The organism is Nocardioides sp. NPDC051685 (assembly GCF_044453405.1).
GTDB lineage: Bacteria > Actinomycetota > Actinomycetes > Propionibacteriales > Nocardioidaceae > Nocardioides.
In genome coordinates, this window is sequence record NZ_JBITCR010000001.1 from 515,461 (window position 1) to 744,289 (window position 228,829).

208 protein-coding genes, 2 tRNA genes and 1 pseudogene are annotated in these 228,829 nt (G+C 69.5%); 80 read left to right on the forward strand and 131 right to left on the reverse strand.

What is annotated here, in order from left to right; translation table 11 throughout:
• Positions 1–157: 157 nt before the first annotated feature.
• Entirely contained in the window at positions 158–2,749 is a 2,592-nt protein-coding gene (clpB, locus tag ACIA03_RS02570; RefSeq protein WP_396978932.1) for an ATP-dependent chaperone ClpB, read from the reverse strand.
• Between the two features lie 158 nt (positions 2,750–2,907).
• Between clpB and ACIA03_RS02575 the strand changes: the two genes are divergently transcribed.
• The 4 genes from ACIA03_RS02575 (at position 2,908) to ACIA03_RS02590 (ending at position 6,225) form a co-directional block, all read left to right on the forward strand.
• The gene (locus ACIA03_RS02575) at positions 2,908–3,333 is read left to right on the forward strand and encodes a hypothetical protein (protein WP_396978934.1); all 426 of its coding nucleotides are present in this window, start codon (positions 2,908–2,910) and stop codon (positions 3,331–3,333) included.
• Positions 3,330–3,593: a hypothetical protein gene (locus ACIA03_RS02580; RefSeq protein ID WP_396978937.1), complete on the forward strand. Its 264-nt coding sequence runs from the start codon at positions 3,330–3,332 to the stop codon at positions 3,591–3,593. Before ACIA03_RS02575 ends, ACIA03_RS02580 begins: the two co-directional genes overlap by 4 nt.
• Before the next feature lie 209 nt (positions 3,594–3,802).
• The gene (locus ACIA03_RS02585; protein ID WP_396978939.1) at positions 3,803–5,155 is read left to right on the forward strand and encodes a lytic murein transglycosylase; all 1,353 of its coding nucleotides are present in this window, start codon (positions 3,803–3,805) and stop codon (positions 5,153–5,155) included.
• 206 nt (positions 5,156–5,361) lie between these two features.
• Positions 5,362–6,225, forward strand: coding sequence for a GTP-binding protein LepA (locus ACIA03_RS02590; RefSeq protein ID WP_396978941.1), 864 nt, complete (start codon positions 5,362–5,364; stop codon positions 6,223–6,225).
• A gap of 84 nt (positions 6,226–6,309) precedes the next feature.
• Here the strand turns inward: ACIA03_RS02590 and ACIA03_RS02595 are convergent, their stop codons facing one another.
• Complete coding sequence (locus ACIA03_RS02595; RefSeq protein ID WP_396978942.1) at positions 6,310–8,538, reverse strand: transglycosylase domain-containing protein; 2,229 nt, start codon at positions 8,536–8,538, stop codon at positions 6,310–6,312.
• Between the two features lie 180 nt (positions 8,539–8,718).
• Between ACIA03_RS02595 and ACIA03_RS02600 the strand changes: the two genes are divergently transcribed.
• Complete coding sequence (locus tag ACIA03_RS02600; RefSeq protein WP_396978944.1) at positions 8,719–9,567, forward strand: DUF692 family multinuclear iron-containing protein; 849 nt, start codon at positions 8,719–8,721, stop codon at positions 9,565–9,567.
• Positions 9,568–9,597: 30 nt separating this feature from the next.
• On the opposite strand, the gene ACIA03_RS02605 is transcribed toward ACIA03_RS02600, so the two are convergent.
• From ACIA03_RS02605 to lepB (ACIA03_RS02630), 6 genes are all read right to left on the reverse strand, one after another.
• Positions 9,598–10,491 (reverse strand): Abi-alpha family protein, encoded by an 894-nt coding sequence (locus tag ACIA03_RS02605; protein WP_396978946.1) that lies wholly within the window; start codon positions 10,489–10,491, stop codon positions 9,598–9,600.
• On the reverse strand, positions 10,488–11,810 hold the full coding sequence (locus ACIA03_RS02610; protein ID WP_396978948.1) for a hypothetical protein: 1,323 nt from the start codon (positions 11,808–11,810) through the stop codon (positions 10,488–10,490). The genes ACIA03_RS02605 and ACIA03_RS02610 overlap by 4 nt, the downstream gene beginning before the upstream one ends.
• An 81-nt stretch (positions 11,811–11,891) precedes the next feature.
• The gene (locus tag ACIA03_RS02615) at positions 11,892–12,890 is read right to left on the reverse strand and encodes an Abi-alpha family protein (RefSeq protein ID WP_396978950.1); all 999 of its coding nucleotides are present in this window, start codon (positions 12,888–12,890) and stop codon (positions 11,892–11,894) included.
• On the reverse strand, positions 12,887–14,206 hold the full coding sequence (locus ACIA03_RS02620) for a hypothetical protein (protein ID WP_396978952.1): 1,320 nt from the start codon (positions 14,204–14,206) through the stop codon (positions 12,887–12,889). Before ACIA03_RS02620 ends, ACIA03_RS02615 begins: the two co-directional genes overlap by 4 nt.
• Positions 14,207–14,371: 165 nt before the next feature.
• Positions 14,372–14,950, reverse strand: coding sequence for a signal peptidase I (lepB, locus tag ACIA03_RS02625; protein WP_396978954.1), 579 nt, complete (start codon positions 14,948–14,950; stop codon positions 14,372–14,374).
• Positions 14,947–15,636, reverse strand: coding sequence for a signal peptidase I (gene lepB / locus ACIA03_RS02630; RefSeq protein WP_396978956.1), 690 nt, complete (start codon positions 15,634–15,636; stop codon positions 14,947–14,949). The genes lepB (ACIA03_RS02625) and lepB (ACIA03_RS02630) overlap by 4 nt, the downstream gene beginning before the upstream one ends.
• A gap of 223 nt (positions 15,637–15,859) precedes the next feature.
• Between lepB (ACIA03_RS02630) and ACIA03_RS02635 the strand changes: the two genes are divergently transcribed.
• The 6 genes from ACIA03_RS02635 to ACIA03_RS02660 all read left to right on the forward strand — a co-directional run bounded on the left by ACIA03_RS02635 (position 15,860) and on the right by ACIA03_RS02660 (position 20,201).
• A complete protein-coding gene (locus ACIA03_RS02635) occupies positions 15,860–16,465 on the forward strand; it encodes a DUF6230 family protein (RefSeq protein WP_396978958.1) in 606 nt (201 codons plus the stop codon).
• 85 nt (positions 16,466–16,550) lie between these two features.
• The gene (locus tag ACIA03_RS02640; protein ID WP_396978960.1) at positions 16,551–17,069 is read left to right on the forward strand and encodes a DUF6114 domain-containing protein; all 519 of its coding nucleotides are present in this window, start codon (positions 16,551–16,553) and stop codon (positions 17,067–17,069) included.
• Entirely contained in the window at positions 17,066–17,977 is a 912-nt protein-coding gene (locus ACIA03_RS02645) for a DUF6230 family protein (protein ID WP_396978962.1), read from the forward strand. Before ACIA03_RS02640 ends, ACIA03_RS02645 begins: the two co-directional genes overlap by 4 nt.
• Positions 17,974–18,447, forward strand: a complete 474-nt coding sequence (locus ACIA03_RS02650) for a DUF6114 domain-containing protein (RefSeq protein ID WP_396978964.1) — start codon at positions 17,974–17,976, stop codon at positions 18,445–18,447. Before ACIA03_RS02645 ends, ACIA03_RS02650 begins: the two co-directional genes overlap by 4 nt.
• 6 nt (positions 18,448–18,453) lie before the next feature.
• Positions 18,454–19,446 (forward strand): hypothetical protein, encoded by a 993-nt coding sequence (locus tag ACIA03_RS02655; RefSeq protein WP_396978966.1) that lies wholly within the window; start codon positions 18,454–18,456, stop codon positions 19,444–19,446.
• Positions 19,447–19,472: 26 nt separating this feature from the next.
• Positions 19,473–20,201, forward strand: a complete 729-nt coding sequence (locus ACIA03_RS02660) for a DUF6230 family protein (protein WP_396978968.1) — start codon at positions 19,473–19,475, stop codon at positions 20,199–20,201.
• Between the two features lie 223 nt (positions 20,202–20,424).
• Here ACIA03_RS02660 and ACIA03_RS02665 read toward each other — a convergent pair whose 3' ends face one another.
• The 10 genes from ACIA03_RS02665 to ACIA03_RS02710 form a co-directional block, all read right to left on the reverse strand.
• Positions 20,425–20,859, reverse strand: coding sequence for a heat shock protein transcriptional repressor HspR (locus tag ACIA03_RS02665; protein ID WP_396978970.1), 435 nt, complete (start codon positions 20,857–20,859; stop codon positions 20,425–20,427).
• Positions 20,859–22,046 carry a DnaJ C-terminal domain-containing protein gene (locus ACIA03_RS02670; protein WP_396978972.1) on the reverse strand — a complete coding sequence of 396 codons (1,188 nt, stop codon included), beginning with the start codon at positions 22,044–22,046 and terminating at the stop codon, positions 20,859–20,861. Before ACIA03_RS02670 ends, ACIA03_RS02665 begins: the two co-directional genes overlap by 1 nt.
• Positions 22,047–22,136: 90 nt before the next feature.
• Positions 22,137–22,844, reverse strand: a complete 708-nt coding sequence (grpE, locus tag ACIA03_RS02675) for a nucleotide exchange factor GrpE (protein WP_396978974.1) — start codon at positions 22,842–22,844, stop codon at positions 22,137–22,139.
• Positions 22,841–24,700 (reverse strand): molecular chaperone DnaK, encoded by a 1,860-nt coding sequence (gene dnaK / locus ACIA03_RS02680; RefSeq protein WP_396978976.1) that lies wholly within the window; start codon positions 24,698–24,700, stop codon positions 22,841–22,843. The genes grpE and dnaK overlap by 4 nt, the downstream gene beginning before the upstream one ends.
• Positions 24,701–24,930: 230 nt before the next feature.
• Positions 24,931–25,782 (reverse strand): aldo/keto reductase, encoded by an 852-nt coding sequence (locus ACIA03_RS02685; protein ID WP_396978978.1) that lies wholly within the window; start codon positions 25,780–25,782, stop codon positions 24,931–24,933.
• A gap of 65 nt (positions 25,783–25,847) precedes the next feature.
• Positions 25,848–26,444: a hypothetical protein gene (locus ACIA03_RS02690; protein ID WP_396978980.1), complete on the reverse strand. Its 597-nt coding sequence runs from the start codon at positions 26,442–26,444 to the stop codon at positions 25,848–25,850.
• A gap of 93 nt (positions 26,445–26,537) precedes the next feature.
• A complete protein-coding gene (locus tag ACIA03_RS02695; RefSeq protein ID WP_396978982.1) occupies positions 26,538–29,468 on the reverse strand; it encodes a helix-turn-helix transcriptional regulator in 2,931 nt (976 codons plus the stop codon).
• A 59-nt stretch (positions 29,469–29,527) separates the two neighbouring features.
• Positions 29,528–29,668, reverse strand: coding sequence for a hypothetical protein (locus ACIA03_RS02700; RefSeq protein WP_160026607.1), 141 nt, complete (start codon positions 29,666–29,668; stop codon positions 29,528–29,530).
• Between the two features lie 90 nt (positions 29,669–29,758).
• On the reverse strand, positions 29,759–32,668 hold the full coding sequence (locus ACIA03_RS02705; protein WP_396978985.1) for an AAA family ATPase: 2,910 nt from the start codon (positions 32,666–32,668) through the stop codon (positions 29,759–29,761).
• A gap of 130 nt (positions 32,669–32,798) precedes the next feature.
• Positions 32,799–32,921 (reverse strand): hypothetical protein, encoded by a 123-nt coding sequence (locus ACIA03_RS02710; RefSeq protein ID WP_396978987.1) that lies wholly within the window; start codon positions 32,919–32,921, stop codon positions 32,799–32,801.
• A gap of 145 nt (positions 32,922–33,066) precedes the next feature.
• Here ACIA03_RS02710 and ACIA03_RS02715 point away from each other — a divergent pair, with 145 nt between their 5' ends.
• Both ACIA03_RS02715 and ACIA03_RS02720 read left to right on the forward strand, forming a co-directional pair.
• Positions 33,067–33,663 carry a nitroreductase family protein gene (locus ACIA03_RS02715; protein ID WP_396978989.1) on the forward strand — a complete coding sequence of 199 codons (597 nt, stop codon included), beginning with the start codon at positions 33,067–33,069 and terminating at the stop codon, positions 33,661–33,663.
• Positions 33,664–33,780: 117 nt separating this feature from the next.
• Complete coding sequence (locus ACIA03_RS02720; RefSeq protein ID WP_396978990.1) at positions 33,781–34,152, forward strand: hypothetical protein; 372 nt, start codon at positions 33,781–33,783, stop codon at positions 34,150–34,152.
• Here ACIA03_RS02720 and ACIA03_RS02725 read toward each other — a convergent pair.
• Both ACIA03_RS02725 and ACIA03_RS02730 read right to left on the reverse strand, forming a co-directional pair.
• Complete coding sequence (locus ACIA03_RS02725; RefSeq protein ID WP_396978992.1) at positions 34,147–35,040, reverse strand: SDR family NAD(P)-dependent oxidoreductase; 894 nt, start codon at positions 35,038–35,040, stop codon at positions 34,147–34,149. The two genes, ACIA03_RS02720 and ACIA03_RS02725, sit on opposite strands and share 6 nt — an antisense overlap.
• Before the next feature lie 51 nt (positions 35,041–35,091).
• Positions 35,092–36,240 (reverse strand): GTPase family protein, encoded by a 1,149-nt coding sequence (locus ACIA03_RS02730; RefSeq protein WP_396978994.1) that lies wholly within the window; start codon positions 36,238–36,240, stop codon positions 35,092–35,094.
• 73 nt (positions 36,241–36,313) lie between these two features.
• Between ACIA03_RS02730 and ACIA03_RS02735 the strand changes: the two genes are divergently transcribed.
• The 4 genes from ACIA03_RS02735 to ACIA03_RS02750 are packed head-to-tail and all read left to right on the forward strand — an operon-like array spanning position 36,314 to position 40,938.
• Positions 36,314–37,603: a C39 family peptidase gene (locus tag ACIA03_RS02735; RefSeq protein WP_396978996.1), complete on the forward strand. Its 1,290-nt coding sequence runs from the start codon at positions 36,314–36,316 to the stop codon at positions 37,601–37,603.
• A gap of 53 nt (positions 37,604–37,656) precedes the next feature.
• Complete coding sequence (locus tag ACIA03_RS02740; RefSeq protein ID WP_396978998.1) at positions 37,657–38,961, forward strand: M20/M25/M40 family metallo-hydrolase; 1,305 nt, start codon at positions 37,657–37,659, stop codon at positions 38,959–38,961.
• Positions 38,958–40,400, forward strand: coding sequence for an MFS transporter (locus tag ACIA03_RS02745; protein ID WP_396979000.1), 1,443 nt, complete (start codon positions 38,958–38,960; stop codon positions 40,398–40,400). Before ACIA03_RS02740 ends, ACIA03_RS02745 begins: the two co-directional genes overlap by 4 nt.
• Positions 40,401–40,425: 25 nt before the next feature.
• Entirely contained in the window at positions 40,426–40,938 is a 513-nt protein-coding gene (locus tag ACIA03_RS02750) for a DUF1992 domain-containing protein (RefSeq protein ID WP_396979002.1), read from the forward strand.
• Positions 40,939–41,285: 347 nt separating this feature from the next.
• Here ACIA03_RS02750 and ACIA03_RS02755 read toward each other — a convergent pair whose 3' ends face one another.
• Positions 41,286–42,272: a GlxA family transcriptional regulator gene (locus ACIA03_RS02755; RefSeq protein WP_396979004.1), complete on the reverse strand. Its 987-nt coding sequence runs from the start codon at positions 42,270–42,272 to the stop codon at positions 41,286–41,288.
• A 70-nt stretch (positions 42,273–42,342) separates the two neighbouring features.
• Here ACIA03_RS02755 and ACIA03_RS02760 point away from each other — a divergent pair, with 70 nt between their 5' ends.
• The 8 genes from ACIA03_RS02760 to ACIA03_RS02795 all read left to right on the forward strand — a co-directional run bounded on the left by ACIA03_RS02760 (position 42,343) and on the right by ACIA03_RS02795 (position 52,511).
• The gene (locus tag ACIA03_RS02760) at positions 42,343–42,477 is read left to right on the forward strand and encodes a hypothetical protein (RefSeq protein WP_396979005.1); all 135 of its coding nucleotides are present in this window, start codon (positions 42,343–42,345) and stop codon (positions 42,475–42,477) included.
• A gap of 57 nt (positions 42,478–42,534) precedes the next feature.
• On the forward strand, positions 42,535–43,605 hold the full coding sequence (locus ACIA03_RS02765; RefSeq protein WP_396979007.1) for an HpcH/HpaI aldolase/citrate lyase family protein: 1,071 nt from the start codon (positions 42,535–42,537) through the stop codon (positions 43,603–43,605).
• 1 nt (position 43,606) lies between these two features.
• Positions 43,607–44,470 carry an HpcH/HpaI aldolase/citrate lyase family protein gene (locus tag ACIA03_RS02770; protein WP_396979009.1) on the forward strand — a complete coding sequence of 288 codons (864 nt, stop codon included), beginning with the start codon at positions 43,607–43,609 and terminating at the stop codon, positions 44,468–44,470.
• A 171-nt stretch (positions 44,471–44,641) separates the two neighbouring features.
• Positions 44,642–45,751 carry a hypothetical protein gene (locus tag ACIA03_RS02775; RefSeq protein ID WP_396979011.1) on the forward strand — a complete coding sequence of 370 codons (1,110 nt, stop codon included), beginning with the start codon at positions 44,642–44,644 and terminating at the stop codon, positions 45,749–45,751.
• 260 nt (positions 45,752–46,011) lie between these two features.
• Positions 46,012–47,295 (forward strand): choice-of-anchor P family protein, encoded by a 1,284-nt coding sequence (locus tag ACIA03_RS02780; RefSeq protein ID WP_396979013.1) that lies wholly within the window; start codon positions 46,012–46,014, stop codon positions 47,293–47,295.
• Between the two features lie 183 nt (positions 47,296–47,478).
• Complete coding sequence (locus ACIA03_RS02785; RefSeq protein WP_396979015.1) at positions 47,479–50,916, forward strand: (Fe-S)-binding protein; 3,438 nt, start codon at positions 47,479–47,481, stop codon at positions 50,914–50,916.
• A gap of 171 nt (positions 50,917–51,087) precedes the next feature.
• Positions 51,088–51,669, forward strand: a complete 582-nt coding sequence (locus ACIA03_RS02790; protein ID WP_396979017.1) for a toxin-antitoxin system HicB family antitoxin — start codon at positions 51,088–51,090, stop codon at positions 51,667–51,669.
• Between the two features lie 80 nt (positions 51,670–51,749).
• Positions 51,750–52,511 carry a DUF4097 family beta strand repeat-containing protein gene (locus ACIA03_RS02795; protein ID WP_396979019.1) on the forward strand — a complete coding sequence of 254 codons (762 nt, stop codon included), beginning with the start codon at positions 51,750–51,752 and terminating at the stop codon, positions 52,509–52,511.
• A 9-nt stretch (positions 52,512–52,520) separates the two neighbouring features.
• Here ACIA03_RS02795 and ACIA03_RS02800 read toward each other — a convergent pair whose 3' ends face one another.
• From ACIA03_RS02800 to dcd, 9 genes are all read right to left on the reverse strand, one after another.
• Entirely contained in the window at positions 52,521–52,799 is a 279-nt protein-coding gene (locus ACIA03_RS02800; protein WP_396979021.1) for a hypothetical protein, read from the reverse strand.
• A gap of 10 nt (positions 52,800–52,809) precedes the next feature.
• The gene (locus tag ACIA03_RS02805) at positions 52,810–54,540 is read right to left on the reverse strand and encodes a sodium:solute symporter family protein (RefSeq protein WP_396979880.1); all 1,731 of its coding nucleotides are present in this window, start codon (positions 54,538–54,540) and stop codon (positions 52,810–52,812) included.
• A gap of 83 nt (positions 54,541–54,623) precedes the next feature.
• Positions 54,624–55,523 carry a siderophore-interacting protein gene (locus ACIA03_RS02810; RefSeq protein WP_396979023.1) on the reverse strand — a complete coding sequence of 300 codons (900 nt, stop codon included), beginning with the start codon at positions 55,521–55,523 and terminating at the stop codon, positions 54,624–54,626.
• A 1-nt stretch (position 55,524) separates the two neighbouring features.
• On the reverse strand, positions 55,525–56,340 hold the full coding sequence (locus tag ACIA03_RS02815) for an ABC transporter ATP-binding protein (protein ID WP_396979025.1): 816 nt from the start codon (positions 56,338–56,340) through the stop codon (positions 55,525–55,527).
• A gap of 16 nt (positions 56,341–56,356) precedes the next feature.
• Complete coding sequence (locus tag ACIA03_RS02820) at positions 56,357–57,394, reverse strand: FecCD family ABC transporter permease (protein WP_396979027.1); 1,038 nt, start codon at positions 57,392–57,394, stop codon at positions 56,357–56,359.
• Positions 57,391–58,419 carry a FecCD family ABC transporter permease gene (locus ACIA03_RS02825; RefSeq protein WP_396979028.1) on the reverse strand — a complete coding sequence of 343 codons (1,029 nt, stop codon included), beginning with the start codon at positions 58,417–58,419 and terminating at the stop codon, positions 57,391–57,393. The genes ACIA03_RS02820 and ACIA03_RS02825 overlap by 4 nt, the downstream gene beginning before the upstream one ends.
• A gap of 8 nt (positions 58,420–58,427) precedes the next feature.
• Entirely contained in the window at positions 58,428–59,486 is a 1,059-nt protein-coding gene (locus ACIA03_RS02830) for an iron-siderophore ABC transporter substrate-binding protein (RefSeq protein WP_396979030.1), read from the reverse strand.
• A 116-nt stretch (positions 59,487–59,602) separates the two neighbouring features.
• A complete protein-coding gene (locus ACIA03_RS02835; protein WP_396979032.1) occupies positions 59,603–60,205 on the reverse strand; it encodes a DNA-3-methyladenine glycosylase I in 603 nt (200 codons plus the stop codon).
• 30 nt (positions 60,206–60,235) lie between these two features.
• Complete coding sequence (gene dcd / locus ACIA03_RS02840) at positions 60,236–60,811, reverse strand: dCTP deaminase (RefSeq protein WP_141794788.1); 576 nt, start codon at positions 60,809–60,811, stop codon at positions 60,236–60,238.
• 139 nt (positions 60,812–60,950) lie between these two features.
• Between dcd and ACIA03_RS02845 the strand changes: the two genes are divergently transcribed.
• The 5 genes from ACIA03_RS02845 to ACIA03_RS02865 all read left to right on the forward strand — a co-directional run bounded on the left by ACIA03_RS02845 (position 60,951) and on the right by ACIA03_RS02865 (position 64,577).
• Entirely contained in the window at positions 60,951–61,742 is a 792-nt protein-coding gene (locus ACIA03_RS02845) for an SGNH/GDSL hydrolase family protein (RefSeq protein ID WP_396979034.1), read from the forward strand.
• A 49-nt stretch (positions 61,743–61,791) separates the two neighbouring features.
• A tRNA-Gly gene (locus tag ACIA03_RS02850) sits at positions 61,792–61,867 on the forward strand.
• 158 nt (positions 61,868–62,025) lie between these two features.
• On the forward strand, positions 62,026–63,402 hold the full coding sequence (locus tag ACIA03_RS02855; RefSeq protein ID WP_396979036.1) for an adenylosuccinate lyase family protein: 1,377 nt from the start codon (positions 62,026–62,028) through the stop codon (positions 63,400–63,402).
• Positions 63,403–63,448: 46 nt separating this feature from the next.
• Positions 63,449–63,919 (forward strand): hypothetical protein, encoded by a 471-nt coding sequence (locus ACIA03_RS02860; protein WP_396979038.1) that lies wholly within the window; start codon positions 63,449–63,451, stop codon positions 63,917–63,919.
• 25 nt (positions 63,920–63,944) lie between these two features.
• Positions 63,945–64,577 carry a DUF2461 domain-containing protein gene (locus ACIA03_RS02865; protein ID WP_396979039.1) on the forward strand — a complete coding sequence of 211 codons (633 nt, stop codon included), beginning with the start codon at positions 63,945–63,947 and terminating at the stop codon, positions 64,575–64,577.
• 98 nt (positions 64,578–64,675) lie between these two features.
• Here ACIA03_RS02865 and ACIA03_RS02870 read toward each other — a convergent pair whose 3' ends face one another.
• On the reverse strand, positions 64,676–65,131 hold the full coding sequence (locus ACIA03_RS02870) for a nuclear transport factor 2 family protein (protein WP_396979041.1): 456 nt from the start codon (positions 65,129–65,131) through the stop codon (positions 64,676–64,678).
• A gap of 224 nt (positions 65,132–65,355) precedes the next feature.
• On the opposite strand from ACIA03_RS02870, the gene ACIA03_RS02875 reads away from it, so the two are divergent.
• Positions 65,356–67,209 carry an acyl-CoA dehydrogenase gene (locus tag ACIA03_RS02875; protein ID WP_396979043.1) on the forward strand — a complete coding sequence of 618 codons (1,854 nt, stop codon included), beginning with the start codon at positions 65,356–65,358 and terminating at the stop codon, positions 67,207–67,209.
• 167 nt (positions 67,210–67,376) lie between these two features.
• On the opposite strand, the gene ACIA03_RS02880 is transcribed toward ACIA03_RS02875, so the two are convergent.
• Positions 67,377–68,252 (reverse strand): LysR family transcriptional regulator, encoded by an 876-nt coding sequence (locus ACIA03_RS02880; RefSeq protein WP_396979045.1) that lies wholly within the window; start codon positions 68,250–68,252, stop codon positions 67,377–67,379.
• Positions 68,253–68,334: 82 nt separating this feature from the next.
• Here ACIA03_RS02880 and ACIA03_RS02885 point away from each other — a divergent pair, with 82 nt between their 5' ends.
• Both ACIA03_RS02885 and ACIA03_RS02890 read left to right on the forward strand, forming a co-directional pair.
• On the forward strand, positions 68,335–69,555 hold the full coding sequence (locus ACIA03_RS02885; protein WP_396979047.1) for an MFS transporter: 1,221 nt from the start codon (positions 68,335–68,337) through the stop codon (positions 69,553–69,555).
• 92 nt (positions 69,556–69,647) lie between these two features.
• On the forward strand, positions 69,648–70,007 hold the full coding sequence (locus tag ACIA03_RS02890) for a hypothetical protein (protein ID WP_396979049.1): 360 nt from the start codon (positions 69,648–69,650) through the stop codon (positions 70,005–70,007).
• Between the two features lie 5 nt (positions 70,008–70,012).
• On the opposite strand, the gene ACIA03_RS02895 is transcribed toward ACIA03_RS02890, so the two are convergent.
• Positions 70,013–70,915, reverse strand: a complete 903-nt coding sequence (locus ACIA03_RS02895) for a LysR family transcriptional regulator ArgP (protein ID WP_396979051.1) — start codon at positions 70,913–70,915, stop codon at positions 70,013–70,015.
• Between the two features lie 74 nt (positions 70,916–70,989).
• Here ACIA03_RS02895 and ACIA03_RS02900 point away from each other — a divergent pair, with 74 nt between their 5' ends.
• The 3 genes from ACIA03_RS02900 (at position 70,990) to ACIA03_RS02910 (ending at position 73,456) form a co-directional block, all read left to right on the forward strand.
• The gene (locus tag ACIA03_RS02900) at positions 70,990–71,598 is read left to right on the forward strand and encodes a LysE/ArgO family amino acid transporter (RefSeq protein WP_396979053.1); all 609 of its coding nucleotides are present in this window, start codon (positions 70,990–70,992) and stop codon (positions 71,596–71,598) included.
• Between the two features lie 60 nt (positions 71,599–71,658).
• Positions 71,659–72,600: an oxidoreductase gene (locus tag ACIA03_RS02905; RefSeq protein WP_396979054.1), complete on the forward strand. Its 942-nt coding sequence runs from the start codon at positions 71,659–71,661 to the stop codon at positions 72,598–72,600.
• A gap of 70 nt (positions 72,601–72,670) precedes the next feature.
• Entirely contained in the window at positions 72,671–73,456 is a 786-nt protein-coding gene (locus ACIA03_RS02910) for a hypothetical protein (protein ID WP_396979056.1), read from the forward strand.
• On the opposite strand, the gene ACIA03_RS02915 is transcribed toward ACIA03_RS02910, so the two are convergent.
• Positions 73,438–74,229: a crotonase/enoyl-CoA hydratase family protein gene (locus ACIA03_RS02915; protein ID WP_396979058.1), complete on the reverse strand. Its 792-nt coding sequence runs from the start codon at positions 74,227–74,229 to the stop codon at positions 73,438–73,440. The genes ACIA03_RS02910 and ACIA03_RS02915 overlap by 19 nt on opposite strands.
• 38 nt (positions 74,230–74,267) lie before the next feature.
• Between ACIA03_RS02915 and pgm the strand changes: the two genes are divergently transcribed.
• A complete protein-coding gene (gene pgm / locus ACIA03_RS02920; protein WP_396979060.1) occupies positions 74,268–75,917 on the forward strand; it encodes a phosphoglucomutase (alpha-D-glucose-1,6-bisphosphate-dependent) in 1,650 nt (549 codons plus the stop codon).
• A gap of 113 nt (positions 75,918–76,030) precedes the next feature.
• Here pgm and ACIA03_RS02925 read toward each other — a convergent pair whose 3' ends face one another.
• Positions 76,031–76,483 (reverse strand): carboxymuconolactone decarboxylase family protein, encoded by a 453-nt coding sequence (locus tag ACIA03_RS02925; protein ID WP_396979062.1) that lies wholly within the window; start codon positions 76,481–76,483, stop codon positions 76,031–76,033.
• A 158-nt stretch (positions 76,484–76,641) separates the two neighbouring features.
• Here ACIA03_RS02925 and ACIA03_RS02930 point away from each other — a divergent pair, with 158 nt between their 5' ends.
• Complete coding sequence (locus ACIA03_RS02930; RefSeq protein ID WP_396979064.1) at positions 76,642–77,538, forward strand: sigma-70 family RNA polymerase sigma factor; 897 nt, start codon at positions 76,642–76,644, stop codon at positions 77,536–77,538.
• On the opposite strand, the gene ACIA03_RS02935 is transcribed toward ACIA03_RS02930, so the two are convergent.
• A complete protein-coding gene (locus ACIA03_RS02935) occupies positions 77,535–77,798 on the reverse strand; it encodes a WhiB family transcriptional regulator (protein ID WP_292649912.1) in 264 nt (87 codons plus the stop codon). The genes ACIA03_RS02930 and ACIA03_RS02935 overlap by 4 nt on opposite strands.
• 201 nt (positions 77,799–77,999) lie before the next feature.
• Between ACIA03_RS02935 and ACIA03_RS02940 the strand changes: the two genes are divergently transcribed.
• Entirely contained in the window at positions 78,000–81,065 is a 3,066-nt protein-coding gene (locus tag ACIA03_RS02940) for a M4 family metallopeptidase (protein WP_396979067.1), read from the forward strand.
• A 53-nt stretch (positions 81,066–81,118) separates the two neighbouring features.
• Here ACIA03_RS02940 and ACIA03_RS02945 read toward each other — a convergent pair whose 3' ends face one another.
• Complete coding sequence (locus ACIA03_RS02945; RefSeq protein WP_396979069.1) at positions 81,119–81,688, reverse strand: hypothetical protein; 570 nt, start codon at positions 81,686–81,688, stop codon at positions 81,119–81,121.
• A gap of 243 nt (positions 81,689–81,931) precedes the next feature.
• A complete protein-coding gene (locus tag ACIA03_RS02950; RefSeq protein WP_396979071.1) occupies positions 81,932–82,684 on the reverse strand; it encodes a hypothetical protein in 753 nt (250 codons plus the stop codon).
• Between the two features lie 293 nt (positions 82,685–82,977).
• Between ACIA03_RS02950 and ACIA03_RS02955 the strand changes: the two genes are divergently transcribed.
• On the forward strand, positions 82,978–83,430 hold the full coding sequence (locus tag ACIA03_RS02955) for a winged helix-turn-helix domain-containing protein (RefSeq protein ID WP_396979073.1): 453 nt from the start codon (positions 82,978–82,980) through the stop codon (positions 83,428–83,430).
• A gap of 13 nt (positions 83,431–83,443) precedes the next feature.
• On the opposite strand, the gene ACIA03_RS02960 is transcribed toward ACIA03_RS02955, so the two are convergent.
• On the reverse strand, positions 83,444–84,004 hold the full coding sequence (locus ACIA03_RS02960; RefSeq protein WP_396979075.1) for a hypothetical protein: 561 nt from the start codon (positions 84,002–84,004) through the stop codon (positions 83,444–83,446).
• A 94-nt stretch (positions 84,005–84,098) separates the two neighbouring features.
• On the reverse strand, positions 84,099–84,662 hold the full coding sequence (locus ACIA03_RS02965) for a helix-turn-helix domain-containing protein (protein ID WP_396979077.1): 564 nt from the start codon (positions 84,660–84,662) through the stop codon (positions 84,099–84,101).
• 76 nt (positions 84,663–84,738) lie between these two features.
• Between ACIA03_RS02965 and ACIA03_RS02970 the strand changes: the two genes are divergently transcribed.
• Positions 84,739–85,638: an SDR family oxidoreductase gene (locus tag ACIA03_RS02970; protein WP_396979079.1), complete on the forward strand. Its 900-nt coding sequence runs from the start codon at positions 84,739–84,741 to the stop codon at positions 85,636–85,638.
• A 67-nt stretch (positions 85,639–85,705) separates the two neighbouring features.
• On the opposite strand, the gene ACIA03_RS02975 is transcribed toward ACIA03_RS02970, so the two are convergent.
• Both ACIA03_RS02975 and ACIA03_RS02980 read right to left on the reverse strand, forming a co-directional pair.
• Complete coding sequence (locus tag ACIA03_RS02975; protein WP_396979081.1) at positions 85,706–86,956, reverse strand: fatty acid desaturase family protein; 1,251 nt, start codon at positions 86,954–86,956, stop codon at positions 85,706–85,708.
• A gap of 38 nt (positions 86,957–86,994) precedes the next feature.
• Positions 86,995–88,155, reverse strand: a complete 1,161-nt coding sequence (locus ACIA03_RS02980; RefSeq protein WP_396979083.1) for a ferredoxin reductase — start codon at positions 88,153–88,155, stop codon at positions 86,995–86,997.
• A gap of 71 nt (positions 88,156–88,226) precedes the next feature.
• Here ACIA03_RS02980 and ACIA03_RS02985 point away from each other — a divergent pair, with 71 nt between their 5' ends.
• Positions 88,227–89,408 (forward strand): PucR family transcriptional regulator, encoded by a 1,182-nt coding sequence (locus ACIA03_RS02985; RefSeq protein ID WP_396979085.1) that lies wholly within the window; start codon positions 88,227–88,229, stop codon positions 89,406–89,408.
• Positions 89,409–89,417: 9 nt separating this feature from the next.
• On the opposite strand, the gene ACIA03_RS02990 is transcribed toward ACIA03_RS02985, so the two are convergent.
• On the reverse strand, positions 89,418–89,972 hold the full coding sequence (locus tag ACIA03_RS02990; protein ID WP_396979087.1) for a DinB family protein: 555 nt from the start codon (positions 89,970–89,972) through the stop codon (positions 89,418–89,420).
• A gap of 83 nt (positions 89,973–90,055) precedes the next feature.
• Between ACIA03_RS02990 and ACIA03_RS02995 the strand changes: the two genes are divergently transcribed.
• The 3 genes from ACIA03_RS02995 to ACIA03_RS03005 all read left to right on the forward strand — a co-directional run bounded on the left by ACIA03_RS02995 (position 90,056) and on the right by ACIA03_RS03005 (position 92,494).
• Positions 90,056–90,517, forward strand: coding sequence for a DUF4383 domain-containing protein (locus tag ACIA03_RS02995; RefSeq protein ID WP_396979089.1), 462 nt, complete (start codon positions 90,056–90,058; stop codon positions 90,515–90,517).
• Between the two features lie 63 nt (positions 90,518–90,580).
• Positions 90,581–92,095, forward strand: coding sequence for an FAD-dependent oxidoreductase (locus ACIA03_RS03000; RefSeq protein ID WP_396979091.1), 1,515 nt, complete (start codon positions 90,581–90,583; stop codon positions 92,093–92,095).
• Between the two features lie 33 nt (positions 92,096–92,128).
• A complete protein-coding gene (locus ACIA03_RS03005; protein WP_396979093.1) occupies positions 92,129–92,494 on the forward strand; it encodes a PPOX class F420-dependent oxidoreductase in 366 nt (121 codons plus the stop codon).
• Position 92,495: 1 nt separating this feature from the next.
• On the opposite strand, the gene ACIA03_RS03010 is transcribed toward ACIA03_RS03005, so the two are convergent.
• The 4 genes from ACIA03_RS03010 to ACIA03_RS03025 are packed head-to-tail and all read right to left on the reverse strand — an operon-like array spanning position 92,496 to position 103,293.
• The gene (locus ACIA03_RS03010) at positions 92,496–94,733 is read right to left on the reverse strand and encodes a DUF3488 and transglutaminase-like domain-containing protein (RefSeq protein ID WP_396979095.1); all 2,238 of its coding nucleotides are present in this window, start codon (positions 94,731–94,733) and stop codon (positions 92,496–92,498) included.
• Positions 94,730–95,995, reverse strand: a complete 1,266-nt coding sequence (locus tag ACIA03_RS03015; RefSeq protein ID WP_396979097.1) for a DUF58 domain-containing protein — start codon at positions 95,993–95,995, stop codon at positions 94,730–94,732. The genes ACIA03_RS03010 and ACIA03_RS03015 overlap by 4 nt, the downstream gene beginning before the upstream one ends.
• A 1-nt stretch (position 95,996) precedes the next feature.
• Entirely contained in the window at positions 95,997–96,965 is a 969-nt protein-coding gene (locus ACIA03_RS03020) for a MoxR family ATPase (protein ID WP_141794754.1), read from the reverse strand.
• Between the two features lie 10 nt (positions 96,966–96,975).
• Complete coding sequence (locus ACIA03_RS03025) at positions 96,976–103,293, reverse strand: Ig-like domain-containing protein (protein ID WP_396979100.1); 6,318 nt, start codon at positions 103,291–103,293, stop codon at positions 96,976–96,978.
• A gap of 233 nt (positions 103,294–103,526) precedes the next feature.
• Here ACIA03_RS03025 and ACIA03_RS03030 point away from each other — a divergent pair, with 233 nt between their 5' ends.
• The 3 genes from ACIA03_RS03030 to ACIA03_RS03040 are packed head-to-tail and all read left to right on the forward strand — an operon-like array spanning position 103,527 to position 107,234.
• Positions 103,527–104,318, forward strand: coding sequence for a PP2C family protein-serine/threonine phosphatase (locus ACIA03_RS03030; RefSeq protein ID WP_396979102.1), 792 nt, complete (start codon positions 103,527–103,529; stop codon positions 104,316–104,318).
• The gene (locus ACIA03_RS03035) at positions 104,311–105,684 is read left to right on the forward strand and encodes an FHA domain-containing protein (protein WP_396979104.1); all 1,374 of its coding nucleotides are present in this window, start codon (positions 104,311–104,313) and stop codon (positions 105,682–105,684) included. The genes ACIA03_RS03030 and ACIA03_RS03035 overlap by 8 nt, the downstream gene beginning before the upstream one ends.
• Positions 105,681–107,234: a serine/threonine-protein kinase gene (locus tag ACIA03_RS03040; protein WP_396979106.1), complete on the forward strand. Its 1,554-nt coding sequence runs from the start codon at positions 105,681–105,683 to the stop codon at positions 107,232–107,234. Before ACIA03_RS03035 ends, ACIA03_RS03040 begins: the two co-directional genes overlap by 4 nt.
• On the opposite strand, the gene ACIA03_RS03045 is transcribed toward ACIA03_RS03040, so the two are convergent.
• Positions 107,235–107,990, reverse strand: a complete 756-nt coding sequence (locus ACIA03_RS03045) for a hypothetical protein (protein ID WP_396979108.1) — start codon at positions 107,988–107,990, stop codon at positions 107,235–107,237.
• 165 nt (positions 107,991–108,155) lie between these two features.
• Positions 108,156–108,464: a type II toxin-antitoxin system prevent-host-death family antitoxin gene (locus ACIA03_RS03050; RefSeq protein WP_396979109.1), complete on the reverse strand. Its 309-nt coding sequence runs from the start codon at positions 108,462–108,464 to the stop codon at positions 108,156–108,158.
• 107 nt (positions 108,465–108,571) lie between these two features.
• Between ACIA03_RS03050 and galT the strand changes: the two genes are divergently transcribed.
• Positions 108,572–109,651 carry a galactose-1-phosphate uridylyltransferase gene (galT, locus tag ACIA03_RS03055; RefSeq protein WP_396979110.1) on the forward strand — a complete coding sequence of 360 codons (1,080 nt, stop codon included), beginning with the start codon at positions 108,572–108,574 and terminating at the stop codon, positions 109,649–109,651.
• Here the strand turns inward: galT and nagB are convergent.
• The 6 genes from nagB to ACIA03_RS03085 form a co-directional block, all read right to left on the reverse strand.
• The gene (gene nagB / locus ACIA03_RS03060) at positions 109,648–110,445 is read right to left on the reverse strand and encodes a glucosamine-6-phosphate deaminase (protein WP_396979112.1); all 798 of its coding nucleotides are present in this window, start codon (positions 110,443–110,445) and stop codon (positions 109,648–109,650) included. The two genes, galT and nagB, sit on opposite strands and share 4 nt — an antisense overlap.
• Before the next feature lies 1 nt (position 110,446).
• Entirely contained in the window at positions 110,447–111,382 is a 936-nt protein-coding gene (locus ACIA03_RS03065; protein ID WP_396979114.1) for an ROK family protein, read from the reverse strand.
• Between the two features lie 11 nt (positions 111,383–111,393).
• On the reverse strand, positions 111,394–112,851 hold the full coding sequence (locus ACIA03_RS03070) for a glycoside hydrolase family 3 N-terminal domain-containing protein (RefSeq protein WP_396979116.1): 1,458 nt from the start codon (positions 112,849–112,851) through the stop codon (positions 111,394–111,396).
• Positions 112,851–113,969 (reverse strand): ROK family protein, encoded by a 1,119-nt coding sequence (locus ACIA03_RS03075; RefSeq protein WP_396979118.1) that lies wholly within the window; start codon positions 113,967–113,969, stop codon positions 112,851–112,853. The genes ACIA03_RS03070 and ACIA03_RS03075 overlap by 1 nt, the downstream gene beginning before the upstream one ends.
• A 195-nt stretch (positions 113,970–114,164) precedes the next feature.
• The gene (locus tag ACIA03_RS03080; protein WP_396979120.1) at positions 114,165–114,620 is read right to left on the reverse strand and encodes an HNH endonuclease; all 456 of its coding nucleotides are present in this window, start codon (positions 114,618–114,620) and stop codon (positions 114,165–114,167) included.
• 366 nt (positions 114,621–114,986) lie between these two features.
• Positions 114,987–116,114 carry an LLM class flavin-dependent oxidoreductase gene (locus ACIA03_RS03085; RefSeq protein ID WP_396979122.1) on the reverse strand — a complete coding sequence of 376 codons (1,128 nt, stop codon included), beginning with the start codon at positions 116,112–116,114 and terminating at the stop codon, positions 114,987–114,989.
• A gap of 119 nt (positions 116,115–116,233) precedes the next feature.
• Between ACIA03_RS03085 and ACIA03_RS03090 the strand changes: the two genes are divergently transcribed.
• The 6 genes from ACIA03_RS03090 (at position 116,234) to ACIA03_RS03115 (ending at position 123,696) form a co-directional block, all read left to right on the forward strand.
• Entirely contained in the window at positions 116,234–117,766 is a 1,533-nt protein-coding gene (locus ACIA03_RS03090) for a carboxyl transferase domain-containing protein (RefSeq protein ID WP_396979123.1), read from the forward strand.
• An 87-nt stretch (positions 117,767–117,853) separates the two neighbouring features.
• Entirely contained in the window at positions 117,854–118,525 is a 672-nt protein-coding gene (locus ACIA03_RS03095; protein WP_396979125.1) for a TetR family transcriptional regulator, read from the forward strand.
• Positions 118,526–118,580: 55 nt separating this feature from the next.
• On the forward strand, positions 118,581–119,516 hold the full coding sequence (locus tag ACIA03_RS03100) for an ATP-binding cassette domain-containing protein (RefSeq protein ID WP_396979127.1): 936 nt from the start codon (positions 118,581–118,583) through the stop codon (positions 119,514–119,516).
• Positions 119,516–121,168, forward strand: coding sequence for an ABC transporter permease (locus ACIA03_RS03105; RefSeq protein WP_396979129.1), 1,653 nt, complete (start codon positions 119,516–119,518; stop codon positions 121,166–121,168). Before ACIA03_RS03100 ends, ACIA03_RS03105 begins: the two co-directional genes overlap by 1 nt.
• Positions 121,169–121,213: 45 nt before the next feature.
• The gene (locus ACIA03_RS03110; RefSeq protein WP_396979131.1) at positions 121,214–122,119 is read left to right on the forward strand and encodes an ATP-binding cassette domain-containing protein; all 906 of its coding nucleotides are present in this window, start codon (positions 121,214–121,216) and stop codon (positions 122,117–122,119) included.
• Positions 122,116–123,696, forward strand: coding sequence for an ABC transporter permease (locus ACIA03_RS03115; RefSeq protein ID WP_396979133.1), 1,581 nt, complete (start codon positions 122,116–122,118; stop codon positions 123,694–123,696). The genes ACIA03_RS03110 and ACIA03_RS03115 overlap by 4 nt, the downstream gene beginning before the upstream one ends.
• A 79-nt stretch (positions 123,697–123,775) precedes the next feature.
• Here the strand turns inward: ACIA03_RS03115 and ACIA03_RS03120 are convergent, their stop codons facing one another.
• The 16 genes from ACIA03_RS03120 to ACIA03_RS03195 form a co-directional block, all read right to left on the reverse strand.
• Entirely contained in the window at positions 123,776–125,362 is a 1,587-nt protein-coding gene (locus ACIA03_RS03120) for a calcium-binding protein (RefSeq protein WP_396979135.1), read from the reverse strand.
• A gap of 186 nt (positions 125,363–125,548) precedes the next feature.
• The gene (locus tag ACIA03_RS03125) at positions 125,549–126,931 is read right to left on the reverse strand and encodes a dihydrolipoamide acetyltransferase family protein (protein ID WP_396979137.1); all 1,383 of its coding nucleotides are present in this window, start codon (positions 126,929–126,931) and stop codon (positions 125,549–125,551) included.
• Positions 126,925–127,899 carry an alpha-ketoacid dehydrogenase subunit beta gene (locus ACIA03_RS03130; RefSeq protein ID WP_396979139.1) on the reverse strand — a complete coding sequence of 325 codons (975 nt, stop codon included), beginning with the start codon at positions 127,897–127,899 and terminating at the stop codon, positions 126,925–126,927. Before ACIA03_RS03130 ends, ACIA03_RS03125 begins: the two co-directional genes overlap by 7 nt.
• On the reverse strand, positions 127,896–129,032 hold the full coding sequence (gene pdhA, locus ACIA03_RS03135) for a pyruvate dehydrogenase (acetyl-transferring) E1 component subunit alpha (protein WP_396979141.1): 1,137 nt from the start codon (positions 129,030–129,032) through the stop codon (positions 127,896–127,898). The genes ACIA03_RS03130 and pdhA overlap by 4 nt, the downstream gene beginning before the upstream one ends.
• 150 nt (positions 129,033–129,182) lie before the next feature.
• Positions 129,183–130,538 (reverse strand): alpha/beta hydrolase family protein, encoded by a 1,356-nt coding sequence (locus ACIA03_RS03140; RefSeq protein ID WP_396979143.1) that lies wholly within the window; start codon positions 130,536–130,538, stop codon positions 129,183–129,185.
• 129 nt (positions 130,539–130,667) lie between these two features.
• A complete protein-coding gene (locus ACIA03_RS03145; protein ID WP_396979145.1) occupies positions 130,668–131,633 on the reverse strand; it encodes a glutathione S-transferase family protein in 966 nt (321 codons plus the stop codon).
• Positions 131,634–131,669: 36 nt separating this feature from the next.
• On the reverse strand, positions 131,670–132,131 hold the full coding sequence (locus tag ACIA03_RS03150; protein WP_396979147.1) for a hypothetical protein: 462 nt from the start codon (positions 132,129–132,131) through the stop codon (positions 131,670–131,672).
• Complete coding sequence (locus ACIA03_RS03155; protein WP_396979149.1) at positions 132,128–132,739, reverse strand: CDP-alcohol phosphatidyltransferase family protein; 612 nt, start codon at positions 132,737–132,739, stop codon at positions 132,128–132,130. Before ACIA03_RS03155 ends, ACIA03_RS03150 begins: the two co-directional genes overlap by 4 nt.
• Before the next feature lie 53 nt (positions 132,740–132,792).
• The gene (locus tag ACIA03_RS03160) at positions 132,793–133,794 is read right to left on the reverse strand and encodes a putative zinc-binding metallopeptidase (RefSeq protein ID WP_396979151.1); all 1,002 of its coding nucleotides are present in this window, start codon (positions 133,792–133,794) and stop codon (positions 132,793–132,795) included.
• Positions 133,795–133,801: 7 nt separating this feature from the next.
• Positions 133,802–134,287 carry a hypothetical protein gene (locus tag ACIA03_RS03165; RefSeq protein WP_396979153.1) on the reverse strand — a complete coding sequence of 162 codons (486 nt, stop codon included), beginning with the start codon at positions 134,285–134,287 and terminating at the stop codon, positions 133,802–133,804.
• 16 nt (positions 134,288–134,303) lie between these two features.
• Complete coding sequence (locus ACIA03_RS03170) at positions 134,304–135,203, reverse strand: transglutaminase N-terminal domain-containing protein (protein ID WP_396979155.1); 900 nt, start codon at positions 135,201–135,203, stop codon at positions 134,304–134,306.
• 96 nt (positions 135,204–135,299) lie between these two features.
• Positions 135,300–135,857, reverse strand: a complete 558-nt coding sequence (locus tag ACIA03_RS03175) for a hypothetical protein (protein ID WP_396979157.1) — start codon at positions 135,855–135,857, stop codon at positions 135,300–135,302.
• Positions 135,858–135,989: 132 nt separating this feature from the next.
• Positions 135,990–136,463 carry a hypothetical protein gene (locus ACIA03_RS03180; RefSeq protein WP_396979159.1) on the reverse strand — a complete coding sequence of 158 codons (474 nt, stop codon included), beginning with the start codon at positions 136,461–136,463 and terminating at the stop codon, positions 135,990–135,992.
• Entirely contained in the window at positions 136,457–136,996 is a 540-nt protein-coding gene (locus tag ACIA03_RS03185) for a hypothetical protein (RefSeq protein WP_396979161.1), read from the reverse strand. The genes ACIA03_RS03180 and ACIA03_RS03185 overlap by 7 nt, the downstream gene beginning before the upstream one ends.
• 112 nt (positions 136,997–137,108) lie before the next feature.
• Positions 137,109–139,577 (reverse strand): circularly permuted type 2 ATP-grasp protein, encoded by a 2,469-nt coding sequence (locus tag ACIA03_RS03190; protein WP_396979163.1) that lies wholly within the window; start codon positions 139,575–139,577, stop codon positions 137,109–137,111.
• Positions 139,574–142,903 carry a DUF2126 domain-containing protein gene (locus ACIA03_RS03195; RefSeq protein ID WP_396979164.1) on the reverse strand — a complete coding sequence of 1,110 codons (3,330 nt, stop codon included), beginning with the start codon at positions 142,901–142,903 and terminating at the stop codon, positions 139,574–139,576. The genes ACIA03_RS03190 and ACIA03_RS03195 overlap by 4 nt, the downstream gene beginning before the upstream one ends.
• A gap of 498 nt (positions 142,904–143,401) precedes the next feature.
• On the opposite strand from ACIA03_RS03195, the gene ACIA03_RS03200 reads away from it, so the two are divergent.
• Entirely contained in the window at positions 143,402–144,163 is a 762-nt protein-coding gene (locus ACIA03_RS03200) for a hypothetical protein (protein WP_396979166.1), read from the forward strand.
• An 85-nt stretch (positions 144,164–144,248) separates the two neighbouring features.
• Here ACIA03_RS03200 and hisC read toward each other — a convergent pair whose 3' ends face one another.
• Entirely contained in the window at positions 144,249–145,328 is a 1,080-nt protein-coding gene (gene hisC, locus ACIA03_RS03205; RefSeq protein WP_396979168.1) for a histidinol-phosphate transaminase, read from the reverse strand.
• A gap of 11 nt (positions 145,329–145,339) precedes the next feature.
• Positions 145,340–146,239: a dimethylarginine dimethylaminohydrolase family protein gene (locus tag ACIA03_RS03210; protein ID WP_396979170.1), complete on the reverse strand. Its 900-nt coding sequence runs from the start codon at positions 146,237–146,239 to the stop codon at positions 145,340–145,342.
• A gap of 124 nt (positions 146,240–146,363) precedes the next feature.
• Here ACIA03_RS03210 and ACIA03_RS03215 point away from each other — a divergent pair, with 124 nt between their 5' ends.
• The 4 genes from ACIA03_RS03215 to ACIA03_RS03230 all read left to right on the forward strand — a co-directional run bounded on the left by ACIA03_RS03215 (position 146,364) and on the right by ACIA03_RS03230 (position 148,913).
• Positions 146,364–147,065 carry a GntR family transcriptional regulator gene (locus tag ACIA03_RS03215; protein WP_396979172.1) on the forward strand — a complete coding sequence of 234 codons (702 nt, stop codon included), beginning with the start codon at positions 146,364–146,366 and terminating at the stop codon, positions 147,063–147,065.
• A 75-nt stretch (positions 147,066–147,140) separates the two neighbouring features.
• Entirely contained in the window at positions 147,141–147,533 is a 393-nt protein-coding gene (locus ACIA03_RS03220; protein ID WP_396979174.1) for a phage holin family protein, read from the forward strand.
• Positions 147,534–147,597: 64 nt separating this feature from the next.
• Positions 147,598–148,059 (forward strand): low molecular weight protein-tyrosine-phosphatase, encoded by a 462-nt coding sequence (locus ACIA03_RS03225; protein ID WP_396979176.1) that lies wholly within the window; start codon positions 147,598–147,600, stop codon positions 148,057–148,059.
• Positions 148,056–148,913: a fructosamine kinase family protein gene (locus ACIA03_RS03230; RefSeq protein WP_396979178.1), complete on the forward strand. Its 858-nt coding sequence runs from the start codon at positions 148,056–148,058 to the stop codon at positions 148,911–148,913. Before ACIA03_RS03225 ends, ACIA03_RS03230 begins: the two co-directional genes overlap by 4 nt.
• Before the next feature lie 43 nt (positions 148,914–148,956).
• Here the strand turns inward: ACIA03_RS03230 and ACIA03_RS03235 are convergent.
• From ACIA03_RS03235 to ACIA03_RS03245, 3 genes are all read right to left on the reverse strand, one after another.
• Positions 148,957–149,044, reverse strand: a tRNA-Ser gene (locus ACIA03_RS03235).
• 10 nt (positions 149,045–149,054) lie between these two features.
• Positions 149,055–149,522 carry a nucleoside deaminase gene (locus ACIA03_RS03240; protein ID WP_396979881.1) on the reverse strand — a complete coding sequence of 156 codons (468 nt, stop codon included), beginning with the start codon at positions 149,520–149,522 and terminating at the stop codon, positions 149,055–149,057.
• Between the two features lie 26 nt (positions 149,523–149,548).
• On the reverse strand, positions 149,549–150,061 hold the full coding sequence (locus tag ACIA03_RS03245; RefSeq protein ID WP_084100295.1) for a tRNA adenosine deaminase-associated protein: 513 nt from the start codon (positions 150,059–150,061) through the stop codon (positions 149,549–149,551).
• A gap of 81 nt (positions 150,062–150,142) precedes the next feature.
• Here ACIA03_RS03245 and upp point away from each other — a divergent pair, with 81 nt between their 5' ends.
• Positions 150,143–150,784 (forward strand): uracil phosphoribosyltransferase, encoded by a 642-nt coding sequence (gene upp, locus ACIA03_RS03250; RefSeq protein ID WP_396979180.1) that lies wholly within the window; start codon positions 150,143–150,145, stop codon positions 150,782–150,784.
• Between the two features lie 92 nt (positions 150,785–150,876).
• Here the strand turns inward: upp and ACIA03_RS03255 are convergent, their stop codons facing one another.
• The 9 genes from ACIA03_RS03255 to ACIA03_RS03295 all read right to left on the reverse strand — a co-directional run bounded on the left by ACIA03_RS03255 (position 150,877) and on the right by ACIA03_RS03295 (position 158,611).
• On the reverse strand, positions 150,877–151,410 hold the full coding sequence (locus ACIA03_RS03255; RefSeq protein ID WP_396979182.1) for a DoxX family protein: 534 nt from the start codon (positions 151,408–151,410) through the stop codon (positions 150,877–150,879).
• A gap of 86 nt (positions 151,411–151,496) precedes the next feature.
• Positions 151,497–152,057 (reverse strand): RNA 2',3'-cyclic phosphodiesterase, encoded by a 561-nt coding sequence (gene thpR / locus ACIA03_RS03260; protein WP_396979184.1) that lies wholly within the window; start codon positions 152,055–152,057, stop codon positions 151,497–151,499.
• 33 nt (positions 152,058–152,090) lie between these two features.
• Complete coding sequence (locus tag ACIA03_RS03265; RefSeq protein WP_396979186.1) at positions 152,091–152,825, reverse strand: VIT family protein; 735 nt, start codon at positions 152,823–152,825, stop codon at positions 152,091–152,093.
• Positions 152,809–153,327 (reverse strand): hypothetical protein, encoded by a 519-nt coding sequence (locus tag ACIA03_RS03270; protein ID WP_396979188.1) that lies wholly within the window; start codon positions 153,325–153,327, stop codon positions 152,809–152,811. The genes ACIA03_RS03265 and ACIA03_RS03270 overlap by 17 nt, the downstream gene beginning before the upstream one ends.
• Before the next feature lie 2 nt (positions 153,328–153,329).
• Positions 153,330–154,568 carry an amidohydrolase gene (locus ACIA03_RS03275; protein ID WP_396979190.1) on the reverse strand — a complete coding sequence of 413 codons (1,239 nt, stop codon included), beginning with the start codon at positions 154,566–154,568 and terminating at the stop codon, positions 153,330–153,332.
• A gap of 7 nt (positions 154,569–154,575) precedes the next feature.
• Positions 154,576–155,742, reverse strand: coding sequence for a M20 family metallopeptidase (locus ACIA03_RS03280; protein ID WP_396979192.1), 1,167 nt, complete (start codon positions 155,740–155,742; stop codon positions 154,576–154,578).
• Positions 155,739–156,947 carry a PLP-dependent aminotransferase family protein gene (locus ACIA03_RS03285; RefSeq protein ID WP_396979194.1) on the reverse strand — a complete coding sequence of 403 codons (1,209 nt, stop codon included), beginning with the start codon at positions 156,945–156,947 and terminating at the stop codon, positions 155,739–155,741. Before ACIA03_RS03285 ends, ACIA03_RS03280 begins: the two co-directional genes overlap by 4 nt.
• Positions 156,948–156,969: 22 nt before the next feature.
• Positions 156,970–158,151, reverse strand: a complete 1,182-nt coding sequence (locus ACIA03_RS03290; protein ID WP_396979196.1) for a M24 family metallopeptidase — start codon at positions 158,149–158,151, stop codon at positions 156,970–156,972.
• 127 nt (positions 158,152–158,278) lie between these two features.
• Positions 158,279–158,611: a hypothetical protein gene (locus tag ACIA03_RS03295; protein WP_396979198.1), complete on the reverse strand. Its 333-nt coding sequence runs from the start codon at positions 158,609–158,611 to the stop codon at positions 158,279–158,281.
• A gap of 451 nt (positions 158,612–159,062) precedes the next feature.
• Here ACIA03_RS03295 and ACIA03_RS03300 point away from each other — a divergent pair, with 451 nt between their 5' ends.
• Positions 159,063–160,268, forward strand: coding sequence for an acyltransferase (locus ACIA03_RS03300; RefSeq protein ID WP_396979200.1), 1,206 nt, complete (start codon positions 159,063–159,065; stop codon positions 160,266–160,268).
• A 54-nt stretch (positions 160,269–160,322) separates the two neighbouring features.
• On the forward strand, positions 160,323–161,990 hold the full coding sequence (locus ACIA03_RS03305; protein ID WP_396979202.1) for a M20/M25/M40 family metallo-hydrolase: 1,668 nt from the start codon (positions 160,323–160,325) through the stop codon (positions 161,988–161,990).
• Here the strand turns inward: ACIA03_RS03305 and ACIA03_RS03310 are convergent.
• From ACIA03_RS03310 to ACIA03_RS03350, 9 genes are all read right to left on the reverse strand, one after another.
• Positions 161,955–163,307 carry an MBL fold metallo-hydrolase gene (locus ACIA03_RS03310; RefSeq protein ID WP_396979204.1) on the reverse strand — a complete coding sequence of 451 codons (1,353 nt, stop codon included), beginning with the start codon at positions 163,305–163,307 and terminating at the stop codon, positions 161,955–161,957. The genes ACIA03_RS03305 and ACIA03_RS03310 overlap by 36 nt on opposite strands.
• 4 nt (positions 163,308–163,311) lie before the next feature.
• Entirely contained in the window at positions 163,312–164,079 is a 768-nt protein-coding gene (locus ACIA03_RS03315) for a hypothetical protein (protein WP_396979206.1), read from the reverse strand.
• 94 nt (positions 164,080–164,173) lie between these two features.
• The gene (locus ACIA03_RS03320) at positions 164,174–164,632 is read right to left on the reverse strand and encodes an SRPBCC family protein (RefSeq protein ID WP_396979208.1); all 459 of its coding nucleotides are present in this window, start codon (positions 164,630–164,632) and stop codon (positions 164,174–164,176) included.
• 142 nt (positions 164,633–164,774) lie between these two features.
• Positions 164,775–166,226 (reverse strand): PxKF domain-containing protein, encoded by a 1,452-nt coding sequence (locus ACIA03_RS03325; protein WP_396979210.1) that lies wholly within the window; start codon positions 166,224–166,226, stop codon positions 164,775–164,777.
• A gap of 253 nt (positions 166,227–166,479) precedes the next feature.
• Positions 166,480–167,628 (reverse strand): acyl-CoA dehydrogenase family protein, encoded by a 1,149-nt coding sequence (locus tag ACIA03_RS03330; RefSeq protein ID WP_396979212.1) that lies wholly within the window; start codon positions 167,626–167,628, stop codon positions 166,480–166,482.
• Positions 167,629–167,688: 60 nt separating this feature from the next.
• The gene (locus tag ACIA03_RS03335) at positions 167,689–169,134 is read right to left on the reverse strand and encodes an MDR family MFS transporter (RefSeq protein WP_396979214.1); all 1,446 of its coding nucleotides are present in this window, start codon (positions 169,132–169,134) and stop codon (positions 167,689–167,691) included.
• A gap of 43 nt (positions 169,135–169,177) precedes the next feature.
• Positions 169,178–170,371 carry a Fic family protein gene (locus tag ACIA03_RS03340; RefSeq protein WP_396979216.1) on the reverse strand — a complete coding sequence of 398 codons (1,194 nt, stop codon included), beginning with the start codon at positions 170,369–170,371 and terminating at the stop codon, positions 169,178–169,180.
• Between the two features lie 63 nt (positions 170,372–170,434).
• Positions 170,435–171,151 carry a hypothetical protein gene (locus tag ACIA03_RS03345; RefSeq protein WP_396979218.1) on the reverse strand — a complete coding sequence of 239 codons (717 nt, stop codon included), beginning with the start codon at positions 171,149–171,151 and terminating at the stop codon, positions 170,435–170,437.
• Between the two features lie 31 nt (positions 171,152–171,182).
• Positions 171,183–171,884, reverse strand: a complete 702-nt coding sequence (locus ACIA03_RS03350) for an NAD-dependent deacylase (RefSeq protein WP_396979220.1) — start codon at positions 171,882–171,884, stop codon at positions 171,183–171,185.
• 177 nt (positions 171,885–172,061) lie between these two features.
• Here ACIA03_RS03350 and ACIA03_RS03355 point away from each other — a divergent pair, with 177 nt between their 5' ends.
• The 3 genes from ACIA03_RS03355 to ACIA03_RS03365 all read left to right on the forward strand — a co-directional run bounded on the left by ACIA03_RS03355 (position 172,062) and on the right by ACIA03_RS03365 (position 174,309).
• Positions 172,062–173,216 carry a beta-1,3-glucanase family protein gene (locus tag ACIA03_RS03355; RefSeq protein WP_396979222.1) on the forward strand — a complete coding sequence of 385 codons (1,155 nt, stop codon included), beginning with the start codon at positions 172,062–172,064 and terminating at the stop codon, positions 173,214–173,216.
• An 84-nt stretch (positions 173,217–173,300) separates the two neighbouring features.
• The gene (locus ACIA03_RS03360) at positions 173,301–173,711 is read left to right on the forward strand and encodes a hypothetical protein (RefSeq protein WP_396979224.1); all 411 of its coding nucleotides are present in this window, start codon (positions 173,301–173,303) and stop codon (positions 173,709–173,711) included.
• 46 nt (positions 173,712–173,757) lie between these two features.
• Positions 173,758–174,309, forward strand: a complete 552-nt coding sequence (locus ACIA03_RS03365; RefSeq protein ID WP_396979226.1) for a hypothetical protein — start codon at positions 173,758–173,760, stop codon at positions 174,307–174,309.
• Positions 174,310–174,314: 5 nt separating this feature from the next.
• Here ACIA03_RS03365 and ACIA03_RS03370 read toward each other — a convergent pair whose 3' ends face one another.
• The 5 genes from ACIA03_RS03370 to ACIA03_RS03390 all read right to left on the reverse strand — a co-directional run bounded on the left by ACIA03_RS03370 (position 174,315) and on the right by ACIA03_RS03390 (position 178,660).
• Positions 174,315–175,145, reverse strand: coding sequence for an ABC transporter permease (locus tag ACIA03_RS03370; protein WP_396979228.1), 831 nt, complete (start codon positions 175,143–175,145; stop codon positions 174,315–174,317).
• Position 175,146: 1 nt separating this feature from the next.
• The gene (locus ACIA03_RS03375; RefSeq protein WP_396979230.1) at positions 175,147–175,887 is read right to left on the reverse strand and encodes an ABC transporter ATP-binding protein; all 741 of its coding nucleotides are present in this window, start codon (positions 175,885–175,887) and stop codon (positions 175,147–175,149) included.
• Positions 175,884–176,702: an alpha/beta hydrolase gene (locus ACIA03_RS03380; protein ID WP_396979232.1), complete on the reverse strand. Its 819-nt coding sequence runs from the start codon at positions 176,700–176,702 to the stop codon at positions 175,884–175,886. Before ACIA03_RS03380 ends, ACIA03_RS03375 begins: the two co-directional genes overlap by 4 nt.
• Before the next feature lie 102 nt (positions 176,703–176,804).
• Complete coding sequence (locus ACIA03_RS03385) at positions 176,805–177,467, reverse strand: response regulator (RefSeq protein WP_396979233.1); 663 nt, start codon at positions 177,465–177,467, stop codon at positions 176,805–176,807.
• Complete coding sequence (locus ACIA03_RS03390) at positions 177,464–178,660, reverse strand: sensor histidine kinase (RefSeq protein WP_396979235.1); 1,197 nt, start codon at positions 178,658–178,660, stop codon at positions 177,464–177,466. Before ACIA03_RS03390 ends, ACIA03_RS03385 begins: the two co-directional genes overlap by 4 nt.
• 459 nt (positions 178,661–179,119) lie before the next feature.
• Between ACIA03_RS03390 and ACIA03_RS03395 the strand changes: the two genes are divergently transcribed.
• A complete protein-coding gene (locus ACIA03_RS03395) occupies positions 179,120–179,371 on the forward strand; it encodes a hypothetical protein (RefSeq protein WP_396979237.1) in 252 nt (83 codons plus the stop codon).
• Between the two features lie 3 nt (positions 179,372–179,374).
• On the opposite strand, the gene ACIA03_RS03400 is transcribed toward ACIA03_RS03395, so the two are convergent.
• Complete coding sequence (locus ACIA03_RS03400) at positions 179,375–179,839, reverse strand: SRPBCC domain-containing protein (protein ID WP_396979239.1); 465 nt, start codon at positions 179,837–179,839, stop codon at positions 179,375–179,377.
• Positions 179,840–179,937: 98 nt separating this feature from the next.
• Between ACIA03_RS03400 and ACIA03_RS03405 the strand changes: the two genes are divergently transcribed.
• Positions 179,938–180,408, forward strand: a complete 471-nt coding sequence (locus ACIA03_RS03405) for a winged helix-turn-helix transcriptional regulator (protein WP_396979241.1) — start codon at positions 179,938–179,940, stop codon at positions 180,406–180,408.
• 34 nt (positions 180,409–180,442) lie between these two features.
• On the opposite strand, the gene ACIA03_RS03410 is transcribed toward ACIA03_RS03405, so the two are convergent.
• A complete protein-coding gene (locus ACIA03_RS03410; RefSeq protein ID WP_396979243.1) occupies positions 180,443–181,054 on the reverse strand; it encodes an RNA polymerase sigma factor in 612 nt (203 codons plus the stop codon).
• A 34-nt stretch (positions 181,055–181,088) separates the two neighbouring features.
• Between ACIA03_RS03410 and ACIA03_RS03415 the strand changes: the two genes are divergently transcribed.
• Positions 181,089–182,558, forward strand: a complete 1,470-nt coding sequence (locus ACIA03_RS03415) for a serine/threonine-protein kinase (protein ID WP_396979245.1) — start codon at positions 181,089–181,091, stop codon at positions 182,556–182,558.
• Here ACIA03_RS03415 and ACIA03_RS03420 read toward each other — a convergent pair.
• From ACIA03_RS03420 to ACIA03_RS03470, 11 genes are all read right to left on the reverse strand, one after another.
• Positions 182,555–183,199 (reverse strand): hypothetical protein, encoded by a 645-nt coding sequence (locus tag ACIA03_RS03420; RefSeq protein ID WP_396979247.1) that lies wholly within the window; start codon positions 183,197–183,199, stop codon positions 182,555–182,557. The genes ACIA03_RS03415 and ACIA03_RS03420 overlap by 4 nt on opposite strands.
• Positions 183,200–183,225: 26 nt before the next feature.
• Positions 183,226–185,067, reverse strand: coding sequence for an acyltransferase family protein (locus ACIA03_RS03425; RefSeq protein WP_396979249.1), 1,842 nt, complete (start codon positions 185,065–185,067; stop codon positions 183,226–183,228).
• A 162-nt stretch (positions 185,068–185,229) separates the two neighbouring features.
• Positions 185,230–186,531: an MFS transporter gene (locus ACIA03_RS03430; RefSeq protein WP_396979251.1), complete on the reverse strand. Its 1,302-nt coding sequence runs from the start codon at positions 186,529–186,531 to the stop codon at positions 185,230–185,232.
• A gap of 93 nt (positions 186,532–186,624) precedes the next feature.
• Entirely contained in the window at positions 186,625–187,731 is a 1,107-nt protein-coding gene (locus ACIA03_RS03435) for an NAD(P)-dependent alcohol dehydrogenase (RefSeq protein ID WP_396979253.1), read from the reverse strand.
• Positions 187,728–189,248, reverse strand: coding sequence for an aldehyde dehydrogenase family protein (locus ACIA03_RS03440; protein WP_396979255.1), 1,521 nt, complete (start codon positions 189,246–189,248; stop codon positions 187,728–187,730). The genes ACIA03_RS03435 and ACIA03_RS03440 overlap by 4 nt, the downstream gene beginning before the upstream one ends.
• 107 nt (positions 189,249–189,355) lie before the next feature.
• Positions 189,356–190,360, reverse strand: a complete 1,005-nt coding sequence (locus tag ACIA03_RS03445) for an AraC family transcriptional regulator (protein ID WP_396979257.1) — start codon at positions 190,358–190,360, stop codon at positions 189,356–189,358.
• 16 nt (positions 190,361–190,376) lie between these two features.
• Positions 190,377–191,270 carry a 4-hydroxyphenyl-beta-ketoacyl-CoA hydrolase gene (couO, locus tag ACIA03_RS03450; protein ID WP_396979259.1) on the reverse strand — a complete coding sequence of 298 codons (894 nt, stop codon included), beginning with the start codon at positions 191,268–191,270 and terminating at the stop codon, positions 190,377–190,379.
• Entirely contained in the window at positions 191,267–192,799 is a 1,533-nt protein-coding gene (locus ACIA03_RS03455) for a long-chain fatty acid--CoA ligase (RefSeq protein WP_396979261.1), read from the reverse strand. Before ACIA03_RS03455 ends, couO begins: the two co-directional genes overlap by 4 nt.
• Positions 192,800–192,832: 33 nt before the next feature.
• Complete coding sequence (locus tag ACIA03_RS03460; protein ID WP_396979262.1) at positions 192,833–193,732, reverse strand: 3-hydroxyacyl-CoA dehydrogenase NAD-binding domain-containing protein; 900 nt, start codon at positions 193,730–193,732, stop codon at positions 192,833–192,835.
• Entirely contained in the window at positions 193,729–195,702 is a 1,974-nt protein-coding gene (locus tag ACIA03_RS03465) for an acetoacetate--CoA ligase (protein WP_396979264.1), read from the reverse strand. The genes ACIA03_RS03460 and ACIA03_RS03465 overlap by 4 nt, the downstream gene beginning before the upstream one ends.
• Positions 195,699–196,496, reverse strand: a complete 798-nt coding sequence (locus tag ACIA03_RS03470) for a crotonase/enoyl-CoA hydratase family protein (RefSeq protein WP_396979266.1) — start codon at positions 196,494–196,496, stop codon at positions 195,699–195,701. Before ACIA03_RS03470 ends, ACIA03_RS03465 begins: the two co-directional genes overlap by 4 nt.
• 84 nt (positions 196,497–196,580) lie before the next feature.
• Between ACIA03_RS03470 and ACIA03_RS03475 the strand changes: the two genes are divergently transcribed.
• On the forward strand, positions 196,581–197,000 hold the full coding sequence (locus ACIA03_RS03475) for a MarR family winged helix-turn-helix transcriptional regulator (protein ID WP_396979268.1): 420 nt from the start codon (positions 196,581–196,583) through the stop codon (positions 196,998–197,000).
• Here ACIA03_RS03475 and ACIA03_RS03480 read toward each other — a convergent pair.
• Complete coding sequence (locus tag ACIA03_RS03480; RefSeq protein ID WP_396979270.1) at positions 196,997–197,932, reverse strand: LysR family transcriptional regulator; 936 nt, start codon at positions 197,930–197,932, stop codon at positions 196,997–196,999. The genes ACIA03_RS03475 and ACIA03_RS03480 overlap by 4 nt on opposite strands.
• 555 nt (positions 197,933–198,487) lie before the next feature.
• Between ACIA03_RS03480 and ACIA03_RS03485 the strand changes: the two genes are divergently transcribed.
• From ACIA03_RS03485 to ACIA03_RS03500, 4 genes are read left to right on the forward strand one after another with little or no spacing between them, the layout of a single operon-like run.
• Positions 198,488–199,507 (forward strand): ABC transporter substrate-binding protein, encoded by a 1,020-nt coding sequence (locus ACIA03_RS03485; protein WP_396979272.1) that lies wholly within the window; start codon positions 198,488–198,490, stop codon positions 199,505–199,507.
• A gap of 8 nt (positions 199,508–199,515) precedes the next feature.
• Positions 199,516–200,559 carry a FecCD family ABC transporter permease gene (locus ACIA03_RS03490; RefSeq protein ID WP_396979274.1) on the forward strand — a complete coding sequence of 348 codons (1,044 nt, stop codon included), beginning with the start codon at positions 199,516–199,518 and terminating at the stop codon, positions 200,557–200,559.
• Between the two features lie 5 nt (positions 200,560–200,564).
• Entirely contained in the window at positions 200,565–201,599 is a 1,035-nt protein-coding gene (locus tag ACIA03_RS03495) for a FecCD family ABC transporter permease (RefSeq protein ID WP_396979276.1), read from the forward strand.
• Positions 201,596–202,390, forward strand: coding sequence for an ABC transporter ATP-binding protein (locus ACIA03_RS03500; protein WP_396979278.1), 795 nt, complete (start codon positions 201,596–201,598; stop codon positions 202,388–202,390). Before ACIA03_RS03495 ends, ACIA03_RS03500 begins: the two co-directional genes overlap by 4 nt.
• Before the next feature lie 24 nt (positions 202,391–202,414).
• Here the strand turns inward: ACIA03_RS03500 and ACIA03_RS03505 are convergent, their stop codons facing one another.
• The 14 genes from ACIA03_RS03505 to ACIA03_RS03570 form a co-directional block, all read right to left on the reverse strand.
• Entirely contained in the window at positions 202,415–202,630 is a 216-nt protein-coding gene (locus ACIA03_RS03505; protein WP_396979280.1) for a hypothetical protein, read from the reverse strand.
• 846 nt (positions 202,631–203,476) lie between these two features.
• Entirely contained in the window at positions 203,477–204,583 is a 1,107-nt protein-coding gene (locus tag ACIA03_RS03510; RefSeq protein ID WP_396979281.1) for a Gfo/Idh/MocA family oxidoreductase, read from the reverse strand.
• Positions 204,580–206,079 (reverse strand): CoA-acylating methylmalonate-semialdehyde dehydrogenase, encoded by a 1,500-nt coding sequence (locus tag ACIA03_RS03515; RefSeq protein WP_396979283.1) that lies wholly within the window; start codon positions 206,077–206,079, stop codon positions 204,580–204,582. The genes ACIA03_RS03510 and ACIA03_RS03515 overlap by 4 nt, the downstream gene beginning before the upstream one ends.
• Entirely contained in the window at positions 206,076–208,007 is a 1,932-nt protein-coding gene (gene iolD, locus ACIA03_RS03520; RefSeq protein ID WP_396979285.1) for a 3D-(3,5/4)-trihydroxycyclohexane-1,2-dione acylhydrolase (decyclizing), read from the reverse strand. The genes ACIA03_RS03515 and iolD overlap by 4 nt, the downstream gene beginning before the upstream one ends.
• Positions 208,004–208,894: a 5-deoxy-glucuronate isomerase gene (gene iolB / locus ACIA03_RS03525; RefSeq protein ID WP_396979287.1), complete on the reverse strand. Its 891-nt coding sequence runs from the start codon at positions 208,892–208,894 to the stop codon at positions 208,004–208,006. The genes iolD and iolB overlap by 4 nt, the downstream gene beginning before the upstream one ends.
• A 1-nt stretch (position 208,895) precedes the next feature.
• Complete coding sequence (locus ACIA03_RS03530) at positions 208,896–209,762, reverse strand: aldolase (protein WP_396979289.1); 867 nt, start codon at positions 209,760–209,762, stop codon at positions 208,896–208,898.
• Positions 209,763–209,764: 2 nt separating this feature from the next.
• On the reverse strand, positions 209,765–210,730 hold the full coding sequence (iolC, locus tag ACIA03_RS03535; RefSeq protein WP_396979291.1) for a 5-dehydro-2-deoxygluconokinase: 966 nt from the start codon (positions 210,728–210,730) through the stop codon (positions 209,765–209,767).
• Positions 210,727–211,638: a TIM barrel protein gene (locus ACIA03_RS03540; RefSeq protein ID WP_396979293.1), complete on the reverse strand. Its 912-nt coding sequence runs from the start codon at positions 211,636–211,638 to the stop codon at positions 210,727–210,729. The genes iolC and ACIA03_RS03540 overlap by 4 nt, the downstream gene beginning before the upstream one ends.
• 59 nt (positions 211,639–211,697) lie before the next feature.
• On the reverse strand, positions 211,698–212,555 hold the full coding sequence (locus ACIA03_RS03545; RefSeq protein ID WP_396979295.1) for an alpha/beta fold hydrolase: 858 nt from the start codon (positions 212,553–212,555) through the stop codon (positions 211,698–211,700).
• Positions 212,548–213,534 (reverse strand): alpha/beta hydrolase, encoded by a 987-nt coding sequence (locus tag ACIA03_RS03550; RefSeq protein WP_396979297.1) that lies wholly within the window; start codon positions 213,532–213,534, stop codon positions 212,548–212,550. The genes ACIA03_RS03545 and ACIA03_RS03550 overlap by 8 nt, the downstream gene beginning before the upstream one ends.
• A 12-nt stretch (positions 213,535–213,546) precedes the next feature.
• Positions 213,547–214,602 (reverse strand): ABC transporter ATP-binding protein, encoded by a 1,056-nt coding sequence (locus ACIA03_RS03555; RefSeq protein WP_396979299.1) that lies wholly within the window; start codon positions 214,600–214,602, stop codon positions 213,547–213,549.
• Between the two features lies 1 nt (position 214,603).
• Entirely contained in the window at positions 214,604–216,538 is a 1,935-nt protein-coding gene (locus tag ACIA03_RS03560; RefSeq protein ID WP_396979301.1) for a dipeptide/oligopeptide/nickel ABC transporter permease/ATP-binding protein, read from the reverse strand.
• The gene (locus ACIA03_RS03565; RefSeq protein ID WP_396979303.1) at positions 216,535–217,545 is read right to left on the reverse strand and encodes an ABC transporter permease; all 1,011 of its coding nucleotides are present in this window, start codon (positions 217,543–217,545) and stop codon (positions 216,535–216,537) included. The genes ACIA03_RS03560 and ACIA03_RS03565 overlap by 4 nt, the downstream gene beginning before the upstream one ends.
• A gap of 31 nt (positions 217,546–217,576) precedes the next feature.
• Positions 217,577–219,106 carry an ABC transporter substrate-binding protein gene (locus ACIA03_RS03570; RefSeq protein WP_396979305.1) on the reverse strand — a complete coding sequence of 510 codons (1,530 nt, stop codon included), beginning with the start codon at positions 219,104–219,106 and terminating at the stop codon, positions 217,577–217,579.
• Positions 219,107–219,339: 233 nt separating this feature from the next.
• On the opposite strand from ACIA03_RS03570, the gene ACIA03_RS03575 reads away from it, so the two are divergent.
• The 3 genes from ACIA03_RS03575 to ACIA03_RS03585 all read left to right on the forward strand — a co-directional run bounded on the left by ACIA03_RS03575 (position 219,340) and on the right by ACIA03_RS03585 (position 222,663).
• Positions 219,340–220,512: a serine hydrolase domain-containing protein gene (locus ACIA03_RS03575; RefSeq protein ID WP_396979307.1), complete on the forward strand. Its 1,173-nt coding sequence runs from the start codon at positions 219,340–219,342 to the stop codon at positions 220,510–220,512.
• Positions 220,513–220,592: 80 nt separating this feature from the next.
• Positions 220,593–221,549: an alpha/beta hydrolase gene (locus ACIA03_RS03580; RefSeq protein WP_396979309.1), complete on the forward strand. Its 957-nt coding sequence runs from the start codon at positions 220,593–220,595 to the stop codon at positions 221,547–221,549.
• Positions 221,550–221,682: 133 nt separating this feature from the next.
• A complete protein-coding gene (locus ACIA03_RS03585; RefSeq protein WP_396979311.1) occupies positions 221,683–222,663 on the forward strand; it encodes a LacI family DNA-binding transcriptional regulator in 981 nt (326 codons plus the stop codon).
• Between the two features lie 122 nt (positions 222,664–222,785).
• Here ACIA03_RS03585 and ACIA03_RS03590 read toward each other — a convergent pair whose 3' ends face one another.
• Positions 222,786–223,889 (reverse strand): DMT family transporter, encoded by a 1,104-nt coding sequence (locus ACIA03_RS03590; protein WP_396979313.1) that lies wholly within the window; start codon positions 223,887–223,889, stop codon positions 222,786–222,788.
• A gap of 84 nt (positions 223,890–223,973) precedes the next feature.
• Between ACIA03_RS03590 and ACIA03_RS03595 the strand changes: the two genes are divergently transcribed.
• The gene (locus ACIA03_RS03595) at positions 223,974–224,438 is read left to right on the forward strand and encodes an Lrp/AsnC family transcriptional regulator (protein ID WP_396979316.1); all 465 of its coding nucleotides are present in this window, start codon (positions 223,974–223,976) and stop codon (positions 224,436–224,438) included.
• Between the two features lie 17 nt (positions 224,439–224,455).
• Here the strand turns inward: ACIA03_RS03595 and ACIA03_RS03600 are convergent, their stop codons facing one another.
• Both ACIA03_RS03600 and ACIA03_RS03605 read right to left on the reverse strand, forming a co-directional pair.
• A complete protein-coding gene (locus ACIA03_RS03600) occupies positions 224,456–225,223 on the reverse strand; it encodes a crotonase/enoyl-CoA hydratase family protein (protein ID WP_396979318.1) in 768 nt (255 codons plus the stop codon).
• A complete protein-coding gene (locus ACIA03_RS03605) occupies positions 225,220–226,863 on the reverse strand; it encodes an acyl-CoA dehydrogenase family protein (protein ID WP_396979320.1) in 1,644 nt (547 codons plus the stop codon). The genes ACIA03_RS03600 and ACIA03_RS03605 overlap by 4 nt, the downstream gene beginning before the upstream one ends.
• A 63-nt stretch (positions 226,864–226,926) precedes the next feature.
• Here ACIA03_RS03605 and ACIA03_RS03610 point away from each other — a divergent pair, with 63 nt between their 5' ends.
• Positions 226,927–227,652: a PaaX family transcriptional regulator C-terminal domain-containing protein gene (locus ACIA03_RS03610; RefSeq protein WP_396979322.1), complete on the forward strand. Its 726-nt coding sequence runs from the start codon at positions 226,927–226,929 to the stop codon at positions 227,650–227,652.
• Between the two features lie 15 nt (positions 227,653–227,667).
• On the opposite strand, the gene ACIA03_RS03615 is transcribed toward ACIA03_RS03610, so the two are convergent.
• Positions 227,668–228,102, reverse strand: coding sequence for an ester cyclase (locus ACIA03_RS03615; RefSeq protein ID WP_396979324.1), 435 nt, complete (start codon positions 228,100–228,102; stop codon positions 227,668–227,670).
• A 48-nt stretch (positions 228,103–228,150) separates the two neighbouring features.
• On the opposite strand from ACIA03_RS03615, the pseudogene ACIA03_RS03620 reads away from it, so the two are divergent.
• A pseudogene (locus ACIA03_RS03620) lies at positions 228,151–228,357 on the forward strand (TetR/AcrR family transcriptional regulator); the annotation flags it as partial.
• Positions 228,358–228,829: the final 472 nt, after the last annotated feature.

Sequence of the window (228,829 nt, forward strand, 5' to 3'; positions counted from 1 at the left end):
TCCCCCCTTACCCCCGGGGGCCCGCGCGGGGCGGGCTGGGGGGGCGGGGCCCCCCCCCCCCCCCGGGGGGGGGGGCGGGGGGGGGGCGGGGGGCCCCCCCCCCCCCCCCCCCCCCCGACCGGGGTGACGCCTCGCCCGACGGGGCTGACGCCTCGGCTCAGGCTTTCAGGGTCAGGCCGTCGCCGTCGCGGTCGACGGTGACCTGGCCACCGTCGGAGACCTCGCCGCCGATGAGCATCCGGGCGAGCGGGTCGCCGATGGCGGACTGGATGAGGCGGCGGAGAGGGCGGGCACCGTACGCCGGGTCGTAGCCGGTCTCGGCCAGCCACTCCCGCGCAGCGGGGGTGACCGAGATCGAGATCCGGCGGGCGGCCAGGCGCTTCTCCAGGAGACCCAGCTGGATGTCGACGATCTTGGTGAGGTCGGCCAGCGAGAGGGCGTCGAACATGACGACCTCGTCGAGACGGTTGAGGAACTCGGGCTTGAACGACGCCCGGACCACCGCCATGACCGACTCGTGCTTCTCGCGCTCCTCCATCACCGGGTCGACCAGGAAGTTCGAGCCCAGGTTGGAGGTGAGGATGAGGACGGTGTTGCGGAAGTCGACCGTGCGGCCCTGACCATCGGTCAGGCGCCCGTCGTCGAGCACCTGCAGCAGGATGTCGAAGACCTCGGGGTGGGCCTTCTCGACCTCGTCGAGCAGCACCACGGAGTAGGGCCGGCGGCGCACGGCCTCGGTCAGCTGACCACCCTCCTCGTAGCCGACGTAGCCCGGAGGCGCTCCGACCAGCCGCGCGACCGAGTGCTTCTCGGAGTATTCGGACATGTCGATGCGTACGATCGCGCGCTCGTCGTCGAAGAGGAAGTCGGCCAGCGACTTGGCCAGCTCGGTCTTACCGGTGCCGGTCGGGCCCAGGAACAGGAACGAGCCGGTGGGGCGGTTGGGGTCGGCGATGCCGGCACGGGAGCGCCGGACCGCGTCGGCCACCGCGGTGACCGCGGACTTCTGCCCGATCAGCCGGCGTCCGATGACGGACTCCATCTCGAGCAGCTTCGCCTGCTCGCCCTGGAGCATCTTGCCCGTCGGGATACCAGTCCACGCCTCGACCACCTCGGCGATCTGCTGGGCGGCGACCTCCTCACCGACCAGCCGGTCGGCGACCTCGCCCTCGTTCTCGGCCTCGGCAGCATCGGCGATCTGCCGCTCCAGCTCCGGGATGCGGCCGTAGAGGATCTCCGAGGCCTCCCCCAGCGATCCCTCTCGCTGGAGCCGCTCGGCCTCGCTGCGCAGCGCGTCGAGCTGCTTGCGCAGCGCGCCCTCGCCCTCCAGCGACGCCTTCTCCCGCTCCCATCGGGCCTCGAGACCGCGCAGCTCCTCCTCCTTGTCGGCGAGCTCCTTGCGCAGCGCCGCGTGGCGCTCCAGCGAGGCGTCGTCGGACTCCTTGGAGAGCGCGAACTCCTCCATCTTCAGCCGGTCGACGGCGCGACGGAGCTGGTCGATCTCCTCGGGAGACGACTCGATCTCCATCCGCAGACGCGAGGCGGCCTCGTCGATGAGGTCGATCGCCTTGTCGGGCAGCTGACGACCAGTGATGTAGCGGTCGGACAGGGTCGCGGCGGCCACCAGCGCGGCATCGGTGATGCGGACACCGTGGTGGGCCTCGTACTTCTCCTGGATCCCGCGCAGGATCTGCACGGTGTCCTCCACCGACGGCTCGCCGACGAAGACCTGCTGGAAGCGGCGCTCCAGGGCCGGGTCCTTCTCGATCCGCTCGCGGTATTCGTCGAGGGTGGTCGCGCCGATCATGTGCAGCTCGCCGCGCGCCAGCATCGGCTTGAGCATGTTGCCGGCGTCCATCGCGGAGTCACCACCGGCGCCTGCGCCGACGACGGTGTGCAGCTCGTCGATGAAGGTGATGACCTGCCCCTCGGCGGCCTTGATCTCCTCCAGGACGGCCTTGAGCCGCTCCTCGAACTGACCGCGGTACTGCGCACCGGCGACCATCGCCGCCAGGTCGAGGCTCAGGACGCGGCGACCCTTCAGCGAGTCGGGTACGTCACCGGCGATGATCCGCTGGGCGAGCCCCTCGACGACGGCCGTCTTGCCGACGCCGGGCTCGCCGATGAGGACGGGGTTGTTCTTGGTGCGTCGGCTCAGGACCTGGATCACCCGGCGGATCTCGGCGTCACGGCCGATGACCGGGTCGAGCTTGCCCTTCTCGGCGGCCTCGGTGAGGTCCTGGGAGTACTTCTCGAGCGCCTCGTAGGAGTCCTCGGCGTCCTGGCTCGTCACCCGGCGGTTGCCGCGGACGGCCTTCAGCGACTCACGCAGCCCCTTCTCGGTGAGCCCGGCGCCCTTGAGCACCTTCTGCGCCGACGACTCGACGGTGGCCAGCGAGATCAGCAGGTGCTCGGTGGCGGCGTAGTCGTCCTTCATCGAGGTGGCCAGCGTGATCGCTCCGGCGAGGACACGGGTCAGCGCACCCGAGGCAGCGGGCTGCTGCACGGTGGAGCCGCTGGCACGCGGGAGCCCGGCGAGGTCGGCGGCAGCCGCTCGCGAGAGCTCCTCGGCGTCCACACCGGACTTGGTGACCATCGACGTCGCGGTGCCCTCGTCCTGCTGCAGCAGCGCGACGAGCAGGTGGATCGGCTCGGTCGTGGTGTTGCCCGCCGTGGTGGCGGAGAGCTGCGCGGCCTCGATCGCCTCGCGAGCCTTGGTGGTGAACTTGTCTGCCGAAAACTGGCTCATGTGTGTCTGTACTCCTCCTGGGGACGCACCCAAGTCTGTCGCGAGTGCCATCCACTCGCATCTATCTCAACACAACCAAAGTTGAGTCTGTTCCACTCAACTTTCACAAATCTTCTATGTCATGGCGGCCTGCTCGGCGATCGGGCACACTCCTCCCCGTGGACTTCCGAGGCGCCGTACGCGACCAGCTGGCCGCGCGCCAGCGCGAGGTCCTCGACGACCTGCTGGCGGGACGTACGCCGCCGGGGTTCGACGCCGCCGGAACGACCGCGACGACGCGGGTGCTGCACCACAAGCGCTCCTCGGCCGCGCACCACGCCGCCCCCGAGCTCGACCTGCTCCCGGACTGGCGCGCCCGCTTCCATGCCTGGGCGGGGCAGCATCCGCAGCAGGGCTGCGCCCACGATGACGTACGCGCCTTCCTGGCCACCATCGGTGCCGACTGGGTGCGCCTGCACGAGGTCTACGAGGGCAGGCGGCGGCTGGCGGTCACCAGCATCGCCGGGCGCCGGGTGCTCACCGTCGGTCTCGGCACGCAGATCTGGCACCTCACCCGCCGCACCTGGAAACGGAGCTCCACGTGAAGACCCTGATCATCCTCGTGATCCTCGGTCTGGTCATCTACGCGCTGACCCAGACCGCGCTGAAGATCGGTCGCAGCAACCGCCGCCGGGGCCAGGGCCGAGGAGGCGGCAGCAGCTGCGGCTCGAGCAGCTCCTCGTGCGGCTCCTCCACCGACTCCGGCGACAGTCATCACCATTCCTGCAACAGCTCCTCCTGCAACAGCTCCTCCTGCAGCAGTTCCTCCTGCGGCTCGAGCTGCGGTGGAGGCGGCGGCGACTGACCCCCTCCCTGCCGAGTGACCCGGGGGTCACACGTGGAGTTGGTCGTTCTCGTGACCGGGCGATCGCGGTGACGAGGTCGGGAAGCTTGTCATCTACCTTTTCGGGGATTCTCGGCCCGGATCACGCGCAGCGCGCTGTGGCGGGTCTCACATGGTGAGTGGATCGATGACATCGCCCCGACCCGCCCGACCCGAGGATGTGACCGAGGATGGCCCCACGACCCGGCCTGCTGCTCAAGGCAGCGGTCCTGCCCGTTGCCGCCGCCACCGCTGCCGCCGCTGTCTGGACGATCCATGCGATCCCAGACGAGGCCCGGCCCGTCGAAGCGACGGCGAGCGTGGTGCAGGTGCCGATCGAGGTGCCGATCGAGGTGCCGATCGAGGTGCCGGCCCAGGAGCTGCTCCCGCCGGTGAGCGTCTCCGCGGTCGCACCCATCCCCAAGGCCGTTCCCGCCCTCGCGGCCCAGCCGGCCGGGTTCGCCGCCAAGGCCGCCGCGGGCGTCATCCCCGAGGCCGCACTCTCCGCCTACCAGCGCGCCGCGACCGTGCTCGCCGACGCCGACCCCGCCTGCCATCTCGACTGGTCGCTGATCGCCGCCATCGGGCGGGTCGAGTCCGACCACGGCCGTGCCGGGGGCAACACGCTGTCCGCATCCGGCGTCGCGACGCCCGGGATCTTCGGCGTACCTCTCACCGGGGCCGGCCGCACCGCACGCATCCTCGACACCGACGGCGGCACCTTCGACCATGACCTCGCCTACGACCGCGCGGTCGGGCCGATGCAGTTCATCCCATCGACCTGGTCCGAGGTCGGGGTCGACGCCGACGGCGACGGTCGGCGCGACCCGCAGGACGTCGACGACGCCGCGCTCGCCGCCGCGGTCTACCTGTGCTCCGGCTCGGCCGACCTGTCCACCGAGGCCGGGCGGCGCTGGGCGGTGCTGCGCTACAACCACAGCGAGGCGTACGTCTCGGCGGTCCTGCAGATCGCCGACGGCTACCGGCTCGGGACCTTCGAGGCACCCACCGGGGTTGTTCTGCCCGCCGCACAGATCCCGGTCACCTCGTCCGCCGACCTCGAACCGCTCTCCGGCGCCACGCCCAGCGCCCAGCCACCCCGGCCCGCCGTCGGCTCGCCCTCGGGCGGACAGGAAACCGGTACGCCCAGCGGCGGCGCGACCACGCCGTCCGCGCCCGCATCGTCGGGCTCCGTCTCCCTCGGCGACGGCGACTCCGTCGACCAGTCTCCCACCTCGGAGCCGTCACCGACCGACTCGCCTACGCAGACACCGACCGAGACACCCACCGAGACACCCACCGAGACACCCACCGAGACACCCACGGTGGACCCGATGCCCACCGAGACCCCGACCGAGACACCGACCAAGACACCCACCGACACCTCGACCAAGACACCGACCAAGACACCCACCGAGGTCCCGACCGAAACACCTTCCGAGGTCCCGACCGAAACACCTTCCGAGACCCCCGCGGCCATCGAGCAGACCACCGAGCCGACCGCCGAGCCGACCAGCGCGGAGGCCTCCGCGAGCGCGCCCTGAGACTCGGCCCAGAACGTGTTGGCCTCGGCACGCCGCGCGCGCCCCGGCTCGACCTCCGTCCTCCCCCGGTTGGCCGATCCGCCGGAGCCGCCAGGCGGAGCGTGCCGGGGCCAACACCCGCTGTTCACTTAAATCGGGTTACAGCCACGCCGGGTGCGGGCAGACTGTGGCTCGCAGATTGACTCCCCCACCAGGAGCCGCCTCGGATGCTCACCGATCATGATCGTCTCGTCGCCCATGTCTCGCGCCTCGGCGAGGAGCACCCACCGATCCCGATGGACTCCGTCGACTTCACCGTGAACGACCCGGCCGGCTTCGGCGCTCGTTTCGGACACGTGCTCGACTACATGGCGCGGGTCGAGCTCGAGGTCGACCGCAACGTACTCGAGATCTCCACCATGCTCCCCAACCCACCCGAGGTCGACCAACAGTTCTACGCCGAGGTGTGGCAGCCGCAGGAGATCCAGCACGGGCTGATCCTCGACCGGCTCCAGCAGGTCGTCGGGCGCCCGCCGGCGACCACCGACCTCGACCATGTCGGCCTGAAGCTGAAGGTACTCGGACTGCTGGCTCACCTGGAGCCGTTCCAGGACGTCTGCCGGATGCTCTACTACCTGACCGGGATGGCCACCGAGCGCTCCGCGGTGATCGCCTACAACCTGCTCCACGACGGGGTCGTCGAGACCGGCGAGCAGGCCGTCGCCGAGACCGTCATCGCGCCGATCAAGCGCCAGGAGCCCGGCCACTACGCCTTCTACCAGCTCTCCGCACGCGCCCACTGGGCCACGCTCGCGGCCTGGCAGAAGTGGCTGGTCAGGCGCATGCGCCGGATCTCCTTCGCCCCCGTCGGGGTCAACAACGCGACCCAGCTGGCCGACTTCGGTGACGTCATGGAGACCCTCGGCATCGACCACGAGGGCCGCGACCTCGCCGCCGACGTCGCCAGGGTCGAGCAGGAGCTCCTCTGGGCCCGCGACCACGGCCTCCCCGTCCCCGACTACGTCGCCCGCGCCTTCCGCGAGGCCGTCGAGGCGGCTCGAGCACGGGCGGCGGTTCGTCCAGGTATGTAGCCGAACCCTCACTTCCCTCGTGGAACTCCGCATGGGATGTGACGGTTGGTCTGCATACCTAGACGAACCACCCGCCGGCGCGCGCTACCCACGTCCCTTCGACACGAGCATCTCGACCGTCGCACCCTTGATCGCCCGGCTGCCGGGGACGGTGCCGGCGACCGTGCCCGCCTTCAAGCGCGAGGTCACCCGCTTGCCGACGACAGGCTTGAACCCGGCCGCCTTGAGCCGGGCGGTCGCGCGGGCGACCGAGAGCCCCTCGACCTTCGGGATCTTGATGCCCTTGCCGTTGATGACGCTGGCGCCGGGACGTACGAAGTTCGCGGAGCCCAGCTTGCCGTCGATCGCCCGCATCGCGGCGGCCCACATCGGGCCGGCCACGGTCGATCCGGAGGCCGAGGCGACATAGCCGCCGCGCAGGCGCTGCCCGTTGAGGGTGACCCAGTGGCCCTCGTAGTCCGCACCGGCGATCATCGACGCGGTCGCGAGCTTGGGCGTGTAGCCGTTGAACCACACCGCGCGGTTGCTGTTGGTGGTCCCGGTCTTGCCGGCGGACGGCACGCTCAGCGCGAGCTTCTGCCCGAACCCACCCGGCTGCAGTACGCCGCGGAGGATGTCGTTCATGGCATCCGCGGTCCCCGTACGCATCACCTGCTCGCACGAGGCCGGGTATTCCTTCATCGTCTTCCCGTCGGCGCCGACGATCTCGGTCACCGGGCGGGAGTCGCAGTGCTTGCCGCGGGCGCCGAACGTCGCGTACGCCTCGGCCATCTCCAACGGGCTGACGTCGATGGGACCAAGGGTGAACGATGGAAAACGCTCGCGCGAGGGATCGGTCAGGTGGACGCCCATCTTCTTCGCGAGCGTGTAGGGGGCGCAGACGCCGGTGAACTGCTCGAGCTGCACGTAGAAGGTGTTCACCGACTCCCGGGTGCCGGTGTAGAGGTTCTTGTTGCCCGAGGTGGTCGAGTTGCCGACCGGGTAGGGGTCGGGGTTGAAGTTGCCCTGGCCGGGGCAGTTGGCGAAGGACGCCTGGTTGAACGTCTTCTTCTCAGGCGACTTGATCTCCTGCCGGAGCGGGAAGCCCTTCTCGATCGCCGCGGCGCCGACGAACACCTTGAAGGTCGAGCCTGCCTGGAAGCCGTTGGCGTCGCCGTACTCCTTCGGGACCAGGTAGTTCAGGTAGGACTCACCCTTGCGCCGGTTCTCCCCCATCGGCCGCGACTGCGCGAGCGCCTTGACCTGACCGGTGCCGGGCTCGACCATCGCCAGGGCCCCGACGGCGTTGTTCGTCGGCGAGACGGCCCGGCTGACCGACCTCTGGGCTGCCTTCTGGAAGCTCGAGTCCAGCGTCGTCCGGATGGTCAGGCCGCCGGTCTGCAGCAGCCGCCAGCGCTCGGCCTCGGTCTCGCCCAGCGACTTGTCGGTGAGCAGCCACCGCAGCGCGTAGTCGCAGAAGAACTCCGCGGACGACCCGAAGCAGCCGTTGCGGCTGTCCTGCACGTTGAGCCCGAGGTCGCTCTCCTTGACCTTCTCGGCGTCGGCCCGCGGCAGGTCGCCGACCTGGACCAGTCGCTCGAGCACCAGGTTGCGGCGGGCGATCGTGGCGTCGGGGAAGTCCGTCGGGTCGTAGCCGGTCGGGTTCTTCACCATCCCGGCAAGCATCGAGGCCTGTCCCCAGGTCAGGTCGGCGGCGTCGACGTTGAAGTAGTGCTTCGCGGCCGCCTGGACCCCGTAGGCGGAGTCGCCGAAGTAGGCCGCGTTGAGATAGCGCTCGAGGATCCAGTCCTTGTCGTGGTTCTCCTCCAGCCAGATCGCGTAGCGGAGCTCGCGGACCTTGCGGGCCGTGGACTTCTCGGTCGCGGCAGCCCGTTCCTCGTCGGTGTCCGCGCTGTAGACGAGGGTCGTCTTGACCAGCTGCTGAGTGATCGAGGAGCCACCCTGCACCGAACCCGACTCCGAGGCCGAGTTGCGCAGCAGCGCCCGCAGCGTGCCCTTGAGGTCCATCGCGCCGTGCTCGTAGAAGCGGCTGTCCTCGATCGCAAGCAGCGCCTTCGGCATGTTGGGCGAGATCTGGTCGAGCGCCTTGTAGGACCGGTCCTGGTCGAAGAGGGTCGTGATCACCTTGCCATGGACGTCCAGGACGCGGGTCGTCTGCGAGAGCTCGCCCATGTCGATGTCAAGGGGCAGCTCGTCCATCACCTCGGCGCCCGACTTGGCCGCGACACCGGTCAGGTGAATGAACGGGATCGCCATGCCGGAGGCGACCAGACCCGTGACCGCGGCGACGCCGATGAATGCCGCGAACCGCATCACGGCGCGATGAAACGGTACGGAACGAACGACTTTGCGCGCCAACGTGGGGGCTCCTACACGGGCCTCGAGCCAGGACCGGCGATGGGAAACTGGGCAACGGGAAACGTCATCCCAGACTACCGGACCGGCGAAGCAATTCAGGAGACGGACCATTACCGTCCAGACCACACTTGAGCCATGACGCGACGGGTTCAGGGGACGGCGGTGGCCTGGCGTCCTTCGATCGCCGACCTCCTGACGTCGTACGCATCGGCCGGCCGCCTCGGGTTCACCGAGGTCGTCGCCGAGAATCTCTCCGTGGAGCGGCTTCCCGCCGCGTTGACCTCGCTCGGGGTGCCCGTCATCGTGCACGGAGTCGAGCTGGGTCTCGCGGGAGCGTCCGAGCCGTCGGCCGAGCGCCTCGCTCATCTGGCCGCGCTCGCCGAGGCGCTCGGCAGCCCGGTCGTGTCCGAGCATGCCGCCTTCGTACGCGCCGCCGACTCCCCGTCCGAGCTCCACGGCGACGTCCTCGAAGCCGGCCATCTGCTGCCGCCACCGCGCACACGGGAGTCGCTGGACGTGCTGTGCGACAACGTCCGCATCGCCCAGTCGTCCCTCCCCGTCCCGCTCGCCGTGGAGAACATCGCGGCCCTCTTCACCTGGCCCGAGGACACCTACGCGGAGCCGGACTTCCTGACCGAGCTCGTCGATCGCACCGGCGTACAGATCGTCCTCGACGTCGCCAACCTGCACGCCTCCGCGACCGCCCGCGGCACCGACCCGGCAGCCGACCTCCGACGCTTTCCCCTCGACGCGGTGGCCTATGTCCACGTGGCCGGCGGCATCGAGCGTGACGGCCTCTACCTCGACACCCACGCCCACCCGATGCCGCCGCCGGTGCTCTCGCTCCTCGAGACCCTGGTCGACGCCTACGCCGGGCGCGGCCTGCCCGGCATCATGCTCGAGCGGGACGGCGACGTCTCACCCGAGACGGTCGCTCCGGAGTTCGAGACGCTGTCCGAAGCAGTCAGCCGATGTCCGGCGTGACGTCGCGGCGGCTGAGCACCGAGGCAGTGCTCAGGCCTTGGGCAGGTCCGCCCCACCGGTGACCGGAGCCTGGTGCTCCGGGTAGGCGGACTCGGCCGAGTCCTCGTCGACCAGCGTGGTGCGCCCGAAGGCCTCACCGAACGGCGTCAGATGCACCGAGCGGCGCACGATCTTGGCGAACTTCACCGAGTGCAGCGCCCCGAGCACGTCGGGCTGGGCCTCGAGGACCTGATACTCCAGCGGGTCGGGCAGCGGCTCCTTGGAGAACCACACCAGCCCGAGCCGGAACAGGTTGTTGAGATAGGCCGGCACCCGGTCCGGATAGCGCACTCCGCTGCGCCCGGCGATCATGTTGAGACCGGGCGCGATCATCGTGCTGCCGACGAGCCCGGCCGGGCCACCGGTGCGGATGTCGACCGACGGCTGCGGGCCGGCCTGGAGCAGGTAGAGCAGCATCCGCGCCTCGTCGGGCGCGAGCTCGTCGAGGATCCGGGCGTACGCAGGATGCCCCTGCTCATCGGCCCAGACGTCGCGGGACCGGTCGAGCAGCTCGGCCCCACGGCGGCGCAGCACCGGAAGCGAGTCCTGGGACGCCTCGGCCTCCCGCGTGCGGGCGAGCACGACCTCCTGACCGGCTGCCTCGTAGTCGGCGTCGGAGAGCTCCATCACCGAGTTCGTGCCGGGCAGGATGATCCGGGCCGCCGTGCCGGCGACGATCCCGACGGCCTCGGCCGTCTCCCGCACCAACCCCACGCGTACGTCCTGGTCGACCATCGCCCGGGCGACCCGGATGCCGGCGCGACCCGAGGTGCGCAGTCCCCACCCGGCGGTCTGCCAGGCAGCGCCGGCCGCCACCCGCGCCAAACCGGGAGCGGTGCCGGCCACGGCGGAGGCGGTCGGGAGGACCTTGCCGAGCAGACTCATGTCGGAAAGATTAGAAGGTGAAGGAAGCCGCCCGCGAGCCCCATGATCGCGCCATGGGCGTAGAGCATCCATTCGTCCTCCTTGATCGCTGACCTCATCATGTCCACGAAGTCCTCCGGCGGAAGCTCCTTCGTGCGCCGCGCGACCAGGTCGCGGATCTTGTCCGCCTGGTGACGGCTGAAGCCGGGATCGCGGAACGGCACCAGCGTACGATCCGCCGCCTCGTTGGCGACCGAGGTGCTGATCCGGTCGAACCGCTCCGAGCCGAGCGCTATCCGTACCGCGCCCCGGTAGGGCCCGGCCGCCCTGTCCACAGCAGGCATCAGCGCGTTGATCAGCAGCTTGCGGGTCGCATCGCCCCGAGGGCCGTCGAGCAGGAAGTCGCCGATGCGCTCGAGCGTGATCACGTCGGTGGCGATGATGTCGGCGTAGACCTCCGCAGCCTGCTCCTGACGGCGCGGAAAGAGCCCCTGCACCTTGATCCCGAGGACGCGCCGCGGCTCGGCGGGCTCGAAGATCAGCCACATGCCGAGCAGGTTGGTCACCCAGCCGACGACGACGCCGAGCAGCGGGAGCAGCCACGACAGGTGGAAGGTCTGGTCGATCAGCGCCACCGGGATGCCAAGCAGGAATCCGAAGATGAAGCCGAAGGCGACCATCAGGTTGAGCTCGCGCTGTCCGAAGTCGCGGAAGATCCTGACCACGAGGGCCGGGTTCTTGCGGAAGTGGTCGATCACCATCAGCTTCGGGTCGAGCAGCTGGTCGATGTGCACACCGATGTCGTCGGTGACCTTGTGCACGATGGTCGGGAGCTGGGCCTGGACCCTGGTGACGATCGCGTCCTTGACCGCCCGCGGCAGGTCACGCCAGAGCCGTGGGTGCTCGCGCATCATGATCTGGTCGACCAGCTCGGGCACCTCCGGGCGGAAGGTCTCCACGATGTGCGTGGCGATCTCCGAGGGGCCCAGCTGCTGGTAGAAGTCGCTGGGTGTGCCGAGCTTGGCGATCGCCTTGTCGACGGCGATCGAGCCCATCTTCGCGGCCCGGGCGGGGATGATGCCCTGCCAGCCGAGACCGCCCTGGGCGAAGCCCGGGACCTCCTGAAGCTTGTGCGGCAGCACCCTGGTCAGCTCACGCAGCCCGGGGACCCGGAACCCCTTGAAGGAGAGCGGGGAGAAGAGCATGTAGAGGCCCGACCAGTTGATCAGCCAGCCGATCACCCCGGTGAAGATCGGGATGGTGATCAGCGAGAGCCAGTGGACGTGGGCAGCCCAGTCGTCGAACCAGCTGACCAGCGAATCCTGCCACTCCGGCGACATCCGAGCTCCTTCCGCCAGAGTTCCAGACCGTCAGTATGCGTACCCTACCCACAGGCGAACGCAAACACCCCGAACCGTCTGCTATTCGGCTGACGCTTCCGTCGCCGCACCGGGCGGGATCTCGTGGTCGGGCAGCCCGTCGAGATCCTCGGCATCGGCGAAGCAGGCTCGGGCGAAGTCCTGCCCGAACGGCGTCAGATGGATCGAGCGCCGCCTGATCCGGGCGCCGCTCTTGGCATGGAGAGCCTCGAGTACGTCGGGTTGTGCCTCGACCACCTGGTAGCGGATCAGCTCGCTGACCGGATCCTCGGACTGCCACACCAGGCCGAGCCGGGTCAGGTTGTTGAGGTATTGCGGGACCAGTGACGCGTAGCGCACGCTGGCCTGCGACCCGATCATGGTCAGGCCCCTGGCGATCGTCGGGGACCCGCGCAGCTGGCCCATCAGGCCGCCCTCGACCACATCGACGGCCGGCTGCGGGCCGTCCTCGAGCATCAGCACCAGGATGCGGGCCTCGTCGGGAGCCAGCTCGTTGAGGATGCTGACGAAGGCCGGGTGGCGCTCGTTCTCGTCCCATACGTCGCGCGAGCGGCGCAGGAGCTCCTCGCCGGTCCGCCGCAGCTGGTCGGGGCCGGTGCCCGGGGCGACGCCGTTGACCCGCGCGGCGCGACCCTCCATCGCCGCCTTCGCGCTCTCGGCCGCCGGCAGCGCGAACCGCTCCAGCAGACCCGTGACCGGGTTGCCCGTCGCGACCCGCTTCGCGAGGGCGGTCACCTGGCGGGCGTTGGTCGCCACGTCCTCGGTGAGCCGCACCGCCTCGTCGGGGTCGACGACCGCCTTCGCGACCCGCCCCACCCCCCGGGCGTACGTCCTCAGACCCCAGCCCGCGGTGTGGGCGACCGTGACCGCGGAGATCCTGAGCAGGCCCGGGAGGACGTCCATCGCGTCCTCGACGAGACCGCCGCCCGGGGCCGGGGTGGGCATGCGGTGCATCCCTTCACGGCCCTGCACGAGCTCCTCCTTCGGAGCGATCGAGGGTCGCCGGGCCCCCGGCTCGGTGTTGATGTGGAGGGCGCTCACAACACGTTCCACCACTCGAAGACCGCCACGTGCAGGAACCCGCCCGCCAGGCCCATGATCGCCCCGTGGGCGTAGAGCAGCCACTCGTCCTCCTTGATCGCTGCCCGCATCATCTCAACGAAGGTCCGCGGCGGCAGGGCTCGGCACCGGTCGGCGATCAGCCGTCGGATGTTGCACGACTGCTGCTGGCTGAAGGCGGCGTCACGCAGCGGGGTGATGGTGTAGTCGACGGCCTGCTCGGCGACCGAGGACCGGATCGCGTCGAACCTCCGGGTCCCGACCGCCACCCGGACCGCACCGTAGGCCGGACCGACCGCCGCGTCGACAGCGGGCTCGAGGGCCGCGGCCAGCATCTGGCGGGTGCGATCGCCGGAGGGCCCGTTGAGGAGGTGGTCACCGATCCGTTCGAGGGTGATCACGTCCTGGGCGATGTGCTTTCCGTAGACGTCGGAGGCCTGCCACTGCCGCCGGGCGAAGAGTGCCTGGATCTTGACCGGACCGATCCGTCTGGGCTCGGCAGGCTCGAAGATGAGCAGCATGCCGAGCAGGTTGGTCGTCCAGCCGACCAGCACCCCGAGGATCGGCAGCAGCCACCAGAGGTGGAAGGCCTGGTCCACGACGGCGACCGGGATGCCGAGCAGGAAGCCGAAGACCGCACCGAAGACGACCATCATCCGCAGCTCGCGGGCTCCGAAGTCCTTGAAGATCCGCACGATGATCGACGGATCCTTCTCGAAGTTCTCGATCACCATGATCTTCGGGTCGAAGAGCTGGTCGATGTGGTTGCCGATCTCGACGGTCACGTCGCCGACGACCGCGGGGAGCCGGTCCTGGACCCGCTGGATCACGACCGTACGCAGCGGGCGCGGCAGATCCCGCCAGAACCGCGGATGCTCACGCCACATGATCTCGTCGACGAGCAACGGGATCTCGGGACGGAAGACGTCGACGATGTGGGCGGCGATCTTGTCCGGCTCGAGCTGCTCGTAGAAGTCGCGGGCGGTCGCCATCTGCGACAGCGCCCGGTCGACGGCGATCGAGCCCATCTTCGCGGCTCGCGCGGGCACGATCCCCTGCCAGCCGATCCCACCGCGCAGGATGCCCGGGATCTCCTGGATCCTGCGCGGCAGCGAGCCGGCGGCCTGCTTGAGCCCCGGCACGGTGATGCCGTGGAAATGGATCGGGGAGAACAGCATCCACAGTCCCGACCAGTTGATCAGCCAGCCGATCAGCGCGGTGAAGAGCGGGACCGACCAGAACTCGAACCAGTTGAAGTCGTCGAACAGGGCCAACGCGGCCGAAATGGTGTGAGACACAGACCTGACCTTCATTCCCTCATCCACGAGACCGCCCCAGGTGCAAGCAGTGTCGTGGTCTCCCTGGCGCGAAGGCTAGTCGACTGTTTGACAACTTGGGGCAAAATGTCCACCGATCGCTCAGATATCGGTCCCAAGACCCGCAGGCGGGCGAGGCACGCAGCCTCACCGCGGCGAGTCCGGTTCGACGAGAGCAAGTCGGACGTCGCGGGCAACCGTCCCGTTCCGACCGAAGGGGAGCATTCGGAAGACAACCCTGCCATGAACGGCCGCGGCATCGATGAAACCGAAGCTGCGCGAGTCGGTCGACGCACCCCAGTTGTCGCCGAGCAGCCAGTAGGCGTCCTCGGGCACGGTCAGCCACTCCTGCTCCACAGCCGCGGCCTCGGCGGACCAGGCAGGGTTGTCGACCACGTAGATCCTGTCCTCGCCCGCCGGCTCGACCAGCACCTGGGCATCGCGGGTCACCGAGACCCGGTCACCGGGCATCCCGATCACCCGCTTGAGGATCTGAGCGCCGTCCCCCGCCACCGAGCTCGGGGCGTCCGCCTCGACGACGTCGAAGCGTTCGATCTCGTCCCGGGTCCAGAACTCGAGCAGCATCCGGTCACCGTCGCGCAGCGTCGGCTCCATGCTCGTGCCGGACACGGTGACAGAGAAGGCGAGCGCCGCGACCACCAGGGTGAGCGCGGCGAATGCCACGACCCCTACGCCGATGCCGCTCGCGACGAGGACCCTCCTCACGGTTCGTCCACGCCGGAGACCCGTCCGGCCACCTCGACGAGCTCGGCTCCGCCGTCGTCGAACCCGCCGAACGAGCCGGTCGGGAGCAACCGCAACCAGGCCTTGCCGGAGACGTCCTCGACCGGAAGGAAGCCGAACGCGCGCGAGTCGGTCGAGCCGCCCCAGTTGTCCCCGAGGACCCACAGCGCGTCCTTCGGGACGGTCACCCAGACCCCGGACGAGGCATTGGCGTCGTACGTACCTCCCTGGTCGCAGCACATGCCGACGTCGGCCCCGACGCGGGTGGGCCAGGCGGGATTGACGACACGGAAGACGTCGCCGGAACCGGCCGGGCTCACATAGACGACCGGCGTCTCGCCGCCGGCGATCGCAACCCGGTCACCAGGCATCCCGATCACCCGCTTGACGACCTGCGCGCCGCCGCCGAAACGCTCGGGGCCCGGCTCGATGCCCTGGACCAGGTCGAAGCGTTCGATGTCGTCGTTGTGCAGCGGGTCGAGCAGGATCCGATCACCGGAGAACAGTGTCGGCTCCATGCTGCGGCCCTTCACCGTGAACGAGCCGAACAGGGCGGCGACGACGACGGTCATCGCGAGCAGGAAGGCGATCAGCGCGACCCAGCCGACGGCCGCACCGGCGAAGCCTCGCTCGTCAGCGACAGGATCATTCAGAGACCGTCCGAACACAACCAGGCTCTCTCTCGGGCAGATCGACGAGAGCGTGGCCAAACCCAAGCAGGAATAGCCACACTTCGTAGACATTTGGGGACAAATTGTCCAGATGTGCTTGACCGTAGCACGTGGCGCCCATCACAGTTTGAATGCCGCCCAGGGTATCCAGCCCTGTGGGCGGCGCACTTTTCTCGGGGTTCATCAGCCCGTGAGGGACGGGCCCAAAGAGGGAGCACACATGAACAAGTTGGGGCATACCAGCCTCGGCCGCTTCGCGGCCGTCACACTGCCGGCGGCGATCGTCTCCGCCGGTATGGGGTACGCGATGCTGTCCGGCATGGTCGGGGCGGTCATCTCCTCCACCGGCGGTTTCAACCTGAGCACCAACCTCACCGCCGACTCGCTGAAGATGCGCACCGGCGCCACTGAGGTCGGCTCAACCGGCAACAACCAAGGCACGATCTACGCTCAGACCCAAGGCTCGGTCGCCAACGGGCTCAACGTCGTGACGCCCCGGGTCGAGGTCCTCCCGGGCCTGAGCCTCAACCTGGGGATCACCTCGAGCGATCCGCAGATCAACCTCGGCAACGTGGCCCTGAACGCCGCGTCGCTCAACACCCCGAGCGGCGCCACGATGGCCAACGTCACCCTCGGCCAGTCGCAGGCCGATGCCGGCTTCGACCCGGCCGGTCCGGGGTATGTGGCGGACGGGTTCGCTCTCCAGGCCGCGCAGACCAGCGGCCGGAGCGGCGAGCAGGTGCTGAACAACCTGTCGGCACAGGCGTACGCGGTCCAGCTCAGCTCGCTGAGCCTCAGCAGCCTGTCGATCAGGCTCAACCCGTAACACCTCCAACCCACCCACCAGCAGCCGTTGGCGGGCGTTCCGGAGCGCCCGCCAACGTCTCATCCCAGCCCCCGCCGGAGAAGCCATGCCTGACAAGACGCCCACCAACACCGGTCCCGACGCGATGCCCGACCCCACCACGAGCCCCTCGGCCACCAGCCCCACGCCGCGCGGCTTCAAGCGCTTCCGACGCACCCGCCCCTTCTGGGGCAGCCTGATCCTGCTGTGGTCCTCGTGGCTGATCGGGTCCTCGACGCTCTCCAAGCAGCTCGACTTCACGATCTTCGCCGCCTTCGGCAACCAGACCCTGCCGCCCGTGCTGATCTCCTTCGCCCTGGGCGCCGCGGCACTGATCGCCATGTTCCTCCCGTCGCAGCGCACGTTCCCAGGGATCGTCTCGGTCGCGCTCGCGATCGCGGCCCTCCCGCTGGCCAACCTCGGCGGCCTGATCATCGGCACCGTCGCCGGTGTCATCGGTGGCGCCCTGATCGTCGCCTGGACGCCCTACACCGAGAAGCAGCTGACCGAGATGGCAGAGAAGGACGCCCGCAAGCGCGCCCGCAAGGACGCCCGGAAGCCGGCCCGGAGCGGAGCGATCGCATGAGCCCCCGTGCCCGCCGCTTCGAGCGCACCGACCCCTGGGGCGAGGAGACCGGGGTGTCCCACGTCTGGGCCCGGTTGACCGGCCGCCTCTACCGAGCTGCGTACGCGGCCATCGATCACGCCGCGGAGCAGTCGGCGCGGATGAAGGCCGACGCCGAGTCCGTATGCCGCGGCAGCCGCAAACGCTCGCTGCCGCTGATGATCGTCGGGAGCGCCGCGCTGGTGGCCATGTTCGGCGCGGTCTCGCAGAGCGCGCTGGCGGTCAACTTCACCACCGGGAACTCGAAGTTCAAGCTCTACTCCAACTACCTCGACGCCGAGCACGCGGCGGGCTATCTCGCCCCGACGAGCCGCCAGGGGTCCACGGACTGCGACGCCGACGTCGCCGACGTACAGGCTCAGTGCGGGGTCACCGAGCTCGGCATCCACCAGGCCAAGCTCGCCGGGCTGTGCGGGATCGCCACCGAGAACATCCCGCTCGTCGGCAACTACTCGCTGATGATCACCGCCGGCGACGACGTCCCGGACAGCTACAGCGGCTCGTCGATCCCGACCGGCACCACCACCGACCCGACCACGGGCAAGCTCACCAACGGGAGCCTGGACAACGCGATCTCGGCGACCAACCTGTACCTCAACTCCGACGCGCTCAGCGGCTACGGGAACAAGATCTCCGGCATGAACCTCGGCCAGTCGGCCGAGACCGTCGGCGACTCGGCCGGTCTCACCTTCGAGGGCAACGCCAACCAGCTGCCCAAGGCAGGTGCCTTCGGTCTCTACGCCCGCCAGCTCAACGTGGCCGGCCTCAACGGAAACAGCTACGGGCTCAACCTCAGGGGCAACATCACCCTGCCGGACCTGAACATCAGGGTCGTCCCGGGCACCAAGACGCAGGCCGACTGCTCATGACCGAGTCCAGCACCAAGACATCGACCGACGTCCTCGGCTTCCTCCCCGGCCCCGAGAACGTACGCCGCAACCGGCTCGGCGCCCTCCTTGCAGCGGGCCGCTCGTGGTTCCGCGCGTGGCGACGTACCCGTCCCTTCTGGGGTGCGTTGTGGCTGATCGTGGCCGGCGCCTGGATCATCTACTGGATGTCGTTCGACATCGGCATCGCCCTGACCGGCGGCTGGTCCTACTCCGCCGGCTACGTCATGGGCGGCGCGCTGATCATGTTCGGCCTGGTCACCTGGCTGGCGCCGCACTACAAGTCGCTCTCGGGGATCGTCGGGTTCCTGATCGCGCTCGGGGCCTTCCCCACCGCCAACCTGGGCGGCTTCGTCCTCGGCTCCGTCCTCGGCATCGTCGGCGGCTCGATGATCTGGTCCTGGGGCGAGAAGAAGTCTCACCCGTCCCGGCGTGACACCTCCGGCGGATGATCGGCCGTGCCTCAGGAACTCAGCGTCGGCAGGCAGCGCCTCGTCGTCATCACCGCCCTCGCGCTCTTCATCATGTCGGCGGCGCTGTGGCCGTCGGCCGAAGACCGGGCCGAGGCGAACAGCCAGAACAACGCCTACCAGCCGTTCCGGTGCGACCAGCCCGGCAGCAGCGACCCGCAGCAGCGCCGGCAGGTCGTGCCCCTCAAGAACGGTGGCGACAACGGCACCTTCCAGAGCCGCCTCTTCGGCACCCGGATGTTCCCCTGCCTGTCGGGGACGCGCTGGCTGCTGACCGCGGGTGAGCCGAACGGCAGCAGCACCACGAACGTGGCCGCCGACGTGCACGGCATCTACACCAACAACAGCGACGGCAACTGCGACAGCAACAAGGGGTTCACCTACTACAACGCCGCCACGGGCAACATGTGCCTGTTCCAGATCGCCTTCAGCGACCTCGTCTTCCGCAGCAACGTCGCCTCCTTCGGTGCCCCGGTGCTCTCCGCGAGGTCGTCGACGGCTCCCGCCCCCACCGCGGCGGTGCCGCACACCCTGCGGATCGCCCCGGACGGCCCGTTCACCGTCGGCGGCCCTGGTGTGAAGACCAACCTGCTCACCACCGGCGACTCCTGGGTCGCAATCCCGTGGCGTACGGTCACCAACCTGGCGGGCATCCTGATCATCGCCGCCGGCCTGACCACGACGACGCAGAAGAACACCATCTGCACCGCCGGCTGGAACGGCGACTCGTGCCGGCTGAAGATCCGCACCCTCGCCGGCGACGGCACCGGTGGCTGGAACGACCTGGTCACCGCGATCCTCAGCGGCCTCGCCGCCGGCGGCGACTACAACATCCTCGCGGCCAACCTGGAGTTCTACTACCTGTTCACCCACGACAACAACGCCTCGAACGACCCCTACGTCTACCCACCGGGCGGCACGACGAACCCGCTCAACTCGATCCAGCTCCCCAACACGACGATCACGGTGACCGCGGAATGAAGACGTACGGCACACGATGGCGCCGCATGGCCGCGATGACGGCGATCGGCGTCGGTCTGCTCGGCGGGATGGTCGCGGCGATGGGATCGTCGGCGTCGGCGGTCTTCAACCCGACACTGACGATCAACAACGGGACCTCGACCTTCTCCTCGACCAACATCCACGCCGCCGACGCGGCGTTCGGCACCTCGGTGGTGCGGACGCAGGCCGCGGCCAGCAGCGGCGGCAGCTGGACGCCCGTGCTGCGGGCCGGCTTCGCGAGCGCGACGATGAACGGCTTCTGTCTCTCGCGGGTCGAGGAGGTCGGGCCGCTCGGCAGCTACACGATCCGGCTCACCGCCGGGGACGACAACCCGTCGACCAACGAGATCAGCGCCCAGTCGGTCGCCTTCGACATCACCCGGCTCCGGGCGGCGTCCGCGCCCGGGGTGAACCTCCAGGGCACCGCCCAGATCGGGCTGGCGACCACCGACCTGACCACCAACCCGGGCACCGCGCCCTACGTCGCGAACCCGATGGGCGTCCCGCAGGAGTTCGAGCCGAACTGGTACCAGTTCAGCGGCAACAGCGGCCACAACAACGGTCAGGGCTTCACCGGCATCGACGCGACCGTCGCCGATCTCAGCGCCGTCTACGGCGACGTCCGGCAGGCCCAGATCGAAGGCGAGGTCACCTTGCCGAACCTGGAGATCGACCTGCTCCCGGGCGACCAGTCCTGCAAGACGGCGGCTCAGTCCGGGTCGTTCCCGAACTGAGGTCGGGCAGGCGCTGAGCGCCGAGACGACCGCGAAATTGGAAGGACCCGGTGGGTCCGTCTCGGGTCGGCTCCACCGGGTCCGCCGCGTGTGCCCCGACCATATGGGGGTTGGTCCGACACTCGCGGCTTACTCATCAGTATGCGGGTTTCGAACCCACATCGGTTTTACCCGAAATCCACAACTCGCCAACAAATCTGTCAAGCGATCAGTAGGAAACGTGCTATCCGCGCTGGCGTCGCCAGACCACGACCGCCTGTCCCGGCGGGTCCTGCCGAACCGCAGGAAGCCTGCTGGTGGGGCTCTTCGGTTCCGGCGCGGCAGCCCGCGCCTGGGCGAGCGCCTCGCGGGTCGCGGCCAGCTCGTGCAGCAGCTCCTCGTTGCGCCGGCGCAGGGCATCGACGTGCTGCTCGAGAGCGAGGATGCGGCGCACGCCCTCGATGCCGATGCCGGCCGCGGTCAGGTCGGCGATCGAGCGCAGCAGCTCGATGTCGTGGAAGGAGTAGCGGCGCCCGCCACCGCCGGTGCGACCGGGGGTGATCAGGCCCAGCCGCTCATAGGTGCGCAGTGTCTGCGGGTGCAGCCCGGTCAGCTCCGCGGCCACGCTGATCACGTAGACCGCGGCGTCCGGAGCCGGGCTGCCGAATCCGTCGTTCATCATGACTCCTCGAGAAGAGACGTACGCAGCGGCTTGTCGGCCATCGCGGCACGGTAGGCCTCGACGGCGGCCTTGGCATCGGCGTCGAGCACGGCCGGGATCTGCACCTCGACGGTCGCGAGCAGGTCGCCCACGGTGCCGTCGGAGCGCTTGAACCCCTTGCCGCGGACCCGGAACGTACGCCCGTTGGGGGTGCCCGCGGGGATCCGGAGCGTCACCGGCGAGCCGGTCAGCGTCGGCAGCTTGGCCTCGGCGCCGAGCGCCAGCTCGTCGAACCCGACCGGTACGTCGACGGTGAGGTTGTCGTCCTTGCGGCCGAAGACGCGGTGGGGCGTGACATGCACGGTGACGTAGAGGTCACCGGCCGGGCCGCCGTTCTCCCCGGCGGCACCCTTGCCCTTGAGCCGGATCCGCTGACGGTCCTTGACGCCGGCCGGGATGCGCGCCTGGATGGTGCGCGCCGAGGTGCCGCGGCCGGAGCCGTGGCAGGTCGGGCAGGCCTCGTCGTAGATCAGCTGGCGGCCACCGCAGCGCGGGCAGGTCTCGTTCATCGAGAACGCACCGCCGACGGAGTTGACCACGTAGCCGGCGCCCTCGCACTCCGGGCAGACCCGCGGCCTGGTGCCCGGCTTGCCGCCGGTGCCGTTGCAGTCGGGACAGGCGGCGTCCGAGGTCAGCCGCAGCGAGATGGTCACGCCGTCGAGCGCATCGGTGAACCCGATCGTGGCGCTCGTCTCGACGTCGGCCCCCTTGATCGGCCGAGCCCTCGGGGCCGTACGCCGCCCACCGAAGCCTCCGCCGGCACCCCCGCCGAAGAGGTCGCCGAACATGTCGCCGAGCCCGCCGCCCTGGGCGCCGCCACCACCGAAGAGGTCGTCGAAGTTGTAGCCGCGGCCACCGCCCGTGCCGCCGAAGCCGCCCGGGAAACCGCCGGTGGCGCCCAGCGTGCGCACCTCGTCGTACTTCTTGCGCTTCTCGGCGTCGCCGACGACGTCGTAGGCCTCGGCGACCTTCTTGAACTTCTCGTGCTTTGCTTCGTCGCCCGGGTTGGAGTCGGGGTGGTTGGCCCGCGCGAGCTTGCGATAGGCCTTCTTGATGTCGTCGCTCGAGGCGTCCTTCTTGACGCCCAGCTCGGCGTAGTAGTCCTTGTTGATCCAGTCCGGCCGGATCCCGTCGTTCTCAGCCACCTAGCCCCTCCTCCCTTCTTCTCGGTGGTCGAGCCTGCCGAGCCCCTCGAGGTCTCGACAGGCTCGACCACCCACTGTTGTCACTCCGGGTCACTCCGGGTCGACGACCAGGACCTGCGCGGCCCTGACCACCCGGTCACCGATCATGTAGCCCGCCTTGGCGACCAGCTTGACCGAGGTCTCCTCGACCTCGGGGTCGGTGCCCATGTGGCTGAGCGCCTCGTGAAGGTTGGGGTCGAAGACGTCGCCCGGCTCACCGAACTTCTTCAGACCCAGGTTGGTCACGATCTTCTCGAGCTGGTCGGCGACGGCCTTGAAGCCGCCCTCGACCTCGCCGTGCTCGCGGGCACGGTCGATGGTGTCGAGCACATCCACGATCGGAGTGAGCACCTTGTAGGTCGCGTTCTGCGAGACCAGCTCGCGGTCACGGTCGACCCGCTTCTTGTAGTTGACGTATTCGGCCTGCAGCCGCTGCAGGTCCGTGGTCAGCTCGGCGACCCGCTTGTCGACCTCGTCGGCGGCATCGCCCATGAAGTCCACCTCGCTGTCGTCCTCGATCACCACGTCTGCCTCGGCCTCGTCCTCGGTCTCGTCGTCGGTCGCCTCGTCGGAGCCATCCTCGTCAGAGCCGTCCTCGGCGGTGTCGTCCGAGTCCGAGGCGTCGCTCTCCGGAGCGTCCACCTCGGAGTCCTCGGTCGACTCCTCGCCGGCCTCTGTCTCAGGGTCGGTCTCGGGCGGGGCCTCGGAGGCCGTCTCCTCGACGACCTCCTCCGCCCCGCCGGGGCGGCGCTTCGTCACTTCTTGTCGCCCTCTTCACCCTCGACGGGCTCGTCGACGATCTCGGCGTCGACGACGTCGTCGTCGGCCTCGCCGGTAGCACCGGTGGCGCCGCCGGCGGCGGACTGCTCGGCCTCGGCCGCGGCGTACATGGCCGCACCCATCTTCTGCGACGACTCACCGAGCTTGGTGATCGCGGTCTGGATGGCGTCCTTGTCAGCCTCGGTGTCCTCGAGGACCTTCTTCAGGGCGTCCAGGTCGGCCTGCACCTCGGTCTTCACGTCGTCCGGGACCTTGTCGCCGGAGTCGGTGATGAACTTCTCGGTGGTGTAGACGAGGCTGTCACCCTGGTTGCGGATCTCGATGGACTCGCGACGCTTGGCGTCCTCCTCGGCGTACTGCTCCGCCTCCTTGACCATGCGGTCGATGTCCTCCTTCGACAGCGCGGAGCCGCCGGAGATGGTCATGGACTGCTCGCGGCCGGAGGCCTGGTCCTTGGCGGAGACGTGCACGATGCCGTTGGCGTCGATGTCGAAGGCGACCTCGATCTTCGGCACGCCGCGCGGCGCCGGCGGGAGACCGGTGAGCTCGAAGTTGCCCAGCGGCTGGTTCTCCGACCACATCGGGCGCTCGCCCTGGGCGACCTTGATCTCGACGCTCGGCTGGTTGTCGTCAGCCGTGGTGAAGATCTCGGAGCGCTTGGTCGGGATGGTGGTGTTGCGCTCGATCAGGGTGGTGAAGACACCGCCCTTGGTCTCGATGCCGAGGCTCAGCGGGGTGACGTCGAGAAGCAGTACGTCCTTGACCTCGCCCTTCAGCACGCCGGCCTGCAGCGCGGCACCGACGGCGACGACCTCGTCGGGGTTGACGCCCTTGTTGGGCTCCTTGCCACCGAGCAGGCTCTTGACCAGGTCGGTCACGGCCGGCATCCGGGTCGAGCCGCCGACCAGGACGACGTGGTCGATGTCCTTGAGGGCGACGCCACCGTCCTTGAGAACCGACTCGAACGGCTTCTTGGTGCGGTCGAGCAGGTCGGCGGTGATCTTCTGGAACTCCGCCCGGGTCAGGGTCTCCTCGAAGTGGAGGGGGCCGGACTCACCGTGGGTGATGTAGGGCAGGTGGATGGAGGTGTTCTGGCTCGAGGAGAGCTCGATCTTCGCCTTCTCGGCGGCCTCCTGGAGGCGCTGCGCGGCGATCTTGTCGGCGGAGAGGTCCACGCCGTTGGCGGCCTTGAACTTGTCGACCATCCACTTGACGATGGCGTTGTCCCAGTCGTCACCACCGAGGTGGTTGTCACCGGAGGTCGCCTTGACCTCGACGACACCCTCACCGATCTCGAGCAGGGACACGTCGAACGTGCCGCCACCGAGGTCGAAGACGAGGATGGTCTGGTCGTCGCCCTTGTCGAGGCCGTAGGCCAGCGCAGCGGCGGTCGGCTCGTTGACGATGCGGGAGACGTTGAGGCCCGCGATCTCACCGGCCTCCTTGGTGGCCTGGCGCTGAGCGTCGGAGAAGTAGGCCGGGACGGTGATGACCGCGTCGGTCACCGTCTCACCGAGGTAGGCCTCGGCGTCGCGCTTGAGCTTCTGCAGGATGAAGGCGCTGATCTGCTGCGGCGTGAAGGTCTTGTCGTCGATCTCGACCTTCCACCCCTCACCCATGTGACGCTTGACCGACCGGATGGTGCGGTCGACGTTGGTCACGGCCTGGCGCTTGGCGACCTCGCCGACCAGCACCTCACCGGACTTGCTGAACGCGACCACGGAAGGCGTCGTACGGGCGCCTTCGGCATTCGCGATGACGGTGGGCTCGCCACCCTCCAGAACCGAGACGACCGAGTTGGTGGTCCCGAGGTCGATACCGACGGCACGTGCCATCTTTGCTACCTCCGCTTGTTGAAGCTGTGTGTTGTGGATCCGGGGAGTCCCGGAAGACTGGTTGGTCTGCCGCCCAGCGGCTGCTGCCGCCGAGTGTTGCAAACAAGTTGAGTCGAATCAACTCAACTTCGTTCACTGTCCACAACGAAGACCCTACGCCCCCTATTCCAGCCCGCCGGAATCAGGCCGAGTCGGCTCGTCATGACGAGCCGACTCGGCGGGGGCTTCGGTCAGAAGGACGGGATCCAGTCGAAGGTGTCGGGGTTCGGGCCGGAGCGGCCGGACTCGCCCTTGTCGAGGGCCGCGAGGGCGGCGACCTGGTCGGCGCTCAGCTCGAAGTCGAAGATCGCCAGGTTCTCCTCGAGCCGCTCGCGGCGTACGGACTTGGGGAAGACGATGTCGCCGCGGTCGATCTGCCAGCGGAGCAGGACCTGGGCGGGCGACTTGCCGTGCGCGGAGGCGATCTCGGCGACGACCGGGTCGGTGAGCTCGCCACCGCCCTGGCCGAGGGGCGACCACGACTCGACCTTCGCGCCGTGGGCGAGGGTGGCCGCGCGGGCGGCCTCGTTGGCGAAGTAGGGGTGGACCTCGATCTGGTTGACCGCCGGGGCGACACCGGTCTCGGCGACGATCTTGTCGAGGTGGTCGGGCTGGAAGTTGGAGACGCCGACGGAGGTGGTCAGGCCCGCGTCGCGGAGGCCGACGAGCGCCGCCCACGTCTTCGCGTACGTCCCGTCGTACTGCGTCGGTAGCGGCCAGTGGATCAGGAACAGGTCGACCCGGTCCAGACCGAGCAGCTCCAGGGACCTCTCGAGCGATGCCTTCGCGTTGGCCGGGTCGTGCTGGGAGTTGTTGAGCTTGGTGGTGACGTAGACGTCCTCGCGGTCGAGTCCGGCGCTCTTCAGCGCGGCGCCGACACCGGCCTCGTTCTGATACATCTGCGCGGTGTCGATGTGGCGGTAGCCGACCTCGAGGGCCTCACTCACCACCTGCTCGGTCTCGTCCTGGGGGACCTGCCAGACGCCGAGACCGAACTGCGGGATCGACGTGCCGTCGTTGAGCTTGATCGTGGGAACCGTCATACCCCCATACAACCAAGGGCCCCAACACCTATTCCATCCTCAGCTTCCATCCTCAGCTTCCATCCTCAGCCGATCGTGACGCTCACCGGGTTGGAGTAGGTGCCGGTGTCGATGTCCTTCATCCGGAACTCGTGCTTGCCCACCCGGCCGGACTGGATCACGGTGGAGAACTGCTCGCCGGTGACCGGTACGTCAGGGATGCCGAAGTCCTCCCAGCCCTGGCCGTCGTTGCGCTCGAGCCGGAGGATCGCCCCTTCGCCGCCGGGGTAGATCCCGCTGAGATCGATCCGCTCCATCGGCTTCGCCGCGACGGTGCCGGCCTGGAGGGTGATCTCCTTCTTCACCGGTCTCGCCGCGACCGTCTTGGACGAAGACGGACTGATGGAGGCGGAGGCCGCCTGCTTCTCCGGAGTGCTCGTGGGCGAGGCGTTGAGCGTGATCGCCGGACCGGTCGCGGTCTTGGTGGGCTTCGGCGGCGGAGCGTAGAGCGAGGCACCCGCGCCGGGGTCGGTGGCCCGGTCGTCGGCGGCTCCCCCGCCACCGAGACCCATGACGTTGACGCCGACGAACATCCCGATCCCGACGATCAGCCCCGCCCCGACGGCGACCGCCACGAGGGCCGTGATCCCGGCCGCGATCGGGTGCTGCTCCGCCTGCTTCACATCTGCTCCTCGACGTCCGGCCACAACTGTCCCTGACCGACGTGTGGTGATGGTGACAATTCAGCCACACGTTCCTATCGAGCACCAGAAGATTCAGCTGATCAGCTGCTGGCGACGCGCGATGGCGGCCGCCTCCGTGCGGCTCCCGGCGCCGAGCTTCCCGAGGATGTTGGAGACGTGCACGGAGACCGTCTTCGTGGAGATGAACAGCTGCTTGCCGATCTCGCCGTTGCTGCGTCCCGCGGCGACCAGCGTGAGGATCTCGCTCTCCCGCGGCGTCAGTGCCGTCGACGTCGCCTGCTGCTGCTTGACCGCCGTCGCGCCGAGCGACCTCAGCTCGTCGAGCAACGGCTGCAGCCCGAGCCGCTTCGCCGTCTCCCTGGCCTTGTCGGCGGTCACCCGCGAGCCGGCGACGTCGCCCGTTGCGCGCTGGATGGCTGCGTACGTCGCCCGGACGGTGGCCAAGCCGGGGACGTCGCCGTAGGCCTCGACCTGCTGCTCGGCACGCGCCCAGGCGGCCAGGAGCGACTCCTGGGGCGGGGCGTCGATGCCGGCCAGCCAGTGCACCCGCAGCGCCTCGGCCTCCAGCCGTGCGGCCCAGGCCCGGCCCTCGGGACCCCACTCTCCGGCCTCGTACTGCGCGACCACCTGCTCGCCGTCGCTGTGCAGCCCGTCGACGGCCTCCACCAACGCGGGCCAGCGCGCCGCCGGCAGCGAGGGCAGCATCTGCGCGATCCCGGAGGCGGCCACGACTGCCAGCCGCACCCGACCGCCGAACCACTCGGTCCAGAACTGGGAGAGGGTCTCGACCGTCTCCGCGTAGACCCTGAGCACTCCCTCGGGGTCGCCGGCACGGGCGAGCGCGGTCATCTCCACGACCGAGCCGTAGAGGGCGACCAGGCCCTCCTGGGTCCAGAACGGTCGCAAGGCGTTGGCCGCGTCACCGACCGATGCCCCCTGCGCCTGCTCCATCATCATCCGGAGCATGTCGAGGAGCGCGACCGGGATCGGCGGCGCGTCCGGCAGATTTCCGCCGGTCAGCGCGAGCGCTTCCCGCCACTCCCCCAGGACCATCTGGATCCGGACGATGTCGGCGCGGGCCCCGGCAACGTAGGGCTGCCACTGCAGCGACTCCCCTCCGGCCTCGTCGATCACCGCCCGGAACCACCTCAACGCCTCCCGGTAGTCCCCGGCCTCGTCGTAGGAGCGACCGAGCGTGTACAGCCCCCGGCTGACCGCGTACGTCGATCCGACCTGCCGTGCCTGGTCGATCGTCTCGCGCAGCACCTGCCGGAAGCCCTCGACCTTGTCGCCGCCAGCGCGGCCGGTGCGGACCTTGAGCATCGACAGGCTGGTGGCCATGTCGGAGGCGAGCTTGGAGAGGCTGTGCCGCTCTGCGATCTCGATGCCCTCCAGCCCGACGGCCTCGGCCTCCTCGCTGCGGCGGTAGGTCACGAGCGTGCGCGTGCGCACGGCCAGGACGGAACACCGCACCTTCGGCTCGGCGTCGGCGGGTAGCGCGACCATCGCGTCATGGGAGTAGGTGAGCGGGTCGCCGTTCTCAATGAGCAGCGCCGCCTCGGCCCTGGTCGCCAGCAGCAGCGCCCGGCCCACCGACGGCCCGGCGGGGATGGCGTCGAGCCGCTCGGCCAGGATCGCGTCGGCGCGCGAGGGCAGGCCGGCGAGGATGAGCGTGTCGGCGGCACGCTCGTAGACCCGGTCCAGGTTGACCGCGGCCGCCTGGGCCACCTTCGGGTCCGCTGCGAGGCCCAGCGCCTTCTCGTAGTGGTGGGCCGCCTCGCCCACACCACTGACGCTGCGCGCCTCCTCGGCCGCGGCGATGCGGGCACGCAGCGCGGTCGAGAGGTCGCCGGCGTGCTTGGCGTGCAGCGCGAGCTCGGCCGCCGCGCCCAGGCCCGGGGTCTCCTTCAGCACCGCGGCGAACCGGGCGTGCAGCCGCACCCGTTCGCCGGGCAACAGGTCGTCATAGACCGCCTCCGCGAGCAGCGCGTGGCGGAACGTGTAGCGCGAGCCGGTCGGCTCGAGCACCTTCTGCTCGACCGCGGTGCGCAGCGCGTCGTCGAGCTCGTCGGTCTTCATCTCGGTCACCGCGGCGAGCAGCTCGTGGGTGACTCTGCGTCCGGCGATCGACGCGGTGCGGACCACGCTCCTGGCCGCCCCGTCGAGGCGGTCCAGTCGCACCAGCAGCAGGTCGGCGAGGTCGACGGGGAGATCCTCGTCGCAACCGGCCTGCACCAGCTCCTCGACGAAGAAGGCGTTGCCCTCGGCGCGGCGTACGACGCGCTCGGCGTCGACCTTGCCTGAGGCCAGCTCGTGGACGAGCAGTCGCACGGAGTCGTCGGTCAGCGGCTCGAGCACCATCCGCTCCACGTCGGGCAGGCGGCCCCACTCGCCCACCTGGCGGCGCAGCGGGTGGCGGCGGTGGATGTCGTCGGCGCGGTAGGAGGCGACCATCGCGACCGGGCCGTCGTAGGGACGGGTGAAGAGGTAGGTCAGCAGGTCGCGGGTGGACTGGTCTGCCCAGTGGGTGTCCTCGACCACGACCAGCAGCGGCGCCTTCTCGGCGGCCGCCTCGAAGAGGGTGTGGACGGCGTCGAAGAGCTGGCCACGGTCGGTGCCGGTCGGAGCGGCCCCCTGGTTGGCGCCCATCACGCGGCGTACGGGCCTCAGCCTGGCCAGCGCCGGATAGTCGGCGGCCACCCGCTCGACGACGTCGGGCAGCTCCGCGACGATCCGGTCGAGGATCTCCGAGAACGGCATGTACGCCACGGCGCTCTCGCCGAAGTCGACGCAGTGTCCCGCGTGCACCTGCCAGCCGTCGGTCACCGCCCGGTCACGCAGAGCCGTGAGCAGGCGCGTCTTGCCGACGCCGGCGTCTCCGGCGAGGAGGACGTGCTGGCGCCGGGCATCGGTGACCGAGTCGGTCGAGGCGACTCCGAGCAGCCCGGTGAGGGTCTGCAACTCGGAGTCGCGACCTACGAAGGACCGAGCACTCTGCGCCATGTCCCCTATCATCGCGCCTCCGGGCCCGGGATTCTCCCGCATTACCGTCGTCCGAGGACTCAGTTGTGTATCGAGTCCATCCGGCGCGGACGGCGGCGCTTGACCTGGCGGGCGAGACGGTCGGCCGCGGTCGCGCGGCGAATGGTCTGCTGGCGGTAGGCCAGCTCGGCGTCGTAGCTGATCTGGTTGGTGTAAGTCATGTATCCAGACTCGGCCCCTGAGGTAGTGCCACGCATGAGGCGCCTGCCTTAGGCGTACGTCAGGGGTGCCTCATTCGGCCGTGATGAGCGTCACTCCACCAGCCCGCGACGTCTCCCGATCGCCGCCGCCTCGGTGCGGCCGGAGGCGCCGAGCTTGGCCAGGATGTTGGAGACGTGGACCGAGACGGTCTTGGTCGAGATGAACAGCTGCTTGCCGATCTCGCCGTTGCTCCGCCCGGCCGCGACCAGGGCGAGGATCTCGCTCTCCCGGGCGGTCAGCTGGCCGGAGGGACCGGCCGTCGACCGCTGCGGCGTGGTGCCGAGGGTGAGCAGGTGGTCGAGAAGCGGTCGAGCACCGAGCCGCTTGGCCGCCTCCCTGGCCTGGTCAGCCAGCTCACGCGCGCCGGCGGTGTCGCCACCTGCGCGGAGGATCTCGGCGAGCCGGAGCCGCGACCAGGCGAGCTCGTGGACGTGCGGGAAGGCCTCGAAAGCGGCCACGGTCTCCCGCCACGCCTCGACGAGGTCGGCCTGCTCGGGCACGGAGATGCCGGCCAGCCAGTGGGCACGGAGTCCCTCGGCCCGCAGCCGCGCCGACCACGCCTGCCCCTCCAGCCCCCAGGGCTGCTCCGTCTCGACGGGCCGGGTGCCCGCCTCCAGGATGCGGTCCACCTGCGCCATCACCTGCGGGCGCGCACCGACGGGGACGGCAGGGATGGCGGAGCCGATCGCCCCGACGGCGATCGCCGAGAGCCGGGCATGGGCGCCGAACCACTCTCCCCAGCCGGTGGTGAGTGCCGTGACGCCGGCGTCGTAGGCCTCGATCGCCGCGTCGATGTCCCCACTCGCCGCGGCCGCCCTGATCTCCACCGGCGCCGACTCGCTGGCGGTCGCGACCTCCTGCTTCCACGAAGGCCGCAGCCGCCGCGCCTCGGCGCCGACGTCGGCGCCGCGGGCCTGCTCGATCATCAGCCGCTTGGACTCCAGCCACGGCCACAGCGCCGGCGGGATGCCGTACGCATCGGTGAGCGCGAGCGCCTCGTCCCATCGCCCGGTGGTGTGGAGATGGTCGAGCCATGCGATCCGGGCGTCGAAGGCGTACGGCGCCCACGGGACGCCCCGATCCACACCGAGCTGGAACGCACTGCGGTAGTTCTCGCCGGCCTCGTCGAGACGGTCGGCGGCGTCGAGGGCGAAGGCGAGCTGGATCCGGGCGCGCAGCTCCGGGTGCAGCGCGCCGACCTTCGCGGCCCTGGCCACGGCCTCGCGCAGCGGCTCGATCCAGGCCTGTGGCGGGCGACCCCACGACCCGGCCAGCGTCGCAGCCACCTCGGCGGCTAGACCGGTCCGACCGAGCTCCTCGGCCAGTGCCAGCGCCTCGCGGCCGGCCCTCTCGGCGTCGTCGTGACGGCGGTAGATCATCAGCGCCCGGGCGTACGCCGCGAGCAGCCGCGCCCGCACCAGCGGCGGGGCGTCCGCGGGCAGCTCGGCCACCGCCGCCTCGGCGAGCGCCCCCACCCGGACGTCGTTGACGTAGGCGAAGCTGGTCTCGATCTCGACCGTCATCAGCTGGGCGCGCCACAGACCCGGGGCGTCGGCGGGCAGCGATTCGCGCTGCTCACGGGCGAGCTTCCCGGCCCGGTCCGCGTGTCCGGCGGCCACCATCGCGTCGCTGGCCTTGACCACCAGGTCGACCAGACGCTGGGTGTCGACGTCGGAGCCGGCTCGCCCGGCGAGCTGGGCGATGGCCTGCTGATAGTGCTGGGAGGCCTCGTCGGGACCACCGGCGGCCGCCGCCTCGTCGCCGGCTGCGATCGCGGCCCTGAGGGCGGTCTCGTGGTCGCCGGCGAGCCGGGCGTGACGCGCGAGGCCGGCCGCGCTGCCAGTGCTGAGGTCGCCGCTCAGCGCCTGGACGTACCGCTGGTGGAGCCGGACCCGCTCGCCCGGCAGCAGGTCGTCGTAGACCGCCTCGCCGAGCAGCGCATGCCGGAAGACGTAGTAGCCGTCCTCGCGCGGGACCAGGATCGCGCGCTCGATCGCCTGCCTCAGGCCGGCGTCGAGGGTGGGACGGTCGAGACCGGCGACGGCCTCGAGGAGCTCGTCGCTGACGTCGCGCCCGGCGGCGCTGGCGGTGTCGACCACCTCGCGCGCGGTCGCGTCGAGCTGCTCCAGCCTGATCAGGAGCAGATCGGCGAGGTCCCAGGGAAGCTCGTCGGCGCCGGCGGCCTGCACCAGCTCCTCGACGAAGAAGGCGTTGCCGTCGGCGCGGCGTACGACGCTCTCGACGTCGATCCCCGCGTCCCGGTCGCCGGCGAGCTCGCCGACCAGGACGCGTACGTCGTCGTCCGAGAGCCGGCCGAGGTGGAACCGCTCGACCGAGGGCAGCCGGGTCCACTCGGCGAGCTGGCGGCGCAGCGGGTGGCGGCGATGGAGGTCGTCGGCACGGTAGGAGGCGACGATCGTGACCGGGCCGTCGAAGGGCCGGGTGAAGAGGAAGGTCAGCAGGTCACGCGTGGACTGGTCGGCCCAGTGGGTGTCCTCGACGACGACCAGCACCGGCGCCTTCTCGGCCGCGTGCTCCAGGAGCGCGTGGATCGCGGCGAAGAGGTTGCCCCGGTCGAGCGCCTCCTGAACGGCGGTGTCAGCCCCGCCGAGCGCACGAGCGACGGGCGCCATCCGCAGGAGCGCCGGATGTACGTCGGCGACCTGGGCGACCACGTCGGGCAGCGCGGTGGTGATGGTGTCGAGGATCTCGGTGAAGGGCAGGTACGCCTCGGCGCTGTCGCCGAAGTCGAGGCAGTGCCCGACGAGCGCCTGCCGGCCGTCGGCCGTGGCCCGCCCACCGAGCTCGCGCAGGATCCGGGTCTTCCCCACGCCGGCGTCGCCGGCGAGGAGCACGTGCCTGCCTCCGCCCGGCGGGGCGATGTGGCCCAGGCCGACCAGCCCGGCCAGGGTCTCCAGGTCGGCATCCCGCCCGACCAGCCTCTCGGCACTCTGCGCCATGGGCGCAATCATCGCGCCATCCGACACCACTGGGTTGTTATTTCCGTGCCCCGGACATGGAACAACGCCGAGCCGGATCTCTCCTGCTCGGCGTTGCTCCCGTTCCGTACCGCCGGTCCGCGCCCGCATCTCAGCGGGTGCGGTTGCGTCGGCTCTGACGGGCCTCGCTGGCCCGCTGGCGCTTCACCAGGTCCTTCTGGATCTGCTGGCGGCGGTACTTGACCTCTGCTTCGTAACCTACGGTGCTGTACATCTCGATCTCCTGCTGGTTTGTCCTGCTGGGTTGTGCTGCTGACATCGAGAAGACTCCTCCGCTGAGGTAGGCACCCGGATCGGTCGCGCGCCTTACTTTCCGACCTCGGCCCGGACCTGAGCGCCTTAGACGGGACACTGGGCCTATGGAGTTCTCCGAGGTCGTACGCCGCCGCAAGATGGTCCGCAGCTATACCAGCGATCCGGTGGACCCTGGGGTGATCGACAAGATCCTGCACAACGCCACCCGGGCGCCGTCGGCGGGCTTCTCCCAGGGCTGGGCGTTCCTCGTGCTCGACACCCCCGAGGACGTACGCCGCTACTGGGAGGCCACCGCCGATGTGGACGACCCCGACACGTGGCTCACCGGGATGATGACGGCCCCGGTGATCGTGATCCCGTGCTCCTCCAAGGCTGCCTACCTCGACCGTTACGCGCAGCCCGACAAGGGCTGGACCGACCGCGACGAGGCCCACTGGCCGATGCCGTTCTGGCACATGGACACCGCCATGGCGACCATGCTGATCCTGCAGACGGTCGTCGACGAGGGCCTCGGCGCGCTCTACTTCGGGATCCCGCCGGAGTCCGACGCCGCGGTCCGCAAGACGTTCGACATCCCCGACACCTTCGATCCCATCGGTGCCGTCACCATCGGCCACCCCGCCTCCGGCGGCGCCAAGGGCTCCCCCACCCGCCGCCGGCGTACGCCTCTCGAGGAGGTCGTCCACCGCGGTCGTTGGTGAGGCTCCTCGGCCGCTGAAGATGCCGAGGCGCCCAGGAAGCTCACAGCGCCTTCACAGGTTGCGGACAGACGGTCGCGCGATCGTTGATCGCCGGCCCGAGCGAGGAGAACTGCCCTGATGGACGCCTTCAAGAAGTCAGCGATCTGGACAGGGGTCGTCCTCACCGCGCTGTGCGGCATCGTGCTGCTCGGCGGTGGCAAGATCGTGTCCGGGACTCTGCTGATCGCGACGACCTTCCTGATGGTTTCGCCGCTCTGGCGACACAAGACTCCTCGTTGGGCTCGCGTTGGGCTGCTCTGTCTGGTGTTCGGCCTGGTGATCTGGAACATCTCGACGACCGACCTGCCGGGCGACTCGGATATGTCCACCGGCATGGTGACAGCTTGCCCGCCACCCGATGTCGACATCTTCGCGAGAACCGGAGTCAGGTTCGTGGACCAAGCAGCGCACATACTGTCCGCCTTCCTGGACCAGGCGCAGCTCTCATAGGCCGGTACGGCCCTGCCCGCGAGCGGCAGCGGAGTCCGGCGTACGCAGGTGGGAGACGGCCATCGCGAGGTCGGCCAGCCGGGGCGCCGTGATGTTGAGGATCTCGAAGACGGAGCCGAACGCGCCGTTCACCGTCACCGGCCGGTCCTCGAGCGCGCGGACGACCCGCTCGGCGCACTCCTCGGGGCTCTCGCCGCGGCCCGCGTACTCAGCGGTCGGGGCGATCATCGGCGTACGCACGATCGCGACGCGCATGTTGGTGCAGGTCACGTTCTCGAAGTAGGCCTCGCGGCTCAGGATCCGCCCGAAGACGTCGAGCGCCGACTTGGCGGCAATGTAGGCGGCGAACTTCGGAGCCTTGATCTGGTTGCCCCAGGTGACGATGTTGACCACATGGCCGAACCGCTGCGCCCGCATCGCCGGCAGCAGGCCCATCGTGAGCCGGACCGCGCCGAAGTAGTTCACGGCCATCATCCGCTCGAAGTCGTGGAAGCGGTCGTGGGTCAGCTCCAGCGACCGCCGGATCGACCGGCCGGCGTTGTTGACCAGGTAGTCGACCGCCCCGTGCTCGACCAGAAGCCGCTCCACGAGCGCGTCGATCGAGTCACCGTCGGCCATGTCGACGAGGTACGTCGACGCCTGCCCGCCGCTCTGCTCGATGGTCTTCCGCACCCGCTCGAGCTCCTCGGCCCGGCGCGCGGCGAGGAGCACGTGCGCGCCCCGTCGGGCCGCGGCGTACGCCGTCGCCTCACCGATCCCCGAGCTGGCGCCGGTGACCAGCGCGGTCCGCCCGGCCAGCGGGCTCGGACCGCCCGTCACCGCCCTGAGCGTGCGCGCCACCCGGGCGCGGGGTGTCTGCAGGAGCGGGAGCGAGAACAGGCTGACCACGCCTGAACCCTAGTTGCGTCGGCTCTGCTGTTCCTCCATCAAGGAACACCCTCACCTCTCCTTGGCGTGAAGCTTCAGCCTGGAGATCTGGTTCTTCAGCTCATCGAGGAAGAGCGACCGGATGCTCTCGGTGTCCAGCGCTCCGTTGACGCCACGCAGCTTGCCCTCGCCGAGCTTGACGCAGACGGCCGACCAGGCGGCGCCGATGGCGCCGGTGAAGCCCGCGGCGACGGTGGCGTTGATCGCACCACCGCCGACGGTGCCGAAGCCAGGGATCAGCTTGAGCAGGTTGCCGGCCACGGTGCGCCCGGCCTGGGTGGCGGCGGCAGTGGCCGCGATGGAGGCCATCGCCGCCTTGTCGACCTCGATGCCGTAGATCGCCGAGATCCGGGCCATCATCCCGAGCTGGATCGGCACCAGGACGACCGCGTCGGAGAACGGGATCGGGGTGGCTCCGGCCGCACCGGCCGCGGTCGCGGCGCCCGCGATCACGGTGTTCGCCTGCTCCTGCTTCCGCTTGAGATCCACCCTCTGCGCCGCAGTGAGGGCCTCCTCGACGCCTGCAGGCGCGCATCGAAAGGTGGCATCAACGAGTTCCTGCAGGCCGTGGACCTGCTGGCCCGAGAAGTCGTCGGCCTTGGCGTTGGTCAGGTAGACCCGGGCGCCGTGGACGGGCAGCCCGCGCGCGTCGATCTGCTGGGCGAACTCGACCGCGTCCGGGTGGTAGGCGCCGGTCGGCGACGTCGGCACCTGGGTCATCACCAGCACGACCGGCAGGCCCAGGTCGGCCAGCTTCTGGATGAACGCGGCCTCGGTGTCCTCGAAACGGCGGTCGGCGAAACGTACGGCGTACCAGGCCACATGGATCTGCTCGGACTGCGGCTTGCGCCGCCGCTCCTGGATGACCTTCGCCAGATCACGGATCACCCGGTCGCCCTCGATCCCGATCTCGAGACCCTGGGTGTCGAGCAGCCCGAAGAAGCCGCTGGTGTGCAGGTAGAGCGTCGACTCCTTCGTCACCGGCTCACCGATGCCGGTCCTGGCCACCTCCGCCCCGAAGACGGCGTTGACCAGCGTCGACTTGCCGACCCCCGTCTTCCCGAAGACGGCGAGGTTGAACCGGCCGATCTCCTTGGCCGACTCGGCGTACCTCTTGTGGAACTCGTCCCTGAACCAGCCGTCGGATGCGAAGTTGTTCACGTCGACCAAGGATGCCAGCCGGCACCGACGAATTGTCGTGGCCGCGCGCTCCGCGGAGGAATAGCGTTCCGACATGAGATCTCGGTCCCGCCTCGCGTACGTTGCCGCCCTCGTCGCCGCAACCGTCCTGGTCGCGCCCACGACTCCGGTCCACGCGGCCGAGCCTGAGACCCAGCCCACCGGCATCACCCTGACCCGGTGGAACAGCCTCGAGGACTTCGCGCAGGGCCGGTCGAGCAACCTGCACCCGGACCGGCACGGCACCCTCCGCATCGGCCACGGCAGCGAGACGAGGACCTACACCGACCCGTTCGGGGACGGCTCGGCGAAGACGTATGAGCTCGGCACCTGGACCTCGCCCGTGGTCAGGACCGGGTACGCGATCGACGAGTCGGTCACCTCGTGGGACGTCGACACCCCGACCGGCACCTGGGCCGAGATCCGGTTCCGCGGCCGGAAGGCGGACGGCACCTGGACGAAGTGGTTCGTGATGGGTCGTTGGACGGCCGGCGACGACTTCGCGGCCGGTGACATCCACCGCACCTCCGTCGAGGGACAGAGCGACACCGACGCGGGGCTCTACACCGACACGTACGTCGCCCGGACCGGCAAGGAGCCCGAGGCGTTCCAGACCAGGGTCACCCTGCTGCGCCCCGAGGGCGCGACCGTCTCCCCCAGCCTGCGAACGGTCTCGACGCTGACCAACGAGTACCTGCCCGACTCCGCCTACCCCGGCACGAGCACGCCGACCCTCGACAGCGAGGTCGACCTCAGGGTGCCGCCGTTCAGCCAGAACATCCACCGCGGCGAGTACCCGGAGTTCGGTGGCGGCGGTCAGGTCTGGTGCTCACCGACCTCGACGACGATGGTGCAGTACCACTGGGGTCACGAGGTCCCGGCGAGCGAGCTGGCGGACATCGAGGCGCCGAACGGCGACCCGCAGGTCGCCTATGCCGCGATCAACACCTGGGACTACGCCTACGAGGGTGCCGGCAACTGGCCGTTCAACACCGCCTACGCCGGCCGCTGGGGTCTGGACGGGGTCGTGACCCGGCTGCGTTCGCTGGCCGAGGCCGAGACCCTGGTGGCGGCCGGGTTCCCGCTGGTCGTCTCGGCCAACTGGGAGCTCGACGAGATGCCCGAGGCCGGCTACGGCACCGACGGACACCTGCTCGTCATCGGCGGCTTCACCGCCGAGGGCGACCCGATCCTCTACGACCCCAACTACCCCTCCGACGACGAGGTCCGCAACGTCTATACCCGCGAGAACTTCGAGCGGGTCTGGCAGACCTCGACCGACGGGATCGCCTACGTCATCCACCCGCGCGACGTGAGGCTGCCCGGGAACGCCACAAACTGGTGACGGAGTCGCCATCAGGGTCATCCGCACCGCCAGGGAGCGACTAGGTTTCGGCCATGACACTCGATGCCGTTGCCGCACTTCAGGCCGCACTTCGAGCCCCGACCGTCAACGACGGCTCCGGTGCGGAGGCGAAGGCGTTCGCACAGCTCCACGAGGCGCTGCGCGAGCACTTCCCGCGGCTGCATTCGACCCTCGACCTCACCCCGGTCGGCGAGCACGGGCTCCTCTTCCGCTGGCCCGGCGCCTCGGCCGAGAAGCCGGTCGTGCTGATGGCCCACCAGGACGTCGTCCCGATCGCAGGCGTCTGGACCCACGACCCGTTCGGCGGCGAGATCGTCGACGGGGTGATCCACGGGCGCGGCACGCTCGACGACAAGGGCCAGCTGGTGGCGATCTGCGCCGCGGTCGAGGGACTCCTCGCGGACGGGTTCGAGCCGGCGTACGACGTCTGGTTGTCGTTCGGCTCCGACGAGGAGACGACCGGCGCGGCCGCGCGGGCGGCGGTCCAGGAGCTTCGCGACCAGGGGGTCGAGCCGTGGTTCGTGCTCGACGAGGGCGGCGCGGTCGCCTTCGACGCCTTCCCGGGCGTCGCCGCGCCGATCGGGGTCGTCGGCGTCGCCGAGAAGGGCACCACCGACGTACGCCTCACGGTGACCGGCGACGGCGGCCACTCCTCCACCCCACGCCAGAACGGCCCGACCGCGCGGTTGGCACGCGCGATCACCCGGCTCGACCGCATGTCGATGCCGGTCCGGCTGCCGGTGCCGACGGTCGAGATGTTCGAGCAGATCGCCCCGTACGCCGCCAAGCCCCTGCGCCCGGTGCTGGCCAACGCCGGGCGGCTGGCGCCGGCGCTGGCGCGGCTGCTGACCCGGCTCGGGCCCGAGCCGGCCGCGCTGACCCGCACCACGGTCGCGATCACGACGCTCGAGGGCAGCCCCGCTGCCAACGTCATCGCGTCGGCCGCCTCGGCGGGGGTCAACCTGCGGATCATGATCGGCGAGACGGTCGCCGAGGTCGTCGAGCGGCTGCGGGCCGCGATCAACGACAAGCAGGTCGAGATCGAGGTCGTCCGTGCCGGGGAGCCGTCACCGGTCTCCCCTCGCGACGAGGCGTTCTCGCTGGTCACCGACACCATCGCGGAGGTCTTCCCGGAGGCCGTGCCGGCTCCCTACACGGTCATGGCCGCGACCGACTCCCGCTTCTTCTACGAGATCAGCGACCGGGTCTACCGGTTCGCGCCGTTCCGGATGACCGCCGCCCAGCGGGCCACCATCCACGCCGCCGACGAGAACATCAGGGTCGATGACTACCTCGACGGGATCCGCTTCTACCGAAGGTTGATCGAGTCGCTGTGACCACCGAACGCCAGAGCAGCACCGGCCTACGGACGGCCGCCCGCGGGATCTGGGTGATCGTCGGCTTCCTGGTGGCAGTCGAGTTCGCCAGCGGCATCCTGCAGGGCTACTACACGCCGATCTTCGCCGACCTCGCCGACCACCTCGGCGTCTCCGACGCCGACCTCAACTGGCTCGAGGCCGGGCAGCTGATCGTCTCCGCGCTGTGCGTACCGCCGCTCGCCCGGCTCGGCGACCTGATCGGCCACAAGAAGGTGCTGCTGCTGGCGACCGGGATCACCGCGCTCGCCACCTGGTGGACGGTGGTCGCTCCCGACTTCGGCTCGTTCCTGGTCGCCTGGTCGATCCAGGGTGCCTACGTCATCTGGCTGCCGCTGGAGGTCGCCATCGTCCACAAGCGCACCGGGGGCGACACCGCCCTGACCCGGCGGGCCGCCGGCGTACTCGTCGGCGCCCTGCAGCTCTCGGTGATCATCGGCGCGATCGCCGCCGGTGCCCTGGTCGGCGTGCTCCCGATGACCGCGATCCTGGCCTTCCCCGCCGTGGCGGTGACCGCGGTCTTCGTCGTCATCGCGGTCGGCATCGAGCGTGACTCCGGCACCAGCGGCGGCGCCTTCGACTGGCTCGGGCTGGCGGTGCTGACCCTCGTGCTCGGCCTGGTCATGGCCGGCCTGGTCGGCGTACGCGTCCTCGGGGCCGGGTCCCTGCTCGCCTGGGCACTCGTGGTCCTGGGGCTGCTCACGCTGATCCCGTTCTGGCGCATCGAGACGGCGCTCGACGATGCCGGCCGGAGCGAGCCGCTGATCGACGTACGTCTGCTGGTCTCGCGCCACCAGTGGCCGATCCAGCTGACCGCGTTCCTGTTCGGGATGTCGGTACTGGGGGCGCAGATCCCGTTGTCGACCTTCGCGCGCACCTCACCTGACGAGGCCGGATTCGGGCTGGGCGCCGACGCGTCGTTCGTGTCGCTGCTGATCGCCGAGTACGTCATCGCGATGGCCGTCTCCGCCTTCACGCTGCCGCTGTGGGCTCGGTTCCTCGGCCCGGTACGAGCCCAGGCGGTCGCCTGCTTCCTGGTGGCCGCGGGCTACCTGATGTGGCTGCCGTTCCACGGCTCCACCGGACAGGGGCTTCTCAACATGGCGGTCGTCGGGCTCGGCTCGGGCGCGCTGGTGGCGTCGCTGCCGGCGGCCGCCGCCGCGGCCGCACCGTCCTCGCGCACCGCCTTCGCCACCGGCATGACCAACGCCACCAAGACCGTCGGCGGTGCCATCGCCTCGGCGGTCTTCGCGATCGCGCTCGCCGCGGACGGGTCGATCTCCGGCGAGGCCCACGCGCCGCTCTCGGGCTACCTGACCGTCTGGGCGGTGTGCGGCGTCACGGCCCTCGTCGCCGGGCTGCTGCTCCTTCTCCCGCGCGGGGCAACCGCCGCTCGGTAAACTCTCCTCCTCCGGAGGTGATCACATGCCCGATAGCGAGGACCGGCCGCAGCTCGACGACAACGCGAGCAAGGCGGCCGCTGCTGCCCGGATGCAGGACCAGACCAAGTGGGTCGATCTCCAGGTGCAGCAGTCGATACAGCGTGGCGAGTTCGACAACCTGCCGGGCGCCGGCAAGCCGATCAAGAACCTCGACCGCGACCACGACCCCGACTGGTGGGTCAAGCAGCTCGTCGAGCGCGAGCAGATCGTCGTGCTCCCCCGGTCGGTCCAGCTCCGCAAGGACGACGCCGAGCTCGACGCGCTCCTCGACACCCAGACCACCGAGGACGGCGCCCGCACGATCGTCGAGGAGTTCAACGAGCGCGTCATCGCGGCCCGCTACGGCGCCCCCGAGGGACCGCCGCTGATCACCATGCCCCGGGACGTCGAGGCCACGCTGGCCGCCTGGCGCGAGCGTCGTGCTGTTCGGGTCGCTGCCGCCAGGGACGTACGCCGCGAGCAGGCACCCCGGAAACGACGCTGGTGGCAGCGCTGAGCGGTCGCCGGGCCGGTGAAAGACTGCGGTCAGCGACTGTTGTCTTGGGCTGGTCTGGGCCGCGGCACACTCACTCCTCGGGAGAGGGCCGCTCTGCGGGGTGAACGAAAATTCATTCACCCGCCACTTCGAGCAGCCCTGCTGCGGTGAAAGAAAATTCGTTCACCCGCCAACCGCACCGCCCCGGAGCCTGTCCCCGTCTGAACGAAAATTCGTTCACCCCAACAAACCCCAAGCCCCTACCCAACCCACATCGCCGCGCCAGACCCCTGCCGCCGACCCGATAACCAGCCAAAATTCTCCCGTAACGGGTCGGCGGCAAACACCAACCACAAAACACAGAACCCTCAGCGCGTCCCGACGACCTCCCCACCCCGAACACCAAGATCACGCCGAGAAAACCGCATCCGATAGCGCCCCGGAGTCACCCCGACCTCCGAGGTGAACCCGGCCCGGAAGGTCACCGGCGAGTAGTAGCCCGCCTCGTGGCTGATCCGGTCGAGGGGCAGGTCGGTGGTCTCGAGAAGCGTCTTGGCGACCGCGATCCGCTCGGCGGCGACCCACCGCATCGGAGTCGTGGCGAGGTCACGCTCGAAGCGCCGGGCGAGGGTGCGCGGTGAGACCGCGGCGGCCGCCGCCAGGCGCTCGAGGGTGACGTCCTCGTGCAGGTTGGCCCGGAGCCAGGTGCGCAGCTCGTCGAGCCAGTGGGCCTGCTCGGTGAGCGGGTCGGCCGCGACGTACTGGGCCTGGTCGCCGTCGCGGTGCGAGGCGATGACCAGGTTGCGGGCGATCGTGTTGGCGGCGTGCTGGCCGTGGTCGGTGCGGATCAGGTGGAGGCAGAGGTCGAGCCCGGCGGCCGATCCTGCGCTCGTCAGCACGCCGTCGTCGACGTAGATCGCCCGCGGGTCGAGCTCGACCCCGGGATACGTACGCCGGAACAGCTCCGCCCACCGCCAGTGGGTCGTGGCTCGGCGACCGTCGAGCAGTCCGGCTTCGGCGAGGGCGAAGGCACCGGTGCACAGCGAGACCATCCGGGCGCCCGCATCGGCGGCCCGGCGGAGCTCCCTGACCAGGGTCGGGCTGATCGTCTCGCCCGGCCGGATCGCGGGCACCAGCACCGTGCCGGCCTCGGCCAGCGCGGTCATCGGCCGTTGCGGCGTCAGCCGCGGCCCGCCGTGGACCCGCACCCCGCGCAGGTCGCCGCACAGCACGACGTCATAGAGCGGGCTGGCGTCGTGGTCCCAGTCGTAGCCGAGCGCCTCGAGGGGCATCCCGATCTCGAAGAGCGTCATCCCGTCCACGATCGGGATGGCGATGGACGGCTTCGCAGACATGGCAAGAATCTATCACTCTTAGTCAATCCTGCCACTCCCTCAGGGCGCCCCACGAGAGCACGCTGGAGGCATGACGAACTCCAAGAAGAACCCCAGCAAGGTCCGCCGCACCGTCCGCTCCATCCTCGCCGGCTTCGACGCCGGCGCCCGGATCCGTCACGGCGCCCAGGTTCCGAAGGACCATCCCTCCCGACGCCGGTCGTGATCGTTACAAGCCGAGACGCCTACCGACGGGTAACTCCCGGCCGTTAGGGTGACCGGCATGAGTCACAAGAGCCCCAAGGACTTCTTCGCGCCGTTGGCGGTGGGCGCCCCCGCACCGCTGCGGGAGATCCCGGCACGACCGAGTCGCGCGATCCACTTCTTCGACCCGTCGAACCCGAAGATGGCGGCCAAGGTGCCCGCCATGGTCGGCACCGTCGACGTGCTCCTCGGCAACCTGGAGGACGCCGTCAAGGCGGACAACAAGATCGCCGCGCGCGAGGGCCTGGTCGAGATCGCCAAGTCGACCGACTTCGGCCCCACGCAGCTGTGGACCCGGATCAACTCGCTCGACTCCCCATGGGTCCTCGACGACCTCCTCACCCTGGTCACCGAGATCGGCGACAAGCTCGACGTCGTGATGGTGCCGAAGGTGCAGGGCCCCGAGGACATCCACTACGTGGACCGGCTGCTGGCGCAGCTCGAGGCCAAGGGCGGCGTACAGAAGCCGATCCTCATCCACGCGATCCTCGAGACCGCGCGCGGCGTGGCCAACGTCGAGGAGATCGCGCTCGCCTCCCCGCGCATGCAGGGCATCAGCCTGGGCCCGGCCGACCTCGCGGCCGACCGCAAGATGAAGACCACCCGCGTCGGCGGTGGCCACCCCGGCTACCTGGTCCGCCAGGACCCGGTCGACGGCGACATCCACGGCAACCGCACGGTCTTCCAGCAGGACCTGTGGCACTACACGATCGCGAAGATGGTCGACGCCTGCGCCGAGGCGGGGATCTACCCCTACTACGGCCCGTTCGGCGACATCACCGACGTGGTCGCGGCCGAGGACCAGTTCCGCAACGCGTTCCTGCTCGGCTGCGTCGGCACCTGGAGCCTGCACCCGAAGCAGATCGAGATCGCCAACCGCGTCTTCTCGCCCAGTGTCGAGGACATCAAGCACGCCCGCCGCGTCGTCAAGGCGATGGGCGACGGCACCGGTGCGGTCATGCTCGACGGCAAGATGGAGGACGACGCCAGCCTCAAGCAGTGCCTGGTCCTCGTCGACCTCGCCGAGGAGCTGGCCGCCATCGACCCGAAGCTCAAGGAGCTCTACGACGCGATCGAGATCGAGGACTGAGATGACCGACACGACCTTCCGCCCACTGCGCTCGGTCCTCTACATGCCGAGCTCCAACACGCGCGCCCTCGAGAAGGCCAAGACGATCACCGCAGACGCGCTGATCCTCGACCTCGAGGATGCCGTTGCCCCCGACGCGAAGGCAGAGGCGCGCGAGAACGCGGCCGCGGCCGTGACCTCGGGCGAGTACGGCAACAAGTACCTCACCATCCGCATCAACGGCGCCGACACCGAGTGGCACACCGACGACCTGGCCGCCGCCGCCAAGGCCGGCCCCGACGCCATCGTCGTCCCCAAGGTCAACAGCCCCCAGCAGGTGCTCGACCTGGTGGCGGCCTTCGAGAAGGCCGGCGTCCCGGAGCAGACCAAGCTCTGGGCGATGATCGAGAGTCCGTACGCCATCCTCCACGCCGAGGAGATCGCCTCGGCCTCCGAGCGGCTGACGGTGCTCGTCCTGGGCACGAACGACCTGGTCAAGGAGCTGTACGTCGACCACGTCCCCGCCCGCGCCAACCTGGTCACCTCGCTTCAGCTCGCGGTGCTCGCCGCGCGCGCGAGCGGCAAGGTCATCCTCGACGGCGTCTACAACAACGTGAAGGACGCCGAGGGCTACGCGGCCGAGGTCGAGCAGGGCCGGATCTTCGGGTTCGACGGCAAGACCCTGGTCCACCCCGGCCAGGTCGAGGGCGCCAACGCCGGCTTCGCACCCAGCGAGCAGGCGGTGGCCGACGCCAAGGGCCTCATCGAGACCTGGGAGGCGAGCGACGGCGGCGTGGTGACCTACAACGGCAAGATGGTGGAGAACCTCCACGTCGAGTCCGCGCGACGCACCCTGAGCATCGCCGAGGCCATCGCGGCGTTGTAATCCACAAACCGAAATACCCCTGGGTGTATCTTTGCTGTTACCTCCTGCCTCCATTTGGGCTTGTCAGTAACTTTTTTCCGAGAAGAAGGTGACAAGCAGTCGAGATTCTGGTTCCGTTACGTGCTGCGCGACACAACCGACACTCGCTACGCGCTCAGGAGACAGCGTCAGATGACTGAAGCGAATCGTCGGCCCGCGACGGGGGACCACTCGAACGTCCCGCCCACGCCGGCTCGACACCCCGCAACACCGATGCTCCCCACGAACGACACCGCGCCCGAACCCCTCGAGATCGCCCGCCGCGCTCTCGAGGGGTTGTCGCCGGCAGACGAGTCGTGGTTCACCAATCCCAAGACGAACCCCGCCGCCGAGCGAGTGCGACCGAGTCACACGCCGCACGCTCCGCAGCCGCAGCCGCAGCCGCAGCCGCAGCCCGGCACCGCGCTCGTCCCGCTCCACCCCGCTCCCGGCCGCTCCCAGCCGCAGCGGCCGCCACAACCGCCGCGGCCCAGCTACCAGCGCCCGATGCCGCCGCACACCCGGCTGCCGCAGTACGCCTACCAGCAGTACGCCTACCAGCCGAGCCCCTACACGGCGCAGCAGTACCACCCCGCCGGACCGGTGATGTTCGCCAACCCGGCGATGCCGCCGTACGCCGCCGCGCAGGTGCCGACCCGGAACGCCGTGGTCGAGGAACACCGGATCCCGAAGAGCCGCGCCCGCAACAAGAAGGCCGTGCTGCTGCCGCTCGCGGCGATGGCGATCGCCTCGGCCGGCATCGGTGCCTTCGCCCAGGCCAACGTCGACCCGGACATCGAGACCCAGCAGGTCGAGGCGCGCGCCGGCGGGTATGACGCCGTGCCCGTGGTCGACACCGACACCCAGACGGTCATCGACGCCCCCGGCGTGATCGCGCCGGAGAAGACATCTCCCTTCGCCCCTGGGGCCGCCCGCACCACCTCCGGCGGCAAGCACTCCAACGGCGCCTACGACGCGCCCTCCAGCGCCGAGAGCTACGGTGGCGCCCACGCCTCCAGCGGATCGGTCTCCGGCCCGCAGAGCGGGGACCCCTTGTCGGACAAGGACCCCGAGCCCGCTCCCGAGCCGGCACCCGAGCCCGCCCCGGAGCCCGCCCCGGAGCCCCAGCCGGACCCCGAGCCCGAACCGAACCCCGCGCCGGCCGAGCCGTCGCTCGGCGAGAACGTGGTGGCACCGGTGCTCGACACGGTGACCGGCGTCATCGACGGTCTCACCGGAATCAAGCTCGACCTGACGCCGTGATCGCAGGACCCGAAACGGGCCGTGACCTCCTCCGAGGTCACGGCCCGTTTGCGTACGTCCGGGTGGGTATGCGGTGGCCAGGACGGGCCATCCAGAAATAGGACCTCCGTCCCGATAACTTCCGAGGTTTTCTCTCGTTTGCTCGATGTGCCACCCCTTAACTCGGGAGTGCGCCAGGTTCCCCCGGATCTGGCAGGTGGCACGGCCCCGTTGCGGGGATCTTGGGGGATCCCCACCGCAGAATCGGAGTCCAACCAACAATGCGAAGCATTCGTACGCTCGCGCTGTCCTCAGCCGCTGCCGCCGTCGTCGGCGCAGTTCTGGTTGTGCCGGCGCCCTCACAGGCCGCGCTGACGAACACCTCCTTCGGGATGTTCGCGAGCGGCTTCGGCACCCGCGTGACGGGTGGAAGCATCCCGGCCAACTCGGGCGACCTCGGATACCAGACCATCGGGTGCACCCGTAAGGCTGGCTACGACGTCGACAACAACACCGCCGGCGCCAAGGTGCCGGGTGTCGGCACGATCGGCGCGACCTCCACCAAGCAGCGCACCGTGAAGTCCGGCGAGACGGTCAAGTCCATCTCGGAGCACAAGATCGCCGACGTCGTCCTCGACAAGAGCCCGCTGGGCACGGTCACCGTCGAGGGTCTCAGCTCGATCTCCCAGGCCTGGTGGGACGGCAAGGGCTACAAGGCCGACTCGAAGGCCAAGATCGCTCACATCGTCCTCGACCCGGCTGGCCCCGGCCAGAAGGTCGACCTCCCGATCCCGGGCCGCGACAAGCCGCTCGTCATCCCGGGCATCGCCACCATCGGCATCGGCAACACCGTCGAGAAGACCAACGCCGACGGCGCCGAGGCCTACGCCAACGGCATCTGGATCAAGCTCCACGGCAGCGACTCCGAGGTCACCATCGGTCGCTCCCGCGCGGAGATCAACGGCCAGGCCTACTCCGCGACGTTCCGCGGTTTCGCCGACTCGATCGACGCCTCCACTGTCGGCGGTGCCGCCCTGGTCGGCAAGAACCCGCTGACGAACGCTTCCTGCGCCGGCACCAAGGGCAAGGTGAAGACCAAGTCCATCGCCGGTGTGCCGCTGGGCAACGCGGGCGACGTCGTGGACGTCAAGGGTCTGACGAGCGGTCAGCGTTCGAACCAGACCAAGACCACCGCCGAGGGCTACACCTTCGGTGAGGTCGCCAGCGTCAACATCGGCGACGGCGCGATCCGTATCGAGGGCCTCCGCGCCCAGGCGAACGCCAAGTTCGTCAAGGGCGAGGGCGCCTCGACGTCCACCACCGGCACCAAGTTCGGCGACATCTACGTCAACGACCAGAAGGTCTCCCTCGCCCAGCTCGGTTCGGCGCTCTCCCGCGTCGACATCCCCGGCCTGGCCAAGATCGAGACCAACGTCGTCGTCGAGCGCAGCAAGAACCTGATCGAGGTCGTCGCCCTGCGGCTGACCCTCCTCGACGCGACCGAGGGCACCAAGACCGTTGTCAACATCGGTCACGCCAAGTTCAAGGTGAACTCGAACGCGTGAGGCCTTGATCCACTGAGGCTGTCCTAAGAAACGGCCCATGACCTGACCAGGTCGTGGGCCGTTTCTTCATGATGAAGTTACTCGCGGGTAGTATCAGCCTACCCTTACATAACCGGACCGACTCACAAGCATTAGGCTCGGTCCATTCCGGCAGTCCTGCCCCCTGATGAGGAGCGCCTAGGCATGTTGCAGATCATCACCATCGTCGTGTGCCTCGCGACAACGGTGGCCGCCGCCTACCTGACGACCAAGGCCGTCAGGTCGATGCTCGCGGTCATCAAGATCGGTACGCCGATCAGCCGTGTCGACCAGCCGCTGGCCCGCACCCTGACGATGCTGAAAGAGACCGTCCTCCACACGCGGATGTTGCAGTGGACCTGGGTCGGCATCCTGCACTGGTTCGCCTTCTCGGCGTTCATCGTGCTCTCGACCGCGGTCGGCTCGGCGTACTTCCAGCTCTTCTCCGCCGACTGGACGATTCCCTTCATCGGGAAGTTCTTCCTCTACGAGTGGGTGGCCGAGGGTCTCGGCCTGCTCGGCGCGCTGGGCATCATCCCGCTGATCATCTACCGCCTGCTGCACCAGCCGAAGAAGCTGGGCCGCGGGACGCGGTTCTACGGCTCGGTGATGTGGCAGGCATTCTTCGTCGAGGCGATGGTGCTGCTGGAGTCGATCGCGATCCTGTTCATCCGCGGCGCGGAGTACAACCTGGCCCTGGCCCACGGTGGCGAGCACGCCGAGCACGCCACCGGCTTCCACTTCCCGCTGTCGCAGTTCTTCGGTGCTCTCTACCCCACCGGTCACGACGCGATCGGGTCGCTGGAGAACATCATCTACATCATCGCGGCCTTCAAGATCCTCTCCGCGCTGATCTGGCTCATGGTGATCTCGTCCAACCTGACGATGGGTGTCGCCTGGCACCGCTTCACCGCCTGGTTCAACATCTGGTTCAAGCGCGAGCCAGGGTCGCGTACGTCTGCCGTTGACGGCGCCCGCCCGCTCGGCACCGCGCTCGGCGCGATCAAGCCGATGCTCATCGACGGCAAGCCGGTCACCCTCGAGGACGTCGAGGAGGACCGCATCCCCGAGGACGCCATCCTCGGTGTCGGCTCGATCCAGGACTTCTCCTGGAAGGGCATCCTCGACTTCACCACCTGCACCGAGTGTGGTCGCTGCCAGTCGCAGTGCCCCGCCTGGAACACCGAGAAGCCGCTCTCGCCGAAGCTGCTGATGATGGGCCTGCGCGAGCACGCCTACGCCGCAGCCGCCGACGGCGACCTCAAGGAGAAGCCCCTCATCGGCAAGGCCGACGGCGCCCCGGAGGGTGCCGGGAGCAACGCCGAGGTCCTCGACTGGTTCTACAACCCCGAGGACGGCGGCTTCGTCATCGACGAGGACGTGCTCTGGTCCTGCACCTCGTGCGGTGCCTGCGTCCAGCAGTGCCCCGTCGACATCGAGCACGTCGACCACATCATGGACATGCGCCGCTACCAGGTGCTCGTCGAGTCCAACTTCCCCTCCGAGCTCAACGGTCTCTTCAAGGGCCTCGAGGGCAAGGGCAACCCCTGGAACATGAACGCCAACGCGCGCATGGACTGGGCCAAGGACCTGCCCTTCGACGTCAAGGAGGTCGGCAAGGACATCGAGTCCCTCGAAGAGGTCGACTGGCTGTTCTGGGTCGGCTGCGCCGGCGCCTACGAGGACCGCGCCAAGAAGACCACCCGCGCCGTGGCCGAGCTGCTCGACATGGCCGGGGTCTCCTTCGGCGTACTCGGCAACGGCGAGACCTGCACCGGTGACTCCGCCCGCCGCGCCGGCAACGAGTTCGTCTTCCAGGGCCTGGCCCAGCAGAACGTCGAGACGTTCAAGGAGTTCAAGGTCAAGAAGGCCGTCACCACCTGTGCTCACTGCTTCAACACGTTGAAGAACGAGTACAAGGAGTTCGGCATCGAGCTCGAGGTCGTCCACCACACCCAGCTGCTCAACCGTCTCGTACGCGAGGGCAAGCTGACCCCGGTCACCGACGGTGCCGGCGCCCACAAGCGCTCGATCACCTACCACGACCCGTGCTACATCGGTCGCCACAACGGCGTCTACGAGCCGCCGCGCGAGCTGCTGCAGATCATGCCGGGGGCCGAATACAAGGAGATGCCCCGCAACTCCGAGCGCTCCTTCTGCTGTGGTGCTGGTGGTGCCCGGATGTGGATGGAGGAGAAGATCGGGTCGCGGATCAACGAGAACCGCACCGACGAGGCCGTCGCCACCGGCGCCGACCAGATCGCCGTCGGCTGCCCGTTCTGCCGCGTCATGCTCTCCGACGGCCTGACCAAGGCCCAGGCCAACGGCTCCGCACGCGAAGAGGTCGAGGTCCTCGACGTCGCGCAGATGCTGCTCGCGTCCGTGAAGGGCGAGCAGGCCACCAAGCTGGCCCCGGGTGAGGGCGCGAAGGTCGGTGCCGCCGCCAAGGCTGCCCCGGCTGTCGAGGAGACCGCTCCGGCTGCCGGTGCCGCCACCGCGGCTGCGGGCTCGTCGCTGTTCGACTCCCCCGCCGAGACCACGGAGACCACCGAGACCCCGAAGGCTCCGGCCGACGCGTCCTCGCTCTTCGACACCCCCGCTCCGGCCGAGCCGGCGTCGGGCGGTACGTCCGGTGGCGGGTCGCTCTTCGACACCCCGGCTCCGGCCACGGAGCCGGAGAAGCCGGCCTCCGGTGGTTCGCTCTTCGACGGTGGCGGGTCGCTCTTCGACACGCCTGCGGAGGCACCAGCCGAGGAGGCCCCGACTGCCGGTGGCTCGCTGTTCGACGTGCCCGCCGACAAGCCCGCCGAGAAGCCGGCTGAGAAGCCTGCTGCGGATCTCGGGGCTGGTGGGTCGCTCTTCGACGTACCTGCTCAGGAGGCGGAGCCCGCTGCCGCACCCGAGGCCAAGGCTGCGCCGGCCGAGGAGCCTGCTGTCGACCTGGGTGGGGGCGGTTCGCTCTTCGACATCCCGGCCGCACCTGCTGAGGAGGCCGTCCCGGCGCCCGAGGCGAAGGCCGCGCCCGCTGCCGCGCCTGCCGCCGAGCCCGAGGCACCGGCTGCCGAGGAGCCGAGCATCGACCTCAACGCGGGTGGCTCGCTCTTCGACATCCCGGCCAGCGAGCCCGAGTCGGCTCCGGCTCCGGCGAAGGCCCCCGAGGCCGCTGCGCCGGTCGAGGCCGCTGCTCCGGCCGAGCCCGCAACGGCAGCCCCGGTCGCACCTGCTACCCCGGTCGCCGGGTCGGGAGTGACCTCGGAGCCGAAGACCGACGTCGACTTCGACAGCCTCGGCTCGCTCTTCGACATCGAGGCGCCGGAAGGCACGGTCGCCGCCGCGGCACCCGCCGCACCGGCTGCTGCTCCCGCCGAGGCCGCTCCGGTGGCCGAGGCCGCCGCGGAGCCCACGCCCGAAGCGGCGCCTGTCGAGGAGACGGTCGTCGAGGTCGAGACACCGGCCGAGCCCGAGCCCGAGCCGGAGGCCGTCGTCGAAGAGGCCGCCGCCCCCGCATCGGAGCCGAAGCCGGCACCGGCCGCGAGCGGAGAGGCTCACGCGCCGCGTACGGACGTCGACATCCACGAGGCAGGGTCGCTCTTCGACCTCTGACCCCAACCGCCGAGGCGTCACGCGCGTCGGTCGAGTGGGCACCACCGTGCCCACTCGACCGGCGCGCGTGACGTTTCGGCCGACCTAGCTGACGCCTCGACACGAGGTCTGACATCACGTGCTGTCAGATCGGGGTTGCTATGACGTCATCGTGATGTCATAGTGGTGCGTATGGACATCACGCCGTACATCGACAGCCTGCGACGGGATCTGCTGGCCGCGGCCGAGGCAGCGGGGCCGGAGGCGCGGGAGACCGCGGAGCGACTCACCTTTGCGCTCGATCCGGCCGCTCGGCTGGCGGTGATGGAGGCGGTGAGCCAGGCGGCCGCCGAGATCACCGCCGAGCTCCCGGCAGGCAACGTGGACGTACGCCTGCGGGGGCGCGACCTGGAGTTCGGGGTCACGCTTCCGGAGCTCGCCGAGCCGCTTCCCCCGACACCACCGACGCCGCCCGCTCCTCCGGCCCCTCCAGCGCCGCCGGAGCCGGAGGGCGACGACACCCTCGCCCGGGTGACCCTCCGCATCCCGGAGTCGCTCAAGGCGAAGGCCGAGGAGGCGGCAGCCGACGCCGGCCAGTCGCTCAACACCTGGCTCGTCGGTGCGGTGCGCGCGGCGACCCGCGAAAACGCGGTCAATGTCGACGTCGACCTCTCCGCCATCCCTCACATCGTCAGCGAGGCGATGAGCAGCCTCGACCCCTTCCGCGGCAACAACCGCGGCCGGTCCGACCGCCGGATGACCGGCTGGCTCTGACCTAGACCCATCGCAGACACACCACAACGGACGGCCGCCCGGCCGGTCCGGTAGATCACCACACCCTCAGGAGCCGCACCATGAGCACGTACACCTTCATGTCCACCGCCCCCGCCAAGCTGCTCGTCGAGTTCGGCAAGGGCAACCTCGAGGTCCAGGCGACCGAGACCGACGAGACGGTCGTCGAGATCGACGGCGACGACACCGAGAGTCTCGTCGTCGAGCAGCGCGGCGACACGATCAACATCATCGACCCCCACAAGGGCCCGTTCAGCCGCTCGAGACGCTACGAGATCAGCGTGACGGTCCCGTCCCGCAGCCAGCTCCGGGCCCGCACCGGAACAGCCGACATCGCCACCCAGGGCGTCCTCCGGGCCGCCTGGCTGCAGACCGGGTCGGGCGACGTACGGATCGACCGGGTCACCGAGGAGTTTCAGGTCGAGTCCGGCTCGGGGGACGTCGAGGCCGACGTCCTCGACGGGCGCGCCTCGATCAAGTCCGGCTCCGGTGACATCCGTATCGGTACGGTCCACGACCTGAACACCAAGACCGGCTCCGGCAGCGTGGAGATCGACGAGGTCGAGGGCGACGTGAGCCACTCGACCGGCTCCGGCGACTTCGCGATCCACTCGGTCAGCGCCGGCCGGATCTCGGTGAAGGGGGCGTCCTCCGACGTACGCATCGGGATCCCGAACGGCACCCCGGTGTGGACCGACGTCAACACGGTGAGCGGCCGGTGCACCAGCACTGTCGAGAGCGCTGGCGCACCGGCCGCGGGTGAGCCCTATGTCGAGCTCCGTAGCACCACCGTCAGTGGCGACGTCACGCTCGTCGGGCTCTGAGCCGAAGGGCTACTTCTCCTCGCCGGAGCCAGGAGCGGCGTCCGGCACGACCGGCCGCAGCAGACCCCAGGCGATGAAGACGGCCCCGATGACGAGCAGGATGATGCCCGCCCAGAGGTTGGCGTTGGGCCCGCCGGTCTTGTCGACCTCGGGGTCGCCGAACAGGCCCATCAGCAGCAGGATGATGCCGTAGACGGAGAGCAAGGCCCCGATCACGTTGCGGATGTCGAAGAGCGACAGCAGCGTGCCGAGGAAGCCGCCGCCGTCCTTGGGGATTTCAGTGGACATCTCAGCCTCCTTAGAAGATCACGTTCAAGATGATGACCAGGACCAGCGCGACACCTGCCAGAGGCACCGGGCGCTCAAACCACGGGCGCCCGGCGTCCTGGGCATCGACCAGGTCCTCCTTTGGCGTCTCGGAGTAGACCAGACCCTTCAGGGAACCTTCCGGCTTCGGGGCGGTCACCAGCGAGACGATCACGCTGACGGCGATGTCGACGACGAAGGCGGCACCGGCGGCCACGAACGACGCACCCTGACCGGACAGCGGCAGAACGCCGACGGAGAGGCCACCGAGCGTGCCGTCGGCGAGGATGCCGACGAGCACCGCTGCCAGGGTGCCGGAGACGAGACCCGCCCAGCCTGCGGTCGCGGTCATCCGCTTCCAGAACATACCCAGGATGAACGTCGCGAACAGCGGCGCGTTGAAGAACCCGAACAGGGTCTGCAGGTAGTCCATGATGTTGGAGAAGTTGGACGCCAGGACCGCGGTGAAGATCGCGATCGCGGTCGCCGCGACGGTCGCCCAACGACCGAGCTTCACGTAGAAGTCGTCGGGGCGGTCCTTGATGATGTACTCCTGGATGATGTCGAAGGACACCACCGTGTTGAACGCGGAGACGTTGGCCGCCATACCGGCCATGAACGCGGCCAGCAGACCGGTGATCGCCAGGCCGAGCAAACCGTTGGGAAGCACCTCCGCCATCAGGTAGAGCAGCGAGTCGTTGTAGGTCACGCCCTCACCCGAGGCACCGCCGGCGACCGCCTCCCCCGCCTTCGTACGCGCGATCTCGGTGACCAGGACCGCCGCGATCATGCCGGGGAAGATGGTGATGAACGGGACGAACATCTTCGGGAAGGCGCCGATGATCGGCGTCTTCCGAGCCGCCGAGATCGAGTCCGCGGCCATGGCTCGCTGGACCTCGACGAAGTTGGTCGTCCAGTAGCCGAAGGAGAGCACGAAACCGAGACCGAAGACGATGCCGACCACCGAGAGGAAGTCGGAGTTGAACCCGGTCAGCGCGGCACCGGGCCAGGAGTTGAGCTGGTCGGCGGCGGGCGCGATGGTGTCGGGGTTGGCGGCCGCGGCCTTCTCGATCTTCGAGGTCAGGCCGTCCCAGCCGCCCACCCGGTGGAGACCCAGGAGCGTCAGCGGCAGCAGGGCGGCGACGATCACGAAGAACTGCAGCACCTCGTTGTAGATCGCGGCCTTCAGGCCACCGAGGGTGATGTAGGACAGCACGATCAGCGCGGCCACGATCAGCGCCACCCACAGCGGCCAGCCGAGCAGCGCGTGCACGATGGAGCCGAGCAGGTAGAGGTTGATACCGGCGATGAGCAGCTGGGCGATCGCGAACGAGAGCGCGTTGACCAGGTGGGCACCGGTGCCGAAACGGCGCTTCATGAACTCGGGGACCGAGCGCACCTTCGAGCCGTAGTAGAAGGGCATCATCACGACGCCCAGGAACAACATCGCCGGGATCGCACCGATCCAGAAGTAATGGACGGTGGGGAGCCCGAGCTGTGCGCCGGTTGCCGACATACCCATGATCTCGACCGCGCCGAGGTTCGCTGAGATGAAGGCCAGACCGGTGACCCAAGCGGGCAGCGACCTACCGGAGAGGAAGAAGTCCACCGAGTTCGACATGCCGCGGCTGGCCAGGAAGCCGATCCCGAGGACGAACGCGAAGTAGATGGCGATCAGGAGATAGTCGACCGCGTTGGCCTGGATCAGGGTGTCCGCGGCCAGGATGCTTGCTTGCATTCCGAGACCCTTCTATTTGATTGGGCGCACCAAACTTAACCACGCGTACACCTCGAAAATGCGCTGGGTCACCCCTTCATCGACACGCCTTCTCGCCAGTAGCCCATGAAGGCGACCTGCTTGCGCGGCATCTCGAGCTCGTTGACCAGGTGGCGACGCAGCGCGGTGACCATCCGGGACTCTCCGGCGATCCAGGCGTAGCGCCCGTCCTCACCGTTCGCGGTGCCGTTGACGTCCTCGCCGGAGGACGAGTAGTCGGGGGTCTCCCACAGGTCCGGGTCCTCGACCTCGACGGAGGTCACGTCCTCGGTCGCCTCGAAGCCGAGCAGCCCGCCGACAGCGGCCAGGGCCGGCCCACCCACAGGCGCGCCCTCGCGCGGCAGCCAGCTGACCTGCATCCCCTCAGGCGCAGCCATCTCCTGTACGTCACCAGCGACCGGCACCTCCAGGAAAGCCGATCCGGTGGCATCCGCCGGCAGGGACTCGATGATCGACACGATCGCCGGGACGGCGGTCTCGTCACCGACCAGGAGCAGCCGGCTGGCGTCACCGGGGAGCCACTCGATCCCTCCGTACGCCTCGCCGAGCTTGGGCCCGGCAACCATGATCTCGTCGCCGGGCTGGGCCGCGCCGGCCCAGTCGGAGCCGGGACCGTGCGCTCCGGGATGCAGCACGAAGTCGACGTACAGACGCTTCTCGATGCCATCCCCCTCGATCGAGCGGATCGTGTAGGTGCGCATCCGCGGGCGCTCACCATCGGGGAGGGCGAGCCACTCGGCGTACCAGTCCTCGGCCGAGAGCTCAGGCAGCACGCCCGGGGCGGCCGGGAAGAGGAGCTTGATCCGCTGGTCGAGCGTCGGGCCGTCGTTGCCGAAGTCGGCCAGGTCGTCGCCGACCAGCTCGATGCGGACGAAGGACGGGGAGAGACGCTCCACGGAGCGCACCGAGACGCGGGCGAGGACGGGCATGTCAGGCTCCTTGTGCGTGGGGGTGGGCGGCGGGCCGGTGGTGACGCCCGATGGGGACGACCAGCGGGGTGCCCGAGACAGGATCCGAGATGACCTGCGCCTCCAGGCCGAAGACCTGCTCGACGAGGTCGGCGGTGACCACCTCGGCAGGCTTGCCGGTCGCGGCGACCTTGCCGCTGCTCATCGCGATCAGGTGGTCGGCGTAGCGGGCGGCCAGGTTGAGGTCGTGGAGCACCATCACGACGGTGGTCCCACGGGTCTCGCGGAGACCATGGAGCAGATCGAGGAGGTCGATCTGGTGGGCGACGTCGAGGAACGTGGTCGGCTCGTCGAGGAGCAGCAGATCGGTCTGCTGGGCGAGGGCCATCGCCACCCAGACCCGCTGCCGCTGGCCACCGGAGAGCTCGTCGACGATCCGGTCGGCGAGGTCGAGCGTGTCGGTCAGCTCGAGCGCCTCCGCGACGGCCGCGTCATCCTCGGGGGACCAGCGCTGCAGTGCGCCGCGGTGGGGCTGGCGTCCACGGCCGACCAGGTCGACGACGGTGATCCCCTCGGGCGCGATCGGCGACTGCGGCATCAGTCCGAGCGTCTTGGCCACCGCCCGGGTGGGCTGCTTGTGGACCGCCTTGCCGTCGAGGACGACCTGTCCCGAGATGGGGCGGAGCAGCCGCGCCATCCCACGCAGCAGGGTCGACTTCCCGCAGCCGTTGGCGCCGACGATCACGGTGGTCAGGCCGTCGGGGATCTCCAGGGAGACCTCGTCGACGACCGGGTTCCCTCCGTAGCCGAGGCTCACACTCTCCGCAGCGAGTCTCATCTGGGCCTCTTTCATGTCATCGCCTTCCGGCCCGCCCCGCGGCGAGCAACCACAACAGGAACGGCGCCCCGAACGCACCGGTGACGACGCCCACCGGGAAGGAGACGCCTGGGATCGCATAGTCGGCGACGTAGTCGCCCGCCACCATCACGATGGCGCCGACAAGCGCGGCACCGACCAGGGTCGTACGCCCGCCGTTGAGCGCTCGCGAGATCGGTCCGGCCACGAACGCGACGAAGGCGACCGGCCCGGCCGCCGCGACCCCGAGCGCGGTGAGCAGGACGGCGAGCAGGAGCAGCAGGTCCGTACGCCGCCGGCTGACGCCGAGGCCGCTGGCCACGTCGGGGCCGAGCTGGAGGATCTGGGCAGAGCGAGCGGTCCAGATCAGCGCCGGGACGAGCACGACGAGGAAGCCCAGCAGGATCCAGATGGTGGGCCAGGTGACGCCGTTGAGCGCACCGGTGAGCCAGCGCAGCACGAGCAGCGCGTCGAACTCGTTGGCGCGGGTGAAGAGGTAGTGGACGACCGCGGTCATCGCGGCCGCGGCCGTGACCCCGACGAGGACCAGCCGGTAGCTGCCGTCGGAGCCGGCGACGAGCCGGACCGCGACCGAGATCGCGATCGCGCCCACGATCGCGGCGATGCTCAGCGCCAGTCCCTGCAGGTCGAGCACGACGATCGCGAAGACCGCGGACGCGCTGGCCCCGAGCGAGACGCCGACGATGTCGGGGCTGGCCAGCGGGTTGCGCAGGGTGCTCTGGAAGACCGCGCCGGCGCTGCCGAACGCGATCCCGACCAGCACCCCGAGGATCGCTCGCGGAAGCTTCTCCGACATCAGGAGGAACGTGGCACCGGGGATCTCGGCGCCACCGAGGATCCGGAAGAAGTCGGGGACGGTGATGATGAAGTTGCCGAGCAGCACCCGGGCGACGAAGGCTCCGAGGAGCACCACCGCGAGGGCAGCGACCACCATGGCATGGTGCCGTCGCGGCGCCCGCCGGGCCCTGCGTACGACGTCGACGGGGCGAGTGGGTTCGGCAGTTGTCGTGCTCACAGGCCGGCCATCCGTCCGCGTCGAAGGAACCAGATGAACGCCGGTACGCCGACCACGGCCGTCATGATGCCGACCTGCACCTCGGCGGGAGGAAGCACGACCCGGCCCAGCGCGTCGGCGATCGCGGTGAGCGCGGCCCCGGCAGCGATCGAGAGCGGCAGCACCAGGGTGTAGCTGGGACCGACCAGGGCGCGTACGGCGTGCGGGACGACCAGGCCGACGAACGCGACCGGGCCGACCAGGGCCGTCGCGGTGCCGCTCAGCAGCACCACCGCGACACCGACGACCACCCGGTCCAGTCCGGTGCGGCGGCCGAGGCCCTTGGCGAGGTCGTCGCCGAGCGCGAGCGCGTCCAGGACCCGAGCACCCAGCAGCGCCATCACGGCACCCACGGCGAGGAACGGCGCACAGACCGCGAGGTCACCCCAGTCGCTGCCGATGGTGCCGACCTGCCACTGCCGGAAGACCTCCAGCCCCTTGTGGTCCATCAGCAGGATGCCGCTGGTCCAGCTGGTCAGCGCCGCGGTCAGCGCCGCGCCGGCCAGCACCAGCTTGGCGGGGGTGGCGCCGTCGCGGCCGATCGCCGCGATGCCGTGCACGAGGATCGCGGCCAGAGCGGCGCCGATGAAGGCGGCCCACAGCAGCGAGTCGAGGCCGGTGGCACCGACGTACACCAGGGCCACGACGACCGCGAAGGCCGCACCGGCGTTGAGGCCGAGGAGCCCGGGGTCCGCCAGCGGGTTGCGGGTCAGTCCTTGCAGACAGGCACCGCCGAGCGCGAGCGCGCCGCCGACTGCGAAGGCGATGGCGGTGCGGGCGATCCGGTTCTCCAGGATCGCGTGCCCGAAGCTGCCGTCGTCGAAGAGCGCGGCGGGCGAGACCCACTCGGCACCGAGCAGGATCGAGGCGACCGCCGCGATGAGCAGCAGGCCGAGGATCAGCCCGATCCCGGGCAGCCTCCGGCCCCGGGCGACCGCGGCAGGTACTGCCGGGTCGACCGGGGCGAGAGGTGTGGGGGTGGTCAACGCGGGCTTCACTCAGCGGCGGTGACGTTGACCTTCCCGCCGTCGACCGCCTCGGCGATCGAGGGAACGAGCTCGTCGATGAAGTACGGGATCGAGAGCGGGCTCGCGGCGGAGAAGGTCAGGGACAGCGGCTGGTCGGTCACGTCGAGGTAGTGGCCGCTCTTGATCGCCGGGATCTGGCTGAGCAGCTTGTCCTTCTGCAGGGCCTCGAAGCTGCCCGCGGTGTAGCCGAGGTTGATCAGCACCTCCGACTCCAGCTCGGGAGCCTTCTCCGCGGAGACGTCGGTGTAGAACTGGCCGGCCGGGACGAGCTTGTCCGCGATCGGGGCGTTCTTCATGCCGAGCTGGGTGAGCATCTGCGGACGCGAGTCGCCGGAACCGTACAGGCCGATGGTGCCCAGCTTGGAGTTGTCGTAGACACCGGTCACCAGATAGCTGGCACCGACGATCTGCGGGTAGTCCTTCTGAGCCTGCGCGATCGCGTCCTCGGTCTCCTTCTCGACCTCCTTGGCCGCGGTGACCCGGCCGGTGGCCTTGCCGATCATCTCGAGCGAGTCCTGCCAGGAGGTCAGCCACGGGTCACCCGGGAAGGCGACGGTCGGGGCGATCTCGCTGAGCTTCTTGTAGTCGGCCTCGGTGATGCCCGAGTTGGTGGCCAGGATCAGGTCAGGCGCAGCCTTGCTGATCTCGGTGAACGGGATGCTGGTGTCGGCGTTGTAGCGCACCGGCTGCTCGCCACCGATCTCCTTCAGCTCGGCGTCGAACCAGTCGGTCGACTGCTGCTCGTTGCCGCCCCAGGTGATCGCCTGGGCAGCGACCGGGACGACGCCCAGGGACAGCGCCACGTCGTGGTCCGACCAGCCGATGGTGGCCACCTTGGTCGGCTCTTCGGTGATCTCGGTGCTGCCGTAGGCGTGCTCGATGGTGACGGGGAACGCGCCCGCGTCGGCCTTCGAGGCAGAGTCCGCGGGGTTGTCCGCGGAGTCGGTCGCGCCCGTGCTGCACGCAGCCAGGCCGGTGGCAGCGAGCACGAGGCTCGCGGCGATGAGTACGGATCGACGGATCACGGGGGAACACCTCATGGGGTTAGGCAATGCTTAGTTAGGACAGCCTAAACACACTCCGGCGCGCTTGGGGCATCGGCCCGGGAATTGCACAGTGTCCGAGACCGGGCCCAGACCGGTCACGGTCGGACGAACGCCGCCCGCTCAGCCTCGACCTTCTCCCGGATCACGCAGTCGAGCGAGTGGTCGTTGACGACCCCCATCGACTGCATGAACGCGTACATCGTTGTCGGCCCGACGAACTTCCAGCCTCGCTTCTTGAGGTCCTTGGAGAGGCTGACCGAGGCGGGCGACGTCGCCACCACCTCCGGCATCGCCAGCGGCTCGGGCTCGAAACCCCAGACGTACGCAGCCAGCGACCCGCGTTCCTCGACGAGCTCGACCGCGCGGCGGGCGTTGTTGATCGCCGCCTCGATCTTGCCGCGGTGACGGATGATCCTGGCGTCCTGCAGGAGCCGCTCGACGTCGCCCTCGTCGAACTCGGCCACCCTGTGGAAGTCGAAACCCTCGAAGACCTCGCGGAACGCGGGCCGCTTGTTGAGGATCGTGCGCCACGACAGCCCGCTCTGGAATCCCTCCAGGCAGATCTTCTCGAAGAGCCGCACGTCACCGCCGGCCGGGAATCCCCACTCGGTGTCGTGGTAGCTCAGGAACTCCGGCGCTCCCCCGGCCCACGCGCAACGCGTCTGGCCGTCGGGGGCCAGGAATGGTGCTTCACTCATCCACCCGACCCTAGCCGCGACCACCGACACTCAGATCTTGGTGCGATGGAAGCTCTGGAAGCTGCGCGAGGCGGTCGGGCCGCGCTGACCCTGGTAACGGCTCCCGTACTTCTCGCTGCCGTAGGGGTTCTGCGCGGGCGAGGTGAGCCTGAAGAAGCAGTACTGGCCGATCTTCATGCCCGGGTAGAGCTTGATCGGCAGGGTCGCGACGTTGGCCAGCTCGAGCGTCACGTGACCCGAGAAGCCCGGGTCGACGAAGCCGGCGGTGGCGTGGGTCAGCAGCCCGAGGCGCCCCAGCGACGACTTCCCCTCGACGCGCGCGGCGATGTCGTCGGGCAGGCTGACGGTCTCGTAGGTCGACCCGAGCACGAACTCCCCCGGGTGCAGGATGAACGGCTCGTCGCCCTCGGTCTCGATCTGCCGGGTGAGCTCGGACTGGTCCACGGCCGGGTCGATCGTGGCGTACTTGTGGTTGTCGAAGACCCGGAAGAACCGGTCCAGACGTACGTCGACGGACGACGGCTGCAACATCGACTCGTCCCAGGGGTCGATGACGATCCGCCCGTCGTGGATCTCTGTCAGGATGTCCTTGTCGCTCAGCAGCACGAGGAAAACCTAACCCAGTCGGGCGCCACTACCGCTCCCGCGCCGCCCTGATGGCGTCCCTGGAATCACCCCTACCTCATCCGTCACAGATTCCCCGCCAGAGTCGTACGTCCCGGGGCAAACCCGGTTGAATCGACCCATGGCACTGGATGCGCTGATCCCCGGCGGCTATCGCCGGTACGTCGCGCTGGGCGACTCTTTCACCGAGGGCGTCGGCGACACCGACGCGCGCCGCCCGAACGGCGTACGTGGCTGGGCCGATCGGGTCGCCGAGGTGATGGCCGAACGGACCCCTGAGTTCGGCTACGCCAACCTGGCCGTCCGCGGCCGCGGGATCGACCGGATCGTCAAGGAGCAGGTGCCGGCGGCGATCGCGCTCGAGCCGGACGTGGTGACGATCTACGGCGGGTCCGTCGACCTGATGTGGCCGCACGTCGACATCGACGCCCTGCTCGCGACCTACGAGACCGCGATCGGCGAGCTGGTCGAGACCGGCGCGAAGGTGCTGGTCTTCACCGCCTACGGCGCGCGGGCGTCCACCGTCGGGCGACTGCTGCGCGGGCGCTTCGCCGTCTACAACGAGGCCGTCCGCGAGATCGCGCAGCGGCGCGGGGCGACGCTGGTCGACTTCTGGCGGATGACGGAGTACGACGACGCCGGCTACTGGGACGGCCACGGCTTCCTGGGAGCCCCTGGCCACCAGCTGATGGCGATCAAGGTCCTCGACACCCTGGGTGTACGTCACCACCTGCCCACGCCGAAGCCGCTGGTCGTCATCGAGGAGCCGGGCCCGAACGGCTTGGCCGGCCCGATCCGCGAGGTCCGGCGGCTGGCCGCCCGGGCGCTCCCGTGGGCCGTACGCCGCATGCTCCGCGGCCCCGCCGGCGACGCGCTGTCGGCTCGCTATCCCCGGATGACACGACTTTCCTGAGCCGGTTCACACCTGGCCAGGTGTGTGGGGTAACATCCTGGTCGCACCTGCGGACGTAGCTCAGTTGGTAGAGCGCAACCTTCCCAAGGTTGATGTCGCGAGTTCGAGCCTCGTCGTCCGCTCCACAGATCCAGGTCGTGCCGTGTGGCACGGCCTGTTTCAGTTCACTTGCACGATCCAAGTGATGCAGCACACGATCACGGGTGTTTGCGCTTTGCGTGAATTAAGATTGGGTTTCTGTTTTCCAGTCATTGTGTGAACGACACGTAAAGGATCACTCGCCATGCCCGCGGGCTCGAGCAACCGATTCACCGACGGACGAGTCCCCGACCACGGCATCGGAGACCTCTTCACCTACGAGGCACGCCTGCAGGCGCGACTCGACGTGGAGGCGGCGCTCGCCGAGGCCGAGGCGGCCGTGAAGGTGATCCCCGCGGAGGCCGGCGAGGCGATCGCCGAGGCCGCCGACCTGGACAAGCTCGACCTGGACCGCATCGAGAAGGCAACCGCCGAGCACAGCCACCCGCTGACGCCGCTGGTCGAGGAGCTCTGCCGGGTCGTCGGCGCCAAGCACGGCGGCTGGGTCCACTGGGGTGCCACGACGCAGAACATCACCCAGACCGCCGACCTGATCCTGATGCGCGAGGCGCACGACAAGATCCTCGACCTCCTCGGCGACCTGCTCCGCTCGCTGTCCAAGGTCGCCGAGGCCGGCGCCGAGGTGCCGATGCCGGGGCGTACGCACTCCCAGCACGCCGTCCCGATCACCTTCGGCTTCAAGGTCGCGATCTGGATCGACGAGATCGCCGCCCACGTCGACCGGCTCCGCTCGGTCGAGGACCGCGTCTTCCGTCTGCTGATGGGTGGGGCCGCGGGCACCATGGCCTCCTTCGGATCCCACGCCCGCGCCATCGAGACCGAGACCGCCTCCCGGCTCGACATGGGCTCGATGCCGGTCCCCTCGCGCGCGATCAACGACGGCATGGTCGAGTGGGTCTCGATCCTCGGTCTCCTCGGCGGCACCGCCGGCAAGATCGGCAAGGACGTCTACTCGATGATGCAGCCCGAGTTCGGCGAGGCCTTCGAGCCGATCCCGGAGGGCACCATCGGCTCCTCGACGATGCCCCACAAGCGCAACCCGCAGCTGACGCTGGACGTGATCACCGCGGCCACCCAGCTGCGCGGGCTCGTCGCCCCGGCGATGGAGTCGATGCTCCACGACCACGAGGCCAACGGGGCCATGACCGGCATCCTCGAGGACGCGGTCGCCCAGGCGTCCCAGCTCGCCGGCGACGTCCTGGCCCGGCTCGTGGTCATCTTCACGGGCCTGACCTTCGACGAGGACCGGATGCGCGCCAACCTGCGGCTTTCCGGCGGGTTGATCGGCTCCGAGTCGCTGATGCTCGAGCTCGGTGAGCGCATCGGCCGGCAGGTCGCCCACGACGTCGTCTTCGAGCTGGCCCAGCGTTCCGCGGTCGACGACATCGACTTCGCCTCGCTCCTCGCCGCCTCCCCCGAAGTCTCGGCCCACTTCAGCCGCGAAGAGATCGCCGATCTCCTCGACCCCTGCCGCCACCTCGGCGAGTCGGCCAACATCGCCCGCTCGATGGCCGAGCACGCACGCCGGGTGGCGGATACCATCCAGATTCCCGCCGTCTGACCCGAGGCGGAGGTCGCAGAGATGAAGTCACGGATGGGGCCGGTTGGTGAACCTTCATGAAGTCGAGTGGGAGACCGGCCGAGGCGGCCGACTGCAGCGGATTCTCGCCGTACCCACCGGAGCGACGGCACTCGCACTGATCCCTCTGGGTGTCCTGACTGCTCTGGAGACCAGTCCATGGGGATGGCTGTGGATGCTCCTCATCGTCCCCGGAGCACTCGTCATGGCCGGGCTCGCCTTGAACATGTGGGATGCGCCAGCTCGCGCAGACGTCGCTCAGCGACTCCTCCACGAGGGAACCACGCAGACGGCCATGGTGGTCGGCTACGACGACCACACCGACGAAAGCACGATCTACTCGCTGCATCTGGAGGTTCGGACGCCGGAAGGCGTGCATCTCTTGCGTCATTACTGCTCCAGCTCGCTGTGCACGTTTGCCGCAGACGGCCGCGCCGACCCGACCGTGCGGGTTGTGCTCGACGACTCCACGGGTGCCTGGATGGTCCGCCACGACTGAAGACAGCGGCCCCTAGACTTACCGGGTGACTTTCGAAGGCTTTCCCGTTGCGGCACTCGACTTCTACGACGATCTCGAGGTCGACAACACCAAGTCGTTCTGGGAAGCCCACAAGCACATCTACAAGGAGTCGGTGCACGCGCCGATGAAGGCGCTCACCGACGAGCTCGCCGAGGAGTTCGGCAGCGCCAAGATCTTCCGGCCCTACCGCGACGTACGTTTCTCGAAGGACAAGCTCCCCTACAAGACCCACCAGGGAGCCTTCGTGGCCGTGGCCCCGCAGACCGGCTACTACGTCGAGCTCTCGCCCCGCGGCATCCGCACCGGCGGCGGCTGCTACTGGTTCGAGCCGCCCCGCCTGGCCGCGTTCCGCGACGCCATCGTCCACGACCACTACGGCGCTGACCTGGAGAAACGCCTCGCCGTCGCGGAGAAGAAGGGCTTCGAGGTCACCGGCGACCGCCTCAAGACCGCGCCCCGCGGAATCGACAAGGACCACCCCAAGATCGAGCTCCTCCGCCACAAGTCCATCCACCTCGGCCGCACCATCGGCTTCGAGCCGGTCATCCACACCGCCGACCTCGTCGGCGAGGTGAAGAAGGACTGGCGAGCCGTACGTCCCCTGGTGGAGTGGATCGCCGAGCACGCGGTGGCGTGAGCATCACGGACCGCTCGTCATAGTCCGAGACATAGTCCGAGACGTTTCCGCCCATTACCAGTCGGTAGACGGGCCAGAACGTCTCGGACTATCCGGCATCAGGCGGAGGTGAAGCTCGCCATGGTGCGGTCCGGCTCCCAGAAGGCCTTCATCGACTTGATCCGGCCTTCGTCGTTGACCGTGTAGACCATGATCAGGTCGGTCGTCGTGTGGCTGCCGTCCGGGAACGAGGTCTTGATGCGGCCGATGTTGGCGCAGGTGTTGCCGGCGGGGTTGGCGAAGGAGTCGTTGATCTCGAACTCGAACCTGTGGACCGAGGCGATCGCCTTCTCCCAGAACGCCTTGAGCCCCTCGTGGCCGTGGTGGCCCTTGCCCTCGGGGTCGAACATCGACGGCCCGACGGGGTCCTCGAGCACGCAGTCCTCGGCATAGATCGTCAGCCACTCGTCGAGGTCACCCTTGGCGACCGCGGCATAGGAACGCTGTCCGGCCGTACGCGCGGGGTGTTCGTCGTCGGGGGCGTTCCAGGTGATGGCGGCGGAGGAGGAGATCATGCAGGCGATCGTACGCCGAAACTGAAACGTGTTCTATCTGGCCGCCGATTCCTGTCCACCCAGGGCCTCTGGCGTCCCGCTGTGACGAAGACCCCTACCTGCGAGTAGCCCCGGGCTTGCCACCCCTTGAAGGCGAGCCTATTCTTAATGTTACCCGCCAGTAGTGCGTGCCGACCGGCGCTCCCGCAACTGGTAAATCCGACAAAGGTTATGAAGGTGGATCAGTGAGCCACTACAAGAGCAATCTCCGCGACATCGAGTTCAACCTGTTCGAGGTCTTCGGCACCGACAAGGTTCTCGGCACCGGTCCCTTCGCGGACCTGGACGTCGACACCGCGAAGGAGATCCTTGCCGAGGTCGAGCGTCTCTCGCGCGAGGATCTCGCCGAGTCGTTCGTCGAGGCCGACCGCAACCCGCCGGTCTTCGACCCCAAGACCAACACCGCGCCGGTCCCGGCCGCGTTCAAGAAGTCCTACGACGCGTGGATGGAGTCGGGCTTCTGGAGCCTGCACACTCCCGAGGAGATCGGCGGCCAGGTGGCCCCGAACTCGCTCGTGTGGGCGACCGCCGAGATGCTGCTCGGGGCCAACCCGGCGATCTGGATGTACGCCGCCGGCCCGTTCTTCTCGAAGGTCGTCTACGAGAACGGCAACGACCGCGACAAGCAGATCGCCAAGATCATGGTCGAGCGCCTGTGGGGCTCCACGATGGTGCTGACCGAGCCCGACGCGGGCTCCGACGTCGGCGCTGGCAAGACCTTCGCCACGCCCAACGAGGACGGCTCCTGGAACATCACCGGCGTCAAGCGCTTCATCACCAGCGCCGAGTCGGACCTGCAGGAGAACATCATGCACCTCGTCCTCGCCCGCCCGAAGGGCGTCGAGGGCATCGGCGGCCCGGGCACCAAGGGCCTCTCCCTCTTCCTCGTGCCGAAGTACCACTTCGACCACGAGACCGGTGAGCTCACCGGCGAGCGCAACGGTGCGTACGTCACCAACGTCGAGCACAAGATGGGCATCAAGGTGTCCAACACCTGCGAGCTCACCTTCGGCGACCCGCAGGTCGGCGGCGGCGAGCCCGCCAAGGGCTGGCTGCTCGGCGAGGTCCACGACGGCATCCGCCAGATGTTCGACGTCATCGAGAACGCTCGGATGATGGTCGGCACCAAGGCCATCGCGACCCTGTCGACCGGCTACCTGAACGCGCTGGAGTATGCCAAGACCCGCGTCCAGGGCGCCGACCTGACCAAGGCCGGCAAGACGGACCCGCGCGTCACGATCACCCACCACCCCGACGTACGCCGTTCGCTGCTGGTGCAGAAGTCGTTCGCCGAGGGCATGCGCGCGCTGGTCTACTACACGACCTCGTGGCAGGAGAAGGTCGTCCTCACCGAGGACGGCTCCGACGACAACAAGCTGGCCGCGGCGGTCAACGACCTGCTGCTGCCGATCGTCAAGGGCTACGGCTCCGAGCGCGCCTGGGTGCTGCTCGGCACCGAGTCGCTGCAGACCTTCGGCGGGTCGGGCTTCCTGCAGGAGTACCCGATCGAGCAGTACGTCCGCGACGCCAAGATCGACTCGATCTACGAGGGCACCACCGCGATCCAGGGCCAGGACTTCTTCTTCCGCAAGATCGTGAAGAACCAGGGCGCCGCGCTCGGCCAGATCGCCGGCGAGATCCAGGCCTTCCTCGACAACGAGGGCTCCGCGGAGCTCAAGGAGTCGCGCGCCCTGCTCGCGACCGCGCTCGAGGACGTCAACGCGATCGTCGGGCACATGTTCAACGACCTGATGGCCTCCCAGGAGGAGATCACCAACATCTACAAGGTCGCCCAGAACACCTCGCGCCTGCTGCTCGCCGTCGGCGACGTCGTGGTCGCGTGGCTGCTGCTGCGCCAGGCCGAGGTCGCCCTCGCCGCCCTCGCGGGTGACGCCGGCAAGGACACGGACTTCTACACCGGCAAGGTCGCCGCCGCGAAGTTCTTCGCCTCCTACAACCTGCCGAAGCTGACCGCCGAGCGGGCCATCGCCGAGGCGATCGACAACTCGATCATGGATCTGCCCGAGTCTGCTTTCTGACTTCCGAGCCTGTGACTCTGCGAGGAACGAGCAGGGCCACAACGCGAGGAGATCGAGCGAGCGCGCGGCTGAGCTTGCGAAGCCGCGACCGCGGGTCGAGATCCAAGATCCATTCGTACGCTGCGGCCCGCCCGGTTCTCCGGGCGGGCCGCTTCGTCATCTGCCGCTCATATCGCGGAGGCGATGACCGCCTCGGCGAGCCGTGCGGCGGCCGCCGAGATCCGTCGGTCGCTCGCGACGGCGAGCTGGAAGGACCACTCCAGGCCGATCGGCACGGCGACGATCACGGGGTCATCCTCGATCGACGCGCGGGGGACGATCGAGACGCCCAGACCGCGGCAGACGAGGTTGCGCGCGAGCCCGAAGCTGGTGACCTCGGTACGGACCGTCCGCGAGACGCCGGCGGCGGCGAACGCGGCGTCCACGACCGTACGGTTGCCCCACCCCGTCGGGAAGTCGACCCAGCTCTCCTCGGCGAGGTCGGCGGGAGACACTGCACGGGCCCGCGCCAAGCGGTGGTCGGGCGCGCAGACGAAGACCAGCTCGTCGCCGTGGATGCGGGTCAGGGTCAAACCAGGCAGCGAGGCCGCAGGCGTGGAGACCAGGGCGAGATCGAGGGCCCCGGAGCGTACGTCTGCCTCGCTGGTGGAACTGCCGGAGATGGTCTGGCGCATGCGCACGGTGATGCCGGGGTGGCGGGCGGCGAAGCCCTGCAGGACCTCGGCGATGTCCCAGCGGCCGGTGTAGGAGAGCGTGCCGAAGAGGACGGTGCCCACCACCTGGCCGCGGGCGCCGGCGACCGCCTCGCGAGCAGCCTCGATGCCGGCGAGCACCTCGCGGGCGCGTGGGAGCAGCGCCTCGCCCTCGGCGGTCAGCGCGAGGCGGTGGTAGCCACGCTCGATCAGCGGCGCTCCCAGCCCGCGCTCGAGCTGCTTGACGGCTGCGGAGACCGCTGACTGCACGACACCGACCCGGTCTGCTCCGGCGGTGAAGCTGCCGGTCTCGGCGACGGCGACGAAGTACTCCAGCTGGTGCGGCTGCATGCTCCTCACTATCGCAGATCGTGATGCTAACCGTCGACAAGATTCGTTGGAGATGATCATGCGGATCGGCGAGCATGGACGCATGACAACGATCCAGGCAGCGCCCCTCACCGAGCGGCACCACCACGTCCGCGGGTTCTGGTCGGTGGCGTTCCTGTTCGCCGCGACGATGGGCTTCGCGGCCGCCCCCGCACCTCTCTACGTCTTCTACGTCGACGAGCAGGGATGGGGCTCGTTCGTGATCACGGTGGTGTTCGCCACGTACGGCGCGGGGGTGGCGGTCTCCCTCTTCCTCGCCGGCCACCTCTCGGACCGGTTCGGGCGACGACGGGTGGTGGCGCCGGCGGTGCTGCTCAACGTGCTCTCCGTGCTGATCTTCCTCTCGACCCACGAGCTGGGCTGGCTGCTGCTGGCGCGGCTGCTGTCCGGGCTGGGCGTCGGGATGCTGACGGCGACAGCGACGGCCCATCTCGCCGAGCTGCACCGGACCGCGCGGCCGGAGGCTCCCGCGACCCGGGCCGAGGTGGTCGCGACCGCGGCCAACATCGGCGGGCTGGGACTGGGACCGCTGGTCGCCGGGGCCCTGGCCGAGTGGGCACCGCGACCGCTCTACACGCCGTACGCGGTCTTCGCATTCCTGATGGTGATCGGGCTGCTGGCGGTCGTCGCGGCACCGGAGACGGTCGACACCGACCAGCCGGGGTGGACCTACCGGCCGCAGCGGGTGCGGGTGCCGGCCGACGCCCGCAGCGCCTACTTCTCCGCCGGGATGGCGAGCTTCGTGGCGTTCGCGATGTTCGGCTTCTTCACCTCGCTGGTGCCGTCGTTCCTGGCTGACGAGCTCTCCCTCCACTCGCATGCGGTGGCGGGCGTGGTCGGGTTCTCCATCTTCGGGGCCGCTGCGCTCTTCCAGGTGCTGGCCGGACACTGGCCGCGGCGCCGGCTGTACGTCACCGGGCTGGTCGCACTGACCGCCGGACTCCTCCTCGTCGTCGGCGCCCTGCTGTCCGGCACGTTCTGGGTGCTGGTCGTCGGGGCCGTCGTCACCGGGGCCGGGTCGGGGATGTCGTTCAAGGCTGCGGTCGCGACCGTGATCTCGGTGGCGCCGGCGGACAGCCGCGGCGAGGCGCTGGCCGGGCTCTTCCTGATGGCCTACCTGGGGATCACGGTGCCGGTGGTGCTGCTGGGGATCCTGGTGCAGTACGTCGCGACCGACCCGGCGATGCTCGCCTTCGGTGCCCTCCTGCTGGTGCTGCTCGGGGTCGCGGCGCGCGGGGTGGCCGGGACGCGGCGTACGGCCTGAACCGGCTGCGGGCTGCGATGCGGGGGACGGTATGGGGGCCTGAAACGGCTGGGTAGCGTGGCGCGCCTGCCCCCAACCTCTGGAGTTCTGCCATGACCATCGGCCTAGGAATCATCCTGCTGGTCCTCGGACTCGTCCTGCTCACCAACGCCGTGGATCTGCCCGACGAGGTCGCCAACGCGATCGCCAGCGAGCCGCTGGGCTGGATCTTCGTCGTCACCGGCGGTCTCGCGATCGTGATCGGCGTGCTGTTGTCGGTGAACCGGTCCCAGCACACCACCGCTGTAGAGCACCGCCAGTACGACCCCGGCCCCTACGGCGGTGGCCCCCAGGGGCCCTACCCTCCCGGCCCGCCTCCGCAGGGGCACTACCCGCCCGCCGGGCAGCCCATGCCGGACAACGCCCCTCAGGGCCAGCACTTCGGGGCCGGCTACCGCGGCCGCCGGGCATGACCCGTTCAGCGGCGGCGCGTCGGGCGTAGCCCGGAGCGGGCGGCGCGGCGTACGGCCTCGCTCAGGTCGTCGAGGGCGATCGAGTCGAGGCGCCAGCGCTGCCAGAAGAGCTGGACGTCGATCGGCTTCGCGCCCGGCAGAGGGATCGTCCGCCCGGACTCGAGGTCGGCCTCGGCCTGGGCGTCGAGGAGCATGCCCCAGCCGAGGCCGCGCCGGATCGCCTCGTGGAAGTCGTGGCTGCTCGGGACCCGGTGGACGACCGGCGGCCTGGACGCGCCGTGCGCGGCGAGCACCTCGTCCTGGAGGTGGTCCTTCTCGTTGAAGACGATCATCGGGATCGCGCTCCAGTCGATGCCTCTGCCCCTGCGGTGGCGCTCGACGAGCGCGGGTGTGGCGCCGGGGGTGTAGCGGAGCCTTCCCAGCGGTTCGACCGTGCAGCCCTGGACCGGCTTCGGCTCGCTGGTGACGGCGGCCAGGACCTCGCCACGCCTGAGGGCGTCGGCCGAGTAGCCCTGGTCCTCCACGGTGATCCGCAGTGCCGTTCGTTCCCAGGTCGCGACCTCGTCGAGCACCGGCCGGAACCAGGTCGCGAGGGTGTCCGCGTTGACCACGACCGAAAGATCGACCACGGTGTCGTCGCTGGTGTCACCCGTGCTCAGGGTCTCGGCCGCCTCGGCGAGGAGCAGGCGGAGCTGGCGGCCGTGCCTGATCAGCGGCTCGCCGGCCGCGGTGGGCGTGCAGGGCGTCGTACGCCGCACCAGCACCTGTCCGGCCGCGCGCTCGAGCGCGCGGATCCGCTGGCTGACGGCGCTCGGGGTGATGTGGAGACGGCGCGCTGCGGCGTCGAAGGTGCCTTCCTCGGCGATCACGACGAGGGTCTCGAGCTGGGTGGGGTCGAGCGCGGGCATGGCTTAAGTGTTGCTTATCTTCGGTTAGATTCTTTCGCTGGTCTGTTGGTTGGTCGCGCTCTAGCGTCGCTGGGGTGATCAACGCCAGCCTCGCCGGACTCCTCACCGGGCTCAGCCTCATCGTCGCGATCGGGTCCCAGAATGCGTACGTCCTGCGGCAGGGCATCCTGCGCTCGCACGTGCTCGTGGTGGTGAGCGTGTGCGCGATCTCCGACCTCGTCCTGATCTGCGCCGGGGTCGGCGGGATGGGAGTGGTCGTCTCCCGGGCGGGCTGGGCGCTGGAGCTGCTGCGCTGGTTCGGGGTGGCGTTCCTCGGTTGGTATGGCATCGGGTCGTTCCGGCGGGCACTGCGCCCTTCTGGTCTCGATGCCACCGATGCGCCCCGCGAGGCACTCCCCCGGGTCATCGCCAAGGCCGCCGCCTTCACCTGGCTCAACCCGCATGTTTACATCGACACACTTGTGCTCCACGGGTCGATCGCGGCGACGTACGGCTCGGCGCGCTGGGGGTTCGCCGTCGGCGGGTGCCTGGCCAGCATCATCTGGTTCGCCGGGCTCGGCTACGGCGCCCGGCTGCTCGGGCCGCTGCTCGCCAGCCGGCGGGCGTGGCAGGTGCTCGACAGTCTCATCGGGTGCACGATGCTCGCGATCGCCGCCGGGCTCGCGGTGGGCGGGCTGGGCTGATCGGGCGGGACCGGCCGTCAAATGCGTCCATTGTGTGGAGTCGCCGCCTAGTGTGGCCGCATGCCGTGGACGACCTCCGACATTCCTGACCTGACCGGCAAGAACGCCGTGGTGACCGGACCGACGCTGGGCGGGATCGGGTATTTCGTCGCGCGTGGCCTGGCCGCCGCGGGGGCACGGGTGATCCTGGCGGGGCGGTCCTGGGAGAAGCTCGACGCGGCCGCGGCCGCGATCTCCGCGGAGGTTCCGGGCGCCCGGCTCGACCGGGTCGCGCTCGACCTCTCCTCGCTCCAGGCGGTGCGGGCCGGGGCCGAGGCCATCGCGGCGGCGACCTTCGACGGCGGCGGACCGCTGCACCTGCTGGTCAACAACGCGGGCGTGATGGCCACGCCGCAGTCGCGGACCGTGGACGACCTCGACCTGCAGATGGCGACCAACCATTTCGGCCCGTTCCTGCTGACCGGGCTGCTGCTGGAGCCGTTGGCCGAGAGCGGCGAGGCACGGATCGTGACCATGTCGAGCGTGATGCACAAGCTGGCCCGCAAGGCGCCGTTGGGCTACCCGACCGTGCAGGTCGGACGGTATTCACCCTGGAACGTCTACTCGCAGTCCAAGCTCGCCAACCTGCTCTTCACCTTCGAGCTCCAGCGACGCCTGGAGAAGGCGGGGCTGCCGATCTCCGCGTACGCCGCCCACCCGGGGCTCGCCTCGACCCGGCTGATGGCGAACGGCACGTCCATGAGGCTGATCGCGCCGATCGCGAGCATCAGCGAGGCCGCCGTCCATGCCATGGCGCAGACCCCCGAAGCCGGTGCCTGGCCTGCGCTGATGGCGGCGACCTATCCGGGGCTGGAGCCGGGGACGTACATCGGGCCGAGCGACGCCTTCGAGGCCCGCGGGGCGCCGAAGCCGGTCAACGCGTCGCGACTCGCCCGCGATCCGGAGGCGGCCCGGGCGCTGTGGGAGCTCTCCGAGCAGACCACAGGTATCGCCTACCCCTGACCAAAGTCTGACCCCGGTCGCTACCTCGGGCCGATGCCGTGCTGGTGCCCCGGCTCCTAGATTCACCAGGGTGAGCAAGAAGGTCCAGACCTGGTCGCGGACGATCGCCGGGCACACCCACCACCTCGAGGTGACCGGCGAGATCGTACGTCGGTTCGTGTGGACCGTCGACGGCGAGGAAGTCCTCTCCCGGAAGACGGTCGACGACCGGGCACGGCTCGAGAGCAAGGCCCACGGGAGCCTGCTCGTGATCCACTCCGCGCTCGGTACGCCGCGCCGCGCGACCTACTTCGCGCCCGGCGAGGACCTGGCCGGGTTGGCCGGCATCGGCGGCGCCGATCTCACTCCGGAGCCGGGGTCGCGGGCCGCGACGTACGAACGTCGGGTGATCGACCATCCCAGGCGCTATGCGCTCATCGAGACCCTCGGCGGCGCTGCTGGCGTGGTCGGCGGCATCGTCGCCGCGATGGTCGTCGCGTGGATCGTCGCCCGGATCTCACTCCCGGACATCCCGCTCCCGAAACTGCCGGATCTCCCCGACCTGCCGCTCCCCGACCTCCCCAGCATCCCGTGGCCGTCGATCCCCTGGCCGGACCTGCCGAACGTACAGGTCCCCGAATGGGTCGCGTGGGCGGCCAACCACCTCAAGTACGTCTGGCCCGTCATCCTCGCCTTCGTCCTCGCCCAGGGTGAGATCAGGCGTCGCCGCAAGCACGCCGAGGCGTCAGGTACGTCGGCCGAAGCGTCGCTTGCGTCGGCCGAGAAGGCAGCTGATGACGTCTCGGCCGACCGGAGTGACGCCTCGGCCGACGGGGGCGACGCCTCGGCTGAACCGGGTCAGCGGCGGGGCTTGTAGGTCGGCTTCTCGCGCTTGAAGGCGGCCTCGCGGGCGATCTTGGTGTTCTCGCCGAAGAGGAGGCGGAGCTGCTCGACGCGCTCGCGGGAGAAGGTGCGCTTGATGGGGGCGTACCAGGTGTCGTTGAAGAGGCGCTTGGCGGCGGCGAGCTGGTCCGGGGAGCGCTCGGAGAGGCGGCGGGCGAACGCGGTCGCGGTCGCCACCGGGTCGGCGGAGAGCTCGGTGACCAGGCCCAGCTCGAAAGCGCGCTGGCCGGAGAACTGCTCGGCGGTCATGGTGAGCTTCTTGGCGGTGTCGATGCCGACGACCTCGGAGAGCGACCGGATGCCGGTCATGTCGGGGATGATGCCCCACTTGCCCTCGAGGACCGACCACTGCGAGTCGGGCTCGGCGATACGGAAGTCGGCGCCGAGCGCGATCTGTACGCCGCCACCGAGGCAGTGGCCGTGGACGGCCGCGATCACCGGGACCGGCAGCCGGCGCCACGCCCAGACCGACTCCTGGAAGAGGTTGGTGCCGCGGAAGGGCACGGGAATGAAGGCGCCGACGATCTTCTTCGGGTCCCGCAGGACCGAGGCGAAGTCGAGACCGGCGGTGAACGCGTCCCCCTCACCGGCGATGACCACAGCACGCAGGTCGTGGTTCTTGCCGAGCTGCTTGGCGGTGTCGACCAGCTCCTGGAGCAGCTCGAGGGTCAGCGCGTTGAGCTTGTCGGGGCGGTTGAGACGCACCTGGGCGATGCCGTCGCTGATTTCGGTGGTGACGAGGGGCATGGGAAGAAGACTACGGGGCAGTAGGCATGATGGGACACATGGCTGACCCACGCGCTGGAACGCTCGCTACGCCCGCCGACCTGGTCGACGTACCTCACCTGGTCGCCTCCTACTACAACCTGCAGCCCGACCCGGAGGATCCGGCCCAGCAGGTCGTGTTCGGCACCTCGGGGCATCGAGGGTCCTCGCTCAGGTCCGCGTTCAACGAGACGCACATCCTGGCCACCACCCAGGCGATCGTCGACTACCGGACCTCGCAGGGAATCGACGGGCCGCTGTTCATCGGGCGCGACACCCACGGTCTGTCCGAGCCCGCGTGGGCGAGTGCGCTGGAGGTGCTGGTCGCCAATGACGTACGCGTCCTGGTGGACGACCGCGACGGCTACACGCCCACGCCGGCCGTCTCGCATGCCATCCTGCGGGCCAACGGCGGCCGCTTGTCCGGCCCCGGTCTCGCGGACGGGATCGTCGTCACCCCGTCCCACAACCCACCCTCCGACGGCGGCTTCAAGTACAACCCGCCCCACGGCGGCCCTGCGGACTCGGACGCCACCAAGGTCATCGCCGCCCGTGCCAACGAGCTGATCCGGGCCGGTCTGGCCAGCGTCAAGCGAGTGCCGTTCGCCGCCGCGCGGCGGAAGGCCGAGACGTACGACTTCCTGGGCACCTACGTCGACGATCTGCCCACCGTGGTCGACCTGGCCGCCATCCGCGATGCCGGGGTGCGGATCGCGGCGGACCCGCTGGGCGGGGCCTCGGTCGCCTACTGGGCGGAGATCGCCGAGCGGCACAAGATCGACCTCAACGTGGTCAACGAGCTGGTCGACCCGACCTGGCGGTTCATGCCGCTGGACTGGGACGGCAAGATCCGGATGGACTGCTCCTCCCCCAGCGCGATGGCCGAGCTGGTGCGCTTCCTGGAGAGCACCCCGGAGTTCGACATCGCCACCGGCAACGACGCCGACTCCGACCGGCACGGGATCGTGACGCGCGACGCCGGGCTGATGAACCCCAACCATTTCCTCGCGGTCGCGATCGACCACCTCTTCGGCGGCGCACGCCCGGACTGGCCGGCGACGGCGCGGATCGGCAAGACGCTGGTCTCGTCCTCGATGATCGACCGGGTCGCTTCGTCCTTGAACAAGCCGCTGGTCGAGGTCCCGGTCGGGTTCAAGTGGTTCGTGCCGGGGCTGATCGACGGCTCGTTCGGCTTCGGCGGCGAGGAATCGGCGGGCGCCTCGTTCCTGCGCTTCGACGGCACCGTGTGGACCACCGACAAGGACGGCATCATCCTCGCCCTGCTCGCCTCCGAGATCCTGGCGCGCACCGGGAAGTCGCCGTCCCAGCGTTACGCGGAGCTGGTCGCGGAGCACGGTGAGCCGGCGTACGCCCGGATCGACGCCCCCGCCTCGCGCGAGGAGAAGGCGAAGCTCGCGGCCCTCTCCCCCGACGCCGTGACCGCGACGACCCTGGCCGGCGAGGAGATCACCGCCAAGCTCACCGAGGCCCCCGGCAACGGTGCGGCCATCGGCGGGCTCAAGGTGACCACCGAGTCGGCCTGGTTCGCCGCCCGCCCGAGCGGGACGGAAGACGTCTACAAGATCTACGCCGAGTCCTTCCGTGGACCCGACCACCTGGCCCAGGTGCAGGAGGAGGCCAGGGCGGTCGTCTCCGCCGCCCTGACCTGACCGCCCCGCCGAAACGTCGATCCCTGACGTCGAAGAGTCGATTTCTGACACCGAATGGTCCACTCGGCGTCAGAAATCGACCTCTCGCGATCAGAAACTGACTTCTCGGCGGGTCAGCGGGTCCAGAACGGGGCTTCCGCATCCTCTCGCACCGTCACGTTTACTCGGTTGAAGAGGTTGTGGGTGGCGATGCAGAGGATCAGGGCGGCGGTCTGCTTCTCGTCGTAGTGCTTGGTGACCTCGCGCCAGAGCTCGTCGGGCACGGCGTCCTCGGAGTCGGCGAGGCGGGTGACGGCGTCGGCCAGGGCGAGAGCCGCCTTCTCGGCCTCGCTGAAGAAGGGCGACTCACGGTAGGCCGCGAGGCCGACGATCTTCTCGATCGAGAGACCCACCTCCTCGACGCGGACGGCGTGGCCCTGGAGACAGGCCGCGCAGCCGTTGAGCGAGCTGACTCGCATGGCGATCAGCTCGGTCGTGGTCTCGGGGAGGCCGCCGTCCGCGACCGCGGCGAGGAGGTTGCCGATGCCCTTGTAGGCCTGCGGGATGACTTTTGCTGGGTTCTTCATTCGGTTGCCCATGCCATCTCGACCCGGCCGACCGGGGGGATGTGACAGATCGGGGGAAGAAAAAATCTTCGCCCGGATCGGTCACATCTGGTCTCCTTCACGTGTCGGGTCCTTAGGGGGCGACCTACCCCGAGACCCAGAGACCCGGAGGACGGACGATGCAGCAGGAGTGGCTGGTCAAGCGCTTCGAGCAGGAGCGGCAGCACTTGTACGGGGTGGCCTACCGGATGCTCGGTTCCACGTCCGAGGCCGAGGACGCCGTGCAGGACGCCTGGCTCCGGCTGAGCCGGAGCGAGACCGACGAGATCGACAACGTCGGCGCGTGGCTGACGACGGTGGTCGCACGCGTCTCGCTCAACATGCTGCGCTCACGCAAGACCCGCGGAGAACTGCCCCTTGATCTTGGGCCAATCGAGGACCGGCTGCCGGAGCCCACGGTGGTCCTCGACGACGGCACCACCCAGGACCCGGCCGAGCGCGCGGTGCTCGCCGACTCGGTCAGCCTCGCTCTCCTCGTCGTGCTCGACCAGCTCTCTCCGGACGAGCGGCTGGCCTTCGTACTCCACGATCTCTTCGCCGTGCCCTTCGACGAGATCGCGACGATGCTCGACCGCTCCTCGGACTCGACCCGACAGCTCGCGAGCCGAGCGCGACGCCGGGTCCGAGGCCGCACGTCACCGGCCGACGTCAGCGCGCAGCGCGAGGTCGTCGACGCCTTCTTCGCCGCCGCCCAGGACGGCGACCTGGACCGGCTGATCGGTGCGCTCCACCCCGACGTGGTCCTGCGGGCCGACCTCGGCTCCGGGATCACGACCTACCGGGGCGCGGCCAAGGTGGCGGGCAACGCCGTCATGTACGCCCACGCCGACCGCGTCACGCACAGTGCCCTCGTCAACGGCGCCGCCGGTGTCGCGATCACCTTCCACGGGAAGCTCTTCAGCGTCATGGCCTTCACCGTGGTCGACGGCCGGATCACCGAGATCGAGGCGTACGCCGCCCCAGCCCAGGTCGCGAAGCTCGCCGCGAGCCTGGGGCTGGAGTCAGCGCACGCCTAGGCCGCCTGGCGGCGGGGTCGGCCGCGGCCGCGCTTGTGGGTGACCACCTGGCCACGCTCGACGATCTCGCCGCCCCAGACACCCCACGGCTCGGAGCGGGCCAGGGCACCGGAGAGGCACTCGCGCATCACCGGGCAGTCGAGACAGCGATCTTTGGCCACCTCGAGGGCGGCGGGGGACTCTGAGAACCACAACGCAGAGTCGTCTCCGTGGCACGGCAGGCCGGCGGCGTACAAAGGCGGGATGATCTCCAAGGGCACCCCTCGAGAATCTGCGCCTGAGGTAGGCCCGCACATCGGGCAACTACCTTAGATCTCCCCTGAGGCCCTCCCGTTGAGGATCTCCCGAGGAGGAATCGTTTCGGACTCGTGATTCGCGTTTACACCCCTCGTCGACGCAAATCTCTCTACGATGCGAAATCGCCGCGACTCGACGCGGCGGAACCCCGAGAGGAGCAACCCGTGAAGCTCGGAAAGCAAGGAATCAGCCTTGCGCTCGTCGCGGCAGGCCTGGTGATCACACCGGTCGCCGCGGTCGCCGCGAAACCGGACCCCAGCGGTATCGACCAGCTCAAAGCCGCGGCCGACCAGACCGTCACCCTCAAGAAGGAGGGCGCCACCGGACTGCTCGGCTTCGTGTCCACCAAGGGTGACCTGCTGCCCCGCATCGCCGCCGACACCAAGTCCGAAGCGGCCGCGAAGGCGCGTGAATACCTCGACGAGTACGCGCCGGTCTTCGGCGCCACGGCCAGCCAGCTCGACCAGTCGAAGGTCAGCACGACCCCGGCCGGCTGGACGGTCGAGTTCGAGCAGGCCTACCAGGGCGTGCCGGTCTTCGGCGGCGTCCTCAAGGCCCACGTCGACAAGTCCGGCGACCTGACCTCGGTCAACGGCTTCGCCGCCCCGAACCTCGACCTCAGCACGACCCCGAAGTGGTCGAAGGAGAAGGCCAGCGCCAAGGCGCTCGAGCTGGTGAAGTCGAAGCCCGCCGAGACCCCCGTCGACAGCAAGATCGACACCACCGGCGTCGAGGTCGTCAAGGCCGACCTCAACATCTACCGCATGGGCGCCGCCCAGGGCGTGAGCGGCAAGAGCCTGCTCGCCTGGGTCATCGAGGTGTCCAACCAGTCCACCGTGCGCGAGACGCTCGTGCTCGACGCCACCAGCGGCAAGCCGGTCAACCGCTACTCGATGATCGACAACGCGACCGACCGCGAGCTGATCGAGAAGCACAACACGGGTGACACCACCGACGACGCGACCGTCTGGCGTGAGAACGACGCCTTCCCGGGAACGCTCGACCAGGACCAGGCCAAGGAGGTCGCCACCACCGGCGAGTCCTACTGGCTCTACAAGAACACCTTCGGGCGCGACTCCTACGACGGCAACGGCGCCAAGATGGTCACGGTCAACAACGACCCGGCGATCTCGTGCCCGAACGCCAACTGGAACGGCGCGACCACCAACTACTGCTCCGGGGTCACCTCCGACGACGTGGTGGCCCACGAGTGGGGTCACGCCTACACCGAATACACCTCCGGCCTGATCTACCAGTGGCAGCCGGGTGCGCTCAACGAGGCGTACTCCGACATGTGGGGCAACACGGTCGACTTCCTCAACACGCGTGAGAACACCACCGACGACGTCGACCGCACCGACGGCCACTGCTCCTCTTCGACGCGTGGGGCGATCGAGCTGACGATCAACTCCCCCGCCGACGTCGCGGGCGGCTGCCCGGCGGCCGCGGCCAACTTCGGCCCGGTCTTCCCGACCTCGGGCGTGACCTCCGACATCGTCGTGGGTCAGGACGACCCGGCCGACGGCAGCCCGACCAACGGCTGTGGCGCCTTCACCAACGCCTCCGACATCGCCGGCAAGTTCGTCTTCGTCGACCGCGGCGTCTGCGCCTTCACCACCAAGGTCGCCAACGCCACCACGGCTGGCGCCAAGGGCATCGTGATCGGCTTCCTGGAGGGCCAGCCGATCGGCTCGATCTCCGGAAACGCCGACATCTACGGGGCGACGACCGACTACGCCACCGGCCAGAAGATCAAGAACGCCACCAGCACGGTCAACATCACCATCAAGGACGCCTCGACCAGCACCAAGGACGAGTCCGTACGCTGGCTGATGGGTGAGGACTCCACCGCCTTCGGCGGCGCGATCCGCGACATGTGGAACCCGACCTGCTACGGCGACCCGGGCAAGGTCTCCGACGAGGAGTACCACTGCGACGGTGCCACCGACTCCGGCGGCGTCCACACCAACTCGGGTGTCATCAACCACCACTACGCCCTGCTCGTGGACGGTGGCTCCTACAACGACGTCAACGTGGCGGGCATCGGCCTGGACAAAGCGGCCAACCTGATCTGGCACGCCCAGACCAACTACCTGACGCCGACCTCGGGCTTCCCCGAGTACGCCCAGGCGATGGTCTCCTCCTGCGCCGACCTGATGGGTGTGACGACGCTCAAGAAGCTCACCCTGGGCACCTCGACCCCGCAGACCGGCGGCGGCGAGACTCCGGGTGGCGAGGCCGAGGCTCCGGCTCTCGACCCGATCACGGCCGACGACTGCGCGGCGGTCGGGGCGGCCAACACGGCCACCGAGCTCACCAAGGAGCCGGTCCAGTGCAACTTCGGCCCGATGCTCGACCCGAACACCCCCGCGCTCTGTGGCGAGGGCACCAACGAGGTCACCACCTACACCGAGGACTTCGAGGACGGTCTGGCCGGTTGGACCCAGGACGCCGAGGCCCAGGTCCTGGGCAACGACATCCCCTGGGAGGCCGGCAGCGACGTCGAGGGCAACGAGACCGGTCTCGCGGTCGCGCCCGACCCGAACGACGGCTCCTGTGGGTCGGCGACCGGTGACATCACCAGCCGAAACGGCCTGATCAGCCCGGCCCTCACCGTCCCCGCGGGCCTCTCGCCACGGCTGAGCTTCGACCACTCGGTGCTCACCGAGTGGGGCTACGACGGCGGCAACGTCAAGGTCTCGGTCAACGGCGGCGAGTTCAAGCTCGTCGACCAGGCCGCGTACGCCTTCAACGCACCGGGCGGCACGATGAGCCCCAAGAGCGGCTACATGGAGGGCCAGCCGGCCTGGACCGGATCGGACGGCAACAGCTTCACCGGCAAGTGGGGCACCACCATCGTGAAGCTCGACTCCGTCGCGGCCGCGGGCGACACCGTGCAGTTCCGCTTCGACTTCGGTCGCGACGGCTGTGGCGGCGCTCGGAGCTGGGCGGTCGACAACGTGAAGGTGAGCTACTGCACCGAGAAGGCGGTCCCGGAGATCTCTGCCACCTCGCCCAAGTGGGGCAAGGTCAAGGTCACCGTCGACGGCGCACGCGCGACCGGCGAGATCGTCGTCAGCGAGCACGGCATCCGCGTCGGCCGCTTCACGCTGAAGCGCGAGGAGGCGACGTTCCGGGCGCTCCGAGGCACGCACACCTACGACGTGGCCTACTCGGGTGACCGGAACAACGAGGCGGTCACCGAGACGGTGACGGTCAAGGTCAAGTAGTCACGCAGGTGGCCCCGCCGGAGATGTCGCTCCGGCGGGGCCACCCGTTCGCATCAGCCGTCGGCCAACTCCAAGACTTCATCAGCGACAAATTCGAGAGCCGCCTCCGAGAGAACACCGGACGGCATCTGATCGCCCCCGTCTGGGTCTTCGATCTCCGCAATCCATGGCTCGACCACCACCAATCTGGTGCCATCAGAGTGGACGACAGGTAGGCCCCGCTCGGACTCGGCGTCGACCGATGCCGAGCACTCGTCGGCCAATGGCCGAATATTGGACTGCTCGACGCCAGTGCGAGACGGATACTCGACCAACCACACCCGGTATTTGTATGCCGTAAGCGACTCGGCCTGACCATAAGCAGTCACCCCTTCAAAGGTGAGTTTCTTCGCACCCCCCGCAAAGACATACTCGGCCATTTCCATACCGGAGCGCCACAGCATGACGGATTCATAATCAGGATCTAGCGAATCAATGGACCCAATAACGAGCCGACATTTCTCGGCAACTTCGCGCGGAACGGTCGGCGAGCACTTTCCTCCGCCTGAAATCAACACCCTCTCGCTCTGATGAAACTGAATATCAATGTCCGCCACAGGAAGATCCGCGCTTACCGCACCCATATCGAGAGTGAAGTTCGCTGGCGACTCGACCGGAACAAAGCAGTCTCCTGGCGGTGCACCACTACTTGAATTGGACCGCCGCGAATCGTCTACGTGCGCACAACCTACAAGGCTGGTAGCCATGAGCACGACCACTAGGAGCGACCCTCGCCAAGACCTCATAAACTCCCTCCTCAAATACCGGCGATGGCGGCAGCAACCCGATTAGATGTTGTCCGCCGCCCCGTCGTGATTAGGCACCCATTAGCAATAAAGTTTCGCGTTCTTTGCAATCCGGTCGGTGACCGAGTTGGCGCAGTTGATCAGCCCGCCGCTCGATCCATCGAGGAAGGTGAAAGGTTTTGCCGAGCCAATCTGATAGCTTCCAGACTCGTTCGAGTAGCACTTCCACCGGGTCACGGATCCAGATCCAGAAAGGTGACCTCGATAGATGACCCATTTCCCTGGACGATCGAATGTCACTTCTCTAGAGTAATTGTATGTTGAAGCGACCTCACCAGACAATCCGATTCCCGTGGTTGTCCCTAGCGAGATCGATGCGATCTTCTTGATCGCCACATTGCCATCAATGGAACCACTGGTGTTGGCGTAGGCACTCACCGTCTTCGTGGTACTGGTGGTCCAAGTGAAGCGCTCAAGAGTCGAGTCGTTCTTGTAATGAGAGTCCCACCTGGTTACTCGTCCATGCTTGTAAGCAGATGCGCGATACCACGTGCTCCCTGCGTCACACACCGGCGCAACAACACCACCCTCGTCCTTCGGTGGATACGTGGTTCCAGACTCCTCCTCTCCTGATCGATAGGATCCAGCGTAGGCCTCATCAGAGATATCGGCGCCGCCGCCGGTTCCATCTTCAGCTGGCGCAACGGCCGGCGTCTCTTCCACGATGTCACCATCAGGGTCTGCCGCAATTGCCGCAGTCGACATCCCAAATGTGAGCACCACGGCAATCAAGGACGAAATCGAAACGCGCCACGAGATGCTGGAGATACTCAATGCAGTCCACCTCCTTCAGTGCGGACCCGCTGGTGCGGACCCGCTGGTGCCGATCGTGGTCGATTCGGAACCCGGTGGACAATGGACGAACTCCGACAGTTCTCCGACAGTTCGACGACAACGCGAACACGGATCCGAAACCGGCAGAAGATCTTCGCCAGCCGTGACTACATTGTCCCGGTGTACGTAAACCCCCCACCAGCATGTCAGCAGTTCAGGAGTGAGACGTGGTTGCAACTTCGGAGTCGGGATCCGCCGACCGGCAGGTCGTGTGCATCGGACTTCCGCAGAGCGTGGTCAACCGCATCGCGGGCGTTCTGGGCGACGACGTTCTCCTCACTGACGTCGCCGACTCTGATCGGGCCGTGGCGACGTTGACTGCGATGAAATTACAGGGGACATCCGCGGTCCCGGCACCCACTCGCTTCGAGGCGGCAACCCTAACGGTCCAACTGGACCGCCCCGGCCGACGCGCACTGCACGGCGGGCGTGACCTCAGGCTCAGTCCGCGGGAGTTCGACCTGCTCACTATGCTCCTCGACCAGCCCGGCCGCGCCTGGTCGTACGACGACTTGTGCAGCAAGGTCTGGTGCCAGCCATACCTCGGCGACCCCGACACGATCGCCACCGCGATCCGACGCCTGCGCAAGCGACTGGGACCCGTGTCATCGGTCGAGATCACGGCACTGCGAGGCTTCGGCTACCGACTCGACATTCTGAACGAGTCCGATGACATCGCGTCCTAGGTCCGCGCCACGCCTACAGGTAGAGCAGGGCGTACGTCGCGACGTGGCAGAACGCGAAGAGCGCGGGCGCCCACACCTCGACGTTGCTCATCGGCAGGTAGCGCGAGCTGTCGCGGCCGAGGCCGACGGCCGACCACTCCGCGACACCGGGCGCCGCGGGGAGCTGCTTCTCGAGGTGGGAGATGACGGAGTACTTCCCGCTCGCCATCTGCCGGTAGGAGCGGATGATCCAGAACCAACCGAGGCAGGAGCCGAGGGCGGCGATCAGCGCGACCGTGAACAGCCAGGGGCGTTCGGGGGCACTGACCAGGAGCGCCGTTCCCGCGACCAGGACCCCGACGTTGAGGATCAGGAAGAACGCGCTGGTGATCGTGCGTCGCACGCTGAGCCGCTCGGCCTCGGCGACGTAGAGCTTGTACTGGTCGAAGAGGACCGCGCGGTCACCGCTGGAGAGCACGTCGGGAGGCAGCACCCACAGGCCCTCGGCGAGCGCCGACGGGTTCGGCTGGTTGGCGGTCACATAGCTGCGCACCGCGGTCCGGGACTCGGCTCCGGGAATCAACTGGTTCTCCATAGTGCGTAGTTGTCTACCGGTCCCGGCGGGTGATGTCCATACGACATTCGTCACCGTGGCGCAGGTGTGACCGAGGTGTTCACCAGAGGCCGTCCTAGGTCAGGGCACGCAGCGTCGCGGCCGCCTCGTCGACGCATGCAGGAAGGTCGAGCTCGGTGGCACCGGACACCCACCTGGAGAAAGCCGTCTGGAAGACCGCGACGCCGCTGTAGGCGGCCATCGCGGCGGTCGGCTCGCCGATGCCACGCTCGGTGAGCGCGGCCTGCGCCGCGGCCGTCATGGCGGCCATCTTGAGCAGCTCGCGCTCCTGGAGGGCCGGGGTCGCCTCGACGATCCGGGCGCGCTGGGCGGCCTGCGGGCGGGTGCGCGCCTCGGCGAGACCGACTGCCGCCTCGCGTACGCCGTCGAGCACCATCTGCAGCGGGGTCGTCTGCTCGTCGGCGGCCGCGATCGCCTTGACGACCGCCTCGTCGAGCGGGCTCGGGTTGGCGAAGAGCACCTCGCGCTTGTCGGCGAAGTGGCGGAAGAAGGTGCGCTCGGTGACGCCGGCTCGGGCGGCGATGTCGCCGGCGGTCGTCCGGTCGTAGCCCTTCTCGGCGAACAGCTCGAGGGCAGCCGTCAGCATCCGGCCACGCGCGTCGGGCTCCCATCTCGCCATGGGCCCATACTAGCGTGATGTCAGTTCATGACATCACCTGCTATCGTTGATGTCAGTAACTGACATAGGAGGAAGCATGACGAACATCTTCATCACCGGAGCCTCGGGCTGGATCGGCTCAGCCGTCACCGACGAGCTGCTCGCGAACGGATACTCCGTCACCGGCCTGGCCCGCTCCGACGAGAGCGCCGCCGCCCTCCAGGCGAAGGGCGCCGAGGTCCACCGCGGCTCGCTCGACGACCCCGACACGCTCGCCACCGCCGCCAAGGCGGCCGACGGCGTGATCCACCTGGCCTTCAAGCACGACTTCAGCGACTACTCCGGCGCCGGCCACACCGAGCACGCGACGGTCGAGGCGATGCTCACCGCGATCGAGGGCACCGGCAAGCCCTTCCTGCTCGCCTCAGGGCTGGTCGGCGAGGTCACCGGGCGGCCGTTCACCGAGGACGACCCCAACCCCAACCACGGCCCCGACTCGATGCGCGGCGGCAGCGAGAACCTCGCCCTCGGCTACGCCGAGCGAGGCGTACGTCCCGTGGCGCTCCGCTTCGCGGCCTCGGTCCACGGCGAGGGCGGCGACCACGGCTTCGTCGCTGTCCTGTCGTCGATCGCCAGGCAGCACGGCGTCTCCGGCTACATCGGCGACGGTCAGAACCGGTGGCCGGCCGTGCACCGCACCGACGCGGCTCGCATGGTCCGGCTCGCACTGGAGAAGGCCCCCGCGGGCTTCCGCGCCCACGCGGCGGCCGAGGACGGCATTCCCACCCGCGAGATCGCCGAGGCGATCGGCCGCCGACTCGAGCTGCCCACGGCCTCGATCGATCCGGCGGACGCCGAAGCCCACTTCGGCTGGCTCGGGAACTTCTTCGGGTTCGACGCCTGGGCGAGCTCCGAGCAGACCCGTCGACTGCTCGACTGGGAGCCGCAAGGACCGACCCTTCTGGACGACATCCGGTCAGGCGCCTACGACGCCTGACGGATACGACGGGACGTTCTTGTCGGTTACCAGCGGGTAGACCGACAAGAACGTCCCGTCGTACCGGCTAGACGGCCTTGCCGACGGAGGCAGCGCCGGCCGCCTCGAACTCCTTCAGCAGGCGGCGGCGGGTGCGGGAGTCGCCGCGGACCGCCTTCACCAGCTTGACGACCTGCTTGGGCGCGTTGCGGACGTTGGTGGACTCGAGGAAGGCGTTGGGCAGCGAGAGACGCAGCACCTTGTGCCACGCGGAAGCGACCTGCTGCGGCATCGGCGCGGTGTGGTAGTTGAGGTCGTACTTGTCGAAGAGCGCACGGACCTTCGGAGCGATCTCGGCGTAGCGGTTCGACGGCAGGTCCGGGAAGATGTGGTGCTCGATCTGGTGGGACAGGTTGCCGGTCATCACGTGCAGGAACTTCGAGCCCGAGATGTTGGCCGAGCCGAGCATCTGCCGGACGTACCACTCACCGCGGGTCTCGTTCTCCGGGATGTCCTTCAGCTCGAAGGTCTCCACGCCCTCGGGGAAGTGACCGCACATGATCACCGAGTGGGTCCAGACGTTGCGGGTGAAGTTGGCGATCACGTTGGCCAGCAGCGTGGTCGGGCCCGACAGGGTGACCATCGAGACGAGCGGGTGAGCGACGTAGTCCTTGAACGCCTGGCGACGGACCTTGGCGAGCGTACGCTTCGCCGCCATCTGCCACTCGGCGGACGGGCGGCGACCCTTCTTCTTCTGCCGGATCACCCGACCGAGCTCGAGGTCGTACATCGCGATGCCGTACTCGAAGATGCACATGTTGATGAAGTTCATCGCGGGCTGGAACAGGCTCGCCGGCGTCCAGCGCTGCTCCTCGTCGACGCGCATGATGCCCCAGCCGAGGTCGTTGTCCTTGCCCACGATGTTCGTGTAGCTGTGGTGGAGCTCGTTGTGGCTGTGCTTCCAGCCCTCGCTCGTGGAGGCGTTGTCCCACTCCCACACCGTGGAGTGGATCTTCGGGTCACGCATCCAGTCCCACTGGCCGTGCATGATGTTGTGGCCGATCTCCATGTTGTCCAGGATCTTGGCGATCGAGAGACCGACCGTGCCGACGAGGAACGCCGGCGGGAAGATGCTCCCGAGCAGGACGGCGCGGGAGCCGAGCTCCAGCGAGCGCTGGACCTTGATCACCTTGCGGATGTACGCGGCGTCGCGCTCTCCGCGGGTGTCGATGACCTCTTGACGGATGGCGTCGAGCTCGCGGCCGAGCTGCTCGATGTCGTCGCGGGTCAGGTGGGCGATCGGGCCGGTGTAGGCAGGGGCTTCAGGTGCGATGGTCATGTCTGTCTCACTTCTCGTGGGATCGTGGGGGGAGGTGCCTAGGAGGCAGGGTGGTCGATGACGCACTCGCCGGCGGCGGCAGAGATGCAGGTCTGGATCGGTACCCCTTCGGGCCCGGTCTCACCCGGTCGGGCGATGGTGAGCTCGCCGTTGCGGAGGTCGCGGACGGCGCCCTCCTTCATCGGGAGCACGCAGCCGAAGCAGATGCCCATACGGCAACCGCTCGGCATGAGGACGCCGGCCTCTTCGGCGGCGTCGAGGATCGGCTTGTCACCAGGTGCCTCGACGGTCTTGCCGGTGAAGGTGAGCGTGCCGCCCTCGCCGGTGACGACCGTAGCCAGGCGGAATTGCTCGGTCTGGAGCGGCAGGCCCTCGGCGTCGTACCAGGCCTGGAGGCTGTCCAGGAGCCCGGCCGGCCCGCAGGCGTACGCCTTCCGCTCCTTGAGGTCGGGGACGAGCTCGGTCAGGGTGTCGATGTCGAGGCGGCCCTCGGAGCCGGTGTAGCGGGTGACGAGGCGGATCGCGCCGGCCTCGTGGAGGGACTCGAGGTTGCGGATGAAGATCGAGTCGGGGCGGCTCGGCGCGAGGTGGACGACGGTGACGTCGAGGCGCTGGTGCTCGACGACACCCTCGTCGGTGACCGGGAAGAGGTTGCGCAGCATCCCGATGACCGGGGTCACGCCGGAGCCGGCGGTGACCATCAGGAACTTGTGGCCGCGCAGGTCGCTGGGCAGCACGAAGTCGCCGGCGGCCTGCTCGAGGTGGACGATCTTGCCCGGGTGCAGGCGACGGACGAGGTGGTTGGAGACCTTGCCGTCGGGAACGGCCTTGACGGTGATCGAGATGAGGCCGTCCTTGCGGGGGCCGTGGGTCAGGGAGTAGGCCCGCCAGTGGCGTACGCCGTTGACATCGACGCCCACACGGACGTACTGACCGGGGGTGTGACCGTTCCAGTCGGCGCCCGGCTTGATCTCGATGGTGGCCGCGTCGGCGGTCTCCGGAGTGACCTTGACGATGCGTCCTCGCAGGTCAGCGCCCGGTCGGAGCGGATTGAACATATCCAGGTAGTCGGCCGGCGCCAGCGGCGTGGCGATCCTCTCGGCAACCCCCCACGCCTTGCGCGAGAGCCGCGCCCGCCATGCGGGTCGCCTGGCCTCGCCCGGGGCGAACAGGGCGGGGGATGTGGAGATCTCAACCATGTCTCCATAGTGCTACTTGATCGAGGTAAACTCCTGTGTCAGCGACGTGAATCTGATAGGCGGTTTTATACATGGCGAACAAAAGTTCCCGGGATGTACCCGCTCTTTCGTCCTATGACGTCCACCTGACGCCCGAGATCGTCGCCTCGATCCGCGAGGTGCTCCCCCAGGTCGGCGAGGACGTGGTCGCTGCGGTCATCGCCGAGGTGCCTCCCTATCAGGACGCGCTCTCGGGACACATGGGCGAGACGATCCGCACCGCCGTGCAGGTGGCCCTCGGCGGGTTCCTCTCGCTGGCCTCCGGCGACGGCCTGCCCGCCGACATGGCGACCGCGACCCCGCCAGCACTCCAAGGGGCCTACGACCTGGGTCGCGGCGAGGCCAGGAGCGGGCGTACGACCGAGGCACTGCTGGCCGCCTACCGCATCGGCGCCCGGGTCGCCTGGCGCAAGCTCGCCAGCAAGGCGGTCGAGGGCGGCATGGCACCGGCGATGCTCGTGGAGTTCTCCGCGCTGGTCTTCGCATGGATCGACGAGATCTCGGAGGCCTCGGCCGCCGGGCACGCCGAGGAGCGTGCCACCACCGGACGCGTGCAGCGTCAGCTGCGTGAACGGCTGGCCCGCAAGCTGCTGGCCGAGGCGACCCCTGAGGAGCTCGACGACGCCGCGGTGCGGGCGGAGTGGACCCCGCCGAGCACGCTCACCGCGGTGCTCGTGCCGAACTCCCAGGCCGGCACCATCCTCGCCAAGGTCAACCAGTCCACGCTGGTGTACGACGACCTGCGCGACCTGCACGATCACACCCTGCTGCTCGTCCCCGATGCCCACGGCCACCGGCGTCGGCCGCTGATGAAGGCACTGGAGGGCCGCCGCTCGGTCGTCGGCCCGGCCAAGCCCTGGCGCGAGGCCCGGATCTCCTACGAACGTGCGCGGCGTGCCCACTTCGCCGGCCTCGGCTCCGACACCGAGCAGCACCTCGTCGAGCTCGTCCTCTCTGCCGACGCCGACGCGCGCGAGGACCTCCGCGCCCAGGTCCTCGCCCCGCTGGCCGACCTGCGCCCCGCCACCGCCGAGAAGCTCACCGAGACCCTCCGCTCCTGGCTCCTCCACCAGGGCCGCCGCGACGAGGTCGCTGCCGAGCTCTTCATCCATCCCCAGACCGTTCGCTATCGGATGGGACAGCTGCGCGACGTCTACGGCGACCGTCTCGACGACCCCGCGACCCTCCTCGCCCTCACGGTCGCGCTGGGTTGATCGGCACGGTCAGGATTCGCTGTCCCGCGGGTCCTCGCCCACGAGGCCGTCGATGGACTCGCGGATGAGATCCGCGTGGCCCGTGTGGCGGGCGTACTCCTCGATCATGTCGGCGACGTAGCGGCGGGCGTTGGCCTCGACGCCCCACTCGGCGTTGGTCGCCAGCGTGTCCATCCCGTCCCTGCCGAGGGCGTCGGCGATCGATCGGCGCGACCTGGCGACCGCGCCCTCCCACAGGGCCATCAGCCCGTCGGCCGTGTCCTCGGCCTCGGTCTTCCAGTCCCAGCCCTCCTCACCCGGGCCGTAGGCCGCCCAGACGTCCGGGTAGCCGTTGTCGGCGAGGACCGCGGTGAAGTAGTGGTCCTCGCAGAACGCGAGGTGCTTGAGGAGCCAGCCGAGGGTGATCCGGGACGGCTCGAGCCGCTGGCGCAGCTGCTCGTCCGTCAGCCCGCCGCACTTCCAGGCGAACGTACGCCGGATCCGGTCGAGCGTGCTGACCAGGGTTCCGGTCTCGTCCATGACCGGGGTCATCTCGAGCGGCTCGGTGGGGTCGATGATCGTCATGCCGCTCACGCTAGGCCGGGTTCCGGACGTACGCCTTCCGCTATTGGGCATGAACGCGTGGCGAACGGGGTACCGGGTCAGTCATGACTGACGCCACTGCATATCGGTCCATGACCGCGACGCCGCTGCAGACCGCAGCGACCGTCGTGGGCGGGGCCTTCCTGCTCGTCGGGGTCCTCGGGTTCATCCCCGGGATCACCACCGACTACGACTCGATGACCTTCGCCGGCCACGAGTCCAACGCCCAGCTCCTCGGCATCTTCCAGGTGTCGATCCTGCACAACATCGTGCATCTCCTGTTCGGGATCGCCGGCCTCGTGCTGGCCACCACGTGGAACGGAGCCCGCGCCTTCCTGATCGGCGGAGGGGCGATCTACCTCGTGCTGTGGATCTACGGCCTCGTCATCGACTACGAGAGCGCCGCGAACTTCGTGCCGCTCGACGACGCCGACAACTGGCTCCACCTGGTTCTCGGCGCCGGCATGATCGTGCTCGGCCTGGCGCTGGGACGTACGCCGCGCGCTGGAAGTCACCTGGCACCCTGACCGCCCCGGTCAAGGGAAGGCGCTCGCGGGCCCGCCCGGACGTCGCCGGAGAGGACGTACGTGATGGAACGCACGAGCGTGTGGCTGGCCACGGCAGAGATGCCGCGGTCAGCCGCCCTGGACACGGATCTCGAGGTCGATGTCGCCGTGGTGGGTGGTGGCATCGTCGGGTTGACCACCGCGCTGCTCGCGCAGCGACGCGGCCTGCGGGTCGCCGTGCTGGAGGCGGCGACGGTCGGGGCAGGCACCACGGGGTACACCACCGGCAAGGTGACCGCGCAGCACGGGCTGATCTACGCCGATCTGGTCGAACGACACGGAGACGACAGCGCGCGCCGCTACGCGGACGCGCAGACGGCGGGGGTCGAGCAGGTCGCCGAGCTCGCTTCGGAGCTGGGGATCGAGTGTGACCTGACCCGTGCCCCGGCGCTCACCTACACCCGGTTGCCGGAGCAGCGGTCGCGGATCGAGGAGGAGGTCAGGACCGCAGCTCGGCTCGGGTTGCCGGCACGGCTGACCGACCGGACCGACCTGCCCTTCGATGTCGAGGCGGCGGTCGTGTTCGACGACCAGATCCACTTCCACCCCGGCAGGTACCTGGCAGGCCTTGCCACCGCGTTCACCGCGGCCGGAGGGCCGATCTTCGAGGGCACCCGGGTCACCACCATCGACGAGAGGCGTCACCGCACCGTCGAGCTCACCACTCCCAACGGGACCGTGGTCGCCCGCCAGGTGGTCGTGGCCACGCTGCTCCCGCCCGGGCTGCTCGGCGGTTACTTCGCGCGGACCAGACCGTCGCGCTCGTACGGGTTGGCGGTCCGTCTGCACGGCGCGGCCCCGTCGAGCATGGCGATCAGCATCGACGCCCCCACCCGCTCGACCCGGCCGTGGCTGGGCCCCGGCCAGAACGGACTGATCGTGGCCGGCAACGGCCACGAGACCGGCGCGGAGTCCGACACCGAGGCGCTGTACGCGGACCTCGAGAGCTGGACCCGCAGCACCTTCGACGTCGAGGCGATCGACTACCGGTGGTCCTCCCAGGACTACCTCACCCCCGATCGGGTCCCCTACGTCGGCCACTCACCGAGGAGCGAGCAGGTCCTGGTTGCCACCGGCTTCCAGAAGTGGGGCCTGAGCAGCGGAACCGCGGCCGCCATGATGCTGGCCGACCTTCTCGCCGGCGACGACAACCTGTGGCTCCCGACGTTCGATGCCGGCCGTATCGGCGGCATCCGGACCATCGGCCGCCTCATCAAGGACAACCTGAAGGTGGGCCAGGAGCTCGTCGCGGGCCGTCGCCACGACCCCGACGCCCGCCCGGTCGCCGAGCTGCGCCCGGGCGAGGGCGGGCTCGTCGACATCGGCGGTCACACCGTCGGCGGCTATCGCGACCCGGCGGGCACCCTGCACACCGTGCGCCCCAGGTGCAGCCATCTCGGTTGCCCGCTGCACTGGAACCCCGCCGAGACCAGCTGGGACTGCACCTGCCACGGCTCCCGGTTCGGTCCTGACGGCTCCGTCCTCGACGGACCCGCCGTCAGACCGCTCGGACGGCCGGCCACGGACAAACGCGGTTGACCTCAACCCGGCTTGAGCACCGATGCTGAGGGCATGAGGTTCACCGACACCCAGCTCCGCTACCTCCGCACCCAGTTCCTGGGCAGGCTCGCGACCATGGCCCCCGACGGCGGCCTGCAGAACAACCCCGTCGGGTTCAAGATCGACGAGGAGCACCGGATCCTGATCGGCGGCCATCAGATGGGCAGGTCGCGGAAGTTCCGGAACGCCCAGAAGCATCCCCAGGTGGCCTTCGTGGTCGACGACCTCGAGTCCACCAACCCGTGGAAGCCCCGGATGGTCGAGATCCGTGGAACGGCCGAGACCCTCACGGACGTGGACCCGCCGATGCGGGGGATGTCGCGCGAGATCATCCGGATCACCCCGGACTGGATCAGGGACTACGGTCTCGGCGACTGAGTCAGCGCCTCCGCCACAGCCGCGTGGGCACCAGCGAGAGCGGGTTGACGGCCGCCCGGATGCGCTGCCACCTGGTCCGCGAGTCGGAGACCGACGAGCGAAGGGTGCCGACCTGCTCCCAGAACGCGGCGACCTCGGCATCGTCCGGTCCGGCCTCGCCGAACATCGTGGTGTCGGTGAGCAGCGCCAGACCCGGCGCACCGTCCATGCCCGGGGACGCGGACAGCACTGATGCCTGCTCGCGGCGGGTGGCCCCGGCGGGCACCCCGACCCCGAAGTCACGCGCATGGTCGAGGGTCTCGCGCCAGCCACCGGAGAGACGGGCGACCGGAGACCCTCGCGTCCGCCGGCGGTGTCGCCGCCAGACCTTGGCGCCGATGATCGCCCCGCACAGGGCCGCGATGAGGAGCAGCGGGATACCGACGTACGTGAAGACGGCGATCAGCCAGCCGGGCAGCGTGAACCCGTCGGGACGCGAGTTGGCCTTCTGGTTGACCGACTCGTCCAGCGGGTCCCCGGAGGTCGCGGGCGGGCGCACCGGCGCGGGCGGCGGGACGACCTTGCCGGTGACGAGCTCCTCGGGCTGGGGAGCGTTCTGCTCGGGCGGCTTCTCGGTGTTCATGAACTCGGACCAGTCGAGGGTCGCCCAGGACCCGTCCGACATCCGCAGCTCGACCCAGGCGTGCATGTCCTTGCCCTGGACGACGCCGTCGGAGCCGACGACGGCACCCAGGACCACCCGGGCCGGGACGCCGACCTGGTTGGCCAGGATCGCCATCAGCGCGGCGTACTGCTCGTCGTTGCCGGCGAGCTGGCCGCCCTTGGCGGTGAAGTCGGCGAGGCGGCGCAGCGAGTGGCCGGCCGGGTACTGCTGGTTGGGCGGCTCCCCGTCGGTGTAGGTGCCCTCCTCCTTGAGCTTCTCGGCCACGGCGAGGGCATTGGTGATCGGCGAGTCACCGCCTCCGGCGTACTCGGCGGCGAGCGCCTGGAACTGGGCGGCCTCGTCGCCGATCGGCGACCCGCCGGACCACACCTCGCTCTTCTTGCTGACGTTCTCGTCGGTGACCGAGGCGGTGAAGGAGTAGGAGTCGCCGGGCTTGAGCGCGGACGGCAGCACACCGGTCGACGTGGCCAGGTTGTAGCGGAACGAGTCGGCGTCGGGACCGTCGAAGGCGATGTGGGTGAGCGCGGTGGGCAGCGGGACCCAGACGCCGCCGAAGTCGTCCCCGATCGTGATCGTCCCGTGCACCTGCTTGCCGTCGGCGAGCGGATTGCGCAGCGTGGAGCTGATCTTCTGGAAGGTGTCGTCGGGACCTTCGGTCTCGCCGGAGTCGTTGGCGGCGCGCCAGACGGTGCCGTCGTACGAATCCATCGCGGCGACCCGGACCCGGGTGCCTTCGGGCAGGCCGGAGACGGTGAACAGGTCCTTCTCGTAGAGCCGGCGGTCGTCCTCGGGTGTCTGGTAGCCCTTGGTGTAGACGCGGAAGCCGGCCAGGGGCGACGGGTACTGCCCGACGTTGAACGGCGGCTCGATCTCGCCGCGCAGGACGGTGCGCTCGGGCGCGAGCCCCGGGAGCAGCGGCCCGGCGAGGAACGCGAGCCCGGCCGCGCCCAGGCACAGGCCGGCTCCGATCGCCGTCCGCGAGAGACGGCGCCCGCCGGCGGCGAGGGCCCGGGCCCGCATCCCGCGGATGCAGAGCCAGGTGATCGCGAGCGCACCGAAGAGCGCGCCGAGCAGAGCGGTCTTGGACGGGTCCTGTACGCCGAGCAGGATCACTCCGGCCATCAGTGCGAACGCGACGAGCACGGGTGGCAGGGCCGCCTTGACCCGCACCGCCAGCGCGAAGCCGAGGCAGCCGGCGACCAGGCCGAGGATGTAGGGGATCGTGAGCAGCGCTCCGCCGTCGACCGGCGGCAGCGTGGTCAGCAGTCGCTTCCAGCCGTGCACCGAGTTGTCGGCGAGCGTGCCGATCGTGTCCGGGACCGGCAGGAACGAGAGGTCGCCGATCCCGTGCAGCGCGACCGCGCCGCCGAGCACGAAGAAGGCGGCCAGCAGCCCGACCGCCAGGACGACGACCGGTTGGCCGCGGCCGACGAAGGCGATGAGGATCCCGAGCAGCAGCCCGGCGACACCGGCGATGAGGTAGGTCCAGCCGGCGTAGGTGTCGTCGAAGCCGAGGAAGGCGATGGTGCCGAGCAGGAAGAGGAGGAGGGCGTCGACGGCGTGGTGCTTCTTCATCCGGACAACCCCTTCGACAGCACGATCGGCAGCTGGTCCAGGTCGGGCAGGGTGATCATCGGCAGATCGGCGACGGCCTTGAAGCCGGCGCGCTGCGAGGAGTCGACCCGTACGGCGACTGTGGTGGCATCGACCGAGAACTGGCCGGCGGCGCGCTGCAGCGCGACGAACTCCGGGTAGCGCCCGGTCACCAGCATCACCAGCGACGCGTCCGGCGCCTGCCGGGCCGCCTCGGCGGTGATCTCGATCAGGTTGGTGTGCTGCGGGGTCGCCCGGGAGCAGGCGTCGAGGGCCGAACGCCCTCCCCCGTTGGCCGCGGTGGCCCGCACCATGAGTACGTCGCCGGTCGCGAACGAGACGTCGAACTCGTCCAGGATCCCGCGACGGAGCAGGGAGCCCGCGATCGACATCGCGGTCTCGTACTCCTCCTCGCTGTCGTACGACATCGGCGAGGAGTCGACGATGACGACGATGTGGGAGCGGCGGGTGTCGAGGAACTGCCGCACCAGCAGCTGGCCGTGGCGTGCGGAGGAGCGCCAGTGGATGTGGCGCAGGTCGTCGCCGGGGACGTACTCGCGCAGGGCGTGGAAGGCGAGGTCGCTCATCGAGGTGTTCTGCGCCGTCGAGCCCTCGAGGTCACGGACGAGACCGACGCCGAAGGGCTCGAGGTGGGTGGTGCGCGGGTGGACGAACACCTCGGTGCGGTCGGTCCACTCCTGCACCCGCCGGAAGAGCCCGAGCGGGTCGCCGCGTACGGTCCGGACGGGGCCGACGTCGATCACGCCGCGGCGCTGGGTCGGCACCACGAAGAGCTCGGTGTGCTCGGCTCCGGGGAGCAGCATCGGCAGGTCGTACGTCACCCCGCCTGCCCCGATCGGGAACTCCAGGCTCGTGGAGACGAGCGGGCCGCGCGCCTCGTTGCGGGCCCGCAGCTCCCCGGTCAGCGCCTGGCCGACGGCGACGCGGGGCGGCTCGACCACGGTCGCCACCGCGAGCCGGGTGCGCCCGATCATGAAGAAGGCCGCACCGATCACGAGGAAGAGTGCCGCCATCGCCACCACGGCCGCCTCGATCCAGCCGAGGGCGGTCGCGGCGACCCAGGCGAGTGCGCCGAGGAGCAGCACGCCCCAGCCGATCGAGGTCACCGTGCCGAACCACGGACGGGCGCGGTCGGCGACGAACGAGTAGGCCGAACCGGCCCCGGACACTACCGAGGCCGATCGTTTCCGCAGGTCAGCAACGAGGTTGCGGGCCTTGCTCATCTCAGGCGACACGCTCGGTGGGAGCCGGGACAGAGGTGAGCAGGTCGCCGATGACGTCCTCGACGGTGACGCCGTTGAACATCGCCTCCGGGTCGAGGATCAGGCGGTGGCAGAGCACCGGCTCGGCGAGCGCCTTGACATCGTCGGGCAGCACCTGGGAGCGGCCCTCGGCGAGCGCCCAGACCTTGGCGGTGCGCACCAGGGCGAGGCAGCCACGCATGGAGGCCCCGAGCCGGATGTGCTTGTGACGCCGCGACTCGTCGATCAGCGCCGAGACGTACGCGACGATCGCGGGGTCGATGTAGACCTGGTCGGCCATCTCGGCCATCTGGGTGACCGTCGGCGCGGTGATGATCGGGGTGACCAGCGTGGCCCGGTCGCGGACCGAGGAGTTCATCAGCAGCTCGACGGTGGCGTTCTGGTCGGGGTAGCCGACCGACGTCTTCATCAGGAAGCGGTCCAGCTGCGCCTCGGGCAACCGGTACGTCCCAGCCTGCTCGATCGGGTTCTGGGTCGCGATCACCATGAACGGGCGGCCGACCTCGCGGGTGGCGCCGTCGACGGTGACCCGACCCTCCTCCATGACCTCGAGCAGCGCCGACTGGGTCTTCGGGGAGGCCCGGTTGATCTCGTCGGCGAGCACGATGGAATGGAAGATCGGGCCCGGGTGGAACTCGAAGGCACCCTTGCCCTGGTCGTAGACCGTCACACCGGTGACGTCGGAGGGGAGCAGGTCCGGCGTGAACTGGATGCGCGCATGGGACCCCTGGACGGTGTTGGCCAGCGCGCGGGCGAGCTGGGTCTTGCCCGTGCCCGGGTAGTCCTCGAGGAGCAGGTGGCCCTCGGAGAGCAGCGCGGTCAGCACCAGCCGGATCACGTTGCGCTTGCCCAGCACCGCCTTCTCGACGTTGTCGGCAAGCTTCTCGAAGGTCTCGTGGAACCAGCGAGCCTGCTCATGGGTGACGGTCATTTCTTCTCTCCTACCACGTTACGTTCTTCGTGAGGACGGGACGCCCAGAGGTCTGGCAGGTCACCGTGAACGGCGTGTTCGCGCCGACCCAGCCCCGACCGCTGCCCGAGCCCGAGCCACCGCTCCCGATCGTCACGTTCCATCGGGACGTGGTGGCGCTGGTGCGGCACTCCCAGGTCTTCCCGGTGAAGGCGGGGTCGGTGATCGTGGACCCGACGTACCAGCAGGTGCCACCGCACTGGGTCTCCGGCTGAGGGCAGGCGCTGCCCGAGCACTCGCCGGCCTTGTTGACCTGCATCGTCGGGTCCGGTGGCGGGTCGGTCCGGGCACTGTCGGACGCGGACTTGGCAGCCCTCGACGGGGAGCTGTCGCTGATCGTCACCGTATACGTGTAGGTCGTGTCCCAGTTCGGCGCGTCGTCGGTGCCGGATGCGTTGGCGGCGCCCGTCCCGGTCGGGTCGATGCGGTGGATCACGGTGCTGCCGCGCTTGATCACGACGGTCGCGGCGTTGCCGTTGGGGTCATAGCTGACCGACCAGCGGATCTTCGTGCCCCCGGCCGAGCTCACCGAGATCGACGGCTGGCCCAGCGGACCATAGGTGGTCACCGACTTCGTCGACCACGCCCCGCAGGCCGTCCCGGCACCGGTGCCACCACCGGAGCCGTTGCACGACCGGAGCTGGACGTTGGTGGGCGCGCCGTTGGAGAAGCCCGAGATCGTCTTGGTCTGCTGACCTGCGCCCTCCGGCGGATAGGTCCACGACCCGCAGGAGGACCCGTTGCGCACACACTCGACGATGTTGGTCTTCCCGTGGGAGGCACGCGGCGTGAAGACGATCTCCGCCTGACCGTTGGTGCCGGTCGGGGTCGCGCTCGCGAAGGAGACCGCGTCCGGCGTCGCCGCCGCCTCGACCGTGCCGCCCGCGGAGTAGCTGGATATGTGCGTGTCCGGCGACCCACCGGAACCGGTCTCGCGAGGCGAGGTCGCCTCCGCGTTGCGGGCCCTGACGGCGTAGGTGTAGATCGTGCCGTCGTTGGCGACGTCGTCGCGGCAGCTGGTCTCGGTCACCCAGGAGCAGACGATCTTCTCGCCGGTGCCGCCGGTGCGGCGTACCTCATAGGTCACCGGCGCGGGGCCGTTGGCCGCGACCGGGCTCCACGAGACCGTCACCGCCTTGCCGGAGTTGTTGGCCGTGTTGGCCCACTCGAAGGTCGGCGCCGCCGGGGTGTCCGGCTTGCCGGCACCCATTCCCTCGACCGTCGACGTCGGGCCCTTGTTGGTCTTGACGCCCTTGTCGTTGAGCGGCACGACGGTGAACTGGATGGGGTCGCCGTTGGAGCTGACCGCCGCCGGATAGGTGGTCTGACCTGCGGAGATGTCCTTGATGCCACCGCCCGGCCAGCTGATCCGGTATTTCTGCACGTCCGAGCAGTCGCACGCGGCCGGCGGCGCCCAGCTCAGCTCGACCTTGTGGTCGCGCTGGCGGGTGACGCGGAGGTTCTGCACCGGACCGGTGTAGGCGTCGGGCTCGCCCTCGGCCGAGTTGCTCCACTCGCGGCTCGGGCCGACGGAGTTCACCGCCCGCACCCGGAAGTCGTAGACGGTGCCGTTCTTCAGCCCGGTGATGCGGCAGGAGGTCGACGGGCAGTCCTGGACGTGGTCGCCGTTGGCCTCCACCTCGTAGCGCTGGATCGGGTCGTCGCCGTTGTCCTTCGGCGCGTTCCACGACAGCGCGACCACGTTGGAGAGGAAGTCCGAAGTCGTACGCAGCCCCGTCGGCGCGCCGGGGACGTCGATGACGTCCACCTCGATGACCCCGGTGGCCTTCACCCGCTTGGAGTCCTTGCCGGAGTCGCTGACCTCGATCGCGTAGCGGTAGTGGCCGTGCCCCTCCTCGGGGGTGTTGAAGGTGATCTTCGAGCCGCTGGCCTTGCCCATGTCGGGCGAGTCGCCGTCCACCGGGTCGAGCTTGGTGACCACGATCTCCTGCGACTCCGACGGCACCGGTGTCTGCAGATAGTCGGCCATGTCGATCGAGACCGTCTTCCCGGCCTCGGTCTGCAACGGCTTGATCGGCGAGAGCGACGGAGCCGGCAACGCGATGACCGTGACCAGGAGCTGGCCGGTGGCGTCGGTGCCCTTCACCCCGATCTCCAGGGCGCCCTGGGCACCGGCGTCGGCGTGCTCGGCGGTGAGCCGCAGGCCACCGTCCTCGGGCTTGACCTCGACGCCGTCGAGCCCGTCGCCGACCTCGGCGGTGTAGTCGAGCTCGTCGGCGTCGCCCGGGTCGGCGGTCCACACGTGGCAGATGGCGGCGATGTCGACCAGCGCGCCGTTGCCGCTCTCCGGGACCTCGACCGGAGTGCTCGGACAGTTGATCTTCGGCTCTTCCTTGCCGACCTGGACCGGCAGCGAGATCACCGAGAGGTGAGCGTCGGCGGAGGTGATCTTCTCTCGGTCGGCGACCTCGAAGGTCAGGGTCGCGGGGCCCTTGGTCTCACCGGCGGTGACCTTGACGGTCGTCGCGGTGGTGTCGCCGGTGTTGAGCATGCCCTCGGGCGCGGCCACGATCTTGTCGGTGGTGGTCAGCACCACCGGGTCACCCTCGGGGTCCTCGACGTAGTCGGTGATGTCGACGTTCTTCGTCTCGCCCGGGTTGAGCTGTAGCTCGGAGCCCGGCTTCAGATAGGGGGCGTCCTTGGGGCGGGCCGGGACGTAGATCGAGCCGACCGCCTGGGCCCCGTCGGGGTCGGTGACCCGGTAGGTCCACACCCGGGTGGTGTCGCCGACCGGCAGGGTGACCTTGCCGTCGTCGATCTTGGGCTTCGACTCGTCCTCGCCGACCGAGGGGCCCTCGACCGCGTCGACGGTGAGGTCCTCGAGCGCGTCGTCGATGTCGGTCACCTTGGTCATCACGTCGACGGTGGTGGTCGAGGAGTCGCCCTCCGGGTGGGCGACCACGATCCCGGCCATCGGCGGGTTGTCGTAGCCCTCCTGGTAGCGGATCGCGAGCTCACCGGTGTCCTCGTGGAGACCCGTGGTCGCGCGATAGGCGATGTGCTGGAACGGCTCCTCGGAGCCACCCTGGACCGTGACGATGCCGTCGGAGCGCTGCTTGACGCCGGTGCCCTCGGCCGCGTCGGTCGAGGCCAGGTGCAGCTCGGTCCCCGGCGTACGCAGGTCGTTGGCGAGCACGTCGTAGGTCAGCTTCTTGGCGGGGTCGAGCGTGACCAGGTCGTCGACGGCGACCGGGCGCTGGGGCGCGCCGGGTGCGACGACGGCGATCCGCACGGTGCCGGTCGCGACGGCGCCGAACGGGTCGCTGACCTCGTAGGTGAACTCGTCGGTGCCGGCGGCGTTGGGGAATGCCTGGTAGGTGATCGTGTTAGCGCCGTGGGCCAGGACGCGACCGAAGGAGGGCGCGCTGTTGATCCGGGTCACCGAGACCGAGTCGCCGTCGGGGTCGGTGCCGACCGTCGGCAGCCGCAGCGTGACCTCGTCGCCCTGGACCACCCGCGACTCCAGCGCCTTCGGCGCCGGCGCGGAGTTGTCGGCCTTCTTCTGCGGCAGCGGCTTGACGTGGATCCGGATGTTGCCGGAGGAGTGCTCCGCGGAGGGGTCGCCGGTGTTCTGGACGACGTAGCGGACGTCGACGTCTACCGGCCCCTTCACGTCGTCAGGGGCGACGTAGCGGACCCGGTTGCCGTCGATGTAGGCCTCGCCGACCGTCGGCTGGCCCAGCACCTGCAGCTGTCCCTTGGTCTCGATGGTCTGGTCGACGACCAGGCCGACCGGGTCGCCGCTCGGCGTGGAGTCGTTGTCGAGGACCGGGATCGAGACGGAGTCGGCGGCCCGCACGGTGGCCTCGTCGTCGACCACCTCGGGGGCGTTCTCGGCGCCGCGCAGCGCCGGACGCTGGCTCACCGTCACCGATCCCTCGGCCTCGGCGGCACCGTTGCTGATCGTGTAGCGGATCGCCTGGGTGGCCGGGTCCATGTCGGGCTTCGACGCCTGGATCCGCAGCCAACGGCCGTCGAGCACCGCGACGGTCAGGTCGCTGTCGCCGACCGGCTCGGCATGGGTCACCGCGAGGAGCCGGCCCCGGGAGTCGTAGTCGTTGGCGAGGACGTCGAGGGTGCGGGTCGAGGTGCCGAGGACGGCGGTCGTGTCCGGGGTCGCGATCGGCTGGTCCGCCGCCTGGGAGGCGGGCTTGACGTCGACCCGGATCTTCGCGGAGGCGGGCTTGGCCGCCCCGAAGCCGGCGTTGTAGCTGAGCTGGTAGGTGCCCGGCGAGCTTCCCCGGGCCCGCACCACGCCGGTCTCCCGGTCGGTGCTCACCTCGAGGCCGCCCTTGGGCGGGACGTCACCGGCGAGGGTGAGGCTCGCGTCGAGGTTGGACGGGTCGGCGCCGGGGATGTCGTTGTCGAGCGGACGGATCGTCACCCAGGAGCCCTGGGTGCCCTCGGCGACGTCGTCCTTCGGCTCCGGGGAGGCGGTGTTGGCCCCGGCGACGATGTTGATGCGTACCTTGTCCTTCGACGGCTTGCCGCCGGTGCTGACCTGATAGCCGAGGCTCTCGTTGCCGGTGGCGTCCGTGGCCGCGGTGTAGCGGATCAGGCCGTCCGGGGTCACGCTCGCCTTGCCCTTGGACGCGGTCGGGGACTGCGCGGTGACCGGGTCGCCGTAGCGCTCGTCGCGCCAGTCGCCGACCACCGGGATCTCCACGGTGCCGCCGGCGGCGACGGTGTAGTCGGTCGGGGTGTAGTGCTCCCGCAACGTCGGTTTGCCGGTGCCGCCGGAGCCCTCGATCTGGAGCTCCACGCTGGCGTCGTCCTGGCCCGCCTTGCCCTTGAGCCCGTCGTCGACCGTGTATTTGAAGCTGGTCTTCTTGCCCTCGGCCCCATCGGGGGTGGTGACCAGGATCGACTGCCGGTCGGGGGCGATGGTGGTCTCGACGCCGTCGATGGAGGCCTTGCCGACCGAGACCACGCTCAGGATCGAGTCCTTGGCCGAGGAGTCGTTGTCGAGGACGTGCAGGACCGTCGTACGTCCGGCCCGGGCACCGAGCTGGTCGTCCTTGGCCTTCGGCGCCTGAGCGGCCTTGGTCTGCTGCTGCTGTTTGTCCTTCTTCTGGTTCTGCTTCTGAGTCTGCGGCTGGAACGCCTCCCAGTTGGAGATCTTCTTGACGTCGGCGCCGTCGATCTCCCAGACATCGCCGTTGCGCAGGTCGTTGAGCACCAGCTGGCCACGGTTGACCCGGAACTCCAGCTCGGCGGCGGGGCCGAGCGTCGGGATCTCACCCAGCACCGGCTCACTCTCGCCGCACTGGGTCACCACCGAGCCGGTGGACCCGTTGGCCCAGGCACCGAAGACGCAGTCACCGAGCCGGACGGGGGCCGCCGGGTCACCGGCGGACTCGGCGACGTGGCGGATCTCGCCGTTGCTCAGCTTGACCGCCTTGAGGCCCGTCGCGTCGCCGACGAGCACCTCCTTGGCCTTCACGGAGGGCTGCTGGAGCACCGCGCTCTCCGCGGTCTCACCGAAGTCCGCGGCCACGTCGGAACCCTTGGAGGCGCCGAGCAGCCACCCGGCGCCGTCGAGGGTGATGACGTGGTCGCCGACGACCGTCGCCGAGGTCGGGGTCTCCGCGTACTCCGGAGCCTTCGGGAGCTTGGTCTCCGCGGGATCGGCGAACCGCTCACCGTCGGGCGCGAAGGCGGTCAGCGTGCGCTTGGCAGCCGAGACGGCGTACGCGGTCCCGTCGGTGCCGATGGTGAGCACCGCGTCCGCGCCGACCGTGTCGGTGGGCTTCGTGGAGCCGGAGAGGTCGGAGAGGTCGCCGACGCCGACGGTCGGGTCGACGGAGGTGAGCCAGACCTTCCCGGTCTTCTGCTCGGCGACGCCGATGGTGTTGCCACCCATCACGACCCGGCTGTCCTTCACGGTCACCGCGTCGTCGTCGAGACCCTCGGCGAGCTTGGTGTTGACCGGTGTGACCGTGCGGGCGTCGCGGTCGACGGAGGCCACCGCGATGCCGTTCTGCACCACGTCGAGCCCTGCCCGCTCGGACCTGGACCCGGTCTCGTTGCCGGCCCAGACGACACCGTCGAGCTGGGCGACGGGACGGTTCTGCCGGCCCAGGGTGCCCCAGGACTGGTTGGTCACCCAGATGCCGCCGTCGTCGAGATCGGCCTTGTGCACGGGGTAACCCGTGGACTGGATCGCGTAGACGGTCAAACCGCCCGCAACCACCGCAAGAGCAGCCCAGGACGCGATGGAGGTCCGATGACGCCGCATCCAACCGGGCGCCATCCCGAAACGTGCCACCACGACTCTCCCCAAGTCCTTCCATGCCAAACGGCCAGCCGACGCGAAAAGCCGGGCTTACTCTAGGCGTGCCCCGGGGTTGAAGCCACACGAATGAGCCAAACGTGGCACACGGCTCAGTGAACACGCTCACCGATACGGTACGGGATGTTCTAAAGTGTCCGCTTCCAGCACCACTATATTTCCCATCCTGACCGGGATGTTCCCGATAATTGGCACCGCAAAGGAACAGCATGACCGCTTACCCAGCCCTGCGTGCCGCGGGGGCGACTGATGTCGGCCGGGTCCGCGAGGTGAACGAGGACTCGTTCGTCATGCTTCCCGCGGTCGCCGTCGTCGCCGATGGGATGGGTGGTCACGCCAGTGGCGACGTCGCCAGCGCACTCGCGGTGGAGACCTTCCAGAGTCGCTTCGCGACCATCTGCCCCGTTCCCGAGGACATCCTCGATGCCGTCCACGCCGCCAACTCCGCGATCACCGCAGAGGCGACGCGCAGCTCCGAGAAGCAGGGCATGGGCACGACCCTGACCGGGGTGGCGCTGGTGGAGTCGGAGGGCACTCCCCACTGGCTGGTGTTCAACGTCGGCGACTCGCGCGTCTACCGGCTCTCGCCGACCGGCGTGACACAGGTGACCGTCGACCACTCCGAGGTCGCCGCGATGGTCGAGGCGGGGATGATCACCGCCGCGGAGGCCCGCGTCCACCCGCTGCGCAACGTCATCACCCGCTCGCTCGGCACCTTCCCGGGTCCCGAGGCAGACACCTGGCTGATGGCCGTGTCGCCCGAGGACATCTTCCTGCTCTGCTCCGACGGCCTCACCGGCGAGCTCGAGGACCACGAGATCCATGAGATCGCGTCCAGGACGCTCAGCGTGGGCGGAAGCATCGACAACCTGGCCCAGAGGCTGGTGGACGCCGCGGTCGCATCGGGCGGGCGCGACAATGTCACTGTGGTACTCGTGACTCCCCCGCCCTCGCTCTTCACCGCCCCGTCGGAAGTCGACGCCTCCTCGTCCCATGAGTGATACCGCTACCTACTGTGTTGGGCACTGGCTCGCGTTGAAGGGCGACCGGTGCTGGGCTCTGGTGCAGCTCGGGCCGGGTGACCCGCGGGTCACCGGTGTCCAGGCGGCGCTGGCCGACCCCCACCCGGTCGACGCGATCGCCGGACTGCTCTCCGCCGACGGGCCCCGAGCCCCGGGCTTCGCGCTGGTCGGGCGCGAGGGCCCGCGGGTGCGGTACGCCGTGCGCTCCCCCGCCAAGGTGACCGCGGTCGTCAACGAGGTGCCGGTCTTCATCGACGGCATCGACGTCTCCGGCAAGTGGGCCGACGGCCACTTCGCCGCCGTCCCCGAGCGGGCCGAGCTCGCCAACGGTGCCTGGGGCGGGATGGAGGAGGACCAGCCGCTGATCGACACCGCCCACGCGCGCTCGCTGGACGTCGTCTTCGACCCCAACTTCTACGCGCAGGTGCAGGTCGACTCGACCATGGCGCCGCCGCTGGACCACACCATCCGACGCTCGGACCTCGCTGCCTCGCCGCCGCCCGGGATGCCGCCTGCCTCGCCTCCTCCGGGGATGCCGAGCGTGCCGTCGTTCCAGAGTCCTCCGCCGGCCGCCGTGCCGCCGCCACCGGTCGCGCCGTCTGCCCCTGCCCCGGAGGCCAAGAAGGGCATCATCGACGGGCTTCCGTGGCGCAAGAAGGGCGCCAAGAAGCCCGACCCGAACGCGTGGGGTCCGCCGGATCGGCAGTCTTCGCCCCCGGCGATGCCGCCCGCTACGCCACCCGCCGCGCCGCCACCCCCGATGCCCGCGCCCGCGCCGATCCCACCGGTCCCGACGCCGGTGCCGACCCCGCCCAACGACATGGCGACCCGGGTCCGCGACGTCCCGACGCCGACCCCGGTGCCGCCCGCGGGCGGGCCGACGGTGTGGGCGGTCTACTGCCCGCAGGGCCACGCGTCCCCGCCCTACTCCCCAACCTGCCGCATCTGCCGGATGGCGCTGCCGCCCCACCAGCAGCCGGTCTCGGTCCCGCGCCCCGCGCTCGGCCAGCTCAAGCTGGGCGACGGCCGGGTCGTCATCCTGGACCGGGGTGCGGTCTTCGGGCGGTCGCCGCGCGCGGATGCCAGTGGCAACACGGGGGCTGGTGGCGTACCTCCGCATCTGGTGAAGGTGATGCTGCCCGACATCAGCCGGCTGCACACCGAGGTGCGCCTGGAGGAGTGGCAGGTGCTCGTCCGCGACCTCGGCTCCGCCAACGGGTCCTACCTGACCCTGCCCGGTGGACGTCCGCAGCAGATGCGGCCGATGGAGGAGTACGCCCTGGAGCCCGGCTCCGTGGTGAGCCTCGCCGGTTCGATCAACCTGACCTACGAGGTTCTCGGGTGACTCAGACACCACACCCAGAGCTCGGTCCCGAGCTGCCGGGGATGACCTGCCTGGGCCGGCTCGGCTCGGGCGGCTTCGCCGACGTCTACCTCTACGAGCGTCACCACCCGAAGGTCCGGGTCGCGGTGAAGCTGATGCGCTCGTCCGACCTGGCCGAGGCCCAGCGGGCGCAGTTCGCCGCGGAGGCCGCTGTGATGGCCGAGCTGGCCGAGCACCCGTTCATCGTGCCGGTGCACAGCGCCGGCGAGACGCCGGACGGCCGCCCCTACCTGGTGATGGGCTACTACCCCAACGCCGACCTCGGTGCCCGCGTACGCAACAACCCGATGAAGGTGCAGGACGCGCTGCGCTTCGGCATCCAGATGGCCTCGGCCGTCGAGACCGCGCACCGCGCGGGGATCATCCACCGCGACATCAAGCCGTCCAACATCCTGCTCTCCCGCTACGACGTCCCCGGCCTGGCCGACTTCGGCATCGCCGGCCGCCCGCGCGACGACGAGGGCGACATCGGGGTCTCGCTGCCGTGGTCGCCGCCCGAGGTCCTGACCTCGGCATCCAACGGCTCGGTCGCCTCCGACGTCTACTCGCTGGCCGCCACCGTCTGGCACCTGCTGGTCGGCCGCTCGCCGTTCGCGGAGCGGGGCAACAACTCCGACCGCGCCGTCTTCTCCCGCATCCTGCACACGGCTCCGCCGGCCACGGGCCGGCCCGACGTACCTCCGTCGCTGGACCGCGTGCTGCAGCAGGCGATGGCGAAGGACCCGGCCTACCGGCCGCGGACGGCCCTCGACCTGGCCCGCCACTTCCAGCGGATCGAGCAGGAGCTGCGGCTGGGCCGCACCGAGGTGCAGGTCCTCGACCGCGATGCCGGTGGCAGCGGGTCGGTCCCGGTTGTTCCCGCTGTCCCGGCCTCGCCCGGCGAGGGTCCGCCCACCGGGTCCGGGCGCAGGAACCTGCCGACCATGCCGACCGACCCGGAGGCCGAGCTGGTCACCGAGGTCAAGCCGCCCTCGCAGGTCATCGCCCAGCCCCCTCCACCGGTCCAGGCGGCTCCCTTCCCCGACGCCGGCTCGGCCTCGGGCGACCGCACCCGGTTCAGCTACCCGCGCGCGGAGGAGGGCCCGTCCGTCCTCACCGGCGCGCGCCCGACGGAGTCGCGCAGCAAGACCCCGGCGATCATCGGCGTCGTCGTCCTCTTCCTCATCGCCGCCGTCATCGGCATCGTGCTCTCCCGCGGCGGCGAGGACGAGAAGCCCGACGAGGTCCCGCCCCCGCCCGTCGAGACCGACCTTCCCGGCGTCACCGGCCCCGCCGCCCCGGGCAAGGTCAAGGGCACGCTCAAGGGCAACCGCGCCGTCTTCACCTGGTCCGGCGTGCCCGGAGCCACCGGCTACAAGTGGGTCGGCGACAACTCCACCAGCGGCAACGTGAGCCAGCCCAAGGCGGTCGTACGCCTCGAGGGAGCCACCAAGGTCTGCATCCAGGTCCGCTCCCTCGGCGAGAACGGCAACGTCTCCCAGGGCGCAGCCCAGGCCTGCGTGTCGAAGTAGCTAACTGGACCGGTGCGGTCCGGGATGCCCCTCGCGCCGGATGCAGGGTCGCTTCGCACGTCTGAGGATGGCCCCGCAGCGTGGTTCGCGCCGCCCGGACATGACTCGGGTCAGGTCGAACGGCTCGACACCCGCGCGCGCACGCCTCATCGCCGCGCCGAGGGCGGCGACCGGGTCCGGATTGCCGTCTGCGTCCCAGCCGTGGGTCATCGCGGCTTCGAGCTCATCCTTCGACAGGTTCGTCGCCGTCGCCTCATCGAGGATCCCGGCCACGACAGCGGCCTTGACCATCCCGGGAGGCGCGGGCTCCGGACGGTAGTCCCAGCCGTCGAGGCCGACCTCCTCAGCCACCACCTCGACCAGGGCCAGCACCTCCCAGACCTCGGTCATCAGGTCCGGGTCGATACGCCCGCTGCGTACGAGCGCGGCCGCCATGTCATAGGCCGCGGCCGCTCTGCGTGGACCCGCCACCAGCACCTCGATCATCCCGACCGGAGTCCCATCAACGACGTCGACTCGGCTGGCGAAGACCACCCGATACTCCTTCTGGAGTACGTCGAGGGTGTTCCATCCCGCGAGCTTCTGTCCGCCGCGGTTGCTGAGCGGGTGCGCACCCGCCGGGTTGCGACACAGAGCGACGACGTCAGCCAGCAGGGACTCGCGCTGCGCGATCGTCAGCGGCTCGAGCGACTCGACGAACGCATCGTTGAACTCGACGTACGCCTGGTCGTCCGGAAACCTCTCGCTGGCTCGCACGGCCTAGGCCGTGTCTCTCAAAGACACGGCGGCCGCGAGCGGCGTTTCGGACCGATCTGGCAAGGCGTCCGCCGCGAAGGCATCCTGGAGGCTGTCGAGTGGCGGCAACGCAGCCAGATCGGATGCGAAACGTCGCGTAGCGGGCGTGGATTTGGGAGACACGGCCTAGGCGACGTCGCGATGCGCCGCGGCCCGCTCACGGACCCGGCCCACGTCGACACCGAGACGCTCGCAGGTCTCCTCCAGAGACAGCAGCTCCCCGCGCGAGGAGACGATGTCGGCTGCCGCGTCGAGCACTCGGGCCGTCGCCTCTCGCAGCGCACGGAGGTCGCCGTCGAGATGCTCCGCCGACCCGATCACGGCCACCGGCCTACCGTGGCTCGTCAACACGATTCGGCCCTCGGAACTCTTGGCGGCCAGCGCTGACACGCCCATCCGGGAGGCGGCCGTCATCGGCACACGTGTCTCCTTCATGGCTGCAACACTACCTAGATCTATGTAGTCTTGCAATCGCGCGTCCAGGTCGCAAGACGACCGCATCCGGTCATCGCGGCCGAAGCCCCGCAAGCGATAATCGGCGCATGCCGAACACCCCTGTGGCCACGTCAGCGAAGCTGGCGGACGGGCGCGAGATCTGGTTCTTCGACGAGCAACCGACGCTGCGGTCGGTGCACGACGAGCGGCCGCTGGAGCCGCGGGCGGGCGGGTCCCAGCTGCGCTGGGACCGGCTGACCGCGACCTGGACGGCGGTGGCGGGACACCGGCAGACGCGGACGTTCAAGCCGCCGTCGGACGAGTGCCCGCTGTGCCCCTCGGTCGACGGCAGGCTCACCGAGATCCCGGCGGAGAGCTACGACGTGGTCTCCTTCGAGAACCGGTTCCCGGCGCTGTCGACGGTCGCGGTCGGCGAGGCGACCGGGGAGCCGTTCGTCTCCCAGCCGGGTCGTGGCCGGTGCGAGGTGGTGTGCTTCACCAGCGACCACGAGCAGAGCTTCGTCGACCTTCCGCCCGAGCGGGTGCGGACGGTGCTGACGGCCCTCGCGCACCGCACCGAGCAGCTGACGGCGATGCCTGAGGTGGCGTACGTCTTCTGCTTCGAGAACCGCGGCGAGGAGATCGGGGTGACCCTGCAGCATCCCCACGGGCAGATCTACGCGATGCCGGTGCTGCCGCCGCGGATCGAGTCGCTCGCGAACGCCGCCGACGCCCACCGGGAGGCGACCGGCGAGTGCCTGCAGTGCGCGGTGCTCGCCGACGAGATCGCCGACGGGTCACGGGTGGTGGCCGAGAACGGGTCGTTTGTGGCGTACGTGCCCTATGCCGGCCGCTGGCCCTACGAGATCCGGGTCGTGCCGCGGCGTCACGTCGGCTCGCTGCCGGGGCTGACGCCTGCGGAGATGAGCGACCTCGCCGCGCTCTACCAGGAGTGCCTGCGGAGGATGGACGGGCTCGACGACGCCGGCCCGGTGCCCTACATCGCCGGCTGGCAGCAGGCCCCGACCGGCCGCGAGGACACCTGGCACCTGGCCACCGAGATCTTCACCATCCGGCGGGCGCCGGGGCGGCTGAAGTACCTGGCCGGCATCGAGTCCGGCGTCGCCCTCTGGGTCAACGACATCCCGCCGGAGACCGCCGCCGAGCGGCTCCGCGAGGCTCTCTAGAGCCCCTGCCAGTCGGGCTTCCCCTCGTAGACCTCGCGGTAGTAGTCGCGGCGTACGAGGCGGGAGGCCGCGGCCTCGTCCAGCAGGACGGAGACATGGCCGTGGAGCTGGAGAACCGAGGCGGGACAGGTCGCCGAGACCGGACCCTCGACCGCGGCGGCGACCGCCTCGGCCTTGCCCTCGCCGGTGGCCAGGAGCAGCAGGTGGCCGGCCCGGGTGATGGTGCCGAGCCCTTGGGTGAGTACGTGGCGCGGCACCGCGTCGGGCGAGCCGAAGAAGCGCGCGTTGTCCTTGCGCGTCCTTGCCGTGAGCGTCTTGATCCGGGTCAGCGAGGCCAGCGACGAGCCGGGCTCGTTGAAGGCCAGGTGGCCGTCGGACCCGATGCCGAGGATCTGCACCTCGATCCCGCCGGCGGCCACGATCGCCGCCTCGTAGCGCTCCCCCGCCGTCGCCAGCGTCTTCTCGGTCGGGTCGGGCCCGTGGACCCGCTCGGGCGGGATGCCGATCGCGTCGGTGAACTCGCGCCGGATGGTCGCCAGATAGGACTGCTCGTGCCCGTCGGGGAGGCCGACGTACTCGTCCAGGTTGAACGTCTCCACACCGTCGTAGGACGGTCCGCGGCCGTCGCGCGCGCGCCGGATGAGCTCCTCGTACGTCGCCAGCGGCGTCGAGCCGGTGGCCAGCCCAAGCACCGCGGGGGTGCCGGCGGCCGCCCGGCGGCGGACGACGTCTTCGAGGGCGTCCGCGGCGAGGGAGGCCACGTCAGCGGGGGTGTCGAGGACAACTACTTCCATGTCAGTCCTTGGTCGGGGTGATCGTCGGGGTGGGCGACGTGATCGGGGTGATCAGGGCAGCACCGATGGCGGCGACGGGAGTGCCCGAGACCACCCGCAGGCGCGAGGCGAGCTCGAGGGAGGCGAGGAACGGCGAGGTCTCGGCCTGCCTGGCCAGCGCGGCCGCGATCGCCTCGCGCAACGGCTCGCCGACCGCCGCGACACCGCCGCCGATGACGACACGTTCAGGGTCGACGGCGAGGGCGAGGGCACGTACGGCCGCGGCGACGCCGTCGGCGAAGCGGTCGCGCACGGCGACGGCCGCCGGGTCGCCCGAGGCCGCTGCCGCGAAGAGCGCCGCGGCAGGGTGACCGGTGGCCGTCGGCCAGGCGGCCGCGAGCGCGGCACCGGACGCGACGAGCTCGAGGCAGCCACGCTGTCCGCACCCGCACACCGGGCCCTCCGGGTCGACCGGGAGGTGGCCGACCTCCCCGGCGGCGCCGTGGAAGCCCCGGCGGAGGGCACCGCTGAGGTAGAGACCGGCGGCCAGACCGGTGCCGAGCGAGAGGTAGATCAGATCGTCGACGTCCTCGACGGCGTGCGCACCGAGGGTGGCCGCGTTGGTGTCGTTCTCGAGGGTGACGACCGCTCCGGTCCGCGTGCCGAGGAGCTCCGCGAGCGGGAAGGCGTCGCCGTCCAGGCCCAGGTTGACCGCGTGCTTCACGGTGCCGGCGCGGGTGTCGACGATGCCGGGGATGCCGACGCCGATCGAGCTGATCTCCCCGCCGTCGAGCGCGTCACGCAGGCTCGCGACCACCGCGGCCGCGCTCGTCACGACGCCCTCGGCGCCGAGCGTGGTGGCGGCACGCTCCTCGGCCAGCACCTCCCCGTCCGGCCCGATCGCGATGCCGTGGATCTTGGTGCCGCCGATGTCGAGGCCGACCCGTGCTGGGCTCATCGATGCGGGGTTCATCGGTCCCAGCCCGATCGTCTCAGCACCTCGGTGACCGCGGCCACGCCGGGCAGCGAGAAGCCCTGCGGGCACAGTCGCGGCAACCCCGTCCCGTCGTACGTCCCGGGCCACCCCCACTCCACCAGCACCGCGGCGCCGTGGAGCTCTGCGACGGTCCGGCCGACCTCGGGACGCCGGTGGGCGTCGCGTACCTGCACGATGAGCGGTGCCTCGGGGAGCTCGGGGAGCGGGTCGCCCGGGCGGATGACGACGTCCGGGGGAAGCCCCCAGGGCACGTCGCCCACGGCGATGTTGGCCTCGGTGTCGACGGTCACGACCTTGGCACCGGCCAGATCCGGGAGGGCGGTGAGGTCGCTGGCCGTGGCGAGCGCCCGGCGAGCGCCCTCGACCGAGTGGGCCTCGAACCGCGGATCGAGCGTGGCCTCGGGCCGCTGCTGGGCCCCGGCGAAGTCGGCGAGCAGCCCGTCGACGCGTGCGACCGCGTCCTGGAGCCGCTCCAGCGGCAGCTCTCCGGACTCGACCGCGGCGACGATCGCCGCGGCGACCTCGCGGACCAGTGACGTGGGCTTGTCGGGGCCGAGGAGGAGCAGGTCGGCGCCCGCCTTCAGCGAGAGCACCGACGCCGCCGGGATGCCCCGGGTGGCCGACGCACCGGCCATGTCGAGGGCGTCGGAGACGATCGGCCCTTCGTAGCCCAGCTCGCGCAACAGCCCCAGCACCGGTGCGGAGAGTGTGCCGGGCAGCTCCGGGTCCAACGCCGGCACCACGATGTGGGAGGTCATCACCGACGCCGCTCCGGCCTCGGCGGCCGCCAGGAACGGGACCAGCTCGCGCTCATGCAGAGTCGCCATCGTGGCCTCGAGGACAGGAAGAGAGACATGGCTGTCCTGGCCGGTGTCGCCGTGCCCCGGGAAGTGCTTGACGCAGGCGGCAACGCCGGTCGACTCCAGGCCGCGCACCCACGCGGCCACGTGCTTGGCGGCCACGCCGGCGTCGTGGGAGAACGACCGGGTCGCGATCACCGGGTTGTCGGGGTTGGAGTTCACGTCCGCGACGGGGGCCAGGTTGAGGTTGACACCGGCCCGCGCCAGCCGCACGCCGATGGCACGCCCGGTCTCCTCGGTCAGCGCCAGGTCGTCGGCCGCACCGAGGGCCGCGGCGCCGAGCACCGAGGATCCGGTGAGCGCCTCCAGCCGGGTGACGTCCCCACCCTCCTCGTCGATGGTGATCACCGGGGTCCAGCCGCCCTCGGCGGATGCTGTCCGGATCTCGGCCGCCAGGCTGCGTACGGACTCCTCGCCGGCCTCGGTGTTGGGGCCGGCTGTGTTGGTTCCGAACAAGCAGATCCCGCCCATGCCCTCGCGGAGCAGCTCGGCATAGTCGGCCGGCAGGGTGGGGCCGGCGAAGGCGGAGACCTGGACGCGCAGCGCCATGGTCTCGACAGCGGACGTCATCACGACACCCCCAGCTCACCGGCGAGGACGAGCACCGCGGCACCGACGATGACGACGTCCTCGCCAAGCGTCGACGTACGGAACTCCAGCGGCTCGCCGCTGACCGGCATCGTCCGCTCGCGGATGATCCGGTCGGCGGTCTCGCGCAGCGTCCCGTCGAGCAGATCGGCCGGCCCGGAGAGGACCAGCTCGTGAAGGTTGAGGGTTCCGACCACAGGCGCCAATGCCTTTCCAAGGTGTTCTCCGGCTTCCACGAGCGCGTCGTCGTGGTCCGTCTCGAGGCGTTCGCGCAGGCGCGGCACCGCGAGGAAGGTCTCCAGGCAGCCCCTACGGCCACACGCGCACTGCGGGCCTTCCGGGTCGACGGTCACGTGCCCGACCTCACCGGCCGCGTCGACGAACCCGTGGAGCAGCGCACCCTCGAGCACGAGTCCCGCACCGACACCGGTCCCGACCCGCACGAGCATCAGGCCGCCGTCGCCCGACTGACCGAATGTGTACTCCCCCAGCACGGCCGTGTTGGCGTCGTTGGCGACGTACGTCGGTCGGCCGGTCTCGCGGCGCACCTGCTCGGCCAGGGCGACCTCGGTCCAGCCCAGGTTGGGTGCGGCGACGACGGTGCCGTCGGCCGCGACGACACCGGGGCTGCCGATCCCGATGCCGAGGATCGGCCGGTCGGTGCTCGCGATCAGCTCGGTGACCAGCTCCTTGACGAGGCGTACCGCGGCGGCGCCGGTGCGGCCCTCCCGGCACCTGGTGGTGCGGTGGACGACGTCGCCGGTCAGGTTGAGCACGGCCCCGGCGACCTGGTCGTCGATGGAGACGTCGACGGCCACGATGTGGGTGGCGTCGGCGGCGAGCCCGACCAGCATCGGCGGCTTCCCGACCCGGCTCTCCACCGGCGCGCCGAGCTCTTCGACGAGCCCGTCCTCGAGCAGGCTGCCGACCAGATCGGAGACCGTCGCCCGGGTCAGACCGGAGGCCCGGGCCAGGTCGGCACGGCTCGCGGGACCCACCGCGAAGAGGTGCTGGAGCACCAGCGAACGGTGATGGCGCCGCGCATCCTCCTGCAGCAACTTCCCGATCGGCCGCAACGTTCGCCGTCTCGCCTTGGACATGTTTGTTAGTCCATCGTACTTATTAATGCTGCGTCAAGTCGACACGACATTTTCCTCGCCGAGAGGTCACATTCTGACGCCGAAGGGTCGGTTTCTGCCATCGAGACGTCAACCTCCGGAACGCTCGACACCAGAAACTGACGCCTCGCGACCAGAAATCGACTCCTCGGGGACAGAAACTGACCTTTCGGCGGGTCAGATGATGGCGGCGAGCTGGGCACGGGTTGGGACGTACGGCTGGATGCGGAGGACCATGTGGGCCTCCTCGGGGGTGCGGTTGCCTTTGCGGCCGTTGCACTTGCCGCACGCCGCCACGGTGTTCATCCATGTCCATCTGCCGCCGCGAGACTGTGGCAACAGGTGGTCGATGGTGCGGGCCTGGCCACCGCAGTAGGCACAACGATGCTGGTCGCGCTTGAGCACTCCCTCGCGGGAGTAGCCGGCCGGCCGATACATCCAATGCATGGCGATGTAGCGGACCAGCCGCACCGCCTTGGGCCATGGATGTGGCCCGATCATCTTGTCGCCCTGTTGCTCGTGAACCACCGCCACCTCACGGAACAACATCCGCACGGCATGCTTGAACGAGACCCTCCCGAGCGGCTCGAAGGAGGCGTTATACAGGGTCACGGCGCCCATGGTCGTGGTCATACTCGGTTACCTCCCAGGAGAGTCGGATAGAGATCGCGTGCAGATCGGGTGGAAACAAAAAGGGCCGCCCCGACGAGACAGACATGTCTCGCAGGAGCGGCCCGGAGTGATCCGGTGCGGCTATGCACCCAGGTCACTGTCGGCTCCCGCGGGCATGAGGGTCGCGCTCGTGCGCAGCGGTCAGCGACCAGGCCGCCGGGGCGGTGGTCGAGTGCTGCGTGCTCATGCGTGGGTCCTTCAATCGGTCAGGTGGCCATAGGTCAGGCGTCTGTTGCCCGGCGGGGAGACCGGGTGCTACCAGAATAGAGCGAACAGGCCCCACCTACCAACGGTTTTCCCAGGTCAGGCGCGTGTCTTTCCGGTTAACTACGCCCGACGTACGCCGTTTGAGGCCGTTAGCGCAGCCCGGCTCGCCTCTCGAAGCCTCGGGATCAGCGCCTCGCCGACCCGGGTGACCTCGGTCCGGTAGGGCGTGTCCGAGAGGACGAAGTGGCTCACGCCGAGCTCCTGGTAGCGGGCGAGCGCCGCGGCGACGTCCTCCGCGGAGCCGACCAGCCAGGTGGTGCCGGCGCCACCGCCGCCATACCGTCCAGGAGCGGTGTACAGGCAGTCGTCGAGCACGTCGCCGCGGTCGGCGAGATCGAGCAACCGGCTCTGCCCGACCGCCGCCCGGCCCGTGCGCCGGAACTCGCGGTCACCGACGTTGTCGGCCATCCGGCGCACCTTCTCCTCCGCGTCGCGCCAGGCCTCCTCGCGGGTGTCACGGATCAGCGTGGTGATCCTCAGACCGAACTCGAGCGGTTCCAGGTCGCGGCCCAGCGACTCCTGCAGTCCACGCAGGCGCTCGACCCGCTCGGCGATGCCGTCCAGCGGCTCACCCCAGAAGAGCTGGACGTCCGCCTCGGTCGCAGCCACCGCCTCGGCCTCCGCGGACGCGCCGCCGAAGTAGAGCCGGGGATGCGGGCGGGCCGAGGTGGCGTACGGGCGCGGGGTGATCGTCGAGCCCGCGACCTGGAAGTGGTCGCCGTCGAAGGTGACGTTCTCCTCGGTCCACAGCCGCCGCACCAGCCGCATGAACTCCTTGGTCCGCGCGTAGCGGGCCGCGCGGGAGTCCTCACGGTCGCCGTACGCGGCCAGGTCGTCCTGACCGGAGACGATGTTGACCCGCACCCGACCGCGGCTGAGCTGGTCGAGGGTCGCGGCCGACGTGGCGAAGTTGGCCGGGCGCCAGTAGCCCGGTCGGATCGCGACGAGCGGCTCGAAGGTCGTGGTACGCGCAGCCAGAGCCGTCGCGACGGTGAAGGTGTCGGGCCTCCCCCAGCTGGTGCCGAGCAGGGCGCCGGTCCAGCCGGCGTCCTCGACCGCCTCGGCCAAGCCGACCTGGTGGTCGAGGGTGCCGTAGCCGTCCTCGGGCAACGCGGTGTCGCCACGGTGGCCGGCCTCGACAAAGTTGGGGAGGTACCAGAGGAACTCGGGGGTGTGTGATGCAGTCATTCCGGACTCCTTCATGAGCTCTACTCATGAATGTTAATTGCTTTTATCGACTATTAGCCGAGGTGTCCATCGATGGACAGAGGCTCAGCCAATGAGCCAACTCGGGGTATGGTCGCGACATGGGCCTGACCTCTGCCGAGCTGATCGACCTCGTCCTCGACGCCGGGACATGGACGTCCTGGGACACCCCGCCGTCATACGGTGACCTTCCCGAGGCGTACGCCGCCGACCTGGCGAAGGCGCGGGAGCGGGCCTGGACGGATGAGTCGGTGGTCACCGGAGAGGCCCGGATCGCCGGGCGCAGGGTGGCCGTGGTGCTCTCCGAGTTCCGGTTCCTCGCCGGCTCGATCGGGCGCGCGTCGGCCGAGCGGCTGATCGCGGCCGTGGAGCGTGCCACGCGCGAGGGGCTGCCACTGCTCGCCGGGCCGGCCTCCGGCGGGACCCGGATGCAGGAGGGCACGCCCGCGTTCGTGCAGATGGTGCGTATCGCCGAGGCCGTCACCCGCCACAAGGCGGCCGGCCTCCCCTACCTCGTCTACCTGCGCCACCCCACCACCGGCGGCGTGATGGCCTCCTGGGGATCGCTGGGTCACGTCACTGTCGCCGAGCCCGGAGCGCTTCTCGGGTTCCTGGGACCGAAGGTCTACGAGGTGCTCAACGGCCGCCCCTTCCCCGCCGGCGTCCAGGTCTCGGAGAACCTCTTCGCCCACGGACTCGTCGACGGCGTCGTACCTCCCGACGAGCTCGCCGGGCTCGTCGACCGAGTCCTCACCATCCTCGACCTCCGCCCCGAGAAGTCACCCCGGTCGGCCGAGACGTCGCTCGCGTCGGCCGAGAGGTCAGCGGGTGACGCTTCGGCCGACGGGAGTGACGCTTCGGCCGACGCGGGCGACTTCTCGGCGGTCGACACCTGGGACGCGATCACCCGGTCCCGGCGGCCCGACCGGCCGGGTGCGCGAGCGCTGCTGCGGATCGCAGCCTCGGACGTCGTACCCCTCAACGGCACCGGACAGGGCGAACGCGATCCCGGCCTGATCATCGCGCTGGCGCGGTTCGGGGCGGCACCGTGCCTGGTGCTGGCGCAGGACCGGCGCGAGCAGGCTCATCAGCCGCTCGGGCCCGAGGGCCTGCGCGAGGCGCAGCGCGGGATGAAGCTCGCCGCCGGGCTCGGGCTCCCCGTCGTCACCGTCATCGACACCCCCGGCGCCGCCCTGTCGCCGGAGGCCGAGAACGGCGGCATCGCCGGCGAGATCGCGCGTACGCTGGGGGCGCTCGTCAACGTCGAGACCCCCACGCTCAGCCTGATGCTGGGCGAGGGCAACGGCGGCGGCGCACTCGCCTTCCTCCCCGCCGACCGGGTGGTCGCAGCCCAGCACGCCTGGCTCTCCCCGCTCCCACCGGAGGGCGCGAGCGCGATCGTGCACGGCGACTCCGACCACGCCGCCGAGATGGCCGAGGCACAGCGGGTCCTCGCCGTCGACCTCCGGCAGATCGGCGTGGTCGACCGGATCGTCGCCGAGTCCCCCGACGCCGCCGACGAACCCGAGGCGTTCTGCCGCCGCGTCGGCAGGATCCTGGAGGACGAGCTGCTCGCGCTGCTCGCCTCGGGCCCGGGCGACCCGACGAGCCGGGCAGCTCGTTACGCCGGCTGAGGCGCCGTCAGCGACCGGAAACCCTGCGTCCGACGAGACGCAGGGTTTTCTCTTGCGCTTCGACTGAACACGTGTTTAGCATTGAACATGCGTTCAGCCCCTGCCGACTCCACCACCCGCGAGCGGATCCGCGACGCGGCGGTGCTGCGGTTCGCGCGTGACGGTTTCGGCGCCTCGGTCCGCTCGATCGCCACCGACGCCGGAGTGAGCCCGGCCCTGGTCATCCACCACTTCGGCTCCAAGGACGAGCTCCACGCAGAGTGCGACGAGCAGGTGCTCGCCGAGATCCGGAAGGCCAAGAACGAGTCGATCGACGAGCTGGCCTCCGGGCAGAGCATCCTGCACCGGTTCGCGGCGGCCGACGAGTACGCGCCGATGCTCGGCTACGTGCTGCGCTCGCTGCAGGGCGGCGGGCCGGTCGGCCAGACCTTCATCGAGCAGATGATCGAGGACGCGGTCGGCTACACGAAGCATGGCGTCGAGGCAGGCCTCGTCAAGCCCAGCCAGAACGAGGCGGCGAGGGCGCGCTACCTGGTCCTCTCCGCCCTCGGCATGCTCATGCTCGAGCTCACCCTCAATCCACCCGAGGACCCCAGCGACCTAGGCGGCTTGGTGCGAGGGTTCCTGACGACGAGCTACTTCCCGATGATCGAGCTCTACTCGCAGGGGTTCTTCACCACCCGTCGCATGCTCGACGAATACCTGCTCTACGTACCGGACCCGCCGCAGGACACCGCCGCGGAGCCCCTGTCTGAATGACGCCAGGACCGTCGGCGTACGTCCTCCTGTCCTCCCAACTCGGAAGAGAGTTCCCATGTCCGACACCATTCCCGCGGTCGAGATCGCGGGCCTGCACAAGTCCTTCGGCTCCTTCAAGGCCCTCGACGGCCTCGACCTGACCGTCCAGCCCGGCCAGGTGGCCGGCTTCCTCGGCCCCAACGGCGCCGGCAAGTCCACCACCATCAAGGTCCTGCTCGGGCTGCTGCGCGCCGACGCCGGCACCGCCCACCTCTTCGGCGGCGACGCCTGGCGGGACGCGGTCGAGCTGCACAAGCGGATCTCGTACGTCCCCGGTGACGTGTCGCTGTGGCCCAACCTCACCGGCGGCGAGTGCATCGACTACCTCACCCGCTTGAAGCCGCGCGGCGACAAGGCGCGCCGCAAGGCACGCAAGGCAGAGCTGCTGGAACGGTTCCAGCTCGACCCCACCAAGAAGGCGCGCACCTACTCCAAGGGCAACCGGCAGAAGGTCGCCCTGGTCGCGGCGTTCCTCGACGAGTCCGAGCTCTACATCCTCGACGAGCCGACCTCCGGCCTCGACCCGCTGATGGAGGCCGTGTTCACCGAGTACGCCCGGGAGGCCAAGGCCGCGGGCTCGTCGGTGCTGCTGTCGAGCCACATCCTCAGCGAGGTCGAGAAGGTCTGTGACACCGTCACGATCATCCGGGCCGGGGTCGCCGTCGAGTCCGGCACGCTCGACGAGCTGCGCCACCTGACCCGTTCCTCCGTCGTCGCCACCGTCGGGGGCGACCCGTCCGTCCTGACCGGCCTGCCTGCCGTCAACGACCTCGTGACCAGCCAGAACGGAGCCGGCACCCGAGTCGCGTTCGACGTGGACAACCACGCGGTGGGCGAGGTCATGAAGACCCTGACCGACCTGGACGTGCACGGCCTGACGGTCACGCCGCCCTCGCTCGAGGAGCTCTTCATGCGCCACTACGGCGATGTCATCGCGACGGAGGAAGCGTGATGAGCGCGCTCGCACCGGCCCTCCCGCGGCGTACGCCGCTGACCTCCTTCACCGGCACCTGGCACCTGACCCGCTTCATGCTGCGGCGCGACCGTGTCCGGCTGACCGTCTGGACCGTCTCGCTGCTCGCGCTGTACGCCTACTTCGTCACCGCCCTCGGCACCGTCTACCCCACGGCCGAGGACCGGCAGGGGCGCGCCGAGCTGATGCAGCAGCCGGCGTCGGTGTTCCTCGGCGGGCCGAACTACGGTCTCGACGACTACACGATCGGTGCGATGTTCGCCAACGAGATGACGCTGTGGATGATCGCGCTGCTCGGGGTCATGAACATGTTCGAGGTCGTGCGCAACACCCGTGCCGAGGAGGAGAGCGGCCGAGCGGAGCTCGTCCGGTCGCGCGCGGTGGGACGCCACGCGGCGGTCGCCGCCTCGCTGCTGACGGTGGTCATCGCCAACGTCGTCTTCGCCGTGCTCGGCAGCGCGCTGCTCATCTCCGCCGGCGGCCTGGCGGCCGAGGACACCTTCGCGCTGTCGACGGCGATCGCCGTCAGCGGTCTGGTCTTCGCAGCGGTCGCGCTCGTCACCTCGCAGCTGACCACGCACGGCCGCGGTGCCACCGGCCTCGCCCTCGCGGTGCTGGGTGTCGCGGTGCTGGTGCGCGGCATCGGCGACCTGCAGGCCGCGCCCGGCGAGCACGGCACCTGGCTGTCCTGGCTCTCGCCGATCGCATGGACGCAGCAGATGAGGGCGTACGTCGACCTGCGCTGGTGGCCGCTCGCGCTGAGCGTCGTGGCGGTCCTGGTGCTCCTCGCCGTCGGGGCCTTCCTCGCCTCGAAGCGCGACTTCGACGGGGCGCTGCTCGCCGGTGGCTCTGGCCGGGCCGAGGCTCCGGGGATGCTCTCGTCCCCCGTGGCCATGGCGTGGCGCCAGCAGCGTACGGCTCTGTTCTGGTGGTTCCTCGGCACCTTCGTGATGTTCGGGGCAACCGGCACCTACCTCGGCGAAGGCGTCGAGGACATGGTCAACGACATGGCTGCCTCCAACCCCGAGGCGGCCAAGATGTTCGGCGACGACCCGCTCACCGGGTTCCTGGCGATCATGATCCTGTACGCCGCACTCGCCGCCGCCGGGTATGCGATCGCCACCACTCTGCGGGCCAAGACGGAGGAGACCGAGGGGCGGCTGGAGATCACGCTGGCCAAGCCGGTCTCACGCGGTCGTTGGTTCGCCTCCCACCTCGTCGTCGTGGCGGTGGGCGCGTTCGTGCTGACCATGATCTCGGGTGCCCTCGCCCTGTGGGCGGGTGCGCTGGTCAACGGCGAGGTCGAGCTGGGGACCTTCCTGAAGGGCGGCGCGGCGTTCCTGCCTGCCGTCGCTGTCTTCATGGCGCTGACCGCGGCCTTGTACGCCTGGGTCCCCAAGATCACGCCGATCATCTGGGCGCTCTTCGCGTTCACCTGCATCACCGGGATGTTCGGTCCGCTCTTCGACCTCCCGGACACGGTCGCCGGCATCTCACCCATCTGGTGGGTCGGCCGCTACCCGCAGGAGCCCATCGAGGCCTCGCACATGATCGGGCTCAGCGCCGTGGCGCTCGCGCTCATGCTGGCGGCATTCGCCGGCTTCCGTCGCCGAGATGTCGTCGGCGGCTGACCTTCCACAACCTCATACATCCCACATGCGCTGAAGCGAGTTTCCATGTCCGACAACATCCCCGCGGTCAAGGTCGCGGGTCTGACCAAGCACTTCGGGAAGTTCCTCGCGCTCGACGGGCTGGACCTGATCGTGCAGCCCGGCGAGGTGCACGGATTCCTCGGCCCGAACGGCGCCGGCAAGTCGACGACCCTGCGAGCGCTGCTCGGCCTGCTGCGCGTCGACGGCGGCGAGACCCGTGTCTTCGGGCTCGACCCCTGGCGTGACGCCGTCACGATCCACAAGCGCCTTGCGTACGTCCCGGGCGATGTCGCGCTGTGGCCCAACCTCTCCGGTGGCGAGATCATCGACCTGCTACTGCGGCTTCGCGACGTGGACCCGAAGGACACCCGTCGTGCCGAGCTCTTGGAGCGCTTCCAGCTCGACCCGACCAAGAAGGGCCGCGCCTACTCCAAGGGCAACCGGCAGAAGGTGGCTCTGGTCGCGGCCTTCGCCGCAGACCCGGAGCTGCTCATCCTCGACGAGCCGACCTCGGGCCTGGACCCGCTGATGGAACAGGTCTTCAACGAGTGCGTGGCCGAGCACAAGGGGCGCGGCGCGACCGTGCTCCTCTCCTCGCACATCTTGTCCGAGGTGGAGCGGCTGGCCGACCGGGTCACCATCATCCGGGATGGCCGGACGGTCGAGACCGGCACCTTGGAATCGCTGCGCCACCTGCGGCGCTCGAAGGTGACAGCGCAGGTCAACGGGGCGGTCCCGGAGCTGGCCGGTCCCGGCATCCACGATGTGATCATCGACGGCGAGAACATCACCTGCACGGTCGACCCAGACGGCCTCCCGACCCTGCTCGCCGTCCTGAGTGCCGCAGGCGTCCGGTCCCTCAACTCGAGCCCGCCGAGCCTCGAGGAGCTCTTCCTCGACGCCTACCAGACCGAGGGGGCGACACGATGAGCGCGTACTCCGGCACCGCGCTGCTCACCCGCACGGCCCTGCGCCGTGACCGGGTCATCATCCCGGTGTGGATGGCCGTCCTGACCCTGATGGTCTATGCGTCCGCCGCGGGCACCAAGTCGTTCTACGCATCCGAGGCCGAGCGGGTGCACACGGCCGAGGGACTCAACGCCAGCGGCGCGACCGTCGCGCTCTACGGCCCGATCCTCGACGTCCACAGCCTCGGCGAGCTGGCCATGACGAAGATGACGGTCCTCTACGCGATCTTCGTCGCCGTCCTCCTCGTCGTCCTCGTACGCCGCCACACCCGCGTCGAGGAGGAGAGCGGCCGGCTCGAGCTCGTGGGCGGCACCGCGGTGGGTGCCGAGGCGCCGACCGCGTCCGCCCTGGTCGAGGCCACCGGTGTCTCGCTCCTGGTCGGCGTCCTCGCGGCCCTCGCCTCGATCGGTGGCGGGCTGCCCGCGACCGGATCCATCGCCTTCGGCGCGACCTGGACGGGCATCGGCCTGGTCGCGGCCGGGATCACCGCGGTGACCTCGCAGCTCTCGGCGAGCGCGCGCACCTGCGCCTCCCTGACTGCCGGCGCGATCGGCGTCCTGTACGTCCTTCGCGCCATCGGCGACACCTCGGTGTCCTGGCTCTCCTGGCTCACGCCGTTCGGCTGGAACACCCAGCTCCGCGCCTGGTCCGAGCCACGCTGGTGGATGCTGCTCCTCTATATCGGCCTGGCTGCCGTGCTCGTCGCGGTCGCGCGTGTCCTGCACGGTCACCGCGACCTCGGCTCCGGGATGATCGCGGCACGGCCGGGGCCTGCCGTCGGATCGCCCCGCCTGGCGGACGCGCTCGCCCTCTGCCTGCGTCTGAACGCGTCGGCGCTCATCACATGGTCGCTCGCGATCGCGGCCCTGGGTGCGGTCTTCGGCGCGATCGTTCCGGGCTTCGGTGACTTGCTGGACAGCGAGAGCGCACAGGAGATGCTGCAGCGGCTCGGCGGCGAGGGAGCGATGGCCGACACCATGGTCGCGGCCGTCCTCTCGATCGTGGCGATCGTGATCACCTTCTTCGCGATCTCGGTCATCTCCCACGCCGGCTCGGACGAGTCCGACGGGCGTGCCGAGACGGTGCTCGCCACCGCGACCTCACGGTCTCGCTGGTACTGGTCGGCCGTGCTCGTGGCCTTCGCCGGCGCTCTGTGGCTGCTGTTCCTGGCCGGCCTGTTCATGTGGATCGGCTACGGAGCGGCGGGCTCGGCCGACGGCTCGCATCCCGACCAGATCGTGCCCGCGGCCCTGGCCTGGGCACCGGCGGTCTGGCTGACCTCGGCTCTCGCTGCCGGTCTGCTGGCGCTGCGGCGCTCGAGCCTCGGCTACGCGCTCCCCGCGCTCTGCCTCGTGATCACCCTCGTCGGCGAGCTCCTCGAGGCGCCCGGCTGGTTCATCGGCATCTCGCCGTACTCGCACATCCCGCAGATGCCCACCGAGTCGTTCACGTGGGCCCCCGAACTCACCCTGACCGCCCTCACCGCCGCGGTGCTCCTGAGTGCCTGGGGGTGGTTCCGCACCCGCGACATCGGCTGAACCCTGCCGAGGCGTCACGTACGTCGGCCGAGTGGGCATGGAGGTGCCCACTCGGCCGACGCAGCTGACGTCTCGGCGGTCAGGAACCGGTGACCTTGAACGTCGCGCCGGGCAGCTCCTGCTCCGGATGCATCGAGCTCGGATAGGTGTCGACCCACTCCTGGTAGAGGTGCGGGCCGTAGTAGCGCTCCACGACCGAGATGCGGTCTGCCGCGTAGACCTCGAGGTCATACACGCCGGTCGGGGTTCCCTTCGGGACCGTCAGACTCACGGTCCACTCACCGGCATAGATGGTGCCGGCCGTACGCACCGGGTCGGCGCCACAGATGAAGTCGCCGTCCATCGTGCGGCCAAAGCACACGCTCAGGGATGTCAGCCCGCTCATCTCGGTCACGCCGATCCGGTCCGTCACCGACAGCACCGCCTTGATGGTCTTGACCCCGGTACGCACGTCGACGGACGTCGCGCTCAGGCTCTTCAGCTTCACCACCGGGGGCGCCGTGTCCGGGTTGGTGCTGGTCACCTGCGTCGAGGCCATGTCGAACTTGTCGGTGGTACGCCCAGAAGTGTCCGTCGCGATCGCCTGGAGCGAAAGCTTGCCCCCGGGCGTCCACCTGGGCACGGTGACGTACGCCTGCCACCAGCCGTCGCGTACACCGCCGGAGACCATCGGCATGAAGTTGGTGTAGAGCTGCGCCGGATTGTCATCGGCGAGTCCGGTGACCCACCCCTGAACCCGGGCAACGCGAAGATCGTCCTTCACGTGAACCCGCACCCGGACCTTCGTGTCGCCGGAGTCCGAGTTGATCGTCGTCGGGGACAGGGAAGCCTCGACGACCACCGGCGCGGTGGCGTCGCGGAAGCATCCATAGAGGTAGTCGTAGATGTCGTAGTAGCAGGTGTTGGTGCCGGCGTTGCCGTGGACGTCGTCCAGCCCGGTCCCGCCGGACAGCGTGTCGTCGCCGTCGCCACCGTTGAGGGTGTCGTCGCCGCTCTCGCCCCAGAGCCTGTCGCGGCCGGAGCCCCCGTTGACGGTGTCCAGGTGGTTGTTCCCGTGGAGCTGGTCGTCGCCGTCGTTGCCGGCGATCCGGTCGTTGCCGTCACCACCGGAGATCGAGTCGTTGCCGTCACCACCGCTGATGGAGTCAGATCCTGCGCCTCCGGAGATGGTGTCCCCGCTCGTCCCACCGCTGATGCTGTCGCCGGCGGCGCCTCCGTAGATGCGGTCGGCCCCTGCCCCGCCGGAGATCACGTCGAAGTGGTCGCCACCGGAGATGACGTCACCGCCGTCCTCGCCCCAGATGTTGTCCTGCCCGGTGCCTCCGTTGAGGCTGTCCGGACCGCCGCCACCGTGGATCCAGTCCTCGCCGCTCCCGGCGAGCACGCGGTCGGCTCCATAGCTCGCATAGATGTGATCGCCGCCCGATCCGGCATCGACGAGATCGTCACCGCCCTTGGCGTAGATGATGTCGCCGCCACCGCGACCGCAGATGACGTCGCGGCGCGAGGTGCCCTTCAGGACATCACCGCCGGACGTACCGACGATCGTGCAACGTACGCCGGTGGATGTTGTCGCCGCGCTCGCGGGACTCGCCACGAGTACGGTCGCCGAGGCGACCATCGCGACGATCCCGGCAAGCAGCGTGCGCCCCGTCAGGAGCACCATTCCCGCCTCCAGAAGATCTCAGGCCCGCGTCACCGCGAGCCTGAGGATCGTCCCAGGTCTGATGCCCCACCGGGTAGCGAATTGCCGACCTGTGGATCGGTTGTCGAACATGCAGGACGTACGACGGGGAGTTCGACAGGGGTTACCGCCAGGTAACCCCTGTCGAACTCCCCGTCGTATCCCTGGCTAGAAGAGCAACCCGGTGGCCGGGTCGGAAACCACGCGGGCCACGTCGGCGAGAAAGCGGGAGCCGGCCTCGCCGTCGATGTGGCGGTGGTCGAAGCTCAGCGCGAGGGTGCAGACGTCGCGGGGGACGATGTGCTCGTCATCACCTTCGCCGACCACCCAGGGCTGACGCTTGATCGCGCCGACGGAGAGGATCGCGGACTCGCCCGGGTTGATGATCGGGGCACCGCCGTCGATGCCGAACGGACCGATGTTGGTGATCGTGAACGTCCCGCCGGTCTGGTCGGCCGGCGGGGTCTTGCCGGTGCGAGCGGTCGCAGTGAGCTCGTTGATCGCGGCACCAAGCTCGACCAGGGACATCCGGTCGGCGCCCTTCATGTTCGGCACCTGGAGACCTCTGGGGGTCGCCGCGGCGATGCCGAGGTTGACGTAGTCCTTGAAGACGATCTCCTGCGCGGCCTCGTCCCACCAGGTGTTGATGATCGGGGTACGTCGCATCGCCAGCAGCGTCGCCTTGGCCACGATCAGCAGCGGGCTGACCCGGATCTCGGCGAAGTCGCGGTTGACCTTGAGGCCGGCAACCAGCTCGGAGGTACGGGTCACGTCGACCGTCGTCCAGACGGTCACGTGCGGCAGCGTGAACGCCGAGTCGACCATCGCCTGGCCCATCTGCTTGCGCAGGCCCTTGATCGGCTCGCGACGCTCGCCCCCGACCGGCGCCGCCGACTCCCTCGACGGGGCCGGAGCGTTCGCCAGAGCCTCCAGGTCGGCCGTGGTGATCACGCCATCGTCGCGCTCAGGAGTGACGGTCGCCAGGTCCACACCCAGGTCGCGCGCCAGCTTCCGGGCGGTCGGCTTGGCCAGCACACCGGTGCCCGCGGCGGCGGCCGGCGCGGAGACGGTGCGGGTGCGGCGTACGACTGCGTCTTCCTTGGAGCCGTAGCCGACCAGCGTCAGCGGCTGCTCGGTCTCCGGCTCGGGAGCTGCCGTCTCGGACGACGGGACTGACGCCTCGGACAACGGGGCCGACGCCTCGGGCGACGGGGCCGACGCCTCGGGCGACGGGGCCGACGCTTCGGGCGACGGGGCCGACGCCTCGGCAGGCGCGGCCGACGCCTCGGCAGGCGCGGCCGACGCCTCGACGGAGTCGCCGATGCGGATGATCGGGGTGCCGACCTGGACCTCGGTGCCGACCTCGACGAGGAGCTCCTGGACGACCCCCGCATACGGGGAAGGAAGCTCGACGACCGACTTGGCGGTCTCGATGTCGCAGACAGGGTCGTTGACCTTGATGACGTCGCCGACGGCGACGTGCCACTCGACGATCTCGGCCTCGGTGAGGCCCTCGCCGACGTCGGGCAGCTTGAACTCGGAGGTCACCATGCGAGGCTCCTGTCGACGGCGTCGAGGACCCGGTCGAGGTCGGGGAGGAAGTACTGCTCCGCCCTCGCCGGCGGGTAGGGCGTGTCGAACCCACCCACGCGGAGCACCGGCGCCTCCAGGGAGTGGAAGCACTGCTCGGTGATCCGGGCGGCGAGCTCGGCGCCGAGACCGAGGTTGACGTGGGCCTCGTGGACGACGACCGCGCGACCGGTACGCCGCACCGACTCGTAGACGGGGGCCATGTCGAGCGGCGAGAGCGTGCGCAGGTCGATCACCTCGAGCGACTTGCCCTCCCCCGCGGCCGCCTCGGCGGCGGTCAGCGCGGTCTTCATGGTGGGCCCGTAGGCCAGCACGGTCAGGTCGGTGCCGGGGCGCGTCACCCGGGAGGCGAACAGCGGACCAGGCGTAGCGTCGACGTCGATCTCGGCCTTCGTCGAGTGGTAGAGCCGCTTCGGCTCCAGGAAGATGACCGGGTCCGGATGCGCGATCGCCTGCTGGATCATCCAGTAGGCGTCGACCGGGTCCGAGCAGGCCACCACCTTGAGGCCGGGCGTGTGCGCGAACTGCGCCTCGGGCGACTCGCTGTGATGCTCCACCGCCCCGATGCCGCCGCCGAACGGGATCCGGATGACCATCGGCATCGCGACCCGCCCACCGCTTCGATAGTGGAACTTGGCCACCTGCGAGACGATCTGGTCGTAGGCCGGGTAGACGAACCCGTCGAACTGGATCTCCACCACCGGCCGGTAGCCCCGCAGCGCCAGCCCGACCGCCGTGCCGACGATCCCCGACTCCGCCAACGGGGTGTCGATCACCCGCGCCTCGCCGAAGTCCTTCTGCAGCCCGTCGGTGATCCGGAAGACACCGCCGAGCCGGCCGATGTCCTCACCCATCAGGACGACCTTGTCGTCGTCCTCCATCGCCCGCCGGAGCCCGGCATTGAGCGCTTTCGCCAGCGTCATCTTCATCGGGATGCCACCTCGTGCTCGAAGGAGGAGAGGTACGCCGCGTAGCCGTCACGCTGCTCGCGAAGCTCCTCGGGCAGCTCGGTGTAGACGTTGTCGAAGAGGCGTACGGGATCAGGCTCGGGCAGGTCATGGATGCCGGCACGCAGTCGCTCGCCGAACTCCTCGGCCTCGGCCTCCACCTTCGCGAAGAAGGAGGTCGAGGCGCCGCCGCCGCGGCGAAGGTAGGCCTCCACCCGGGCGATCGGGTCCTTGAGCTTCCACGCCTCGACCTCGTCGGAGAGCCGGTAGCGGGTCGGGTCGTCGGTGGTCGTGTGTGCGCCCATCCGGTAGGTGTAGGCCTCGATCATCGTCGGCCCGCCACCCTCCCGGGCCCGCTTGAGCGCCGACTTCATCACCTCGTACGTCGCCAGCACGTCGTTGCCGTCCACCCGGATGCCGGGGAAGCCGAAGCCCTGGGCGCGCTTGTAGAGCGGCACCTTGACCATCTGCTCGACCGGCTCGGAGATGGCCCACTGGTTGTTCTGGCAGAAGAAGACGACCGGCGCGTTGTAGGAGGCGGCGAAGACCATCGCCTCGTTGACGTCGCCCTGCGAGGAGGCGCCGTCGCCGAAGTGGGCCACGACCGCGGTGTCACGGGTCGGGTCGCCGGTGCCGACGAGGCCGTCCATCTGCACACCCATCGCATAGCCGGTCGCGTGCAGCGTCTGGGCGCCGATGACGATCGTGTAGAGCCCGAAGTTGTGCTCGGCAGGGTCCCAGCCACCCTGGTCGGTGCCCCGGAAGAGCCCGAGCAGCTGCATCGGGTCGACGCCGCGGCACCAGGCCACGCCGTGCTCGCGGTAGGTCGGGAAGACGAAGTCCTGGGGTGCGAGCGCGCGGGCCGCGCCGATCTGCGCCGCCTCCTGACCCAGCAGCTGCGCCCACAGGCCCAGCTCGCCGTGGCGCTGGAGCGCGGTGGCCTCGACGTCGAGGCGGCGGGTCAGCACCATGTCGCGGTAGAAGCCGCGTACGGCCTCGTCCTCAGGTCGGTCGGGTGAGAACTCGAAGTCCGGGTGCGAGACCCGTTCTCCCTCGGGGTTCAGCAGCTGCACCATGTCGGTGTGGCTGGGACTCGGATCCAGAAATTCAGTCATCACGCTTCCTTCACACGGGGTGGGGTTGCCACCGCTGGCTATGCCGATCACGGACTTGTGATCCATGGCATATCGGCATAGCCAAACGGTACTCGCCCGGGGTGAGGGAAGGGGCTCAAGTGAGTGCGAATACCCGGATCAGGGCGGCCGTCAGTCCACGGTTCCCCAGGTGCGGTCGTTCACGAACTCGGCCGGCCGGAAGCGTACGTAGCGGCCCTCGCCGTGCTCCTCGGCGGCGGCGTCGAGCGCCTCCGCGGTGGCGGCGATCCCCCAGCGCCCGGTGTCGAGCCGGTGCTCGACGGCCTCGACCGCGGCGAGGTTCTCCGCGACGTTGAAGGCGCAGTGACCGACGGCGTCGACGTAGGCCTGGCGCAGCAGCGAGGACCTGCCGGCCTCCCTGATCGTCTCGGCGTACTCCTCCTGGTACTCCACCGGCGCCAGGACGTCGACGAGGGTGTGGGTCGCGAGCACCGGCACCTGCAGGTCGCCCGTCGGCACCGAGGTCCGGCTCATCCAGCTGAGGCCGGCCGGGTCGGGCTCGATGTCGGCGGTTTCAGTGAGCCGGCGCAGGTCGGCGCCCAGGTTCAGGCCGGCGCCGCGATAGAGCGCCTGGACCTGATCCTGCTGGGCCGACTGGCGCAGCAGGTGCTGGTAGTCGACGCCGGCGGTCCAGCCACTGTCGCCCCCGGCCGCGTTGACGATGGCGCTGCGCCGCCGGATCACCTCAGGCAGCGTCGAGCGAACCAGCTCGGCCTGAGCCGCGGCGAGCTCCTCGGGATCGCTCTGGTCGACGCCCGGCAGCTCGGTCGGAGTGTTGAGCAACGCGGCGACCAGCGCAACGCGGGCGCGTCCCTGCGGGCTGTCGGCCGCCTCGTCGAGCGCCTTCGCGATGGTGTCGACGGTCGCCTGCGCCTCCTCGGGCGAGGTGAACCCGACCAGCGGGACGTCTGCCTCCGGCGCGAGCAGTCGCACTGCCGCGTACGCGGCGTCGAGCTGGTAGTTGTTGAGGGCGACGCCGCCACCGACCAGACCGCAGGTGCTGACGGCCGCATCCACGCCCGCGTCGGGACGCTCGGCGATCAGGCTGGTGACCAGGCCACCCATCGACCGGCCCATCGCGATCACCCGGTCCGAGTCCCCGGCTCGCGCCTCGAAGGCGGCCAGCGCGTCGATCTGGTCCTGCACGGCGGTGCCGAGGGCCCAGCCGGTCGTGGCGTACGACGAGGCGACGACCGCCGTGCCACGGTCGACCAGCGCCTGGGCCGTCGGCGCGAAGCCGGTGTCCCAGGCGGGATTCTCCGAGCCCATCCGGAAGCCGTGGGAGAACAGGACGGTCGTGCCGTCCCAGTCCTCGGGCACCTCGGCCTGCCAGGTCGTGCCGTTGGGCAGCGACCCGGTGAGCGTGGTGGATGCGGTGTCGGCAGCGACGGCCGGGCCGAGCGGGGATGAGGGGACCAGAGCGGCGCATACCGCGGCGGCGACGGTCAACGAACGAGTGAGGCGCACGAGACAGCTCCTTCGACAGAATTCCCGATTGACAGGATTCCTGATGATTCTGGTGACGCGCGTCGCCCGTGTCAAGAGGCGCGGAACTTCGCTGGGCGTGCTCCGAGGCGGCCGGAAGAAACGCGTCCTTCAGCCGAGCGACTCGCGCCCGTGGGGCTCGTCCCAGCCCGAGAGGTCGGGGCCGGCGGGGACGATCTGCGTGGGGTTCAGGTCGGCGTGGACGATGTAGTAGTGCTGCTTGATCTGGTCGAAGTCGAGGGTCTCGCCGATCCCGGGCGTCTGGTAGAGGTCGCGCGCATAGGCCCACAGCGAGGGGAACTCGACGAGCTTCTGCCGGTTGCACTTGAAGTGACCGTGGTAGACCGCGTCGAAGCGGGCGAGCGTCGTGAAGAGCCGGATGTCGGACTCGGTGAGCTGGTCACCGACCAGATAGCGCTGCCGCGAGAGCCGCTCCTCGAGCCAGTCGAGGGCAGCGAAGAGACGTGAGTACGCCGCGTCGTACGCCTCCTGGGAGCCGGCGAAGCCACAGCGGTAAACCCCGTTGTTGACCTCGGTGAAGACCCGCTTGTCGACCTCGTCCATCTCCTCGCGGAGCGCCCGCGGCCACAGGTCGGGCGCGTCGTCGCCGAAGAAGTCGCTCCACTCGTGGAAGAAGTCGTGGGTGATCCACGGGAAGTCGTTGGTGACGACCTTGCCGGAGGCCTCCTCGACGATCGCCGGCACCGTGATGCCGCGCGGATAGTCCGGGTAACGCTTGAAGTAGGCCTGCTGCAGCCGCTCGATCCCGAGCACCGGGTCGACACCGCCGGGGTCGAGGTCGAAGGTCCAGGACCGGGCGTCGTGCGTCGGCCCGGCGAGGCCGAGGGAGATGACGTCCTCGAGCCCGAGCAGGTTGCGGACGATGATCGCCCGGTTCGCCCACGGGCAGGCCGCGGCCGCGACCAGCCGGTAGCGGCCCGGTTCTACCGGCCACAACGGCACGTCGCTCGGCCCGAACTCCGGCTTCCGGCCGTCTCGGGTGATCCGGTCCGGGATGTAGTTCATGTCCCGGTTGAACTCGCTGCCCGGTTGTACGTACGTCGCCTTCTCCTGCATGGGTTCACCCTACGGTGTGATTGAAACGTGAACGTCTCAGAGGAACCGCCAGGCAAGGCCGGCGGCCTCCAGGATCAACCAGAACCGCAGCGCACGGGAGACGAGCACCGTGAGCGTGAAGATCAGCAGGTTGAACCGCAGCGCGCCGAAGAGCACGGCCATCACCGCGAGCGGCGGAAACCCGGAGAGGCCCGACGCGGCCAGGAGTGCGGCCGCCAGGGCCGGGCGGCCCGAGGTCCGGGCGTACCAACGGTCGTAGGAGTCCTGCCACTTGGGCGACTCGAGCTTCTTCCTGATCCAGGGGATCTTGGTGGATCCACGACCGGCGTAGTACCAGACCACCTTGCCGCCGGTCTGGCCGAGCCCGGCGACGAACCCGAGCAGCGCCGGCCACCAGTCGGAGTTCTGGGCGACGACGGCCAGGTACGCCTCGGCGTTCATCACCGGGATGAGCGCGGAGCCGAGACAGAAGAAGAGCGTGCCGATCAGAAGCTTCATCGCGGCACGGGCAGGCCGATCTTGAGGAGCCGTCCCAGCGAGACGCACTTCATGATCAGCAGGGCCGTGGCGATCGCCAGACCCACCCACATCCAGCCGGTGACCAGCAGCAGGATCGCGAAGAGCCCCGAGTTGACCGCCTTGCCCGGGTGGGACCAGTTCCACCGCCACAGCGTCCGGTCGATGACGTAGAAGTAGTTCGGACTCTTGATCGGCCAGGCCAGGTAGGAGATCGACAGGAAGCAGTCGATCACCATGAACTCCGCAAGGTAGACGAAGATCGCCGGCGACAGGTCCGGCTGCAGAAACGCGAGCCCGACGTAGAACGCCGCCGCGCAGAGACGGTCGGAGAAGATGTCGAGCACGCCGCCGATCCGTGTCTCCTCGTCGCGCCACCGGGCGACCGCCCCGTCGAGGCTGTCTCCGGCCCAGTAGACGACCAGGGCGATGACGAGGAGCTTCAGGCTCTCCTGGTGGGCGGCGCTCGCCGCCAGCACCACCGAGGCGATGGTGCGTACGAACGTGATCACCGTCGCAGACGTCCACAGCCGTTCCGACTCGGGGCGGGCACGCTCCTTGGCGCCTGGCACGACGTCGGTTCCGGTCATGCTTCGAAGCATAGAGTGCCGATAGACGCCGTCCCTGTGAATCGGCCCGCGGCTCAGCCCGGGTCGCGCACCAGGGAGGCGACGAAGTCGAGCTTGTCCAGGACCGCGGGCGGGATGACGAAGGGGTAGAGGTCGTCGTGGCCCATGGACCGGTTGATCACGTTCAGCGCGGCCGAGAGCGGCACCCAGATGTCGGTGACGACCTGCCGGAAAGGCATCTCGGCGGGCACCGGGGCGGCGAGACCGTACGCTGCCGCGGACCCGAGCGTGTCACGGATGTGCATGTAGTGGGCCCAGGTCTCGGCGAAGTCCTCGAAGGGGTGCATGGTGGCATAGGTCGAGATGTAGCTCTCGGTCCAGCCGGCGGGCGGTCCTTCCGAGTAGTGACGCTGGAGCGACTCCTCGTAGGAGACCGACTCGTCGCCGAAGACCTCGGTGCACCGCGCCATCAGCTCGGGCCCGCGGACCAGCTGCCACTCGTAGTAGTGGCCGACCTCGTGCCGGAAGTGGCCGAGCAGGGTGCGGTAGGGCTCGTCGAGCGTCGCCCGGACATGCTCGCGATAGGCGTCGTCGGACTCGGCGAGGTCGATGGTGATCACGCCGCCGTCGTGCCCGATGACCACGTCCGGGGTGGAGGCGATGCCGTCGCTGGCGAGCAGGTCGAAGGTGAGCCCCTCGGCGGGGTCCTCGGCCTTGGTGCGTACGTCCAGACCGAGCGCGTCGAGCTCGACCACGAGGTGACGTTTCGCCTGTTCAGCGAGGGAGTACTGCTGCTGGACGAACTCCGGCGCGGCGTCGTTGGGCCGGGTCCGGGTCAGCTCGCAGGAGAAGCAGATCCCGCCCTCGATCCGAGCCAGCCAGGTGCATCCGGTGTCCAGGGTGTTGGCGCAGACCCACCAGATGTAGCCGTCGGCGTCGACGTAGCGACCCTCGGGCGAGACCGGGACGATCTCGCGCTCCTCGCGGGAGTAGGCGAGCCGGGTGCCGCACGAGACGCACGCCGAGTTCTCGAAATAGAGACGGTTGCCGCACTCCCGACAGGTGAACGCGTTCATGCACCCATCATCCGCTGCTGGACATGACCTTCCAGTCGGTGACGCGCCATTGGTCACCCACCTTGGCCAGCCAGACGACCAGCCCGTCGTCCGGAACGGTGCCGCCGTCCTCGGCTTCGTACGAGATCCGCACCGGGACGTAGGCTCGGGTGCCCTCGACGACCGCGTCCTGGTAGACGAGGGTCCTGGTCAGCTGCTGGGGGCTGGGGTCAGCGTAGGTCCGCTTCCCCTCCGCGGCCCGGACCATGTCATTGGCCCCACCGCCGCGAAGGACCTCGTCGCCTTCGTCGGACGCGAGCTCGTAGAGCGTCGCGACGGAGGTCGTCTCCAGGAAGTCTCGGGTGACCTCGGTGGGGCCTGAGTCCCGCGCGAGCCACCAGAGCGAGAGCGCGGCAAGAGCCGCGACCGCAACCAGCACTCCGGAGATGCGTACTCCGCGACGCCAGCGGCTGCCGCGGGTCACGATGCTCGCCCGCCGCGGAGGCTGTCCCACGAGCAACACCGTAACTTCACTCCTGCTGGTCGGGGGCCACATCGACCGAGACGGTCAAGGTCGAGGTGGTGGCTTCGGTGTAGATGACCCCCTTCACAGGAGGTACATCGGCATAGTCACGACCCCAGGCCACGCTCACGTAGCGCTCGTCGGCCCTGGTGTCGTTCGTCGGGTCGAGGGCGAGCCACCGGCCCGTCCCCGCACCGCTGAGGCAAGGGACCCACACCTCCACCCAGGCATGGGAGGCATCGGCTCCGACGAGCCGCGGCTTCCCCGGCGGAGGGGTGGTGGCGAGGTAGCCGGAAACATAGCGGGCCGCGAGCCCGTGCGCTCGAAAACAGGCCAACATCAGGTGAGCGAAATCCTGGCAGACGCCACCCTGGGCCTCGAAGATCTCCGGGATCGTCGAGGTGACCGTCGTGGCGGTGTCGTCGTAGTCGAACCCGGTGTGGATCCGGTGCATCAGATCCTCCGCCGCCTCCACGAGCCCGCGTTGTTCGGTCAGGGAGACCGAGCCGAAGTCGTACGCCTCCTGGGTGTGCTCCACGAGCGGTGATGCCACCGTCAGGTCGGCCGCTCGCCAGGCGCCGGGGAGGTTCGGCTCGACCAGCGGCCGCGCCCGCTCCCACGGCTGCTCGAAGCTCGTCTCGTCATAGACCGGTGTGCTGACGTCGACCTCGGAGATCGCCGTGATCTCGAGCAGCTGGTGCGGCTCGAGGACCTGGAAGTACGTCACCGTGTTGCCGTAGAAGTCGACGTCGCTCGACTGGTCCGCGGGCGCCGGGGAGATACGTACGTCGGTGGTCTCGACGTGCTGGTGCGGCAGCTCTTTCGGAGTCACATGGGCGATGCCGAACGAGTTGGTGACATCCTCGTCATAGGAGTACGTCGTCGTGTGGCTGACCCGGTATCTCACCCGCGGCATCGTATCCGGCCCCCGACTGCCACGAGTGGGCGAAAGCGGCTGCCGAGACACGCCCCGGACTGCCGCTTTCGCCCACTCATGCAGCGCTTAAAGGGACTCCTCATGCACCACGACGAATCCTGGCCAGTCCGACTGGCGGAGTCGCGTTGCGAGGCGCTGGGCTTCTATCTCGTCGATCACTTCCAGGTCGCTGTGGTTCACGGAGGCTCGCCCGTCGAACTCGCCGTCCTTGTCGATCCACCGCACTCGCGGTGCACGGACGAGACCGCGGACCTCGACGATCCGCCCCGGATGGTGACGGGTCAGCCCAGACGCATAGTTGTACGCCGTCTGCCCCTGTTGCCACGGGACGACCTGCCCCTGGCGCCAGGGACCGTAGTACGGGTCCCAGTCGTCATCCTCGAGCACCGGACCAACCCACTGGACCAGGTCACCGACGTGAAACGGTGAAGGTTCCGGCTCACCGACCTCATCGTGCGGAATCCCGTTCCAGCCGGGGCTGTCGCGGGTGATCCGCACCAGGTCCTCGAAATCCGCATCGGAGATCACTCGGAGGTTCTTCGCCTCGTAGACCGCGTCAGGGCAGTACCAACCGTCCTTGTCGAGCCACGAGACGAACGTCCAGCCGTCTGGCAGGTCATCCATGACAACCCCAGGCAGCGCCAGCGGACCACCTTCGATGGGAGGACGGTTCCCCACCCAGACGACCCGGCGACCCCGCGGAGAAGGAGGGAACGACTCCTGCAGGTGATCAGACGAGCTGCCCATGCCACCAACCTAGGGTGCGGAGCAAAGTTGCCACTTCCTCACGACATCCGTACCTCTCGGGTAGGCGGTCACGACACCGTTTTCCCCTACTACGACAACGATGCTCGCGCCCCCGATTCGGTATGTGTATTTCCTCTTGTCGTTCTCGCCGTCCGAGGCTGCTCCTCGGTTGATCGTCTTCTGGATACACGTCAGAGCATCCGTCCAGTTGGGCACTTCGTGCTTCAACTCTACGTGCACGGCACCCCAGGTCGAGCCGTTCCCGCACTTGATCGCGACATAGCCTTCCCTAGTTGTCCTAACCCTCCAGAGCCTGTGCTTCCTCACACTTGAGGGCACGTAGGCCGACTCGCTGTCAATGGGCGACGCTCCGCATCCATTGACGGCGTCCGTCGCTTGGGCATTGGCCGGCACGGAGGTGGCTGCCCACATCGACACCATGACAACGAGCGCCGTGGCGACCCGCCCGATCAGCCTCAGCACGACGCGACCCCGTCCCAGCGATCCGGACCAGTCTGGTTGAGATGGCGGTCGGTCCACGAGGAACCGGCGGCGACCTTGTGACAAGCGCTGTCTGTGGCGAAGGCCCAGAGGACCTTTACCCGTGTGCTGGTCGCGCAGTCGTTCTTGACCTTGACGTTCTGATAAGGCCCAGCCGGGTTCGAGTACGTCGCCGTCACACACACCGGCACAGCCGCTGCAGCCAGCAACGCCTCGCCCGCGATATCGTCGTCCGCGATTGCTGCTGCGCGCTTGGCGGACACGCCGTGCGCGAGCAGCGCCTTCACGATGTCGTGCTTATGTCCCGCCGGCTGCTCAACCGCACGTACCGGATCCGGGTCCTCCAGACCTTCGGACGACGGGCTGGCCGGAGTTGCGGCGTTGGCCGCCGGCGCCAGTGCCAGACACCCTGTGACGGCGATGGCAGCGACGCACGCCGCTGCATGTACCAAATTCACTTGAATCTCCCCGTTTGAAGTGAGTTTGCCCGAGAATGTCGCGGTTTTGTGCGGCACGCATCCTGACGAGGTCACCACGTTACGGAGCCCGTGTAGTCGTCGCTACTGCAATTGTTGGAGCATCGCCGGGCTCTCAGCCGCCCGCTCGTGGTGACGGCCGTGTTCTTGCTCAAGTGACCGATTGCGCCGGGAGGGCGTTGAGGGGCTGGGGGGCGGGGCCGGTGGCGAAGTGGACGTCGCTGATGGCGTCGGCGAGGCGGTTGAGCTGGGCGTGGACCTGGTCGAGGAAGGACTCCAGGTTGGGGCGGCCGACGCCGCCGATGGCGACGAGGCCGGCGACCTCGGTGCGGTCCAGCATGTCGGTGATGTCGTCGAGGAGCCGCTCGGGGCGGGAGGAGCCGGTCGAGCCGGGGAGCTGGGTGAGGTGGAGCCGCAGCTCGTTGAGGCAGAAGGCCAGCGAGCGGGGGTTGTCGCGGTCCATGATCAGCAGGTCGAGCACTCCGCCGGTGCGTACGTAGCCCCGGTAGCGGCGGCGGTGGGTGACGGCCGACTCGGCGGAGGCGAGCACCGCGTTGAGCACCGCGCGGTCGACCTCGAGGCCGCGACGTACGGTCGTGGTGGCGCGCAGCAGCTGGCAGATCTGCATCGCGCGCTCCAGGAACCGGCCCAGCCGGATCGAGTGGTAGCCCTCGTCGCGGATCATGCTCGCCACGATCCCCTGCATCGCGAGGATGCCGTGCAGCATCTCGGCTCCCGACTCGGCGATCTGCAGCGAGTGCGGGCTGACCCGGAGCTCCTCGGCCGCACGGTCTGTCGAGGAGAAGATCCGCCACATGTCGGGGCTGAGCTGGTCGCGTACGCCGCTGAAGGCCTGCCGCATGGCGGCCAGCGACTGCGCCGCCGACCCCGGCCGGTCGGCGTCCAGCAGCATCGAGCGGAACTCGGCATCGATATCGCCATCCGGCCTGCCGTGCCCGGCCAGCCGGTCGAGCGCGCTCAGCATCACCTCGAGGCTGATCCCGCCGGACGTACGCGGCCTGGTCCTGAAGTCCTCGGCGAGCACGTGCGTGGCCAGGATGAGCCGGATGAGGTCCTCGGCGCGCTCCGCGTAGCGGCCGGACCAGTACATGTCCTCGAGGGCTCGTGGGACGAGCACCGTGACCGATCGGGTGTGGGTCATCGGGAGCACGTCGGCCAGGCCCTGGTCGGCCATCTGCGGCGACTCCTTGAGCACCCAGACGTCCTTGCTGCACGGCGGCAGCCCGGTCTCGTCGGCGCGGATCGAGGCCAGGCCGCCGACCAGCGGGCGGTAGGCCGAGCCGTAGCGGAGCGAGAACGTACGCAGCGTCAGCGGCCGGCCGACCGCGCCGTGTCCCTCGGCCCAGGTCGGGGCCTGGGAGAGCGTGATCCGCTCCTGGCCGACGTAGCGGTAGGGGTCGGCGGCGATCCTGGCGCGCAGCTCCTCAGGGGTCCCGGTGACGATGGCGCCCTCGAGCGTCCGAACCACCAGGTCTTCGGCATCCAGCCGCCGCTCGACCTCCGCGCGCTGGGCCTGGTCGCCGCACCACCAGGTGCCGAGCGACGCGAGCCGCAACGGCTCCCCGAGCAGGGCCTCGCAGGCCGCGGGGAGATAGGGCACGAGCCCCGGGTTCTCGAGTACGCCGGCCCCGAACCCGTTGACCACGCGCACGTTGCCGCGGCGTACGGCCTCGATCAGGCCGGCGACGCCGAGCTGGCTGTCGCCGCGGAGCTCGAGCGGGTCGGACCAGGTCGCGTCGACCCGGCGCAGGATCACGTCGACCCGCTCCAGCCGGTCGCCGTGGCCACGCATGAGGACCTCGCCGTTGCGGACGGTCAGGTCGGCGCCCTGGACCAGCGGGAAACCCAGGGTCGAGGCGAGAAATGCCTGGTCGTAGGCGGTCTCGGAGTGGGTTCCCGGGGACAGGACGACGACCCGGGGGTCGGCCTGGTCGCCGGGGGCGGACTCGAGGAGGGCCGAGCGGAGGGCGGCGAAGTAGGGCTCCATCCGGTGCAGCCCGGCGTCACGGTGGAGCTCGGGGAGGACCCGGCTGATCACCCGGCGGTTCTCCATCGCGTAGCCGATCCCGGAGGGGGCCTGGGTGCGGTCGGCGAGCACCCGCCACTCGCCGTCGGGCGTGCGGCCGAGGTCGGTGGCGGCCAGGACGAGCGGGCGCGGGTCGTGGTTGCTGGCCCGGGCGACGACACGGTGGAAGCCCTGATGCCCGAAGATCACCGCCGCCGGGACGATTCCGTCCTGGAGGAGGCGCTGCGGACCGTAGAGGTCGACGAGGATCGCGTTGAGCAGCTCGGCACGCTGGGCCAGCCCGACCTCGAGGATGCGCCACTGCGCCGGATCGATGACGAGCGGGACCGGGTCGAGCCGCCACGGTTCGGGCTTGGCGCCGGGACGCAGGTAAGTGACCCCGTCGTCGGCGAGGAACCGCTCGACGTCGTGGCCGATCCGGCTCAGCGTGGCCGGCGTGATCGAGACGGCCGTCTCGGCCATCGGCTTCCACGCGGGGCGCAGGGTGCCGTCGGGCCCGATGACCTCGTCGTAGGGCTGGTCGGACGCGTCGAGGACGCCGAGGGCGTCGGCGTACTCGCGAAGGACGGTCACCGCACCGCCCGTCGCAGGTCCAGGGTGTGCGAGTTGTCCGGGGTGGTGGCACGGGCCGCGCGCTCGCGCATCTCCGCGACGTCCAGGCGGCCGGAGGTGTGGCCGCGCGCCTCGAACCTGCTCGCGCGCCGCGCCTCGGCCTCGTTGGCGTTCACCGGCGGGTGGTCGTAGTTGCGGCCGCCGGGGTGCACGACGTGGTAGGTCGCGCCGCCGAGGCTGGTCTCGGAGGCGATGTCGACGACGTCGAAGTGGAGGGGCGCCTGGACATCGATGCTCGGGTGCAGGCTGGACCACGGACTCCAGGCCTTGAACCGGACGCCCGCATAGTGGGTGTCCGGGACGGAGGTGGGGGTGAGCGGCACCGGAACACCCTGACACGTCACCAGGTGCCGGTCGAGGTCGATTCCTCTCGTCGAGATCTGGACCCGTTCGACCGAGGAGTCGACGTAGCGTGCCGTCCCCGACCCGGTCACCTCCTCGCCGAGCACGTTCCACGGCTCGATCGCCTGGCGCAGCTCGAGCTCGATGTCTCCTACGCGCGCGAGCCCGATCCGCGGGAACCGGAACTCCGCGTACGCCGCCAGCCACTGCGACTCGAACGGGATGCCGTGGCGGCGCAGGTCGGCCACGACGTCCTCGATGTCGCGCAGGCACCCCTGCGGGAGCAGGAAGTCCTCGTGGAGGGCACTTCCGTGGCGGACCAGGGGCGCCTCGTACGGCTCCTCCCAGAACCAGGCGACCAGGCTCCTGACCAGGAGCGACTGGAGGAGGGCCATCTGCGGGTGCGGCGGCATCTCGAACCCGCGGAGCTCCAGGAGGCCGAGACGACCCCTTGACGAGTCCGGGGAGTAGAGCTTGTCGATGCAGAACTCGGCGCGGTGGGTGTTGCCGGTCAGGTCGGTGAGCAGGTGGCGCAGCGCGCGGTCGATCATCCACGGGCGGGGTTCGGGGTGCTCGCGGGTGATCCGGGCAACCTCCTGGAGCGCGATCTCCATCTCGTAGACCGCCTCCGGGCGCCCTTCGTCGAACCTCGGCGCCTGGCTGGTCGGGCCGATGAACCTGCCCGAGAAGAGGTAGGAGAGGGACGGGTGGCGCTGCCAGTAGCGGATCAGGCTGGCCAGCAGGTCGGGGCGCCGCAGCAGCGGGCTGCGCTCGGGGCTCCGCCCGCCGAGCGTGAGGTGGTTGCCGCCTCCGGTTCCGGTGTGGAGCCCGTCGAGATCGAACTTCTCCGTCGACAGGCGGGCCTGTCTGGCTTGCTCGTAGAGCGTCGTGATCAGCTCGCGCTGCTCCGCCCAGGTGGCGGTCGGCTGGACGTTGACCTCGATCACCCCCGGGTCCGGGGTGACCGTCAACCGGGCCAGGCGGGAGTCGGGCGGCGGGCCGTAGCCCTCGAGCACGACCTGCGTACCCTGCTCGGTGACGGCCTGCTCGATCACCCGGAGCAGGGCCGCGTAGTCGTCGAGGCGGTCGGTCGGCGGCAGGAACACATGGACCAGCCCGTCGCGCTCCTCGATCGCGAGCGCGGTGGTCGGCGCCTCGTCGGGATCGGTGACGGTGACCTGCGGGATCTCCGGGTCGAGCGGCGCTCCCGCGGTCAGGTAGGACGGCTCACCCTGGAACTCCGGGTCGTGCCAGGAGATCGAGTCCAGCGGCAGTCGCAGCCCGACCGCCGAGGTGCCGGGGGCGAGCACCAGCCGGCCTCGCCGGAACCGCCACTGCGGGCTCGTCCACACCCCGTCGTTGGTGTTGATCGGGATCACCCACCCGACGGGCTCGGTGACGTCCTTGTCGAGCTCGGTGACGTTCAGGTCCCCGCGGTTCGCGGCGTCGTCCGGCCTCGGGCCGTCGGGCTGACGCACCTCCTGGGCGATCTTCGCCAGCGGATCCTCGTACGCCGGGAACACCTGCTCCTCCGGGAGCCCGAGGATCCTGGCGATGCGAACCCCAACTGCCGAAGCGTCACCCCGGTCTGCCGAAGCGTCACTCAGGTCGGCCGAGTTGTCAGCGGGTGACGCCTCGGCCGGCGTAGCTGACGTCTCGGCCGACGCAGGTGACGTCTCGGCGGGGGCCCAGGGGTCGGCGAACAGGGTGGGGTCGCTCCACAGCGGCTCGCCGTCCGTACGCCACTGCAGGTCGATGTTCCAGCGCGGGAGGGGTTCGCCGGGGTACCACTTGCCCTGGCCTCGATGGACGATGCCGCCACGGCCGTAGACCTGGCGTAGGCGTTCGGCCAGGTCGGCGGCGAGCTCGCGCTTGTGCGGGCCGTCGGCGTCGGTGTTCCACTGCGCGGAGGTCTGGTCGTCGAGAGAGACGAAGGTGGGCTCGCCGCCCATCGTCAGCTCGACGCCTTCGGACTGGAGACGCCGGTCGACGGTCTCGCCGAGCGCGTCGATACGGGCCCACTCCTGCTCGGTGTAGGGCAGCGTCACCCGCGGGTCCTCGTGGACGCGGGTGACCCCGTTGGCGAAGGAGAAGGTGACCTCGACCGGGTCGGTGGCGCCCTCGATCGGGGCCGCGGAGGAGGGGTGCGGAGTCGCCGAGAGCGGGATGTGGCCCTCCCCCGCGAACAGGGCCGAGGTCGGGTCGAGCCCGATCCATCCGGCGCCGGGGACGAACACCTCGCACCAGGCGTGCAGGTCGGTGAAGTCCTCGGTCGGGCCCGAGGGGCCGTCGAGCGACTCCTGGTCGGCGGCGAGCTGCACCAGATAGCCGGAGACGAACCGCGCCGCGAGGCCGTACTGACGCAGCAACGACACCAGCAGCCACGCCGAGTCGCGGCACGAGCCGATGCCGAGCCGCAGGGTCTCGTCGGGAGTCTGTACGCCCGGTTCCATCCGCACCGAGTAGGCGACGTCCGCGTTGACCGCCCGGTTCAGGTCGGCGAGGAAGTCGACGGTGCGAAGGCCGTCCTCGGGCAGCGCCGGGAGCCGGCGGCGCCAGGCATCGGCATCGGTCGCCGACTCGACGTCGCGAAGGTAGGGCGCCAGGTCCGCCTTCAGCTCCGGCTCGTAGTCGAACGGGAAGGTCTCGGCGTACTCCTCGATGAAGAAGTCGAACGGGTTGATCACCACCATGTCGGCGACCAGCCCGACGGTGATCTCGAGCTTGTCGGTCTTCTCCGGGAAGACGAGCCTCGCGAGCCAGTTGCCGAACGGGTCCTGCTGCCAGTTGATGAAGTGCGCCGACGGCGTCACCGACAGCGAGTAGGCCTCGATCGGGGTGCGGGTGTGCGGCGCCGGGCGCAGGCGTACGACGTGCGGGCTGACCCGGACCGGCTGCGCGAACTCGTAGGTGGTCCGATGCTCGAGCGCAACCTTGATCGACATGGGCCAAGCCTGACCGATCCAGGTTGCACAGGGGTAACGAACCGCCGGAGTCGGCGCCGGCCATCCCGGATCCGCGCCCGATGACGTGACCAGCCATCGGAATTGAAGTGGTTTACCACGACGGCGCTCTAACAGGCTCGAAATCCCTTGGTTGGTAAACGCATTTCATCTCGACAAAACGCCGGGTCCCGTAACGACAGAGTCGGCCTATTACCCCATGGGGTGTTGTAGAAGGCGGGTCGTCTTATCGGCGCCGAGAACCGATATCGCGACGGCTTATCCCCGAGGTGCGTCTCCCGCTGACCTGCAAGATCCCCCTTGAGTTCGTTTGTCATGGCATCTGTCCACAAGAGCCAGCTGAATGCGAGCAGATGACTTTACGACATCAATTGCAGCGATGGAATAGGAATCAATAAGTTCAAGAAAGTTCTTGACTTAATGCTTCAAATCGCTTCAGGATGCATTCGGCACGACCTCAGAGCAACCTAAGGAGATTTCGTGAATTCTCGGACTCGAATCGCCGCCGTCGTCGCTGGGCTCGCGCTGGCCACGGTCGCCGCACCAGTCATGGCCAGCCCGGTCCCACCACCCATTCCCGACCCGCCGGTGCCCGGCACTCCGGGCACTCCGATCCCGGACGATCCGGGCACCCCGGACGTTCCGGACGATCCGGGCACCCCGGACGTTCCGGACACCCCGGATGTTCCGGACACGCCGGATGTTCCGGACACTCCGGACGTACCCGGCACCCCGGACACGCCAGACGTTCCCGGCACGCCCGACACGCCTGACGTTCCTGACACCCCGGACACCCCGGACACCCCGGATGTTCCCGGCACGCCCGACGTTCCCGGCACCCCGGACGTTCCCGGCACCCCGGACACGCCCGACGTCCCCGACACGCCGGACGTACCTGGCACCCCGGACGTACCTGGCACCCCGGACGTCCCGGACGTCCCGGACGTCCCCGAGGGCCCCGGGATTCCTGACCTTCCGGACGGCCCCGCCCCGGACAAGGCCGCAGACACGCCTGTCCCGGACGTACCCGTCCCCGACGTCCCCGTCCCGGATGTCCCGATTCCCGACGTTCCGGTTCCCGACCTCCCGGTCCCGGGCATTCCTGAGCTGCCGGGCGTTCCTGCGCTCCCGGGCGTCACGGACAGCCTGCTGGGCATCATCAACAGCCTCCCGGTCGTCGGTCCGATCCTGACCGACCTCCTCAGCTCGATCCTCGGGAAGCTGCCGCTGCCGCTGCCGTAGAGGCAACCACCATCACCCAACAAGCAGAGGTCCAGCAGCGTCGACGCTGTTGGACCTCTGCTGTTTCGGCGGGCAGCGCCGGCGCTCAGCCCTTCGAGAAGGAACCCGCGAGCTCGATGAGGCGGGTGTTGGCCTCCGGCTCGCCGATAGAGATGCGTACGCCCTCGGGCGGGTAGGGGCGGACCATCAGGCCGACCTCGTCGGCGGCCGCGGCGAACCCGGCACAGCGTTCGCCGGAGTCGAAGGCGAACCAGACGAAGTTGCCCTGCGCGTCGGGGATGTCCCAGCCGGCGGCGCGGACGCCCTCGACCACGCGGGTCCGCTCCGCCAGCAGCTCGTCGACCCGCGCGAGCAGCTCGTCCTGCCGCTCGAGCGAGGCGACGCCGGCCGCCTGGGCGACCACGTTGACCCCGAACGGCAGCGCCATCGCCCGCAGGGTGGCGGCGATCGGCGCGGGCGCGAAGGCGTAGCCGACCCGGAAGCCGGCCAGCCCGTAGGCCTTGGAGAACGTACGCAGCACCACCACGTTGGTCCGCGCGCGGTAGGTGGCGATGCCGTCGACGGCGTCGTCCATGCGTACGAACTCGGCGTAGGCCTCGTCGACCACGACCAGCACGTGCTCGGGCACCTTGGCGAGGAACGCGTCGAGCTCGGTCTGGGTGACCGAGGTCCCGGTGGGGTTGTTGGGCGTGCAGACGAAGACGACCTTCGTACGCTCCGTGATGGCCGCCGCCATCGCGTCGAGGTCGTGGTCGCCACCGGCAGTGACCGGCACCTTCACCGCGGTCGCGCCGGCGGCGAGGACCGCGATCGGGTAGGCCTCGAAGCTGCGCCAGGCGAAGACGACCTCGTCCTCGGGGCCGCAGTAGGCCGAGACCAGCTGGAAGATGAGCGCCACAGCCCCGGTCGAGAGGGCGAGCTCCTCGGCGGGCACGCCGTAGGCCTTCGCGAGCGCGTCGTAGAGCTCGGTGCTACCCGCGTCGGGGTAGCGGTTGACCCGCCCGGCCGCCTCGGCGGCGATCTCCACGACCCCGTCGAGCGGCGGGTAGGGGTTCTCGTTGGAGGAGAGCTTGTAGGTCACCAGGCCGGGCCGCTCGACCGGCGGCTTGCCCGCGACGTACGCAGGCATGGCGGCGACACTGGGACGGGGCTGTGGGGTGCTCATATCGTGAGATCCTAGGTCGGGATGACCTCGCCCCCGTAAACCACGGGAACGTCGCGGCCGACCACGATGTCGAGCGGGTTGGTGACGCAGCGCACCGACCCGCCACCGAGGTGGAGCTCGCTCATCTCGACGATCCGGATCGTGAAGCCCCAGCCCTCGAGGATCGGGCGGATGCGGTCCGGGCAGGACGGCATCACGATGGTGCGGCCGATCACGATCGAGTTGGCCGCGAACGTGCTGAGCGCCTCCTCCTCGGTGATGACCAGCGGCTCCTCGACCAGGTCGAGGAGGGCCTGTGCCGACTCCGGCGCGAGCGCGTCGGGGCAGATGATCGCCCGGCGGTCGTCGAGCGGGCAGAAGGCCAGGTCGAGGTGGTACATCCCGGAGTGGGTCGTCCGAACGCCCAGCACCCGCACGTTCATCTCGGTCGCGAGGGTCTTCAGCGCCATCTCGTCGGTGCGCGGCCCGGTGCCGGCGACCAGGTGGCCGGCGAACGGGAAGACGTCGCCCGCCTCGAAGGTGGGGCCGACACCGTCCTTGCCGACGTACGCCGTCCCCCACCCGTTCGCAGCGAACCACTCGACCGCGGAGCGGGTCTCGTTGCGGCGCTCGGGGAAGCGCATGTGGGAGAGGAGCACGTGACGGCGGCTGTCCGCCACATCGGGGAGGGTGGCCGCGAAGCCGAGGTTCATCGCGTAGACCATGTCGGGGCTGTCCTCGCGCGGCGCGATGACGTCGACGCGGCCGCCGAGCTCCTCGATGGTCGCCTTCAGGGTGTCCCACTGCGCGCGAGCACGGACGGGATCCGGCTGGATCTCGGTGTCCATGAACGGGTTGATGGCGTAGTCGATGCGGTAGTGCGTCGGCTCGGTCATCAGGTAGTGACGGCCCCAGCTCAGCGAAGTGCTCACTCGTACCCCTCTCAGGTCTTATCGTCGGATTGCCTGATTGACTGATTGTCAGACAATCCTGTGCCGTTAGGTTAGAGCACGAACGGTCATCACCGGAAGCCGACGCAGATAGGACAATGGGTTCATGCTGAAGCGGAGCCCGAAGCAATCAGAGATGTTCGAGTCGCTCACCCTGGACGAACCCGCATCGACGGTCGACCGCGTCGCCGACGAGCTCCGCCGGGCGGTGTTCGAGGGCGAGCTGGAGTCCGGCACCCCGCTCCGCGAGCACGGCCTTGCCGAGTCGCTGGGCGTCGGCCGCTCCACCGTCCGTGAGGCTCTCACCATCCTGGTCGCCGAGGGCCTGGCCACCCGCGCCCCGAACAAGGGCGTCGCCGTCGCCACCCCCGAGGCCGCTTCGGTCCGCGACGTGTGTGCCGCCCGCTGGGTGCTCGAGGGGGCCGGGGTCCGCAACTGGCTCCAGGCTTCCGCCGAGACCCGCCGGGCCGTGCACGAGTCGCTGGACGCGTACATCTCGGCCGTGCACTCCGAGCGCGCAACCTACCGTGAGCTCAACGAGCGCCACCTCGCGTTCCATCTCTCGCTCGTGGCGCTCACCGGCTCACCGCGGCTGGTCGCGATGCAGGAGCACCTGGTCCTCGAGCTCAAGCTCTCGCTCGCCCAGGTCGACCGCATCCGCCGCAACGCCCACGACCAGGCCGAGGACCACGCCGCACTGGTCCGTCTCCTCGACGCCGACCGTATCCATGACGCCGAGCGATTCCTGCAGAAGCACCTGTCCGACGCGGCCCACGACATCTGCAAGGCGCTCCGCCTGGAGAAGTGACGAGCGGTAACACGGTCGCCACACCTGCCGCACGCCTCTTACGTATGTCGCGCGCACCCTGCCACACTCAGCGACATGCGCATCGTGACCTGGCTCATCACCAACGCCATCGCTCTGGCCGTGGCGACCTGGCTCGTCGGCGGGATCTACTTCGACGGCCCGACCAGCGGCATGGACGAGATCAAGCAGAAGCTGCTCCCGCTGCTGATCGTCGCCCTCGTGCTCGGCATCGTGTCCGCGTTCGTGAAGCCGATCCTGAAGTTCGTCGCGTTCCCGTTCATCCTGCTCACCCTGGGCCTGCTCCTGCTGGTGATCAACGCGGCGATGCTCGGCCTGACCGCGTGGATCCTCGGCCCGACCGGGGTGGGTTTCCACGTCGACGGATTCTGGGCGGCGGTCCTCGGCGGCATCATCATCTCGATCGTCGGCTGGGGCCTCGACCGGGTCTGGCCGGAGAGCGACGAATAACAGATCCGGCGCCCGAGATTCGGCATCCGCCACGCGTTCTTGGCCGAAATGTAAAACTCAGGCCATGAAGATCGCGGTCGTCTGCCTGGGCAACATCTGCCGTTCTCCGATGGCGGAGGTAGTCCTGCGCGATCGTCTCGACGGTGCCGGGCTCGACGAGGTGGAGCTGGTCTCGGCCGGCACCGGCGGCTGGCACACCGGCGAGAAGATGGACCGCCGGGCGGCCGCGACGCTGCTCGAGGCGGGCTACGACCCCGAGCGCCACCGGGCTCAGCAGTGGCCGGTCGGGGACCCCGAGACGTACGACCTGGTGCTGGCGATGGATGCCGACAACCTGGCCGATCTGGCTGGTCAGGCACCGGAGAGCGGGCTGCGGATGTTCCGTGATTTCGATCCCGAAGGACCCGGGGACGTGCCCGATCCCTATTACGGTGGTGTCGAGGGATTTCGGGAGGTGTTGGCGATGGTGGAGCGTACGAGTGATGCGATCGTCGCATCCGTGGCCGCGGCGAGGCCCGGTTCGTGACCCGTCAGCCCGCGGTCGCCCGTCGCGCCGAGCAGCTGCTCGGGGCGGCGGTGGTGAGCACGTCTCCGGTCGCGGGCGGTGACATCTCGACAGCCACCAAGATCCGCCTCAGCGACGGCTCGCTGGTGCTGATGAAGGCTCTCTCCCTGCCGCGCGACGACTTCGTCGCCGCCGAGGCCCGAGGACTCCGCCTGCTGGAGGAGTCGGGTGCCGTCAAGGTGCCCGAGGTCCTCGCCGCCGAACCCGACTGCCTGGTCCTGCGCTGGATCGAGCCCGGACGTCCCACCGCCGAGACCGCCGAGGAGCTCGGCCGGGCGCTCGCCCGCCTGCACAACACCCCGGTCTCGGGCTTCGGGGCCGACCACGACGGCTTCATCGGCCGGCTGCCGATGCCCAACAAGCCCGCCGACACGTGGGCCGAGTTCTATGCCGTACGCCGCCTGCTGCCCTATCTCAAGGCCGCCCGGGACCGCGGCGCCATCGACGCCGCCGGCGCGGAGAGCGTGGAGCAGGTCGTCGGGAAGCTGACCTCGCTGATCCCGGAGGAGCCGCCGGCCCTGCTCCACGGCGATCTGTGGAACGGCAACGTCCTGTGGGACCGCAGCAGCGAAGCCTGGCTCATCGACCCTGCTGCCTACGCGGGCCATCGTGAGGTCGACCTCGCCATGCTCGCCCTCTTCGGCCTCCCCCATCTGGAGCGGATGATGGCCTCCTACGAGGAAGCGACTCCGCTCGCCGAGGGCTGGGAGGACCGTCAGGCCCTCCATCAGCTCTTCCCGCTCCTCGTCCACGCGACGATGTTCGGCGGTGGCTACGGCGCCCGTGCTGCCACCGTGGCTGCTCGCTACCTCTGATCTCGAAAAGCAGAAAACCCCTGGTCACCCAGGGGTTTCTGTGTGGCGGTGACGGTGGGATTTGAACCCACGGTAGGTCTCCCTACACAACATTTCGAGTGTTGCACCATCGGCCGCTCGGACACGTCACCGCCGATTAAGTTACAACCTCGGGGGGTCTTCGCCGAAATCGGGGGCGCCTCGCTGGGCTCCGAAGAAGTCCTCCAGCAGCGCGCGCTGCTCCTCGGCCAGCAGCCCGGCCACGACCTCGGGCCGGTGGTTGAGCCGGCGGTCGCGTACGACGTCCCACAGCGAGCCCACCGCGCCGGCCTTGTCGTCGAAGGCGCCGAAGACGATCCGCTCCACCCTGGCCAGCACCGCGGCGCCGGCGCACATCGTGCACGGCTCCAGGGTCACCACCAGCGTGCAGCCCTCCAGCCGCCACTCGCCCCGCGCCTTGGCGGCCTCGCGCAGCGCGACCACCTCGGCATGTCCGGTCGGATCGGCCTCCGCCTCGCGTACGTTGCGGCCGGTCCCGATCACCGCCCCGGACGGGTCGACGACGACCGCGCCGATCGGCACATCACCGGTCGCCAGCGCAGCACGGCCCTCGTCGAGGGCGGCCCGCATCGCGGGCTCCCACCGGTCGGCTGGGGTCACGCGGGCATGAGGCCGACGGTGTCGTCGAAGGCCTCGCCGCAGCCGATCGCCCGGGCGATCTCGGAGAGCGTCTCGTCGGGGTAGAGGTCGTCCTCGAACATGTCGTCGATGAGGATGCCCATGTCGACCGCGCTCATCCCGAAGTCGGCGAGGATGCCGAGGTCACCGGCCGGATCGGCCTCCTCCTCGTCCTCGACCTCCTCCGGCAGCGGCAACCCGAGCACGTCGAGAGCCGACGCGGCCAGCTCCCACTCGTCGGCCGCGGTCACGTCCGAGAGCAGCACCCTGGTCGCGGCGCCGGAGACCCGGACGATCACGAAGAAGTCCTCGTCGATCGCCGCCATCGCGATCGCGCCGCCATCGCCTGGGAAGCGGTGCAGCGCGTGCGTCAGTGTCTCGACATCGGTCAGCAGGTCGTGAGCGAGTTCGCGCACAACCCAGGCGCCGTCCTCGCGATACATCGCGACGGCGAAGTCAACACCCTCGATCTGCTCCAGCTGATCAGACACACGACCAGAGTGACACCGAAACCGCCCTGGGTCTAGGGGGAATTGGTGACCTCACAGCGAACCGATCGTAGGGTTCAGCCCATGGAGACCCTCGTTGTGGACCACCCGCTCGTCGCCCACAAGCTCACCACCCTGCGCAACAAAGACACCGACTCGTCGACTTTCCGTCGTCTCGCCGACGAGCTGGTCACGCTGCTCGCCTACGAGGCGACCCGCGGCGTTCGGGTCGCCCCGGTCGACATCGTCACCCCGGTCGCACCGACCCAAGGCGTACGCCTCACCGACCCGCAGCCGCTGATCGTCCCCATCCTCCGCGCCGGTCTCGGGATGCTCGACGGGATGATCCGGCTGCTGCCGACCGCCGAGGTCGGCTTCCTCGGCATGGTCCGCAACGAGGAGACCCTGGAGGCGACGACCTACGCCGAGCGTCTTCCTGCCGACCTCTCCGGTCGGCAGTGCTACGTGGTCGACCCGATGCTGGCCACCGGCGGCACCCTCGCCGCGGCGATCGACTTCCTGGTCAAGCGCGGCGCCGACGACATCACCGCCGTCGTACTTCTCGCCGCTCCGGAGGGCGTCGCCGCCCTGGAGAAGGAGCTCGAGGGCGTCGACGCCCCCGTCCGCGTCGTCACCGCCGCGATGGACGAGCGGCTCAACGAGAAGGGCTACATCGTTCCCGGCCTCGGTGACGCCGGCGACCGGCTCTACGGCGTCGCGGGCTGAGCCCGTCGGACGTGTAACACGCTGTTCGTAGGACTTCTCGCCCTATCTGAACGGGCGAGTAGTCCTACGAACGACGTGTTACAGGGACGCCGTCAGGCCTTGATGGTCACCTTCTCCTCGACGTACTGCGGAGCCTCGACGGCCTCGGCCTCTGCCCCCTCGGCCTTCCGGGCCTTGCGCTTGGCGGCGAGGGCCTTGAGGGGCCAGGTGAGGAGCTGGTCGAGGGTGATCCGGCCGGGGGCGACCAGGCCGAGCACGAGAGCGGCGGCGCCGAGCGCGGCGGGGAGCTCCCAGCCGCCCTGGTCGACGAAGACCTCGGTGGTGCGGTGGGCGTACCAGATCGCGCCGGCCATCTGACCCGCGAGCAGCACGCCGGCGATCGGGGCGAACAGCCCGACGGCCAGCAGGGCACCGCCGACGAGCTCCACGTACGTCGCCACCTGGGCGGCGATCGCGGGCTCCGGGACCCCCAGGCCGCCCAGGAGCTGCTCGGTGCCGGCGAAGCCCTGGTCGTACTTCTGCCAGCCGTGCGCGACGAAGATCCCACCGACCACCACACGGGCGGCGAGCAGTACGACGTCGTTGAAAAGTCCGGTGTAGGCGTTGCGCCCCACTCGACGACTCATGTCCGGTTCTCCTCTGGGTCAGGTCAGAACGAGCCGCACACGGTAGCGACCTCGGATCCTGCCTGTTACCGCCCGGGGCTTCGGGTTCAGCCGAAGGGAAACTCTGCTACGACGTCGTAGACCGGACGCTTCCTCGGGCCCTCCCCGAGCCGGGAGTGCACCAGTGCGAAGGAGGAGACGGTCCAGGTCGGACCACGGTAGGCGTCGAGCAGCCGCACCCAGTTGCTGAGCTCGACCGGCGTGCCCGTCCGGGCGACCGTCAGATGGGGCCGGAACCGGCCACCGTCGACCTCGACACCGGCCTTGACCAGCGCGTTCCTCGTCCCGGCAGCGACCCGGTCGAGCTCCTCGGCCGCATCGGTCTCGACGCCGGCGTAGAGGACCTTGCCCTCGGTCACGTTGGGGAAGGCGCCGCCGCCCGTGACGGTCATCTCGAAGGGCGTACGCCGCCCCGCGGCCGTCTCCAGCCGCTCGATCGCGTCATCGAGGGACCTGTCGGGGACGTGCTCGGCGAAGGCGAGCGTCAGGTGGAGCTGGTCGGGCGCCGACCAGCGGAAGGCGGCCGCGTCGCGGCGTACGGACAAGAACTCGTCGAGATCATCGATCACCGACTCCGGCGGGATCACCGCCACGAACATTCGATTCATCGAGGCCCATTGTGCCCGGCGGCAGGGGCCGGGTCACTTGAGTTGCGTGCCGAGGAGGTCGCCGACGACGTAGGTCACCAGCATCGCCAGGAGACCGCCGGCGACGTTGCGAAGCGCCGCGCGGACGGGTGGTGCGTAGCCGAGGCGCGCGCTGGTCCAGCCGGTGACGGCGAGGGCGGCGGTCACCGTGAGGACGGTCCCCCAGATGCGGACGCTGTCCGGCAGCAGCATGATCGCGAGCAGGGGCAGCAGGGCGCCGAGGGTGAAGGAGAGCATCGATGCACCGGCCGCGGACCAGGGCGAGGTGAGGTCGTCGACGTCGATGCCGAGCTCGAGGGCGGCGTGGGCACGCAACGCGTCGCGATCGGTGAGCTGCTCGGCGACCTCGGTGGCGGTCTCGGGCGCCAGCCCCCGCTCGCGCAGGAACCCCTCCAGCTCGCGCAGCTCCTCCTCGGGCATCTCCCGCAGCTCGCGGCGCTCCTTGGCGATCAGCGACTCCTCGGTGTCGCGCTGGGTGGACACCGAGACGTACTCGCCCGCCGCCATGCTGATCGCGCCCGCCACCACCGCGGCGACGCCGGCGATCAGGACCGCTGTCGTGTCCGTGGTCGCGCCGGCGACACCCATCACGACACCGGCGGTGGAGACGATGCCGTCGTTCGCGCCGAGGACACCCGCCCGCAGCCAGTTGAGCCGGTTCTTCAGGCCGTCGGCCCGTTCCTCGGCGTCCCCGTGGCCCGCGTGGGCACCTTCACTGGGGAGCGTCACTGCTCGCCTTGCCGGGGACAGGCTGCTGCGGGTTCTCGCAGAAGGCGACCGGGCCGCTCTCGCCGCCGTGGTATTCGTAGGTCTTCCCGGCCGCTTCGAGCACCACGCGGACCCCGTCGGTCAGGACCATCGTGTACATCTTCCCGGGCTCGGGGCAGCCCAGGCTGCCGTCACGCCAGGTCACCTTGTCGTTGGAGACGACGGTGATCTCGTCGGTCTTCACCCCCTGACGCTTGGCCAGGTCGGCGATCGCGGCGGCGACCTTCGGGTCCTCGGCGGGCGTCGGGGTGGTCGATGTGGGCACATCAGACACGTTAGCGCCTGGGTCGGTCGCCTCGGAGCCACATCCGGCCAGCAACGAGCCCAGCATCGGGCCCAGCATCAGCGCCAGAACGGGCAGAAGGTACGCGGCAGGGCGGATCTTGCTCTTGTCGGTGCCGGTGCTGTTCGGGGTGGGGGTCATGACCTTGGGTACGTGCTCCGTCCGGGGTTCGTTGCGCATCGTCAGCTCTCGAACCGCGTCGCACGCTCTCGGGTGACCCCGCTGCCGCGGCCCGCGTCGGCGTCGCTGTCCCAGCTGTAGACCTCCGTCCCGGTGATGAAGACGCGCTCCGCGCGGTGGTCGGTGTCGAGCGGGTCACCGGACCAGATGACCACGTCGCCGTCGAGACCCGGCGCGATCGCGCCGACCCGGTCGTCGAGGCCGAGGAAGCTCGCCGGGTTGGTGGTGATCGCGGCCAGGGCGGTGTCGCGCGGGAGGCCGTCGCGTACGGCGAAGGAGGCCTGGTGGACCAGGAAGTTGATCGGGATGACCGGGTGGTCGGTGGTGATCGCCACCCTCACTCCCGCGGCGGCCATCGCGGCGATGTTGCGGTTGGCGCGGTTGCGCACCTCCACCTTCGAGCGACTCACGAACATCGGGCCGTAGATGACCGGGATGTCCTTCTCCGCGAGCACGTCGGCGAGCAGGTGGCCCTCGGTGCCATGGTTGACCACGAGGCGGTAGCCGAACTCCTCGCTCAGTCGGATGGCGGTCGCGATGTCGTCGGCGCGGTGGGTGTGCTGGTCCCAGGCGAGCTCGCCGGTGAGGACGCGAGCGAGCGTCTCCTTGCCGAGGTCACGGTCGAAGGGCTTGTTCTCTGCCTCGGCGGCGGCCTTCGCGGCTGCGTAGTTCTGGGCCTCGACGAAGGCCTTCCGGATGATGTTGGCGACGCCGAGCCGGGTCGACGGGGTCTTCTTCTGGTCGCCGTAGACGCGCTTGGGGTTCTCGCCGAGGGCGCTCTTGACCGAGACCGCGTCGGAGAGGACCTGCTCGTCGACGGTCCGCCCGCCCCAGGTCTTGATCGCGACCGTCTGGCCGCCGATCGGGTTGCCGGATCCGGGCTTGATGACCGCCGTGGTCACCCCACCGGCGAGGGCGTCGCGGAAGCCCTCGTCCTCGATGTTGATCGCGTCGATCGCCCGCAGGGCCGCGCCGTCGGGGTCGGTCATCTCGTTGGTGTCGCTACCGGCCCAGCCCTCGCCCTCCTCGTGGGTGCCGATGTGGCCGTGCCCCTCGACGAACCCGGGGAGCAGCCACCTGCCGTCCGCGTCGATGGTGTCGATGCCGTCAGGGATCGCGACGTCGGTTCCCACCGCGGTGATCACCCCGTCCTCGATCACGACCGTGCCGCTCTCGATCGGATCGGCGGCAACCGGGACGACGTACGCGTTGGTGATGGCGACGGAGGAACGCTGGGTCATGCCGCCATCATGCCGGGCTCCGGTGGCCGGCGTGCCGGAAGAGGGCTGCGTAGGCGCGAGCCGCGGTGACCAGCTCGGCGACTTCGACGCTCTCGTCGGGACGGTGGGCCTGCTCGGCGACGGAGCCGGGACCGAGGACGACGACCGGGATGCCGGCGCTCGCGACGAAGCCGCCGTCACAGGCGGCGGTCCAGCCGGTCGGGGCTGGTGAGGGCGCGCCGGCTGCTGTCAGCGCGGCGGCGATGTCGTCGACGATCGGATTGTCGACAGGGGTCTCGAAGCCGGGCATGTCCATGGTCATCCGTACGTCGAGGGCGAGACCGCGGGCAGCGAGGCCGGGGGCCTCCAGACGGCTCTCGACCTCCTTCCGTACGTCCCCTGCGACCTCACCCGGGAGCAGGCGGCGGTCCGCGGTGATCCGGCAGTGTGCGGCGACCGTGGAGGTCGCCTGGCCGCCCTCGATGGTGCCGACGCTCCAGGTGGCCGGGCCGCACAGCGGGTGCGGGCTCGCGGCCAGCTCGTCGTGCCAGCGTTCGATCTCGGCGACCACGTGGGCCATGCCGTGGATGGCGTTGCGACCGTCGGACGGGTTGCCGGAGTGGGCGGCCCTGCCGGTGAGGGTGATCTCCAGGTAGGCGTCGCCACGGGCCGCGATCACCGGCTGCAGGCTGGTCGGCTCGACGACCAGGCAGGCTGAATGGTCATTTGTCGACAAATCGGCGACGAAGTGGCGGATGCCGAGGCCGAGCTCCTCCTCGTCGACGAGGACGGCGAGCGTGATCGGGGGCTGGGCGACGGTGTTGTCGACTGTGGACAATGCGACGATCGCCGCCGCCAGGCCGCCCTTGGTGTCCGCGCTGCCGCGCCCGTGCAGCCGCCCGTCGCGTACGTCACCGGAGAACGGGTCTCCGCTCCAACCGTCGCCGGGCGGGACCACGTCGGAGTGGCTCATGACCAGGAGGCCCGGCCCGGACCCGGCTCCGACCCGCGCGATCAGGTTGGCGCGGCCGGGCGCGACCTCGTCGAGGGTCACGTCGAAGCCGCGCCGGTGGCACTCCTCGGCGAGCACCGCGACCGTCTCGGCCTCCTCCCCTGGCGGGTTCTGGCCGCGGGCGCGCACCAAGCGCTGGGCGAGGGCAACCACCTCGTGGGGATCGACCGCCTCGGCCGTCACCGCGCCTCCTGGGCGAGACGGTCGACCGCCCGCCGCAGCCTCGCGATGCCCTCGGCGATCCGGCCGGGCGGGGTGGAGGCGAAGCAGAGGCGCATCGAGTGCGGGAAGAGCCCACCGGGCGAGAACGCGTTGCCCGGGATCATCGCGACCCCCTCGGCCAGTGCGACCTCGAAGAGCGCGGTGGTGTCGACGGGCGGGTCGAAGGTGACCCAGAGGAAGAAGCCGCCGTCGGGATCCGTCCACGTCGCGCGGCCCTCGAAGTGCTCGGTCAGGGCGGCGCGCATCGCCTCCTTCCGCTCCTTGTAGACAATCCTCTGATCGGCCACGTGGGCGTCGAAACCACCCGAGTCCAGGAACCCGGCGAGCTGCCGTTGCGCCGGCAGGTTGGTGCAGGTGTCCATCGCCTGCTTGGCGTTGATCAGCAGCTGCCCCAGCGACGGGTCGGCGTCGACCCAGCCGACCCGCAGCCCCGGCGCGACGGTCTTGGAGAAGGTGCGCACCGAGAAGACCAGCGGGTCGCCCTCGGCCAGCTCGTGCAGCGTCGGCAGCGGGTCGCCGGCGAACCTCAGCAGCCCGTAGGGGTCGTCGTCGATCAGGATCGAGCCCCACTCCCGGGCGAGCTCGACGAGCCGGACGCGACGCTCCAGCGACAGGGTCGCCCCCGACGGGTTCTGGAAGGTCGGGATGGCATAGATCGACTTCGGGCGGCGGCCGGTGCGGCGTACCTCTGCCTCCAGCCGCTCCACGTCGAGCCCGTCCTCGTCGACCGGGATCTCGAGGAGCTCGGCGGAGTAGGACAGCGCGGTCGCGCTGCCGTTGGTGTAGGTCGGGGCCTCGACGACGACCAGATCGCCGGGGTCGGTGAAGAGCTTGTGGACGAGATCGAGGCCCTGCATCCCGCCGGAGGTGATCGTGAGCCGGTCCGGCGTGGTCTCGTCGCTGGTGCCGGCGAGCTGGGCCAGCAGCGCCTCGCGCAGCACCGGGTCACCCTCGGTCGCGGCATAGTCGAAGGCGTGCGGCTCCAGCGGCACCGCGGCCAGCGCGGCGGCCGGGATCGAGTCCTGGGCAGGGCTGCCCATCGCGAGGCGGACGATGTCGTGGGTCTGCTCGGCCAGCAGCGACGTACTCGAGTCGATCACCGAGCCGACCAGGTGCTCGCTGCGTGCTGCCAGAGGCAGCCGGGCTTCCGTGCGGATTGTCGACATTCGACACTTCCTCCTTGGTGGACTACTCGTTGACGATCAGCTGACGCGGCATCGAGGTCAGTGGCTCGGGCAGGTGCTCGGTGACCAGGACCGACTCGGAGAGCTCATAGGCCCAGCCGTCCATCCACATCCCGAGGATCACGTGGAAGGCCATCCCGGGCTCGAGAACAGTCTCCTCGCCCGCCCGGAGGCTGACCGTCCGCTCTCCCCAGTCGGGCGGGAAGCCGATCCCGATCGAGTAGCCGATCCGGGACTCCTTGGTGAGCCCGTGGGCCGCGATCACCCGCGTGAAGGCGGCATGTACGTCCGCGCCCGCCGCCCCCGGCTTCATCGAGCCGAGCGCAGCCTCCATGCCCTCGGCGGTCGCGGCGGCGCAGTCGAGGAGCTTCGCCGACGGCGGCCCGAGGCAGACGGTGCGGGCGAGCGGGGCGTGGTAGCGGTTGCGTACGCCAGCGAGCTCGATCGTGGTCGCCTCACCGCGTCGCAGGACCCTGTCGGTCCAGGTCAGGTGGGGCGTGTCGGCACTGACGCCGGTCGGCAGCAGCGGCACCAGGGACGGGTAGTCGCCACCGACCCCGCCGACGCTCACCGTCTGTGCGGCCTGGATGTCGGCGACGACGTCACACTCCCGCCGCCCCGACCTCACCCCGGCGAGGGCCGCGGTCATCGCCCGCTCGGCGACCTGGCCCGCGGCCCGCAGCTCGTCCTGCTCGGCCGGCGACTTCACCAGGCGCACCCAGTTGACCAGCTCCTCGCTGTCGACGATCTGCGTGTGCGGGAGGGCCCGCTGCACCGCCAGGAATCCCCGCACCGAGAGATAGTGGGCGTCCAGCTCCATCGCGACGACCGCGTCAGGATTGTCGACAAATACATTTAGCTCCCGAGCACACGCGGCGATGTGGTCGTAGGGATGGACGTCGGGCCGGTGGACCAGTTCCTCCGGATAGGCGTGGATCCGCTCCTCCGGGAGCACCGCCGTGTGCCTGGCTCCGTGCGCGTCCATCGCCCGCAGGAACAGGTGGGGCTCACCGCGAGCCGGCACCACCGCACACTGCGGCACGTAGAACGACCAGGCGTTGTAGCCGGTCAGGTAGTAGAGGTTCGCCGGGTCCGCGACCACCAGGGCCGACCAGCCCCGCTCCGCCATGCGCTGCTGCACCTTGCCCAGCCGCTCCGCGAACTCCTCGGGGCCAAAGACGCTCACCACACCCACACCGTTCCCGCCACCAGATCATCGTGACCGGACCCGCTGATTGTTGACAATAGACAACCCGAGATTTCGAACAGTCGTAGCGTCACCGAAACACCGGGAAGAACGGCGAAGGGTTCGACTATCCGACCGCTGTAGGCGAAGCGTGACTCGTCCTGCGGTGTGCGAGGTAGCGCATCACGAGCACGACTGCCGCCGTGGTGAACAGGCTGGACAGAAGCACCTCGTCACGAGACAACCCGTCGACGTTGGGCTGTAGCTCCTCCTCGGTCGCCCAGCCGAACAGCCACTCGCTGGTGAGCAGCCCGACGCCGAAGCATGCGACCGTACCGATCGCGGTCGCCCACAGCCGGTGCACCCAACCCTTCCCTACGAGCAACCCAGCGACCACACCGAACCCGAGCGACATGGCACCAAGCACGGCCAGTCCTTGAAGTCCCAGGTCCCACTGCATGGCGATGCCTCCTTCCCAGAGTCCATCTCATTCCACTGTGGCCCGGTGCCGTCGAAGCGGTGAGTGCCGAAAGCCCGTGCGAGCGGGCCGTAAGTAATGCGTCCGCCGCGATCCGCTCGGCTCAGATCACACCAAGGGTCGCTGCGCTCCTGCTCACGTGACCAGGGCTCGACGGCCCGGGGCCGTCGGGTTGCCGTGGATCCCGAAGCCGCATCGTCGATTGGCTGTCGATGACTCCGACAGACAAGTCGGCTGTGAGCCCCGAGTGTGCTCGGGTCTCCGCGCGCGTCGGATCTGATCGAACCTCTCCTCCCAGCCCGCCCTGCACAACGTGTCTTCTGCTGGTCTGCTTGGCGGAATCGAGATCCGCGCGTGACGAGGGACGTTCAGATGGCTGGTCGAGGGACTTCGTCCCTAGCAGACGTTGGCCCGGGCTGGTCACGCTCAAGAGGTGGGTGAGCGGACCCGAAATCGTCGTGGCTCCTCGGCCGACGAAAACGGTCGTGCGGTCGAGGAGTGGTCGAAGCAGCGTCTCCTCTACCTCGACCGCCTCAAGGTCCTCCTGGTGGCCGCGATCATCGCGGCGCACGGCATCGTCGGGTACGCGGACGTGGAGTTCTGGCCCTATGCGCAGATGCGCGAGACGACCCTGGCCGAGGCGACCACGATCGGCCTCCTGGCACTGGTCGGCCCGTTCGCGCTGCTCATGATCCCGCTCCTGTTCCTGGTCGCCGGCCTGCTGACGCCGGGCTCGCTGGAGCGCAAGGGCCCGGGACGGTATGCCCGGGACCGGCTGGTGCGTCTCGGTGTCCCGTTCGCGGTCTTCGTGTTGGCGCTGTGGCCGGCGCTGATCTGGCGGATCAATCCGCCGGGAGTGCCTCCGGGTTCGTATTGGTGGGAGTTCTTCCACGGGGGCGGCTGGGGCCTCGACGCAGGGGTGATGTGGTTCGTCGGCGTCCTGCTGATCTTCTCGCTCGGCTACGCCGCCTGGACCCGGTGGCGCGGTCGACGGCCAAGCGAGCTTGGGCACCGCAACGTGAGCCTGGGCGGGCTGCTGCTCCTCGCCCTCGCGGTAACCGTCACGACGTTCCTGCTGCGGCTCGTCTACGAGTACGACGGCGATGAGTACCTCATCGACCTGAACATGTATCAGTGGCCCCAGTGCATGGCCATGTTCGGCCTCGGCGTCGTGGCCTCCCGCCACGGGTGGCTGACCGCAGTCCCCGACCAACTGCGCCGCCGCTGCCGCACCGCCACGCTCGTGGCCGGGGCCGCGTTCGGTGCCTACATGGGCGTGGGGGCCGCCCTGGGCACGTTCGATGCGGGCACCTGGCGAGGCGGCGTGAACCTGAACGCTCTCACGTTCACGGTGCTGGAGAGCACCGTGACAGTGGTCGGCCCGGTGTGGCTGCTCGGCGTGGCCCAACGCCATCTCGGCCGGCCGCTGCGCTGGGCCCGCCCGGCGGTCGGCCGGAGCGCCTACGGCGCCTTCATCGTCCAGGGCTACGTACTGATCGGGCTGGCCGTGGCGCTGCGTCCGCTGCCTCTGCCAGGTGAGGCCAAGGCGCTGCTCGTGGCGGTCGGCGGCGTGGCCGGATCTTTCGTGCTGGCCTGGCTGCTCATCAAGCGCGTCCCCGGGGTGGGCCGCGTCCTCTGAGAGGAGAAACCTCGAATGGTCGCCATGCGTCATGACCGACCGGTTGCTGGGAACATGCCCAGCTCCCGAACATCCAATTGGCTCGCCCGCCTCGTCCTGGCGGTCGCATTGATCGCCGCGACCCTGCTCGCCGCAGGCCTGGTCGTCCCGCCCCGCGCCAAGCCCACCGACACCGCCGCGACCAGCTTCTCGGCAGACCGGGCGATGCAAGATCTCGAAGTCGTCGCCGCCGAACCCCACCCCATCGGATCGGCGGCACAGCATCGGGTCCGCGACTACCTCCTCGCGCAGGCCCGCGCGCTCGACCTGCCGGTCGAGGTGCAGCGCGACGAGGGCAGTGGTGCCGAGAACGTCATCGTGCGCATGCCCGGGACGTCGCACGCCGCACACGACGTCCTCATCACCGCCCACTACGACTCCACCCCGAACGGCCCGGGCGCGGGCGACAACGGAATGGCAGTCGCCGTGATGCTGGAGACGATGCGCGTCCTGCACGCGCGCGAACCCCTGACCAACGACATCGTCTTCCTGTTCACCGACGGCGAAGAGGAAGGCCAGACCGGCATCGCGGCCTACCTCGACGACTACCCCGACGCGGACCGCGTCGCAGTGGCCTTCGTGTTCGAGGGGCTCCCCGAGAGCGGTGGCACCGAGCTGCGCACCACGACACCGGGCGACGCCTGGCTCATCGACGAACTCGCCGACGCATCGCTTCCGGCGTTTGCCAACTCGGCCCTCAACACCTCCGACCGGGACCGGATCGGCAACGACTTCGCCGCGTTCGCTCCGGCCGGCATCGTTGCTGCGGAGTACCTGACCGAGGGCCACGTCGTGCGCTACCACAACGCCGGCGACAACGTCGCGGCCACCAACGCCGGCGTGGTGCAGGACCACGGCGAGACGATGGTGGCGCTGGCCGAGCATTTCGGGAACCTCGACCTCACCGCGGCGCGCATCAGTGACAGCGACCGCATCTTCTTCTCCGTGCCAGTGGTGGGCCTGGTGTCCTACCAGGTGTGGCTGGCCCAGGCGCTGGCCGTGATCGCAGCGGTCGGGTTCCTCGTAATCGTGGGGGCCGCGTGGCGGCGCCGCATCGTCAGTGGTCCGCACCTGGTTTGGGGCACGCTCGTGGTCCCGGGCCTGGCCGTCGCCTTCACCGCGCTGGCCTGGGCAGCGTGGCAGCTGCTGCTGGGGATGAACCCGGAGTCCGAGCAGACGCTCCACTACCCCGACTTCGACGGGAGTACGACGGCGATGGCGGTGATCGGCGCGGTCGCCGGGCTCGCGTTCGTGACCGTCTGCCACTGGCTCGCCCGCCGGCTCGGGGTGCTGGCGCTCGCCGTCGGCGCCCTGGTGTGGTGGACCCTGTTGACCCTGCTGATCGCGATCGAGGAGCCACTGTTCAGCCCCGTCGCACTCTGGCCACTGCTCGGCGGTGTCACGGCCGTGGCTGTTGCCGCATGGGTCAGCCAACCGTGGGCCCGCGTCGGACTGCTGGCGCTCGCCGCGATCCCGGCACTCGTCATCGCCGTTCCGCTGCTGATCCTCGAGGCCATCAACGTCGAGCAGGGACCACTGGTCGCGGTTCCCGTCCTGATGCTCCTGCTGGGCAGCCTGCTGCCCCAACTCCTGCTGATCACCGGCCGGCTCCGCACGCCGAGAGTGCTCAAGTTCGCGTCGAAACGGTCAGATTTCACGCGAACTCCTAACCTGCCCTCTTGAGTCCGGGGTCCTTCTCGGCGGGTGGGCGCTCAGCGCCCTGGCGACGTCGTCGACGCGGTGCGGGGTGTCCGGCCCCGTGAGGGGGCGGCCGTGGCCCGGGCCGAGCACCCGCGGGTGCAGGTCGGCGAGGTGCTGGATGGATGCGTCGGCCGCAGCAGGGTCCCAGGTGGAGTACCAAGGCGGGCCAGTCAGCCCCGGCTGCTGACGTAGGAGACCACGGACGCTGTTGAGGCGAAGGTTGACCAACGCATCGCCGGAGATCAGGACCCGGTCGGCGGTTCGGAACAGCGAGAGGTGTCCTGGAGTGTGGCCGGGTGTGGCCACGACCTCCCAGCCGGGTAACCCCGGCACGGGCGCTTCGGGGTGGAGCGTGCGCGCGGCCTCGCCCAAGGCGTTGCCTGCCAGCACCGCCTCTCTTCTGCGGCGACCCATGGCGCGCATCACCGGGAGAACGGCCCATCGGTCCAGCGGTGCTGCGGTCCTCCGCATGGCGTCGAAGTCGCCGTTGGCGATCGGCAGCTCGGCGGGGTGCAGGTACACCGGACACGACCAGCGGCCCGCCAGCTCGCGGGCGGCGCCCGAGTGGTCGGGGTGGACGTGGGTCAACAGGATCGCCTCCGGCCGCTGGCCGGGCCCGAGCGCCTGCTTCGTGCCAGCCTCGATCCGATCGGCGTCACCGGCCCAGCCTGCGTCGACGAGCAGCCAGCCGGCCCCCGCGCTGACCAGATAGACGTTGGTCTGGGTTCGCCCTCGCAGACCCACGCAGATCACCCCAGGGGCGATCTCCCGCGCCTGGACGCGACCGGCACCTGCGGTGTCGGTGATGCAGAAGACGGGGTAGCGCGGCGCAAGCTCCGCAAGACGCTCTGGAGTCGGCGGTTCCTCGAGCCCGAAGTACCACCGCGCCTGCTCCTGTGCGGCAGGCGCGCCGCTGCGCCGACGCCCGGCCTCGAGGTACGCCGCGAGCACCGGCGCCCGTTCTGCCACTGGCAGCTCGACCAGCCGAACCTGACGGGTTCCCCTTCGACGCAGTGCCGCCGCCCCTCCGGCCGCCCTGACGTTGCGGACCCACTGCGACTCTCCCGCAAGAGCGACCAGGTAGTCCGCGCCCTCGTGCCGGGTCACCAGGATCGGGATGCGCCGCGCCCGACCCGAACGCCGACCCCGCACCTCCAGGGTCATCGCGTCCCGAGGAGCGAGCCCCAACGTGGTCAACGGCACCCCGATCGGGTTCAGCCTCCGGTACCACTTCGCCGGAGGTCGGTACGACGCCGCTCCGGAGAAGTCCTGCGGGTGCAACCACCGCGGGGGCGTCATGGCGTCATCCTCCGGGTCCGTTCGGGGACGTTGCCCAACGGGGGCGGGTGAGGCCTCCGGTCTGGGACCCGTGCGTCCACAGGGCGAGGGCGATCCAGATCAGCCACCCGAACAGCAGCAGGCCATAGAGCGCGTAGGACCACCCGAGCACCGGCCGGAGAGCCTCCGACACGATCCCGATCGCTCCCGTCGCCACACCGAGCCAGGCCAACCGGCGCGAGAACGTCCCCCTGAGCATCAGCAGCGAGATCAGGAGGATCCCGAGGGTCTGAAACACGCCGATCGCGGACGGCACGTCGTTGAGCGCGATCAGGAGCTCGGCCCCGGCCACGAAGGGCGCTCCGTCGGCGACGGAGGCCGCGTCGGCGTACCGGTCGCTCAGCAACACCATGGCGAGCGATCCGTCGCCAGTCGTCGGCCAGGCCAAGGACGCCGCCCAGGACGCGACCGAGATGAGACCTGCGATCGCGGCGAAGCTCTTCCCATTACGGCGAAGTGCCACGGCCAGAGCCAGGAAGACGACCATGAGGAAGAGGCTCGGGCTCAGCCATAGCAGCTGTCGGACGATGTAGCTGGTGCGGTGACTGTCGACGTACTCGAGCATCTCCGAGCCGCCCGATGCCGACGGGGTCGCCGTGACGGCGACGATGACCAGGGCCACAACGTACAGGACGACCGCCAGCGCAGCAGAGACTGCCCCGGCGCGATACAGACGACTCCAGGACGAGTCGCTGCCGACCGACTTGCCGGTGCCCCCTCGCACTGACGACACGGCTCTCACCCCTCGCCCAAGAGGAGCAGTCCAACCCAGCCGAACCGGGTGGCCAACCCCGCGTAGCCGGTCAGAAGCAGGTTCGCGGTCCCCGTCATCTCCGGTCAGCCTCGCCGGCCGGCGTGGCTTCGAGGTGCCGCTTCAGGCCCGTCCAGATGCGGCGTTCCTGGCGCACCCCCAGCCAGGTGATCGCCGGCCCGAGCAGACGAAGGGCGCCCTTCGGGCGCACCTCGCCCGACCATGACATACGGGTACCCGACGGGACCGGCACGAACCTCAGCACATAGTCGATGTCGGCCTGCTTCATCGTGGTGGTGGAGGCGAGCCGCCTGGGTCGGTCGTACTCCGTGATCTCGATCAGCATCTCGACAGCGTCCCTGCCCGACCTGACGGCCGACTCGAACTGGGTCCCCTTACCGACCGGTCCGGAGGTGCGCTTCTCGGCGCGCACCATGCTGGGGTTGTACTGCGGCTCGTGGGTCTGGTCCGCGACATAGTCGAACACCGCCTCCACCGGTCGCTCAATCGTGATCTCGCCCTCGATCCCCGCCATGTCATCTCCCGTGCATCGTGCAGCCGGCTCCTTCCACCAGCAGACGCGCGAACGGTATGCAGGGGCAGAGGCCTTCGACCGGTGTCCAAAGGACCTGCGCCCCTGCGAGGCACGACCCGGACACCCAGTCGAGTGCACCCGGCTACTTGATCTTGAACAGCGCGGTGATGGTGGAGCCATCGTTGCTGGTCATCGTGGCCGCGTAGCAGCTGCCTGCCCCTGTCGGCGTCCTCCAGTTCTGGATGAACTGGCCCGCGGTGGTGTCGTAGCGGAGGCTTGTCCCACCGGTGGTCAGCAGCTCGATGGCGTCCTCGGTGCCGACGGCACTGGTGCAGCTGATCTTCTGGGTCTTGAAGCTGGTCACGGCTGAAGTGCTCGTCAGCTCGGTGGGCCCGGCGAACAGCTCGAACTTGAGCGGGACGGTGCTGCCTCCCTTGACGGTGTTCAAGACTCCACCCATGTCGACCGGGGCGTAGTACCCCTTGGTGGTCCACGCGAGCACGGTGTAGTTCAGCGTCGCGGTGGCGGTGTTGCCCGCGTTGTCGGTAGCGGTCGCGGTGTAGGAGTGGGCACCGACCGAGGTGCCACCACCGGTGACCTCGCAGGAGGCGAGGCCGGACAGTGCGTCCGAGGCGTCACAGGTGGGAGCGACTGGGTCGTTGCCGTAGTAGTAGCTGGCGCCCGGCCCACCGTTGAGCGCCACCGCCGGGGCTGTCTTGTCGATGTCGACGTCGGACACGGTGTCGGTCGCCGTGTTGCCGGCCCAGTCCGTCGCCGTCCCTGTCACGGACTGGTCCTCGCCCTCGCCGAGGGTGGTGTCGCCCACGCAGGTGTCGATGCCGGAGCCGCCGACGTCCGCACAGGTGAACGCCACGGTGACGTCCTGCGTGTACCAGCCGTTGTCGCCGTCCGGAGTGCTGGGACTGAGTGTGTGACCGATGGTCGGGTTCCCGGTGTCGACGATGGCGTACGTCGCCGTGGCGGTGTCGGCTGCGAGCCCACCCTCGTCGATGTAGTCGCAGGTGGCCGTCTGGGTTCCGAGGCCGTGCGAGAGCGTGCCGGTGATGATGGCCGCCACCGTGCTGTTGCCGTCCTCGGCATCGGTGACCTCACACGACGGACTCGGCTCCGAGCCGATCTCGTAGCTCGCACCGTCGGTGACACCACCGACAGACACGCTCGGCGCGGTGTTGGGCGGCGGCGGTGGTGCGGCAACATGCAGCGTCCAGTTCGCCTGGTTGTTGTAGGACCCGACGCCGGCGTCGGTGATGTTGCTGACGTTGATGTTGTAGTCACCGGCGACTGCGGAGCTGAAGGTCACCTGCTGGAACGCATTGCACGCGGTGAACGTCAACGACGTCTTGCTCGCCGTCACGTTGGCCGGCACGCTCAAGGTCACTGTGGCCGGTGTCGCGTCGCTGGCGTTACAGCCGGCCTGCCCGTCTGAACCGACACCAGTGGCGTTGACCTTGTAGCCGATCGTCGTCGTACCGCCGGCCGTGATGGTGTTGTCACCAGCGGCGACGTCGACGTCGTTCACTACGTTGTCCGCGAAAGCGACGCCAGACAAGGCCATCACTCCGGATGCTGCCATCGCGGCGACGATCGTCGCCCTGCGTGACCACTCTCGATATCCCAGCATGTGTGGTGCCCTCCCCCAACGCTTGGGTCGCACCCTCTGATGAGCCAACCCCGTGCGACGGTAGGCAGGGGTTGCCGGCGCGCGTGCCCACGGCGGGATGAGCGTCCCCGATATGGGGCATGGCCCCGAAGGGGATGTCAGACACGACGAGGGGCGGACCCCGATACAGGGTCCGCCCCTCGCGACGTACGAGAATTCGTTGGACTCAGAAGCCGAGCTCGCGGCCGATGAGCTCCTTCATGATCTCGTTGGAGCCGGCCCAGATCTTGGTGACGCGGGCGTCGCGCCACGCGCGAGCGACGCGGTACTCGTTCATGAAGCCGTAGCCGCCGTGGATCTGGACGCAGTGGTCGAGCACCTCGGACTGCGCCTGCGAGGACCACCACTTGGCCTTGGACGCCTCGACCGGGGTGAGCTCACCGCGGGCGTGCGCGGCGACGCACTTGTCGACGTACGCCTCGGCGACCTCGATCTGGGTGACCAGCTCGGCGAGGAGGAACTTGTTGTGCTGGAAGGCGCCGATGGACTGGCCGAAGGCCTTGCGGTCCTTGGCGTACTGGACGGTCTCGAGCAGGATCTGCTTGGCCTGCGCGACGTTGGCGACCGCGCACGAGACGCGCTCCTGCGGGAGCTCCTCCATCATGTGGATGAAGCCGCGGTTGAGCTCGCCGATGATCTCGGCGTCGGTGACGCGTACGTTCTCGAAGAAGAGCTCGGCGGTGTCGGACTCCTCCATGCCGACCTTGTCGAGCTTGCGGCCGCGCGAGAAGCCCTCCTTGGTCGCCTCGATCGCGAAGAGGGTGATGCCCTTGGCGCCCTTCTCCGGGTCGGTGCGGACCGCGGTGATGACCAGGTCGCAGGAGTAGCCGTTGGTGATGAAGGTCTTGGAGCCGTTGATGACCCACTCGTCGCCGTCGCGGACCGCGGTGGTCTTCAGCGCGGCCAGGTCGGAGCCGCCGGACGGCTCGGTCATGCCGATGGCGAGCAGAATCTCACCGGACGCCACGCCCGGCAGCCAGCGCTGCTTCTGCTCCTCGGTGCCGAGGCGGACCAGGTAGGGAGCGGTGATGTCGGAGTGGATGCCGACGCAGGTCGGGTAGGCCGCGCCGATCTTGGCGAGCTCCTCGGCGAGGACCGCGTTGAAGCGGAAGTCGTCGGCGCCGGCGCCGCCGTACTCCTCCGGGATCGCGAGCCCGAGGAAGCCGTTCGCACCGGCCTCGAGCCAGAACTCGCGGGGCAGCGCCTTGTCGGCGATGTGCTTGTCGGTGTGGGGCTTGACCGAACGCTCCAGCCACTGCTGGACGGAGGCTCGGAAGTCCTCGTGGTCTTCCTCATAGTGGTCGCGCTTCAGCATGAATCGGAGTCTACGACGCACTGGTTACTCAGTGGTAACCACCGTTCCAAAACGGCAGAGTCATCTGGTGATCCGGACCGGCGTACGCCACGCCACCACCAGCAGCGGAACCGAGACGACCAGGCCGACGAGGAAGACGACGTGCAGCGCCGGCGCGAGGACATCGGGAGGCAGGGCCTCCAGCGGCGGCACCTCTCCCCCGGCGTACTCGCTCCGGACCAGCCCGTTCGCGACCGCGCCGAAGAGCGCCACGCCGAGCGCCGAGCCGACCGAGCGGGCGAACATGTTGGAGCCCGTGGCCACCCCGCGCACCTCCCAGTCGACCGCCGACCCGGCGGCGACGACGCCCGGGTTGACCGACCAGCCGAACCCGAGACCGAGCACGAAGCACGGGATCGCCAGGTGCCAGAACGACGAGGTCTCGCCGACCGTCGCCAGCACCGCCCCGCCGAGGAGCACCAGCAGCGCCCCGAGCCCGACGGCGGTGCGGAACCCTCGGGACAGATAGATCCGGCCGGCCGTGGCGGCGGCGATCGGCCAGCCGATGCTCATCCCGGCGAGCGCGAACCCGGCCACCAGCGCGGAGTGACCGAGCACGCTCTGGGCATAGAGCGGGACGTACGTCGTCAGCCCCAGCATCACCACGCCGACAATCAGGCTGGCGGCGTTGGCCGGCGCGAGGACGCGGTGGCTGAGGACCCAGGGCGGCAGCACCGGGTCGGCGGCGCGGCGCTCGACGAACCCGAAAGCGACAAGGGCCGCGATGCCGACCGCGAAGATCGTCACGGAGACCGGCGAGGCCCATCCCCACGCGTGCCCACCCTCGAGCAGCCCGAGCAGGAGCGCGATCCCGCCGACGGTCAGCAGCCCGGCGCCGGCCCAGTCGATGGCACGCTGATCGGCGGCCGGGCGGCGGTCCTCGTGGAAGTGCCGCAGCAGCCACAGCGCGACCGCCCCGACGGGGAGGTTGATGAGGAAGATCAGCCGCCAGTCGAGGTAGTCGGCGAAGATCCCGCCGAGCGTCGGGCCGACGATGGCGGCGGTGGCCCAGACCGAGGCGACGTACGACGTCGCGACCGCACGCTCCTCCAGCGTGTAGATGTCGGAGACGATCGTCATCGCCATCGGCTGGATCGCCCCGGCGCCGATGCCCTGGACGGCCCGGAAGACGATCAGGACGGTCAGCGACCACGCCATGCCGCACAGCAGCGACCCGACCAGGAACGCGACGATCCCGGCGATCATCACCGGCTTGCGCCCGAGCCGGTCGGCGACCTTGGCGTAGAGCGGCGTGGTCACCGCGGTGGCCAGCACGTAGATCGAGAAGAGCCACGGGAACTGCTCGAACCCGCCGAGGTCCTTGACCACGCTCGGCACGGCCGTCGCCAGGATAGTCATGTCGATCGCGACCAGGCTCAGCGACACCATCACCGCGAGCAGGATCGGCCCGCGTTCGCTACGAAGTCCTACCGAGCTGCGCGTGGGTCTGGTCGTCGAGGTGGGCACATTACTTAGCAATCCTCACGACCGCCCATTCATTCCGACAGAGTCATTCCTGCCGCGCGCGAGCCGCGATGCGTACGTCCAGATCGGCGAGCTCGTCGAGGATCTCGCTTGCGCCCCAGACCTGATTGCGCGTGCGGTTGGTGAGCGGCCGGATGACGCCTGCCCCGCGGAGGCGGTCGATGACCCGGTGAGTCGTGGCAACAGAGAGTCCCAGGTCGTCCTCGACGTCCTCGGTGGTGACAACCGGATCCGACGCCAGCTTGTCCAGGAGCGTCTCGGCAGCGCTCGCCCTGCTCGGCTTCACGCGCTCACGCCAGTCGTTCGGTAGCTCGGCGAGCCGGGACGCCGTCACCTTCGACTCCTCAGCGGCGATGGTCGATGAGGTCGCGATGATGCCAACGATGGGCTCGGCGTCGCCTGCGTGGAAATCGTTCAGAGCCCGGAAGTACGCGCTGCGCCGAGCGGCCAGCGCGGAGGCCACCGGGACAGTCACCGATCGGGCGATGCCGCGGCGGCGTACAACTGCAGCCGCAAGCGCGCGACCGATGCGGCCGTTGCCGTCGGCGAACGGATGAATCGCCTCCAGCTGCGCGTGCGCGATCGCGGCCTGCGGAATCACCGCGATGTCGTCGCGGGTCGCGAAGCCGACCAGGTCACCCATCAGGCCGGGGACACGGTCCGGTGGCGGAGGCACGTAGATCGCACCTCGAGGCGAATGGTCACTACCCCCGATCCAGTTCTGCATGTCACGCCAGCGCCCGGCGTACGGCCCATCGATGGGGTCGTCACGCATCAGTCGCCGATGCGCGTCCAGGAGCGTCTCGAGATCGAGCGGGCCGGAGATGAGCCGGTCCAGAGCGCCGGTGGCACGGACCATCGAGAGCGCAGACGAGTTCGACTTCGCGCCATGCAGAGCACGGACGTAGTCCTCGACCGAGGCGATCTCGTGCTCGATCTTCGACGACGCGATCGACTCGGCGCGCAGGAGCATCGTCGCCAGCGGGCGAAGCTGAGGGCCATGGGTGGCGTCCAGCGAGGCGATCGCTCGAACCGCCTCATCGCACTCGGCGGCCACGCCGGGCGGGACACTCAGGCTGACGCCGGAGATGCGCGCGGGGATGCTGACCGTCACCTCTGCCAGTCGACGGTCATCGATGGTGCCGCCTTTGACGCTCTGGCGCCACGGCACGACGACACGCTCCGCCGCTGGAATCAACGCCGCGCCGTGCTCGGTCATGAGAAGAGCGTACGCGTTATTCTCACTTTTCCTTGAAAAGTGAGAATAACGGCGGTGCAGTTCTCACTTCTCCAGCTCGGCCAGGTCGAAGACCTCGTCGGCGGCGGGCTCCTCGACCTGGAACTCCTTGTCGAAGTCGGAGAAGGTGAGCTCGCCGGAGCTGCCCTGGGTCCACTTCACGATCCGGTGGGGCTTCGAGGCCAGGACGTACGTCCGGCTCTCGGTCTCGCCGTAGGTGACGTCGAGGCGCACGGCAGGGCCCTCGGCGGCCATCGCCGGGCCGATCGCCTGGGCCTCGGCCTCGGCCGGGACCATCTGGGCGGTGAGGCTGTCGATGCTGCAGAAGGCGCGCAGGCTGGCCAGCTCACCCTCGAGCTTGACCCACTTGTCGCCGACCCGCTTGGCGATGCGCTCGCCCTCACCCTTGTCCGGCGCGATCGACTTCCAGAACTCCTCGTCGCCCTGGTACCAGGCCGAGCCGGCGATGGAGCGCAGCGAGATCCGGCCGTCGCCGATGCTGACCCGGCCGACGCAGGCGTCCTCAGCAGAGACGTCGAGGTCGATGGTGATCTTGGTGCCCTCGGAATCGAGCACGTCGCCCTCGACATGGACGGTGTCGATGTCGTGCATCGCGGTCCGTGCGTCCTCGGCGATCTGGTTGCCCGGCTCCTTCGCGTAGTCGCGGGCCTGGGACAGGGATCCCTCCGTGTCACCACAGCCGGCGAGAGCGCTGGTCAGCGCGAGGATGAGGGCGGTCTTGAGCACGGCATGGCGAAACACGCGGCCTATCGTGACAGAGTTTACGAACGGGTCAACGCGAGAGGGCCTGTACGTCGGCCACCCACTCGGGCACCAGCTTGCCGGCGGGTCCCTGACGGGCGTCGTCGAAGAGGTGCGAAGTCTCTGACGGGTCCAGGTTGAGCTCGAGGGTCTTGGCCCCGGAGCGGGCGGCCATGCGTACGAAACCGGCGGCCGGGTAGACCGCGCCGCTGGTGCCGATGGCGACGAAGAGGTCGGCCCCGACGAGCGCCCGCTCGATCAGGTCGAGGTCGTAGGGCATCTCGCCGAACCACACCACGTCGGGCCTCAGGCTGTCGTTGCCGCAGCCCGGGCAGGCCGGGCCGTAGCCGAGGTCGTCGTCCCAGGCGAACCGGCCCTGGCAGGAGTCGCAGAGGGCGGAGAGCAGCTCGCCGTGCATGTGTACGACCCGGCGGGAGCCGGCTCGCTCGTGCAGATCGTCGACGTTCTGCGTGACCACCAGCAGCCCGTCACCGAGGACCTGCTCGAGCCGGGCCAGCGCGATGTGGGCCGGGTTGGGCGTCACGGCCCGCAGCTCCCGGCGACGGTCGTCGTAGAACCGGTGGACCGTCGCGGGATCACGATGGAACGCCTCCGGTGTGGCCACGTCGTCGACGTGGTGACCCTGCCAGAGCCCATCGGCATCCCGGAAGGTCGCGAGACCGCTCTCGGCGGAGATCCCGGCTCCAGTGAGCACGACAACTTTCACAAGCATTCAGGCTAGCGAGGTTGACGAAACATCCGCTGCCCCCGGACCGCCGTTTTGGTCACTCGATCGGTATTTGTGATCGGACCGACGCCGGAGCGAGGCCGCCCGGCGAAGGTGTGGACTTTTTCTGTAAAGGCCCTTTACTGTAATTCGGGTTCCTACAGTCCCCACTCGGGAGGTCCCATGCTGACCAGACGATCTGTACTAGCCGCCACCTCTGCCGCGTTCGCCGTGCCGCTCCTCGGCGGGACCCCAGGGCAGGCCCAGGCGATGCGCCCACAGGCCGCGCAGGCCGCGATCCGGCTCCGCTTCGTCAACCGCACCGGCGCGTACGACAACACCTCCATCCACTTCTGCATCGTCGGCACCGACCTGGCGACGGGCGAGCAGTCCCGGGTCACGCCGGAGGGCACGCTCGTGCCCGTCTCGCTCGCCGACAACGGCGCCGACGGCTACGCCGACTACGCGATCCCGTTCTCCGGCAGCGGCGACACGCTCTCCCAGATCCCCGCGGACATGTCGGGCCGGATCTACTTCTCGCTCGGCGACAAGCTGAAGTTCAAGGTCAACGAGGGCAACGCGCTCGCCTACCCGGCGGCCTGGGTCGAGTCCGACCCCAGCTACGGCGTGCTGCACGACTGCGTCGAGTTCACCTACAAGAGCGGCCGGATCTACTGCAACACGACCATGGTCGACATGTTCAGCGTCCCGCTCTCGATCGCGCTGACCGGCGAGCAGTCGCCGACGACGGGCACCCTCGTCGAGGGCGGTCGAGCCAAGATCTTCTCCGCGGTCTCGGCCTCCCCCGACTTCGCCTCCCTGGTGGTCGACGACCGCCGGATCATCGCGCCCGGACACGGGCTGGACGCCGGGAAGTTCTCCGCGACGTACTTCGACTCCTACATCGACCAGGTGTGGTCGAGGTACGCCGCCGAGCCGCTCGTCGTGAAGGCGAACAACGCCACCTTCACCGGTCGGGTCAGCGGCGACCAGCTCGTCTTCGACGGCGGGGTGGCGCCGTTCAGGAAGCCGTCGACCCGGGACGTGCTCTTCTGCGACGGCGCGCTGGCCGCACCCAACGACGGCGTCACCGGTCCGGTCGCCGCCGTTCTCGGCGCCGGCTTCAACCGGACCACGCTGCTCGCCTCCGCCGACCAGCCCACCGGCGACCCGGGCGGGTTCTACCAGGGCTCGCCGGTCCATGCGTACGGCAAGGCGATGCATGACAACACGGTCGACGGGAAGGCCTACGGGTTCGCCTTCGACGACGTCGGCGGCTTCGCCTCGTACGTCGAGGACAACGCCTCCGAGATGGCGGTGACGCTGACCCCGTTCTGAGGTCCGGACCCGGCGGCGTCCCCTGTATCGGGTATCTGCTGATCCGCTCATCCGCCACGCCACGAGGGCCTCTACGGTCGCACCATGTCGTACGTCGTCCTCGTGGCCTGGCTCGTCCAGGCAGCGGTCGGGATCCTGCTGCTGACGAGCTGGATCGGGCATGGCCGCACGCCGCCGCGGACCGTCGTCACGCACGTGACGCTCTCCGTCCTCGGCGTCGCCTCCTGGATCACGTACGTCCTGAGCGACATGGTCCTGTGGGCGTGGGCCGCGTTCGCCCTCATCGCGATCGGCAACGCCTTCGGCGACATGATGCTGCTGCGGCGTGCGCGGGCGATGGGCGGCAGCCACCTCTCGACGGTCAACGCCTACAAGGTCGCCCTCCGCTCGATGTTCAAGGGCCGGCTGCCACTCCGGGTCAGCTTCCATGCGGTGTTCGCCGGGGTCGTCTTCTTCTCCACCCTGGGCGTCTGCATCGCCGAGACCGTCGGGTAGCGCATTTGGCGGTGCGGCACACGGCCGCGGTCGGGATACTGGGCCCATGGGTGCGGGTGGCGCGGTTCTGATCATCGTCGTCGGGGCGGTGCTGCTCGCCTTCGTGGTGCTCGCGGTCGCCCTGCTCGTCGCTGCCGGCGCGGTGAGGATGTCGGGGAAGAACCCGAGGCCGCTGGCCTGGACCGGGCTCGGCGTGCTCGCGATCCCGGTGCTGTTCGTCGCCACCCTCGTCGTGTGGTCCCAGATCGTCCGCGACCCCGACACCATCGAGCTCGACCTGCGCGAGCCGATCCAGCTCTCCAGCCTCCCCGAGGACAACGAGGAGTTCCCCGGGATGCGCGACTACGACAGCGACCACGTCGACCTGGTGCTGCCCGACGGCGAGCGGTTCAAGGCCGAGGTCGACGGGGTCCTGGTCTGGTCCGACGACGGGTACGTCAGCCGCGTCACCTTCGACCGGCGGGCCCGCGAGGAGGGTGAGGCCGCGACCCTCGGCGCCGCCTGGGAGGCCGAGCTGGGCCGCGCCGGCACCGTCGAGGTCCAGCCGGACTACTCCACCTTCGGCCGGGTCCGCGGCGAGGTGCTCACGGCTCCCTAGCCGGTTCACCGTCCCAGCCGGCGAAGCCGGGCCATGGCCAGCGGCAGGCAGATCGCGATGATGGCGACCGGCCAGAGGACGGCCATGGTCAGTGCGTGCTCGCCGACCCAGGTGGTGGCGGGGCCGGCGGTGTTGCCGAACAGGTCACGGGTGGCGATGACGGTCGAGGAGAGCGGGTTCCACTCGGCGGGCAGGGCCAGCCAGCCCGGCATCAGGTCGGTCGGCACGATCGTGTCGGCGACCATGGCGAGCGGGAAGACGAGCGCGAAGTACTTCATCGCCGCCTCGGGTCCGCTGACCAGCAGGCCGAGCAGGATGCCTACCCAGGAGAACGCTGTTCTGAGGAGGATCAGGAGCCCGAGCGCGGCGATCACCGCACCGAAACCGAGGTGGGCCTGCCAGCCGAACAGCGTCCCGAGCGCCAGCAGGATGCTGAGCTCGACCACGGCGAGGATCACATCGGCCAGGGCCCGCCCGGCCAGCACCGCCACCGGCGACATCGGGAGGGATCGCATCCGGTCGAGCACCCCGCCGCGTACGTCCTCGGCGACCGAGATCGTGGTGTTGCCGATGCCGAACGCCATGGTGAGCGCGAAGAGGCCGGGAAGCAGGAACTCGCGGTACTCCGCCCCCGGGACGTCCATCGCGACCCCGAAGGCCTCGCCGAAGACGAAGCCGAACATGGCCACCGCCATCACCGGGATCATCAGGGTGCCGAGGAGCTCGTCGGGGCGGCGTACGAGATGGAGGAGGTGGCGCTTGGCCACCACCCAGGTGTCGACCGTCGCCCACGTGATGCGTGATCCGTGGACGGTCGTGTCGGTCAGCGTGGCCATCTCAGGCTCCTTCGGTGATCAGCAGGAACGCCTCGTCGAGGTCGCGGCCGCCGACGCTGGACTTCAGCTCGGCCGGCGTCCCCTCAGCGACGACGCGGCCGCGGTCGACCATCGTGATGCGTGAACACAACCGGTCGGCCTCCTCCAGGTACTGGGTGGTCAGCAGCACGGTCGTGCCCGAGTCGGCCAGCTCGCGGACCGCGTCCCAGACCTCGAGCCGGCTGCGCGGGTCGAGCCCGGTGGTGGGTTCGTCGAGGAAGAGCACCCGGGGGCTGCGGATGAGGCTGACGGCCAGGTCGAGCCGCCTCCGCATGCCGCCGGAGTAGCCGCGCACCGGGCGGCCGGCGGCCTCGACGAGGTCGAAGCGTTCCAGCAGCTCGTCGGCGCGCTGTCGTGCTTCCTTCGCCCGCATCCGGTGCAGGCGGGCGAACATCTCCAGGTTCTGCCGGCCGCTCAGGACGCCGTCGACCGCCGCATACTGGCCGGCGACGCCGATACGCGCTCGCACGCCTGCCCGGTCGCGGGCGACGTTGCGTCCGGCGACCCAGGCCTGGCCGGAGTCGAAGCTCGCGAGGGTGGCGAGGATGCGTACGGTCGTGGTCTTGCCGGCCCCGTTCGGGCCGAGCAGGCCGTGGACCGTGCCGGCGGGGACGGCGAGGTCGATGCCGTCCAGGGCGGCGCCGCGGCCGGGGTAGCTCTTGCGGAGTCCCTGGGTCCAGATGGCGGGTTCGTCGGTGATCATGCTGCTGCCTCCAGTTCTGTCGGTCGAGCCGACGTCGTGAGGGACGAACGACGGCGTGTCGAGACCAATGCAGTCGTCACCTCGTCGTAGCGGCCCAGTGCGATCCGGGCGATGTTGAGCAGCGACTCGCTGCCCTCGGTGTAGTAGCCGCAGTGGCCTTGGATGTCGCCGGTCCCGAACCGGGTCGCGCCGAGCTCGAGCGGCCCGCGCCCGAGACCGAGACGCCCGACCCGCACCCGCGGGACCAACCGGATCCGGTCGGTCTCGCCATAGGCGGCCCAGAGCCGGGTGCTAGTGCCCAGCTCGGAGCGCCGCACCGCGCCCATCCCCGCGCTGCCCAGCGCCACGTAGTCCTCGGCGCGGGCGCTCGCGAGGGCCAGGCCGGCGACGGTCGAGCCGTAGCTGTGGCCGACCAGGGTGAGGTGGGCGGCGCGCGGCAGATAGTGGGTGAGGGCGGCCAGGTCGCTGGCGCCGGCATGGGCGGGCCCGTTGGTGATCGCGTTGTACCACTCCGGCGGCGAGTGGTAGCCCAGCCAGACCACGACGGCCGACCGGCTCTCGGGCGCGACCTCCTGCATCGTACGCAGCAGCAGCTGCCCACGGGAGCGCGGACTGTGGGCCTCGGTGCTGGTGAAGTAGTTGCCGAGGTGGTGGCCGTTTCCGGGCACGACGACCGCGACATGGTCGGCGGTGGCGGCGTCCCCGAAGACCTCCACGACCCGTGCCCCTCCGGGCGGGTCGCAGGCGAGCAGGCGGGGTCCGATGGATCCGTCGGCCTCGTTGAGGCCGTATCTGAGCGGCGTCACAACTGTCATGGCCGTGACGGTAGGAATCAGGTGTGCCGCCGCGCGTCACTCCCGGGAGCCATTCGACCCCCTACCGGGGTAGTGCGGGATGTCCCTGAGGGCCCAAATGGGCTAGACGTGCGGCGCGACCAAACCGCTCTCGTAGGCGAAGACGACGGCCTGGGCGCGGTCGCGGAGGCCGAGCTTGCCGAGGATGCGGCTGACGTGGGTCTTCACGGTCTGCTCGGCGAGGAAGAGCTCGGCGGCGATCTCGCTGTTGGAGCTGCCACGGGCGATGTTCTCGAGCACCTCGCGCTCACGCTCGGTGAGCTGCTTGAGCCGCGGATCCGCCTTCCGGCGGCGCGGCGCGCGGGCGAACTGGGCGATCACCTGCCGGGTCACCGACGGCGAGAGCAGCGCCTCACCGGCATGGACGACGCGGATCGCGGAGGCGAGCTCGTCGGGCGAGGCGTCCTTGAGCAGGAAGCCGCTGGCGCCGAGGCGCAGCGACTCGTGGACGTACTCGTCGGCGTCGAACGTGGTCAGCATGATCACCTTGGTCTGCGCCGTGGCCGGGTTCTCGGAGAGCTGGCGGAGCGCCTCGATCCCGTCCATCACCGGCATCCGGACGTCCATCAGCACCACGTCGGGATGCGTACGCCGCACCACCTGCAACGCCTCGGCGCCGTCGGCCGCGGTGCCGACCACCTCGATGTCGGGTTGGGTGCTGAGCAGCGCCACGAAACCCGAGCGCACCATCTCCTGGTCGTCGACGACCACGATCTTCACCGTCACGGGGTCTTCCTACCGCGTTTGCCGGAGGTCTGCACCGCCGTTTGCGTGGGGAGCCGCGCCTCGACGACGAACTCGTCCCCGTCGGAGGCCCCGGCCGTGAGGCTGCCGCCGACCGCGCCGGCGCGCTCGCGCATCCCGATCAGACCATGACCGCCGCCGGTGCTCTCCGCGGCGGTGGCCGGAGCGGCGCCGTCGAGGGTGTTGGCGACCCGGATCTCGAGGTCCCTCTCCCCTATCGCCAGATCGACGCTGACCGGCTCGGCCGGTGCATGGCGGCGGGCGTTGCTGAGCGCCTCCTGCACGATCCGATAGGCCGCGGTGCCGACCTCCGGAGCGACGTCGCTGAGCTCCGGAAGGTCACCGCGCACCTCGACCCGCTGCCCGGTCCCGCGGGCCGACTCGAAGAGCTCGGCCAGCCCGTCGATGCCCGGCACCGGGACCCGGCCCGACTGCCCCTCCTCCGTACGCAGCACGTCGAGCACCCCGCGCATCTGCCGCAGCGCCGAGGCCGCCAGGTCGGCGATCTCGGCGAACTCCGCCTCCGCCGCCGGGCTGACGTCGTCGACCCGGTGCGGGGCGGATCTGGCCTGCACGGTGATCAGCGACATGTTGTGGGCGATCACGTCGTGCAGCTCGCGGGCGATGCGTGCCTTCTCCTCGACGACCGAGCGGCGCTCGTGCTCCTCACGCAGCGCGCTGCGCGACTCGGCCAGCCGCCGGGCGACCGTGGCGAGGGCCCCGAGCATCAGCGCGAGCGAGGCGAAGTTGGCCACCTCGCCGATCGAGGGGACGAAGTCGTTCCAGGCGACCCCGACGACCGCCAGCACCACCCCCGCGGCGACCTGGATTCCGAGGGTGATCGCAGCCAGCCGCCACCCGGCGACGAGGGTCAGCACGATCAGCACCAGGAGCTGTGTCAGGGTCGGCGGCGGTATCATCCACGGCCAGCCATCGCGGCCCAGACTGACCATCGCCAACGCGGTGAGCGTCACCGCGACCAGGGACAGACCGGCTGCCTCGACCGGCCGCCACAGCGCGAGCGCAATCGACCCGGCGTGAGTTCCGCCCAGCAACAGCGCGACGCCCCCGGCGACCGAGTATTCATCGGTCAGGATGGCCGACTGGACGATCCCGAGAACGATCGCGGCGACGTACACAGCCAGTCGTCCGCGCCCGGCCCAGGTCTTCAGCATGATTTCAGTAATACCAGGACGATGCGTGGCGCATGCCCCAGAGAAGCCACTGCACGCTGAACCGAGCGGTTGTGGCCCCCTCCTCAATGGCTCAGCGATGGAGCGAAACCTGATCCTGCCTTCTCGGTGAGGTGAATGAAGATTCGTTCGCGTGTCCGAGGTGAATGAAAGTTCGTTCGCGTGTCCGAGGTGAATGAAGATTCGTTCGCGTGTCCGAGGTGAATGAAGATTCGTTCGCGTGTCCGAGGTGAATGAAGATTCGTTCGCGTGTCCGAGGTGAATGAAAGTTCGTTCGCGTGTCCGAGGTGAATGAAAGTTCGTTCGCGTGTCCGAGGTGAATGAAAGTTCGTTCGTCCGCCGGAGGTAGGGGGTGGCGCCGCGCGGGTCGGCGCGTACCGGCCGCCGGCTTCGTTGGAACCCACAATGTCGTCATGACTGAGGTGTTGCCCGGCGGCAGAGGTGTCGGTCTCGAAGAGCGGCCCGGGGCAGCCGACGCAGCTGCTCGCGTTTCCCGGCAGAGGTGCGACTGTCGCGGCGGCCGAGGTCAGGATCAACACCGCGCGGGTCGTCGAGGGATTCGTGATCACCTCGGCCGACGGCCGCAGCGTCCCCCTCACCCTGTGGCCGAAGCCGACGATGGGCGTCGCGAAGCCGCACACCGGCGCCCTGCTCGTCCGGACGATCGACGAGATCCGGGGCATCCTGGCCTGAGCGTCAGCGGCCGACGGCGGCCTTGTCCTCGTCCTGGGTGCGGATGCTGCCCTCCCCGGACTCGATCCGACCCTTCAGGCTGACGGTGATGTAGTGGGTCCAGGCGTCGTAGCAGACGTCGAAGCACTCGTCCCCGCGCCCGAGGCCCTCGTGGGTGAAGGTCACGCGGGTCAGCCCGTCCTCGCGGGCGATGTCGAAGCGCCCGGTCGTACCGATCCACTCCCTCTTGTCGGCGATGAAGTCGAGGTAGCCGTCGGTGAACTCCCACACGACACGCTCCCCCGGAACCAGCTCGGCCACGCGCTGCTTGGAGAAATGGATGTCCGGCACCAGGTAGAACCACTCGGCTCCGAGCTGGTCGGTGGGCCCGGCGATGTGGTGCCCCCACCAGGAACGTACGTCGTTGATGGCCTCGTACGCCTCCTGCGGTGTGGCGTCGACGGTGAAGGTCGCGGTCAGGTCGCTCATGGCTGTCCCCTTTGAGTTCGATTGTGACTTGCATCATGCAAGCATCACCGTAGATGGGGGAACTTTCATCATGCAAGTGATTTGCTAGAGTCGTCCTCGTGCTCGGAAAGACGTACGACAGCCAGATCTGCTCCATCGCCCGATCCCTCGAGGTCGTGGGCGAGCGCTGGACCCTGCTGATCCTGCGGGACGCGATCTTCGCCGGGGTCACGCGATACGGCGACTTCCAGCACAACCTCGGCATCGCCACGAACATCCTCAAGACCCGCCTGGCCACGCTCGTCGAGGCCGGCCTGATGACGCGCGACGACGCCGGCGACTACCGGCCGACCACCATGGCCCAGGGGCTGCGGCCAGCGCTGATCGCGCTCACCGAGTGGGGCGACACCTGGTTCGCCCCCGACGGGCCGCCCATCGACTACCTGCATGCCGACTGCGGAGAGCCGGTTCACCTCGAGACGCGATGCGAGCAGCACGGCGAGGTTCCGCCGAATCAGGTCGTGGTGCGGCCCGGACAGGGCATGCCCGCGGACTACCTGGCGGCTCGTCGGCCGATCCGGGACCGATGACGCGTTGCCCGCGGTGACTCCCGTCGCGGGCGGCTCACTCCGACTCGCGCAGCAACGGCCGGGCAAGCCGGCGTCCGCGGTGGATCTGTGCCTTGATGGTCCCGAGCGGGACGTCGACCAGGCCGGCGATCTCGTCGTACGGCAAGCCGTAGACGTCCCGCAGCAGCAGCGGCTCGACCAGCTGCGGGTGGTCGAGCTCGAGCTTCTCCATCGCCTCGAGCAGGTCGAGGCGGGTGCCGGCGATGACACTCGTGGTGCGGGGGTCGGGACGGTCGGCCGGCATGACCTCGACCGGGACAGCCTGCCTCTTCAGTCGTCGATAGGTCGATCGCGCGGCGTTCACCGCGACGACGTGCAGCCAGGTGGTGAATCTCGCGCTGCCCGTCCAGGTGCCGATCTTCGCGGCAACGGAGATGAGTGCCTCCTGGCAGGCGTCCTCGGCGTCGGCGAGGTGCGGGAGCACGCCACGGCACGCGCTGAGCACCCGCGGACGTACCGCGCTCAGCAGGGCCTCGAGGGCGTCGCGGTCGCCGTCCTTGGCGCGTCGGGCGAGCTCGTCGATGTCGTCCGGGCTAAGCGCGTCGCTCGCGATGGGAGGCTCCTCCTGCTGGGGTGATGCGGGCGCACCCAGCATAGGGCCGGGCACCTGACAAACCCGCCGGGCAGTGCATAATGTCGGGGTGTCCGGACCGGATCTCTTGGGTCGCTACGCGGTTCAGCGACGGATCGGGGCGGGCGCGTTCGCCACCGTGTGGATGGCCTTCGACGACCAGCTGGACTCGCCGGTCGCGGTCAAGGTGCTCGCCGAAAACTGGAGTGGCGACGACCACGTCCGGCGCCGCTTCCTCGACGAGGGCCGGATGCTGCGCAGGGTGGAGTCGCCGCACGTGGTCACGGTGTACGACGCCGGGGAGCTCGACGACGGCCGGCCGTATCTGGTGATGACCTATGCCGACCAGGGCACGCTCGCCGACCGGGTCGATGCCGAGCCGATGTCGATGGCGCAGGTCTTCGACGTGGTGCGACAGGTCGGCCTCGGGCTGCAGACGCTGCACGACCGCTCGGTCCTGCACCGCGACGTCAAACCGGCGAACGTGCTGTTCCGGACCGTCGACGGTAAGGTGCGCGCGATGGTGGCCGACCTGGGCCTCGGGAAGTCGCTGGACGTCTCGTCGCGGCTCACCCTGATCGCCGGCACACCGACGTACGTCGCGCCCGAGCAGGCGCGCGGCGAGTCGCTCGACGCCCGCGCCGACCAGTACTCCCTCGCGGCGATCACCTATCTGCTGCTCACCGGCAGGCCGCCGTACCGGCACGCCTCGCTGGCCGCCGCTTCCCACCCCGGTCCGCTGCCACCGCTGTCTAGCGAGGACCGCCCCATCCCCGCTGCCGTCGCCGCCGTCGTCTCCCGTGGCCTGGCCGTGGATCGCGACCAGCGCTACCCCGACATCACCTCGTACGTCGCGGCGCTGGCCGACGCCCTGGGCGAGGGGGCGGGCGGCGCCTCGCCCACGCGGCGACCAGAGGATCCGGACGTCACCCAGCCAGGTGCGCGCCCGAGCCTCCCCACCACGGTCGACGAGGAGCCGACCGAGCAGACCGAGCCGACCGCCGCGCACCCGCGTCGACGCCGGTGGCTGCTGGCCGGGGTGGTCGCCCTGGTGGCCGGCGCAGGCGCAGGTTACGGCGCGGCCCGGCTGGCGCCGGAGGACAGCGCATGGGCCGATGTGTCCGACGAGACCGGGTCACTCAGCGTCAGCATCCCCTCGGAATGGAACCGGGCCGCCGTTGACGGGTGGGTCCCGCCGACCGAGAAGCGGGACCAACCGGCCCTGTCGGTCGGCACCTCCTCCGGCTGGGCGTCCGAGCCGGACGGCCAAGGTGTCTTCCTCGGCATCCTCGCCGGCACCGAGCTACCGGACCAGATGCCACAGCACCCCGAGTGCGGCCCACCACGAGATCCCGTCACCGACAGCACCGACGACGGCGACGTCGTCACGGTGCTCTATCCCGACTGCGGCGACGGGGTCACCGTAGAGCGGGCCGTCCTGGTCGCCGACAACCAGCTGCTGTGGGTGCAGGTGCGAAGCCACGACACCGCCACGGCCAACCGGGTCCTCGACGGCGTCGAGACCCACGGCTTCCACTAGGTCCTGGCCGCCGGGACGATCCGACCGAAGAGGTCGTTCATGCCGGGGCGGTCGGCACGCCTGCCCACCAGAGCGATCCAGGCATAGGCGGCGTCGGAGTCGGCGGAGTCCTCCTTGGCGAGGTAGGCCTCCATCGTGACCCGGCGATAGCCGTCGCTGACGTACTCCGCGACGAACGAGGTATCCGTCCTCGACAGGACCTCGAGGCCCGTCACGTCCTCGGAGGAACGGAGCGCGTCCAGTCGAGCGTCGACCGCGTGGTCGACGGGCTGGTACTGGTTCCCGATGAGCCGGACCCGGAGGAAGTAGGTGTTGACGATGTTGCCGGGCGGCGGGTACCAGCGCCACTCACCCGCGCTCGGGACGCTGCGATCCCATCCCCGCGGGACCGGCAGGGTGAGATCGAAGGGCGCCACACCGACCGTCGCCCGGCGCAGCGGCAGGCCCGGCTGCAACGCCGGCCGGTCGGAATCGGGCAGCACCACGACCGGGTTGACCGGGTAGCTCGGCGACACCGCGGCGACCGGCTCCGGCCCCGAGAACGAGGTGGTCCCGCCGTCGTCGACCGTGGTGACGAGATAGCCGCCGACCCCGCCGACCGCCGCGAGCGCGAGCAGCAGGCCGACCCTGACCAGTCTCATGCGGGAATGGTAATCGTCGTGCCGCGTCATCGCCGGACGAGGGAGGCGATCGCCTCCTTGACCACTCGGGCGAAGGCGCGCCCGCCCTGGGGACCCGGGTGGATGCCGTCGCTGGCGAAGTCCGTGACCCCGGATGCCGCCGCGTCCCAGTCGGCCACGGCGACCGACCTCTGGTCATCGGACAGCCTTCGCAGCTTGGCGTTGACCGACGGGATCCAGTCGCGGTCCGCATGCGCGGTGACGAAGACGAACACGTGTCCGTGCCCGGCCGCCTCGACGACCTCGTCGATGGTGTCGCTGTTGAAGTCACCGTTCGTGCCGAGTGCGATCACCACGACGGGCCGCAGCTCGCCCGATGCTTGCAGCCGCCCGACGACGTCAGGGGCATCCCACATCTGCTCGCCGATCTCGGCTCGGATGTCGATGCCCGGCAGCACAGCGAGCAGGCCCTTCGCGCTCGCCAGGGTGACCGAGTCGCCGATCACCGTGGTCTGCTTCCCGAGCGGGCGTCGTGGATCGACGGACCTGTCCGGCGCGCTTGCGGATCCCGCCGGCCGCACCTCCGCGGCGGCTCCGATGGCGTCCTGCCCGCCCTCGACGTACGACTCGGCCGAGGTGGTGGCCGGCGACCGCACGATCCCCCCGGCCGCGGCCCACACCGTGATCGCCACGACGACCATCCCGACGACCGGGACGAACCCGCCCGACCGCAGATGCGCGGCGAACCGCTTCGCACAGCCGAGAACGCCCAGCCGCTGGACCGGCCGTTCGACGTACGTCCAGCTCAACGCCGCGAGCCCGAGCGAGAGTCCGACCACGAGCACTGCCCGCGTGCCCTCCGGGATCCTCGCACCGGTCGCGAGCAGGACGATCAGCGGCCAGTGCCACAAGTAGATCGCATAGCTGCGCCGGCCCACCCACACCAGCGGGCGGGACCCGAGCAACGGGGCCACCTGTCCGGGAACCGCGGCCGAGACGACGGCGATCGCGGCGGCCAGGTCGACGAGGACGATCCCTCCGCGATAGGCGAACGTCGAGGTTTCCCCGATCAGGACCATGCCGAGCACGCACACCGCGAGTGTCGAGACGACGACCAGCCTGTGCACCTTGTCACGCCCGTCGCTGGGCGCGGCGAGCCAGCGAGCGGCCCACACGCCAGGGCTCAGCGACACCAGCGCCGCGACGCCGCCGATCAGCAGCGAGAACCCGTGCGTGTCGGTGCCGAAGTAGAGCCGGCTCGGGTCCTCCCCAGGCACGAGCGTGACGGCCATCGCGACCGCGCTGGCCGCAGCGAGCACGGCAGTCACCCCGGCGGCGGCCCGCGCGCTCCCGGCGAGGACCACGATCGCGATCAACAGCGGCGGCCACAGCAGGTAGAACTGCTCCTCGACCGCCAGCGACCAGAGGTGCTGGAGTACCGGCGGCTCGGTGCGCTCGAAGTACGACAGCCCTGCGCCGGCCTGGTACCAGTTGCTGGTGTAGGTCAGCGCGGCCACCAGCTGCGGGCGGAGTCGGACCGCCGCCGGGCCGCCGACGATGCCCGTCACCGCGGCCACCACGACAAGCATCACGCCGAGCGCGGGAAGCAGACGGACCGTACGCCGCCACCAGAACCGGGCGAGCCCGAGGCCCTTTCCCGAGGCGATCCGCTGCGCCAGGCCCCGCGTGATCAGGTAGCCGCTGAGCACGAAGAAGATATCGACCCCGAGGAACCCGCCCGGCAGCGCGTCGGGGAACAGGTGGTAGACGACGACCGCGGTCACGGCTATCGCACGAATCCCGTCGAGTGCGTCGATCCGACCGCCACCCGCCGCTCCCGAGCCGCCCCGGTCGGCCTCGGCGGCGACCCCTCCCCTGAGTGCGAACATGCCTCTCCTCCACATCAACGGTCCTGGCCGGCTGATGCCGGCTCGTTCCGTTCGATGCGTCGAGCGGCAGAGAAGTTGCCGCGGGGAGGTTGCGACTTCTCGATCCACGTCGACTCACCGTGCCCGCCGCGGTTCACACGGCGGGCGCGGTGGGCCATGGGGTCAGGCGTCGACGAGCTCCCGGGAGCTGGTCTCCCCGAGTCGGACCAGGGAGAAGACGCTCAGCAGACAGAACGCCGCGATGACGGTCGAGAGCATGACCGTGCTCGCGCCGGCCTTCTGCAGGGAGGCGAAGAGGAGCGGGGACAGACCGGCGCCCATGCCGGCGAGCTGGTAGCCCAGCGAGGCACCGGTGTAGCGCGAGGAGGTCTTGAAGACCTCGCTCATCAGCGCGGCGAGCGGGCCGTAGAAGGCGGCGTGGATGACCGACTGGCCGAGGACGACCGCGAGGACGAGCAGCGCGACCGACCCGCTGTCGAGCATCGGGAAGAGCAGGTACGCGAAGACCGCGGTCGCGAGAGCGGCGGTGAGGACCACCGGCCGACGGCCGACGCGGTCGGTGAGCGCGGACCAGCCGATGATGCCGATGACCGCGCCGGCCGAGGAGACCGTCAGCGCGTTGAGCACCGTGGGCCGCTCGAAGCCGGCGCCGAGGGCGTACGCGATCAAGAAGGTGGTCAAGGTGCCCTGCGTCACGAAGGCACCGAGGCCGACGCCGACGGCCAGCAGGAGCGTACGCGGGTGGTTGCGGAGGACCTCCAGCAGCGGCGTCTTCGCCTCGGCCCTGCGGTCCTTCATCGCCTCGAACGCCGGCGACTCGGTGACGCTGAGGCGGATCCACAGGCCGACCGCGAGCAGCAGGATGCTGAGCAGGAACGGCACCCGCCAGCCCCACGCGGTGAACTGCTCGGGCGTGGTGACCGTGGCCATCAGCGCCATCACCGCGGTCGAGAGCACCATGCCGGCCGGGGCGCCCGCGTTGGTGAACGAGGCCCACAGCCCGCGCCGGGAGGTGGCGTGCTCGGCGGTGATCAGCACCGCACCACCCCACTCCCCGCCGACCGCGATGCCCTGGATGACCCGGAGCAGGATGAGCAGTACCGGCGCGGCCGCGCCGATCTGGCCGTACGTCGGCAGGCAGCCGATCAGGAAGCTGACCACACCCATGATGAGCATGGTCAGGACGAGCATCTTCTTGCGTCCGAGCCGGTCGCCGAAGTGACCGAAGACCACACCCCCGAGCGGGCGCGCCAGGTAGCCCGCGGCGAAGGTGCCGAAGGACGCGATCGTGCCGGTCACCGGGTCGAGGTTGGAGAAGAAGACCTGGTTGAAGACCACGGCCGAGGCGGTGGAGTAGAGCAGGAAGTCGTAGTACTCGATCAGGCTGCCCGTGAAGCTGCTGGCGACGATCCGGCCCATCTGCGTGCGTGAACCGGTCGTGCTACCGCCGGAGGTGAGAGTCATGGTGGGGGCTCCATTCAGGATTCCTGTTTATCAGGATTCCTGTCGATTCTGAGTGATCCACGTCACGTCTGTCAAGGAGCCCCCACGACCGGGTCAGAAGGTGAGCACAGGTTTCACCGTGGCGCCCGAGACCATGTCCGCGACGGCCGTCTGGATCTCCTCGAAGGAGTAGCGCCGGACCAGCCGGTCCAACGGCAGCCGCCCGTCCGCCACCAGCCGCGCCAGCGCCGGGATCAGCGTGCGGGTCTCGGCATCGCCGAGGGTCAGCCCGGTGACCCGCTTGCCGGCCAGCATGGCGTTGACGTCGAGCCCCACCTCGGTGCCGAAGGGCGGCGCCCCGACGATGACGGCGGTCCCCCGGGCACGCAGGGCGTCGATGCCGTGGCGGAGCACGCCCGGGTTGCCGGTCGTCTCCACGACCCCGTCCGCGCCACCGCCGGTCACCTCCGTCAGGGCCGCGGCCAGGTCGTCGACCCGGCCGGCCTCGATGACGTCGGTCGCCCCCAGCTCGCGTGCCAGCTCGAGCCTCTCGGTCACCCGGTCCACCGCGACGATCCGGGTCGCCGGGGTGAGGCGTGCGGCCATCACCGCGGACAGCCCGACCGCACCCGCACCGAGGACCACCACCGAGGATCCCGGCCGCGGCGCGAGCACGTTCCAGACCGCACCGACCCCGGTCTGCACCCCGCACCCGAGCGGTGCGAGCAGGGACAGGTCCGCCTCGGGATCGATGCGAACGGCGCTGCGCTCGTCGACGACCGCGAGCCGGGAGAAGGAGGACTGCCCGAAGAAGTGACCGCCGATCGCCTCCCCACCCCTGCTCACCGGCGAGGTGCCGTCCAGGCGCGCACCACCGATGAGGTTGGCGGGCAGCCAGACGTCGCAGTAGGCCGGGTGGCCGTCACGGCACTGGGCGCAGGTCCCGCAGGAGCTGAACGACAGCAGCACCTGGTCGCCGGGTACGAGGCTGCGTACTGCTGATCCGACCTCCTCGACGACACCGGCACCCTCGTGCCCGAGCACGCCCGGGAGCGGGAACGGCAGCCCACCGCTCGCCACGCCGAGGTCGGTGTGGCACAGCCCGGCGGCGACCATCCGGACCAGGATCTCGTCGGGGCGAAGGGCGTCGAGCTCGACGTCCGCGACGGTGAACGGGGCGCCGGCGGTCTCGACCACCGCAGCCTGGGTCGTGGTGCTCATGGTGTCTCCTGGGTGGTGGGTGGAAGGGAGATGACGACGGATCGGACCTTGGTGTAGGACTCCAGCGACTCCGGGCCGTACTCGCGGCCGAAACCGGACTGCTTGACGCCACCGAACGGCACCGCCGGGTCGAGCATCGCCCAGTCGTTGACCCAGACGATGCCGGCGTCGAGGAGGCCCGCGACCCGGTGCGCGCGGGCGAGGTCGCGGGTGTGCAGCCCGGCCGCCAGCCCGTACGCCGTGGAGTTGGCGAGCGCGACGGCCTCGTCCTCGTCCGCGAACGACTGCACCGTGAGGACGGGCCCGAAGACCTCCTCGTTGACGACGCGCGAGTCCGCGGGCAGCCCGGTGATCACCGTCGGCGCGTAGTAGTACCCGCCGGCGAGATCGCCCCCGAGCTCCGGACGCTCGCCGCCGGTGACGATCTGGCCGCCCTCCTGGCGGGCCAGGGCGACGTACTCCTCGACCTTCTTGCGGTGCTGGTCGCCGGCCATCGGGCCGATGACCGTCGCCAGGTCGCGCGGATCGCCGAGCGGTACTCCCGGGACGGCGTGCCGAAGGATGTCGACCACCGTGTCGTGGATCTCCGCGGCGACGAGCAGCCGCGGCCCGGCCATGCAGAACTGTCCCGTGTTGAACACGAAGGCCTTGATGACGGCACCCACGGCGGCCTCGATGTCGGCGTCGGCGAAGACCAGGTGCGCGCCGTTGCCGCCGAGCTCCATCGTGACCGGCTTCAGGTGCTCGCCCGCGACGCTCGCCGCCCGGCGGCCGATGGCCGTCGAGCCGGTGAACGCGATCTTGTCGACCCCGGGATGACGCAGCAGGGGGTCCCCCGCATCTGGACCGGTCCCGGTCACCACGTTGAGCACGCCGTCGGGAACCCCGGCATCGACCAGCAGCCGAGCCATGAACAGTGCGCTCAGCGGGGTGCCGTCGGCCGGCTTGTGCACGAGCGTGTTGCCCGCCGCCAGCGCGGCCGCGATCTTGGTGCTCGACAGGATGAGCGGGAAGTTGAACGGCGTGATCGCGCCGACCACACCCAGGGGCTCGCGGCGCGTGTAGGCGAGCGCAGGCATGGGCGTGTCCCGTACGGACCCGTCGAGGGTCTGCGCGAGCGCGGCGCAGTACTCGTACTGCTGGGCCGCCGTCTCGACGTCGACGTGTCGTGCCAGCGTCACCGGCTTGCCGACGTCGCGGCTCTCGACCTCGACCAGCTCGTCGGCCCGCTCCCGGATCAGCGCCGCGACCCGGTGCAGGATCCGGCCTCGGTCACGGCCGCTCATCCGCGGCCACGGGCCCTCGTCGAAGGCGCGTCGTGCCGCCGTGACGGCGGCGTCGATGTCGGTCGCGTCACCGAGCGGCGCGGTCGTCAGTACGTTGCCCGTGCTGGGGTCGATGACGTCCATCCGGCGGCCGGACGCCGAGGCGGTCGCCCGGCCGTCGATGAAGAGCTGCTGGTCCTCGTACGTCGCAGGCTTCTGTTCGGGGACGTCGGGTGGCAAGGTGCGGGACATCGGGTCCTCCTGGTCGCTGTGACGGCTGTCACTTCGACGCTAGAGAGGCTCAGACCCGCGGGAAATGCGGAAGACGAACGGCTCTGTTCGCAATACGAACGGTCGGCTCAGGCCTTGCGTCGCAGCGTCTGGGACGGCGTCTCGCCATAGGCGTCGCGGTACTGCGCCGCGAACCTGCCGAGGCTGAAGAACCCCCAGCCCGAGGCCACCGTGGCCACGGTGGTGGCGTCGGCATCGCTCGCGAGCAGCGCGTCGCGCACCCGCCCCAGTCGCACCTGCCGCAGGAATCCGCTGGGAGTGGTCTCGAGATGCCGGGCGAAGCCCTGCTGGAGCGCGCGTACGCAGAGCCCGGCGTGAGCGGCGACGTCGGCGACCCCGATCGGGTCGCCGGCGTGCTCCTCGATGTAGGCGACCGCTGCGCGGATCGCTGCCGGACCGCCGGCGACCGTCGGGTGCCGCAGCTCCTCGGAGTAGTTGTGCTCGTGGCCGTAGAGGAGGCCGGTGACGATGCTCTGCGCGAGCGAGTCGACGAACGGCGACGCGTCGAAGACCGACTCCCCCGTCGTCGGCCCGCGCCCGTCCCCACGGAAGTCGTACACCCGGTCCAGGAGGACGCGGGCCAGCTGCCACAGCTCTTTGCCGGGGCCGCGGTCCAACGCCAGGCCCGGCGCCATCTCGAGCGGGCTTCGCAGCGGGTGGCCCAGGAGCCGCTCGAGGGTCTCCTCGACGGTGAACCGGTCCAGTTTCAGCGTCATGACGTCCTCGCCGCCGCCCCATCCCTCCAGGCGGGTCGGCCGGTGCGGGCTGTGCACGGCCGCCACGGTCGGCGTCGCGATGACGGTGTCCCGACCGTAGGCGGTGCGGATCGCACCGGTGGCTGGGACGTTGACCTGATAGCCGTCACCGAGCGGGCCGGTCCCGACCCGAACGGCGCAGTCATAGGAGAGCCTGCCGACCGTGACCGGGCCGAAGGTGCGTACGGCCAGATGCACGCCGAACCGGTGGTCGCGGTCGGTGACCTCGACGTCGTGGGGGTAGAAGAGCTCGCTGCCGAGCGAGCGTGCCTCGTCGATGTCGGTGAGGTCCGCGGAGATGGTGCTCGAGTTCGACATGGTGTCTCCTTGGTGGTCAGGATCCCAGTCCGAGCAGCCGGATCGCGTTCTGCTTCAGCAGCAGCGGCCGGACCTCGTCCTTGATCTCGAGCCTCTCCAGGTCGTCGAACCAACGATCCGGAGTGATCACCGGGAAGTCCGAGCCGAAGAGCACCTTACGCCGCAGCGGCCCGTTGAGCTGCTTGACCAGCTGCGGCGGGAAGTACTTCGGCGACCAGCCGGACAGGTCGATGTGGACGTTGGCCTTGTGGGTCGCGATCGAGATCTGCACATCGACCCAGGGGACGGCGGGGTGTGCCATCACCATCTGTAGATCCGGGAAATCGGCGGCGACGTCGTCGAGGAGCAGAGGGTCGGAGTAGCGCAGCTTGATCCCGCGGCCGCCGGGCAGACCCGCTCCGATCCCGGTCTGGCCGGTGTGGAAGAGCGCGACCACGCCGAGCTCCTGCAGGGTGGCCCACAGCGGGCCGTGCTCCGGGTCGTTCGGGGAGAAGGCCTGCAGGCCGGGATGGAACTTGAAGCCGCGTACGCCGTAGTCCTCGACCAGCTTCCTGGCCTGCTTCACGGCCGCCTCGCCCTTGCGGGGGTCGACGGAGCCGAACGGGATCAGCACGTCGGCGTGCTCGGTGGCGCGCTCGGCGATCTCCTCGCTCGACAGCGGCGGGTGGTCGAGGCCGGTGGAGGCGTCGACGGTGAAGATCACCGCGGCCATGTTCCGCTCGCGGTAGTAGGCGGCGAGGTCGTCGACGGTCGGGGTGCGCGGATGGTCGCCGCGGAAGTAGACCGCGGAGGCGTCCATCAGCTCCTGGTCGAGCGAGAGGTGGCCGTGGTGGTCGGCCTCGACGTGGGTGTGCATGTCGAGGGCCTGGATCGCGTCGGTGTCGATGCGTGGCTCGTAGTGCATCCTCATGCTCCTTCCGGGGTGCCGTACAGCTCGCGCACCCGGGACTTCAGCAGCTTCCCGGAGGCGTTGTGCGGGATCTCGTCGACGAAGACGACGGCCTTGGGGATCTTGTAGCGGGCGAGCCGTCCGTCGAGGTGTTTCAGCAGGTCGTCCTGGGTGAGAGCGGAGTCGGGGCGGCGTACGACGACGGCTCGGCCCACCTCGCCCCAGCGTTCGTCGGGGACGCCGATGACGGCGGCCTCGGCGACGTCGGGATGGGTGTAGACGGCCTGCTCGACCTCGGCCGGATAGACGTTCTCGCCGCCGCTGATGAACATGTCCTTCACCCGGTCGACCACGTAGAGGAAGCCGTCGTCGTCGAGCACCGCGACATCGCCCGTACGCAGCCAAGGCCCGTCGAAGGCAGCCTCCGTCGCGGCTCCGTTGTGCCAGTAGCCGGGGGTCACGTTGGGACCGCTGACGTGCACCTCACCGGGCTGGCCGGGGGCGGCCGCCTCGTCGCCGGGGGCGACGACGCGGACGTCGGTGAAGAAGCAGGGGGTGCCGGCGGAGCCGAGCTTCTCGAGACCGTCGCCGGCACGCAGCATGGTCGTCCCCGGGGACGCCTCGGTCAGGCCGTAGCCCTGGATGATGTGCAGACCGCGGGACTGCCAGGTGTCGAGGAGGGTGCGCGGGATCGGCGCGCCGCCGCTCAGGGCCGAGCGGAGACTGTCGAGGTCGGCGGTCGCCCAGGTCGGCTCCTGGGCCAGGGCCTGGTACATCGAGGTGACGCCGAAGAGCAGGGTGACCCGCTCCCGCTCGATGGTCGCGATCGCCTCGGCCGGGTCGAAGCGGGCCGCGATGAGGGACGTCCCGCCCTTGAGGAAGGTCGGCAGCAGCACCTGGTTGAGCGCGGCGGTGTGGAACAGCGGCGCGGTGACCAGGGCGATCTCGTCGGAGCGGATGTCGACGTCGACGAGCAGGTTGAACGCGTTCCAGGCGATGTTTCCGTGCGTCAACATCACGCCCTTGGGGCGGCCGCTGGTGCCTGAGGTGTACTGGATCATGAAGACGTCATCGAGGCCGACCTCGACGTCGATCCGCTCGGCCCGCTTCCCCGCCGGCTCGACGGCCAGGGCGTCCAGCCCATGCCCGCCGGCAGCCACGAACCGGTGACTCGGCAGCCCGAGTGCCGCGACCGCATCGGCGGATACCGCCTCGTCGAAGTCGTCGGCGTGGATCAGCAGCGCCGGCTCGGCGTCGGTGAGGATCCAGGCCAGCTCCGGCGGCGCCAGCCGGGTGTTGAGCGGCAGGAAGACCGCCCCCAGCCGTGCAGTGGCGAAGAGCGTGACCGCGAGCTCGATGGAGTTCAGGCCGAGGAAGGCGACCCGGTCGCCGGCCGCGACGCCGCGGGCACGCAGCCCACGGGCGACCGCCTCGACGAGGCGGTCGACCTCGGCGTACGTCACCACCGCGTCGTCCTGCACGAACGCCCGCGCGCCGGGGGTCATCCGGGCCCGCCGGGCGGGCCACGATCCGATGCCGCTGTCCAACATGTCGATCCTCGTTCGTCTCGTGGACTCAGGTTCTCAGCTGAGCCCGAGGTCGGTCTTGATCTCCAGCAGTCGCCGCAGCGCCTGGTCGCGGCGGGCGACCAGCTCCTCGGCGGAGGTCCCGTCGAGCTCCTGGTCGACCCCGTCGACCAGCTTCTCGATCAGATCCTTGGTCAGGGCGGGGTGGCCCAGGTCGTCCCACCAGTCGACCATCGGCGGGCCGAGGTGCTCGAGCACGTGCCCGAGCCCGCCGGGGCCGCCGGAGAGGTGCTGGGTCGCGAACGGGCCGAGCAGCGACCAGCGCAGCCCGGGGCCGTCGGCGATCGCGGTGTCGATGTCGGCGACGGAGACGATGCCCTGGTCGACCAGGTGGTAGGCCTCGCGCCACAGCGCTGCCTGGAGCCGGTTGGCCACGTGCCCGGGCACCTCGCGGCGGATGTGGATGGGACGTTTGCCCAGGTGGCGCAGGGTGTCCATGGCCGCCTCGACGGCCTCCGGCGACGTCGCGCCCCCGCCGACGACCTCCACCAGCGGCACCAGGTGCGGCGGGTTGAACGGATGGGCGATCAGCACCCGCTCGGGATGCCGGGGGCAGGCGTCCTGGAACGTGCTCGGCATCAGGCCCGAGGAGCTGCTGGTCAGCAGTACGTCAGGGGCGGCGGCCTCGTCGAGCGCAGCGAAGATCTCGCGCTTGACCTCCAGCCGCTCGGGTCCGCTCTCGAGCACCAGGTCGGCGGCCGCCCCGACCTCGCCGAGATCGGCGGCGAACCGCAGCCCGCCCTCCGGCACCTGAGCGCGCAGCCGCTCCTCGGCGCCCTCGGCTGGGTCCCAGGCGACCACGTCGAGCCCGTGCTCGAGCCCGAGGACCACCCAGCTGACCCCGATCGCACCGGTGCCGACGACCCCGAGCGTACGGACGCTCTCACCGCTTCTCATGCGTCCACCTTCCGCAGGGCGCCGGACCTGGCCAGTGCGACGAACGGATCCAGGGCGGCCGGGTCGGCGAGCGCGTCCCGGCTGGCGACGTCCTCGGGACGTACGCCCTGAAGGATGCGCTTGGCCGGCAGCTCGAGCTTCTTGCCGGTGAGGTTGCGCGGCACCGCCGGCACCTCGATCACCTGGTCCGGGATGTGCCGCGGGGAGAGCGCGGAGCGCAGGGCGCCGACCAGCCGTGCCCGGAGCGCGTCGTCGAGCCGGAACCCCTCGTCGGTGACGACGAAGAGCAGCAGCTCGCCGTTGCCGCCGTCGGGATCCTCGAGATGGACGACCAGCGAGTCGGCGACACCGTCCACCTCCTCGGCGACGCGGTAGAACTCTGCCGTGCCGAGGCGTACGCCGCCGCGGTTGAGGGTCGCGTCGGAGCGGCCGGCGACGTGGCAGCTGCCGTTGTCGTGGAAGAGGATCCAGTCGCCATGGCGCCAGACGCCGGGATAGTGGTCGAAGTAGGCGCTCCGGTAGCGGGACCCGTCGTCGTCGCCCCAGAAACCGACCGGCATCGAGGGCATCGGGGAGGTGATGACCAGCTCGCCGAGCTCGCCGGTGACGGGGCGGCCGGATTCGTCGTAGGCGTGGGCGTCGACGCCGAGACAACGGCCGGAGATCTCGCCGGCGTAGACCGGGAGCAGCGGGTTGTTCTGCACGATGCCGGAGCAGACGTCGGTGCCGCCGCTGCCGACGTTGATCTGCGCGTCGGGGAGCTGCTCGGACAGCCAGGCGTAGCCTTCCGGCGGGAGCGGCGAGCCGGCCGAGCCGAGGACACGAATCCGCAGGTCGCCGATGCCCTCGAGATCGAGGCCGGCCTTCCGGCAGGCCATCACGAAGCCGGGACTGGCGCCCATGACCGTCGCCCCGGTCGACGCCGCGAGCCGCCACTGCCAGGTGAGATCAGGGTGTAGAGGGTTGCCGTCGACCATGACGATCGAGGAGCGCACCAGGAGCGAGGAGACCAGGGCGTTCCACATCATCCAGGCGGTCGTGGAGAACCAGAGCATCCGGTCCTCCGGCCCCATGTCCCACGAGAGCGCATGGTTCTTGAGGTGCTCGAGCAGGATGCCGCCGTGGCCGTGGACGATCGCCTTCGGCCGGCCGGTGGTGCCGGAGGAGAAGAGCACCACCAGCGGGTGGTCGAAGGGGACGGGCTCGAAGGCCAGTTCGGCCTCGTCTTCCGAGCCCAGCAAGGAGGTCCAGGAGAGCGCGTCATCGACCCGGTGTGCCCCGTACTCCACGTCGATCACATGCCGCACCGACGGCAACTCGGCCCGGATCTCGGCCACCTGCTCACGGCGGTCGATGTCCTTGGCGCCGTAGCGGTAGCCACCGGCGACGAGCAGCACGACCGGCTCGATCTGGGCGAAGCGGTCGATCACGCTGCGCGGCCCGAACTCGCTCGCACAGCTCGCCCAGATCGCGCCGAGGCTCGCGGTGGCGAGGTAGGCGACCAGGGCCTCGGGGATGTTGGGGAGATAGCCGGCGACGCGGTCGCCGCGGCGTACGCCCAAGGTCTTCAGCGCCGCCCGCGCCCGGGCCACCTGGTCGCGCAGGTCGCCGAAGGTCAGCTCGACGTCGTCGCGGGTCTGCGACCGGCCGAGCACGGCGACCCGGTCGAGGTCCTCGTCGGTGCCGAGCGCGTGCTCGGCATAGTTGAGGGTCGCGCCCGGGAACCAGCGCGCGCCGGGCATCTCGCGGGAGGCGAGGACGGTGTCGTACGCCGCGTGCGCACGCACCCCGAAGAACTCCCACACCGCCGACCAGAAGCCGACGAGGTCGGTCACCGACCAGCGCCACAGCTCGTCGTGGGTCGTCATCTCGAGGTTGCGCTCGCGGGCGAGCCAGGTCAGGAACTCGCCGACCCGGGAGGTGGAGAGGACGTCCGCGGGAGGGGTCCAGACGACGTCACCCTGGTTCACTGGTCCGTCACCTTCCGGGCTCGTCCGGCGAGGAAGTCCTGCATCCGGCCCTTGGCGTCGTCGGTCCCCTGCGCGATCGCGGCCATCAGTGACTCCATCAGGAAGCCGTCACGGGGGTTGGCCTCGGCGATGCGCGGCAGCGCCTGCACGACGGCGAAGTTGGTCTGGGGCGCGTTCTGGGCGATCCGGCCGGCCAGCTCGAGAGCGGTCTTCCGGCCGGTGCCGTCGGCGACCGCGTACTGGCTCAGGCCCAACGTCAGCCCCTCCTGCGCGTCGTAGCGACGGCCGGTCAGCATCATGTCCGCCATCCGCGGGACCCCGATGAGCCGCGGGACGCGGACCGAGGCGCCGCCGCCGACGAAGAGCCCGCGCTGCCCCTCGGGCAGGGCGTAGAAGGTCGACTCCTCCGCGACCCGGACGTGCGCGGCCGCGGCGAGCTCCAGCCCGCCCCCGACCACGGCGCCCTTCAGCGCCGCCACGACCGGCACCGGCCCGAACTCGATCTTCTCGAAGACCCGGTGCCACATCCGCGAGTGGGTCACCCCGGCGAGGGTGTCGCGCCCGGTCATCTCGGCCAGGTCGAGCCCGGCGCAGAAGTGGTCGCCGTCCGCGTCGATGACGACGGCGCGTACGTCCGTCGGGAGCCCATCGAAGAACCGCTCGATCCCGAGCACCGCCTCGTCGCTGAGCGCGTTCCGCTTCGCGGGACGGGCGAGGGTCAGCACCGCGATGTCGTCGATGCGCTCTGCTCGCAGGGCATCGGGCAGCTCCGACCAGGGGGAGGTTCCGGGCATGATGAACTCCTCGTGATTGACAGGAATCCTGATAATTGCAGAAATAGGCACCTCTCGCAAGGGCGGCGATGCTTGAATGACCGCATGACCGATGCGCCCCTGCTGCTCTACGTCGTCAAGCAGCTCGAGCTCGCCACGCGGGCCCGCCTCGACGCCGTGCTGAAGGAATCAGGGGTCACCGCCCTGCAGTACACCGCCCTCTCGGTGCTCGAGCGCCGCCCGACGATGAGCGCCGCCGACCTGGCCCGCGCGTCGTTCGTACGTGCCCAGTCCGCCGCCGACCTCATCGGCGCCCTCGAGCGCCGCGGCCTCATCGAGCGCCGCATCGACCCCGACAACCGGCGCCGGATGCTGATCAGCCTCACCCCCGAGGGCCGCACCTTCCTCGACACCTACGACCCCCGCGTCGAGGAGCTCGAGGAACAGATGCTCGCCGACCTCGACAGCGAGGACCGCAAGGCCTTCCGTACGTTCCTCGACACCGCCCGCCGGGCGCTTTCCTAGATGACGCCCGTCGTGATGCCGACACTCACACCGCCGACGCCATCCGCGTCGGCATCAGCAGTGGACGCGAGATGATCGCGCAGCGCCCGTGCGGTTGCAGAGAGCTCGTGGTCGGCGTTGTAGCACAGCACTAGATTGCGGCGTGCCCACCGGTCGTCGAGTTCGGTTGCCTCGAGGGCTCCTTCGGCGATCCACCTCTCGATGCTTCGACGGGGCAAGATCGCGATCCCGACGCCTGCGGCGACAACCTGACATACGGCGTCGATGGTAGGCAGCCTGGCCAGGTAGGTTGGCCGCGAGCCCAGCGGGAGCGCATGGCCTTCCAGGTGCTCCTGCAGGGCGCTGCCATGGCTCAGCCCCACAAAGGGATGATCGAGTACGTCGGCGTACGAGACGGCGGACCTGCCGACGAGCGGATCACCCGGGGACGTCGTGACCACGAGCGGGTCGACGCGGAGCGCAAGTGTCTTCAGCTCGCCCAGATCCACGCTGTCGGCGACGATCCCCAGCTCCGCTCGGCGCTCGGCGACAGCGGCCACGATCCGGTGGCTCGGACGTTCTTCGATGTCGACACGTACTCGCGGGTTGGCAGCCAGAAACGCTCCCAGCGGGCCAGTCAGGCTGTCGGCCGCCGCGGTGTTCGCCAAGAGACGCACGGTGCCACCTTGTCCATCCGCAAGCTCCGCGAGCTCGTCTCGCATCTCGTGGACGGCGCGGCGAATCCTCCGGGCGTGGCGAACAAGCAAGACCCCGGCCGGCGTCGGCGACACCCCGCGGCGGTCACGGTCGAACAGCGAGACACCGAGGGCGCGCTCCATTCCTCGGATGCGGGCGCTGGCTGAAGGGAGTGAGAGCGGCACGCGTTCCGCCCCGTGAGTGATGCTTCCGCAGTCGGCTACGGCCACGACGAGTTCGAGATCGAGAAGGTCCATCGGACCACCCATCCGTGAGTGTCTGTCTTCGGCTCACACAGAGCCTGCCAGTAAGGATCTCGCATTTTCCAGCGAACGCGTGCGCACCAGACTCGACGACAGATGCCACTCAACAGTCGATCAGGAGCAGGTTCGTGACCCCTTGCAAAGCGCCGCGGTGGCGCACGAAGACACTCCGCCACCTGGCCTTCGGACTAGCCGATGCCATGCGCACTCGACTGCTGCACGCCGCGGCGGCCAACGCCGCTGCATGGTCCGACTGGGCATCGAGACCTCGACCCGCGTCGGCCCCCGATCCGGCTGCATCGGCTTCAGGGGCTCGGCACCGTGAACAGCTGCACCGGATTGCTTGCCTCATCGAGCTAGGTGAGTACGACGCCGCGTTGGCAGAGTCGACGCGGGATCCATCGGGCACGCGCCGGTAGCTCCGATCGGGCCCCGATACGAGGCATGGCCGCGCAGAACACGCACGGCCGCGCAGAACACGCACCCGGGTCGCCCACAGGGACGAAACGAGGCACTGCCGGCAGCAAGAAATTAGGCTAGCCTCACCTTATGAGACCCCACCTCGCCGTCGCCACGATCGCCGCCCTGGCCCTGGCGCTGTCCGCCTGTTCCTCAGACATCGCCGATGACGACGGCGGCGAGCCCGCGTCAGGAGCGAGCTCTGTCCCCGACGGTCCGTGGAGCTTCACCGACGGCTCGGGCGAGGTCGTGAAGCTCGACGAGGCACCGACCCGGATCATCGCGCACGCGCCGGCGGCCGCCGCGCTGATCTCCTACGGCATCCGCCCGGTCGGCATCTACGCCGACGAGCCGGTCGAGACCGACCCGAACCTGGACGGCGTGGACCTGACCGACATCGAGGTGCTCGGTGAGGAGTGGGGCTCGATCGACGTCGCCAAGGCGTCCACGCTGAGCCCGGACCTGATCGTCGCCGACTGGTGGCCGGCGGAGAAGGCCCACTCGGGGCTGGAGAACGGCACCAAGGCGAAGAGCAAGAAGCTCGCCGAGCTGGCTCCGGTGGTCGGCCCGTCCCAGGGTGGCTCGATCCTCAACCTCGCCGAGGGCTACGAGGATCTCGCCGAGAGCCTCGGCGCCGACGTCGAGAACTCCCAGGGCGCCAAGGACAAGGCGGCCTTCGAGAAAGCCCGCGACGGCTTCATCGCCGAGATGAAGGACAAGGACCTGACCGCGCTCGCGGTCTCCCCCGCCGACGACCTGCTCTACGCCGCCAACCCGGAGTACGCCCCGGAGCTGCTGGACTTCACCGAGTGGGGCCTGCAGGTGGTCGCGCCGGACTCGCCGGACCCGGACTTCCCCTACTGGGAGAACCTGAGCTGGGAGAACGCCGACAAGTACCAGCCGGACGTCCTGCTGATCGACAGCCGCACCTTCGTCGACGCCAAGGAGACCGCCGAGGGCCAGCCGACCTGGACGTCCATCCGCGCGGCCGAGGCCGGCCAGGTCATCGAGTGGCCCGCGTTCTGGCTGCACACCTACGGCGACTACGCCGAGGCCCTGACCAAGCTGACCGCCGATCTGGCCGACGTCGACGACACCATCGGCGACTGACCCCGGCGGTGAGCACCTCTGTCGCCACCGCGACACCCGCACCGGTACGACGGCGAGCCTCCGGGCTCGCCGTCGGCCTGCTGCTGCTCGTCGCGCTCGTGCCCGTCCTCGCCTTTCTCAGCGTGACCCTCGGATCGCGCGAGATCGCACTGAGCCAAGTCCTCGACGCCTTCCGTCACTTCACCAGCTCGTCGGTCGAGGACACCGTGACCGTACGTCTGCGGGTGCCCCGGACCGTGCTCGGACTCCTCGCGGGCGCGGCTCTCGGGCTCGCCGGCACCCTGCTGCAGGGCCTGACCCGCAATGCCATCGCCGACCCGGGGATCATGGGCGTCAATGCCGGGGCGGCCTTCGCCGTGGTCGGCTCGATCACCCTGCTCGGCATCGACTCGCTCGGGTTCCACGTCGTCGCGGCGTTCGCCGGGGCGCTCGCGGCCACGGTGCTCGTCTACTCGGTGGGCTCGCTCGGACGCGACGGCGCGACGCCGGTGAAGATGGCCCTCGCCGGGGCCGCGATCACGGCCGGGCTGACCGCGGTGACGACCGGGCTGCTGCTCACCGACCTCGACGCCCAGCAGCAGTACCGCTTCTGGCAGGTCGGCTCGCTGGCCGGCCGCTACGCCCCGATCGTGACGGGCGTGGCTCCGTTCCTGCTGGTCGGCATCGTCCTGGCGCTGCTGTGCGGCCGCTGGCTCAACGCGCTGGCCCTGGGCGACGACGCCGCTCGCGGGCTGGGCGTCTCCCTGACGCGTACGCGCATCCTGTCGTTCCTGGTGGTCGGGCTGCTCTGCGGCGCCGCGACCGCCGCGTGCGGCCCGATCGTCTTCGTCGGTCTGGTGGTGCCGCACGTGGCGCGGTTCCTCTGCGGTCCTGACTATCGCTGGGTCCTGCCCTACTCGATGGTGCTGGGTGCCCTGCTGTTGCTCGGCGCGGACATCCTCGGTCGCGTCCTGGGCGGCACCGGAGAGCTCCAGGTCGGCGTGGTCCTCGGCATCATCGGCGCCCCGTTCTTCGTGCTCCTCGTCCGCTACGCCCGGCTGGCGGACCTATGAGCGTCATGCCCCAGACGGTCACGGCCCTGCGGCGTACGCGGCGCCGTCGTCGAGTGCGCGCGGGCGTCGTACCCGTCGTCCTGCTCCTCGTCGCCGCCGTCTTGGCCCTGCTCACGCTCTGCTTCGGCTCGGTCCAGCTCAGCCTCGACCAGGTGCTGGCCTCGCTGCTGCATCTGCGCGACCACGCAGCAGTCGACTTCATCGTGCGCGACCTGACCGGGCCTCAGGTCAAGGCGGCCGTGTGCGTCGGGCTGGCGCTGGGCGCCGCCGGCACGATCTTCCAGCAACTGCTGCGCAACCCGCTGGCCTCGCCCGACTTCGTCGGCATCTCCGCGGGCGCGAGCGTCGCGGCCGTCGCCGGCATCGCGGTGCCCGCCCTCGGCGGGGTGAGCATTCCGCTGCTCGCCTTCGGCGGCGGCCTGATCACGGCCGCCGTGATGTACGTCCTGGCCTGGCGCGACGGCATCACCGGCTATCGCTTCGTGCTGATCGGGATCGGCACCGCGGCGTTCTGCACCGGCATCACCGGCTATCTCCTCACCCGCACCTCGCTCACCGAGGCCCGGGCCGCGCTGCACTGGCTGACCGGATCGATCGGGCAGGCCGGCGACGCGGAGAACAACGCGCTGCTGGTCGCCATCATCGTGCTCGTCCCGCTGGTGCCGCTGCTCCAGCGGCTGCTCCGCGCCGTCGAGCTGGGCGACGACACCGCCCGCGGTCTGGGCGTACGCATCGAGGCGACCCGGCTCGCCCTGATCGCGACCGGAGTCCTGCTGACCTCCTTGGCCACCGCGGTCGCCGGGCCGATCGCGTTCGTCGCCCTCGTGGCCGGGCCGATCGCCGACCGGCTGCTCGGCAGCGCCCGCGGCGGCATCGCCGCCGCCGGTGCGGTCGGGGCGATCGTGTGCCTGGTCGCCGACTACGTCGCGATGAACCTGCTGCCGGTCGAGGTCCCGACCGGTGTCGTCACCGGCGCCGTCGGCGCGCCGTACCTGCTGTGGCTCATCGCCACCACCAACCGGAGAGGGATGGGCGGATGACCGACGCCATCAGGCCGCGGCTCGCGGCGCGCGAGCTGACGCTGGGCTACGACGACCGGGTGGTCGTCGACCGGCTCGACCTCGACGTCCTCGACGGGCGGGTGACGGCGATCGTCGGCGCCAACGCCTGCGGCAAGTCGACGCTGATGCGGGGCCTCGCCCGGCTGCTGCGTCCGTCCGCCGGCGAGGTGCTGCTCGACGGGACCCCGATCCTCGACCGCGGCTCCCGCGAGGTCGCCCGGGTCCTCGGCCTGCTCCCGCAGAGCCCGGTCGCCCCGGACGGGATCACCGTCGGCGACCTGGTCTCGCGCGGACGCCACCCGCACCAGGGCTGGTTCCGTCACTGGAGCGCGCGGGATGAGGAGGCGGTCGCCGAGGCGCTCGCGGCGACCGACACCGGCGAGCTCGTCGACCGCCCGCTGCGCGCGCTCTCCGGGGGCCAGCGCCAGCGGGTGTGGATCGCGATGGCGCTCGCCCAGCAGACCGATCTATTGCTGCTCGACGAGCCGACGACCTACCTCGACATCAGTCATCAGGTCGACCTGCTCCGACTGCTGCGTACGCTCAACCGGGAGACCGGGCGCACCATCGTCACGGTGCTGCACGACCTCAACCTGGCCTGCCGCTACAGCGATCACCTCGTGGTCATGGCCGACGGCCGGATCCTCGCCGAGGGGCCGCCGGCCGAGGTGGTCACCGCGGAGGTCGTCGACAAGGCGTTCGGGCTGCCGTGCGTCGTCGTGCCAGACCCGGTCGCCGGTACGCCGATGGTGGTTCCGGCGGGCGACTGAGCCAAGCACGACAGGCCGCCGGACTCAGCCGACCGCGATCTCGTTCGGCTGCTCGGAACTCGTCGGTGATCTCCCCCGTCGCGCGGTCCAGAACGTGGATCGCCCGTCAGTGGCGAGGATGTAGGCCAGGTCCTCCGAGACGTACGCGTTGCCCATGCGGCCGTACTCGTCGGGGGCATGGAGCTTCTCGAACGCTCCGTCGCGGTAGAGCAGTGCGCCGTCCTCGCAGCCGAAGGCCACTGCCTCGTCGGCGGCGACCTGCTCGAAACTGCTGGACGCCGAGCGAGAGCATCGCCGCGGACCACGTCATCCGGTTCGGACTGGCCGTATCGTCGCCTAGGCCCGGCGCGGACTCTTGCGGACTGAATCAGGCGGGTGGCTCGCCGAATGCACCATTCACGAGAGTCTTCCGACGTGGCGTCCGGCTCCACGCACCTGCAGGGTTCGGCCGTCGGTGAAGCGTACGGTGGTGGGCCCGTCGGTGGTGAGGTCGCAGTGGATGCTGTTGCGGTTGAGGCAGGTTGCTTCGGCGTCGACTGCCGTGCTCGGCGGCAGGATGCATCCACCATGTGTACGGGTAGCCGGTGGCGGCCATGGCCTGCTGAAGAGCCCCCGCCGGGGACCCAGCGGAGGTTGCGGACGTAGTCGGTGGGGTTGAAGTTCGCGCCGTAGACAGCCGGATAATCTCCGACGTACGGCACGCCGTTGAGACAGTCGGTGTAGCCGACCCAGCTCACGTATCCGGCGAACCGATCCGGGTACAAGGTGGCGAAGCGCAGAGTGGGGTTCGGGACCGGGCACGTGTTCGAAGCGACCAGATCCGTATTGGCGCCGTAGTCGTCGTACATGTAATCCCGATATACCACCGTCCCGCCGCAAACGTTCGTGACCCCCGCAGTCCACGAACTGCCACCACAGCTGTTGGACGAGTCCCCATTTGATTCAGACAGCCCGGGAGAGATTGGGACGGGAGCAGCGGTGACCGGCCGTCCCGTCAGCCATCATCGCGCCGATGAGCCCCATGAACGATGCAGACTTCGTCTTGACCCTCCTCACTGGAGACTTCCTCTGTTGTGACCTGCGCGGTCAGGCTCGCGAGTGGCGACGCGTTGCATTCTGGTCGGGGTTGGTCGCATAGAGATCGGGTCGCTCCCCGGGCTCGACGGGCTCGCGGAAGCCGGTGGCCAGGGACCGGATGCCAGCCCGGGCAGCGACCGCGGCGACATAGCCGTCCCATGCGCTCGGCCCCGCCACCACGCCGGTGGAGACCGAATGCACCCAGTCGCTCAGCTCGGCTCGATAGGCATCCCTGAAGAAGTCCACGAAATCGCTGCGGATCAGGTGTTCCTGTCGCCCTGCCGTCCGGGTACTGACCGACGACCCTGGACTCAACGCGGCCGTACCGCCCGTTCCGACGACTTCGCACGCAACGTCGTAGCCGTAGGTCGCATTGACGAAGACCTCGACCGTGGCCATCGCCCCGCCTCGGGTCCACATCGTGGCGATCTGGGGGTCCCTGAAACCGTCCACCAACGGCGACTCCACGCGGATCCCGACCAGTTCGTCGTCGAGCAGCCATGGGATCGTGTCGATCTCGTGGACCATCGAGCCGCTCACCAGGGTCGCGTCGTCAAGGCTGGTGCTCGAGGAGGCATTGCGGTGGACCGCGTGCACCAGACGGATGCTGCCGACCTGCCCTTGCCCGATCACGCGGCGCAGTTCCAGGAAGCCCGGATCGTAGCGGCGCATGAAACCCACCTGGATCATCCGTCGGCCGGAGGCGACCTCAGCCCGCACCACCTCCAGCGCCGCCTCTGGCGTCACCGCCAGCGGCTTCTCGCACAGCACCGGCTTGCCGGCGGCCAAACAGGCGAGGACCAGATCCGCGTGCGTGGAGTCAGGCGAGGCGACCACAACGGCGTCGACATCGCTGGATGCCACCAGGGCCTCGGCCGAAGAGGCCAGGGCGGCACCGGCCGGTCGGGCGGTCAGCAGAGCACGCTCACCGTCGAGGTCGTACACACGGGTCACGGTCGCGGCCGGCACGCTGCTCGACAGGGTGCGGACATGATCGGCCCCCATCGCACCTGCTCCGACCACGCCCACGCGCAGTCGCTCCACCCGGCGGGCGACGCCCGCACCCTCTGCCACTTGTTCTGCGATCACATCTCCAGCCATGGCGACCTCGCTCATCGGGCGGTCGGGAAGTTGAAGTGGGCGGCCTGATGCTCCGCGTGGTCGACATGCGGCCAGCGTGAGGTGATCACCTTGCCGCGGGTGTAGAACGACACGCCCTCGGGTCCGTGGATGTGGTGCTCTCCGAAGAGCGAGTCCTTCCAGCCCCCGAAGGAGTAGTAGGCCATCGGGACCGGGACCGGCACGTTGATGCCGATCATCCCGACGTGGACGCCGCGCTGGAACCGGCGGGCCGCCTCGCCGCTCGAGGTGAAGATCGTCGTGCCGTTGCCGTACGGGTTGGCGTTGATCAGGTCGATCGCGGCGTCGACGTCGTCGGTGCGCACCACCGAGAGCACGGGGCCGAAGATCTCTTCGCGGTAGACGTCCATCTGTGGCGTGACCGCGTCGATGACCGTCGGTCCCACGAAGTAGCCCTGTTCATAGCCCGGCACGGTGATGCCTCGGCCGTCGACGTGGATCTGGGCGCCTTGGCGCTCACCGGAGTCGATCAGTCCGATGATCCGATCGCGGGCCTGGGCCGTCACTACCGGTCCCATCTGGCTCGCGGTCTCGCGGCCGGAGCCGACCTTCATGGCGAGTGCCTTCTGGCTGACTCGATCGACGAGCTCGGAGCCGACGCCGATGGCCACCGCCGCGGAGATCGCCATGCACCGCTCGCCCGCCGACCCGAAGGCCGCGGCGACGAGGTGGTCCGAGGCGTAGTCGAGGTCCGCGTCGGGCATCACGATCGCGTGGTTCTTGGCGCCGCCGAGCGCCTGCACCCGCTTGCCCGCCTGGGAGGCGCGGCCGTGAATGTATCTCGCGATCGGTGTCGAGCCGACGAAGGAGATCGCGGCGACGTCGGGATGCTCGAGAAGCCCGTCGACAGCCTCCTTGTCGCCTTGCAGCACGTTGAACACGCCGTCGGGCAGCCCCGCCTCTGCCCAGAGCTCGGCGAGAATGAGGGAGGCCGAGGGGTCGCGCTCGCTGGGCTTCAGGATGAAGGTGTTGCCGCAGGCGATGGCGACGGGGAACATCCACATCGGCACCATCGCCGGAAAGTTGAACGGGGTGATCCCGGCGCACACTCCGAGCGGCTCTCGAAACGAGTGCAGGTCGACGCCGGTGGAGATCTGTGCTGAGAAGTCACCCTTGAGCAGCTGCGGGATCCCGCAGGCGAACTCCACCACCTCGAGGCCGCGCTGCACCTCGCCGCGCGCGTCAGAAAGTACCTTGCCGTGCTCATCGGTGATTGCCTCGGCGATACGTTCGATATTCGCGTTGACGAGCTCGCGGAACGCGAAGAGCACCCTGGTTCTTGCGCTCAGTGACGCCTGCGACCAGCCGGGAAATGCGTCGCGGGCTGCCGCAACCGCCGCGTCAACATCCTGACGGCCGGCCAGTACGACCTCCGCCTGCTGCTGGCCGGTGGCGGGGTTCCACACCGCGCCCCGTCGCTCGTCAGAGCCGGACGTGGCCTTGCCCCCGATCCAGTGGTCGATCACCTTCATCGTTCGTCCCTCTTCTCGTTGGTTCGATCGTTCCTCGGGTTGTGGGGCGCAGGAACCAGGTAGCCGCGCTGAGCGGCCTTGCCCTTCTCGTACGCCGCCCGCGCTGCCTGAGTGCTCGCCAGCGCGGAGGTCTCGGCCACCGGGACGTCCCACCAGGAGTCCGACGACGGGACAGGGGCAAGGGGGTCGGTCTCGATCTCGACCACCGTGGTCCGTGCGGAGTCGCGCGCCTTCGCGACGGCAACGCGAAACTCTTCGATCGTCCTGGTCCGAATGACGTCAGCGCCGAGGCTGGCCGCGTTCGCGGCCAGGTCGATGGGAAGGTTCGCGCCGTCAAGCAGTCCGGTGTTCGGGTTGCGCAGCCGGTAGCTGGTGCCGAAACGCTGTGAGCCGACCGCGTCGGACAAGGCACCGATGGAGGCGAAGCCGTGGTTCTGGATCAGGACGATGTTGAGCTTGATGCCCTCGGCCACGGCGGTGGCGATCTCTTGGGCCATCATCAGGTAGGAGCCGTCGCCCACCAGCACGAAGACCTCGCGTTCCGGGTCAGCCATCTTCGTTCCGAGGCCTCCGGCGATCTCGTAGCCCATGCAGGAGTAGGCGTACTCCACGTTGTACGACTTGGGGTCGCTGGCCCGCCAGAGCAGCTGCAGGTCGCCGGGGAGGCTGCCTGCCGCCTGCACGATCACGTCGCGTGGGTCGAGCAGGTCGTGCAGCGCGCCAAGCACCTCGGTCTGCGCGGGGCGCGGCTCGTGGCCGAGGTGGAAGGCGGCGTCGACGTCGCGGTTCCACGCGTCCCGGTGCTGCTGGTACGACGTGACGTACTCGCGGTCCACGCACCACGGGGCGAGCGCCTCGGTCAGCGCGGTCAGACCTTCGCGCGCGTCCGCCACCACGGACACTGCCGAGTGCTTGGCCGAGTCGAAGGGCGCGACGTTGAGGTTCACGAAGGTCACGTCCGGGTTCGCGAACTGGGTCCGCGAGGCGGTGGTGAAGTCGCTGTAGCGCGTGCCGACGCCGATGACGACGTCGGCGTCGCGGGCGAGCCGGTTTGCCACTGGGGTGCCGGTGGAGCCGACACCACCGACGGCCTGCGGGTGGTCCCAGGGGATGGCGCCCTTGCCTGCGTGCGTGTCGGCGACCGGGATCCCGGTCGCCTCGGCGAGCTCTACCAATGCGATGGCTGCCTCGGAGTAGACGGCGCCGCCGCCCGCGACGATGAGCGGACGCTGTGCTCCGCGGATGGTCGCAACAGCCCGCGTCAGGGCGGCAGGCTCGGGGACCGGGCGGCGTACGTGCCAGACCCGCCGCTCGAAGAGTTCCTCGGGCCAGTCGAAGGCCTCGGCCTGGACATCCTGGGGCAGGCACAGCGTGACGGCGCCGGTCTCGGCGGGGTCGGTGAGGACCCGCACGGCGGCGAGGAGAGCGGAAGGCAGCTGTTCGGGCCGGTTGATCCGATCCCAGAATCGCGACACCGGCTTCAAGGTGTCGTTGACGGAGACGTCATAGGAGCGCGGGTCCTCGAGCTCCTGCAGGACGGGGCTGGCGGCCCGGGTGGCGAAGATGTCGCTGGGAAGCAACAAAACGGGGAGCCGATTCGTCGTGGCCAGCGCCGCCCCTGTGACCATGTTGGTCGAGCCCGGTCCGATCGAGGCCGTGCAGGCAAGAGTTTGCAGCCGGTTGCGAGTCTTCGCATAGGCCGCGGACGCGTGCACCATCGCCTGTTCGTTGCGGGCGAGGTAGTACGGCAGGTCGCTTTCGTCGTGAGCAGCCACCTGCAGAAGAGCCTGGCCGAGCCCCGCCACGTTGCCGTGGCCAAAGATGCCGAAGATGCCGGGGATGAGGCGCTGCTCAGTACCGTCGCGTTCGGTCCACTGGTGGGTGAGGAAGCGAACGACGGCCTGGCCCACCGTCAGCCGGATGGTCATGCGTCCTCCCCAACACGTCCGAAGGGCAACCTCGGGTCGATCTCCTGACCGACCCACGTGTCTCGCACCCAGCCGTGCGCCGGGTCGTCGCAAACACGCCAGGCGCGCTCTTCGCCGGGCCCTGCCATCACGTTGAGGTAGTAGAGGTCGTACCCGGGCGCTGCCATCGAGGGGCCGTGCCAGCCGTGCGGGATCAGCACCGCGTCACCCGTGCCGACCTCGGACAGCACGTCCACGTCGTGGGCCGCACTCCCGTAGACCCGCTGATACGCGATGCCCGGCCCGGCCGGCCCGGGCGCGACCTCGAAGTAGTAGATCTCCTCGAGCACGCTCTCGGTCTCGGTCTTCTCGTCGTGCTTGTGCGGCGGGTACGACGACCAGTTGCCCCCTGGCGTCAGCACCTCGCAGGCAATCAGCGCCTCGGCCTCGAACGCGCCGGGGGTGCAGAAGTTGTTCACCTGTCGGCTCGAGCGACCGGCACCGCGCAGCTCGACCGGGACACGAGCGGCTGGCTGGTGCCGGAACTCCAGCCGGTGCTCGCAGCGGGCCGACGGCAGGGCGAACCGGCCCCCGGCCTCGCTGACCACGGTGACCTCGGCGTCGCGTGGGACGTAGACGAAGTCGGTCGGACCGCTGAAGACGTCCCGCCGGCCGGCGATCGTGACGGTCTCCTCGCCACAAGTCACGGTGCAGGAGCCAGCGAGCGGCAGCACGAGCGTCTCCGCGTCACCGGTCGACCAGGTGCGGCGCTCGCCGGGTGCGAGCGTGAGCACGGCGAGACCGCTGAACGCCCAGCCCGCGGACCCTGGCGTGATCACGAGGTCGAGCCCGTCCAGTGCGGCGCTTCCCGCTGGGAGGACGAGTCCGGTCCTGGCCTGGGTGCTCACCTCACATCATCCCTACTACGGTGTCGACGGCGGCCGCGACGTCACCGTCGGGCGGATAGAGCAAGGAGCGGCCGACCACCATGCCGCGCACCTGCGGGTTGGCCAGGACCTTCTGCCAGGCGGCGTACTGGGTGTCCTGATCGGTAGAGACCTCACCGCCCAACAGGAGGACCGGCAACGTCGTGGCAGCGAGAACCGCGTCCATGTCATCGATCACCGGCAGCTTCAGCCAGGTGTGTGCGCTGGTCCACCCGAGGCCGGCAGCCACCGTCACCGACCGGACTACAGCCTCGACCGTCAGGTCGTTGCGCAGTTGGCCCTCGACGCGGTGCGAGATGAACGGCTCGACCATCGCCATCAGCCCCTGGTCGGCAAGCTGGCCGACCGCACGTGCACATGCTCCCAGCGTGCGTGCGGTGGCCCGATCCTCGGCGTCGATGCGCAGCAGCATCTTGCCGCCCTGGAGACCCATCCTGCTGATGGCCGCGGCGTCGTACCCGGTGAAGCGGTCATCGATCTCGAACGACGTTCCGGCGAGGCCGCCGCGGTTCATCGAGCCGATCACGACCTTCTCCTCGAGCGCACCCATCAACAACAGGTCCTCGACAATGTCCGGAGTGCCGAGCACGCCGTCCACACCCGGCCGCGACAGCGCGATCGCCAGGCGTTCGAGTAGCAGATGCCGGTTCGCCATCGCCAGCCCGTCAGCGCCGGCGCGCAGCGCCCCGCGAGCCGGATGATCGGCGGCGACCAGCATCAGGCGCCCGGTGATGCCGGTGAGACCCTGAGGCGTCGTGCGGATCGCTGCGAGTTCGGTGACACGCTGCGGCTCACGGGCCCTGACGTCGACGAGGTCGCGGATTTCCACGGTCACATCGCCTCGCTTAGAAATGACTCGAGCTCGGCGCTGGTCGGCATCGCGTCAGCGCACGCGAGTCGTCCTGCCACGATCGATCCGGCGACGTTCGCAAACCGGAGCACCCGCTCGATGTCCCAGCCCGCGAGAAGCCCGTGGCACAGCGCCCCGCCGAACGCGTCGCCCGCGCCGAGGCCGTTGACGACGTCGACTGGCACCGGGGGCACCACCACGGCCTCCCCGCGGCGCACGCCCAGGACTCCGGCCGGGCCCTGCTTGACCACGGCCAGTTCGACGCCGGCGTCGAGCAGCGCGGCTGCCGCCCGCTGCGGATCACGTTCGCCGACAGCGGTCTCGCACTCGTCGAGGTTCCCGACCGCGACGTCGATGAGCTCCACGGCGGCGTGGATGTGCTCGTGTGCCTCAGCCCGCGATCGCCAGAACATCGGACGGTAGTCGAGGTCGAGGATCGTGGTGCCGTGCCCGGTACGCGCCTTGAGCGCGGCCATGGTGGCGGAGCGTGACGGCTCCTCGCACAACCCGGTTCCGGTCACCCAGAAAACGTCAGCGGCCGCGATCGCGTCGAAGTCCAGCTCGTCGGCCTCGATCTGCAGATCGGGCGCGGTGGGCAGCCGGTAGAAGTAGAGCGGGAAGTCGTCGGGCGGGAAGATCTCGCAGAACGTCACCGGGGTCGGGAGGTGCTCCACCTCGGTGACGAAACGGTCGTCCACCCCGAAGTCACGAAGGGCATTGTGGATGAACCGTCCGAACGGGTCCGCGCCCGTCCTCGTGATCACCGCGGCGGATCGGCCGTGCCGTGCTGCGGCGACGGCCACGTTGGTCGGGCTTCCGCCGAGGAACTTACCGAAGCTGGTCACGTCCTCGAGCGGGGTGCCGATCTGTTGTGGGTACACGTCCACGCCGACCCGACCCATGGTCAGCACCTCGACGTGCACCGGGTTCGCGGCAACGACGGTCATCGAGCGACCCTCAGCAGGAAGTCCAGGCTTTTGCGAACGTCGGCGACCGGACCCTCACCGCTGCGCCCATCACTGGGCGGTGCGTCGAGCATGACGTCCTGCTCCAAGACGTACCAGCCTCGGTAACCGGCCGCCTCGAGCGTGCGCACCATCGCCGCGATGTCCACGTCGCCTTCGCCGAGCGGCAGGAACATCCCTGCCCGGACTGCCTCGCCGAACGTGAGGGTGCCGTCCATGACACGCGCGGCAATCGCACCGTCGACGTCCTTGAGGTGGACGTGGACCACCCGCTCCGGATGCTGGGCCGTGAGCGCGACAGGGTCAGCACCGCCGACGAGCAGGTGCCCGGTGTCGACGCAGAGCCCGACACGGGAACCGGCGAGGACACGCTCGGTCTCCTCACCGCTCTCGACCATGGTGCCGACGTGCGGGTGCACACAGGCGATGACGCCGCGTTCGGTGGCGCGGTCGGTAATCCGGTCGAGGTTGGCCAGCATCACCGACCATCCGTCATCGTCGAGCACCGGGCGCGCGTCGTACCCGTCGACGCCGGTGAATGCAGCCAACACCACGACACCCGCCCCGGAGGCGAGGCAGCCGTCGATGAAGGCGTCCACCTCGGGCATGGGGTCGTGGCGCGCGTCGTGGAGGAGGACCGGCAGGAAGCCGCCGACTGCCCTCATCCCGTACGCCGACAACTGCTCGGCCTTGGCAGCCGGCTCCTCCTCGAGGAAGCCGACCGGGCCGAACTCCGTCGCGGCCAGCCCAAGGGAGCTCATCTCCTTGAGAACCTGGTCGGCCTCGAGCTGATGGCCCCAGTCCGGGACCTCGCACACGCCCCAGGAGATCGGGGCGCCGGCGATGCGATCGAGTGCCGTTCGGCGGTGCGTCTGGACACTGTCAGACATGGCTTGCCTTTCGCTGTCGGGAGGCCCTGTCGGGCTGGGTCGTGGGTCGTGGTGGTCCGTCACGCGCTCTGCTCCTCTGCGGCGACCGCCGTACGGGCCTTGGCCGCGTTGGCGACGATCAGGTTGGTCAAGGAAGGCCACAGCTCGCGGGGGAGGTCGTGGCCCATGCCCTCCACGAGCCACAGCTCACTGCCCGGGATGGCGGCGTACAGCTCAACCGAGGCGTCGTAGTCGATGAGTCGGTCTGCAGTGCCATGGATGAGCAAGGTGGGGACGCCGATGGAGGACAGCCGCGAACTCTCGATCGAATGGGCGAACACGGCCTGGGTCTGACGCGCGACACCGTCCGGGTCGTAGCCGCGATCCCACATCAGGCCTCCGAGCTCACGCTTCCACTCCTCGTCGAAGGAGTACGTCCGCGAGGCGCAGAGCCTTTCCTGCACGATGTGCAGCTGGATCGCCTCGTCGCGAGTCGCCGCACGCCGCTCGACACCAGGGCTGTGCGGACCTCGCGCGCCGGTGTCGATGTGGACGGAGGTAGCGGTCGTGTACAAGAGCGCCAGACTGGCTACGTCGTCCGGGAAGAGCACCGCCAGGTTTTGAGCCACCATGCCACCCATGGACTGACCGACGACGTGGACCGGCGTCGACCCCAGGTGCTCGATCAGTTCGTGGGTGTCCTCGGCCAGATCAAACAACCCGTAGCTCCGTCCTGGGTACCTCTGGGAGAGACCGACATCGCGGTTGTCGAACCGGACGACGCGATAACCGGCATCGAGGAAGAAGCGCATGAACTCCTCACGCCATCCGAGCATGTGGGCACTGAGCCCCTCGATGAGCAGCAGTGTTGGGCTGTCGGCGGAGCCCCTGACCTCGTAGTGGAGTACGCCGCCATCGCGCTTCGTGAGCTCAGCCACTTGTTGCCGTCCCTCGCGCCAGGTGCGTCCGAAGCGCTCCACCGGCGTGCGCGTTCTTCAGGACGGCGAGAAGCTCTCTGCGCCACTCACGTGACGACTCCATGAGCTGAGTCAGCGCCGGCGAGATGTGCACCTGCCCGGGATACATCGAGTGGGTCACCGGAACTCCGGCCTCGGCCAGACGCGCTGCGTACTGTGCTCCGTCGTCTCGAAGCATGTCGTACTCGGCGGTCATGATGTGTGCCGGAGGCAGCCCGGCGAGGTCCAGTGCATGGAGGGGAGATGCATACGAGTCGCGTGCGGCGTCGAGGTTGGCGAAGTAGAGCCGCAGAAGGATCTCGGCGTCGTGCCTGGTAAGGGCGTAGCCGTCCAGCTCGGCGTGCGAGGGGAGACTGAGCGTGAGGTCCAAGGCGGGTACCTCAAGCAGCTGCAGTGCGATCCGGGGTCCTCCCTCATCGCGCACCTTCAGCGCAAGCGCTGCCGCCAGGTTGGCTCCGGCCGACTGACCGCCGACCGTGATCAGGTCGGCCCGAATGCCCAACTCATCGGCGTGTTCGACGATCCAGTGCAGGACCGTGTAGCAGTCCTCGATCGCAGCGGGAAACGGGTGCTCGGGTGCCTTGCGATAGTCAGCCGCGATGACCACGCAGCCGGCTCCGGCACATCTTTCCCGCGACGCGACGTCGACGACGGCCCAACGGGGGCTTCCGAACGCCCAGCCACCGCCGTGCAGAAACAGATGGGCGGGGTGGGGACCTGGTTCGAACGGCTGATACACCAGGACCTCGATGGTTCCGCCCGCCACCTTCACCGTGTAGGCGCGGGAGTCGCGGACCTCAGGTCCCGGTTCGACGAGGGCGCCCACCATGCCGGCGGCAACGGTCTCGTTCATCGCGCGGATTCCGTCGATGTCATCGAGTTCGTCCGGCAGTGGTTGGAGCTGCGCGAGAATAGGCTCGAGGGCTGGGTCGATCGGCATGGCTGGTCTCCTTCAGAGGCTTTTGTGGGGCACGGCGCTGTCGGCGACTGGGTCGCCGAGGCGTAAGGGGGTGTTTGCGGCGGTCGCATCGGAGGTTTCCCCGCTGACGTCTCGCCACCAGTGACAGGCGACGGTGGTGCCTGCGGAGGTCTGTTCGAGACGTGGACGCTCGGTGTGACACAGCGAAGTCGCGTGTGGACAGCGGGTGGCAAAGGGGCAGCCCGCGACGGGGATGGGGCCAGTGGTGTCACGAGCTCGTACCCGTTGCGAGCGGCGTTCTGCTTGCCGCACGGGATCGGGAACGGGCGCAGCCTCGAGCAGGGTCCTGGTGTAGGGGTGCTTCGGGCTCGCGTAGACAGCTTCGGCTGGGCCCTGCTCCATGATCTGTCCGCGATACAGGACCATGATCCGGTGCGAGAGGTGACGGACGACGTCCAGGTCATGGGCGACGAAGAGATAGCTGAGTGCGAACTCGTCCTGCAGCTCCCGAAGCAGGTTGAGCACTTGCGCCTGGACAGACAGATCCAGTGCGCTGACGGGCTCGTCGCAGATCACCAGCCGGGGCTGGACGATGAGCGCACGGGCGATGGCGATGCGCTGGCGCTGGCCGCCGGAGAAGCTCGACGGGTAGCGGTCGGCAGAGGTGGCGGGGAGGCCCACCCTCTCGAGCATCGCGATGCTCCGGTCTCGGACCTCGTCCTTCGACAGCCTCTGTGACCGCAGTGACTCGCTCAGCGTCTGGGCGATGGTCCGGGTGGGGTTCAGCGAGCTGTAGGGATCCTGGAAGATCACTTGGAGCTCGCGGCTGAGGCCCAGGCGGCGTCGGTAGTCCGCGTGGGTGATGTCCTCGCCATCGAACTCGATCTGCCCGTCGGTCGGCGAGACCAGGCCGAGCACTGCCCGACCGATCGTCGTCTTTCCGGAGCCCGACTCGCCGACCACGCCCAGTGTCTCCCGCTCAGCGACGGTGAAACTGACACCATCGACAGCGCGCAGCGCAGGCGACCTGCTGCCGCGCCGGAAGTGCACCGAGAGGTCACGGACGTCGAGGAGGTTCTTCTCGTTCACGTCACTCACCTTCGATCTGGTCGGCGTAGAGGCAGCGGGCCACGTGGGAGGCACCGATCTGGAGGAGAGGAATCTCGCCGATACCGCATTGGCCGGTGGCCTGTGCGCATCTGGGCTGGAAGTGGCAGCTCTGCGGCCATGCGCCCGGGGCCGGGACGGCCCCCGGGATGGTGGGCAGCGTCGCCGAGCTGTGCTGGTTGTGCGGATTCGAGGCGAGCAGCGCCCGCGTATAGGGGTGGCGTGGGTTGGCGAACAGCTCCTTCACACGGGCACGTTCGGCCACCTGGCCGGCGTACATCACCACGACTCGGTTGCACATGTCTGCCACCACACCCAGGTCGTGGGTGACCAGCATGATCGCCATGCCCCGGTCGCGCTGCAGGGTGCGCAGCAGGTCGAGGATCTCGACCTGGATGGTGACGTCGAGCGCCGTCGTCGGCTCATCTGCGATCAGCAGCTTCGGTTCGCCGGCCAGGGCACGCGCGACGACGACGCGCTGGGCCATTCCTCCCGACAGCTCGTGCGGGTACCGGCGAGCCACCAGATGGGGCTCCGGCAGCTGGACCTGTTCGAGCAGCTCGACGGCGCGTCTCTTGGCGTCGGCGCGGGTCACTCCGGTGTTGATCCGGACCGCTTCGGCGAGCTGCCAGCCGATCCGGAACGCGGGATCCAGTGCGACCATCGGTTCCTGGGAGACATACCCGATCTCGGCGCCCCGGACCTCCTGGAGCTCAGACTCCGGCAGGGCAGCCAAGTCGCTGCCGTCGAAGAAGACCTGTCCAGAGTCGATCCGGCCACCACCACCGAGGAGGGCGCTGATCGCGAGCGCCGTGGTCGTCTTCCCACAGCCAGACTCGCCGACCACCCCGACGGTCTCGCCGCGGGCGATGTCGAAGGTCACCCCTTCAACGGCGCGAGTGGGCCCCGCCGGGGTGACAAATGACACCGCGAGGTCACGGACCGACAGGAGGCTGTCGTTCGGGCCTGCCGGAACGGCGGAGGCCCATGGCGTGTGCGCCCGGTGGTACTTGTCGCGATCCGGGAGGGCGGACTTGGCAGACCAACCCTCGGTGCTCGCGTCCCGGACGGCGTCGCCCAGAAGACCGCAGGCCAGCACGGTCATGGCGATCGCCAGCCCAGGCGGCCAGATCAGCCACGGCTGCTGGAACAGGGTCCCGACCCCATCCGCAACCATGCCACCCCAGCTGGGCTCCGGCGGGGTGGTGATGAGGCCAAGGAAGGCCAGCCCGGTCTGCACCAGCAACGCAGTTGCCGCGAGCAGGGACGCCTGCACGATGATCGGACCCATGACCCGCGGCAGCACGTGGCGGCTGATGATGTAGGTACGCGACATGCCGGAGACCCGAGCAGCGGCGACGTAGAGCTGTTCGCGCACCGGCAGGGTCGCGGCTCGTACGACGCGCACGAGACCCGGGGCCGCCAGGACGCCCAGCGTCACCATTCCAGCTGTCACGCTCTGCGGAAACACCGAGAGCACCACGATGACCAGGATGATCGCCGGCAGTGACAACACCAGATCGGCCAGCCAGATGATCACCCGGTCGACCTTGCCGCCGACATAGCCGGCCACGAGCCCGATGGGGATCCCGAGCGCCATGACGACCGCCATCGCCTCGACGACGCCCACCAGCGTGACGCGAGTGCCCACCAGCAGTCGCTGAAGAACGTCGCGGCCCAGGCTGTCGACCCCAAGGGGATGAGGGGCGCTCGGGCCGTGCAGGGCGGTTCCGAGATCGCCGGCCCTCTCGGTCGCGACATGTGGAAGCAGCATCGGAGCGACGACGGCGATCAGGATGAGGACCGCCAGGTAGGCCAGGCACACCGTGGCCAACGGGCGGCGCACCAAGCGGCGTACCAGGCCAGGACCGGCGGTGGGAGCTGCGGAGGTCCCGGCTCCGGGCGCGATGACGGTCATGCTGCACTCACTCTCGGGTTCAACAAGCCGTAGGCGAGATCGACCGACAGGTTGACGATGATGACCACCACGGTGAAGATCACCGCGACCGCTTGCACCATCGGGATGTCGTGGGCCAGGGCGGAAGAGACCACGAGGGAGCCAAGGCCGGGCACGGAGAAGACGTTCTCGATGAGCACGGCGCCGCCCAGCAGGCCGATTGTCTGGACGCCCAGGACGGTGACGACCGGGATCGCGGCGTTCTTGAGGGCGTGCCGATAGATCAGGGACGTTCGGGAGATCCCGTTGGCCGCGGCCATCCTGATGTACTCGCTTCCGAGCACGTCGAGCATCGCTTCCCGGGTCTGCTTCAGCACGGCGGCAACGGAGCCGAGGGAGAGTGCGGTCACCGGCAGCACCAGCGACCGCGCCCAGTCCTGGGGCGACTCTGTGAACGGCACATACCCCAGGGCGGGGAACCACTCGAGCTTGATAGCGAAGACGACCACGAGCACCGAGCCGACCCAGAAGACCGGCAATGCCCAGCTGAGGAGAGCGAGCGCGTCGACGGCCTTCCCGACCACTCCACCGCGAACAGCGCTGAACACGCCCAGACCGACGCCCACCACGACGCTCACCAGCAGCGACCCGGCGATCAACGACAGCGTCACCGGCACTCTGCTCATGATCGACGCCACGACTGGCGTGCCGTTGACGATCGAGGTGCCGAAGTCACCCGAGACCGCATGACTCAGCCACCGCCAGTACTGCTCGTAGACCGGCAGGTCGAGCCCGAGCTGCTGACGCAACGCCTCGTACTGATCCGGCGTGCCTCGGGGACCAAGGATCTGGCGTGCGGCATCTCCGGGGGTGAGCGACAGCAACAGGAAGTTGAAGCTCGACACGACCAGCAGCAACGGCGCGGCCGTCAACAACCGGCGGGTGAGCAGCGAGGTCAGCCGGCCGCTGCCGGCACCCCGTCTTCCGATCGCGCGCCCGCGATGGGAGCGCGTGAGCCGCGCTCCCATGGCGCCAACCGACGTGCTGGCCATCGCCGGATCAGCCCTTCCAGCCGAGGTCGGCGCCGAAGACGATCCAGGAACCCTTGTCGACTCCGGTGATGTGCTCGTTCATGCCCCACGGGATCTGGTACTCGTAGATCGGCACGTTGAGCGCCTGCTCGGTGATCAAGCTGTTGAGCTTCTTGAACGTCGCCCCTCCCTGGTCGCCCGACTCGGCCTGTCCTTGCGCGAAGAGCTTGTCGACCCCCGGTGCCACGGCCCCGAAAGGGTTGAGCGAGGCCTTGGGCCCGTACAGCAGCGAGTAGGTGATCGACGTCGGCGAGGTGTCTGGTGTCCATTGCATCGCCGCGAACTTCTTCGACAGCGCTTGCTGCATGAAGTCAGTGGTCGCCGGAGTGACCTTGACGTGGACGCCGATCTCTTCCCAGTTCTTCGCCACCGCCTGCATCGTCGGGTCACCCCAGTTGCCGAGGATCGGGCCCGGGTCGACCACGTTCATGTCGAACCCCTCCGTGTAGCCGGCCTCGGCCAGCAGCTCCTTCGCCTTCTCCGGGTCGTAGGGGTAGCGATCGTCCAGGGCCGGATCGGTGTACTCGGTCTGATACTGCGACGTGGGTCGGCCGTACTCTCCGACCATTGCCTTGGCGATCGCCGTACGGTCGACGGCGTAGTTCAAGGCCTGCCGCACCCGCACGTCGGCGAGCGGCTTGGTGGCGGTCCCGTTGCGGTCCATGAGCGTCACCGCCACGGTGCCGCTGCGCCAGTGCATCACCTTCACGCCGGCCTTCTCAGCCGCAGGCGCCGTCGATGAGTCCAGGCTGCCGAAGTCGATCTGCCCGGACTGGAGCGCACGCAACATCGAGGACGCGTTGGAGATGACCCGAACCGTCACCTTCTTGAAGCGGATCGCCGAGGGGTCGTGGTAGTACTCGCTGGGCACCAGGGTGTAGTGGTCGCCCACCACCGACTCGGCAGCATCCAGGACGTAGGGACCCACCCCGTAGGTGCCCTTGGCCAGGCTCTCCGGGTCGGCGACCGACTTCGGGCTCGACAGGGCGCCCCGGTTGCCGTACTGGGACAGCAGCAACGGCACGATCGGGCACGGCGACGCCAGGTTCAACCGGACGGTGTACTCACCCTCGGTCTCGACCGACGCAATCGCCAGTGAGGTGGCGTACGGCCCGGGCTGCTTGCCGAAGTAGTCCAACCACGTCTTGACCGCCGCGGCGTTCAGCGGACTCCCGTCGGTGAAGCGGACGCCCTTCTTCAGGGTGAACTCGAAGACCTTGTTGCCCTCGCCGACGTACTTGTAGTCGCTCACCAGCGCCGGGCTGGCCGTGTAGTCCGCGTTCATGTGGAACAGCGACTGGTTGGTCAGCGAACGCATCACGTTCGGCAGGCCGCCGCCGTCCTTGGCCGGGTCGAGCGTGAAGGGCCCGAACGACAGGCCGATGTGCAACTCATGCGCGCTCGCGGGGCTCGACGCCTCGCGGTCGCCCCCACAGGCTGTCACGCCCAGCGCTAGCGCCAATCCGGCAACCAACGCGATCAATCGTTTGCGGTTCATGGGGTCCCCTGAAGTCGAAGTCGGTGGTCGAGGTAGCTAACACGTGTTACTAACTCGTGTTGCGACGGTACTGCATGTGACGCCCGCCACACAAGGCCCCCATCGTGAAGTTTTTGAACCTCCCTCCCCGGACAGGGCGCCGCCCCACCCGAATCACTTGTTGGCCAAGACCCTTCGGTATATCGTCGTGACGCAGGTCACTAAATCGTGTTAGGAAATCGATGGATACCCAAGTGCACGGCACGTATGGCCCTGGCTTCGAGCCGCTCGTTGACCAGTTCGCCGATCACCTTCGCTCAGGGCGCGATACCGGAGCCTCGCTGAGCGTGTACGTCGACGGGCACAAGCGCGTCGACGTCTGGGGCGGAGTCGCCGATCCCGAGCAGGAGACGCCGTGGGTCGAAGACACCCTGGCTGTCGTCTATTCATGCTCCAAGGGGCTGCTCGCCCTCTGCCTGCTGGGACTTGCCGACACTTCGCGTGTCGACCTCAAGGCGCCGGTCAGTGACTACTGGCCAGAGTTCGCCGCCTTCGGGAAGGAATCCATCACGCTCGAGCACGTGCTCGCCCACCGCGCCGGTCTCCCGTTGCTGGAGTCCTCGCTCTCTCGCAGCGACATCCTGAGCTGGCATCCGGTGATCGCCGCACTCGAGGGCCAGAGTCCGCTCTGGGAGCCGGGATCAGGACACGCGTACCACGCCCTCACCCTCGGATGGTTGATCGGTGAGGTCATCCGCCGAGTGACGGGCAAGCTTCCCGGCGAATACGCCCGCACCGAGCTTGCGCCGCAGCTCAACCTCGACACATGGGTCGGGCTTCCCGAAGCCCAGCACGACCGACTTGCGAAGTCGCTGCCGTCCGTGGCGGAGTGGACCTCCGACGACATCAAGGACGGGCTTCGGGAGCTGCTCCGAAGCGATGACCGGGTGATGCGAGCCGCCACGCTCAACGGCGCACTCCGACTGCCCCTGCCGGGTGTCCAGGAGGGGTGCGACTACAACGACCCAGAGGTCTTGTCCAGCGCCATCCCCGCTGCAAACTGCACGACGACGGCGCGCAGCCTGGCAAAGCTGTATGCGGCGTGCGTATCGAGCGTCGAAGGGAGCGAGCCACTGCTGTCGGCCCAGATCGTGTCGGACGCGCTCACCGTCCGCTCCGCCGGCCCCATGGTCTTCGGTGTCCCCGGCCCCGAACCCCGCTACGGCCTCGGATTCATGCTGACCTCCGACGTACGTCCCATGCTCGGGCCATCGAGCTTCGGACATGACGGAGCGTCGGGAGCCCTGGCCTTCGCGGACAGAGAAGCACGGGTCGGCTTCGCCTACGTCCCGAACCGGATGGGCGGACTTCCGGACACACGTGCCAACGACCTCGTCGATGCTTTGCGCTCATGCCTGAGCACCTGATTCCCGAGTGCCGGACATGGCCTCGTTGCTGAAGGTGCCCTCCGCACAACCCCTGATCTCGTCCAGTTGAGGAGCCGACCATGCCTATCGATCCGCACTTTGCCGCCAAGTTCCCGCGCCTGGCGGGAGTGACCTCGGTGTTGGACGCGATCGTCGACCCGACCCAGCGAGCGAAGTTGGAGGCCTACATGGCCTGGGATCCAGGCTACGCACCGCCTCCGGTCCAGTCCGCGAACGACGCAGCAGACGGCCCCCACGGTCCGGTGCCAGTACGTCTGTATCGCTCCACCGAGCGGCGGCAAGAGACATCACCAGCCTTGGTGTGGCTCCACGGCGGCGGCTTCGTTGCCGGGGATCTCGACATGCCCGAGGCCGACGTCGTGGCCCGCGAGCTTGCTCACCGCGCAGGCGCGGTCGTCATCTCTGTCGATTATCGCCTGGCGGTCGATGGCGTGACCTTCCCCGTACCTCACGACGATGTCGTTGCGGCCTACCGCTGGGCCGCGCGAAACGCGGCCGATCTCGAGATCGATCCACGGCGGATCTCCTTGGGCGGGGCCAGCGCGGGCGCCAATCTCGCGTGCGGCGCCGCTCTGCATCTGCGCGACGACGCCGACGACCCTGGGCCGTACCGTCTGCTGCTCGCCTACCCCCTCGTGCATGCCGTGGTCCCGAGGTGTTCTGCCCACGAGGCTGCTGCGATGGCCGAGGTTCCGCCCGTGTTGCGATTCCCCGACGAGTTGATCGCCCAGTTGGTGGCGAACTACGTCGGTACGCCCGTGGGCAGCGAGAAGGCAATGCCCGCCTATGCGATGCCGGCCGAAGGCGATGTGCGAGACCTGCCACCGGTCACCATCATCACCTGTGAGTACGACGACCTTCGCCCGTCCGGCGAGGCACTGGCACAGATGCTCGAGGATGCCGGAGTCACTGTTCGCCTGGTACAGGAAGGCGGCGTGCTCCACGGACACCTCAACGAGGACCCCAGGATCCCCCAGGTCGACCACTCGCTCTCGATCCTCGCCAACGCACTCTGACTGTGGAATCGCAGATGCACGTGTCAGTAGATCGCAACGGCACCACTAGGGTGGGGTCGCCAAGGTGGCGTCGGAAGGTTCGTGGTGAGGTGCAGTGACGCAGGCCAGGCAAGGACGAGTCAGCAGCCGCGACGTGGCCGAGGCAGCCGGCGTGTCGCGGACGACGGTGAGCTTCGTACTCAACGACCACCCCAACGCCGGAGCCATCCCCGAAGCGACCCGGCGCCGCGTGCTGGCTACGGCCGAAAAGCTGGGCTACACACCCTCCCCAGAGGCGCGCGCCTTGCGGTCGGGCCGAAGCAGTGTCGTGCTGTGCCTGATGCCGGACTGGCCGATCACCGGACCATTCGGCGTCCTGCTCCGAGAAGTGAGCTCCGAACTCAATGCCGTCGGCCTCACGATGCTGTTCCACCAGCGCAGCCCCGGTGAGGATCTGACGCAGGTGTTCGGCGCGCTGACTCCAAGGGCGGTGGTCGCCATCGGTGAGCTCAGTCCGGCGGAGGTCGACCTCGCCGATCGCCGGGGCATCACCGTCACCTCGTTCATGGGCGATGTTCCGAACCGGGAGGACGTCTCTGCGCTGAAGCAAACTGAGATCGGAAGGCTACAGGCTGACGCGCTGATCAAGCATGGCCATACGTCACTCGCCTACGTCTCCCCTGCCGACCGGGCTCTGGACTGGTTCAGCACCCCTCGCCTCGAAGGTGCGAGAAACCAGCTGAGCCAGGCAGGCGGAAGACTGATCCATTGGCGCCTGCCGCCCGGAAACAACAGATCTGCGGTGCGCAAGTGGCTGCGCCGGGCAACGGCTGACGGTCTGACTGGTATCTGCGCCTACAACGACGAGGTCGCGTTTGCGCTGATGATGGCAGCCTTGGAGGAGGGACTTTCCGTCCCTACCGACGTCTCCGTGGTGGGCGCCGACGACTCACCCTTCAGCAGGCTCGCCCGACCCGCAATCACGACGATCGCCTTTCGACTGAACAAGGAGGCCCAACGGCTTGCGGCGATCGTCACCGACAGCGTGGAGGAGCAGGTCAAGCCGCGCCCGTCGACACTGCTCACGTTGAAGATGCGCGATAGCGTACGAAATCTCTCGACGGGCGCCGGGTAGCTCACATAGCGCCTAGCAGTTCTCCGCTCACCGCGAACGACGACCGACATGCTGACTCAAGCGGGAAGGGCCCGCTCGACGATCGCGGTCAGGCCGCCGCGCGGCGACAGCGTCAGCGCGCGCTACTGGCTCAGGGCATCGTCCAGCGTACGGAGATCCTGCTCCTGGACGAGCCGGCCGCCGGGCTCGACGCCGCCAGCCGGCAGCGCACCCGCGAGATCCTGGCCGAGGAAGCCGCGCGCGGGGCCACGATCGTGTGCGTCACCCACGACGAGGAGAGCATCGCCGCCGCGGACTATGGCCTCCGGTTCGAGGCGGGACGCATCGTCGACTGAGTACGGCCCGACCCTGTTGAACGTGGCCACGCCGGTCACGATGAGCGCCAGGGCGACGGCCAGCCCGACGCCGATCTGCTCACCGAAGACCGGGACCGCGACGACGGCGGTCAGCACCGGGCTCACCGCGCCGCCGACCGAGGCCCGGCTGCTGCCGAGCGCCTTGACGGAGAAGGCGTAGCAGAGCGTCGACATCAGGCCGGTCCCGATGCCCTGGAGGGCGGTCAGGGCGAGCACATCGCCAGGCTCGGCGGCTCCCGCGAGCAGGTGCGACGGCATCGCGCCGGAGATCATCAGGACCAGCACGGCGACGCTCGAAACGGTGCAGACGGTCAGCACCATCTGCAGGAGCGTCAGGCTCGTACGCTGCAGGCCCGTCGTGAACACGGCCCAGGCGAACCCGCCGACGAGGAGCAGGCCGACCCCGCCGAGCGAGACGCCACCGCCGACCAGGAACCCGCTCATGCCGACACCAGCCCCGATGAGCCCGAGCGCGGCCAGCCGTCGCGGCGGCATCGGGGTCCGCCCGCGGGCCATCGCGAGCAGCGTGACGAACAGCGGCACCGTGCCCGGGACCAGCATCCCGGTGAGCGCGGCGCTCGTGAGGTGGGCACCGAACGCGAAGACGAGGAAGTGCGGGAGCCCGCCGACGAGCAGCAGGGCGAGAACCTGCGGTCGTTCACGGCGTACGGCCTGGATCGTGCTCGGCAGCAGTGGAGCCAGCAGGACCACCGGCGTCACGAACCGGAGGATGGCCGCGTCGACGATGGTCAGGCTGGACCCGCCGATGCCGCGCGTGCTGAGCGCGAACGACGACCAGAGCACGACCGTCATTCCCAGCGCCGCCCACCCAGCCGGCGCTCGTGTGCCGCTCTCCTGTCGCATCCCCATGTCGCGCCACGATAGGCAAAACACCGGCGCACATGATTGCCAGATCTGCCACTCTTCTAGGCCTGAGTGGCAGAATCTGCCATCATGCGCGCGCTCGACGACACCGACAAGCACATCCTCTGGGAGCTCCAGCAGAACGGCCGCCTGACCAACCAGGAGCTGGCCGACCGGGTCGGCCTCTCCCCCTCGCCGTGCCTGCGCCGCGTACGAGCCCTGGAGGAGGCCGGCGTGATCAGCGGCTACCGCGCGGTCGTCGACCCGCACGCCGTCGGCATGAACATCACCGCCTTCGTACGCATCAAGATGGCCACCCACACCAACGCCGCCGTCGAGGCCGTCGAGGAGCACCTGCGCGCCATCCCCGACATCACCGAGGCGTACGTCCTGGCCGGCGACCACGACTACCTGCTCAAGATCGTCACCCCGTCCTTCGAGACCTACGAGCAGTTCCTGCGCGACAACCTCCGCACCATGCCCGCCCTGGCCTCGATCGAGACCACGTTCGCGTTCGGCAACACCAAGGAGGCGTCACCGCTCCCGCTCGGCTGACCCTGGATCCGCCGAAGTCAGTCGGCGTCGAAAGACCCGTGGCGTCCGGCTCCACCGGCGAACCGGGTGGCACCTTCGACGGTGTCGGTGGCAACCGAGACGACGCCTTGACGGTACTCCGCAGCCAGCGCCTCCTGCTCGCTCAGCCCCTCCTGCTCCAGCACGGAGAGCCGGTCGTGACGCAGGCAGGTCTGCGGGAACGCGGCGAGCTGGCGGGCCAGGTCCTGCGCGGCCGCGAGGGCCTGGCCGGGCGGGACGACGCGGTTGGCGAGCCCCATCCGTAGCGCCTCCTCGGCGCCGACGGGACGGCCGGTCAGGATCAGGTCCATGGCGTGACTGGTGCCGATCAGGCGTGGCAGCCGGACGGTGCCGCCGTCGATCAGCGGTACGCCCCAACGCCGGCAGAACACGCCGAAGACCGCATCCTCCTCCACGACCCTCAGGTCGGCCCAGATCGCCAGCTCCAGGCCACCGGCGACGGCGTGACCGGCGACGGCGGCGATGACGGGCTTGCTCAGCCGCATCCGCGTGGGACCCATCGGGCCATCCCCGTCGGGCTCGAACCGGTTGGGGTCCCCGCCCGCGACCGCCTTCAGGTCGGCCCCGGCACAGAAGGTGCCGCCCTCGCCGTGCAGCACCGCGACGGCGGCGTCGGGATCGGCGTCGAACTCCTCGAACGCTGCCACCAGGGCTTCCGCGGTCACCCGATCGACGGCGTTGCGTACGTCGGGGCGGTTGATCGCGATCGTCGTGACCGGACCGTCCTTGGTGACATCGACCGTCATGCCGGGAGTGCCCGCTCGAGGATCGCGTCCAGGTCGCCGCGTGGCGACAGCGTGCCGAAGGCGCCGCCCCAGTCCCGGCCGAGACGCGAGGCACAGAACGCGTCGGCGACGGGAGCGGGTGCGTGCCGCAGGAGCTGCGAGCCCTGGAAGACCAGGGCCAGCTGCTCGACGATCCGCCGAGCCCGGAGCTCGAGGTCGTCGAAGGAGGTGAGCTCCTTATTCAACCGGTCCAGCGCGGCGTCGTAGCGGGCATCGGCACCGGCGGCGAGCTCCGCCTCCGCCAGGAACGCGTCCAGGGTGTGCGGCTCCTTCGCCAGCGCGCGCAGGGCGTCGAGCGCCGCCACGTTGCCCGATCCCTCCCAGATCGAGAGGAGCGGCATCTCGCGGTAGATGCGCGCGACGTCGAAGTCCTCGATGTAGCCGTTCCCGCCCAGGCACTCCAAGGCCTCGTTGACCATGAACGGCGCCCGTTTGCAGACGTAGTACTTGGTGACCGCCAGCGCGATCCGACGCAGCGCGGCCTCGCCCTCGTCGCCACGGATCGCCCGGTCGTTGGCGCCCGCCAGCCGCAGCATCGCGGTCGTCGCCGCCTCGGACTCGACCTGCAGGTCGGCCAGGACGTTGCGCATCGCCGGCTGGTCGATCAGCAGCTTGCCGAAGGCGCTGCGGTGACGGGCGTGGTGCGCGGCCATCGTGAGCGCGGTGCGCATCCCTGCCGAGGAGCCGATCACGCAGTCGAGGCGGGTCATGTTGACCATCTCGACGATCGTGCGCACCCCGCGGCCCTCCTCGCCGACGAGCCAGCCGACAGCGGCGTCGTACTCGATCTCGGAGGAGGCGTTCGACCTGTTGCCGAGCTTGTCCTTCAGGCGCACGAACCGCATCGCGTTGCGCTCGCCGCCCGGCAGGACGCGCGGCACCAGGAAGCAGGAGACGCCGGCCTCGGTCTGGGCCAGGGTGAGGAACAGGTCGCTCATCGGCGCACTGGTGAACCACTTGTGCCCGCGCAGGACGTAGGTGCCGTCGGCCTGCTCGGTCGCCGTGGTCGTGTTGGCCTGTACGTCGGAGCCGCCCTGCTTCTCCGTCATCGACATGCCCGCGATCAGGCCGCGCTTCGTCTCGGGGTCGCGCAGGCCGAAGTCGTAGGTCCGATTGGTCAGCAGCGGCTCGAACCGTGCGGCGAGCTCCGGGTTGGCACGCAGGGCAGGCACCACCGCGTAGGTCATCGAGATCGGGCAGCCGTGACCGGCGTCGACGTTCCAGGCGTAGAACTTCGCGGCCCGCGCGACGTGGGCGCCGGGACGGTCATCGGACCAGGGGGCGGCGTGGAGGCCGTGCTCGACCGCGGTCGTCATCAGCTGGTGGTACGCCGGGACGTACTCGACCTCGTCGACCCGATGGCCATAGCGGTCATGGGTGTGCAGACGCGGGGGCACCCGCTCGGCGAGCCGGCCCCAGTCCTGCGCCTCGGCGGTGCCGGCGAGGCGGCCCAGCTCGTCGATCTCCGGTAGCGCCCACGCGGCACCCTCCCGCTCGAGCCCCTCCCGCAGGACCGGGTCACCGGCCGTGTTGTGACCCACCAGCGGTGGGACCTGGTTGGTGACCACATGGGTGGAGTGGGCCTCGGGCGTGCTGGTCATGATCATGATGTTACATAGTTTGCGACAACCGTGTCTATGAATGTTGCATGAGAGGATGTCCAGGTGGCTACCGCGCGCGACGAACCGGCTCCGCTCTCCGCCCGCTCCACCATCCTGAGCCTCATGCTCGGCGCACACCCGAACCCGTTGACCCCCGCCGACCTCGCCCGCGCCGGCCAGTTCTTCGGCATCGCACCAGCCACCGTGCGGGTCGCGGCCGCCCGAGCCGTCTCGGACGGCGACCTGTCGCGGACCGACGCCGGCTACCGGCTCGGCGAGCGTCTCGTCCAGCGCCAGGTGCACCAGGACGAGGCCGTGCACGTGGCCGACAAGCCCTGGGACGGCTCCTGGGAGATGGCCGTCGTCGTCACCACCGGCCGGCCCGGCCCCGAGCGTGCCGTCCTGCGCGATGCGCTCAAGGCACACCGGCTCGCCGAGCTGCGCGAAGGCGTCTGGACCCGGCCGGCCAACCTCCAGCGCCCGCACTTCTCGGACCCGGTGCTCCGGACCTTCACCTCGATGCCGGAGCAGGATCCGCGTGACCTCGCCGCATCTCTGTGGGATCTGGCCGGATGGACGCGCGAGGCCGAGCACCTGCTCGAGCGCCTGGCCTCGACCCCGGAGCCCGCACTTCGGCTCGCCACCGCCGCCGCGATCGTGCGCCACCTCAGCGCCGACCCGCTCCTCCCCCGCGAGCTGCGCCCGCCGAGCTGGCCAGCAGCCTCCCTCCGCGAGACCTACCGCGCCTATCAGCGTGAGCTGAGCGAGCTCGCCGCCCTGCCCAGCTGAGTTCCGACAGAAGACTTACGAAGGCTCGGGCGCGGGGAACATCGGTGCCGTCGCGGTGCCGAGCTGGATCCGCGCGCCGTACTCGTCCCGCACACCCCAGTGCTCGGCGAGCCGGCCGTCCTCCACCCGGTAGATGTGGACCGTCGGCATCACGTACGCCTTTCCGGCCGCGCCCGGGCCGTGGATGGCATCGACCCCCACGCCATGAGCGAGCGCGCGGATGACGACACGGTCGTCGGTCGCGAACGAGTCCTCGATCACGTAGCGGATCTGCAGCACGTCGTGCACGACGGTGAGGATCTGTCGGTATCCCTCCGGTCCCGGCGGGAGCGGGATGGGCGAACCGTTGTCGACGAAGTCGGCGGTGACCGCGTCGTCGAGGCAGGAGAGGTCACCGGAGTTGATCGCATCGAAGACGGCAAGGGCGCGCGACAGGGCGGTCGTGGACATGGTTATGATCCTTCCGCTAGAACAACAATCCAATGGAATTGGACTCTAATGGAATCTGCTTCCCCAGGGAAGAGGCCGTACAACACCGCCCGGCGCGCCGAGCAGGCCAAGCTGACCCGCGCACGGATCCTCGACACCGCTCGCGAGCTGCTGCTCGCCGACGGCTTCTTCGCGATGACCGTGCCGCAGCTCGCCCAGCGAGCCGGCGTCAGTCCGCAGACCGTCTACAACTCCGTCGGCGGCAAGGCCGAGGTGGTCAAGGCGGTGTACGACGTCCTGCTCGCCGGCGACGACGACCCGACGCCGATGAGCGACCGGCCTCAGTTCCAGGCCGTGGTCGAAGCGACCGATCCGGCGGCGTACGCAAGGGCGTACGCCGCCTGGTGCCGGATGATCTGGGACCGGGTCGGGCCGCTGCTCGGGGTGATCCTCGCCCACGGACCTGGCGGTGACGCTGTGCTGGAGGAGTTCGTGACGACCATCGACACCGAGCGCCGCACCGGCAACGCCAACGGACTTCGAGGCCTGGCGGACCGCGGCGACCTCCCCTCCACCCGCTCCTTCGACGAGGTGGTCGATGTCGTCTGGACCCTCACCTCACCCGAGGTGTACGACCGGCTGGTGCGGAGGTCGGGCTGGACCGGCGCCCGCTACGAGGAATGGCTGGCGGCTCAGCTCACCGCGGCGCTGGCCGGCTAACGAGGATCAGTAGTACCAGGGGCAGGGC

Coding starts and splice junctions, on each gene's coding strand:
- clpB (WP_396978932.1), bottom strand. CDS start 2,749: ATGAGCCAGTTTTCGGCAGACAAGTTCACCACCAAGGCTCGCGAGGCG.
- ACIA03_RS02585 (WP_396978939.1), top strand. CDS start 3,803: ATGGCCCCACGACCCGGCCTGCTGCTCAAGGCAGCGGTCCTGCCCGTT.
- ACIA03_RS02590 (WP_396978941.1), top strand. CDS start 5,362: ATGCTCACCGATCATGATCGTCTCGTCGCCCATGTCTCGCGCCTCGGC.
- ACIA03_RS02595 (WP_396978942.1), bottom strand. CDS start 8,538: ATGCGGTTCGCGGCATTCATCGGCGTCGCCGCGGTCACGGGTCTGGTC.
- ACIA03_RS02600 (WP_396978944.1), top strand. CDS start 8,719: ATGACGCGACGGGTTCAGGGGACGGCGGTGGCCTGGCGTCCTTCGATC.
- ACIA03_RS02605 (WP_396978946.1), bottom strand. CDS start 10,491: ATGAGTCTGCTCGGCAAGGTCCTCCCGACCGCCTCCGCCGTGGCCGGC.
- ACIA03_RS02610 (WP_396978948.1), bottom strand. CDS start 11,810: ATGTCGCCGGAGTGGCAGGATTCGCTGGTCAGCTGGTTCGACGACTGG.
- ACIA03_RS02635 (WP_396978958.1), top strand. CDS start 15,860: ATGAACAAGTTGGGGCATACCAGCCTCGGCCGCTTCGCGGCCGTCACA.
- ACIA03_RS02640 (WP_396978960.1), top strand. CDS start 16,551: ATGCCTGACAAGACGCCCACCAACACCGGTCCCGACGCGATGCCCGAC.
- ACIA03_RS02645 (WP_396978962.1), top strand. CDS start 17,066: ATGAGCCCCCGTGCCCGCCGCTTCGAGCGCACCGACCCCTGGGGCGAG.
- ACIA03_RS02650 (WP_396978964.1), top strand. CDS start 17,974: ATGACCGAGTCCAGCACCAAGACATCGACCGACGTCCTCGGCTTCCTC.
- ACIA03_RS02660 (WP_396978968.1), top strand. CDS start 19,473: ATGGCCGCGATGACGGCGATCGGCGTCGGTCTGCTCGGCGGGATGGTC.
- ACIA03_RS02665 (WP_396978970.1), bottom strand. CDS start 20,859: ATGAACGACGGATTCGGCAGCCCGGCTCCGGACGCCGCGGTCTACGTG.
- dnaK (WP_396978976.1), bottom strand. CDS start 24,700: ATGGCACGTGCCGTCGGTATCGACCTCGGGACCACCAACTCGGTCGTC.
- ACIA03_RS02685 (WP_396978978.1), bottom strand. CDS start 25,782: ATGACGGTTCCCACGATCAAGCTCAACGACGGCACGTCGATCCCGCAG.
- ACIA03_RS02695 (WP_396978982.1), bottom strand. CDS start 29,468: ATGGCGCAGAGTGCTCGGTCCTTCGTAGGTCGCGACTCCGAGTTGCAG.
- ACIA03_RS02700 (WP_160026607.1), bottom strand. CDS start 29,668: ATGACTTACACCAACCAGATCAGCTACGACGCCGAGCTGGCCTACCGC.
- ACIA03_RS02705 (WP_396978985.1), bottom strand. CDS start 32,668: ATGGCGCAGAGTGCCGAGAGGCTGGTCGGGCGGGATGCCGACCTGGAG.
- ACIA03_RS02710 (WP_396978987.1), bottom strand. CDS start 32,921: ATGTACAGCACCGTAGGTTACGAAGCAGAGGTCAAGTACCGCCGCCAG.
- ACIA03_RS02715 (WP_396978989.1), top strand. CDS start 33,067: ATGGAGTTCTCCGAGGTCGTACGCCGCCGCAAGATGGTCCGCAGCTAT.
- ACIA03_RS02720 (WP_396978990.1), top strand. CDS start 33,781: ATGGACGCCTTCAAGAAGTCAGCGATCTGGACAGGGGTCGTCCTCACC.
- ACIA03_RS02735 (WP_396978996.1), top strand. CDS start 36,314: ATGAGATCTCGGTCCCGCCTCGCGTACGTTGCCGCCCTCGTCGCCGCA.
- ACIA03_RS02740 (WP_396978998.1), top strand. CDS start 37,657: ATGACACTCGATGCCGTTGCCGCACTTCAGGCCGCACTTCGAGCCCCG.
- ACIA03_RS02750 (WP_396979002.1), top strand. CDS start 40,426: ATGCCCGATAGCGAGGACCGGCCGCAGCTCGACGACAACGCGAGCAAG.
- ACIA03_RS02755 (WP_396979004.1), bottom strand. CDS start 42,272: ATGTCTGCGAAGCCGTCCATCGCCATCCCGATCGTGGACGGGATGACG.
- ACIA03_RS02760 (WP_396979005.1), top strand. CDS start 42,343: ATGACGAACTCCAAGAAGAACCCCAGCAAGGTCCGCCGCACCGTCCGC.
- ACIA03_RS02765 (WP_396979007.1), top strand. CDS start 42,535: ATGAGTCACAAGAGCCCCAAGGACTTCTTCGCGCCGTTGGCGGTGGGC.
- ACIA03_RS02770 (WP_396979009.1), top strand. CDS start 43,607: ATGACCGACACGACCTTCCGCCCACTGCGCTCGGTCCTCTACATGCCG.
- ACIA03_RS02775 (WP_396979011.1), top strand. CDS start 44,642: ATGACTGAAGCGAATCGTCGGCCCGCGACGGGGGACCACTCGAACGTC.
- ACIA03_RS02780 (WP_396979013.1), top strand. CDS start 46,012: ATGCGAAGCATTCGTACGCTCGCGCTGTCCTCAGCCGCTGCCGCCGTC.
- ACIA03_RS02785 (WP_396979015.1), top strand. CDS start 47,479: ATGTTGCAGATCATCACCATCGTCGTGTGCCTCGCGACAACGGTGGCC.
- ACIA03_RS02790 (WP_396979017.1), top strand. CDS start 51,088: ATGGACATCACGCCGTACATCGACAGCCTGCGACGGGATCTGCTGGCC.
- ACIA03_RS02795 (WP_396979019.1), top strand. CDS start 51,750: ATGAGCACGTACACCTTCATGTCCACCGCCCCCGCCAAGCTGCTCGTC.
- ACIA03_RS02800 (WP_396979021.1), bottom strand. CDS start 52,799: ATGTCCACTGAAATCCCCAAGGACGGCGGCGGCTTCCTCGGCACGCTG.
- ACIA03_RS02810 (WP_396979023.1), bottom strand. CDS start 55,523: ATGCCCGTCCTCGCCCGCGTCTCGGTGCGCTCCGTGGAGCGTCTCTCC.
- ACIA03_RS02815 (WP_396979025.1), bottom strand. CDS start 56,340: ATGAGACTCGCTGCGGAGAGTGTGAGCCTCGGCTACGGAGGGAACCCG.
- ACIA03_RS02835 (WP_396979032.1), bottom strand. CDS start 60,205: ATGAGTGAAGCACCATTCCTGGCCCCCGACGGCCAGACGCGTTGCGCG.
- ACIA03_RS02845 (WP_396979034.1), top strand. CDS start 60,951: ATGGCACTGGATGCGCTGATCCCCGGCGGCTATCGCCGGTACGTCGCG.
- ACIA03_RS02855 (WP_396979036.1), top strand. CDS start 62,026: ATGCCCGCGGGCTCGAGCAACCGATTCACCGACGGACGAGTCCCCGAC.
- ACIA03_RS02870 (WP_396979041.1), bottom strand. CDS start 65,131: ATGATCTCCTCCTCCGCCGCCATCACCTGGAACGCCCCCGACGACGAA.
- ACIA03_RS02880 (WP_396979045.1), bottom strand. CDS start 68,252: ATGCAGCCGCACCAGCTGGAGTACTTCGTCGCCGTCGCCGAGACCGGC.
- ACIA03_RS02885 (WP_396979047.1), top strand. CDS start 68,335: ATGACAACGATCCAGGCAGCGCCCCTCACCGAGCGGCACCACCACGTC.
- ACIA03_RS02890 (WP_396979049.1), top strand. CDS start 69,648: ATGACCATCGGCCTAGGAATCATCCTGCTGGTCCTCGGACTCGTCCTG.
- ACIA03_RS02895 (WP_396979051.1), bottom strand. CDS start 70,915: ATGCCCGCGCTCGACCCCACCCAGCTCGAGACCCTCGTCGTGATCGCC.
- ACIA03_RS02905 (WP_396979054.1), top strand. CDS start 71,659: ATGCCGTGGACGACCTCCGACATTCCTGACCTGACCGGCAAGAACGCC.
- ACIA03_RS02915 (WP_396979058.1), bottom strand. CDS start 74,229: ATGCCCCTCGTCACCACCGAAATCAGCGACGGCATCGCCCAGGTGCGT.
- pgm (WP_396979060.1), top strand. CDS start 74,268: ATGGCTGACCCACGCGCTGGAACGCTCGCTACGCCCGCCGACCTGGTC.
- ACIA03_RS02925 (WP_396979062.1), bottom strand. CDS start 76,483: ATGAAGAACCCAGCAAAAGTCATCCCGCAGGCCTACAAGGGCATCGGC.
- ACIA03_RS02930 (WP_396979064.1), top strand. CDS start 76,642: ATGCAGCAGGAGTGGCTGGTCAAGCGCTTCGAGCAGGAGCGGCAGCAC.
- ACIA03_RS02945 (WP_396979069.1), bottom strand. CDS start 81,688: ATGGGTGCGGTAAGCGCGGATCTTCCTGTGGCGGACATTGATATTCAG.
- ACIA03_RS02960 (WP_396979075.1), bottom strand. CDS start 84,004: ATGGAGAACCAGTTGATTCCCGGAGCCGAGTCCCGGACCGCGGTGCGC.
- ACIA03_RS02965 (WP_396979077.1), bottom strand. CDS start 84,662: ATGGCGAGATGGGAGCCCGACGCGCGTGGCCGGATGCTGACGGCTGCC.
- ACIA03_RS02970 (WP_396979079.1), top strand. CDS start 84,739: ATGACGAACATCTTCATCACCGGAGCCTCGGGCTGGATCGGCTCAGCC.
- ACIA03_RS02975 (WP_396979081.1), bottom strand. CDS start 86,956: ATGACCATCGCACCTGAAGCCCCTGCCTACACCGGCCCGATCGCCCAC.
- ACIA03_RS02980 (WP_396979083.1), bottom strand. CDS start 88,155: ATGGTTGAGATCTCCACATCCCCCGCCCTGTTCGCCCCGGGCGAGGCC.
- ACIA03_RS02985 (WP_396979085.1), top strand. CDS start 88,227: ATGGCGAACAAAAGTTCCCGGGATGTACCCGCTCTTTCGTCCTATGAC.
- ACIA03_RS02990 (WP_396979087.1), bottom strand. CDS start 89,972: ATGACGATCATCGACCCCACCGAGCCGCTCGAGATGACCCCGGTCATG.
- ACIA03_RS02995 (WP_396979089.1), top strand. CDS start 90,056: ATGACTGACGCCACTGCATATCGGTCCATGACCGCGACGCCGCTGCAG.
- ACIA03_RS03000 (WP_396979091.1), top strand. CDS start 90,581: ATGGAACGCACGAGCGTGTGGCTGGCCACGGCAGAGATGCCGCGGTCA.
- ACIA03_RS03005 (WP_396979093.1), top strand. CDS start 92,129: ATGAGGTTCACCGACACCCAGCTCCGCTACCTCCGCACCCAGTTCCTG.
- ACIA03_RS03010 (WP_396979095.1), bottom strand. CDS start 94,733: ATGAAGAAGCACCACGCCGTCGACGCCCTCCTCCTCTTCCTGCTCGGC.
- ACIA03_RS03015 (WP_396979097.1), bottom strand. CDS start 95,995: ATGAGCAAGGCCCGCAACCTCGTTGCTGACCTGCGGAAACGATCGGCC.
- ACIA03_RS03020 (WP_141794754.1), bottom strand. CDS start 96,965: ATGACCGTCACCCATGAGCAGGCTCGCTGGTTCCACGAGACCTTCGAG.
- ACIA03_RS03030 (WP_396979102.1), top strand. CDS start 103,527: ATGACCGCTTACCCAGCCCTGCGTGCCGCGGGGGCGACTGATGTCGGC.
- ACIA03_RS03035 (WP_396979104.1), top strand. CDS start 104,311: ATGAGTGATACCGCTACCTACTGTGTTGGGCACTGGCTCGCGTTGAAG.
- ACIA03_RS03050 (WP_396979109.1), bottom strand. CDS start 108,464: ATGAAGGAGACACGTGTGCCGATGACGGCCGCCTCCCGGATGGGCGTG.
- galT (WP_396979110.1), top strand. CDS start 108,572: ATGCCGAACACCCCTGTGGCCACGTCAGCGAAGCTGGCGGACGGGCGC.
- nagB (WP_396979112.1), bottom strand. CDS start 110,445: ATGGAAGTAGTTGTCCTCGACACCCCCGCTGACGTGGCCTCCCTCGCC.
- ACIA03_RS03065 (WP_396979114.1), bottom strand. CDS start 111,382: ATGAGCCCAGCACGGGTCGGCCTCGACATCGGCGGCACCAAGATCCAC.
- ACIA03_RS03070 (WP_396979116.1), bottom strand. CDS start 112,851: ATGACGTCCGCTGTCGAGACCATGGCGCTGCGCGTCCAGGTCTCCGCC.
- ACIA03_RS03075 (WP_396979118.1), bottom strand. CDS start 113,969: ATGTCCAAGGCGAGACGGCGAACGTTGCGGCCGATCGGGAAGTTGCTG.
- ACIA03_RS03080 (WP_396979120.1), bottom strand. CDS start 114,620: ATGACCACGACCATGGGCGCCGTGACCCTGTATAACGCCTCCTTCGAG.
- ACIA03_RS03085 (WP_396979122.1), bottom strand. CDS start 116,114: ATGACTGCATCACACACCCCCGAGTTCCTCTGGTACCTCCCCAACTTT.
- ACIA03_RS03090 (WP_396979123.1), top strand. CDS start 116,234: ATGGGCCTGACCTCTGCCGAGCTGATCGACCTCGTCCTCGACGCCGGG.
- ACIA03_RS03095 (WP_396979125.1), top strand. CDS start 117,854: ATGCGTTCAGCCCCTGCCGACTCCACCACCCGCGAGCGGATCCGCGAC.
- ACIA03_RS03100 (WP_396979127.1), top strand. CDS start 118,581: ATGTCCGACACCATTCCCGCGGTCGAGATCGCGGGCCTGCACAAGTCC.
- ACIA03_RS03105 (WP_396979129.1), top strand. CDS start 119,516: ATGAGCGCGCTCGCACCGGCCCTCCCGCGGCGTACGCCGCTGACCTCC.
- ACIA03_RS03110 (WP_396979131.1), top strand. CDS start 121,214: ATGTCCGACAACATCCCCGCGGTCAAGGTCGCGGGTCTGACCAAGCAC.
- ACIA03_RS03115 (WP_396979133.1), top strand. CDS start 122,116: ATGAGCGCGTACTCCGGCACCGCGCTGCTCACCCGCACGGCCCTGCGC.
- ACIA03_RS03120 (WP_396979135.1), bottom strand. CDS start 125,362: ATGGTGCTCCTGACGGGGCGCACGCTGCTTGCCGGGATCGTCGCGATG.
- ACIA03_RS03125 (WP_396979137.1), bottom strand. CDS start 126,931: ATGGTGACCTCCGAGTTCAAGCTGCCCGACGTCGGCGAGGGCCTCACC.
- ACIA03_RS03130 (WP_396979139.1), bottom strand. CDS start 127,899: ATGAAGATGACGCTGGCGAAAGCGCTCAATGCCGGGCTCCGGCGGGCG.
- pdhA (WP_396979141.1), bottom strand. CDS start 129,032: ATGACTGAATTTCTGGATCCGAGTCCCAGCCACACCGACATGGTGCAG.
- ACIA03_RS03145 (WP_396979145.1), bottom strand. CDS start 131,633: ATGCAGGAGAAGGCGACGTACGTACAACCGGGCAGCGAGTTCAACCGG.
- ACIA03_RS03150 (WP_396979147.1), bottom strand. CDS start 132,131: ATGAAGCTTCTGATCGGCACGCTCTTCTTCTGTCTCGGCTCCGCGCTC.
- ACIA03_RS03155 (WP_396979149.1), bottom strand. CDS start 132,739: ATGACCGGAACCGACGTCGTGCCAGGCGCCAAGGAGCGTGCCCGCCCC.
- ACIA03_RS03160 (WP_396979151.1), bottom strand. CDS start 133,794: ATGAACGCGTTCACCTGTCGGGAGTGCGGCAACCGTCTCTATTTCGAG.
- ACIA03_RS03175 (WP_396979157.1), bottom strand. CDS start 135,857: ATGGATGACCTGCCAGACGGCTGGACGTTCGTCTCGTGGCTCGACAAG.
- ACIA03_RS03195 (WP_396979164.1), bottom strand. CDS start 142,903: ATGTCGATCAAGGTTGCGCTCGAGCATCGGACCACCTACGAGTTCGCG.
- hisC (WP_396979168.1), bottom strand. CDS start 145,328: ATGAGCACCCCACAGCCCCGTCCCAGTGTCGCCGCCATGCCTGCGTAC.
- ACIA03_RS03215 (WP_396979172.1), top strand. CDS start 146,364: ATGCTGAAGCGGAGCCCGAAGCAATCAGAGATGTTCGAGTCGCTCACC.
- ACIA03_RS03220 (WP_396979174.1), top strand. CDS start 147,141: ATGCGCATCGTGACCTGGCTCATCACCAACGCCATCGCTCTGGCCGTG.
- ACIA03_RS03225 (WP_396979176.1), top strand. CDS start 147,598: ATGAAGATCGCGGTCGTCTGCCTGGGCAACATCTGCCGTTCTCCGATG.
- ACIA03_RS03240 (WP_396979881.1), bottom strand. CDS start 149,522: ATGCGGGCCGCCCTCGACGAGGGCCGTGCTGCGCTGGCGACCGGTGAT.
- upp (WP_396979180.1), top strand. CDS start 150,143: ATGGAGACCCTCGTTGTGGACCACCCGCTCGTCGCCCACAAGCTCACC.
- ACIA03_RS03255 (WP_396979182.1), bottom strand. CDS start 151,410: ATGAGTCGTCGAGTGGGGCGCAACGCCTACACCGGACTTTTCAACGAC.
- thpR (WP_396979184.1), bottom strand. CDS start 152,057: ATGAATCGAATGTTCGTGGCGGTGATCCCGCCGGAGTCGGTGATCGAT.
- ACIA03_RS03270 (WP_396979188.1), bottom strand. CDS start 153,327: ATGCGCAACGAACCCCGGACGGAGCACGTACCCAAGGTCATGACCCCC.
- ACIA03_RS03275 (WP_396979190.1), bottom strand. CDS start 154,568: ATGACCCAGCGTTCCTCCGTCGCCATCACCAACGCGTACGTCGTCCCG.
- ACIA03_RS03285 (WP_396979194.1), bottom strand. CDS start 156,947: ATGTCGACAATCCGCACGGAAGCCCGGCTGCCTCTGGCAGCACGCAGC.
- ACIA03_RS03295 (WP_396979198.1), bottom strand. CDS start 158,611: ATGCAGTGGGACCTGGGACTTCAAGGACTGGCCGTGCTTGGTGCCATG.
- ACIA03_RS03305 (WP_396979202.1), top strand. CDS start 160,323: ATGCCCAGCTCCCGAACATCCAATTGGCTCGCCCGCCTCGTCCTGGCG.
- ACIA03_RS03310 (WP_396979204.1), bottom strand. CDS start 163,307: ATGACGCCCCCGCGGTGGTTGCACCCGCAGGACTTCTCCGGAGCGGCG.
- ACIA03_RS03320 (WP_396979208.1), bottom strand. CDS start 164,632: ATGGCGGGGATCGAGGGCGAGATCACGATTGAGCGACCGGTGGAGGCG.
- ACIA03_RS03325 (WP_396979210.1), bottom strand. CDS start 166,226: ATGGCAGCATCCGGAGTGATGGCCTTGTCTGGCGTCGCTTTCGCGGAC.
- ACIA03_RS03330 (WP_396979212.1), bottom strand. CDS start 167,628: ATGCTGAAGCGCGACCACTATGAGGAAGACCACGAGGACTTCCGAGCC.
- ACIA03_RS03340 (WP_396979216.1), bottom strand. CDS start 170,371: ATGACCGAGCACGGCGCGGCGTTGATTCCAGCGGCGGAGCGTGTCGTC.
- ACIA03_RS03350 (WP_396979220.1), bottom strand. CDS start 171,884: ATGCTTGTGAAAGTTGTCGTGCTCACTGGAGCCGGGATCTCCGCCGAG.
- ACIA03_RS03355 (WP_396979222.1), top strand. CDS start 172,062: ATGCTGACCAGACGATCTGTACTAGCCGCCACCTCTGCCGCGTTCGCC.
- ACIA03_RS03360 (WP_396979224.1), top strand. CDS start 173,301: ATGTCGTACGTCGTCCTCGTGGCCTGGCTCGTCCAGGCAGCGGTCGGG.
- ACIA03_RS03365 (WP_396979226.1), top strand. CDS start 173,758: ATGGGTGCGGGTGGCGCGGTTCTGATCATCGTCGTCGGGGCGGTGCTG.
- ACIA03_RS03370 (WP_396979228.1), bottom strand. CDS start 175,145: ATGGCCACGCTGACCGACACGACCGTCCACGGATCACGCATCACGTGG.
- ACIA03_RS03375 (WP_396979230.1), bottom strand. CDS start 175,887: ATGATCACCGACGAACCCGCCATCTGGACCCAGGGACTCCGCAAGAGC.
- ACIA03_RS03380 (WP_396979232.1), bottom strand. CDS start 176,702: ATGACAGTTGTGACGCCGCTCAGATACGGCCTCAACGAGGCCGACGGA.
- ACIA03_RS03390 (WP_396979235.1), bottom strand. CDS start 178,660: ATGCTGAAGACCTGGGCCGGGCGCGGACGACTGGCTGTGTACGTCGCC.
- ACIA03_RS03400 (WP_396979239.1), bottom strand. CDS start 179,839: ATGAGCGACCTGACCGCGACCTTCACCGTCGACGCCACACCGCAGGAG.
- ACIA03_RS03420 (WP_396979247.1), bottom strand. CDS start 183,199: ATGAGACTGGTCAGGGTCGGCCTGCTGCTCGCGCTCGCGGCGGTCGGC.
- ACIA03_RS03425 (WP_396979249.1), bottom strand. CDS start 185,067: ATGTTCGCACTCAGGGGAGGGGTCGCCGCCGAGGCCGACCGGGGCGGC.
- ACIA03_RS03430 (WP_396979251.1), bottom strand. CDS start 186,531: ATGACTCTCACCTCCGGCGGTAGCACGACCGGTTCACGCACGCAGATG.
- ACIA03_RS03435 (WP_396979253.1), bottom strand. CDS start 187,731: ATGAGCACCACGACCCAGGCTGCGGTGGTCGAGACCGCCGGCGCCCCG.
- ACIA03_RS03440 (WP_396979255.1), bottom strand. CDS start 189,248: ATGTCCCGCACCTTGCCACCCGACGTCCCCGAACAGAAGCCTGCGACG.
- ACIA03_RS03445 (WP_396979257.1), bottom strand. CDS start 190,360: ATGTCGAACTCGAGCACCATCTCCGCGGACCTCACCGACATCGACGAG.
- couO (WP_396979259.1), bottom strand. CDS start 191,270: ATGAGGATGCACTACGAGCCACGCATCGACACCGACGCGATCCAGGCC.
- ACIA03_RS03455 (WP_396979261.1), bottom strand. CDS start 192,799: ATGTTGGACAGCGGCATCGGATCGTGGCCCGCCCGGCGGGCCCGGATG.
- ACIA03_RS03460 (WP_396979262.1), bottom strand. CDS start 193,732: ATGAGAAGCGGTGAGAGCGTCCGTACGCTCGGGGTCGTCGGCACCGGT.
- ACIA03_RS03470 (WP_396979266.1), bottom strand. CDS start 196,496: ATGCCCGGAACCTCCCCCTGGTCGGAGCTGCCCGATGCCCTGCGAGCA.
- ACIA03_RS03475 (WP_396979268.1), top strand. CDS start 196,581: ATGACCGATGCGCCCCTGCTGCTCTACGTCGTCAAGCAGCTCGAGCTC.
- ACIA03_RS03480 (WP_396979270.1), bottom strand. CDS start 197,932: ATGGACCTTCTCGATCTCGAACTCGTCGTGGCCGTAGCCGACTGCGGA.
- ACIA03_RS03485 (WP_396979272.1), top strand. CDS start 198,488: ATGAGACCCCACCTCGCCGTCGCCACGATCGCCGCCCTGGCCCTGGCG.
- ACIA03_RS03495 (WP_396979276.1), top strand. CDS start 200,565: ATGCCCCAGACGGTCACGGCCCTGCGGCGTACGCGGCGCCGTCGTCGA.
- ACIA03_RS03500 (WP_396979278.1), top strand. CDS start 201,596: ATGACCGACGCCATCAGGCCGCGGCTCGCGGCGCGCGAGCTGACGCTG.
- ACIA03_RS03510 (WP_396979281.1), bottom strand. CDS start 204,583: ATGAGCGAGGTCGCCATGGCTGGAGATGTGATCGCAGAACAAGTGGCA.
- ACIA03_RS03515 (WP_396979283.1), bottom strand. CDS start 206,079: ATGAAGGTGATCGACCACTGGATCGGGGGCAAGGCCACGTCCGGCTCT.
- iolD (WP_396979285.1), bottom strand. CDS start 208,007: ATGACCATCCGGCTGACGGTGGGCCAGGCCGTCGTTCGCTTCCTCACC.
- iolC (WP_396979291.1), bottom strand. CDS start 210,730: ATGACCGTCGTTGCCGCGAACCCGGTGCACGTCGAGGTGCTGACCATG.
- ACIA03_RS03540 (WP_396979293.1), bottom strand. CDS start 211,638: ATGTCTGACAGTGTCCAGACGCACCGCCGAACGGCACTCGATCGCATC.
- ACIA03_RS03550 (WP_396979297.1), bottom strand. CDS start 213,534: ATGCCGATCGACCCAGCCCTCGAGCCTATTCTCGCGCAGCTCCAACCA.
- ACIA03_RS03560 (WP_396979301.1), bottom strand. CDS start 216,538: ATGACCGTCATCGCGCCCGGAGCCGGGACCTCCGCAGCTCCCACCGCC.
- ACIA03_RS03565 (WP_396979303.1), bottom strand. CDS start 217,545: ATGGGAGCGCGGCTCACGCGCTCCCATCGCGGGCGCGCGATCGGAAGA.
- ACIA03_RS03570 (WP_396979305.1), bottom strand. CDS start 219,106: ATGAACCGCAAACGATTGATCGCGTTGGTTGCCGGATTGGCGCTAGCG.
- ACIA03_RS03580 (WP_396979309.1), top strand. CDS start 220,593: ATGCCTATCGATCCGCACTTTGCCGCCAAGTTCCCGCGCCTGGCGGGA.
- ACIA03_RS03590 (WP_396979313.1), bottom strand. CDS start 223,889: ATGGGGATGCGACAGGAGAGCGGCACACGAGCGCCGGCTGGGTGGGCG.
- ACIA03_RS03595 (WP_396979316.1), top strand. CDS start 223,974: ATGCGCGCGCTCGACGACACCGACAAGCACATCCTCTGGGAGCTCCAG.
- ACIA03_RS03600 (WP_396979318.1), bottom strand. CDS start 225,223: ATGACGGTCGATGTCACCAAGGACGGTCCGGTCACGACGATCGCGATC.
- ACIA03_RS03605 (WP_396979320.1), bottom strand. CDS start 226,863: ATGACCAGCACGCCCGAGGCCCACTCCACCCATGTGGTCACCAACCAG.
- ACIA03_RS03615 (WP_396979324.1), bottom strand. CDS start 228,102: ATGTCCACGACCGCCCTGTCGCGCGCCCTTGCCGTCTTCGATGCGATC.